Annotated in this window: 202 protein-coding genes, 5 tRNA genes, 1 other RNA gene and 1 pseudogene (1 of these 209 cut by a window edge); 115 read left to right on the top strand and 94 right to left on the bottom strand. The window is 66.9% G+C overall.

What is annotated here, in order from left to right; genetic code table 11:
- Both purF and purM read left to right on the top strand, forming a co-directional pair.
- Nucleotides 1–146: the end of an amidophosphoribosyltransferase gene (purF, locus tag IIE29_RS12905; protein ID WP_209325701.1), read on the top strand. It extends 1,336 nt beyond the left edge of the window; only the last 146 of its 1,482 coding nucleotides appear in the window; the start codon falls outside the window, past its left edge; its stop codon occupies nt 144–146.
- A gap of 1 nt (nt 147) precedes the next feature.
- Nucleotides 148–1,245, top strand: a complete 1,098-nt coding sequence (purM, locus tag IIE29_RS12900; protein WP_209325700.1) for a phosphoribosylformylglycinamidine cyclo-ligase — start codon at nt 148–150, stop codon at nt 1,243–1,245.
- 241 nt (nt 1,246–1,486) lie between these two features.
- Here purM and IIE29_RS12895 read toward each other — a convergent pair whose 3' ends face one another.
- Nucleotides 1,487–1,699: a DUF3073 family protein gene (locus IIE29_RS12895; RefSeq protein WP_209325699.1), complete on the bottom strand. Its 213-nt coding sequence runs from the start codon at nt 1,697–1,699 to the stop codon at nt 1,487–1,489.
- A 128-nt stretch (nt 1,700–1,827) separates the two neighbouring features.
- Between IIE29_RS12895 and IIE29_RS12890 the strand changes: the two genes are divergently transcribed.
- The 3 genes from IIE29_RS12890 (at nt 1,828) to IIE29_RS12880 (ending at nt 4,186) form a co-directional block, all read left to right on the top strand.
- Nucleotides 1,828–2,643, top strand: a complete 816-nt coding sequence (locus IIE29_RS12890) for a DUF8083 family protein (protein ID WP_209325698.1) — start codon at nt 1,828–1,830, stop codon at nt 2,641–2,643.
- Nucleotides 2,644–2,705: 62 nt separating this feature from the next.
- Nucleotides 2,706–3,257, top strand: a complete 552-nt coding sequence (locus IIE29_RS12885) for a hypothetical protein (RefSeq protein WP_209325697.1) — start codon at nt 2,706–2,708, stop codon at nt 3,255–3,257.
- The gene (locus IIE29_RS12880; RefSeq protein WP_343071900.1) at nt 3,254–4,186 is read left to right on the top strand and encodes a hypothetical protein; all 933 of its coding nucleotides are present in this window, start codon (nt 3,254–3,256) and stop codon (nt 4,184–4,186) included. Before IIE29_RS12885 ends, IIE29_RS12880 begins: the two co-directional genes overlap by 4 nt.
- Before the next feature lie 19 nt (nt 4,187–4,205).
- On the opposite strand, the gene IIE29_RS12875 is transcribed toward IIE29_RS12880, so the two are convergent.
- Nucleotides 4,206–5,102: an AraC family transcriptional regulator gene (locus IIE29_RS12875; protein ID WP_209325696.1), complete on the bottom strand. Its 897-nt coding sequence runs from the start codon at nt 5,100–5,102 to the stop codon at nt 4,206–4,208.
- A gap of 116 nt (nt 5,103–5,218) precedes the next feature.
- Between IIE29_RS12875 and IIE29_RS12870 the strand changes: the two genes are divergently transcribed.
- Nucleotides 5,219–6,484, top strand: a complete 1,266-nt coding sequence (locus IIE29_RS12870) for a hypothetical protein (RefSeq protein ID WP_209325695.1) — start codon at nt 5,219–5,221, stop codon at nt 6,482–6,484.
- A 14-nt stretch (nt 6,485–6,498) separates the two neighbouring features.
- Here the strand turns inward: IIE29_RS12870 and IIE29_RS12865 are convergent, their stop codons facing one another.
- A complete protein-coding gene (locus IIE29_RS12865; protein WP_209325694.1) occupies nt 6,499–7,980 on the bottom strand; it encodes a phytoene desaturase family protein in 1,482 nt (493 codons plus the stop codon).
- A 156-nt stretch (nt 7,981–8,136) separates the two neighbouring features.
- Between IIE29_RS12865 and IIE29_RS12860 the strand changes: the two genes are divergently transcribed.
- Together IIE29_RS12860 and IIE29_RS12855 are read left to right on the top strand one after the other, a co-directional pair.
- Nucleotides 8,137–8,673, top strand: coding sequence for a hypothetical protein (locus IIE29_RS12860; RefSeq protein ID WP_209325693.1), 537 nt, complete (start codon nt 8,137–8,139; stop codon nt 8,671–8,673).
- A 95-nt stretch (nt 8,674–8,768) separates the two neighbouring features.
- A complete protein-coding gene (locus tag IIE29_RS12855; RefSeq protein ID WP_209325692.1) occupies nt 8,769–9,131 on the top strand; it encodes a VOC family protein in 363 nt (120 codons plus the stop codon).
- A gap of 15 nt (nt 9,132–9,146) precedes the next feature.
- Here the strand turns inward: IIE29_RS12855 and IIE29_RS12850 are convergent, their stop codons facing one another.
- Nucleotides 9,147–10,580 carry an MFS transporter gene (locus IIE29_RS12850; protein WP_343071899.1) on the bottom strand — a complete coding sequence of 478 codons (1,434 nt, stop codon included), beginning with the start codon at nt 10,578–10,580 and terminating at the stop codon, nt 9,147–9,149.
- Nucleotides 10,581–10,831: 251 nt separating this feature from the next.
- Between IIE29_RS12850 and IIE29_RS12845 the strand changes: the two genes are divergently transcribed.
- The 4 genes from IIE29_RS12845 (at nt 10,832) to IIE29_RS12830 (ending at nt 16,177) form a co-directional block, all read left to right on the top strand.
- Nucleotides 10,832–11,377, top strand: coding sequence for a HutD family protein (locus IIE29_RS12845; protein ID WP_209325690.1), 546 nt, complete (start codon nt 10,832–10,834; stop codon nt 11,375–11,377).
- A 199-nt stretch (nt 11,378–11,576) separates the two neighbouring features.
- A complete protein-coding gene (locus IIE29_RS12840) occupies nt 11,577–12,893 on the top strand; it encodes a hypothetical protein (protein WP_209325689.1) in 1,317 nt (438 codons plus the stop codon).
- A 199-nt stretch (nt 12,894–13,092) separates the two neighbouring features.
- Nucleotides 13,093–14,577 (top strand): catalase, encoded by a 1,485-nt coding sequence (locus IIE29_RS12835; protein WP_209325688.1) that lies wholly within the window; start codon nt 13,093–13,095, stop codon nt 14,575–14,577.
- A gap of 121 nt (nt 14,578–14,698) precedes the next feature.
- On the top strand, nt 14,699–16,177 hold the full coding sequence (locus IIE29_RS12830) for a peptide MFS transporter (protein WP_343071898.1): 1,479 nt from the start codon (nt 14,699–14,701) through the stop codon (nt 16,175–16,177).
- Between the two features lie 12 nt (nt 16,178–16,189).
- Here IIE29_RS12830 and IIE29_RS12825 read toward each other — a convergent pair whose 3' ends face one another.
- A complete protein-coding gene (locus tag IIE29_RS12825; RefSeq protein WP_209325687.1) occupies nt 16,190–18,133 on the bottom strand; it encodes an aconitate hydratase in 1,944 nt (647 codons plus the stop codon).
- Nucleotides 18,134–18,287: 154 nt separating this feature from the next.
- On the opposite strand from IIE29_RS12825, the gene IIE29_RS12820 reads away from it, so the two are divergent.
- Nucleotides 18,288–19,133, top strand: coding sequence for a DNA-formamidopyrimidine glycosylase family protein (locus IIE29_RS12820; RefSeq protein ID WP_209325686.1), 846 nt, complete (start codon nt 18,288–18,290; stop codon nt 19,131–19,133).
- Between the two features lie 64 nt (nt 19,134–19,197).
- On the opposite strand, the gene IIE29_RS12815 is transcribed toward IIE29_RS12820, so the two are convergent.
- A complete protein-coding gene (locus IIE29_RS12815; RefSeq protein ID WP_209325685.1) occupies nt 19,198–19,905 on the bottom strand; it encodes a TetR/AcrR family transcriptional regulator in 708 nt (235 codons plus the stop codon).
- Between the two features lie 48 nt (nt 19,906–19,953).
- On the opposite strand from IIE29_RS12815, the gene IIE29_RS12810 reads away from it, so the two are divergent.
- The 4 genes and pseudogenes from IIE29_RS12810 to IIE29_RS12795 all read left to right on the top strand — a co-directional run bounded on the left by IIE29_RS12810 (nt 19,954) and on the right by IIE29_RS12795 (nt 22,804).
- Nucleotides 19,954–21,318, top strand: coding sequence for a flavin-containing monooxygenase (locus IIE29_RS12810; protein WP_209325684.1), 1,365 nt, complete (start codon nt 19,954–19,956; stop codon nt 21,316–21,318).
- The gene (locus IIE29_RS12805; RefSeq protein WP_209325683.1) at nt 21,315–22,175 is read left to right on the top strand and encodes an SDR family oxidoreductase; all 861 of its coding nucleotides are present in this window, start codon (nt 21,315–21,317) and stop codon (nt 22,173–22,175) included. The genes IIE29_RS12810 and IIE29_RS12805 overlap by 4 nt, the downstream gene beginning before the upstream one ends.
- 118 nt (nt 22,176–22,293) lie before the next feature.
- Nucleotides 22,294–22,494, top strand: a pseudogene (locus IIE29_RS12800) (aldo/keto reductase); the annotation flags it as partial.
- The gene (locus tag IIE29_RS12795) at nt 22,460–22,804 is read left to right on the top strand and encodes an aldo-keto reductase family protein (protein WP_209325682.1); all 345 of its coding nucleotides are present in this window, start codon (nt 22,460–22,462) and stop codon (nt 22,802–22,804) included. The pseudogene IIE29_RS12800 and the gene IIE29_RS12795, both read left to right, overlap by 35 nt.
- Nucleotides 22,805–22,821: 17 nt before the next feature.
- Here IIE29_RS12795 and IIE29_RS12790 read toward each other — a convergent pair whose 3' ends face one another.
- Nucleotides 22,822–24,015, bottom strand: a complete 1,194-nt coding sequence (locus IIE29_RS12790) for a threonine/serine exporter family protein (RefSeq protein WP_209325681.1) — start codon at nt 24,013–24,015, stop codon at nt 22,822–22,824.
- 316 nt (nt 24,016–24,331) lie between these two features.
- Between IIE29_RS12790 and IIE29_RS12785 the strand changes: the two genes are divergently transcribed.
- Entirely contained in the window at nt 24,332–25,762 is a 1,431-nt protein-coding gene (locus IIE29_RS12785; protein ID WP_209325680.1) for an aldehyde dehydrogenase family protein, read from the top strand.
- Nucleotides 25,763–25,804: 42 nt separating this feature from the next.
- Here the strand turns inward: IIE29_RS12785 and IIE29_RS12780 are convergent, their stop codons facing one another.
- Entirely contained in the window at nt 25,805–26,695 is an 891-nt protein-coding gene (locus IIE29_RS12780; protein WP_209325679.1) for a LysR family transcriptional regulator, read from the bottom strand.
- A gap of 124 nt (nt 26,696–26,819) precedes the next feature.
- On the opposite strand from IIE29_RS12780, the gene IIE29_RS12775 reads away from it, so the two are divergent.
- Nucleotides 26,820–28,010 (top strand): acyl-CoA dehydrogenase family protein, encoded by a 1,191-nt coding sequence (locus IIE29_RS12775; RefSeq protein ID WP_209325678.1) that lies wholly within the window; start codon nt 26,820–26,822, stop codon nt 28,008–28,010.
- Between the two features lie 100 nt (nt 28,011–28,110).
- Here IIE29_RS12775 and IIE29_RS12770 read toward each other — a convergent pair whose 3' ends face one another.
- Entirely contained in the window at nt 28,111–29,010 is a 900-nt protein-coding gene (locus IIE29_RS12770; RefSeq protein ID WP_209325677.1) for an oxidoreductase, read from the bottom strand.
- Between the two features lie 48 nt (nt 29,011–29,058).
- On the opposite strand from IIE29_RS12770, the gene IIE29_RS12765 reads away from it, so the two are divergent.
- A complete protein-coding gene (locus IIE29_RS12765) occupies nt 29,059–30,750 on the top strand; it encodes an ABC transporter transmembrane domain-containing protein (RefSeq protein WP_343071897.1) in 1,692 nt (563 codons plus the stop codon).
- Nucleotides 30,747–32,525, top strand: a complete 1,779-nt coding sequence (locus IIE29_RS12760; protein WP_209325676.1) for an ABC transporter ATP-binding protein — start codon at nt 30,747–30,749, stop codon at nt 32,523–32,525. The genes IIE29_RS12765 and IIE29_RS12760 overlap by 4 nt, the downstream gene beginning before the upstream one ends.
- Nucleotides 32,526–32,549: 24 nt before the next feature.
- Here the strand turns inward: IIE29_RS12760 and mgtE (IIE29_RS12755) are convergent, their stop codons facing one another.
- The 8 genes from mgtE (IIE29_RS12755) to IIE29_RS12720 all read right to left on the bottom strand — a co-directional run bounded on the left by mgtE (IIE29_RS12755) (nt 32,550) and on the right by IIE29_RS12720 (nt 39,090).
- Complete coding sequence (gene mgtE / locus IIE29_RS12755; RefSeq protein WP_209325675.1) at nt 32,550–33,917, bottom strand: magnesium transporter; 1,368 nt, start codon at nt 33,915–33,917, stop codon at nt 32,550–32,552.
- A 78-nt stretch (nt 33,918–33,995) separates the two neighbouring features.
- Nucleotides 33,996–34,496 carry a hypothetical protein gene (locus tag IIE29_RS12750; RefSeq protein ID WP_209325674.1) on the bottom strand — a complete coding sequence of 167 codons (501 nt, stop codon included), beginning with the start codon at nt 34,494–34,496 and terminating at the stop codon, nt 33,996–33,998.
- A gap of 67 nt (nt 34,497–34,563) precedes the next feature.
- On the bottom strand, nt 34,564–35,547 hold the full coding sequence (locus tag IIE29_RS12745; RefSeq protein ID WP_209325673.1) for a patatin-like phospholipase family protein: 984 nt from the start codon (nt 35,545–35,547) through the stop codon (nt 34,564–34,566).
- Nucleotides 35,548–35,625: 78 nt separating this feature from the next.
- Nucleotides 35,626–36,465 (bottom strand): SDR family oxidoreductase, encoded by an 840-nt coding sequence (locus IIE29_RS12740; protein ID WP_209325672.1) that lies wholly within the window; start codon nt 36,463–36,465, stop codon nt 35,626–35,628.
- A 155-nt stretch (nt 36,466–36,620) separates the two neighbouring features.
- Nucleotides 36,621–38,570, bottom strand: coding sequence for an acetate--CoA ligase (gene acs / locus IIE29_RS12735; protein ID WP_209325671.1), 1,950 nt, complete (start codon nt 38,568–38,570; stop codon nt 36,621–36,623).
- Between the two features lie 191 nt (nt 38,571–38,761).
- Nucleotides 38,762–38,837, bottom strand: a tRNA-Phe gene (locus IIE29_RS12730).
- A gap of 69 nt (nt 38,838–38,906) precedes the next feature.
- A tRNA-Asp gene (locus tag IIE29_RS12725) sits at nt 38,907–38,980 on the bottom strand.
- Between the two features lie 37 nt (nt 38,981–39,017).
- A tRNA-Glu gene (locus tag IIE29_RS12720) sits at nt 39,018–39,090 on the bottom strand.
- 164 nt (nt 39,091–39,254) lie between these two features.
- Here IIE29_RS12720 and IIE29_RS12715 point away from each other — a divergent pair.
- The gene (locus IIE29_RS12715) at nt 39,255–39,602 is read left to right on the top strand and encodes a metallopeptidase family protein (protein WP_209325670.1); all 348 of its coding nucleotides are present in this window, start codon (nt 39,255–39,257) and stop codon (nt 39,600–39,602) included.
- A gap of 222 nt (nt 39,603–39,824) precedes the next feature.
- A complete protein-coding gene (gene ybaK, locus IIE29_RS12710; RefSeq protein WP_209325669.1) occupies nt 39,825–40,325 on the top strand; it encodes a Cys-tRNA(Pro) deacylase in 501 nt (166 codons plus the stop codon).
- Nucleotides 40,326–40,358: 33 nt separating this feature from the next.
- On the opposite strand, the gene IIE29_RS12705 is transcribed toward ybaK, so the two are convergent.
- Nucleotides 40,359–40,970, bottom strand: a complete 612-nt coding sequence (locus IIE29_RS12705; RefSeq protein ID WP_209325668.1) for an IMPACT family protein — start codon at nt 40,968–40,970, stop codon at nt 40,359–40,361.
- Nucleotides 40,971–41,059: 89 nt separating this feature from the next.
- Here IIE29_RS12705 and IIE29_RS12700 point away from each other — a divergent pair, with 89 nt between their 5' ends.
- On the top strand, nt 41,060–42,424 hold the full coding sequence (locus IIE29_RS12700) for an aspartate aminotransferase family protein (RefSeq protein WP_209325667.1): 1,365 nt from the start codon (nt 41,060–41,062) through the stop codon (nt 42,422–42,424).
- 10 nt (nt 42,425–42,434) lie between these two features.
- On the opposite strand, the gene IIE29_RS12695 is transcribed toward IIE29_RS12700, so the two are convergent.
- Entirely contained in the window at nt 42,435–44,066 is a 1,632-nt protein-coding gene (locus IIE29_RS12695; protein WP_209325666.1) for an amidohydrolase, read from the bottom strand.
- Between the two features lie 23 nt (nt 44,067–44,089).
- On the bottom strand, nt 44,090–45,811 hold the full coding sequence (locus IIE29_RS12690) for a thiamine pyrophosphate-dependent enzyme (RefSeq protein WP_209325665.1): 1,722 nt from the start codon (nt 45,809–45,811) through the stop codon (nt 44,090–44,092).
- 173 nt (nt 45,812–45,984) lie between these two features.
- On the opposite strand from IIE29_RS12690, the gene IIE29_RS12685 reads away from it, so the two are divergent.
- Entirely contained in the window at nt 45,985–48,798 is a 2,814-nt protein-coding gene (locus IIE29_RS12685) for an aminotransferase class I/II-fold pyridoxal phosphate-dependent enzyme (RefSeq protein ID WP_209325664.1), read from the top strand.
- Nucleotides 48,799–48,851: 53 nt separating this feature from the next.
- A complete protein-coding gene (locus IIE29_RS12680) occupies nt 48,852–49,421 on the top strand; it encodes a hypothetical protein (protein WP_209325663.1) in 570 nt (189 codons plus the stop codon).
- Here the strand turns inward: IIE29_RS12680 and IIE29_RS12675 are convergent.
- The 13 genes from IIE29_RS12675 to IIE29_RS12615 form a co-directional block, all read right to left on the bottom strand.
- Nucleotides 49,418–50,203, bottom strand: coding sequence for an amino acid ABC transporter ATP-binding protein (locus IIE29_RS12675; protein WP_216629761.1), 786 nt, complete (start codon nt 50,201–50,203; stop codon nt 49,418–49,420). The genes IIE29_RS12680 and IIE29_RS12675 overlap by 4 nt on opposite strands.
- Nucleotides 50,203–50,997, bottom strand: coding sequence for an amino acid ABC transporter permease (locus tag IIE29_RS12670; protein ID WP_209325732.1), 795 nt, complete (start codon nt 50,995–50,997; stop codon nt 50,203–50,205). Before IIE29_RS12670 ends, IIE29_RS12675 begins: the two co-directional genes overlap by 1 nt.
- Nucleotides 50,998–51,182: 185 nt before the next feature.
- Nucleotides 51,183–51,980, bottom strand: a complete 798-nt coding sequence (locus IIE29_RS12665) for a basic amino acid ABC transporter substrate-binding protein (protein WP_246475934.1) — start codon at nt 51,978–51,980, stop codon at nt 51,183–51,185.
- A gap of 276 nt (nt 51,981–52,256) precedes the next feature.
- Nucleotides 52,257–53,699, bottom strand: coding sequence for an MFS transporter (locus tag IIE29_RS12660; RefSeq protein WP_209325662.1), 1,443 nt, complete (start codon nt 53,697–53,699; stop codon nt 52,257–52,259).
- Between the two features lie 232 nt (nt 53,700–53,931).
- Complete coding sequence (locus tag IIE29_RS12655) at nt 53,932–54,669, bottom strand: peptidylprolyl isomerase (RefSeq protein ID WP_209325661.1); 738 nt, start codon at nt 54,667–54,669, stop codon at nt 53,932–53,934.
- A gap of 128 nt (nt 54,670–54,797) precedes the next feature.
- A complete protein-coding gene (locus IIE29_RS12650; RefSeq protein ID WP_209325660.1) occupies nt 54,798–56,009 on the bottom strand; it encodes an MFS transporter in 1,212 nt (403 codons plus the stop codon).
- A gap of 135 nt (nt 56,010–56,144) precedes the next feature.
- The gene (pcaDC, locus tag IIE29_RS17280) at nt 56,145–57,470 is read right to left on the bottom strand and encodes a bifunctional 3-oxoadipate enol-lactonase/4-carboxymuconolactone decarboxylase PcaDC (protein WP_209325659.1); all 1,326 of its coding nucleotides are present in this window, start codon (nt 57,468–57,470) and stop codon (nt 56,145–56,147) included.
- Between the two features lie 26 nt (nt 57,471–57,496).
- Nucleotides 57,497–58,867, bottom strand: a complete 1,371-nt coding sequence (locus tag IIE29_RS12640) for a lyase family protein (RefSeq protein ID WP_209325658.1) — start codon at nt 58,865–58,867, stop codon at nt 57,497–57,499.
- A 5-nt stretch (nt 58,868–58,872) separates the two neighbouring features.
- Entirely contained in the window at nt 58,873–59,457 is a 585-nt protein-coding gene (gene pcaG / locus IIE29_RS12635; RefSeq protein WP_209325656.1) for a protocatechuate 3,4-dioxygenase subunit alpha, read from the bottom strand.
- A complete protein-coding gene (pcaH, locus tag IIE29_RS12630; protein WP_209325654.1) occupies nt 59,450–60,262 on the bottom strand; it encodes a protocatechuate 3,4-dioxygenase subunit beta in 813 nt (270 codons plus the stop codon). Before pcaH ends, pcaG begins: the two co-directional genes overlap by 8 nt.
- Before the next feature lie 59 nt (nt 60,263–60,321).
- The gene (locus tag IIE29_RS12625; protein WP_209325653.1) at nt 60,322–61,506 is read right to left on the bottom strand and encodes a 4-hydroxybenzoate 3-monooxygenase; all 1,185 of its coding nucleotides are present in this window, start codon (nt 61,504–61,506) and stop codon (nt 60,322–60,324) included.
- A gap of 173 nt (nt 61,507–61,679) precedes the next feature.
- Nucleotides 61,680–62,516 (bottom strand): phosphosulfolactate synthase, encoded by an 837-nt coding sequence (locus IIE29_RS12620; protein ID WP_209325651.1) that lies wholly within the window; start codon nt 62,514–62,516, stop codon nt 61,680–61,682.
- Between the two features lie 93 nt (nt 62,517–62,609).
- Nucleotides 62,610–63,971 (bottom strand): MmgE/PrpD family protein, encoded by a 1,362-nt coding sequence (locus IIE29_RS12615; protein WP_343071896.1) that lies wholly within the window; start codon nt 63,969–63,971, stop codon nt 62,610–62,612.
- A 268-nt stretch (nt 63,972–64,239) separates the two neighbouring features.
- Between IIE29_RS12615 and IIE29_RS12610 the strand changes: the two genes are divergently transcribed.
- Both IIE29_RS12610 and IIE29_RS12605 read left to right on the top strand, forming a co-directional pair.
- Nucleotides 64,240–65,295 carry a YeeE/YedE family protein gene (locus IIE29_RS12610; protein ID WP_209325648.1) on the top strand — a complete coding sequence of 352 codons (1,056 nt, stop codon included), beginning with the start codon at nt 64,240–64,242 and terminating at the stop codon, nt 65,293–65,295.
- Nucleotides 65,292–65,516, top strand: a complete 225-nt coding sequence (locus IIE29_RS12605) for a sulfurtransferase TusA family protein (protein ID WP_127363865.1) — start codon at nt 65,292–65,294, stop codon at nt 65,514–65,516. Before IIE29_RS12610 ends, IIE29_RS12605 begins: the two co-directional genes overlap by 4 nt.
- A gap of 1 nt (nt 65,517) precedes the next feature.
- Here the strand turns inward: IIE29_RS12605 and IIE29_RS12600 are convergent, their stop codons facing one another.
- Complete coding sequence (locus IIE29_RS12600; RefSeq protein WP_209325646.1) at nt 65,518–66,288, bottom strand: class II glutamine amidotransferase; 771 nt, start codon at nt 66,286–66,288, stop codon at nt 65,518–65,520.
- Nucleotides 66,289–66,364: 76 nt separating this feature from the next.
- On the opposite strand from IIE29_RS12600, the gene IIE29_RS12595 reads away from it, so the two are divergent.
- A complete protein-coding gene (locus IIE29_RS12595; RefSeq protein WP_209325645.1) occupies nt 66,365–66,898 on the top strand; it encodes an O-acetyl-ADP-ribose deacetylase in 534 nt (177 codons plus the stop codon).
- 10 nt (nt 66,899–66,908) lie between these two features.
- On the opposite strand, the gene IIE29_RS12590 is transcribed toward IIE29_RS12595, so the two are convergent.
- From IIE29_RS12590 to IIE29_RS12580, 3 genes are all read right to left on the bottom strand, one after another.
- Nucleotides 66,909–67,160 carry a hypothetical protein gene (locus tag IIE29_RS12590; RefSeq protein ID WP_209325643.1) on the bottom strand — a complete coding sequence of 84 codons (252 nt, stop codon included), beginning with the start codon at nt 67,158–67,160 and terminating at the stop codon, nt 66,909–66,911.
- Nucleotides 67,161–67,290: 130 nt separating this feature from the next.
- Entirely contained in the window at nt 67,291–67,977 is a 687-nt protein-coding gene (locus IIE29_RS12585; protein WP_209325641.1) for a response regulator, read from the bottom strand.
- Nucleotides 67,974–69,170 carry a sensor histidine kinase gene (locus IIE29_RS12580; RefSeq protein ID WP_209325640.1) on the bottom strand — a complete coding sequence of 399 codons (1,197 nt, stop codon included), beginning with the start codon at nt 69,168–69,170 and terminating at the stop codon, nt 67,974–67,976. Before IIE29_RS12580 ends, IIE29_RS12585 begins: the two co-directional genes overlap by 4 nt.
- Before the next feature lie 152 nt (nt 69,171–69,322).
- Between IIE29_RS12580 and IIE29_RS12575 the strand changes: the two genes are divergently transcribed.
- Together IIE29_RS12575 and IIE29_RS12570 are read left to right on the top strand one after the other, a co-directional pair.
- Entirely contained in the window at nt 69,323–69,727 is a 405-nt protein-coding gene (locus IIE29_RS12575) for a hypothetical protein (RefSeq protein WP_209325638.1), read from the top strand.
- Entirely contained in the window at nt 69,724–71,211 is a 1,488-nt protein-coding gene (locus tag IIE29_RS12570; protein WP_209325637.1) for a multicopper oxidase family protein, read from the top strand. Before IIE29_RS12575 ends, IIE29_RS12570 begins: the two co-directional genes overlap by 4 nt.
- Nucleotides 71,212–71,303: 92 nt before the next feature.
- On the opposite strand, the gene IIE29_RS12565 is transcribed toward IIE29_RS12570, so the two are convergent.
- Nucleotides 71,304–72,014, bottom strand: coding sequence for a GTP pyrophosphokinase (locus IIE29_RS12565; protein WP_246475933.1), 711 nt, complete (start codon nt 72,012–72,014; stop codon nt 71,304–71,306).
- A gap of 51 nt (nt 72,015–72,065) precedes the next feature.
- Nucleotides 72,066–72,821 (bottom strand): IclR family transcriptional regulator, encoded by a 756-nt coding sequence (locus IIE29_RS12560; protein ID WP_209325635.1) that lies wholly within the window; start codon nt 72,819–72,821, stop codon nt 72,066–72,068.
- Between the two features lie 151 nt (nt 72,822–72,972).
- Here IIE29_RS12560 and mdlC point away from each other — a divergent pair, with 151 nt between their 5' ends.
- The 4 genes from mdlC to IIE29_RS12540 are packed head-to-tail and all read left to right on the top strand — an operon-like array spanning nt 72,973 to nt 78,503.
- A complete protein-coding gene (mdlC, locus tag IIE29_RS12555) occupies nt 72,973–74,589 on the top strand; it encodes a benzoylformate decarboxylase (RefSeq protein ID WP_209325633.1) in 1,617 nt (538 codons plus the stop codon).
- A gap of 8 nt (nt 74,590–74,597) precedes the next feature.
- Nucleotides 74,598–76,061 carry a benzaldehyde dehydrogenase gene (locus IIE29_RS12550; protein ID WP_209325632.1) on the top strand — a complete coding sequence of 488 codons (1,464 nt, stop codon included), beginning with the start codon at nt 74,598–74,600 and terminating at the stop codon, nt 76,059–76,061.
- Between the two features lie 29 nt (nt 76,062–76,090).
- Nucleotides 76,091–77,341: an MFS transporter gene (locus IIE29_RS12545; protein WP_209325630.1), complete on the top strand. Its 1,251-nt coding sequence runs from the start codon at nt 76,091–76,093 to the stop codon at nt 77,339–77,341.
- A gap of 13 nt (nt 77,342–77,354) precedes the next feature.
- Nucleotides 77,355–78,503 carry a PrpF domain-containing protein gene (locus IIE29_RS12540; RefSeq protein WP_209325628.1) on the top strand — a complete coding sequence of 383 codons (1,149 nt, stop codon included), beginning with the start codon at nt 77,355–77,357 and terminating at the stop codon, nt 78,501–78,503.
- A gap of 79 nt (nt 78,504–78,582) precedes the next feature.
- Here IIE29_RS12540 and IIE29_RS12535 read toward each other — a convergent pair whose 3' ends face one another.
- Nucleotides 78,583–82,056, bottom strand: a complete 3,474-nt coding sequence (locus IIE29_RS12535) for a bifunctional proline dehydrogenase/L-glutamate gamma-semialdehyde dehydrogenase (RefSeq protein WP_209325627.1) — start codon at nt 82,054–82,056, stop codon at nt 78,583–78,585.
- 109 nt (nt 82,057–82,165) lie between these two features.
- Between IIE29_RS12535 and IIE29_RS12530 the strand changes: the two genes are divergently transcribed.
- Nucleotides 82,166–83,707, top strand: a complete 1,542-nt coding sequence (locus IIE29_RS12530; protein ID WP_209325625.1) for an FCD domain-containing protein — start codon at nt 82,166–82,168, stop codon at nt 83,705–83,707.
- Nucleotides 83,708–83,728: 21 nt separating this feature from the next.
- Here IIE29_RS12530 and mgtE (IIE29_RS12525) read toward each other — a convergent pair whose 3' ends face one another.
- Nucleotides 83,729–85,072, bottom strand: coding sequence for a magnesium transporter (gene mgtE / locus IIE29_RS12525; RefSeq protein ID WP_209325623.1), 1,344 nt, complete (start codon nt 85,070–85,072; stop codon nt 83,729–83,731).
- Nucleotides 85,073–85,333: 261 nt separating this feature from the next.
- On the opposite strand from mgtE (IIE29_RS12525), the gene udk reads away from it, so the two are divergent.
- The 3 genes from udk to IIE29_RS12510 all read left to right on the top strand — a co-directional run bounded on the left by udk (nt 85,334) and on the right by IIE29_RS12510 (nt 88,218).
- Nucleotides 85,334–85,945, top strand: a complete 612-nt coding sequence (gene udk / locus IIE29_RS12520) for a uridine kinase (protein WP_209325621.1) — start codon at nt 85,334–85,336, stop codon at nt 85,943–85,945.
- A gap of 51 nt (nt 85,946–85,996) precedes the next feature.
- Nucleotides 85,997–87,583 carry an HNH endonuclease gene (locus IIE29_RS12515; protein WP_209325619.1) on the top strand — a complete coding sequence of 529 codons (1,587 nt, stop codon included), beginning with the start codon at nt 85,997–85,999 and terminating at the stop codon, nt 87,581–87,583.
- Nucleotides 87,584–87,672: 89 nt separating this feature from the next.
- Nucleotides 87,673–88,218, top strand: coding sequence for a hypothetical protein (locus IIE29_RS12510; RefSeq protein ID WP_209325618.1), 546 nt, complete (start codon nt 87,673–87,675; stop codon nt 88,216–88,218).
- A gap of 4 nt (nt 88,219–88,222) precedes the next feature.
- On the opposite strand, the gene IIE29_RS12505 is transcribed toward IIE29_RS12510, so the two are convergent.
- Both IIE29_RS12505 and IIE29_RS12500 read right to left on the bottom strand, forming a co-directional pair.
- A complete protein-coding gene (locus tag IIE29_RS12505) occupies nt 88,223–90,154 on the bottom strand; it encodes an FAD-binding monooxygenase (RefSeq protein ID WP_209325616.1) in 1,932 nt (643 codons plus the stop codon).
- A 101-nt stretch (nt 90,155–90,255) separates the two neighbouring features.
- Nucleotides 90,256–91,680, bottom strand: a complete 1,425-nt coding sequence (locus IIE29_RS12500; protein WP_209325614.1) for an MFS transporter — start codon at nt 91,678–91,680, stop codon at nt 90,256–90,258.
- Nucleotides 91,681–91,809: 129 nt separating this feature from the next.
- On the opposite strand from IIE29_RS12500, the gene IIE29_RS12495 reads away from it, so the two are divergent.
- Genes IIE29_RS12495 through IIE29_RS12470 form a run of 6 tightly spaced genes read left to right on the top strand, consistent with a single transcriptional unit; the run spans nt 91,810 to nt 98,273 of the window.
- Entirely contained in the window at nt 91,810–93,300 is a 1,491-nt protein-coding gene (locus IIE29_RS12495) for a fumarylacetoacetate hydrolase family protein (RefSeq protein WP_209325612.1), read from the top strand.
- Nucleotides 93,297–94,013, top strand: coding sequence for a GntR family transcriptional regulator (locus IIE29_RS12490; RefSeq protein ID WP_343071895.1), 717 nt, complete (start codon nt 93,297–93,299; stop codon nt 94,011–94,013). Before IIE29_RS12495 ends, IIE29_RS12490 begins: the two co-directional genes overlap by 4 nt.
- Nucleotides 94,010–95,515 (top strand): 5-carboxymethyl-2-hydroxymuconate semialdehyde dehydrogenase, encoded by a 1,506-nt coding sequence (gene hpaE / locus IIE29_RS12485; RefSeq protein ID WP_209325608.1) that lies wholly within the window; start codon nt 94,010–94,012, stop codon nt 95,513–95,515. The genes IIE29_RS12490 and hpaE overlap by 4 nt, the downstream gene beginning before the upstream one ends.
- Nucleotides 95,516–95,568: 53 nt before the next feature.
- Complete coding sequence (gene hpaD / locus IIE29_RS12480) at nt 95,569–96,681, top strand: 3,4-dihydroxyphenylacetate 2,3-dioxygenase (RefSeq protein ID WP_209325607.1); 1,113 nt, start codon at nt 95,569–95,571, stop codon at nt 96,679–96,681.
- A gap of 33 nt (nt 96,682–96,714) precedes the next feature.
- Nucleotides 96,715–97,500, top strand: a complete 786-nt coding sequence (locus IIE29_RS12475) for a fumarylacetoacetate hydrolase family protein (RefSeq protein WP_209325606.1) — start codon at nt 96,715–96,717, stop codon at nt 97,498–97,500.
- Complete coding sequence (locus tag IIE29_RS12470; protein WP_209325605.1) at nt 97,485–98,273, top strand: HpcH/HpaI aldolase family protein; 789 nt, start codon at nt 97,485–97,487, stop codon at nt 98,271–98,273. The genes IIE29_RS12475 and IIE29_RS12470 overlap by 16 nt, the downstream gene beginning before the upstream one ends.
- Before the next feature lie 16 nt (nt 98,274–98,289).
- On the opposite strand, the gene IIE29_RS12465 is transcribed toward IIE29_RS12470, so the two are convergent.
- Nucleotides 98,290–100,233, bottom strand: a complete 1,944-nt coding sequence (locus IIE29_RS12465) for an LPXTG cell wall anchor domain-containing protein (RefSeq protein WP_209325604.1) — start codon at nt 100,231–100,233, stop codon at nt 98,290–98,292.
- A gap of 367 nt (nt 100,234–100,600) precedes the next feature.
- Between IIE29_RS12465 and IIE29_RS12460 the strand changes: the two genes are divergently transcribed.
- A complete protein-coding gene (locus IIE29_RS12460) occupies nt 100,601–102,136 on the top strand; it encodes a PrsW family intramembrane metalloprotease (RefSeq protein ID WP_246475932.1) in 1,536 nt (511 codons plus the stop codon).
- Between the two features lie 8 nt (nt 102,137–102,144).
- On the top strand, nt 102,145–103,335 hold the full coding sequence (locus IIE29_RS12455) for a MarP family serine protease (RefSeq protein WP_209325603.1): 1,191 nt from the start codon (nt 102,145–102,147) through the stop codon (nt 103,333–103,335).
- A 23-nt stretch (nt 103,336–103,358) separates the two neighbouring features.
- Here IIE29_RS12455 and IIE29_RS12450 read toward each other — a convergent pair whose 3' ends face one another.
- From IIE29_RS12450 to upp, 3 genes are all read right to left on the bottom strand, one after another.
- Nucleotides 103,359–104,300 carry an endonuclease/exonuclease/phosphatase family protein gene (locus IIE29_RS12450; RefSeq protein ID WP_209325602.1) on the bottom strand — a complete coding sequence of 314 codons (942 nt, stop codon included), beginning with the start codon at nt 104,298–104,300 and terminating at the stop codon, nt 103,359–103,361.
- 91 nt (nt 104,301–104,391) lie between these two features.
- A complete protein-coding gene (locus tag IIE29_RS12445; protein WP_209325601.1) occupies nt 104,392–105,210 on the bottom strand; it encodes a winged helix-turn-helix transcriptional regulator in 819 nt (272 codons plus the stop codon).
- Between the two features lie 252 nt (nt 105,211–105,462).
- A complete protein-coding gene (gene upp / locus IIE29_RS12440; RefSeq protein WP_209325600.1) occupies nt 105,463–106,101 on the bottom strand; it encodes a uracil phosphoribosyltransferase in 639 nt (212 codons plus the stop codon).
- A gap of 72 nt (nt 106,102–106,173) precedes the next feature.
- On the opposite strand from upp, the gene IIE29_RS12435 reads away from it, so the two are divergent.
- The 12 genes from IIE29_RS12435 to allB all read left to right on the top strand — a co-directional run bounded on the left by IIE29_RS12435 (nt 106,174) and on the right by allB (nt 120,597).
- Nucleotides 106,174–106,722: a tRNA adenosine deaminase-associated protein gene (locus IIE29_RS12435; protein ID WP_209325599.1), complete on the top strand. Its 549-nt coding sequence runs from the start codon at nt 106,174–106,176 to the stop codon at nt 106,720–106,722.
- Between the two features lie 26 nt (nt 106,723–106,748).
- Complete coding sequence (locus IIE29_RS12430; protein WP_209325598.1) at nt 106,749–107,180, top strand: nucleoside deaminase; 432 nt, start codon at nt 106,749–106,751, stop codon at nt 107,178–107,180.
- Between the two features lie 85 nt (nt 107,181–107,265).
- Nucleotides 107,266–107,356: transfer RNA gene (locus IIE29_RS12425), tRNA-Ser, on the top strand.
- Nucleotides 107,357–107,633: 277 nt separating this feature from the next.
- Nucleotides 107,634–109,100: an NCS2 family permease gene (locus IIE29_RS12420; protein ID WP_209325597.1), complete on the top strand. Its 1,467-nt coding sequence runs from the start codon at nt 107,634–107,636 to the stop codon at nt 109,098–109,100.
- Nucleotides 109,101–109,318: 218 nt separating this feature from the next.
- Complete coding sequence (locus IIE29_RS12415) at nt 109,319–110,815, top strand: xanthine dehydrogenase small subunit (RefSeq protein WP_209325596.1); 1,497 nt, start codon at nt 109,319–109,321, stop codon at nt 110,813–110,815.
- Complete coding sequence (gene xdhB, locus IIE29_RS12410; RefSeq protein ID WP_209325595.1) at nt 110,812–113,193, top strand: xanthine dehydrogenase molybdopterin binding subunit; 2,382 nt, start codon at nt 110,812–110,814, stop codon at nt 113,191–113,193. Before IIE29_RS12415 ends, xdhB begins: the two co-directional genes overlap by 4 nt.
- Nucleotides 113,190–113,975 carry a xanthine dehydrogenase accessory protein XdhC gene (gene xdhC / locus IIE29_RS12405; RefSeq protein ID WP_209325594.1) on the top strand — a complete coding sequence of 262 codons (786 nt, stop codon included), beginning with the start codon at nt 113,190–113,192 and terminating at the stop codon, nt 113,973–113,975. The genes xdhB and xdhC overlap by 4 nt, the downstream gene beginning before the upstream one ends.
- 42 nt (nt 113,976–114,017) lie before the next feature.
- On the top strand, nt 114,018–115,304 hold the full coding sequence (gene guaD / locus IIE29_RS12400; protein ID WP_209325593.1) for a guanine deaminase: 1,287 nt from the start codon (nt 114,018–114,020) through the stop codon (nt 115,302–115,304).
- Nucleotides 115,305–115,493: 189 nt separating this feature from the next.
- Entirely contained in the window at nt 115,494–116,324 is an 831-nt protein-coding gene (locus IIE29_RS12395; RefSeq protein ID WP_209325592.1) for a hydroxypyruvate isomerase family protein, read from the top strand.
- 33 nt (nt 116,325–116,357) lie between these two features.
- On the top strand, nt 116,358–117,245 hold the full coding sequence (locus tag IIE29_RS12390) for a 2-hydroxy-3-oxopropionate reductase (protein WP_209325591.1): 888 nt from the start codon (nt 116,358–116,360) through the stop codon (nt 117,243–117,245).
- Nucleotides 117,246–117,370: 125 nt separating this feature from the next.
- Nucleotides 117,371–119,164 carry a glyoxylate carboligase gene (gcl, locus tag IIE29_RS12385; RefSeq protein ID WP_209325590.1) on the top strand — a complete coding sequence of 598 codons (1,794 nt, stop codon included), beginning with the start codon at nt 117,371–117,373 and terminating at the stop codon, nt 119,162–119,164.
- A 77-nt stretch (nt 119,165–119,241) separates the two neighbouring features.
- Entirely contained in the window at nt 119,242–120,597 is a 1,356-nt protein-coding gene (allB, locus tag IIE29_RS12380) for an allantoinase AllB (RefSeq protein WP_246475931.1), read from the top strand.
- Nucleotides 120,598–120,678: 81 nt separating this feature from the next.
- Here allB and IIE29_RS12375 read toward each other — a convergent pair whose 3' ends face one another.
- Entirely contained in the window at nt 120,679–121,146 is a 468-nt protein-coding gene (locus tag IIE29_RS12375) for a peroxiredoxin (protein ID WP_209325589.1), read from the bottom strand.
- Entirely contained in the window at nt 121,143–122,327 is a 1,185-nt protein-coding gene (locus IIE29_RS12370; protein WP_209325588.1) for a glycerate kinase, read from the bottom strand. The genes IIE29_RS12375 and IIE29_RS12370 overlap by 4 nt, the downstream gene beginning before the upstream one ends.
- Before the next feature lie 205 nt (nt 122,328–122,532).
- Here IIE29_RS12370 and uraD point away from each other — a divergent pair, with 205 nt between their 5' ends.
- The 4 genes from uraD to aceE all read left to right on the top strand — a co-directional run bounded on the left by uraD (nt 122,533) and on the right by aceE (nt 127,211).
- A complete protein-coding gene (uraD, locus tag IIE29_RS12365) occupies nt 122,533–123,027 on the top strand; it encodes a 2-oxo-4-hydroxy-4-carboxy-5-ureidoimidazoline decarboxylase (protein ID WP_209325587.1) in 495 nt (164 codons plus the stop codon).
- Complete coding sequence (gene uraH, locus IIE29_RS12360) at nt 123,024–123,347, top strand: hydroxyisourate hydrolase (protein ID WP_209325586.1); 324 nt, start codon at nt 123,024–123,026, stop codon at nt 123,345–123,347. Before uraD ends, uraH begins: the two co-directional genes overlap by 4 nt.
- A 166-nt stretch (nt 123,348–123,513) precedes the next feature.
- Nucleotides 123,514–124,398: a factor-independent urate hydroxylase gene (gene pucL, locus IIE29_RS12355; protein ID WP_209325585.1), complete on the top strand. Its 885-nt coding sequence runs from the start codon at nt 123,514–123,516 to the stop codon at nt 124,396–124,398.
- Between the two features lie 77 nt (nt 124,399–124,475).
- A complete protein-coding gene (gene aceE, locus IIE29_RS12350) occupies nt 124,476–127,211 on the top strand; it encodes a pyruvate dehydrogenase (acetyl-transferring), homodimeric type (protein WP_209325584.1) in 2,736 nt (911 codons plus the stop codon).
- 28 nt (nt 127,212–127,239) lie between these two features.
- Here aceE and IIE29_RS12345 read toward each other — a convergent pair whose 3' ends face one another.
- Complete coding sequence (locus IIE29_RS12345; protein WP_209325583.1) at nt 127,240–128,025, bottom strand: IclR family transcriptional regulator; 786 nt, start codon at nt 128,023–128,025, stop codon at nt 127,240–127,242.
- Between the two features lie 164 nt (nt 128,026–128,189).
- On the opposite strand from IIE29_RS12345, the gene IIE29_RS12340 reads away from it, so the two are divergent.
- The 3 genes from IIE29_RS12340 (at nt 128,190) to IIE29_RS12330 (ending at nt 131,862) form a co-directional block, all read left to right on the top strand.
- Nucleotides 128,190–129,569, top strand: a complete 1,380-nt coding sequence (locus IIE29_RS12340; protein ID WP_209325582.1) for an NAD-dependent malic enzyme — start codon at nt 128,190–128,192, stop codon at nt 129,567–129,569.
- Between the two features lie 100 nt (nt 129,570–129,669).
- The gene (locus IIE29_RS12335) at nt 129,670–130,977 is read left to right on the top strand and encodes a DUF6986 family protein (protein WP_209325581.1); all 1,308 of its coding nucleotides are present in this window, start codon (nt 129,670–129,672) and stop codon (nt 130,975–130,977) included.
- A gap of 60 nt (nt 130,978–131,037) precedes the next feature.
- Nucleotides 131,038–131,862: a bifunctional allantoicase/(S)-ureidoglycine aminohydrolase gene (locus tag IIE29_RS12330; protein WP_209325580.1), complete on the top strand. Its 825-nt coding sequence runs from the start codon at nt 131,038–131,040 to the stop codon at nt 131,860–131,862.
- 112 nt (nt 131,863–131,974) lie between these two features.
- Here the strand turns inward: IIE29_RS12330 and mqo are convergent, their stop codons facing one another.
- Entirely contained in the window at nt 131,975–133,450 is a 1,476-nt protein-coding gene (mqo, locus tag IIE29_RS12325; RefSeq protein ID WP_209325579.1) for a malate dehydrogenase (quinone), read from the bottom strand.
- A gap of 214 nt (nt 133,451–133,664) precedes the next feature.
- Here mqo and IIE29_RS12320 point away from each other — a divergent pair, with 214 nt between their 5' ends.
- Both IIE29_RS12320 and IIE29_RS12315 read left to right on the top strand, forming a co-directional pair.
- Nucleotides 133,665–134,732, top strand: a complete 1,068-nt coding sequence (locus IIE29_RS12320; RefSeq protein WP_209325578.1) for an aminotransferase class I/II-fold pyridoxal phosphate-dependent enzyme — start codon at nt 133,665–133,667, stop codon at nt 134,730–134,732.
- Complete coding sequence (locus IIE29_RS12315; RefSeq protein WP_209325577.1) at nt 134,729–136,123, top strand: FAD-binding oxidoreductase; 1,395 nt, start codon at nt 134,729–134,731, stop codon at nt 136,121–136,123. Before IIE29_RS12320 ends, IIE29_RS12315 begins: the two co-directional genes overlap by 4 nt.
- On the opposite strand, the gene mmuM is transcribed toward IIE29_RS12315, so the two are convergent.
- Nucleotides 136,098–137,030, bottom strand: a complete 933-nt coding sequence (gene mmuM / locus IIE29_RS12310; protein WP_209325576.1) for a homocysteine S-methyltransferase — start codon at nt 137,028–137,030, stop codon at nt 136,098–136,100. The genes IIE29_RS12315 and mmuM overlap by 26 nt on opposite strands.
- Before the next feature lie 21 nt (nt 137,031–137,051).
- Here mmuM and tgt point away from each other — a divergent pair, with 21 nt between their 5' ends.
- A complete protein-coding gene (gene tgt, locus IIE29_RS12305) occupies nt 137,052–138,335 on the top strand; it encodes a tRNA guanosine(34) transglycosylase Tgt (protein WP_209325575.1) in 1,284 nt (427 codons plus the stop codon).
- Here the strand turns inward: tgt and IIE29_RS12300 are convergent.
- Nucleotides 138,311–139,051, bottom strand: coding sequence for a queuosine precursor transporter (locus IIE29_RS12300; RefSeq protein ID WP_209325574.1), 741 nt, complete (start codon nt 139,049–139,051; stop codon nt 138,311–138,313). The genes tgt and IIE29_RS12300 overlap by 25 nt on opposite strands.
- Nucleotides 139,032–141,638 carry a M3 family metallopeptidase gene (locus IIE29_RS12295; RefSeq protein ID WP_209325573.1) on the bottom strand — a complete coding sequence of 869 codons (2,607 nt, stop codon included), beginning with the start codon at nt 141,636–141,638 and terminating at the stop codon, nt 139,032–139,034. Before IIE29_RS12295 ends, IIE29_RS12300 begins: the two co-directional genes overlap by 20 nt.
- A gap of 95 nt (nt 141,639–141,733) precedes the next feature.
- On the opposite strand from IIE29_RS12295, the gene IIE29_RS12290 reads away from it, so the two are divergent.
- On the top strand, nt 141,734–142,804 hold the full coding sequence (locus IIE29_RS12290; RefSeq protein ID WP_209325572.1) for an AI-2E family transporter: 1,071 nt from the start codon (nt 141,734–141,736) through the stop codon (nt 142,802–142,804).
- 2 nt (nt 142,805–142,806) lie between these two features.
- Here IIE29_RS12290 and IIE29_RS12285 read toward each other — a convergent pair whose 3' ends face one another.
- Nucleotides 142,807–143,019, bottom strand: coding sequence for a hypothetical protein (locus IIE29_RS12285; RefSeq protein ID WP_209325571.1), 213 nt, complete (start codon nt 143,017–143,019; stop codon nt 142,807–142,809).
- A gap of 214 nt (nt 143,020–143,233) precedes the next feature.
- Between IIE29_RS12285 and IIE29_RS17050 the strand changes: the two genes are divergently transcribed.
- The 4 genes from IIE29_RS17050 (at nt 143,234) to IIE29_RS12270 (ending at nt 146,036) form a co-directional block, all read left to right on the top strand.
- On the top strand, nt 143,234–143,368 hold the full coding sequence (locus IIE29_RS17050; protein ID WP_281389152.1) for a hypothetical protein: 135 nt from the start codon (nt 143,234–143,236) through the stop codon (nt 143,366–143,368).
- Nucleotides 143,368–143,994, top strand: coding sequence for a M23 family metallopeptidase (locus IIE29_RS12280; protein ID WP_209325570.1), 627 nt, complete (start codon nt 143,368–143,370; stop codon nt 143,992–143,994). Before IIE29_RS17050 ends, IIE29_RS12280 begins: the two co-directional genes overlap by 1 nt.
- A 99-nt stretch (nt 143,995–144,093) precedes the next feature.
- Nucleotides 144,094–145,617 (top strand): acetaldehyde dehydrogenase ExaC, encoded by a 1,524-nt coding sequence (gene exaC, locus IIE29_RS12275; protein WP_209325569.1) that lies wholly within the window; start codon nt 144,094–144,096, stop codon nt 145,615–145,617.
- Nucleotides 145,617–146,036, top strand: coding sequence for a DUF779 domain-containing protein (locus tag IIE29_RS12270; RefSeq protein WP_209325568.1), 420 nt, complete (start codon nt 145,617–145,619; stop codon nt 146,034–146,036). The genes exaC and IIE29_RS12270 overlap by 1 nt, the downstream gene beginning before the upstream one ends.
- A 120-nt stretch (nt 146,037–146,156) precedes the next feature.
- Here IIE29_RS12270 and IIE29_RS12265 read toward each other — a convergent pair whose 3' ends face one another.
- From IIE29_RS12265 to IIE29_RS12240, 6 genes are read right to left on the bottom strand one after another with little or no spacing between them, the layout of a single operon-like run.
- A complete protein-coding gene (locus tag IIE29_RS12265) occupies nt 146,157–147,485 on the bottom strand; it encodes an alkylhydroperoxidase domain protein (protein WP_209325567.1) in 1,329 nt (442 codons plus the stop codon).
- Nucleotide 147,486: 1 nt separating this feature from the next.
- Nucleotides 147,487–148,545, bottom strand: a complete 1,059-nt coding sequence (locus tag IIE29_RS12260; protein ID WP_209325566.1) for a putative FMN-dependent luciferase-like monooxygenase — start codon at nt 148,543–148,545, stop codon at nt 147,487–147,489.
- 5 nt (nt 148,546–148,550) lie between these two features.
- Nucleotides 148,551–150,233 carry a dipeptide ABC transporter ATP-binding protein gene (locus IIE29_RS12255; protein WP_209325565.1) on the bottom strand — a complete coding sequence of 561 codons (1,683 nt, stop codon included), beginning with the start codon at nt 150,231–150,233 and terminating at the stop codon, nt 148,551–148,553.
- On the bottom strand, nt 150,230–151,090 hold the full coding sequence (locus tag IIE29_RS12250) for an ABC transporter permease (protein WP_209325564.1): 861 nt from the start codon (nt 151,088–151,090) through the stop codon (nt 150,230–150,232). Before IIE29_RS12250 ends, IIE29_RS12255 begins: the two co-directional genes overlap by 4 nt.
- The gene (locus IIE29_RS12245) at nt 151,087–152,187 is read right to left on the bottom strand and encodes an ABC transporter permease (protein WP_209325563.1); all 1,101 of its coding nucleotides are present in this window, start codon (nt 152,185–152,187) and stop codon (nt 151,087–151,089) included. Before IIE29_RS12245 ends, IIE29_RS12250 begins: the two co-directional genes overlap by 4 nt.
- Complete coding sequence (locus IIE29_RS12240) at nt 152,184–153,893, bottom strand: TIGR04028 family ABC transporter substrate-binding protein (RefSeq protein ID WP_209325562.1); 1,710 nt, start codon at nt 153,891–153,893, stop codon at nt 152,184–152,186. Before IIE29_RS12240 ends, IIE29_RS12245 begins: the two co-directional genes overlap by 4 nt.
- Before the next feature lie 398 nt (nt 153,894–154,291).
- Between IIE29_RS12240 and IIE29_RS12235 the strand changes: the two genes are divergently transcribed.
- The 3 genes from IIE29_RS12235 (at nt 154,292) to IIE29_RS12225 (ending at nt 158,500) form a co-directional block, all read left to right on the top strand.
- Nucleotides 154,292–154,960 (top strand): VOC family protein, encoded by a 669-nt coding sequence (locus tag IIE29_RS12235; protein ID WP_209325561.1) that lies wholly within the window; start codon nt 154,292–154,294, stop codon nt 154,958–154,960.
- A gap of 97 nt (nt 154,961–155,057) precedes the next feature.
- Nucleotides 155,058–155,858: a DUF3152 domain-containing protein gene (locus tag IIE29_RS12230; RefSeq protein WP_343071894.1), complete on the top strand. Its 801-nt coding sequence runs from the start codon at nt 155,058–155,060 to the stop codon at nt 155,856–155,858.
- 95 nt (nt 155,859–155,953) lie between these two features.
- Nucleotides 155,954–158,500 (top strand): ATP-dependent Clp protease ATP-binding subunit, encoded by a 2,547-nt coding sequence (locus IIE29_RS12225; RefSeq protein WP_209325560.1) that lies wholly within the window; start codon nt 155,954–155,956, stop codon nt 158,498–158,500.
- 89 nt (nt 158,501–158,589) lie between these two features.
- On the opposite strand, the gene IIE29_RS12220 is transcribed toward IIE29_RS12225, so the two are convergent.
- The 3 genes from IIE29_RS12220 to IIE29_RS12210 all read right to left on the bottom strand — a co-directional run bounded on the left by IIE29_RS12220 (nt 158,590) and on the right by IIE29_RS12210 (nt 160,576).
- A complete protein-coding gene (locus tag IIE29_RS12220) occupies nt 158,590–159,405 on the bottom strand; it encodes a YidC/Oxa1 family membrane protein insertase (RefSeq protein WP_209325559.1) in 816 nt (271 codons plus the stop codon).
- A 175-nt stretch (nt 159,406–159,580) separates the two neighbouring features.
- Nucleotides 159,581–159,886, bottom strand: a complete 306-nt coding sequence (locus IIE29_RS12215; protein WP_209325558.1) for a hypothetical protein — start codon at nt 159,884–159,886, stop codon at nt 159,581–159,583.
- A 51-nt stretch (nt 159,887–159,937) separates the two neighbouring features.
- Entirely contained in the window at nt 159,938–160,576 is a 639-nt protein-coding gene (locus IIE29_RS12210; RefSeq protein WP_209325557.1) for an endonuclease, read from the bottom strand.
- Between the two features lie 180 nt (nt 160,577–160,756).
- On the opposite strand from IIE29_RS12210, the gene IIE29_RS12205 reads away from it, so the two are divergent.
- On the top strand, nt 160,757–161,785 hold the full coding sequence (locus tag IIE29_RS12205; protein ID WP_209325556.1) for an iron-siderophore ABC transporter substrate-binding protein: 1,029 nt from the start codon (nt 160,757–160,759) through the stop codon (nt 161,783–161,785).
- Between the two features lie 5 nt (nt 161,786–161,790).
- On the opposite strand, the gene IIE29_RS12200 is transcribed toward IIE29_RS12205, so the two are convergent.
- From IIE29_RS12200 to IIE29_RS12185, 4 genes are all read right to left on the bottom strand, one after another.
- On the bottom strand, nt 161,791–163,137 hold the full coding sequence (locus IIE29_RS12200) for a L,D-transpeptidase (RefSeq protein WP_246475930.1): 1,347 nt from the start codon (nt 163,135–163,137) through the stop codon (nt 161,791–161,793).
- A 178-nt stretch (nt 163,138–163,315) separates the two neighbouring features.
- Nucleotides 163,316–163,411: signal recognition particle sRNA small type (gene ffs, locus IIE29_RS12195), an RNA gene on the bottom strand.
- Between the two features lie 48 nt (nt 163,412–163,459).
- Complete coding sequence (locus tag IIE29_RS12190; RefSeq protein ID WP_209325555.1) at nt 163,460–164,824, bottom strand: RNA polymerase sigma factor; 1,365 nt, start codon at nt 164,822–164,824, stop codon at nt 163,460–163,462.
- A complete protein-coding gene (locus tag IIE29_RS12185; protein WP_209325554.1) occupies nt 164,785–165,216 on the bottom strand; it encodes a YciI family protein in 432 nt (143 codons plus the stop codon). Before IIE29_RS12185 ends, IIE29_RS12190 begins: the two co-directional genes overlap by 40 nt.
- A gap of 191 nt (nt 165,217–165,407) precedes the next feature.
- Between IIE29_RS12185 and IIE29_RS12180 the strand changes: the two genes are divergently transcribed.
- Nucleotides 165,408–165,492: transfer RNA gene (locus tag IIE29_RS12180), tRNA-Ser, on the top strand.
- An 85-nt stretch (nt 165,493–165,577) separates the two neighbouring features.
- On the opposite strand, the gene IIE29_RS12175 is transcribed toward IIE29_RS12180, so the two are convergent.
- Both IIE29_RS12175 and IIE29_RS12170 read right to left on the bottom strand, forming a co-directional pair.
- Nucleotides 165,578–166,792 carry a tyrosine-type recombinase/integrase gene (locus tag IIE29_RS12175; RefSeq protein WP_209325553.1) on the bottom strand — a complete coding sequence of 405 codons (1,215 nt, stop codon included), beginning with the start codon at nt 166,790–166,792 and terminating at the stop codon, nt 165,578–165,580.
- On the bottom strand, nt 166,785–167,444 hold the full coding sequence (locus IIE29_RS12170; protein WP_209325552.1) for a hypothetical protein: 660 nt from the start codon (nt 167,442–167,444) through the stop codon (nt 166,785–166,787). Before IIE29_RS12170 ends, IIE29_RS12175 begins: the two co-directional genes overlap by 8 nt.
- Nucleotides 167,445–167,635: 191 nt before the next feature.
- On the opposite strand from IIE29_RS12170, the gene IIE29_RS12165 reads away from it, so the two are divergent.
- Nucleotides 167,636–167,854 (top strand): helix-turn-helix domain-containing protein, encoded by a 219-nt coding sequence (locus IIE29_RS12165; RefSeq protein ID WP_209325551.1) that lies wholly within the window; start codon nt 167,636–167,638, stop codon nt 167,852–167,854.
- Nucleotides 167,851–168,174 (top strand): hypothetical protein, encoded by a 324-nt coding sequence (locus tag IIE29_RS12160; RefSeq protein WP_209325550.1) that lies wholly within the window; start codon nt 167,851–167,853, stop codon nt 168,172–168,174. Before IIE29_RS12165 ends, IIE29_RS12160 begins: the two co-directional genes overlap by 4 nt.
- Before the next feature lie 219 nt (nt 168,175–168,393).
- Here IIE29_RS12160 and IIE29_RS12155 read toward each other — a convergent pair whose 3' ends face one another.
- The 6 genes from IIE29_RS12155 to IIE29_RS12130 form a co-directional block, all read right to left on the bottom strand.
- Nucleotides 168,394–169,440 (bottom strand): ABC transporter ATP-binding protein, encoded by a 1,047-nt coding sequence (locus IIE29_RS12155; protein WP_209325549.1) that lies wholly within the window; start codon nt 169,438–169,440, stop codon nt 168,394–168,396.
- Nucleotides 169,421–170,422, bottom strand: coding sequence for an ABC transporter ATP-binding protein (locus IIE29_RS12150; RefSeq protein WP_209325548.1), 1,002 nt, complete (start codon nt 170,420–170,422; stop codon nt 169,421–169,423). The genes IIE29_RS12155 and IIE29_RS12150 overlap by 20 nt, the downstream gene beginning before the upstream one ends.
- 5 nt (nt 170,423–170,427) lie before the next feature.
- Entirely contained in the window at nt 170,428–171,339 is a 912-nt protein-coding gene (locus IIE29_RS12145; protein ID WP_209325547.1) for an ABC transporter permease, read from the bottom strand.
- Nucleotides 171,336–172,340 carry an ABC transporter permease gene (locus IIE29_RS12140; protein WP_209325546.1) on the bottom strand — a complete coding sequence of 335 codons (1,005 nt, stop codon included), beginning with the start codon at nt 172,338–172,340 and terminating at the stop codon, nt 171,336–171,338. Before IIE29_RS12140 ends, IIE29_RS12145 begins: the two co-directional genes overlap by 4 nt.
- Nucleotides 172,341–172,343: 3 nt before the next feature.
- Complete coding sequence (locus tag IIE29_RS12135) at nt 172,344–173,759, bottom strand: ABC transporter substrate-binding protein (RefSeq protein ID WP_209325545.1); 1,416 nt, start codon at nt 173,757–173,759, stop codon at nt 172,344–172,346.
- A 495-nt stretch (nt 173,760–174,254) separates the two neighbouring features.
- A complete protein-coding gene (locus IIE29_RS12130; protein ID WP_209325544.1) occupies nt 174,255–174,788 on the bottom strand; it encodes a type 1 glutamine amidotransferase domain-containing protein in 534 nt (177 codons plus the stop codon).
- 268 nt (nt 174,789–175,056) lie between these two features.
- Between IIE29_RS12130 and IIE29_RS12125 the strand changes: the two genes are divergently transcribed.
- The 3 genes from IIE29_RS12125 to IIE29_RS12115 all read left to right on the top strand — a co-directional run bounded on the left by IIE29_RS12125 (nt 175,057) and on the right by IIE29_RS12115 (nt 177,862).
- Nucleotides 175,057–175,464 carry a YciI family protein gene (locus IIE29_RS12125; RefSeq protein ID WP_209325543.1) on the top strand — a complete coding sequence of 136 codons (408 nt, stop codon included), beginning with the start codon at nt 175,057–175,059 and terminating at the stop codon, nt 175,462–175,464.
- 27 nt (nt 175,465–175,491) lie between these two features.
- Entirely contained in the window at nt 175,492–176,676 is a 1,185-nt protein-coding gene (locus IIE29_RS12120; RefSeq protein ID WP_209325726.1) for an RNA polymerase sigma factor, read from the top strand.
- 124 nt (nt 176,677–176,800) lie between these two features.
- Nucleotides 176,801–177,862, top strand: coding sequence for an FUSC family protein (locus IIE29_RS12115; protein WP_343071901.1), 1,062 nt, complete (start codon nt 176,801–176,803; stop codon nt 177,860–177,862).
- Nucleotides 177,863–177,882: 20 nt separating this feature from the next.
- On the opposite strand, the gene IIE29_RS12110 is transcribed toward IIE29_RS12115, so the two are convergent.
- The 4 genes from IIE29_RS12110 to IIE29_RS12095 form a co-directional block, all read right to left on the bottom strand.
- A complete protein-coding gene (locus IIE29_RS12110; protein WP_246475929.1) occupies nt 177,883–179,301 on the bottom strand; it encodes an amidase in 1,419 nt (472 codons plus the stop codon).
- A 70-nt stretch (nt 179,302–179,371) separates the two neighbouring features.
- Complete coding sequence (locus tag IIE29_RS12105; protein WP_209325540.1) at nt 179,372–179,710, bottom strand: winged helix-turn-helix domain-containing protein; 339 nt, start codon at nt 179,708–179,710, stop codon at nt 179,372–179,374.
- Between the two features lie 36 nt (nt 179,711–179,746).
- On the bottom strand, nt 179,747–180,169 hold the full coding sequence (locus IIE29_RS12100) for a hypothetical protein (RefSeq protein WP_209325539.1): 423 nt from the start codon (nt 180,167–180,169) through the stop codon (nt 179,747–179,749).
- A 137-nt stretch (nt 180,170–180,306) separates the two neighbouring features.
- Nucleotides 180,307–180,756 (bottom strand): flavodoxin family protein, encoded by a 450-nt coding sequence (locus IIE29_RS12095; protein WP_209325538.1) that lies wholly within the window; start codon nt 180,754–180,756, stop codon nt 180,307–180,309.
- A 57-nt stretch (nt 180,757–180,813) separates the two neighbouring features.
- Between IIE29_RS12095 and IIE29_RS12090 the strand changes: the two genes are divergently transcribed.
- The 3 genes from IIE29_RS12090 to IIE29_RS12080 all read left to right on the top strand — a co-directional run bounded on the left by IIE29_RS12090 (nt 180,814) and on the right by IIE29_RS12080 (nt 182,773).
- Nucleotides 180,814–181,716: a Sir2 family NAD-dependent protein deacetylase gene (locus IIE29_RS12090; protein ID WP_209325537.1), complete on the top strand. Its 903-nt coding sequence runs from the start codon at nt 180,814–180,816 to the stop codon at nt 181,714–181,716.
- A gap of 30 nt (nt 181,717–181,746) precedes the next feature.
- Nucleotides 181,747–182,340, top strand: coding sequence for a TIGR03085 family metal-binding protein (locus IIE29_RS12085; RefSeq protein WP_209325536.1), 594 nt, complete (start codon nt 181,747–181,749; stop codon nt 182,338–182,340).
- 118 nt (nt 182,341–182,458) lie between these two features.
- Entirely contained in the window at nt 182,459–182,773 is a 315-nt protein-coding gene (locus IIE29_RS12080) for a DUF4190 domain-containing protein (RefSeq protein ID WP_209325535.1), read from the top strand.
- Between the two features lie 33 nt (nt 182,774–182,806).
- Here the strand turns inward: IIE29_RS12080 and IIE29_RS12075 are convergent, their stop codons facing one another.
- From IIE29_RS12075 to IIE29_RS12045, 7 genes are all read right to left on the bottom strand, one after another.
- Nucleotides 182,807–184,390: a polyamine aminopropyltransferase gene (locus tag IIE29_RS12075; RefSeq protein ID WP_246475928.1), complete on the bottom strand. Its 1,584-nt coding sequence runs from the start codon at nt 184,388–184,390 to the stop codon at nt 182,807–182,809.
- Entirely contained in the window at nt 184,387–184,815 is a 429-nt protein-coding gene (locus IIE29_RS12070; protein WP_209325534.1) for a DUF350 domain-containing protein, read from the bottom strand. Before IIE29_RS12070 ends, IIE29_RS12075 begins: the two co-directional genes overlap by 4 nt.
- A gap of 18 nt (nt 184,816–184,833) precedes the next feature.
- Nucleotides 184,834–185,262, bottom strand: a complete 429-nt coding sequence (locus tag IIE29_RS12065) for a hypothetical protein (protein ID WP_209325533.1) — start codon at nt 185,260–185,262, stop codon at nt 184,834–184,836.
- On the bottom strand, nt 185,259–185,834 hold the full coding sequence (locus IIE29_RS12060; RefSeq protein WP_209325532.1) for a DUF2617 family protein: 576 nt from the start codon (nt 185,832–185,834) through the stop codon (nt 185,259–185,261). Before IIE29_RS12060 ends, IIE29_RS12065 begins: the two co-directional genes overlap by 4 nt.
- Nucleotides 185,834–186,445 carry a DUF4178 domain-containing protein gene (locus IIE29_RS16900; protein ID WP_209325531.1) on the bottom strand — a complete coding sequence of 204 codons (612 nt, stop codon included), beginning with the start codon at nt 186,443–186,445 and terminating at the stop codon, nt 185,834–185,836. Before IIE29_RS16900 ends, IIE29_RS12060 begins: the two co-directional genes overlap by 1 nt.
- A 70-nt stretch (nt 186,446–186,515) precedes the next feature.
- Nucleotides 186,516–186,737 carry a hypothetical protein gene (locus IIE29_RS12050; RefSeq protein ID WP_209325530.1) on the bottom strand — a complete coding sequence of 74 codons (222 nt, stop codon included), beginning with the start codon at nt 186,735–186,737 and terminating at the stop codon, nt 186,516–186,518.
- The gene (locus tag IIE29_RS12045) at nt 186,734–187,396 is read right to left on the bottom strand and encodes a DUF1707 SHOCT-like domain-containing protein (RefSeq protein WP_209325529.1); all 663 of its coding nucleotides are present in this window, start codon (nt 187,394–187,396) and stop codon (nt 186,734–186,736) included. The genes IIE29_RS12050 and IIE29_RS12045 overlap by 4 nt, the downstream gene beginning before the upstream one ends.
- Nucleotides 187,397–187,525: 129 nt before the next feature.
- Between IIE29_RS12045 and IIE29_RS12040 the strand changes: the two genes are divergently transcribed.
- The 13 genes from IIE29_RS12040 to IIE29_RS11980 all read left to right on the top strand — a co-directional run bounded on the left by IIE29_RS12040 (nt 187,526) and on the right by IIE29_RS11980 (nt 203,060).
- Nucleotides 187,526–190,648 carry a DNA polymerase III subunit gamma and tau gene (locus IIE29_RS12040; RefSeq protein ID WP_209325528.1) on the top strand — a complete coding sequence of 1,041 codons (3,123 nt, stop codon included), beginning with the start codon at nt 187,526–187,528 and terminating at the stop codon, nt 190,646–190,648.
- The gene (gene recR, locus IIE29_RS12035) at nt 190,645–191,250 is read left to right on the top strand and encodes a recombination mediator RecR (RefSeq protein WP_209325527.1); all 606 of its coding nucleotides are present in this window, start codon (nt 190,645–190,647) and stop codon (nt 191,248–191,250) included. The genes IIE29_RS12040 and recR overlap by 4 nt, the downstream gene beginning before the upstream one ends.
- A gap of 306 nt (nt 191,251–191,556) precedes the next feature.
- The gene (locus IIE29_RS12030) at nt 191,557–192,882 is read left to right on the top strand and encodes an aspartate kinase (RefSeq protein WP_209325526.1); all 1,326 of its coding nucleotides are present in this window, start codon (nt 191,557–191,559) and stop codon (nt 192,880–192,882) included.
- On the top strand, nt 192,879–193,931 hold the full coding sequence (locus IIE29_RS12025) for an aspartate-semialdehyde dehydrogenase (RefSeq protein ID WP_209325525.1): 1,053 nt from the start codon (nt 192,879–192,881) through the stop codon (nt 193,929–193,931). The genes IIE29_RS12030 and IIE29_RS12025 overlap by 4 nt, the downstream gene beginning before the upstream one ends.
- A 263-nt stretch (nt 193,932–194,194) precedes the next feature.
- Nucleotides 194,195–195,220 (top strand): metal ABC transporter solute-binding protein, Zn/Mn family, encoded by a 1,026-nt coding sequence (locus IIE29_RS12020; RefSeq protein WP_209325524.1) that lies wholly within the window; start codon nt 194,195–194,197, stop codon nt 195,218–195,220.
- 2 nt (nt 195,221–195,222) lie between these two features.
- Nucleotides 195,223–196,089 carry a metal ABC transporter ATP-binding protein gene (locus tag IIE29_RS12015; RefSeq protein WP_209325523.1) on the top strand — a complete coding sequence of 289 codons (867 nt, stop codon included), beginning with the start codon at nt 195,223–195,225 and terminating at the stop codon, nt 196,087–196,089.
- On the top strand, nt 196,086–196,994 hold the full coding sequence (locus IIE29_RS12010; RefSeq protein ID WP_209325522.1) for a metal ABC transporter permease: 909 nt from the start codon (nt 196,086–196,088) through the stop codon (nt 196,992–196,994). Before IIE29_RS12015 ends, IIE29_RS12010 begins: the two co-directional genes overlap by 4 nt.
- A 76-nt stretch (nt 196,995–197,070) precedes the next feature.
- The gene (locus tag IIE29_RS12005) at nt 197,071–198,030 is read left to right on the top strand and encodes a metallophosphoesterase (RefSeq protein WP_209325521.1); all 960 of its coding nucleotides are present in this window, start codon (nt 197,071–197,073) and stop codon (nt 198,028–198,030) included.
- Nucleotides 198,031–198,066: 36 nt separating this feature from the next.
- Nucleotides 198,067–200,427, top strand: coding sequence for a transglycosylase domain-containing protein (locus tag IIE29_RS12000; RefSeq protein WP_209325520.1), 2,361 nt, complete (start codon nt 198,067–198,069; stop codon nt 200,425–200,427).
- A gap of 228 nt (nt 200,428–200,655) precedes the next feature.
- On the top strand, nt 200,656–200,811 hold the full coding sequence (sp36, locus tag IIE29_RS11995) for a Sp36 family protein (RefSeq protein WP_009883339.1): 156 nt from the start codon (nt 200,656–200,658) through the stop codon (nt 200,809–200,811).
- A 47-nt stretch (nt 200,812–200,858) separates the two neighbouring features.
- The gene (locus IIE29_RS11990; protein WP_209325519.1) at nt 200,859–201,332 is read left to right on the top strand and encodes a RidA family protein; all 474 of its coding nucleotides are present in this window, start codon (nt 200,859–200,861) and stop codon (nt 201,330–201,332) included.
- 16 nt (nt 201,333–201,348) lie between these two features.
- Nucleotides 201,349–202,299 (top strand): NUDIX hydrolase, encoded by a 951-nt coding sequence (locus IIE29_RS11985; RefSeq protein WP_343071893.1) that lies wholly within the window; start codon nt 201,349–201,351, stop codon nt 202,297–202,299.
- Nucleotides 202,296–203,060, top strand: a complete 765-nt coding sequence (locus IIE29_RS11980; protein ID WP_209325517.1) for an MBL fold metallo-hydrolase — start codon at nt 202,296–202,298, stop codon at nt 203,058–203,060. The genes IIE29_RS11985 and IIE29_RS11980 overlap by 4 nt, the downstream gene beginning before the upstream one ends.
- Nucleotides 203,061–203,151: 91 nt before the next feature.
- On the opposite strand, the gene IIE29_RS11975 is transcribed toward IIE29_RS11980, so the two are convergent.
- The gene (locus tag IIE29_RS11975; RefSeq protein WP_209325516.1) at nt 203,152–203,829 is read right to left on the bottom strand and encodes a Crp/Fnr family transcriptional regulator; all 678 of its coding nucleotides are present in this window, start codon (nt 203,827–203,829) and stop codon (nt 203,152–203,154) included.
- 210 nt (nt 203,830–204,039) lie between these two features.
- On the opposite strand from IIE29_RS11975, the gene nth reads away from it, so the two are divergent.
- Together nth and IIE29_RS11965 are read left to right on the top strand one after the other, a co-directional pair.
- Nucleotides 204,040–204,786, top strand: a complete 747-nt coding sequence (gene nth / locus IIE29_RS11970) for an endonuclease III (protein WP_209325515.1) — start codon at nt 204,040–204,042, stop codon at nt 204,784–204,786.
- A 16-nt stretch (nt 204,787–204,802) separates the two neighbouring features.
- Nucleotides 204,803–205,615, top strand: coding sequence for an NUDIX hydrolase (locus IIE29_RS11965; protein WP_209325514.1), 813 nt, complete (start codon nt 204,803–204,805; stop codon nt 205,613–205,615).
- Nucleotides 205,616–205,724: 109 nt separating this feature from the next.
- Here the strand turns inward: IIE29_RS11965 and IIE29_RS11960 are convergent, their stop codons facing one another.
- Both IIE29_RS11960 and acs (IIE29_RS11955) read right to left on the bottom strand, forming a co-directional pair.
- Nucleotides 205,725–206,132, bottom strand: a complete 408-nt coding sequence (locus IIE29_RS11960; protein ID WP_209325513.1) for a phage holin family protein — start codon at nt 206,130–206,132, stop codon at nt 205,725–205,727.
- Nucleotides 206,133–206,244: 112 nt separating this feature from the next.
- Nucleotides 206,245–208,182 carry an acetate--CoA ligase gene (acs, locus tag IIE29_RS11955; RefSeq protein WP_209325512.1) on the bottom strand — a complete coding sequence of 646 codons (1,938 nt, stop codon included), beginning with the start codon at nt 208,180–208,182 and terminating at the stop codon, nt 206,245–206,247.
- Nucleotides 208,183–208,518: 336 nt separating this feature from the next.
- On the opposite strand from acs (IIE29_RS11955), the gene IIE29_RS11950 reads away from it, so the two are divergent.
- The 9 genes from IIE29_RS11950 (at nt 208,519) to IIE29_RS11910 (ending at nt 216,421) form a co-directional block, all read left to right on the top strand.
- Nucleotides 208,519–210,807, top strand: coding sequence for a hypothetical protein (locus IIE29_RS11950; RefSeq protein ID WP_209325511.1), 2,289 nt, complete (start codon nt 208,519–208,521; stop codon nt 210,805–210,807).
- A gap of 244 nt (nt 210,808–211,051) precedes the next feature.
- A complete protein-coding gene (gene ssd / locus IIE29_RS11945) occupies nt 211,052–212,059 on the top strand; it encodes a septum site-determining protein Ssd (RefSeq protein WP_209325510.1) in 1,008 nt (335 codons plus the stop codon).
- The gene (locus IIE29_RS11940; RefSeq protein ID WP_209325509.1) at nt 212,056–213,228 is read left to right on the top strand and encodes a TadA family conjugal transfer-associated ATPase; all 1,173 of its coding nucleotides are present in this window, start codon (nt 212,056–212,058) and stop codon (nt 213,226–213,228) included. Before ssd ends, IIE29_RS11940 begins: the two co-directional genes overlap by 4 nt.
- Entirely contained in the window at nt 213,225–213,920 is a 696-nt protein-coding gene (locus IIE29_RS11935; protein ID WP_209325508.1) for a type II secretion system F family protein, read from the top strand. Before IIE29_RS11940 ends, IIE29_RS11935 begins: the two co-directional genes overlap by 4 nt.
- Nucleotides 213,884–214,579: a type II secretion system F family protein gene (locus IIE29_RS11930; protein ID WP_343071892.1), complete on the top strand. Its 696-nt coding sequence runs from the start codon at nt 213,884–213,886 to the stop codon at nt 214,577–214,579. Before IIE29_RS11935 ends, IIE29_RS11930 begins: the two co-directional genes overlap by 37 nt.
- Before the next feature lie 46 nt (nt 214,580–214,625).
- Nucleotides 214,626–215,228 (top strand): GNAT family N-acetyltransferase, encoded by a 603-nt coding sequence (locus IIE29_RS11925; protein WP_209325507.1) that lies wholly within the window; start codon nt 214,626–214,628, stop codon nt 215,226–215,228.
- Between the two features lie 186 nt (nt 215,229–215,414).
- Nucleotides 215,415–215,714 (top strand): DUF4244 domain-containing protein, encoded by a 300-nt coding sequence (locus tag IIE29_RS11920; RefSeq protein ID WP_209325506.1) that lies wholly within the window; start codon nt 215,415–215,417, stop codon nt 215,712–215,714.
- Nucleotides 215,715–215,720: 6 nt separating this feature from the next.
- Entirely contained in the window at nt 215,721–216,107 is a 387-nt protein-coding gene (locus tag IIE29_RS11915; RefSeq protein ID WP_209325505.1) for a TadE family protein, read from the top strand.
- The gene (locus tag IIE29_RS11910) at nt 216,104–216,421 is read left to right on the top strand and encodes an Rv3654c family TadE-like protein (protein ID WP_209325504.1); all 318 of its coding nucleotides are present in this window, start codon (nt 216,104–216,106) and stop codon (nt 216,419–216,421) included. The genes IIE29_RS11915 and IIE29_RS11910 overlap by 4 nt, the downstream gene beginning before the upstream one ends.
- A gap of 5 nt (nt 216,422–216,426) precedes the next feature.
- Here the strand turns inward: IIE29_RS11910 and IIE29_RS11905 are convergent, their stop codons facing one another.
- Entirely contained in the window at nt 216,427–218,703 is a 2,277-nt protein-coding gene (locus tag IIE29_RS11905; RefSeq protein ID WP_209325503.1) for a DEAD/DEAH box helicase, read from the bottom strand.
- 34 nt (nt 218,704–218,737) lie between these two features.
- Between IIE29_RS11905 and IIE29_RS11900 the strand changes: the two genes are divergently transcribed.
- Together IIE29_RS11900 and topA are read left to right on the top strand one after the other, a co-directional pair.
- On the top strand, nt 218,738–220,339 hold the full coding sequence (locus IIE29_RS11900) for a methyltransferase (protein WP_343071891.1): 1,602 nt from the start codon (nt 218,738–218,740) through the stop codon (nt 220,337–220,339).
- A gap of 168 nt (nt 220,340–220,507) precedes the next feature.
- Nucleotides 220,508–223,333 (top strand): type I DNA topoisomerase, encoded by a 2,826-nt coding sequence (gene topA, locus IIE29_RS11895; RefSeq protein WP_209325502.1) that lies wholly within the window; start codon nt 220,508–220,510, stop codon nt 223,331–223,333.
- A 155-nt stretch (nt 223,334–223,488) separates the two neighbouring features.
- On the opposite strand, the gene IIE29_RS11890 is transcribed toward topA, so the two are convergent.
- Both IIE29_RS11890 and IIE29_RS11885 read right to left on the bottom strand, forming a co-directional pair.
- On the bottom strand, nt 223,489–223,983 hold the full coding sequence (locus IIE29_RS11890) for a GNAT family N-acetyltransferase (RefSeq protein WP_209325501.1): 495 nt from the start codon (nt 223,981–223,983) through the stop codon (nt 223,489–223,491).
- A 16-nt stretch (nt 223,984–223,999) separates the two neighbouring features.
- A complete protein-coding gene (locus IIE29_RS11885; protein WP_343071890.1) occupies nt 224,000–224,755 on the bottom strand; it encodes a lipoate--protein ligase family protein in 756 nt (251 codons plus the stop codon).
- Between the two features lie 109 nt (nt 224,756–224,864).
- Here IIE29_RS11885 and tmk point away from each other — a divergent pair, with 109 nt between their 5' ends.
- Both tmk and IIE29_RS11875 read left to right on the top strand, forming a co-directional pair.
- Nucleotides 224,865–227,678, top strand: coding sequence for a dTMP kinase (tmk, locus tag IIE29_RS11880; protein ID WP_209325721.1), 2,814 nt, complete (start codon nt 224,865–224,867; stop codon nt 227,676–227,678).
- Between the two features lies 1 nt (nt 227,679).
- Nucleotides 227,680–228,837, top strand: a complete 1,158-nt coding sequence (locus IIE29_RS11875) for a DNA polymerase III subunit delta' (protein WP_209325500.1) — start codon at nt 227,680–227,682, stop codon at nt 228,835–228,837.
- A gap of 36 nt (nt 228,838–228,873) precedes the next feature.
- Here the strand turns inward: IIE29_RS11875 and IIE29_RS11870 are convergent, their stop codons facing one another.
- A complete protein-coding gene (locus IIE29_RS11870; protein ID WP_216629758.1) occupies nt 228,874–229,881 on the bottom strand; it encodes a M20/M25/M40 family metallo-hydrolase in 1,008 nt (335 codons plus the stop codon).
- Nucleotides 229,882–229,945 lie beyond the last annotated feature (64 nt).

Genomic DNA, 229,945 nt, shown 5'->3' with positions numbered 1-229,945 from the left:
ACCTCGGCGCTGACTCCCTGGGCTATATCTCTCTGGACGGCATGATCGCCGCCACCCAACAGGATCGCAGTCAGCTGTGCACCGCCTGCTTCTCGGGCGAGTACCCGATTCCCGTCAACAACACCCCTGCCGACAAAGGATGCTGAGTTGAGTTCCGACGCGAACCCGAAGTCCACCACCTATGCCGCTGCCGGCGTCGACGTCGAGGCCGGAGACCGTGCCGTCGAACTGATGAAGACCGCCGTCGCGGCCACACACAACTCCCACGTGGTGGGCGGGACCGGCGGATTCGCCGGACTCTTCGACGTCTCCGTGCTCAAGGACTATGACCGTCCGCTGCTCGCCTCCTCCACCGACGGAGTGGGTACGAAGGTCGCCATCGCCCAGGCTCTGGATAAACACGACACCATCGGATATGACCTCGTGGGCATGGTCGTCGATGACATCATCGTCTGCGGCGCCCGGCCGCTGTTCATGACCGACTACATCGCCTGCGGCAAGGTCGTGGCCGAACGCATCGCCGACATCGTGCGCGGCATCGCCGACGCCTGCGCCAATGCCGGTGTGGCCCTCGTCGGCGGCGAGACCGCCGAGCACCCGGGGCTGCTCGGCGTCGACGAATACGATGTCGCCGGCGCTGCCACCGGCGTCGTCGAGGCCGCCGATCTGCTCGGACCAGAGAAGGTGCGCGACGGCGACGTCCTCATCGGCCTGCCGTCCTCGGGCATCCACTCCAACGGCTACTCGCTGGTCCGCCACATCATCGCCGAGGCAGGCTGGGGCCTGGACAGGCAGGTCGAGGAATTCGGCCGCACCCTCGGTGAAGAGCTGCTCGTTCCCACCCACGTCTACACCGGTGAGCTCGCCGCTCTCTTCGATGCTCTGCCCGGAGCCGTGCACTCGGTCTCCCATGTCACCGGTGGGGGACTGTCGGCCAATGTGGCCCGCGTGCTCCCGCAGGGCCTCGTGGCGAGGATGTCCCGTTCGTCCTGGGAGGTGCCGGCGGTGTTCTCGGTGCTCGGCGATCTGGGCGGAGTGCCGCAGGCAGACCGCGAACGCACCTGGAACCTCGGTGTCGGCATGGTGCTCGTCGTCGACCCGTCCGCGGTCGACGGTGTCATCGCCGCCAGCCCCGGGGCCTGGGTGCTCGGCGAAGTCTCCGCCGACGACGGTGCGCTGGCCGCCGATCCCTGCTACGTGCAGGGCGCCAAGGGCGTCGACGGCGGCGCCGCGATCCTCCAGTAGCCGCCGGCAACCGCCGTGCTTCGCAGGGTCTTGCGGGTCCGAGCGGCGTCTGAGCGGCGTCTTCCGGGAGCATCCCGCACCGATGCTTGCACACCCTCGTGTTCCTGCACGAGGGGGTGCGAACAGCGGTGCGGGATGCCCAAGCAGACGACTGAGGGCGGGAACCGCAGTCCCCGCCCTCAGTGGTGTCGATTCGTCGGCGTCTCAGCACTGTGCGGCTGGTGCCGGATGCGCCCTGCGCTCAGTCGTCTTCGTACTCGTCGTCATCGTCGACGTTGTACTTATCGGCGTAGGCGGAGTAGTCGGGATCATCGTCATATGGATCGGACGAGTCCGACTTGCGAGAATCGGAACCCAGTTCCTGCTGGAGTCGATCAAGGTCGGTATCCGGGCTGTAGTACTTGAGCTTCCGAGCTACCTTGATCTGCTTTGCCTTTGCGCGGCCGCGACCCACTGGCGTGACCCCCTCCGTCGTCATGTGGGGCGGATGGCCCCGGACTAGATCTCTGCTATGCGCTTAAATCCTACCTGTTCGCACTGGGAAGTTCCATTTTGCGAGCCGACCTTGGATAGGCTGAACCCATGGCCTACCGACGCGATTATGTTGTCACCCTGCGGATCTTCGAACCACTCGTGGTGCATTCCGAATTGCAAGACAGACAGGTGGAAGACAACCGCGCGCGCATCGAGGAGCAGATCTCCGAGGACGCCGACAAGCGCTTGATCTCCCTGCCTCCGAACCCTGTGGCCGATTCGTTCCGCCGCACTCCGATCTTCCTTCCCGCGTCTCAGACATCGGACGGAGTCGATCGCTTCTGCCCCGCGCAGGAGGACATCCGCGGATGGGAGGCGCTCGAGTCGCTGACCGAGCACACCTCGAAGGCGACCCTGGACATCATCGCTCCGAAGTCCGCGCGCAGGCGGGCGGCCAGCCGCCGCGCCGAGTGGCTGCAGGACGCGAAGGACACACGGATCTTCACTCGCGTCTCGGCCTGGGACGTGCCGCCGTCGTGGTGGCTGTTCTTCTCCCTGAACGAGGACCAGATCATCACCGACGAGACCGAGACCGGGCTGCGAGTGCTCATCCGCACGGATATCCTGGCCGCCTCGGCGCGGATGGAATGGGCATCGGAGACGATCTCGGACACTTCGAAGGTCGTCGACATGGTCGAGCAGACCGCGACCCTGGCCGAGTGGATCGACAGCTTCGATATGAACTCGATCCTCGAGCTCGACCTCGGCGGGATGAGCGATGTGCTGTGGCCGAGCGAGGCCCCTGAGCTCGTCGACTCCTGGGTGACTGCGCTGAGCAATGACGACACCGAGTCCGCGGTGGCAGCGTTCCAGAAATATGCGGCGGGGTGGGAGCAGCTCAACCTCTACGCGCGCGGCTCCTGATGAGGCGGGGCGCTACGATGGTCTGCGTACGATCGGCCCCGAGAGAATGATCCCCATAGCGCATGGACGAGAAGAAGCATCGGCTGCTGGCGAGGCGAGAGCCCGCAGGCACCGACGATGCCGACGACACCGGCGCGTCCGCTCGGCGGAGCGTGACGGTCCCACGTCACCGACCGCTGACCAGGCTCTCGATCGGGTGGCGGATCGGCGTGACCGCGGTCGCCCTCATCATCCTCACCTGCGGGCAGTTCCTCAACACCAACGACTTCTTCCCGCTCGGTTCGCTCACCCAGTACGCCACGGCCAAGGACCTCGATGGAACCGTGAATTCCACGTGCATCTCAGCCCGGTTCCCGGGTGAGGACGAGCCGCGTCGGCTCGCTTTCAACACCGCGACCGTCGGCATCGAGCGAGGCGACATCGAATCCCAGATCGATCGGGTCGTCTCCCACCCCGAACTCCTCCAGACCCTCGCCGACTCCTACGTCCGCCTGCATCCCGACGAGCCGAAGCCCGAGGAGATGATCCTCTGCCGCACCACCACCCAGCTGGAGAACGGCCGCAGCGTCGGCGAACCCACCCTCACGGAGCTCGCGAACTGGGAGGTCCGGTGAACGATCGGAGCCTGCCCGCGCCGCAGCCCCGCAGCGAAGCGCAGAACCCGTCGGGGACCCCGACGCTGACCACCGCCGAGGCGGGGCGCCGGAACCGCTTCCTGCGCTGGTTCATGCCCGAGATCCCCCTGGCCCGCGTCGCCGTGTTCCGAGTCTTCATCTACGTCTTCATCATCATCGACGTGCTCACGATCTCCGGTGACGTCATCCCGCACGGATGGACTCCTGAGCTCTACCAGCCGCTGTGGCTGGCACGGTTCCTCCACATCCCGCCCGTGAGCGTCCTCGGCGCGCAGATCCTGCTGGCCGTGATCATCGTCTCCGCGCTCCTGGCCGCGATCGGAATCCTCCAGCGCCTCAGCGGCTGGATCGCCGCACTCAGCTTCGGTACCTGGATGCTCTACACCCAGGGGTACGGCTACGTCGCCCACGACCACATGGCGCTCGTCATCGCAGCCCTCGTCCTGCCGACGATCGGAACCGCACGGTTCCGCGATGTGCACTCTGCCTCGGCGCGGGCGGGATGGGCCTTCCGGATCGTGCAGATCTCGGTCGTGCTCACCTACTTCTACTCGGCGGTGATGAAGTGGATCGCCTCGGGCAACATCGCCGACTGGGGCAACGGCGCGGTCATCATCTGGGCGCTCATGCGGCGTGGAGCCGAATGGTCGAAGCCCTTCCTCGACATGCCCGGGTTCCTCATCGCAGGGCAGTGGGCGACGCTCGCATTCGAGTTCCTCTCGCCGATCGCCCTGTTCGTCAAGGGGAAGTGGCTCTACGGAGTCGTCGTCTTCTTCTGCCTCTTCCACCTCCTCACCTATCTGGCACTCGGCATCCACTTCCTGCCGACAGTCATCTGCTGGGCGGCGTTCCTGCCCCTGGAGAAGCTGGTTCCGAAGCGGTTCGCCGGGTCTTCAGCACACGTGTGACGGTCAGCCGAGGCTGCCATCACTCCCGCTCGACCGGCAACCACAGCTCAGTCGCGGCCGTACTGAAATCCTCAGCCCGATCGATGATCGACACGATCGATGGGCCGGGACGCAGTCTCCACGGGTTCGACGGGAACCAGTCGCTCGCGGTGGCCGCCCACGTCTCCTGCAGTTCCGCAGGATACGGCCCAGAGGTCGTGAAGATCGCCCAGGCGCCTGCGTCGACCGCGATGACGTCGAGGTCGTCCGGCACCGCAGCAGTGTTCGAGGCCGCGACCCCGTGCAGGTACGTGAGCTCGGTTCCTTCCCGATAGTCCGGATCGACATCGTCCGTGACCTGCAGAAGCCCCGCAGGTTCGACGGTCGAGAGTGATTTGAGACGGGTGTGCTCGCTCGGCGGCAGAGAGGTCACGAGCTCGCGGATATGTGGATTCTCCCCTTCGTAGATGAGAGGCACGCGCTTGGAATGGCCGATGAGCTTAAAGCCCGGTCGGTCGGTGATTCGAGTGTCCATGGATGAACTCCCTTCGATCGTCAGGCGGAGCCTGAGCTTCGGTTGGCTGCGAAGTGGGCCGCCGTTTCGCCGAACCTGGGACGGGCCTGCCCCATGGACCGATCGGAAGGCTCGGCCGAAAGCTTCGGCCGAGCCATAGCCGTGCCGAACGGCAGCGCTCAACAGGTCCTCACCGCCGATGACGTCGGCGGCGGCGAGGGTCATCCGACGTCGGCGGACGTACTCGGAGAGCGGCATGCCTGCAAGCGACGAGAACATCCGCCGGAGGTGGTACTCGGTGGTGCCGAGCCGTCGCGCCAGTTCACCGACATCGACGGCAGATCCCTCTGTCCAGCCGTCGTCGGAGTGTTCAGACAGCATCGATTCGATGATGTCGATGAGCGAGTTGAGTTCGGCGATCACGGTGTCTCCCTTCGCTCAACCATGTTTCCCCCCTTGAGACACCCACCGCCCGACAATCTGTGCCCGATTCGATCATGTTCCGTGACGCGGCGGACAGAGCGTCTAGTCTGAGACGCATGAGCATCCCAGACGATGATCGAACCCCACCGGATGATTGCCTGACTTCTGAGGATCTGCTGGCGTCCCCGCGGGGACGTTCGCTCGTGTTCAGGATGGCTCAGATCGGTCGTGATGACGAATTCAACGAGCAGGCTGAGCCGCTCACTGCTGACGCGCGGGCTTTGGACGAGTTCCGCCGTGCTGTCTTCATCGGCAGCTGCCTTGCCGATCAGGCCCAGGGCGCGATGACGGCCGCCGAGGTCGCCGAAAAGCTGCGAGCGGTCACACCCCGGGCCCCGGATCAGGCCGATCTCGAAGACGCAATGGCGGAGGTCATCAGCGGTGCCATGTACTGGCAGCCCCCGCACGGGGACGACCAGATCGCTGCCGACTCCGAAGTGCGTGAGGCTCTGCGTCCCTTCGCCGAGGCGCTCATCGCCACGGGTCTGCTCGATGCGTGGTCCGAGCCGCTCGAATTGGAGAACCAATGGGCTCTGGCCTGGGACGATGCGGACCATCGCGAGGGGCCGCCGGCGGTGTTCGACCGTTCGCTGGGCGCCGTCGACACGTCGAGCGGTAGCTCTGCGATCGCGCTGACCGATCTGTTGCCAGCTTCGACCGGGGACGGAGTCGAACCGTCCTGGGGCCTGGACGAATGGCTCGGACATGTCCTCACGACCGAAACCGAGTACCGTCACGATTTCGCGAAGAACCCCGGTTACGAGATCAGCGGCGAATGGTGGTCGACCCCTCCGCGCGGCCTGTGGGCGTCGACGGGAACCTGGCCGGACGGCACCGTGATCGGCGTCGAACTCGTCGAAGACGATTTCGGTCTCGAACGCGCCCGCGCGTGCCGTCTGCGGCTGCGCCCAGATGCTCGCATCGTCGAGATCCGCCGGCCACAGGATTGGGCAGACCTCTGTCTGACCTATCCGCTCGACGTCACCGCCCAGCGACGTCAGGTGTGGTTCGAAGCGACGGAACGCAGAGGACGCTGGGTCATCCCCGATTGGTCGCGCGTGGCCGAGGAATTCGACGGAGTCCATGTCGGCCTCGCCGGCTATCTGCGCACAGCAGGCGCCGTCATCGATGTCGGAGCGAGCAGCCTCGGCGGTGATTCCGAGACTGTGCCCACGAGAGGGAACACCGATGATCGGACCGCGAGCCTCATGGCCGGGTGGCATCCGGATACGACGTTCTGGCTGAACGTCGTCGTCGACACCGTTACAGAGGTGGCCGAATGGCACTACGACGACGCCGCCGACCGGTGGGTGCGGGACTGAGCCGGTCTGCGTGGTCAGTCGCCCGGCGCCAAGCTGGGTGCCTCGGCGATCCCGAACCGGGTCTTGAGCGCACGTCGGGCGGCGAACCAGCCGTTCATCCCGTGGACGCCGGGCGCCGGCGGGGTCGCCGCCGAGCACAGGAATGCGCCTGGCACCCCGAGGCTGTAGTTGTCCCAGCTCAGGCGCGGCCGGGCCATCATGCGGTAGAAGGAGACGACTCCGGTGGCGATGTCCCCGCCGATGTAGTTCTGGTTGTGCGCTGCCATCTCCGAGGCCGGGATGGCATGGGTCGCCACGACGGTGTCGCGGAAGCCGGGGGCGAAGCGTTCGATCTGCCGGGTGATGTACTCGGTCGGGTCGAGCGGACAGTCGAAGGGCACATGCGCGTATGTCCACAGCGGTCGGAGGCCGCCCACTTCGCGAGAAGGATCGAAGACGGTCGGGTCGGAGACGAGGCACACCGGCCGCTGCGGCATGCGCCCGGCCAACACCTCCGCCTCGGCGGCGGCCATCTGCGCCCGTGTGCCGCCCACGTGAACGGTTCCGGCTCGGCCCACCTCGGGGTCGGACCAGGGGACCGGGCCGTTGAGGACGAAGTCGACCTTGGCCGCGGCATTGCCGTGTGTGAAGCCGCGCAGCGCCTTGTCGACTCGGGCGGGCAGCAGGCCGGAGAAGATCTGTGCGGCGTTCAGCGCCGAAGTGTCGAGCAGATAGGCGCGAGCGGCGGGCAGGTCCGAGATATGATCGATGCGGCAATTCGCTGTGACGCTGCCGCCGTGGGCTTCGAGGTCGGCGACGAGTTCGTCGATGATCGCCTGCGACCCGCCGATGGGAGCCGGCCAGCCCCCGGCATGGGCGACCGTCGACAGCATCGTGGCCGTCGCGGCCGTGCCCATCGCGGGCAGCCCGCCGATCGCATGCGCGGCCACACCGCTGAACAGGGCCTGAGTCGATTCGTGGGACAGGGGAATGTTCCACGCGGGGCTGGCCTGAGAGAGCAGACGCAGCCCGAACTTCACGACGTTCGCGATTCCGGATGCGTCGCGCAGGGTGGCGGGCACCGAACGCTTATCGCCCAGCGACAGCCAGATCGCGTCATCGACCCGGTCGAGCAGCGGCGCGAAGAATCGCCGCCATTCGGGGCCGGCCGCGCCGAGGCGGTCGACCGTGGTCTCGAGATCATGGAAGGCAAGAGCGCCCGGTCGACCGTCGAGGGGCTGGGCGTAGGAGATCTCGGGGGTGGTCAGCTCCATGCCGCGTGCCGGCAGATCGAAGTCGACGAAGAAGGGACTCGCGATCGCCAATGGGTGCACGGCCGAGCAGATGTCATGGGTGATCCCGGGAGCGAGGCCGAGATCGAGGGTGCGAGCGCCGCCGCCGATGGTCGGCTGGGCCTCGAAGACCTGCACCGACAGACCGGCTCGGGCCAGCGTCACCGCCGCAGCCAGGCCGCTGGGTCCGGATCCGACGACGACTGCATCAACCTCAGCGCTCATGAGACCAGTCTACGGGCCCACCCCCTCGGTCCGCGCTCTTCAAACCCGCGTCGGGCCCGTCGCCGGGCCGCGACCCGGTAATGTATCCCTGTGCTCAGATGCGGTCGCCATCGGAGCCTCGATGACTGACGCCCTGCGGGGCAGAACGGAGAGAACATGAAGCGCGGTTCCGGTCTTGCGGCGATGGCTGCGGGTCTGCTCCTGCTCGCTGGCTGCGGGCCGGAAGAAGGGAAGGAATCGGCGGTGGAATTCGCAGAAGCCGCATGTTCGGGCTGGACGAAGGCGCATGACGCGCTCAAGGTCGCCAAGGAGGCTCCCGACGGGATCGACGGATCGAATACCGCGCACGACGAGGCCCTCGCCGTGTTCCAGGATTACGAGCAGGCTGTCAACGACGCGCGCGAGGCCACTTCCGCTGTCGAGCTCGACGTCGAGGACGGGGCGGAGATCACCGCCATGTTCGATGAGTACTACACCAGCTGGGCCGAAGGGATCGCACCCGCCCTCGAAGCCTTCGCCTCCTCCGCGAAGGAAGGGGACGAGGTGCAGGTCGACATCTCCGAGGCCAAGCTCGCCCTGACGAGTGCCGAGCCGAGCCCGCTGAAGGCCCCGTGGAACCACATCGAGAGCCAGCCGGTCATCAATGCGTTCGACGACACAGCTGCCTGTGGAGACATCGTCAACGTCTACTGAGCAGCCGGCGGCTGCGCTCGCCGTCCTCCGGCGGTTGGCCCACCCCTCGGTCCGCGCTCTTCAAACCCGCGTCGGTCCGGCGTAGACTCGAGTGCATGGCTATTGCAAAGCAGCCCGTTGTCGTGCTCGATGCTCCCGACGCCGCCGAACTCGCGGAGTTCTACGGACAGCTCCTCGACTGGAAGGTCACCGTCGACGAAGACGGCACGTGGGCCGAAGTCACTTCCGATTCCTGGCCCCCGATCTGCATCCAGCAGGTCGAGGACTACCACGCGCCCAGCTGGCCGGGGCAGGCCCACCCGCAACAGATGCACCTCGACGTCATCGTCGAAGACCTCGACGCCGCCGAGGCGGCCGTGCTCGAGATCGGTGCTGGCAAGGCCGCCGAGCAGCCCGGTGAGACGTTCCGGGTCTTCCTCGACCCGGCCGGGCACCCGTTCTGTCTGTGCCGATCCTGACACCGCATCCTCCCCTCAGGTCGGTCCGGCCCGGCTGTTGAGCTCTTCGGCGAGATCCTCCGCCTCCTCCTCCGACGCCGCGGACGGGGTCGATCCCCACAGCGGACGACGGTTGCTCTCCGGGACGAAGTGGATCGCGATGAGACCGATGACGCCGGCTGCCATGAGGTAGATCGCCGGCCACATGAGGAAGCCGGTCGCGTTGATCAGCGTCGTCATCACCACCGAGGTGGTGCCGCCGAACAGTGAGATCGAGACGTTGAAGGCGATCGCCAGGGCACCGGCGCGCACCATAGTGGGGAACAGCGACGGCAGAGTCGAGGGCATCGTCGCGCTGAAGCAGATGAGGCTGAGCCCCATGATCAGCAGCCCGAGGAACACGATGACATCGTTGTGACCGCGGATGAGCCACAGTGAGGGGAAGGCCAGGACGATGAGCGAGATCGATCCGGCGCGCACGACGGCCTTCCGCCCGACCTTGTCCGAGAGCTTGCCGATGAGCGGAATGAGCCCCAGACAGGAGGCCATGACGAGGATCTGCAGGACCTGGGAGGTCAGCTCGGAGACCCCGCCGCTGCCCTGGATGTCCTCGACCATCGGGAAGTAGAGCGGAATGAACGAGGTGAGCATGTAGTTCGTGACGTTCCACGCCAGCACGAGACCGCAGCAGGCGAGGAGATTCGGCCACAGCCGGAAGATGCTCTTGAACTCGCCCTTCGAGCGGCTGTCCGACTCGTCCTGTTCGGAGAGCTTCTCCATCTCCTTGTACGCAGGGGTGTCAGCGAGCTTCGTGCGCAGATAGACGCCGACGAATCCCAGCGGCAGAGCGATGAAGAAGGGGATCCTCCAGCCCCATGCCTCGAGGAACTCGGGCGTCGAGACGGTCTGGACGATCGTCGCGAACAGGGCACCGAGCACATAGCCGGTGAACGTGCCGACCTCGAGCAGGCTGCCGAGGAAGCCGCGTCGACGATCCGGGGCGTATTCGGCGATGAAGGTCATCGCATTGCTGTACTCGCCGCCGGTGGAGAAGCCCTGCAGGAGGCGGCAGCCCAGCAGCAGGAACGGAGCCCACAGGCCCACTGTCGCATAGTCGGGCAGGACGCCGATGAGGAAGGTGCCCGAGGCCATGAGGATCATCGTCATCGCGAGCACCTTGTTGCGCCCGATCTTGTCGGCCAGCGGGCCGAAGAACAGGCCTCCGAGCGGCCTCACCAAGAAGGCCACGGCGAAGAGGCCCGCGACGATGACGTGCCCGATCGGCCCCGAATCCTTGGGCAGGAAGATGCCCTCGATGACGACGGCGAGGTAGCCGTAGACGCCGAAGTCGTACCACTCGGTGATGTTGCCGATGGCCGCTGCCCCGATCGCTCGCTTCGTGACATCGGGCTTGGTCACAGTGATCTCGTCCGGGCGCCACCGCCGACGGACGTTGTCAGGTCCGAACACGTCTTCACCTTCCGTTCGCGGGTATGAGAGACATGTGTGGATGCGAGATCGCCGTGCCTGAGAATCACACACAGATGACCTGTGCATGCCCCTCTCCGTTATGCGAGACTTCGGTGCTCCTCGGCGGAAGGACCGTCGCAAAGCACCACCTCAGACTAGTGGCCTCAGCTGACATGGCAAGTCCCTCTGCCCGAGTCGTGAGAAGCCGAAAGCTTGCCGAGGCTGCCCCGAGGCCCGACTAGAGTGATCACATGCGCGCACTCACCTGCTTCGACGATCGCGAAAGTGTGCCCTGGGCCAACGGCGCAGGGAGGACGACAGAGCTCGTCTCGCTGACCGATTCGGTGGCGCTGACACCCGAACTGCGCCGCTGGCGACTGAGCATCGCCGCACTGGAGAGCACCGGGCCCTTCTCCCGCCTGCCCGGAATGGCGCGGACCTTTCTTCCCACCGCCGAGGTGGCCCTGACGATCGGTTCACACCTGCACCGGGCGGGCCCGGTCGCTCCTCTGCGATTCCATGGGGACGACGATGTCTCCCTTGTCGAACTGGCGAGGAAGTGCTTCGCGATCAATCTCATGGTCGCAGACCCCGGCGCCGGCACGGACGGAGAGAGCTCGGACCTCGGGACTGTGCAGATGCACCGCCCGACCCCAACGGAAGAGGCTCACGATCACGGTCGACGGCGGTTCGCCCTCACTCTGGAAACGACCTCGTCCTTCCCCCGTTTCCAGCTGCTCGAACTCGCGGAATCGGACAAGCTGCCGGAGAGCCTCGAAGTCGTCGTTCTGAACTGACGCAGCCCGCCCGTCCCGCACCTGTGGAATTGGTGAGAGTTGACTGTTCCCAGCATCACATGAAGCAGCGAAATAGCTGGTCAGAGGCGGTGGCGGCAGCGATGCCCATCAGTGATCTCCCAGGCTCGGCCCAGGTGCGTCAGGCAGCCCGAACTTTGGTGGTCGATACTGAGTCAAAGCACTGGTTTTGGGAGGATCATTGACGTCGAACCATGGAGAATCGGACAAGCAGCAGAACGCCGCCGAGCGCGAAGACAGCGCGACCACACGGAAGCACTCGCAGACCCTTCCGCTGATCACCGAGGAACTCGCAGCCACCCATTCTGCGAAGGAGCCCGAACCGGCCTCGGAACCTCCCCAGCACGTGACGACTCCGGTGATGCCTCCCAACCCGATTCGCCGTGACACGATACCGGAAGCACCGGCGGAGGACACGACGAGCACCGCTGCCTCACCGGCGTCCGGACTCGCCGCCGACACACGTGCCGCGACTGCGGCCCCGGACGAAACGGAGACCAAAGAGGAGAAAGCGTCCGAGGGCCGGATCTCGGCGACTCAGCTGATCGCCGGTGCCGGAGCGGCAGCCACCTCCTCGGTCATCGGCGGTCAGCTCGGAGTCGCCGGCACCGTCGTCGGCGCGGGTGTGGCCAGCATTGTCACCGGCCTCGCCGTGACGATCTACGGGCGCAGCCTGGACAAGGGCAAAGAGAAGATCAAGGAGGTCGGCTCGAAGCTGGCCCCCGCGGTGAAGGCGCAGATGGCCAAGGGCGGCCCGGGAGCGAAGGGCAGCGCCGCAGCGGCCTCCGGCCTGCGCAGCGACTCCGCATTCGCCTCCGCGCCGGCTGCCGGCGGCAGCACATCCGCCGCTGAGGAGACCCCGGACTCGACGGAAACCGAGGAGACCTCGCAGACCTGGTGGCAGAAGCTGCGGCGCAAGCGCGTGCTCTACCCGGTCACGATCGGCGTCGCCGCCTTCGGCATCGGGCTCGGCGCCGTGGTCATGGCCGAATCCTTCACCGAGGCAGACATCTCCCCGGGCACCTCTCAGATCTCACGCTCGGTCACCGGCAGCACCGACTCCGGTGAGGAGACGGGCACGGACGGCGGTGGCAGCGACGGCTCCGCGGACTCGGGGTCCTCGGATCCAGGTTCCCAATCGGGCACCGACTCGAACTCGGGCACGGCGAATACGGGTTCGAGCACGAGCGAAGGCGGCTCCACCTCGGCGGGCGAGACCGAATCCGAAGGCACGACGACCGGGTCCCAGACCGACCAGGGCTCGGACACCTCGTCGAGCACGGGCAGCGATGCGAGCGCATCGACATCCTCGGACGGAACCGACACCTCCGACGGATCGAGCACCTCGAGCGGCTCCGGCAGCCAGAGTCAGGGCGGCTCCGACGCCTCAGGCGGCGGTTCGAGCTCCGCCGGAGGCTCCGGCGGCGGAACGAGCTCGGGCGGCGATTCGGGCACGGGCGGCAGCGGCGGTTCGGGCACCTCCTCCGCGGAGGGGTGAGCCGGTCGACAAACCGATCGGGAATCAGAGCAGTGTGACCTTGGTTGTACTGAATGGATAATCTCGCTAGTTTGAAATCAATTCCGACAGCGTTCTGCCGAAGTCGGGAAAGCGAATCGGGCAAGTGGTGCCGCAGTCCTGCGTGGAAGCGCACGCCTGCGGCGGCACAGCACCCGATGCCAAGTGGTTAGGAGATGTGATGACGCAACATACAGATCATGAGTACCCCGGACACGACAGCACCAAGCCCTCGACGACCGAATCCGGTGCGCCCAGGGAATCCGATGCCCATTCGCTGAGCGTGGGGGCCGACGGCCCGCTCATGCTCCACGATGTGGCTCTGGTCGAGAAGCTCGCCCGGTTCGACCGTGAGCGTGTGCCCGAGCGCAGCCCCCACGCCAAGGGATCGGGTGCCTTCGGTGAGCTCGAGGTCACCGAGGATGTCTCCGCCTACACGAAGGCCGACTTCCTGCAGCCGGGCAAGAAGACCCCGATGCTCGCTCGCTTCTCCACCGTCGCAGGTGAGCTCGGTTCGCCCGACTCCTGGCGCGATGTGCGCGGATTCGCGCTGAAGTTCTACACCGAAGAGGGCAACTTCGACATGGTGGGCAACAACACGCCCATCTTCTTCGTCCGTGACCCGATGAAGTTCCCCGACTTCATCCACTCGCAGAAGCGCACCCCTGATTCGGGTCTGCGCAGTAACAACATGCAGTGGGACTTCTGGTCGCTCTCGCCCGAGTCCGCCCACCAGGTCTCCTACCTCATGGGACCGCGCGGTCTGCCCAAGACCTGGCGGAACATGAACGGCTACTCCTCGCATACCTACATGTGGATCAACGCCGAGGGCGAGAAGTTCTGGATCCAGTACCACTTCCACACCGATCAGGGCGTGGAGAACATGACGAACGAGGAAGCCGGTCAGCTCGCCGGCGAAGACGGCGACATCCACCGTCGCGACCTCTTCGAGGCCATCGAGCGCGGGGACTACCCGTCCTGGACCTTCTATGTCCAGATCATGCCCTACGAAGAGGCCAAGACCTACCGGTTCAACCCCTTCGATCTGACGAAGACCTGGTCGAAGAAGGACTACCCGCTCATCAAGGTCGGGAAGTTCACGCTCAACGAGAACCCCTCGAACCACTTCGCCCAGATCGAGCAGGCGGCCTTCAGCCCGTCGAACATGGTGCCCGGCACCGGGATCTCGCCGGACAAGATGCTGCTCGGACGCGTGTTCTCCTACCCGGATGCCCAGCGCAACCGGATCGGCACGAACTTCAACCAGCTGCCGGTCAACGCCCCTGTCACGAAGACGAATTCGTACGACAAGGAAGGCCAGATGCAGTACAACCACTCTGGCAATGCCCCGGTCTACGCCCCGAACTCGTACGGACGTTCCTACGAGGACACCCAGGGCACGATCGACAACAGCTGGGAGTCCGACGGAGAGCTCGTCCGCAGCGCCTACAGCCTGCACGCCGAGGACGACGACTTCGGTCAGGCTCACACGCTGGTCCGCGAGGTCTACACCGAGGAGGAGCGCCAGGGTCTCATCGAGACCGTCGCCGGCGGTCTCTCCGACGGGGTCGAGGAGCCGGTGCTGTCCAATGCGATCAAGTACTGGAAGAACATCGACGCCGAGGTGGGCCAGGCCATCGAGGACAAGGTGCGGTCCCGGGCCTGAGCCTGAACTGAGCTCTCGCACCACCTGACGGCGGCCCTGATACCTCGCGAGGTATCAGGGCCGCCGTTGCGTGCTCACCACCGAAGATGCATGATCGCCGCGACAGTCCTAAGATGACCGGGTGCCACGATCAGAACTGAAGAGCGAACAGACAGCAGCCACGAAGCCACGCAGCTTCTTCGGCCATCCATGGGGACTGGCGAATCTCGCCGGCGTCGAGATGTGGGAGCGGTTCAGCTTCTACGGGATGCAGGGCCTCCTGGCCTACTACATCTACTACTCCGCCACCGACGGCGGTCTGGGCATGTCCGAAGCGGTGGCGACGTCCATCGTCGGCGCCTACGGCGGGCTGGTCTATCTCTCCTCGGTCCTCGGCGGCTGGGTCGCCGACCGCATCCTCGGCTCGGAGAAGACGGTGATCACCTCGGCCGCGGTGGTCATGCTCGGGCACCTGGCTCTCTCGCTGCTGCCGGGCGGTCTCGGCCTCGGCATCGGCCTGGTCTGCATCGCTCTGGGTTCCGGGTCGCTCAAGGTCACCACCTCGGCGACGCTCGGCGACCTCTACGACCTCAAGGACAACCGGCGGGATGCCGCTTTCTCCATCTACTACATGGGCGTCAACATCGGCGGTCTCATCGGCCCTCTGCTGACCTCGGCGGTCTGGGGATGGAAGGGATTCCACTGGGGCTTCGGCCTGGCTGCCGTGCTCATGGCCATCGGGCTCGTCCAGTACATGCTGATGCGCCGCCACACCGTCACGGAGGAGAGCAGCAAACCGACGCATCCGCTCACGAGCCGTGAAGCGACCCGCTGGGCGCTCATCGGTGCCCTCGCCGTCCTCGTCATCGCTGCGGCGGCGATGCTGGGGATTCTCACCGCCGAGAACCTCTCGGACGTCGTCGTCATCGTCACAGTCATTGCGGCGGTGGTCCTGTTCATCGTGATCGGGACGTCCAAGCAGATCACCGCCACCGAACGCAGCCGGGTCATCTCCTTCATCCCGCTGTTCATCGGCTCCGCCGTGTTCTGGTCGCTGTTCCAGCAGCAGTTCACCGTGCTCGCGATCTACGCGGACCATCGTCTGGATCGGACGATCTTCGGACTCGAGCTCCCGCCGAGCGTCGTCCAGTCCATCAACCCGGCCTTCATCATCATCTTCGCCGCCGTGTTCGCTGCGATGTGGACCAAACTCGGCGATCGGCAGCCGGTGACTCCGGTCAAGTTCGCGATCGGCACGATCGTCATGGGCATCGCATTCTTCGTCTTCGTTCCCCTCGCCGGGGGCGGCGCGAACTCCGTGCCGTTCATCGTGATGGTCCTCGTCTACTTCCTCTTCACGATGGCGGAGCTCTGCCTCTCGCCCGTGGGCCAATCGCTGGCGACCAAGCTGGCTCCGCAGGCGTTCCACTCGCAGATGGTGGCCCTGTTCTTCCTCTCGGTCGCATTAGGCACCGCGGCCTCCGGTTCCTTGGCCGGCTTCTACTCCACCGACAACGAGGTCCCCTACTTCCTCACGATCGGTGCTGTCTCCATCGTCGTCGGTGTCCTGCTCTTCGCCTTCCGCAAGCCCATCGTCAGACTCATGGCCGGGGTGCGCTGAGCGACTGAGCCCTCAGGCTGGGTTCTTCTCGTGCTCGGCGCGCTGGGCGATGCGTCCGCCGGCGAGGACCATCTCGACCTGACGGGGTGAGAGACCGTGACGGAACTCGAAGGTCCGACCGTCCACCTCGGCGGTGACGGGCTTGCCCTCGGCCAGCGCATCCCGCAGACCGCGGAAGACGAGCACATCCCCCTGAGACAGTTCCTCATAGCCTGCCTCATCGGTGAATTCGAGGGCGAGGACACCGAAGTTCGCAAGATTCTGCCAGTGGATCCTGGCCAGGGACTTCGCCACGACCACACGCAGCCCGAGGTAGCGGGGGGCGATGACGGCATGCTCACGCGAGGAGCCCTGGCCATAGTTCTCCCCGCCGACGATGGCATGACCGCCCTCGTGCTCTGCCGCACGTGTGGCGTAGGTGTCGTCGACCTGGATGTAGACGAACTCGGAGATCTTCGGAATGTTCGACCGATACGGCAGAACACGCGAACCAGCGGGCATGATCTCGTCAGTGGAGACGTTGTCGCCGACCTTGAGCAGGATCTCCAAGTCGATGTCGTCGGGCAGCGGTTCGAAATCCGGCAGCGTCGAGATGTTCTCACCCTTGACCAAGGTGACCTCGCGAGCCTCCTCGGGCGGAAGCGGAGGCAGCAGCATTTTGCGATTGACCGAGAACTTCTTCGGCAGGCTCACCTCGGGATAGTCCATATCGAGATCACGCGGATCGGTGATCTTGCCGGTCAGTGCCGCCGCAGCTGCGGTCTCCGGCGAGCACAGCCACACGGAGTCCTCATCGGTGCCGGACCGGCCGGGGAAGTTCCTCGGCATGGTGCGCAGACTGTTGCGCCCGATGGCCGGAGCCTGGCCCATGCCGATGCAGCCCAAGCAGCCGGACTGATGGATCCGAGCACCCGATCCGACCAGCGAAGCCAGCCAACCGCCGGCGATCAGGTCGGCGAGGACCTCGCGGGAGGTGGGGTTGATGTCGAGTGAGATCTGCGGATGGATCTGACGGTCGGCCAGGATTTCGGCGACCACGGCGAAGTCGCGCAGCCCGGGGTTCGCCGAGGAACCGACGACGACCTGGAACACATCGTCACCGGCGACCTCGCGGACCGGGGTGACATTGCCTGGAGACGACGGGGCTGCGATGAGCGGTTCGAGCTCGGAGAGATCGATCGCATCGGTGAGATCGTACTCGGCCCCCTCGTCCGCGACCAGCCGTGTGAAGTCGTCACCGCGGTCAACGGCCTCTAGGTAGTCGCGGACGGCGTCATCGGCGGGGAAGACCGTGGCGGTGGCACCGAGTTCGGCGCCCATGTTCGCAATCACATGCCGGTCCATGGCCGTGAGGCTCTTCAGCCCCTCTCCGTGATACTCGATGATCTTGCCGACCCCGCCCTTGACCCCGTGGCGCCGCAGCATCTCGAGGATGACGTCCTTGGCCGAGACCCAGTCGGGCAATTCGCCGGTGAGCTCGACGCCCATCACCTGTGGGGCGCTGATGTAGAGGGGCTCGCCCGCCATGGCCATGGCGATCTCGAGACCGCCGACGCCGATGGCGAGCATCCCGAGCGCACCGGCCGCGCAGGTGTGGGAATCGGAGCCGATGAGCGTGGCACCCGGTTTGCCGAACCGCGACTGGTGGACCGGATGGGAGACGCCGTTGCCGGCCTGTGAGAACCACAGCCCGAACCGCTGCGCGGCCGACTGGAGGAACTCGTGGTCTTCGGGGTTCTTCTCATCGGTCTGCAGCAGGTTGTGATCGACATACTGCACGGACAGATCGGTGCGGATCCGGTCGAGACCGAGCGCCTCGACTTCGAGCATGACCAGAGTCCCCGTCGCATCCTGGGTCAGGGTCTGGTCGATTCGGAGACCTAGCTCGTTCCCGGGAGCGAACTCCCCGGACTCGAGATGCGATCTGATGAGCTTCTGGGCAACATTCTCTGGCATCGTCAGCCTCCTTCTGCAGGACTCTGTCCGTCGACAGCCGCGCTGGATCGACTCGTGACTGTCCACGCTAGACCTCGACCGCGGGGTTCTCAAGACCCTGTCGCTGCGGCGAACTCCCCTGTCAAGAGCGGTGATAGGAGCGCATACTGGTGCCATGCCCGAATTGCCCGAGATCGATGCGCTCGCCGGTTTCCTGCGACCGCGCCTGGTCGGTGACTTCGTCGAGCGCTGTCTCATCGGTGAGCTGAGCATCCTCAAGACCACGGACCCGCCGCTCGAGTCACTCGCCGGCCTCGAGATCACAGGTCTCACCCGTGTCGGCAAGATGCTCATCGTCGACTTCGAGGGGCTGCACCTCGTCTGTCGCTTCGCTCGCATGGGCTGGCTGACTTGGCACGATGAAGTGCCGAAAGGGCCGGTGAAGATGGGCAGAGGCCCGCTGGGCCTGCGCGTTCGCCTGGCTTCGGGCGCCGGCTTCGACCTCACCGAGGCGGGGACGAAGAAGAACGCATCCGTCGCGCTCGTGACCGACTGTGGACAGGTGCCGGCAGTGGCCGGCAGCGGGGTCGACGCGCTGATGATGGGCGCTGAGGAGTTCGCCGCGGTTCTGGCCGTCTCGCGTTCACGGATCAAGACCGTGCTCGAGGACCAGTCCGTCATCGCCGGGATCGGCAACGCCTACTCCGACGAGATCCTCCACACGGCGCAGATCTCTCCGTTCGCCCCGGCGGCGGGGGTCGACGCCGATGCTCTGCTCGACACAGTTCGGGACGTTCTCACCACGGCCCGTCGGTCGCTCGTCGGGCTGCCGCCGGCAAGGATCAAAGCCGCAAAGAAGCGTGGTCTGCGGGTGCATGGAAGGGCCGGAGAGGACTGCCCGGTATGCGGGACCACGATCGCCGAGGTGTCCTTCGCCGACAGATCGCTGCAGTACTGTCCTGGCTGTCAGACCGGTGGGAAGAAGCTCTCCGACCGGCGTATGGACCGGCTCCTCAAATGACGGTCGCAGGTGACCGGGACGAAGCGGAGGCTCGGCTCACGCACGGAGGGTGGAGAGAAGGCCCTCAGGCGGGGAGAGCGTCGAACTGACAGTCGGGGATCCCATGCGCGCGCAGAACCACCTCGGCGATGGAGCCGAGGAAATCTGAGGTCGCGGAACGGGACTCGGTCGAAGTGCCGACTCTCTGCACGAGCGCCTCGGTGATTCCGCCGACGATGATCAGGCTCGTCAGGTCCTCACCGGACTCTGACGACGCGGCGATGCGGTGGATCGTCCGGTCCTCCAGGTCATAGGAGCGTGCGAGTTCGACGAAGGCGCCGTGCACGGAGTCGGCGAGCAGCCGCATCGTGGAGCGGCGGCGTTCCTCCATGGACTCACTGATCCCGACGGCCTCGACCTCGAGCACTCGGGCTTTGCGTTCGTCTTTGAGCATTGGAGTCAGGGCAGCGCTGACGAGTTGCCGTGTGGCCTCGATCAGGGCGGAGCCCTCAGTGACCCGCGTCTGAGTGAGAGCGGTGGCGATTTCCGCGTTCAGTGCGACGTAGAGCTGTTCGAGCAGGTCTTCCTGGGTGGAGAAGAGCTCGTAGAAGGAGCGGCTGGAGACCCCGGACTCCTGGCACAGCGCCTGCACGCCGGTCCGACGGAAGCCGCTGGTGCCGTAGAGCTCGAGGGCCGCATCGAGCAGACGCTCCCGCCGCGCCGAATCGCGTTCTGCGCGCAGGGTACCGTGCCACCGGCGCGAGGACGTCTTGAGAGGCGGAACGGAATCCATGGCTCCAGTATAGTGAAAATTGGGATTTTCGATGTAATACTGTGTGGCATGGCTTACATGATCCGACAGAGTCGTCGCGCACCGGCAGTCACCGCTCCCATCGACCCGGACCCCTCGCTGCCGAAGGTCTGCATCATCGGTGCCGGCTCCTCAGGCATCGCCGCGGCGAAGACCCTCTACACCTCGGGCATCCCCTTCGACTGCTTCGAAAAGGGCAGTGAGATCGGAGGCAACTGGCTCTTCGACAATCCCAACGGCACGAGCGCCTGCTACGAGACCCTGCAGATCAACACCTCGTGCCCACGCATGGCGTTCTCGGACTATCCGATGCCCGAGGACTACCCGCCCTATGCCAGCCATGAACAGGTGTTCGCCTACTTCCGCGATTACGTCGAGCACTTCGGCTTCGCTCACACGATCACCTTCGACACCGAGGTCACAGACGTCCGCCGGAACAGCCGCGGCGGTTGGGAAGTCGACATCACCGCCCGGGCAGGTGCGGAGACCCGGCACTATGACGCCGTGATGGTCGCCAACGGTCATCATTGGGACGCCAAATGGCCCGACCCCGAGTACCCGGGACGATTTGACGGAGAACAGATCCACGCCCACGACTATCGCAGCGGCGATCAGCTCGTCGGGCGCGATGTGGTCGTGGTCGGAGCCGGCAACTCCGCTATGGACATCGCAGTCGAAGGCTCCCATCGGGCACGCAGCGTCAACCTCTCGATCCGACGCGGCCAGTGGGTGATGAAGAAGACCGTCTTCGGCCGGGCTGCCGACCAAGTCGTGCTGCCCGGTTGGGCACCCTGGTGGATGACCTCCGCACGGCTGCGCCTCGGTGCGATGCTGTCCGGCGGGCTGAGGAAGTACGGACTGCCGAAACCGCCGCACAAGCCCGGTCAGTCCCATCCCGTCCAGTCGGACGCCATCCGCGAACGGCTCAAGGCGAATGCGATCATCGTGCGACCCGGCATCGAACGGCTCGAGAGTGATCGAATCGTGTTCACCGACGGCGCTGTGGCACCGGCTGACCTCATCGTGTGGGCCACCGGCTACAAGGTGTCCTTCCCTTTCCTCTCCTCCGAGGTCGTCGACGTCGAGAACAACGACCTGCCGCTGTGGAAGCGAATGGTCCACCCCGACCGTCCGGGTCTGTTCTTCATCGGTCTGCTGCAGCCGGTGGGAGCGGTCATGCCTCTGTCGGAGATGCAGGCGAAGCTGGTCGCGAAGATCCTCCTCGGCGATTGCGAGCTGCCGACCAGACAGGACATGTTCAAGCAGATGGCCAAGGACGACCGGCGGAACAAGAAGCAGTTCTACGATTCGCCTCGGCACACTATGGAAGTCGACTTCGACCACTACTTGTGGGAGATGCAGCGGGAAATGGACAGGGGAGCGGTCGGGGAATGAGCAGGTCACAATCCACACGCGGCGCGGTCGTGGCCGTCACCGGCGGGGCACACGGAATCGGGCGGGCGATAGCCTGCCGGTTCGCCGCCGCCGGCGCGCACGTTGCCATCGGCGACACGGACCTCGCCGCAGCCCAGGAGGTCGCCGACCAGCCAGGGCTGCATGCGTACGGACTCGACGTCACCGACACCGGATCCTTCACCGACTTCCTCGACGCTGTCCGTCGAGATCTGGGCCCGGTCGATGTCCTCGTCAGCAACGCGGGACTGATGTGGGTCGGATCCTTCGACGAAGAGCCGGAATCGGCGGCTCGCGCGCAGCTGAGTGTCAATCTCCTCGGCGTCATCAACGGCATCAAGGCGGCTGCTCCGGCCATGCGCAGGGCCGGCCACGGGCACCTCATCACGGTCGCCTCGGCCGCGTCGCTTCTGCCGACCCCTGGCGAGGCGACCTACGCGGCGACCAAACACGGGGTGCTCGGCTATCTCAAGGCCGTGCGCATGGAGCTGCGCGGCAGCGGAGTCGAGGTCACCGCCGTCATGCCGGCCGTCGTCGACACGACTCTGGCCGCCGGCACCGGCACAGGTTCCGCTCCGCTGCTGCAGCCGACTGATGTCGCTCGCGCTGTCGTCGCCGCCGCGGATCGCCCGCGCTTCGAGGTCACCGTGCCCGCCTACATCGGGCCGCTGACGCGGATGGTCAACCTCCTGCCGCAGGCGATGCGGGATCGTCTCTTCGGCACTATGGTGCCCGACCAAGTGACCGAGGTGCGCGCGGAGGCCCGCGCCGGGTACGAAGGCTCATTCACGACCTCGCGGCCGGCGCGACCGGCGGCCGGGTCCGCCGCGGCGGAATAATCGCGGCCGTGCCGGCGCTGTCCCTGGTGAGGGCCCTGCGCAGGCCGGGCCCACTGGCTCGCATGCCGTCCTCGACGCCTTCGTCGCCGTCGGCGGCAACTTCCTCGACGCCGCCGAACCCTATCCGGCGTGGGTGCCCGGGAACGCCGGTCGCGAGTCCGGGACCATCATCGGCACCTGGTTGGCCGACCGAGGCAGTCGCGATGACATCGTCCTCGCCACGAAGGTCGGCGACCACCCCGACCACCGCACACAGGACCCCGAGCACATCCGCACCGCCATCGATGCCTCGGTGGATCGTCTGCAGACCGATCAATGAGATCGTCCGGTCCGGCAAGGCCAAGCACATCCAACCGCAGTACAGTCTCGTCCGCCGGCAGGAATTCGAGACCGAGATGCGGCCGGTTGCCAAGCGGCACGAGCTAGCCGTGTTCTCCTACTTCGGCCTCGCGCCGGGTTCCTCACCGGCCTGGCTGCTGGCCAGGGGCGTGACCGCACCGATCGCCTCGGCACGTGAGCCGCAGCTGCTCGAGGCGATCATGGCCGCTCCGACGCTCGAACTCAGCGACGGTGAGATCGAACGCCTCGACCGGGTCTCGGCCCCCTTCGCCGACGAGGAATCCGCCTGAGGGAAGCCGGCCCGCGCTCAGGCGACGACTTCGTCCCGGGGTTCGACGGCATGGGCTACAGCCGCGCCGATGACCGTGCCGATGGCGATCGTGAAGAACGTCGCCCCCGCGGCGAGGAGGCTGGCCAGCACACTGCTGCCGTCGCCGAATTCGATCTGTGAGGCGTTGAGCAGTCCGAACGAGCCGGGCGCCACGACGAGGAAGGCGGGCACGAAGCTGATCCGCCAGATCGGGCCGCGCGGCAGACGTGACAGGACGACGGCGACCAGAGAGGCCGTCAGGGCACCGGCGAGACCGCCGATGGCCGCACCGAACTCGGCACCGACTCCCAGTTGCGCCAGAGCCGCGGCACCGATCGTGAGAACAATCGGCAGGGTGTGTTCGAGCGGTGTGTGCAGGTAGATGATGAGACCCAGAGTCGCCGCAGCGACTCCGAGGGAGGACAGCCACCAAGTGGAATCGGTCAGCTGGGAGTTCACCAGCGCCTCGGCGCCGGTGCCGGTGACGACGGCCGCACCGGCGACCCCGGCGATGAACATCGCCAGCTGCACCGTGGACGAGACGAGCCTCGAACTGCCTGCGGACAGAGCGCCGGCCGATATCTCCGTCAGCCCGGTGACCACGGCGCTGCCGGGCAGCAGCAGCGCCAGGGTGGCGACGATCGTGCGCAGGGGACTCTCCAGCCAGTCCAGTCGGCAGCCGATGAGCATGAGGACGCCGACGAAGAACGCCGAGGCGACCGGCAGCAGCGGACCGAGGCTGGAGTGTCGGCTGTTGATCGCCAGAGCTCCGGCCACGACGAGCGAACCGAGTGCGGCGAAGACCAGGTTGACGGGACCGGGTTCGAGCAGCAGGCACAGTCCGATTCCGATGGGCACTGCGCCGAGGCAGGTCAGCCAGCCCGGCCAGCGCGGCGCGGTGGCGAAGACTTCCGCCTCGATCGTCTGCCGGGCCTCATCGACGCTGAGACGGCGCGCGTGGATAGAGTCGACGATGTCGAGCAGCTTCGCGGTCTGGTCGAAGCGCAGATCGGGACCGATGCGTTCGAACCGTGTGGCCCCTCCGGCCCCGACGGTGAGAAACAGGCCCTTGGGCAGGGCCGCGACGTTGATGGCGTCGAGACCGACAGCAGGGGCGAGTCCGGTCAGGGCGTCTTCGACGTCGACGGAGGAGATGCCGCCTGCGAGAAGTCCTGTGCCGATGGTGATCAACAGTTCCTGTGCAGGAACCGTCGATGCCTCTGCCTCGTGCACTCCACACCCTCTCGATTGCGGGCTCGCCGATAGAATCGAAGATACCAGCCCGCGATCCCGGAGCTGGAGGCATCGGCTCCAGCTGGGAAGGGTGGTGCGCGAATCGTCAAGAACTTCGCCTGTGAAGCCAAGACACGGCCTCAGCGTCTCAGCCAGACTGGCAGCATCCTCACTCGAACTCTATGCAGGAATCGGATCCGGTGGAAGTCTGGGATGAGAAAGCCAGTCCACCCAACCGGCAACACGAACATCAGTCCCCGACCGAAGGAGCATCATGACCACCGACGCATCCACCACTGACCTCACGACCACAGCTGGGCTTCTGTCTGCGATCGAAGACCCCCATGGGCGTGAGATCCACGATCCCGCCACGGGTGAGGTCGTCGGCCGTACCCGCGAAGGCAGTCCCGCCGAGATCGAGGCTGCCGTGGCAGCGGCCCGGAAGGCGCAGCCCGCCTGGGCGGCGACGTCCGCGCAGGAGCGCAGCGAACTTCTCAACCAGGCCGCCGATGCGATCGAGGCCTCTGCCGAGGCGCTGGCCGAACTGCTCTCCCGTGAGCAGGGCAAGCCGCTCAACGGGCCGAATGCGCGTTTCGAAGTCGGGGCCTGTGCTGCCTGGCTGCGTGCGAATGCGGCCTTCGAGCTCGAGCCCGAGGTCCTCGTCGAGGATGGGGAGACCCATGCGGAACTCCACTACAGGCCGGTGGGCGTCATCGGTGCCGTCGGTCCCTGGAACTGGCCGATGATGATCTCCGTGTGGCAGTTCGCGCCCGCGCTGAAGATGGGCAACACCGTCGTGCTCAAGCCCTCGGAGTACACGCCGCTGTCCGTGCAGGCGCTCGTGGACGTGGTCAACCAGGCGCTGCCCGCCGATGTGCTGTCCGTCGTGCCCGGCGACGGTGCCGTCGGTGCCGCCCTGACCGGTCACGCGGATATCGACAAGATCATGTTCACCGGCTCGACGAAGACCGGACAGGCGATCATGCGCTCCGCTGCAGACAGCCTCGCGAGACTCACGCTCGAACTCGGCGGCAATGATGCGGGCATCGTGCTCGAGGACGCCGACCCTGCCGCGATCGCCGGCGACCTGTTCTGGGGCGCCTTCATCAACACCGGCCAGACCTGCGCGGCGATGAAGCGGCTCTATGTGCCCGAATCGCTGTACGACCAGGTCTGCCAAGCCCTCGTCGAGGTGGCCGGAGCGTCCCCGATGGGCGTGGGCCTGGAGGAGGAGAACGTGCTGGGGCCGCTGCAGAACAAGCAGCAGTACGACATCGTCGCCGGCCTCGTCCAGGCCGCGAAGGATGGGGGAGCGCGAGTGCTCACCGGCGGCGATCCGGTCGCCGAGCAGCCCGGCTACTTCTACCCGACGACACTCGTCGCTGACATCGACAATGACAACCCGCTCGTCTCCGAGGAGCAGTTCGGCCCCGTGCTGCCGATCATCAAGTACACGGACCTCGACCAGGCCATCGAATGGGCCAATGGACTCGAAGTCGGCCTCGGCTCCTCGGTGTGGGGCACCGACCTCGATGCCTGCCGCAAGGTCGCCGCTCGCCTGCAGGCCGGTTCGACGTGGATCAACAAACACGGTGCCGTGGATCCGCGGATTCCCTTCGGCGGTGTGAAGAAGTCCGGCTTCGGCCTCGAATTCGGCCTCGAGGGTCTCAAGCACGTCAGCGTGCCGCACGTGATCAGCTGGTAGGGGGCGCCAGAACCGAGTGCCTGGGTCTGACTCTCCAGCGGCTCACTGAGCCTGCGGCAGGGCTTCGCGGACGATGTCGACCACGCGGGCCAGAGCCTCGGAGGGGTTGTTCCGCCGCCATCCGAGCGCGAGTGTGAAGGCGTCCCCACCCTCGGCGAGGGGAACATAGCTGACACCGTCGATGCGGATGTGATCCGAGGAGGCGACGACGACGGCCATGCCGACCTGCGCTCCCACCAGTGCCAGGAGGCTGTAGGGGTCCGGCGCTTCCTGGACGACGTGGGGGAGGAAGCCGGCGTCATCGGCCAGACGCATCATCACCTCTCTCACCTGGGAGCCGTGGGACGGGGCGTAGGAGATGAACGGCCGACCGGCGAGTTCGGCGATGCTGACCATTTCGCGGCCGGCCAGCTCATGGCCGGAGGGCATTGCGATCATGACGCTCTCCTGGCGAATGGTGTGGACCTCGACACCGGCCGGCGCCGGGGGACTGATGATGGCGAGGTCCATCTCCCCATCGCGCAGAGCGATCGCTGCCTCCCCGCAGTACATCTGCGGACGCAGGTCCAGGCTGATCCCCGGGTGCCGTTCGCCGACCTCTCGCGCCAGTCGCGAGAGGATGGAATAGCCGCTCGTGCCGCCGAAGCCGATGCGCACCCGGCCGGCCAGCCCCTGCTGAGCGGAGCGGGCGATGCGCCTGGCGCCGTCGACCTGAGTTCCGATCGCCGCCGCGGGTTCGAGCAGCGCCTCGCCGGCAGGCGTCAGTCTGACGCGCCGGGTCGTCCGTTCGAACAGATCGACATCGAGGTCGCGCTCGAGAGCTCGGATCATCTGGCTGAGGGCAGGCTGAGCGATACGGAGCCTCTCGGCCGCCCGCCCGAAATGCAGCTCCTCGGCGACGGCGAGGAAGGCCGTGACCTGTCTGAACTCCATGCTTCACCTCGAGGCTCGTCATTGATAAGAAAATTGAATCAATCAGTGTGATATTACCTCTTGGACTCCGTGTAATTCTGGTGGCAGGGTTGAAGACGAATCCGACCGCATCTGAGGAGCCGATATGACCGACGCCGACACCACCACGCCCACCGCCGACCCATCCGACCTCCTCGACTTCGCCGGTCTCCTCTCGGCCGAGGAACTCGAGATCCGCGAGCGTGCCCGCACATTCGTGGACGCGAGGATCCGCCCGAACATCGCCGATTGGTATGAGAACGCGATCTTCCCGACCGAGATCGTCAAGGAGATGGGGGAACTCGGCCTGCTCGGCATGCACCTGAACGGTTACGGCTGCCCCGGGCGCTCGGCCGTCGAATACGGCATCGCCGCGCTCGAACTCGAAGCCGGCGACTCCGGGCTGCGCACCTTCGTGTCCGTGCAGGGCTCGCTGGCGATGTCGGCCATCCACAAATTCGGCTCCGAGGAGCAGAAGAACCGATACCTGCCCGGTATGGCGGCAGGCGAGATCATCGGCTGCTTCGGACTGACCGAACCGACCGCCGGCTCCGATCCCGGATCCATGGCCACCTCAGCCACTCGCAGCACAGACGGCGGCTGGGTCCTCAACGGCGCCAAACGGTGGATCGGCTTGGCCTCGATCGCCGATATCGCAGTCATCTGGGCCGCCACCGACGAAGGGATCCGCGGCTTCCTCGTCCCCACCGACACCCCTGGCTTCACCGCCACCCCCATCGAGCAGAAGCTGTCGATGCGCGCCTCCATCCAGTGCGATATCGCTCTGGAGGACGTGGAACTGCCCGCCGAGGCGGTGCTGCCCGATGTCACAGGACTCAAAGGGCCGTTCTCCTGTCTCAACGAGGCCCGCTACGGAATCATGTGGGGCGCCATGGGTGCGGCCCGAGACTCGTTCGAAGCCGCTCTCGACTATGCGCAGAACCGTCTCCAGTTCGACAAGCCGCTGACCGCGTACCAGATCACCCAGCAGAAGCTGGTCGACATGGCCCTCGAGATCCAGAAGGGCACCCTGCTGGCCATTCAGACCGGCCGTCTCAAGGACGCGGGCACACTCGACCCGGTGCAGATCTCGGTGGGCAAACTCAACAACTGTCGCGAGGCCATCGCGATCTGCCGCGAGGCCCGGACGATGCTCGGCGGCAACGGCATCACTCTTGAGCACTCACCGCTGCGGCATGCGAACAACCTCGAATCCGTCCGCACCTATGAGGGCACCGATGAGGTCCACACCCTCATCCTCGGCCGGCACATCACCGGACAGCAGGCATTCCGCTGACCGCGGTCAGGGCGCAAGTCGACGAACACCCCGGCGGGAGCGGCCAGCGTCGGAGGCGTGTGCGGGAGGATGTCGACCATGATTGCGAGTGCCCCGAGCCTCACACTGAGGATCCGAGGAAGCCGATGCCCGTCAGCGACTCCGACGCCTCCCACAGGCGACGAGCCACGTCCTCGTCGAGCGAGACCGGTGCTCGACTGGCGAAGACGGGTTCGCCGCGGGTCTCGAAGGCTCGTCCGGGACCGAGATAGGAATTGCCGGGGACATCGGCCACGGCTGCGTTGAGCATCGGCGCGGCACCAGCAGTATCGCTCTGGCTGAGCAGACGAGTGAGCGCCTTGCCCAGATTATCGCGCAGCCGCCGCCGGTCGCCGGGGCCGAACAGGTTGGTCGCGGCCAGACCCGGATGGGCTGCGGTCGCGATCACGTCGGAACTCCGCTTCGTCAGCCGTCGTTCGAGTTCGGTGGTGAACAGCAGGTTCGCGAGCTTCGACTGTGCATAGGCGGCCATCGCTCGATACCGCCGGTGCCGCCAGTTGAGATCGGTGAAATCGATGGTCCCCTGCTTGTGGGCGAGCGAGGAGACGGTGACCACCCGAGACCCGATCTGCGGCAGCAGGAGAGCCGTCAGTGCGAAGTGTCCGAGGTGGTTGGTGCCGAACTGAGACTCGAAGCCGTCGACGGTCCAGCTCAGGGGAGGGGTCATGATGCCCGCATTGTTGATGAGGACGTCGATCGGGCCCCCGAGGCCCGCGGCGAACGACCGCACGGAGCCGAGATCGGCGAGGTCGAGCTCTCTGACCTCGACCGAACCCGTCATGGTCGCCGCTGCCTCCGCTCCCTTCTTCAAGTTGCGCACCGCGAGGACGACATGCGCTCCGTGGGCGGCGAGAGCACCGGCGGTGACCCGGCCGAGACCGGAGTTTGCCCCGGTGATGACGAACGTCTGACCGTCGAGGGACGGGAAACCGCGGTCGAGCGCGGTGGTGATGGGCAGCATGGTGGCAGTGTAGTCTCCGTCACCACCCGAGATGTTAGGGTAGCCTTCGTGCCGCGCATTCCCTCTTCCGGTTCGACCCTCCTGACCAGAGCCGCCCGTCGGCGCTTGTCGCTGTTGCTGCCCGGAGCCGTCATGCTCTCGCTGTGGCAGGTCTGCGAAGCGCTCGTTCCCGTGGCGATCGGAATCGTCGTCGACCGCGCGATCCTCCCGCTGTCTCTGCCGATGCTCATCGTGTCGATCCTCGGCATCGGAGTCCTGTTCACCGTCCTCAGCCTCGGATATCGCTTCGGTTCGCGCTTGTGCAACGCCGCCCGCGAACACGAAGCGCACGCCCTCCGCGTCGAAATCACCCATGCGGCGCTGACCTCGGCGGACCTGCCGGCCGACCGGACGTCCGGAGAAGTCCTTTCGATCGCGTCCGCCGACGCCGACACAGCAGCGATGTCCTTCCAGCAGGCCGGACGCGGCATCGCCTCGGTGCTCGGCATGATCACCGCCGCAGTCTTCCTGCTCGTCGCCGACCCGGTGACCGGCCTCGTCGTCCTCGTCGCCGTGCCCATCGGGCTGATCATCGTCGCGCTGCCCGGCCGCTCGGTGTCCGCGAAGGCCACCGCGCAGCTCGACGCCGTCGCCCGCGCCGGCCGCTCGGCTTCCGACCTCATGCACGGACTGCGCGTGATCAAGGCGATGGGAGGCGAGGACTGGGCAGTCCACCGCTACCGGCAGACCTCGGACGATGCGGCCGCCGCCGGGATCGCCACCGGCGAACGCACCGGACGGCTGGCCGGTCTGGGAGCCCTCGTGATGTCCGCGGTCCTCGCGATCGTCCTCATCGTCGCCGGCCTGCGCCTCATCGATGGACAGATGAGCGTCGGCGCGCTCATCGGCATCCTCGGCATGACCGCCTTCCTCACCGAACCCATGCGCGCCCTGGCCGAGATCGTCGGCCTCTTCGCCCAATCCCACGGCGCCGCCGAGCGGATCGCGCGGCTGCTCGCCGACATCGCCGCCGAGGCGGAACCCGAGACCCCGGAGGCGGCGGCCCCGCTGCCGACGGTGACCCTCTCCGAATCCGCCGTCATCGTCGCTGGCTGGCCGGATGGAGACGATGAAATCATCACGACATTCGGGGAGCTGACCTGCATCGTCACCGATACCGCCGAGCACGGAGCCGAACTGCTGGCGGCACTGTCGACCCACGCGCGCGGACTCGGACCCGAGACGATGATCGTCGCACCCCACGACACCGACCTGTTCGAAGGCACCATCCGCTCGAACATCACCATGGTCGTGGGAGCCGACGACCAGGTCCACACCGATGATCGGGTCACCGCCGAGGTGCTCGCAGCTTCGGGCACCGATGAACTCCTCGGCCTCGTCGACGGCGGTCTCGACCATCGGATCCAGGAACTCGGCGGAAACCTCTCCGGCGGCCAGCGTCAGCGCGTCGCCCTCGCCCGAGCCCTGAGCGCCGACCCCGCGGTCCTCGTCCTCGTCGAGCCGACCACGGCTGTCGACGCCGTCACCGAGGCCCGCATCGCACAGGGAGTCAGCAGGCTGCGCCGGGACGCGGGGCGCAGGGCCACCGTCATCCTCACAAGCTCCCCGGCCTTCCTCGCCGCGGCCGACATTGTCGTCCACGTGCCCGCGACGGGCCCGATCCTCCGCGGCCGCCACTCCGAACTCCTCGCCGGCGATGACGCAGCCGCCGCAGCTTACCGGCGGGCGGTGACCCGATGATGCACCGCACCCTGTCGATCGCCTCACGCCGTCGATCCTTCGCCCGCCTCGCCCCGCTGCTGCGCCGCCGGGCAGGTTGGATCGTCCTCCTCGCCATCGCCGGTCTGGCCAACGCCGGCGCCGGTCTCGTCGGACCGTGGGCGATCGGCCACCTCGTCGATCGGCTGCCCGCCGGTGCCGGACCCGAGGTGGTCTGGACCTGTGCCGTCGCCGTGATGGTCGCCGGCATCGTAATGGCGCTGGGCACCTGGATCGGGGCGTGGGCGCTGGCCCATATCGCCATGCCCGTCGTCGCCGAGCTGCGCACAGAGGTCGTCGATTCCGCGCTGGCGTTGGAATCCCAGCGCATCGAGGCCACCGGTACCGGCGATCTCGTATCCCGGGTCGCCGACGACTCCCGCAAGATCAGCGAGGCCGCCGCGCAGGTGCTGCCGCTCGTCGTCGAATCACTCCTCGTCGTCCTCGTCTCCGCAGCGGGACTGGCCGCGGTCGACTGGCGATTGGGCATCGTCGGCCTCGTCGCCCTGCCGATGTACTGGCTGACCCTGCGGTGGTATCTGCCGAGGTCGGAGCCCATCTACAAGGAGGAGCGCGCGGCGTTCGGCCGACGTGCCGGCCGGCTTCTGGGCGGCCTCACGGGCGCCGCGACCCTGCGCGCCTATCGTGCAGAGGGCGGAGAGATGCGCCGCATCGACGCCGCCTCCGGCCAGGCCCGAGACCTGTCGATCAACGTGTTCCGCTTCCTCACCCGCGCCTTCGGCCGCAACAACCGCGCCGAGGCCGTCGTACTCTCGCTGCTCCTCATCGCAGGCTTCGCGCTCGTGTGGTTCGGTGAGTCCACTGCCGGAGCGGTGACCACCGCGGCTCTGGTCTTCCACCGGCTGTTCAACCCCATCGGCGCACTCGTCGGACTCTTCGACCAGGTCCAGTCGGCTGGTGCGTCACTGACCCGCATGGTCGGCGTCATCGATGAGGCGCACGCGGCGCCGAGGCGGACGACCACACTGGGCGCGGTTTCCCCGTCCCTGGTTCTGAAGGACCTGTGGTTCAGCTACGACGACGACCCGGACTCTGACAATCACGTGCTCAGAGGCGTCAGCCTGCGCATCGAGCCCGGTGAGCACATCGCCGTCGTCGGCACGACAGGAGCCGGGAAGACGACGTTGGCCCGGATCGCGGCGGGTCTGTCGGCACCGACACACGGACACGCTGTGCTCATGGGAGCAGGTGCCGCCTCGGACCGGGCAGCGGAGCTGACCGCGCTGGGGGAGCCCGAACTGCGGGTACACATCGCGATGATCGCTCAGGAGGTCCACACCTTCTCCGGAACCCTGCGCGAGAACGTCTCACTGCCGCATCCGGCCGCCGCCGACGAGGCGGTCATGGCCGCCCTGGACGCGGTCGGAGCCAGGTGGGCGCGATCCCTGCCGAAGGGCCTCGACACCGAGATCGGCGAAGGCGGGGCCCGCCTGTCTGCGGTCCAGGAGCAGACGATCGCCTTGGCCAGGCTCGTCCTCGCAGATCCGGACTTCGCGATCCTCGACGAGGCGACCGCCGAGGCGGGTTCGGCCGGTGCCCATGTCCTCGAGGGCTCGGCACAGGCAGCCCTCGAGGGCCGGGGCGCGCTCATCGTCGCCCACCGGCTCAGCCAGGCCGAGAAGGCCGATCGAATCCTCGTCATGGAGCACGGGCAGGTCATCGAGGAAGGCAGCCACGACGAACTCGTCGCAGGCGGTGGCCGCTATGCCGCGCTGTGGCAGGCGTGGTCGACCTGAACCACCGTCGCGGAGAGGCCGGACTCAGCGCAGACCGAGCACCGTGGTGGCGATGGTGAAGTAGATGATGAGACCCGTGGCATCGCAGAACGTGGAGATGAACGGGTTGGAGAACACCGCCGGATCCGCTCCGACCCGCTTCGCGATGATGGGCATCAGCCCGCCGACGGTGGCGGCCATCATGCACACGGACAGCAGCGTCAGCCCGATGACCAGACCGATCTGCCAGCCGTAGACGAAGCCGGCGATGGCCAAGCCCAAGACGCCGAGCACGGAGCCGAGGACCGCGCCGACACGCAGCTCTCGCCAGATCACCCGTCCGAGATCCCGGATGCGCACCTCGCCGACGGCCAGGGCCCGGGTCACCGTCGTCGCGGCCTGGTTGCCGGTGTTGCCGCCGGTGCCGGTGAGCAGCGGGATGAACAGTGCGAGGACGACGACCTGGTCGAGCCGGTCCTCATAGACTTCGAGGACCTGGACGGTGAGGATCGCGGATATGGCGAGGACGAGCAGCCACACGATGCGGCTGCGGACCAGACGCAGGATCGTCGAGGACAGATAGGACCGGTCGAGCGGCTCCGTACCGCTGCCGCGGGCGATGTCCTCGGCGTCCTCCTCGTCGATGATGTCGAGGACATCGTCCATGGTGAGGATCCCGACGAGGCGGTCTTCCTGGTCGGTCACCGGCATGGCGATGAGTCTGTGAGAGAGGAACTCACGTGCAGCCTCCTCGCGGTCGGTCAGCGCATGCGTGCTGATCGAGTCGCGGACCATGTCGGCGACGACGGTGTCCGGGCCGACGGCGATGAGGTTGCGCAGGGACACCACTCCCCGCAGCACCCGGCCGGGGCCGACCACGGGCAGGAGATAGACGGTCTCGGGTCCGTCGATGCGGGCGCGCACGACCTCCATCGCCTCGGCCGCGGTCCAATCCTCGTGGAGACCGAGCACCTCGGGGGACATGTACCGGCCGATGGCGGACTTCGGATAGCCGAGGACCGCGGAGGTCATCGCCCGTTCCTCGGTGCTCAGCCCCTTCATCAGACGACTGACCACACTCGCCGGCAGTTCGCCGAAGAGTTCGGCACGGTCATCGGGGTCGAGGCCCTCGACGATGTCGGCGACCTCGGGCTCGCGGAGGTTGCCGATGAGTTCGGCCTGGTAGGCCGGGGGCAGATCTTCGAAGACGTCGAGAGCCTCGGCCTTCGTCAGCACCCGGAAGAGCATCGCCGACTGCAGTGGAGTCGAGGTGTGCACGAGGCGACCGATCTCCGCGCGCGGCACGTGTCGGGCCAGGGTCGCGATCTCGTCGAGGGTGCGGGAGTCGATTCTGCCGGTCAGTGCGGATTCGAGTCGGTCGGCCGCCTCGGTGCCCTCTGTCGTCTCGGCCACGAATTCCCCCTCTGCCTCGCCACGGTCTCTCCCGCAGTCCACCCTAGGCCATGGGCGGCGGACGATCTGGGCGGAGGGTCAGTCCTCCTCGTAGGAGTCGTCGATGACCTCCGGCATGCCGTCGATGACCGAGACCTCTTCGGTGCCGTCATCGGCGAGGGCATCGACGTTGAGGTCGTCACCGTCGAGCGCGGCGACCTCGGAGTCGTCATCGCCTTCGGAGACCATCTCGTCGCCGTCTCGATTTCCCTGCTCCGCGGCCGGCGACTGGTCGGTGTTGAACTCGTCCGAGAGGTCCGGCGCATTGTTCTCGTCCTCCCGACCGGCTCCTTCGAGGAGCTCGTCGTCGGCACCCTCGACGCCTGTGCCCCCGGGCCCGTCGGCGCCGGGCTCGACAGAGGCCTCGATGGGCTCGTCATCGTCGATGTCGGAGTCGACGTCGACCTGGTCGGCTTCGGCCTCGGCGGCAGAGAGTTCGGGGTCGTCCAACTCATCGGCCGTCGGCTCGTCGAGATCGGGGTCGTCGAGGATGGGGTCCTCGTCCAGTCGGTCAGCTGCGTTCGCTTCGAACTCGCTCATGATCTCTCCTTCGCTGGGCATCAGGCTCGGGCCCTCATTCTTGCACGTCGATCGGCCCCAGGCCAGATCACTTCCGGTCGAAGCGGTCCTTCCATTCCTGCCAGTCCCAACCGGCCAGGAACTTCTCACCCGCGGTGCGTCCCGAGGCGATGAGATCGTGTTTGGCGGCCGCGGACAGGTCGAAATCCGTGCTGCTGTGCCCGGTGGTGTCGACGAAGATCGTCCGCTCGGTCACCGAGGGGTCGTCGATGTGTCGGCGGTCGTGGGCGTTGAGCATCGTCGAGAGGAGAGATCGGGCGTATTCGAAGGTGCTGGCGTTGGGGCGCCATTGGGCAGCGGGAGTGCGCCGGGCCGAGAGCATGACGCCGAATGTCGGCCACCGTGCCGGTCGGGAGTCCTTGCGGTCGAAGACGTCGACGGGGAAGTTCGAGAGCAGACCGCCGTCGGCGCCGAGCACGGACGCGCCTCCGGCCGTGCTCGGCCGTGCCGGCAGCGACCGCGGGCGGAAGAAGAAGGGACTGGCCGCCGAGGCGCACACCGCCTCGGCGACGGACTGACCGTCCGCTTCGACTCCTAGGGAATCCTCGTAATCCCAGGGCAGACGCAGCATGCGACCCCGGGAGACGTCGGAGACGATGACGACGAGTCGGTAGGAGCGTTCCGGCGGGATCGCGGAGCCCGGGTCGGGCAGCCTGAGGTCGCCCCACGTGCGCACGCCCTGCTCGGCCAGCGTCTCGGCGAGGAAGTCGCGGAGCGCGTCACCGAGGTACATGCCCTTGTGGAACAGCAGGCCCTGCACCTTGCCGAGCCACGGCGTGATCCGGAAGGCGGGGGAGAGGTCCTCGAATTCGGCGAAGTCCTGCTCGAACACCCTCCGCCTCACCTCGTCGGCAGAGATCCCCGACGCCGCCAGCGCACCGACGATCGCTCCGGCCGAGGTCCCGGCGATGCGGTGGAAGTCGTACCCGGCCGCGGCCAGAGACTCTACGGCGCCGACGAGTCCGGGCAGTTTCGCCCCGCCGCCTTCGAGGACCAGATCGGTCGTGGCCATGCCCGCTCCCTTTCGCTCGTCTCCGCTTCCATTGTGGACCCGAGCCGAGGCGGCGCGAGGTGATCGTCGACGGCCGATTCAGTTCGCCTCGGTCGGCTGCCTGTTCGCACCGGTCCTGCCGGTGAAGTGGTCCATCGTCTGATTGACTCCGAGGAAGTCCATGACCTTGTCGAACGCGCGAGTCGGCAGCAGTCGCAGGCCCGGCACCAGACGCACGAGCGAGGGCATGACCAGCTGTTCGCGACCGGCTTCGATGGCGTCGAGGACGCGTGCGGCCACATCGGTCTCCTCGAGGATCGGCAGCAGGCGGGGGAACTTGGTGCGGACACCGTCGAACATGCCGGTGTTGATGTAGTAGGGGCAGAAGGCGAGCGTGCCGACCCGGCTGCCCTCGGTGCGCAGTTCGCTGCGCAGCGATTCGGTGAAGCCCACTGCCGCCCATTTGCTCGCCGAGTAGTCGGTCTGCCGGGCCACTCCGGTCAGGCCCGCAGCACTGGCGATGGTGACGACCGAGCCTCGGTCCCGTTCGAGCATTCCGGGCAGGAACGCCTTGGTCGTCCAGTACAGAGCCAGCGTATTGACGTCGAAGACGCGCCTGATCGCTGCCTCGTCGGTCTCGAGGAGCTTCTTGCCGGTGACGATGCCCGCGCAGTTGACGAGGATGTCGATCGGCCCGGTCCGTTCGGCCACGGCTTCGACCTCGTCGGAGTCGGCGACGTTGACGGCGAATGCCCGAGCTGCTGCGCCGGTGGCCGTGATCTCGGCACACACGGCGTCTCCGCTGTCGGCGGACAGATCCCAGATGATGACCTCGGCGGCACCGCGGGCCGCGGCGTCGAGGGCCATGAGTCGTCCGATTCCGCTGCCGGCTCCGGTGATGAGCACCCGTGCGTCGTCGATTTCGGTTCCACGCTTCATTCGTTTGCATCCTTGCAGTCGAGGTCGGTTCAGCGACTTTCGGGTGCGCGGCACGCCTTGCGGCGACCCACCCGAAAGTTACCTAACAGTACATCAGTATGACGTGGGTCACCGCAAGGGCGGAACCGAGGACGGCGTGGTCCCAGAGGCGCGGATCAGCTTTCGGCGATGCCTTTCTGGATGAGATCCATGACCGAGGAGTCGGCGAGCGTCGTGACGTCGCCGACCTCGCGGTTCTCGGCCACATCCTTGAGCAGGCGGCGCATGATCTTGCCCGAACGGGTCTTCGGCAGGTCGGGGACGAGCATGATCGACCGCGGCGTCGCGATCGGTCCGATCGAACTGCGCACATGGCTGCGCAGCTCGCTCACGACGTCGTCCCCGCCGTCCGCGGCGCTCTCGCGGAGGATGACGAAGGCTTCGATCGCCTGCCCGGTCATCTCGTCACGCGCCCCGACCACGGCCGCCTCGGCGACCTTCGGGTGGGCGACAAGAGCGGATTCGATCTCCGCGGTCGACATCCGGTGGCCGGAGACGTTGAGGACGTCGTCGACGCGGCCGAGGACCCAGAAATCGCCGTCCCGGTCGATCTTCGCTCCGTCACCGGCGAAGTACACCTCGGGGTACTGCGACCAATAGGTCTTCTCGAAGCGCTCCTCGTCGCCCCACAGCGTGCGCAGCATGGACGGCCACGGCTCCTTGATCACGAGATACCCGCCGTTGCCCGGTTCGACGGATCGGCCCTCGTCGTCGAAGACATCGGCGACGATGCCGGGCAGGGGGCGCATGGCCGATCCCGGTTTCGTCGAGGTCACGCCCGGCAGCGGACTGATGAGGATGCTGCCGTTCTCCGTCTGCCACCACGTGTCGACCACCGGGCAGCGGCCTCCGCCGATGTGCTCGCGGTACCACATCCAGGCCTCGGGGTTGATGGGCTCGCCCACACTGCCGAGCAGACGCAGGCTGGAGAGGTCGAACTTCGCGGGGATGTCGCGTCCCCATTTCATGAACGAGCGGATGGCCGTCGGCGCGCAGTAGAGGATGGAGACCTTGTACTTCTCGACGATCTCCCACCGGCGGCCGCGATGAGGTGTGTCGGGGGTGCCCTCATAGAGCACCGAGGTGGTCGCATTGGCCAGCGGTCCGTAGACGATATAGGAGTGACCGGTGACCCACCCGATGTCCGCCGCCGTCCAGTAGACGTCGGACTCCGGTTTGATGTCGAAGACCGTCCAGTGGGTGAAAGAGGTCCCGACGAGGTAGCCGCCCGTGGTGTGCAGGATGCCCTTGGGCTTCCCGGTCGTGCCGGAGGAGTACATGATGTAGAGCGGATGTTCGGAATCGAAGGCCTCGGGCGTGTGGGTCTCCGACTGCCGATCGACGACATCGTGCCACCACAGGTCGCGCCCTTCCTTCCAATCCACGTCCTGGCCGGTGCGGCGGACGACGAGGACATTGCGCACCTCGGGGCAGTCGACCATGGCTTCGTCGACGACGGACTTCAGGCCCGAGGGCTTGCCCTTGCGGTAGCCGCCGTCGGAGGTGATGACGAATTCGACGCCGCAGTCCTTCACTCGATCGGCGATCGCCGAGGCCGAGAATCCGCCGAAGATGACGGTGTGCGGGGCGCCGAGGCGGGCGCAGGCGAGCATGGCGAACACCGTTTCGGGGATCATCGGCATATAGATCGCGACCCGGTCGCCGGTCTTGACTCCGAGCTCCGTCAGCGCATTCGCGGCCTTGGAGACCTCGCGCAGCAGGTCGGAGTACGTGATGGTGCGGGTGTCGCCGGACTCGCCTTCGAAGTAGTAGGCGACGCGATCGCCGAGGCCGTTCTCGACATGGCGGTCGACGCAGTTGTAGGCGGCATTGAGCTTGCCTCCGACGTACCACTGGGCGTTGGGCTTGTCCGACCAGTCGAGGACCGTGTCGAACGGGGTGTCCCAGGTGATCCTCTTCGCCTGCTCCTCCCAGTAGCCGATGCGATCTGCCGCAGCCTTGTCGTATTCTTCGGCTGTCGCGTTCGCATTGGCGGCGAACTCCTCTGGGGGCGGGAAGGTCCTGTCCTCGTGGCTGAGTTCCGTGATCGTCGGATTGTTCGTCATCGTGTGCTCCTTTCGCCATGCCTCACAACGACGTGGTGCATGGATTCGAACTCCCCTTCAACCTACTCCAGTTGATGTGGATTTCAAGGGTGTCCGAGGCCAGGAGGCCGTGCGGTCAGGGCCGCTCGGGAAATCGGGGAACGACGAAGCCCCGCTCCCCAGCGAAAAACTGGGGAAGCGGGGCTTCCTTCTGGTGGCTCCGACCGGCGTCGATCCGGTGACCTTTCGATTTTCAGTCGAACGCTCTACCAACTGAGCTACAGAGCCTGGTCGCCGACACACTGCAAGTATGTCGAGAGAAACAAAGGCTCTTCCGAAGAAGAGCCTTGTGCTCCGCGACCCTGACGGGACTCGAACCCGCGACCTCCGCCGTGACAGGGCGGCGCGCTAACCAACTGCGCCACAGGGCCTTGCTGTTGTGGTTTCAGACCTTTCGATCTTACACCGTACCCCCAACGGGATTCGAACCCGTGTCGCCGCCGTGAAAGGGCGGTGTCCTAGGCCTCTAGACGATGGGGGCCTAGTTTGTCCTCGGATTCTCCGTGGGCAACGACGTTAAGCTTATCCCACCCGATTTGCCGAATGCAAAACGAGAGGGAGTGTCCTCGGTCACAGACCCGGGAGGCTGTTCTCGAGCCGCTGCCGGCCGGATGGAGGGGCTCGCGTGGGGCTAGGGTGGAGAGTATGGAGTCCCTGGGTGATGACGAGTTCGAAGCGATCCTCGACGAGGCTCTCCAGCTGCTGCCGACCGGGGTGACCGATCAGCTGGACAACGTCGCCCTGTTCGTCGAGGGCCGGCCGGAGAACGGGGACCGGCACCTGCTCGGCCTCTACGAGGGGACCCCGATCGGCGAACGCGGGATCTCGGGCCTCGAGCTGCCCGACACCATCTTCATCTATCGCGACAACCTCATCGACTTCGCCGCCGACCGTGACCATCTGCGAGACGAGATCGTCGTGACGATCGTCCACGAGATCGCTCATTTCTACGGCATCGACGATGAGCGGCTGCACGAACTCGGCTGGGGCTGAATTCGCGGTCGAGGCCCCGCTCCCGCAGGCTACCGACAGGTCACTTCGTGTGGTCGGAATTGGCGCTCGCGCCGACACTTCGCCTATTGTGGGCGGGTAAACCATCAGCACCGATACAACAATTCCGTCCGTATCGACGCGGGAACACGGGATCGCCGACGGTCCTGGGCAGCAGCGCCCATTGTGTCCTGCGAACTTGCGGGCAGGAGGCACTACCCCCTTATGACAGTTGCATCCAAACCCACAGGCGTGGCTACCCCGGCCGTGCGAGTGCTCAACCTGGCAGGCATCGATTACAGTCTGCGCAGCTTCGATCATGACCCTTCCACTCGCCGCTACGGCTCGGAGGCCGCCGACAAGCTCGGCGTCAGCTCGGACCAGGTATTCAAGACCCTGATGATCCAGGTCGACGGCTCTCCCGTGACCGCGCTCGTCCCGGTCTCCGGACAGCTCGATCTCAAGGGCCTGGCCTCCGCGCGCGGAGCGAAGAAGGCCCAGCTGGCAGGTGTGGCCGAGACCGAGCGTCGGACCGGGTACCCCGTCGGGGGAGTCTCCCCCTTCGGGCAGCGCCACGCCGTGCCCGTCGTCATCGACCGCACCGCCCTCGATCATTCCGCTGTGTTCGTCTCGGCCGGCCGACGCGGCCTCGAGATCGAGATCCGTCCCGAGGACCTCGTCATGCTCACCAATGCGCAGGTGGCCAAGATCGCCACACTCGACTGAGTCGCGGCTTCGCCGCACGATGGAGCCTGCGGCTCACACCCATTCGACCTCACCGACGGCCGGCTCTGCCTGCCCGGCGGTGAGGTCGGCGTACATCTCGAGGGCCGCGTCCACCTCGGCGAGGGGCACGAGGACGTCGAGTCCCACCTCACCGCCGTATTCGGCTCGTGTCGTCCAGCCCCGATTGCCGGCCGCCCGCTCGAGGGCGTTGGCCTGGGCGTAGTCCACATCCGCCCGCACCGGCACGAGTTCGTGCCGAGTGATGATCCGTGCCCGCTCCACCGCCTCCGAGGCGGCCTGCCCGTAGGCGCGCACGAGTCCGCCCGCGCCCAGCAGGGTGCCGCCGAAGTACCTGGTCACGACCGCGACGACATAGGTCAGCTGGTGTCCGGAGACGACGTCGAGGATCGGGGCGCCGGCGGTCCCGGCCGGTTCGCCGTCGTCGCTGAAGCGCTGCGTGCGCGAATCCGGGTCGAGGACGAACGCTGAGCAGTGGTGTCGGGCCTTCGGACGCACGGCGCGACAGTCTGCGATGACCGCGCGGGCCTCGCCCTCGTCGGCGGCGGGGGAGAGGCGGGCGAGGAAGCGGGACTTCTTGATCTCGATCTCGGCCTCGACACTGGTGGCGATGGTCCGGTACGACATGCTCGTCACTGTAGTCGAATCTGTTCTACGATGAGCTGACAGGCGCGGATCTCACGCTCCGCCAGCCCCTCCTCGGCGAAAGGGTGACAATGGTGCACCAGCTCAGCGATGTCGATCTCGCAGCGATCAAGGACGAAGCCGCCCGAGCCCACGAGCTCGACCGCGCGCACGTCTTCCACTCCTGGTCGGCGCAGCGTCTCATCGATCCTCCGACCGTGGTCAGAGCCCAGGGGTCGACGATCGTCGACGGTGACGGGCAGGAGTTCCTCGACTTCTCCTCCCAGCTGGTGAACACGAACATCGGTCACCAGCACCCGGCCGTCGTCGCCGCGATCAAGGACCAGGCCGATCTGCTGTGCACGATCAGCCCGGCCACTGCCAATGCCGCCCGCTCGGAGGCCGCCCGGCTCATCACCGATCGCACGCCGGCGGGACTGGACCGCGTGTTCTTCACCAACGGCGGGGCCGATGCGAACGAGCACGCCATCCGCATGGCCCGCCTGCACACCGGCCGGACCAAGGTGCTCTCACGCTACCGGTCGTATCACGGCGGAACCCAGACGGCCGTCAACGTCACCGGCGATCCCCGCCGCTGGGAGAACGAACACGGAGATGCCGGCGTCGTCCATTTCTTCGGCCCCTTCCTCTACCGGTCCGAGTTCCACGCCGCCACCGAGGCGGAGGAGACCGAACGCGCGCTTCACCACCTCGAACGGACCATCCAGTTGGAGGGTCCGGCGACGATCGCGGCGATCATCCTCGAATCCATTCCCGGCACTGCCGGCATCATGGTTCCCAGCCCCGAATACATGCAGGGCGTGCGGGCACTGGCCGATGAGTACGGGATCGTCCTCATCGCCGATGAGGTGATGGCCGGATTCGGGCGGTCGGGCAAGTGGTTCGCCTTCGAGCACTTCGACATCGTCCCCGACCTCATCACCTTCGCCAAGGGGGTGAACTCCGGATATGTGCCGCTGGGCGGTGTGGTCATCAGCGACGCGATCTTCGAGACCTTCGCCGAGCGCGTCTACCCCGGCGGGCTGACCTATTCGGGCCATCCCCTGGCCTGCGCGGCCGCCGTCGCCACGATCAACGCGATGGCTGATGAAGGGATGATCGAGCACGCCGCCCGCATCGGCGAGACCATCATCGGGCCCCGGCTGCGGCAGATCGCAGAGAACTCGAAGCACGTCGGGGAAGTCCGCGGCACGGGTGCGTTCTGGGCGATCGAACTCGTCTGGGACAAGGAGACGAAGGAGCCGCTGGCTCCCTACGGCGGCGGATCGCCCGAGGTCGCCTCGGTCGTCGCGGCACTCAAGGAGCACGGCGTCGTGCCGTTCAACAACTACCACCGACTGCACGTGGTCCCGCCGATCAACATCAGCGAGGAGGACCTCGAACGCGGACTCGGAATCTTCGAGAAGGTGCTCACCGACCTCGACTTCTCCCGCTGACCCCGCGGGGTCAGCGGGCGTCGTGGGTGAAGTTGCCGCCGAGGACGGTGGCGCGGATCGGGATCTGTGAGATCTCGGTCGGGCCCACCTGCCCGGGGTGGGTGTCGAGGGCGACGAAGTCTGCGAGCTTCCCGCGGCTCAGCGTGCCCTTGTCCGCGCCCTGGCCCGAGGCCGCGGCGGCGTTCACGGTGTAGGCCGCGAGAGCCTCGTCGGCGGTGAGGCGCTCGGCGGCCGAGCCCATGACGTCGCCGTCACGGGTGGCGCGGGTGACGAAGGCTTCGATCCCGCGCAGCACATTGCCGTCGGCACAGGGCCGATCCGAGCTGCCGGCGAGCAGGACACCGGCGTCGAGGAAGGACTTGGCCCGGTAGAGCAGATGTCGGCGCTGCGGTCCCAGGGAAGCATTCATGCCGTCGCCGATGCCCTCGGCGAAGGCCGACTGCGGGGTCACGACGATGCCGTTCTCGGCCAGCGTGGCCAGGTGCTCGTCATGGACCATGGCGGCATGTTCGATCCGGTTGGGCACCGCGCGGCGGCCGAACCGTTTCTGCGCATCGACGATGTTGGCCACCGCCGCGTCGACGGCGGCATCGCCGATCGCATGCACGGCGACCGACCAGCCCGAGGCGTAGGTGTCGAGGATCTGCTGCCGCAGCACCTCGGCGTCGGCCTGGAGATAGCCGGGATGGTCCTTGCCCGCATAGTTCTCCCGCAGCGCCGCGGTCTCGCCGGACAGGGCCCCGTCCATGAAGAACTTCACCGGGCCGATCGAGATGAGATCATCGCCGAGGCCGGTGCGCAGTCCCGCATCGAGACCGATGCCGAATCCGTCGGCCGAGTTCGCCGCGATCGTGTGCAGTCCATCGGCCTGCGGCATCAGCTGGGCCCGGGCTCGCAGCCGGCCCTCTTCGCGGGCACGCAGATAGGCGCTGATCTCGATGGGGGAGTGGCCGATCCACCCGTAGGCGATGCCGCACTCGCCGAAGGAGGTGATGCCCTCCTTCGCATAGTAGGCCGTGGCGAGGTCGATCGCCTCGACGAGGGTGTCGAGGGAGTAGGGACGGATGAGGTCCTGGACGAGCGCCTGCGCGGTCTCCTCGAGCAGACCGGTCGGGTGGCCGGCCGGGTCGGTGACGACCTTGCCGCCGACCGGTTCGGTGAAACCGGGGTCCAGGATGCCGGCCCGGCGCATCGCCTCGGTGTTGACGATCGCGGCGTGGCCGGAGGTCTGGCGCATGAACAGCGGGCGGTCGCCGGTGATCTCGTCGAGGCGGGCCAGCTCGGGGTACTGACCGTCGTAGTCGCGATGGGCGTATCCGGTGGCGTTGATCCACTCCCCGGCCGGCGTCGCGGCCGCCGCCTCCTCGAGCGCGGAGTAGACGTCGGGCAGCCCGCCCGGCAGCGCCGTGACATCGACGGAGGCCAGAGTCAGACCGAACCAGGCGGTGTGGCAGTGGGCGTCGGTGAAGCCCGGCAGCACCGTCGCCCCGCCCAGCGATTCGATCCGGTCGGCATCGACGCCGTCGAGGTCCTCGTCGAAGCCGATGATTCGGCCGTTGAAGACCCCGATCCTGCTGGCCCTCGGCCGCTCGGGGTCGAGGGTGTGGGCATCGAGGTCGGTGAAGATCGCGTCGATTCTCATGAGGCCACCTTAGTCAGGACGGTTCATGCCCGGGGCAGGCGGGCGCCGCGGATGCTCGGATCGGTGAGGCAGTGGACGAGGGACAGGCCCTTGTGCGCCAGCGCCCGGTCGAACGCCTCCCGGAAGTCGGCGGTCCTCTCGACCCGGATTCCGAGTCCGCCGAAGGCCGTGGCCATGGCTGCGAAGTCCGGATTCTGCAGCGCCGTGGCCGGGGCCCGACCCGGGTACTCACGATCCTGATGGCCGCGGATCGTGCCGTAGACCGAATTGTCGTTGATGACGATGGTGATGTCGGCACCGTACTGAGCCGCGGTGGCCATCTCCTGACCGTTCATGAGGAAGTCGCCGTCGCCGGCGATGCAGAACACGGGCCGTTCGGGATGGACGAGACCGGCGGCGACCGCGGCCGGCAGCCCGAAGCCCATCGAGCCGTTGCGCGGTCCCAGCGCCGAGGGGAACCCGTGGGTGGGCAGGAACCGGGTCGCCCAGCCGGAGAAGTTCCCGGCCCCGTAGGTGATGATCGCATCACTCGGCAGCAGCTGCCTGACGTGCACGAACGCCTCGTCCATATCGACGAAGCGATCGCTGGAATCGGGTCCGGGGACCTGCGGAGCCCGCCAGTCGTCGAGTTCGGCCCGGGCCTCGCGCACCCATTCGGGCAGCGGCACCGCATGGCCGGCCGCCTCGGAGAGGGTGTCGCCGAGCGGCGGTTCGTCGATCGATCCGTCGGAGGAGACCGAATAGGTCCGCGACCCGTCCTCGGTGAACAGGGATTGGGCGAACCGGTTCACCGAGGTCACGATGTGCTGGTCGAGACGGCCGAAGTGTCCGTGAGCATCGGCGTCGGGGCCGATGACGACGGTGCGCTGATCGGTGCCGAGGGTGAACCCGGCTGTGGCCACATCGGTGCGGACGCAGCCGAGGAAGATGTGCAGGTCCGCCTCGTCGAGGACCCGCTTGGCCACCGGGGCCGCACCGTAGCCGAGGATGCCGAGGAAGTTCGGGCTGTCGTGATCGATGCCGTCATAGGCGCGGAACGTCCCGAGCACCCCGAGACCGCGATCGCGAGACCATTGGGCGATGCGTTTGGACGTCGACGGCGACCAGTCCTCACCGCCGATGATGAGGACGGGTCGGTCGGCGGCGGTGATGCGTGCCCGCAGCTCCGTGACATCCCCGGCGTAGGGCGACGCCGAACCGAGCACGCGCGGCGGCAGCACGGTCCCGGCGCTGGCACGGACCAGCACTTCCTCGGGCAAACCGACGACGACGGGGCCCGGCCGGCCGGATACGGCGGTGTGCATGGCGTCGACGACGACCTCGGCGGCTTTGTCGGGGTCGTCGAGGGTGAGCACTTTCTTCGTCGTCGTGGAGAACCAGCCGTTGAGGTCGAACTCCTGGAAGGACTCCCGGCCGCGATGGTCGGTGGGGATGAGGCCGACGAACACGACGAGCGGGGTGGCGTCCTGAAAAGCGGTGTGGATGCCGACCATGACGTTCGAGGCGCCGGGGCCGCGGGTGACCATGGCGATGCCGGGCACCCCGGTCATCCGCCCTTCGGCCACGGCCATATAGGCCGCCCCGCCCTCCTGCCGGCAGACGATCGGGGCGATGGACGAATCATGGAGGCCGTCCATGACGTCGAGGTAGGACTCACCGGGCACCAGATAGGCGCGGCGGACCCCGTGGGCTTCGAGCTCCTCGACGATGAGATGGCCGGCGGAAAGCGACGCGGAAGTGTCCATACCCCATGCTTATCATTCTTTTGTCTCATGTGGTCCCCGCCGGGCGCATCGAACAGTGTGAGGTCGTATGATCTTGCAACAACGGAATCAGTGCGGCGCTCCCGCCTGAGCCCGTGAGCAGGAATCGTCGTCAGTCGGCGACGAATGACTACTGACAGCCAGGAGGCTCACGCATGACCGGCATCGACTCCGACCATCCATCGGCGCAGGCGATCGGAATCACCGAAGCCGATGCCGTCGCCAGGCGAGGTCGAGCGGGATTCCAGTCGACGCCGCGCAAGGCCAACCTCGAACGGGACCCGGGCATGCCCGCGAGCACCTGGCGGCTGCGCTCGGACGCCTGGGAGTATCTGAAGTTCGCGATCAAGCGTCTGGCTGCCAGCGGCGGGGACTTCTCGATGATCGCCGAGGACGGCGAGGTCTGGCGGTCCCTGCGCTCGCTGCGGACCATGGAGCTCTACTGGGGCGGCTTCGGTCAGCGCTATGTCGAGGAGATCACGGACCTGCTCTCGAACGGCGAATTCGACCGGGCCCATGACATGATCACCCGGGCGGTCAACCGACTGCGCGGGACCACCGTGCCCGACACCGGTGAGGACGAGCTGACCGAGGACGAGCGCGCCGAACTCAAGGACCGGCAGGACACCCGCCCCCGCTTCGAGGTGCTCATCGTCGACGAGACCACCGAAGGCGGCCGCGACGAGCTGCACTCCGACCTGCTCAAGCTGCGCAACCCCTCCGACCAGTTCATCTACGACTACGTCGTCGTCCCGACCGCCGACGACGCCGTCGCCGCGGCGCTGACGAACCCGAACCTGCTCGCCTGCGTCATCCGGCCGGGCTTCACCGACCGCACGCGCGAGGTCCTCAGCCGCGATCTGCGCGATGCCGTGGAGTTCGCGCACCGGTCGACGAAGGAAGCGCCGACGGGCCCGATGAGTCCGCTCAACTCGGTCCGTCGGGTGCTCCGGCTGGCCGACACATTGGCGGGTCTGCGCCCGGAACTCGACCTCTACCTCATGGCCGGTGCGCACATCGAAAGCCTCGCCGGGGCCCTGACCCACCGGTTCCGCCGTGTGTTCCGCCGCGAAGACCAGTTCGAACTGCACCTGTCGCTGCTGCGTCGCGCCCAGCACCTCTACGACACCCCGTTCTTCGACGCGATCCGCGAACACGCCCGCCGTCCGGCCGGAGTCTTCCATGCCCTCCCGGTCTCCCGCGGAGGCTCTGTCGTCGGTTCGAAGTGGATCGGCGACTTCGTCGACTTCTACGGACTCAACCTGCTACTCGCCGAATCCAGCGCCACCTCCGGCGAGCTCGATTCCCTGCTCGCCCCGGTGAACACGCTGAAGAAGGCGCAGCTGCTGGCCGCCCGCGCCTTCGGCGCCAAACGCACCTACTTCGTCACGAACGGCACCTCGACGGCGAACAAGATCGTCCACCAGGCCGTCGTCGCCCCCGACGAGGTCGTCATGGTCGACCGCAACTGCCACAAGTCGCACCATCACGCACTCATGCTCACCGGCGCCCGCACCGCCTACCTCGAGGCCTACCCGCTCAACGACGTCGCTTTCTACGGGGCGGTGCCGCTCAGCCGGATCAAGCAGCTCCTGCTCGACTACCGGGCTGCCGGCCGCCTCGACGAGGTGCGGATGGTCACTCTGACCAACTGCACCTTCGACGGGATCGTCTACGACGCGTACAAGGTCATGGCCGAGTGCCTGGCCATCAAACCCGACCTCGTCTTCCTCTGGGACGAGGCCTGGTTCGCCTTCGCCCGATTCCACCCGGTCACGCGCAAGCGCACGGCCATGTACGCGGCCGAACGCCTCGAGGACACCCTGTCCACCGACGCCCACGCCGCGGCCTACCGGGAGCAGCAGAAGCGCCTCTTCGATCCCGAGACCGGTCAGCCCGCTCCCGACGAGGTGTGGCTGGCTGAGGATCTGCTGCCGCCGCCGGACGCCACGATCCGGGTGTATGCGACCCAGTCGACCCACAAGACGCTGACCGCTCTGCGGCAGGGATCGATGATCCACGTCTACGACCAGGAGTTCGCCTCCGGTGCGGAGGAGGCCTTCCACGAGGCGTACATGACGCACACCTCGACATCTCCGAACTACCAGATCCTGGCCTCCCTCGATCTCGGTCGCAGGCAGGTCGAGATGGAGGGCTTCGCGCTCGTGCAGAAGCAGCTCGATCTGGCGATGAGCCTGTCCGCGGCGATCGCGCGGCACCCGCTGCTGAAGAAGACGTTCAAGGTGCTCACCGCCGCGGACCTGATCCCCGCCGACTACCGGGTCACCGACCGGACGATGCCGCTGCGCGACGGTCTGGCGACGATGTGGAACGCCTGGGTGACGGACGAATTCGTCGTCGACCCCAGCCGCATCACCGTCGAGATCTCCGGCACCGGCGTCGACGGAGATACGTTCAAGCACGAGCACCTCATGGACCGCTACGGCATCCAGGTGAATAAGACGAGCCGCAACACCGTGCTGTTCATGACGAACATCGGCACTTCCCGGTCGGCCGTGGCCTACCTCATCGAGGTCCTCGTCAAACTGGCGGGGAGGTTCAACGACCCGCACGAACAGCAGGAGCAGGACGCCTTGAGCGAGCCCGCCGCGGTGATGCCACCGCTGCCGGACTTCAGCGCCTTCGCGCCCGAATACGCCGCCGAGGTGCCCGCCGACGATCCGTCCAAGCAGCTTCCCGACGGTGACCTGCGCACCGCCTACTATGCCGGTCTGCGGCGGCAGAACATCGAGCACGTCCTCCCGCACGAGCTGCGCCGCCGCGTCGAGAACGGTGAGCGGCCGGTCTCGGCCGGGTTCGTCACCCCGTACCCGCCGGGCTTCCCCGTGCTCGTGCCCGGCCAGATCATCACCGCCGAGGTCCTCGACTTCATGTCGGCACTCGACACCCGCGAGATCCACGGATACGAGGCCAAGCTGGGCTACCGAGTGATCCTGCCGCAGGAGTAGCGCCCGCCCCGAACCTTCGCCGAGCGGACCACTCAGCGTCGGGAGGACCAGTTGTGGCTGGTGCTCCCGACGCCAAGCTGCGTCGAAGCTGTTCTCAGGCGCGGCATGAACCGCTGCGGCTCGTCCATGAAGCCTCTGCGACCGGGCATCCGCGGACCTATGGCGATATTCGGGACAATACGGAGAAGCTCAAGATCCTCATCCGCTCCCACGCAGACGAACTGCCGCAAGGCGCGGTGTTCTCACACATCTCTGCCGCAGTGATCCATGGATTGGACCCACCGTTTCCCGCCGCTGACGTCGCCGAGGTGATCCGAGAGGGATTCCACCGAATAGCCGACCATCCGGATCCGGGAACGACAGCATCCCGCCGAGGATGCCGATGCAGCACAGGGGTGCAGCCGCAGGCCGACACATTCGACGAGTCAGGGACGTGGATCGCGCGCAACGACTTCAGGCACGAACGTCTGCCGGTGATCGCGGAATTCCACGGTGTCGGCAAGTACTATCTCAACGAAAAGGGGCCGGACCGGGCGAGCAGTGAGAACCACGAACGGCACATGAGACTCCTCAACGCCGGCTTCCGGATCTTCAACCTCGTGTGGGAAACCCGCCAGGCCTAGCCCAGCTGCCCGGGATGGAGGACGCGGGCGAGGAAGTCCTTCGTCCGCTGCTCCTGCGGGTCGCCGATGACGTCCTTGGCCGGGCCCGATTCGACGACGACTCCGCCGTCCATGAAGACCACCCGGTCGGCGACCTGCCGGGCGAACTCCATCTCGTGCGTGACCACGACCATCGTCATGCCCGCCTCGGCGAGGTTGCGCATGACCTGGAGGACATCACCGACGGTCTCGGGATCCAGCGCCGAGGTGGGCTCGTCGAAGAGCATCACATCGGGATCCATGCTCAGGGCCCGTGCGATCGCCACACGCTGCTGCTGACCACCGGACAGAGACGAGGGCTTGGCATCGATCTTCTCGGACAGTCCGACTTTCGCGAGATTCTCCTCGGCGACCCGGTCGGCCTCGGCCTTCGACCGGCGCAGGACCTTGATCTGGGCGACCGTGAGGTTCTCCCTTACGGTGAGGTGGCCGAAGAGGTTGAAGGACTGGAAGACCATGCCGATGCGGGTGCGGGCGGCATCGATGTCGAGGTCGAGGTCGGTCATGTCCATGCCGTCGACGACGATCGACCCTCCTGTCGGGTCCTCGAGGACGTTGATGCACCGGAGCATCGTCGACTTTCCCGATCCCGAGGGCCCGATGACGCAGACGACCTCGCCCTTGTCGACGTCGAGGCTGATATCCGTGAGCACCTGATTCGATCCGAAGCTCTTCTGCAGGTTCCTGATCGCGATGATCGGGGTTCCGGTCTCCCGCAGCGAGGCGGTTGCTGAGGTCGTCATCATTTCACTCCTGAATCGGCGGAACCGTACTTCTTCTCGAGCACTCGTGACAGATACGACAGCGGGATCGTGATCACGAGGTAGCAGAGCGCGACGACGATGAACGGGGTGAGGTTCGCGGTGTTGACGATCTCGGCTCGCGCGAGTGCTGTCAGTTCGCGGCCGTCGACGGAGGAGCCGAGGATGTAGGCCAGCGAGGAGTCCTTCGTCAGCAGGATGAGCTCGTTGGTCAGGGGCGGCAGGATGATCCGCATCGCCTGCGGCAGGACGATCGTGAACATCGCGCGTGAGGAGGACATGCCCAGCGACCTCGCCGCCTCGACCTGGCCTTTGGGCACGGCCTGGATGCCGGCGCGGATCGTCTCGGCCATATAGGCGGAGGAGACGAGCGCCAATGCGATCATGATGATGATGAGCTGAGGGAGGTTGAAGCCCTTGAACGCCAGAGGGAGGCCGAAGCCCATGACGAGGAAGACGACGAGCGCGGGCAGGCCGCGGAAGAACTCCGTGTAGACGAACGCCAACCAGCGGTAGACCCCGACCGAGGACAGTCGCATGAGCGCGAGCACGATCGCGATCGCCAGTCCCAGGACGAAGCCGAGGCCGGTGAAGACGACGGTGTTCTTCAGTGCCTTGGTGATGACATCGGGGAACATGCCGATCGCGATGTCGATGCGACCGAAGGTGTCGATGAGCGTCGGCCAATCGGCGACGACGGCGATGACGACCGCGATGACGATGAGGATCGCGTACTGGATGCCGCGGGAGAGCTTGGCCTTCTGCCGTTTGCTCATCTTCGCTTTGGGTGTGGCATCAGCTGTGGCGGTGGGAGCCGTGGGGCCGGTCGGGCCGCGCTGCTGGCTCGCAGGAGGTGTTGACATGAGGTGCTGTCCTTCTGACGCGGTGGGGCAGTGGTGAGAGCCGAACGCGCGGCCGACCGCGGGACAGAGCCCGCAGCCGGCCGCCTCGTCAGCGGTGATCACTTGGGTGCGTCGCCGAACCACTTCTCGTAGATCTTGTCGTACTCTCCGTTGTCCTTGATCTCGGCGAGGGTGTCGTCCACGGCCTTCTTCATCTCCGCGTTGCCCTTCTTCATGCCGATGCCGTAGTGCTCGCCGGTGTCGATGTCGAAGCCGACGGCGAATCCGTCGTTGTTCGCCGCGTAGTCGTAGAGCACGCCGTTGTCGTTGATGACCGCGTCGGCCTGACCGTTCTTGAGCGCTTCGAGCGAGAGCGGGAGATCCTCATAGGTGACGACCTCGGCGTCCTTGAAGTGCTCCGTCGCGTAGTCGAGGCCGGTGGTTCCGGCCTGTGCGGCGACCTTGAAGTCCTTGAGCCCGTCTTCGTCCTTGGCCGTCTTGTCCTCACGGGTGAGGATCGCCTGATTGGCAGGGAAGTAGGGTTCGGAGAAGTCGATGGCTTCCTCGCGTTCCGGCGTGATCGTCATGGCCGCGGCCGCCACATCGCACTGATCCTGCGCGAAGGAGGCGCCGGCCGTGATCGGCTCGAAGGGAACGTTGACGATCTCCTGCTCGACGCCGAGCTTCTTCGCCACAGCATCGACGATGTCGACGTCGAAGCCGACGACCTCGCCGTCCTTCTCGAACTGGAAGGGCTGGTAGGACAGGTGGGTGCAGGTCGTCAGCTTGCCCTCCTTGACCAGGGGAACTCCGCCCTCGGCGGTTGCTGCGGGTTCGGAATCGCCTCCACCGCCGCAGGCGGACAGGGCGAGCATGGCGCCGACGGCCACGATGGCCAGGGTCGAGCGTCGTTTCATGGTTCCTCCAGAGGATCGGTGACGGGATGTCACGCAAACGGTCCGCGCAGACGTCCGTGTCTGAGCAGTGTCTGTGAAGGAGCCTATCGTGAACTGAGTCACATTGTGTCGCTGCGGGCCGCCGTCGCCGCGGTTGTGACGCAATCGTAGTCATTCGCGGTGGAAGCGATGACCGCCAAGGCGGGCCTGCGGGGCATGAAGCGAGCGACCCCGCTCGCAACCGTTGTCAGCGGTCGTCGAGCGGGGTCGATCGGCGGATGTTCAGGCTGCGGGGGCTCAGCTGAGCTGGTCCTCCATGTCGATCTCCGAGGTGTCCTTGGCCAGCCACAGAGCGACGAACGTGAGGATCGCCGCCGCGATGATGTAGAGGCCGCAGTAGAAGATCGTGCCGCCCTCGGCTTGCCACAGCGCGACCATGGCGAAGGGAGCAGGGCCTGCGCCGATGACGCTGGACATGTTGTACGACACCGCCGAGCCGGTGTAGCGGACGTTGGCCGGGAAGAGCTCCGGAAGGTAGGCGGCCATCGGCCCGAAGGTCAGCCCCATGAGGATGAAGCCGATGATGAGGGCGAGGACGACGCCTATGGTGCCGGCGTTGAACAGGGCGTTGACGACGAGGCCGTAGGCGGCGATGAGCACGGTGACGCCCAGGAGCATCTTCCGTCGGCCCAGCTTCTCCGCCAGCGGCCCGGAGACGACGGTGAAGATGCCGAAGAACACGACTCCGATGATGAGGTAGGTGAGGAACTCGCTCTTCGAATAGCCCAGCCCTGCGACGAACCCGGCGGGATCGAAGGTCTTTCCAGCCGCCTCAGCGGCGGTCTGCGCCTGTTCCGGGCTGGCCGGGGAGGTGCCGTAGGTCAGCGTGAACGCGGTCATGAAGTAGAAGATGACGTAGGTCGCGAGCATGATGAAGGTGCCGAGGACGAGCGGCTTCCAGCTCGTGGCGAAGACGCGACCGATCGGGGCCTTGGAGATCTGCTGCTTCTGTGCGACCAGCTGGAAGGCCGGGGTCTCCATGAGGGAGAGGCGGACGTAGAGGCCGACGGCCACGAGGAGTGCGGAGAGGAGGAACGGGATGCGCCAGCCCCAGGCGAGGAACGCCTCGGGCGAGGTCCATTCGCTCAACCCGACGAAGAGCAGGTTGGCGATGATGAAGCCGACCGGTGCGCCGAGCTGAGGGAAGGTGCCCCAGATGGCGCGTTTGCCCTTCGGGGCGTTCTCGGTGGCCAGCAGGGCCGCGCCGGACCATTCGCCGCCGAGTCCGACGCCCTGGCAGAAGCGCAGGAGGACGAGGCACAGGGGAGCCAGCACGACCCAGCCCGGCGTCGAGGCGGTCGGCAGCAGCCCGATGAGGAAGGTGCCGATGCCCATGATGAGCAGGGAGGCGATGAGCGTCTTCTTCCGGCCGACGCGGTCGCCGAAGTGGCCGAAGATGATCGAGCCGAGGGGGCGGGCGACGAAGGCGACGCCGAAGATCGCGAAGGAACTCAGCAGCTGCGTCGTCGAGGTCTGGTTGGGGAAGAAGAGCGCTGGGAAGACCAGCGACGAGGCGGTCGCATAGGCGTAGAAATCGAAGAATTCGATCGTCGTGCCGACCATCGAGGCGGTCAGCACCTTGCCTCGGGTGTTGTTCTTCCGGGTCGCTGCGATGGCGTCGGTTCCGGTCGCTGCCCCAGGTGCTGCGTCGGGGCTGCCCGGCTGTGTTTCGGTGGACATGGTGTCGTTGTGCTCCGCTGGTTCGTGTGTCTGCAGGCACGGGCGGGTGGTGCTCGTGTCAATGGAAAGGGCCGTCGGCGCTGTGCTGGGACAGCGTCGACGGCGACGAGTAGACACTACGCCCGTCTCAGAAAGCCCGCCCTTGGAGTCTCAACCAGTGAGATAGAGGGAGGGCTCGAGCAGGGCGGTTCGACCATTGCGGAGCGTTGATCGTCGTGACCGCAGAGCAGCTTCACTCGCCGACGGTGACTGCCTCGATGGTCACCTTCTCCTTCGGTGCGCCGTCTCCGGCGCCGGAGTCCGTGCCCTTGGCGGCGATGTCCGCGACTGTCTTCGTGCTGGCCTCATCGAGGGTCCCGAAGACGGTGTAGTCCGGCGGCAGCGAGCTGTCGTCATAGACGACGAAGAACTGGGAGCCGTTGGTGTCGGGACCGGCGTTGGCCATGGCCAGGGTGCCGGCGGGATAGCTCTCGGAACCGTCGAGCTCATCGGCGAACGAGTAGCCCGGGCCGCCGCTGCCGGTGCCCGTCGGGTCCCCGCATTGGAGGACGAAGATGCCTTCGGTGGTCAGGCGGTGGCAATCGGTGTCATCGAAGTACTTCTGCTCGGCCAGGGACAGGAAGCTGTTGACGGTGCAGGGCGTGCCCTCGGCGTCGAGGGTGATGGCCAGGTCGCCGGCGCTCGTGGCGATGGCGGCACCGACTTCTCCCGTCGCCTGAGGCGTCTCATCCGGAGCCGCGACGTCCTTGGCCGCGGCCCCGGAATCGGAGGGGTAGGAGCACGTTCCCGCGTCGGCCCCGGCCGAGGAACCGGAGCCGGCCGAACCGTCTGCGGAGTCGCTCGAATCGGAGGACCCGCACCCGGTCAGGACGATCAGTGCGAGAACGGCCATTGCGGCCAGGACGAGGAGAACGGACGATTGCGGGCGTCGGGTCAGGGCGTGCGAGCGACTCTGCGCGGGATAGTCCATGCCTTCATCGTATAGTCAGCCGACTACTGGTCATGTTCGGATACTTTCCGGGGGAAGAAAGTATCCGAAGGTGACCACAAGTTGCCGGAAGGCGGGAGCTGTGTGGCGCGAACGCGGTCGCGGCGGGCTCAGGTCTCGATGGAGGAGCGGCCGCGGGAATCCGGGGAGCCGCCTCGGCGGAGGACGATGGCGACGGTGATGACGACGAGGCCGGCCAGGCACAGGCCGACGCCGACCCAGGCGGGTGCCCGGTAGCCGAGTCCCGCGGTGATGACGATGCCGCCGAGCCACGCGCCGAGGGCGTTGGCGAGATTGAACGCGGCATGGTTCATGGCCGCGGACAGGCTCGGGGCGTCATGGGATTCGCGGAGCAGACGCATCTGCAGCGCCGTGGTGATCATGGATCCGGCGATGCCGATGAGGAAGAGCGCGATGATGGCGATCGCCGCGATGTGGGTGAAAGCGCCGAAGGCGGCCAACACGAGGGCGGAGAGGATCATGCCGCCGGTGGCCGAGCGTTCGATGGACTTGTCGACCAGCGGTCCGGCGATGAGGGAGCCGGCGGTCATGCCCAGGCCGTAGACGGCCAGCACCCAGGGGATCGCGGTTCCGGGGACGCCGGCCACATCGGTCATCGTCGGGGCGACATAGGTGTAGACGGCGAACATGCCGCCGAATCCGACGGACCCGGCGAGCAGCGTGAGGATGATCTGCGGCCTGGCGATCGCCTTCATCTCTCCGCGGGCCGACGGTGCGGATCCGAGCTGCACGCGGGGAACGGCGATGGCGACCATGATGACCGTGAGCACGCCCAGTGCCGCGACCAGCGTGTAGGCGCTGCGCCATCCGAGCAGGTTGCCCAGCGCCGTTGCGAACGGGACTCCGAAGATGTTCGCGATGGTCAGCCCCAGCATCACTCGCGACATGGCGCGGCCTCGCCGATTGACCGGTACGAGTGAGGCGGCCACGACCGCACCGATCCCCAGGTAGGCGCCGTGGGGCAGGCCGGAGACGAATCGTGCGATGTTGAACAGACCTGCGGTCGGGGCGAGCATCGAGGCGAGGTTGCCGAGGGCGAAGAGGCCCATGAGGCACAGGAGGAGCAGCTTGCGGTCCATGTGCGCCGCGATCGTCGTGATCAGAGGAGCGCCGACGACGACGCCGATGGCGTAGAAGGACACAGCGTGTCCGGCCTGGGGGACGGTGATGCCGAGTTCCGCGGCGATCATCGGCAGCAGACCCATCGTCGCGAACTCGGTCACGCCGATCGCAAAGGCACCGATCGCAAGCGCGAACACGGCGAATTTGTAGACTCCGCGGGAGACCGGGGCTTCGCTCATAGGACTCCTTCGGAAGACGGCAGGTTCGGAGGACGACCGCACCAGCCTATTGCCCATCGAGCTTCCTCGACAGCTCTGGAGCCCTCAATGTGACGATTCGAACAGCCCGGGCGGGCTTGCGGCAACCCTGCCGGCTCAGCTCTCGGCGGGGCTTTCGCCGGTCTCCTCCTCCATCTCCGCCAGGGCCTGCGCAGCCACGGAGAAGGCGGTGTTCGCGCTCGGCACCGAGCAGTAGATCGCCGATTGGAGGAGCACTTCCTTGATCTCGTCGCGGGTGAGCCCGTTGCGGACGGCGGCCTTGACATGCATGGCCAGCTCCGCTTCGTGGCCGCCGGCGATCATCGCGGTGAGCGTGATGGCCGACCGCATGCGGCGATCGATGCCCGGACGCGTCCAGATCTCGCCCCAGGCGTAGCGGGTGATGAGGTCCTGGAAATCGGAGGTGAATTCGTCGATCTTCGCATTCGCCCGGTCGACGTGGGCATCGGAGAGCACCTGCCGCCGCACGGTCATGCCCGCCTCGCGCACCTCGTCCCGACTGGCCTCACGCGGTCCCGAAGCCGTCGGCAGCGGGGACGGCGCACCGGAGTCGGCACCGACAGCACCGGTTCCGCCGGCCCCGCCGCCGAGCCCCTTGCCGCGCAGGAAGTCGTCCAACAGGCCCGCGGTCACGGCGGGTGCCTCGGCGGGAACGAGATGGGCGGCGCCCTCGATGACCTCGAGCAGAGCTCCCGGCACCTCTCCGGCGATCTCGGCGAGCTTCGCGGCAGGCGTCGGCTGGTCCTCGGAGCCGGCGACGGCCAGCAGCGGAAGGGAGATCTCCGACAGGCGCTGCCGGACGTCGAAATCGGCCAGCGCGAAGCACAGCGCGGCATAGGAGAACCGGTCGGCGTCCTGAAGCGAGTGCAGCAGAGCCGCCGAGGCCTCGGGCTCGCGGTCCATGAAGCCTTCCCCGAACCACCGCTGGGCCGAACCGATGATCTGCGTCGGCGTGCCCGAGGTCGCCACCGTCTGTGCGCGCTCCTCCCAGGCTGCGGCTTCGCCGATCTTCGCCGCTGTGCAGAACACGGCGACCCGTCCGAAGCGCGCGGGGCGGTCGAGGGCCAGCTGCAGGGCGATCGCCCCGCCGATCGAATCGCCGGCGAGGTCGACCGGAGTGCCGGGAGGGGCCGCATCGGGAAGGACGCGGTCGAGGGTGGCGAGGACCGCCTCGGCGAGGTCGCTCATCGTCACTCTGGGCGCGACCGAGGTCCCCGCGGGGACGTCGATGGGAGCCGACCGACCGTGACCGGGCAGGTCGATGCCGATGACCGTCGACTCCGGGCTCAGCGCCGCGAGCTGGGTGGCCGTCTGCTGCCACAGTGCGGCGACCGAGGTGCCCAGCGAGGGGAGGACGACGAGGACCCTGGCCTCGGTCGCCTGGGTTCGGGGTGCGGCGAGAACGGATGCGGTGAGCTCCATGGATGTCACTTTCTCTGTCATTTGTCTCAGTCGTAGGAAGGCAGGTCGATCTCCTGCGGTCCGGCCCGGTCGATGGCGGCCAGGATGTCCCGGCGGATGTCCTCGGCCTCGCCGAGGTAGCTTTCGGGGGTGAAGAAGTCCTCGATCCCGTCCTCGTCTCCGACCGCCTTCCGCAGCGCGGCCACCGGGTCGGTGCCGGCAGCGACGATGGCGGCGAGTTCGTCCTTGGACAGACGGTCACCGTAGACGATGGCCAGCTTCTCGCCGAAGAGCCCGGGACCGGCGGCATCGAGGTTCGCGCGCATGGCTTCGGGCCTCACGCTCAGGCCGGCGATCATCTCGTCGAGGATGATCAGCGACGAGATCGCCAGGGTCATCAGCTCGGACAGGGCCGGCCATTCGGCGTGCCAGGCCCCGTCGGAGCGTTCCTCGACCGCCTCGGCGGCGGCCGTGGTCAGGGTCGACAGCGCACCGGGAACACGCATGCCGTTGCGGTGGAGCAGCACCGCCGAGGTGGGATTCGACTTGTGCGGCATCGCCGAGGATCCGCCGGTCGAAGCCAGGGACATCTCCCCGATCTCGGGGCGGACGCCGACGAGGACGTCGCGGGCGATCGATGCGCCGACTGTCACGCACTGGGCCAAGTGGGACCCCCAGGACAGGATGCGGACGCGATCGGTGTGCCAAGGCACGGAGACCCGCTTCAGCGCTGCATCGGGGCCGACCATCTGCATGTGGAACTCGCGCAGCAGCGATTCCGTCGACGCTCCGGCGAACCACCGGATCGCCGCCCGTGTTCCCGCGGCCCCTCCGACCTGCACGTAGTCGACGAAGGGAGCCAGGGTCTGCACCTCGATGACCTCGGCGGCCCAGGCTGCGGCCTTGAGCCCGAAGGTCGTCGGCAGTGCGGGTTGGGTCAGCGTCCGGGCCAGGCACAGGGTGTCCGCATGGGATTCGGACAGGTCGACGAGAGACGCGCCGATGACCTCGAGGCGGGCCTGCATCTGCCGGACGACACGGGAGACGAGCAGACCGATCGCGGTATCGATGACGTCCTGGCTGGTCAGACCCCGGTGCAGGCAGCGCGCGGCCTCCGGGCTCAGCCGGGAGCGGACGAGACCGAGGAACGGGATGACGGGATTGCCTCCCGCCTCGGCGTTCTCACCCAGAGTCTGGAGCTCTGCATGGTCGTCGGTCAGCGTCCTGATGGTCGCATCGATGGCGGCAGTCACCTCGGTGCGCGCCTCCGACGACACCAGCCCCACCCGTGCCTGGGCGATGATCCAAGCCGTCTCGACCTGGCCGATCGCGGTGATGAGCGCGGCGTCGTCGATGGCCTCGGCGCCGCGCAGATCACCGGGGGCGAAGAGGAATCGGGTGTGGGCGGTGTCGGTCATCGGTGTCAGTCCTCGTGGCCGGGGAATCGGAGGAAGGGCGTTTCCTCCTCACCCTGCAACCGTATGTCGAAACGCAGTGATCCGTCAGCCCCTCGGGTGGCGATCAGCCGGTTTCTCTCGGCCTCATCGAGGGAGGACAGGAACGGGTCGGCAGCCAGCGCCTCGGTGTGCTCGGGCAGATAGATCCTGGTGAAGAGGCGATTGAGCAGTCCTCGGGCGAAGACGACGACGCTGATGAAAGGCGCCTTGTCCGCCTCGGTGGGGCCGGGATCGACGGTCGAGAAGCTGAATACGCCCTCGGGGTCGACGGCGGCGCGTCCGAAGCCGGTGAAGGTGAAGCCGTTGCGGCGCAGCGAACCCGTTTCACGGGGGACGACGCCGTTCTCATCGGGCTGCCAGATCTCGAGGATGGCGTCGGGCACGGGGACTCCGGCACCGTCGTAGACGACTCCGGTCAGCTGCACGGCTCGGGCCGAGCCCGGTGGGACGAGTTCGCTGTCGTGGTCGTAGGGCAGGGCGTAGCCGTAGAACGGGCCGACGGTCTGCCCCGGGGTCGGCGTGAGGTCCGGGGTCGCGGTGTGGTCAGTCATCGTCCTCTTCTTCCATCCAGGTCCGGTCGGCTCCGGTGAGCACGATGTCCCAGCGGTAGCCCATGAGGAATTCGTGCTCGGTGATGTCGTGGTCATAGGTCGCGACGAGGCGGTCGCGGGCTGATCGGTCGGTGATCGACTGATAGATCGGGTCGAGTGCGAAGAGCGGGTCACCGGGGAAGTACATCTGGGTGATCATGCGCTGGGTGAACTCGGATCCGAAGAGCGAGAAGTGGATGTGGGCCGGTCGCCAAGCATTGTGGTGGTTCTTCCACGGGTAGGGGCCCGGTTTGATCGTGGTGAAGGAGTACGAGCCGTCATCGCCGGTCAGGGTGCGTCCGACACCGGTGAAGTTCGGGTCGATCGGGGCCGGGTGCTGATCGCGTTTGTGGATGTAGCGACCGGCCGAGTTCGCCTGCCAGATCTCCACGAGCTGATTTCGCACGGGCCGGCCCTGTCCGTCGAGCACACGCCCGGTGACGCGGATGCGCTCGCCGATGGGTTCGCCGTCGGCCTGGATGGTCAGGTCCGATTCGAGGGTGCCGATGTCACGGTGGCCGAAGGCCGGGGAGAAGAGCTCGATGGTCTCGGGATCGGCGTGGCGGGGATCCTTCGTCGGATGCCGCAGGATCGAGGAGCGGTAGGGCCCGTAGTCCAGGCGCGGCTGGGTCTCCGGCTTCTTCCCGCCGTCCACGTCCTCGGTGTAGGCGGATTCGATGTCTGCGATCTCCTTCGACAGCGTCGCCTGGGACTCGGCGGCGTCATCGGGACCTTTGGCGGTGTCCGAGGTCGGCTGTGGACTCATCGTCGAACCTTTCTTCGTCGGGGCTGAAAACGTTGTGGCAGTCGTTGGGGGAGAGGAGCTCAGCCGTTGGGCCATCCGGTGTAGCACTCGGCGAGGTAGCGTCGGCCGTGCTCCGATTCGAGGATGGACTGGAGCTCGCCGAGGCTGCGCTTCGTCTCGAACGCATCCTGACCCGGGTCGGAGTGGAGCATCCGGGTCATCTGGTAGGAGAAGTTCTGGGCCTTCCACACGCGCTTCGTCGCGGTCTGCGAATACCCGGCCAGCGCCTCGGGATCGGAATCCCTGAGCGCTCTGATCAGCGCCGGAGCGAGCACGGAGACATCGGCGAAGGCGAGATTGAGGCCCTTCGCGCCGGTCGGGGGGACCGTGTGGGCGCTGTCGCCGGCGAGGAACAGCGAGCCGTGCTGCATCGGTTCGGTCACGGCCGAGCGGAACGGCAGCACCGTCTTGTCGGTGATCGGGCCGGTCTTGAGCTCGAAGCCGTCGGGGCCTGCGACACGGGATTGGAGTTCGGTCCAGATCCGGTCGTCTGACCAATCGGCGACGTCTGTGCCGGGGGAGGTCTGGAAATACATGCGCTGGACGGTGTCGCTGCGCTGGGAGATGAGCGCGAATCCGCGTTCGGAGCGGGAGTAGATGAGCACCTCGTGGCTGGGCGGGGCCTCGCAGAGGATGCCGAACCAGGCGAACGGGTACTCGTGGAAGAAGCGCTGCCGGGTGTTCTCGGGGATCATCGCCCGGCAGGGTCCGCGGGAGCCGTCGGAGCCGACGACGTACCGGGCGTCGATGCGCAGGTCCTCGCCGTCGGCGGTGGTGGCCGTCACCCAGGGGCGATCGGATTCGACATCGCCGAGGCGGGTGTCCGTGACCGAGTAGCAGATCGGCTCCCCGGTGCGTTCGCGCGCGGCGGCGAGATCGACGAAGATCTCGTTCTGGGGGTAGAGCCAGACGGATTCGCCGACGAGTTCTGGGAAGTCGAAGAGGTGGGAGGTTCCGTCGACGCGGATGTTGATGCCGTCGTGGCGGTGCCCGTCCGTGTGGACGCGGGATTCGACGCCGGCGGCCTCGAGCATGCGCACAGACCCCGCCTCGAGGATCCCCGCGCGGTGGGTGTGGGCGATGTCGTCGCGGCTGCGATTGTCGATGACGACGGAGTCGACGCCTGCATTGTGAAGCAGGTGGGCGAGCATGAGCCCTGCAGGACCCGCGCCGACGATCGCGACGTCTGTCTGAAGTTCTGGCACCGTGGCCTCCTTGCCTGTCTCGTCCCCTCAGTGTGCGCCCAGTCACGGACGCGAGGCGATCCGGTTCTCAATGAATGAGAGACCGGAGGGTATGGCGAAGGCACCGACGGGAACCGCCGGTGCCTTCGTTTTCGCAAGGCCGGTCAGTCTGACCGAGCCGCCTCGGCCTCAGCTCACGGAGCCGGGTTGATCACCCGTCCCCAGGTGGACTTGTTGCCCCAGATGTTCTGGCGCAGGCCCTCGAGCTGGAGGATCTGCGAGTGGTCGACGAACAGGTTGCATTCGTTGCCGTAGTTCTTGATGTACCACTCGAAGACGGGTCCGTCGGCGGCCTCGAACATGACGTTCTCCAGGCCGAGACCGTTGATGATGGAGGCGGCGGCCGCCGTGTTCCACTCATCGACGTTCTCCGTGATGCCCTCGGACTCGATCATGATGATCGAAGCTCCGGCGTCGAGCGCCCGCTGTCCGCGATCGACGAGGTCGCCGATGTCCTTCGCGGACTCGGCGGCGAGTTCGGCCTCACCGGAGTCTCCGCCCGAACCGATCTGGATGCCCAGTTCGGGCTTGGCCTTGAGCCCGGCCCTGACGACCTTCTCGACGAGGCGCTCCAGACCCGAGGTCGGGAGCATGATGAAGCCGGTCGAGATCTCGATGACGTCGAATCCGACCTCCTTGGCCTCCTTGAGATACTGATCGACCGCCTCGTCCCCATAGCGCAGGACCGTCTCGATCCAGCCGCCCGAGGACACATAGGCCCCGTTCTCGTGTGCGATGTCGCTGAACGCCCTGACCTGCTCGGGCGGGACGAGCGAGAAGGATCCTCCCGCCCACTTGATGCCGTCGACCCACTGGCCGGCGACGTCGAAGACATCCTGGAGGTGACGGGTGCCGTAGGTCGAGTAGTACGGTGCGCGGATCTCGGTCATGCCGACGGTGCGTGGCTTGGCCGGGCGGTATGCGCGGGGAACGAAGTTCATGGACACATCGAAATCAATTGCGTTCGACATGGTCTTTCCTTTCTTCGAATGTCGGCGCAGGTGCCGACGGGGTGCCGGCTTTCTGCCGGCGGCTGCCGGATCCTCCGGCGGGGTGACGCAGCCTCAGCTGCGAGTCTGGGGGATGCGTGCGAGGACCTCCGTGAGCTCACGGATCCGGTGGTTCTCGAGATCGTGGACGAGTTCGGCGATCTCGTCACGCTGCTCCGCCTCGGCGAAGGGGGAGACCAGAGCGTCGAACTTCCGGCGCGCTCCCTCCCAGTCGAGCGGGTTCGTCGTGAACCCCTCGTAGTCCTCGGTGCTCGCGTGCAGCTGCGTGCCGTCGTCGAGGGTGACGACGAGGTCGGCGCACATGTGATCAGGGAAGCGGTCACTGAACTCGTCGGAGGGCGTGATCGTCACCTTGTGCATGAGATCCTGCACACCCTCGGCGGTGATCCGGTCGGGGTCGTACTGCTCCGGATTGAGCTCGCCGTCGAGGAGGACGACCGCGACCATCCACGGCAGCGAGTGATCGGCCTCCTCCTTGGTGCGGATGGTGCGTTTGTCGCCCTCCTCGCCGCCGCCGATGATCGAATAGGCGACATCGAAGGTAGTCAGCTCGACACCCGAGATGGCCTCGGCGCGGAATCCCTCCTGCCGGCGGATAGCCTGTGCGGCGTCGAGGGCCGACTGCGAGTGGATCTCGGCATTGTGCTTCTTGATGATCGTGTCGGTGACCTTCTCGAGGTCCTCGGCCGACCAGTCGATCTCGAAATCGCCCGCCAGGGCCTTGAAGCCCTTGTTGCCTTCGAAGACCTCGGCCGGGCCGGTGATGCCGCGGGCGGCCAGCAGGGCGTCGAAGACTCCTTCCTTCGACACGTGCGGATAGGCCAGTCCCTTCCAATGGCTGAGGTCTCCCGTCCGCGTCACCCGCAGGGCGACGTTGGCGGTGCCGGCCATGGCCGCGGCGTTGGCGATCTGCTCGGCATTCAGTCCGAGGGCCTTGGCTGCGGCGGCTCCGGCGGCGAAGGCGCCCTGCGTCGTGTGGTCGAAGCCGAGGTCGCGGACCGGGGCGACGTCCGAGAGCCGAGCGTGGATCTGATAGGCGACGGCGAAAGCCGTGAGGAAGTCCGCTCCGGAGGCGTCGGCGTGTTCGGCCGCGGCGAGCACCGCACCCATGTTGTCCGAGGGGTGGTTCGTCTCGCCCTTCGCGAGATAGGCATCCATGAAGTCGAGGTACCTGCTCAGTGCGGAGTTGAAGAAGGCCGCATGATCGGGGCTGGCGTGACCGCCGCCGATGAGGGTGGCCCCGTGCCCGGCGTCGAGGTCCTCGATCAGTGACCTGATCTCCTTGAGCGGCTGCGCGTCGAGGGCGCCGATGGCGACGCCGATCGTGTCGAGCACGCGGATCTTGAGCTGTTCGAGTGCCGTGTCGCTGAGCATCTCCAGCGAGGCTCTGTCGACGAACTGGGCGAGTGACTGCACTTCCGTGAGTGATTGCACTTCCGTGAGCGATTGCCTTGGCTGACTGTCTGTCATGATGACCTCTCCTCTGTAGGTTAGGTTAACCTAATCATCTCCCAAAAGTATCTTGACGTCAAGATACTTTGGAGGAGATGTGCGTCACATCGTGCGCCGTTGGCCCGCTGCATTGCGGCATATGACGACACGACGTTGACTCGACGATGATTGTTGAGCAAAATGGAGGGCTGTTGCTCGTCTTGCATATCTGTCATCCAGAGAAAGCAGTGCCATGATCATTACTGGGCTTGTTGTCGGCCTGATCCTCGGGTTCGTCTTCCAGCGAGGTCGATTCTGCGTCACCGGGGCGTTTCGCGATCTCACCCTGACGGGGAACACCCGCTGGTTCTCCGCTCTCATCGTTCTTGTCGCGGTCCACTCGATCGGCCTGTTTCTGCTCAACAGCTTCGGCGTCATCACTCTCGAGGCAGAGCCCTTCCCGTGGCTGGCCTCGATCGTCGGCGGCCTTGTCTTCGGCTTCTCCATGGTCTTCGCGGGCGGCTGCGCCACCGGCACCTACTACCGGGCCGGAGAAGGGCTCGTGGGCAGCTGGTTCGCCCTCATCTTCTATGCGCTGTTCTCGGCCGTCATGAAACTCGGGCCGGGCGCCGAATTCACCGAGGGCATCCGTTCGATCACCCTGGACAACGGAAGTCTCCCGGCGAGCATGGGCCTGAGCCCCTGGGTCTTCGTCGTCGTCATCTCGGCCATCGCCGTCTGGCTGACCGTCCACCACGCGCGCAAGCTCAAGACCCCGATGGCCGCACTGCCTCCCCGGAAGACCGGGCTTGCCCACCTGTTCACGGAGAAGCGCTGGAACCCCTTCGCCACCGCAGTGGTCATCGGCATCATCGCCACGGTCGCCTGGCCGCTGTCGGCAGCCACGGGGCGCAACTCCGGGCTGGGCATCACGACGCCCTCGGCCCACCTCACCGGCTATCTCGCCACCGGTGACGCCGAGCTCATCGACTGGGGTGTCATGCTCGTCATCGGCATCCTCGTCGGCTCCCTCATCGCGGCCAAGGCCTCCGGCGAGTTCCGAGTCCGCGTCCCCGATCAGGCCACCATCATCAGGTCGATCATCGGCGGCATCGGCATGGGCGTGGGCGCGGCCATCGCCGGCGGCTGCACCGTCGGCAACTCCATGGTCTCGACCGCGCAGTTCGAATATCAGGGCTGGGTTGCGACTCTGTTCATGATCGTCGGCGCGGGAGTCGCCGCCAAGGCAACCATCAAGCCCCGTAAGTCGTCGGCCCCGGCGCCGGCGGCGGAAAGCAGGACAGTATGAAACAGGTACTCGAAACGGACGGTCTCGTCTGCCCCTTCCCCCTCGTCGAGGCGAAGGAAGCCATGGACGGGCTGACGGGCGGCGACGAACTCGTCATCAACTTCGATTGCACGCAGGCCACCGAGGCGATCCCGCAGTGGGCCGCAGAGAACGGCTACCCGGTCACCCACTTCGACCGCGTCACCGATGCCAGCTGGACGATCACAGTCCAAAAGGCCTGACTCACAGGCGAACGATGGTCTCTGCACCATCGGCGACGGTCAACCGCATGATCGTGTTCTGCTCGATGAGGCTCCAACCCTTGTGTTCGAGCCCAGAGGAGGACACGATCGTGGCGCCGTCGGCGAAGCGCTGCCAGCTCATCCGGTAGTAGTGATCATGATGGTCCGGCGGCAGCGGTCCCTGAAGATAGGGCACCTCGGTGCCGGCCGTGGCGTGGACGACGATCATCTCCTCAGGCGTGAGCAGCAGGAGGTTGATGCTCGGATGGTCGAAGTCCGCCCGCAGCATGCGCACGGTGCCGGTGACTGCGTCGAGCAGGGGCTCACCGTGTCGGGCCCGGCGGAGAACGAGTGCGAGGATGATCGCCGAATCGGTCGTGCCGCCGACCTGATCGATCTCTGCGATGCTCACGTATTCGCGCAGCCGCTCGATCGGACGCACGGAGCCGTTGTGCGCCAAAGCGATGTCCTCGGCGAGGAACGGATGCGTGTTCTCCTCGAGGTCAATCAGTCCTGTCGTCGCCATCCGCAGGTGGCAGATCCGTGCTTCCGTCGCCTCCGAATCCAATGCCCGAGTCAGCCGCGGATCTTCGGTGCCCACGTGGGGCGTGCGGAACCGGGCGATCGACTCGGTGTCGGAATCGAGCCACGCAGTTCCCCAACCGTCGTCGTGGACACTGCCCATCGACTGCCACTGGCGGCACTCATCGACACCGATGAGATCCGCGGCGGTCGTCGGGGTGGGGGAGATGAAACCGAGCAGCCTGCACATGAAGCCTCCTTCGCGCTGTCTCCAGGCTACCCCGCAGGCGGTGTGCAACTCCTGCGACTCTGTCTAGACTCGAGGCATGAAGATCACGGTACTCGAAGGCGATATCACCGAGACTTCCGTCGACGCCATCGTCAATGCCGCGAATTCGAGTCTGCTCGGAGGCGGCGGGGTCGACGGAGCCATCCACCGCGCGGCCGGCCCCGCACTGCTCGAAGCCTGCCGCGAGGTCAGGCAGACCACCCATGTGCGCGGACTGCCGCCGGGACAGGCGGTGGCGACGAGCGCCGGCGACCTCGGGGCGAAGTGGGTCATCCACACGGTCGGACCGGACCGGAATGCAGGGGAGGCCGATCCAGAAATCCTTGAGTCCTGCTTCGAGTCGAGTCTCAACCTCGCCGAGGAGGTCGGAGCCACCTCGATCGCGTTCCCGGCCATCGGTGGGGGAGTCTTCGGCTGGTCGCCCAGAGACGTCGCCGAGGCGGCTCACAGCGTCATCGTCGAAGGACGTGAGCGCGGACGCTGGGAATCGATCACAGAAGTCCAGTTCGTCCTCTTCAGCGAGCAGATGACCAGCGTGTTCTGTCAGGTCTTCGACCACGATCAGTGGTGAGGCGGCGCGCTCACACGATCGAGTGCCGCAGCTTGCGCACGATCGCCGCCGCCAGCGCCGCGGCACCGCAGCCGGCGGCTAACAGCAGCGGCACCCCGGAGATGAGGGACTCCACGACATACTCGGGTCCGGTCTGCAGGATCGGGCCCACGACCTTGACGAGGAGGAATCCGAGGATTGCGATGAAGAGGAAGAATGCCGCACTCTTGCCGAGTCGGACCGGCAGGCTCTTCGGATAGTCAGAGATTCTGGTTGTGCTCATCGTCGATCACCTTCGACATCGTCGGAAGGTCCAACCTGCTTGGACTCTGCTTCGAGGCTACTCCTCGAAGCAGAGCATGCTCTCAGAGATCGAAGGACGTTCGATGGGAATCGGCCCCGCACACAGCGCCTCAGCGCCGAGGCTGCCCACCGGGACGCACCAGACCGGTTTCATAGGCGAGGACGACGAGGGCGGAGCGATCGCGAGCGTCGAGGCGGGTGAGCAGTCGGCTGACATAGGTGCGTGCCGTGGCCGGGCTGAGGAACAGCTCGGCGGCGATCTCGGCATTGGTCAGGCCGCGACCGATGCAGCTGAGCACCTCGACCTCCCTTTCGCTCAGCCCCTCGAGCACACCGGCGTCGAGTTCGGCAGTGCGGCCATCGGCCACGGCACGCATCACCGCGGCGGTGATCGACGGTGCGAGCAGGGCGTCGCCGGCGGCGACCGTGCGGATCGCTGTGCGCAGATCGACGGGGGAGACGTCCTTGAGCAGGTAGCCGGCAGCCCCGGCTCGGATCGCCGAATAGACGTTCTCGTCCTCATCGAAGGTCGTCAGCACGAGGACTCTCACCCCGTCGAGAGCGGGATCGGTCACGATCGTCCGCGTCGCCTCGATGCCGTCCATGACGGGCATGCGGATGTCCATGAGCACGACATCGGGGCGCAGCTGACGCACATGGGACAGACCGGCTCGGCCATCGGCCGCCTCGGCGATGACGGTGATGTCCTCATCGCGCTCGGCCAGGGGTCGGAGGCCGGCTCGGACCAGTTCCTGGTCGTCGACGATGATGATGCGAATCGGTGCGTTCGGGCTCATGTGCTCTCCCCGTCATCAGCGGGCGGGCCCGCGGGCAGCCGGGCGCGGACGGTGAATCCGCGCTCGCCGGGACCGGCCGCGAAGTCTCCGCCCAGAAGGTGCACGCGCTCGCGCATTCCCCGGATCCCCGCCCCCTCCACCGGATCGTGGGCGAGACTGGTGCCGTCATCGGTGATGTCGAGGACGAGCTCGCTGCCGTCGAGGCCGATGGCGATGGCCACATGAGTCGCCGTCGAGTGGCGGAGGACATTGGTCATCGACTCCTGCACGATTCGGAACGCCACGGCATCGACATCTCGCGGCAGCCGGGCCGCATCGACGTCGACCTCCGCGCTCACCTCGAGCCCCGCCGCTCGGGCGGACTCGGTCACCCGTTCGAGCGAAGCCAGACCCAGTGCCCCAGCGGGAGACTGTGCGTCCAGCGATTCGTCGCGGAGGACCTTGACCGTGCCCCGCAGCTCACGCAGCGCCTCCGAGGTGGCCGTGCGCACCCGTTCGAGGGCGGCCGCCGCCTCCTCCGGGTCGCGTGCCTCGGCGGCCACCGAGGTGTGCAGGGCCGCCACGGACAGGGTGTGACCGATCGTGTCATGGAGGTCGCGGGCGATCCGCATCCGCTGGGACTGCATGCGTGAGGCCGCGGCCCGGGTCTGTTCCGCGGCCGTCAGCGCGGCGATGTGAGCGGCCTGGGCGCGCGTGTGCCGGACCAGTCGGACCACGGATCCGAGTGCGATCGCCGCGGCGGCCAGGGCCAGTTCGGTAACGAATCCGTAGCCGGTGAGGTGGGCACGGGGGTCGAGGTCGTCGAAGCGAAAGAAGGAGGACACGGCCACGAGGACCGCGGCGCCGACGACGGCCCAGGAGGTGCGACGCAGCTCGGCAGTCGAGAAGAGGGCGCCGACGGCCGGCAGCACCATGCCGATCGGCGGCAGGTCGAGCGCGTAATAGGCGAAGATGCCGAGGACGGTGACCGTGAGCACGATGATGGGCAAGTGCCGGCGCAGAAGCATGAGCGCCCCGAATCCGGCGGCCCAGACGAGGCCGGGAAACGGTGAGGTCTGTGCCGAATCCGCGGCGATGACCAAGGCGATGACCAGCGTCATCGCCACCGCCAGAGAGGCGTCGACCAGTCGGGAGTCGAGGCGCTCACGCGTGCGCGCCGCCCCGTCCGTCTCTCCTGCATCGTCGATGGCCATGGGTCCAGAATACGGAGCTTCGAGCGCCGGCGCAGTCGCTCGGCGTCGATCGGGCAGTCGCCTGCAGGCGACTGTGCCCGCGCCTCGGGGCGAAGGCAGCTGACGCTTCGGGGTCGATGTGCCGCAGCCGACGGAGCAGGAGGGTTGAGAGTATGAATGACAAACCCCGAACACGAGATCCTCTGTCCTGGCCGCTCATCGTCGGCCTGTCCTCTCTGGCCCTGCTGTGGCCGCTGACCGGGCTGTGGCCGGTCCTCGGGGAGGGGGCACCCCGGGCGATCATCCTCATCGGAATCACCGGCGCGGTGTGGATCGGGACCGTCGGTTTCGCCCGCCCCGCCCGCCCCGTGCTCACCCTGACCATCTGCGGCGCGGCACACGGGTTCATCAACCTCGCCTTCGGCGGGCTGCTTGCGGGCACCGGGGCGATCGGCGCCGGTCCCGCCATGCTCATGGCGTTCATCCCCAGCCTGGCAATGGGTGCGGGAGTCGGTGCGCTGGCCGGTCTGGCAGCCGCGGGCATCCAGGCGATGCTCGGTCGGCGGGAGGAACGATGAGACTGCGCAGACCCGCAGCGGTCGCGACCGTCTCACTGTTCGTCGCGGCCGGGCTGGCTGCGTGCGGAGTCTCGACCACCTCGGTGACGGAACCTGAGTTCACGAACGAACTGGCCATCCCACCGCTTGCCGACTCGCACGTTGAGGACGGAGTCCGCATCTTCGACCTCAGCGCGCAGGAGGGCACGAGGGAGTTCGCCGGCCAGGACGGGCCCACCCGCACCTGGGGGTTCAACGGCGACTTCCTCGGACCGACGCTGCGGGCCGATCGCGGTGAGGAGATCGCAGTCGACGTCGAGAACGATCTGACCGAGCCGACGAGCGTGCACTGGCACGGAATGCATCTGCCGGCGGACATGGACGGCGGACCGCACCAGATGATCGAACCCGGGCAGACGTGGACACCGCGCTGGCAGATCGATCAGGCCGCCTCGACGCTGTGGTACCACCCGCACCCGCATGGACAGACCGAGGATCATGTGTACAGAGGGCTGGCCGGAATGTTCATCATCGATGACGATGAGAGCAGGAAGGCCGAACTGCCGCATGAGTATGGCGTCGACGATCTGCCGCTCATCGTCCAGGACAAGTCCTTCGACGGAGACGGTGAGCTCGAACTCACCCACGACGGTGCCGAACCCGGGATGCTCGGCGACACCGTCATGGTCAACGGCACCATCGGAGGGGTGCAGAAGGTCACGACCGAGAAGGTCCGCCTGCGCATGCTCAACGGGTCGACGGCTCGCACCTATGCCTTCGAGTTCCCCGACCGGCCGATGACCCTGACCGCCGGCGACGGAGGCTTCCTCGACGAACCCGCCCAGGTGGACCGGCTTCGGCTCGCGCCGGGGGAGCGCGCCGAGGTGGTCGTGGGCTTCTCCCCGGGCGAGACCGTGCGGATGCGTTCGGCCGAGGTCGATCTCGGTGGAGTTGCGGTTCCGTCGACGATGGGCGGGTCCGACTCCTTCGACGTCCTCGAATTCCGTGCCGCCGATGACTTGGCGGCCTCGCCCGAGCCCGCGTGGTCGCCGTCGCGGCAGGCCGAGGAGGATGCGATGGACGAGGCCGATGCGGTCAAGACCAGGAAGTTCGAGCTCTCAGAGCGGGAGATCAACGGCGAGAGGATGGATATGAGCCGCATCGACGAGGTCGTCCACGTCGGTGACACCGAGGTGTGGGAGGTCCGCAGCTCACAGCCGATTCCTCACAGCTTCCATGTCCACGATGTGCAGTTCGAGGTGCTTGACGTTGACGGTGAGGCCCCGCCGGTGCCGATGAGCGGGCGAAAGGACACGATCTACCTCGAACCGAACCGCGTCTATCGACTCCTCATGCGCTTCGAGGACTACACCGACCCGCACCTGCCGTATATGTACCACTGCCATATGCTCCTGCACGAGGACGAGGGGATGATGGGCCAGTTCGTCGTCATCGACCCCGGTCAGGAGGACGAGGTCGGGGTGCCGGCCGGGCACGAGCACTGAGGCGGCGGCAATCCCCGGTCAACGTCCACTATGCAGACGAGGTGAGGCGAACAGGGCGCCGGGTCGGCTGGGAGCCTACCGGCCCAAAAGGCCTAGCCCTCCCGCATGCTCAGATCCCACAGGATCCGCAGCGCCTCGTCATCGAAGTCCTCGCCCGAATCGATGTCGGGAGCCCCGTCGTGGACTTCGGAGTGGAGCTGCTCCATCCGTCGGTCGAGCTGATCGGCGGCGTCAGCGGCCTCGGCGAGCTCCTCGATGAGCCGGGCGGGGACGTCTCCGTTGAACTTGTAGTGGATCTTGTGCTCGAGGCTGGCCCAGAAGTCCATCGCAATCGTCCGGATCTGCACCTCACAGATGACCGGCACCGGTCCGCCGCGGAGGAACACGGGCACCTCGAGGATCGCGTGCAGACTGCGATACCCGTTCGGCTTCGGGCGAGCGATGTAGTCCTTGATCTCGACGACCCGGATGTCATCCTGAGCGGTCAGGAGTTCGAGCACATGATAGGTGTCGGCGATGAAGCTGCAGGTGATGCGGATGCCGGCGATGTCGGTGATCTTCTGACGAATGACATCGATCTCGAGCGGCAGCCCGCGGCGGTGGACCTTCTGCAGCAGACTCCGCGGTGATTTCACTCGCGAGGAGATGTGCTCGATCGGATTGTAGCTGTGTGCGTGGAGGGACTCCTCGCGCAGAATCGAGATCTTCGTGAGCATCTCGTCGACGACGAAGCGATGCTGCATGAGCAGTCGGGAGAAGTCGAGGCGCAGGGCACGGAGGCTCTCGATCTGCTGCGGCGACATAGCCGATTCCCCTGATCTCATGATCCTCCCGATGTCTGAGTCCGTCTCAGTCTAGTCGGCGGCCAGATCCTGCGTGATCCTCGCCGAGGCGGTCCGCAGGGCGCGCATGATCGCAGGCGACCCCGTGTGGTGCTCGGAGCCGATGACGACGCCGAGGCCGGCGATCGCCACACCGTCCGTGCCGAAGACCGGCACCGTGATGCCGGTCGTGCCCTCGTCGATGTGCCCCGACAGCTCGGCGAAGTGGTGCGAGCGGATTGCCGAGAGCATTCTCCGCAGCGCGGCCGGATCCGTCGTCGTCTTCTCCGTGATCGCCGTCAACGGCCCCCGCAGATATGCCTCCCGCACGTGCTTGGGCGCATAGGCGAGCAGCACCAGCCCGCACGAGGAGGCATGCGCGGGCAGTCGCCCGGCCGTCTTCGACCGGTGGACGACCGCATTCGGCGCCGACATCCGCTCGATGATGAGCACCTCACGCTCGCGCAGGATGCCCAGCTGGGTGTTCTCGCCGACGAACTCATGGACGGCCATCATGTGCGGTCGGGCCACCGAGGCGAGGTCGACGGCGTCGGAGGCTCGATTCGACAGCTCCCACATCCCCACGCCGATCCGGATCCGCCCGGTGGGATCGCGCTGCAGCAGGTCATGGCGCATCATGTCGCCCACCAGCCGGTAGGCCGTGGACTTCGGCAGTTCGGCGCGGTCGGCGATCTCATCGGTGCTCAGGCTCTGATGGTCGGGGTCGAAGGAGGCGAGCACTCGGACGAGTCGATCGATCATCGATTCGCCGGATCGGGAGTTCGCCATGGACCTGATTCTAGCGGTGACGACACGAGATTCTCAATGAATGGGATCAGTGTGGCCAGTGGTGGTTCGGGTCACTAATGTGACGAGATGTGCACCACAGTCCGCTGTCGAGGGTGCCCCCGGATCCATCACTTCAAGGAGCATCACGTCGATGACGACAGTTACGGTTCGCCAGGCAGTCCACGAGCTCATGGCCTTCCATGGGATGACCACGATGTTCGGCAATCCGGGCTCCAATGAGCTGCCCTTCCTCAAGGATCTGCCCGCCCGCTACATCCTCGGCCTCCATGAGGCGACCGTCGTGGCGATGGCCGATGGATACTCGCAGATCACCAACCGTCCCACCCTGGTCAACCTCCACGCCGCCTCCGGCACGGGCAACGGCCTCGGGGCGCTGACGAACTCGGTGATCTCGAAATCGAAGCTCGTCATCACCGCCGGTCAGCAGGTCCGGGACATGATCGGACCCGAGGTCATGCTCGCCAATGTGCAGGCCCCGAAGCTCGCCGAACCGCTCGTCCACCAATCACTCGAGCCCCTGAGCGCTCACGATGTGCCCCGTGCCTTCTCCCAATCCGTCTTCGCCGCCGAACACGGACCCGTCTACCTCTCGGTGCCCTACGACGACTGGGACGCCGAGGTCCCCGCCGACCGGATCCGCCAGCTCTCCCGTCAGATCACCTCCGCCCGGACCGTCGACCCCGCCGTCATCGGTGAACTCGCACAGAAGCTGTGGTCGGCCTCGGCGCCGGTCCTCGTCCTCGGCCCCGAGGTCGACGACGAACGCGTCTGGCACACCACGATCGCCCTGTCCGAGGCCCTCGACCTCCCCGTCTGGGCCGCCCCGTCGCTGTCGCGTCTGCCGTTTCCGAACCAGCACCCGAACTTCCGCGGAGTCCTGCCCGCCGGCATCGCCCCGATCGAGCAGATCCTCGGGCCCCACGATCTCGCACTCGTCATCGGCGCCCCCGTCTTCCGCTATCACCAGTGGCAGCCGGGTCAGTACCTGTCCGAGACCACCGAACTCATCCAGGTCGGCGAGGACACGTCGGCGGCCGCTCGCGCGCCCTTCGGCGATGCCCTCATCGCCGACCCTGTCGAGACCCTCCTCGCGCTGGCGAAGACCCTCGACATCGCCGACCCAGCCGCAGAGTCCGATGCCCCCATGGCACCGACACGGGAGATCGCGCCTGCGGTCACCTCGGCGACCGACGGGGTCCTCCATCCGGAGGAGGTCTTCGCCGGCCTGCGCGAGACGATGCCGCGCGAGACCCGCTACGTCGTCGAATCCACCTCGACGAATGCGGCGTTCTGGGCGCAGATGGACCTCGAGGAGCCCGGCTCCTACTTCTTCCCGGCCTCCGGCGGGCTCGGCTGGGGACTGCCCGCCTCCATGGGCGTCGCCCTGGCCGACCCCGACCGTCCGGTCGTCGCGATCATCGGCGACGGCTCCGCCCACTACTCGATCTCGGCCCTGCGCACCGCCGTCGAGGAGGACATCGGCGTCATCATCGTCCTGCTGCGCAACGGCACCTACGGAGCACTCGACTGGTTCGCCGACATGCTCGGCGTCGACAAGGCCCCGGGACTCGATCTCGGCGAGGTCGACTTCGTCTCCATCGCCGCCGGCTACCAGATGCCCGCCGCACACGCCGCGGACGCCGCCGAACTCGACCGGCTGCTCGCCGAGGCACAGGAGCGCGCCGGCCGCGGGCAGGCCAGCTTGATCGAAGTCAACACCGAGAAGACCCGTCCTGAGAAGAAGTGAGGCAGACGATGAGTGAGAACACGTTCCTGGGATCCGACTGGCACGAGAAGATCTTCACCGGCACCTGGGCCGACGGCGCGGGGGAGACCTACGACGTCATCGAACCGGCCACGGGAGAGACCCTCGGCCGCCTCGGCACCGCCAGCGCCGATGACGTCAACGCAGCCGCTGCCCGCGCGGCCGCCGCACAGAAGGAATGGGCGCGCACGACCCCGGCCGAACGCGCCGCCGTACTCCGCCGCGCCGGAGCCCTGTGGGCCGAACACGCTGCGGAGCTCTCCGACTGGATCGTCCGAGAAGCCGGCTCCATCCCGGCCAAGGCCGCACTGGAGATCAGCTCCGCCGAACAGATCTGCTACGAATCGTCCGCCCTGCCCAGCCACCCCAAGGGACAGGTGCTGACCTCGAACGAACCGCGCTGGTCCTTCGCCCGCCGTGTTCCGGCAGGAGTCGTGTCCGTCATCGCGCCCTTCAACTTCCCGCTCATCCTCGGCATCCGCTCGGTCGCGCCCGCGCTCGCCCTGGGCAATGCTGTCCTGCTCAAGCCGGATCCGCGCACCGCCGTGTGCGCCGGAGTGGCCATCGCGAAGGTCTTCGCCGAGGCGGGACTGCCCGACGGTCTGCTCCAGGTCCTGCCCGGCGGGCTCGACGCCGGTGAAGCCGTCGTCGCCGCGCCCGAGGTCTCTGTCATCTCCTTCACCGGTTCGACCGCAGCCGGCCGCAAGGTCGGCGAGGCCGCCGGGCGCCTCCTCAAGCGCTGCCACCTCGAACTCGGCGGCAACAATGCGCTCGTCGTCCTGCCCGGCGCGGAGGTCGGTCCGGCCACCTCGGCGGGAGCGTTCGGCTCGTGGATGCACCAGGGGCAGATCTGCATGACCACCGGTCGCCACCTCGTCCACGAGTCCGTCTACGACGACTACGTCGAACAGCTGGCCGAGCGCGCGCGGAACCTGCCGGTCGGCAACCCCGCCACCGAGGACGTCGCGATCGGGCCGATCATCGACGAGAAGCAGCGCACCCACGTGCGCGAGATCATCGACAAGGCCACCGCCGACGGCGCCCGGCTCGTCGCCGGAGGAACGGGCGAAGGCGCCTTCGTCCCGCCCACCGTGCTCACCGACCTCAGCCCCTCGAACCCGGCCTGGTCGCAGGAGATCTTCGGCCCCGTCGCCCCCGTGGCCCGGTTCTCGACCCTCGAGGAAGCCGCCGAGATGGTCAACGACAGCGAATACGGGCTCTCGCTGGGCATCCTCGGTGACGTGGGCATGGCCATGGACCTGGCCGACCTCGTCGACACCGGCAAGGTCCACATCAACGAGCAGACCGTCTCCGACGAGGCCAACGTCCCCTTCGGAGGGATGAAGGACTCCGGCAACGGCTCCCGCTTCGGCGGGGCCGAGGCCAATATCGAGGCCTTCACCGAAACCCAATGGGTGACGATGCGCTCGTCCATCGCCCCGTACCCGTTCTGATCCGACCCGCCTACCACTCGGAGACACCGATGTCCTCAACCGCTCCTTCCGCGCCCGCCGCTGCCGCCAGTTCGGCGAGCCGGTGGCCTGCCGTCCTCTGCTGGCTCGCCGTCGCCCTCGAGGGCTTCGACCTCGTCGTCCTCGGCGCGGTGATCCCCGAGCTGCTCGCCACCGAGGCGATCGGATTCACCCCCGAGGCGGCCACCCTCGTGGCCACGCTCAGCCTCGTCGGCGTGGGCCTGGGCGCCGTATCCGTCGGCCCCGTCGTCGACCGGATCGGACGTCGGTGGGCGATCATCGGCTGCGTCATCGGCTTCAGCCTCTTCACCCTCTTCGTGGCCTTCGCCCCGAACGTCGCTCTGTTCACGCTGTTCCGGTTCATCGCCGGCCTCTTCCTCGGCGCCGTGATGCCCAGCTGCCTGGCCTATATCAGCGAATACAACAAGTCGGGCAAGACCGGCAAGGCGACGACCCTGACGATGACCGGCTACCATGCCGGTGCCGTCGGCATCTCGCTGCTCGCCGTCGCCTATTCGCACAACTGGCATCTGCTCTTCGTCGCCGGCGGCGTCGCGGGCCTGGTCATGGTTCCGCTGCTGTGGTGGAAGCTGCCCGAGTCGGAGGCGTTCCTCGCCGCTCAGGAGGCGAAGCGGAATCCGGCGGCCGCCTCGGCGACGGTGGAGTCCACGGTCAAGACGGGGATGGCCGGGCTCTTCGAGGGCAAGCTCGCGCTGGTCACCATCGGTGTGTGGGCGTCGAGCTTCATGGGCCTCCTGCTCGTGTACGGGCTCAACACCTGGCTGCCGAAGATCATGGCCGACGCCGGCTACGAGGTCTCGGACTCCCTCGTCATGCTCTTCGTCATGAACATCGGTGCCGTCGTCGGACTGATCCTGGCCGGCTGGCTGGCCGATAGGCACGGAACGAAGAAGATCGTGCTCATGTGGTTCGTCCTCGCCGCGGTCTTCCTCGCCGCCCTGAGCATTCCGATGACGAGTCAGGTCCTGCTCAACCTCGCGGTCTTCATCACCGGCGTCTTCGTCTTCTCCGCGCAGGTGCTCGTCTACGCCTTCGTCTCCGCGATCTACCCGGCGCAGGCGCGCGGCACCGCACTCGGCATGGCCTCGGGCATCGGCCGCATCGGTGCCATCGTCGGGCCGTTCATCACGGGTGCGCTCGTGACCGCGGGCATCGCCTACCCCTGGGGCTTCTACCTCTTCTCCGTGGTTGCCGTGCTCGGCTTCGCGGCCATGGTCATCGTGCCGAAGTCGGTGAAGTGACTACTCTGGAGCCATGACCCGCTGGATCGAAGCCGCTTTCGTGCGCGGCGGTACGAGCAAAGGCCTCTTCTTCCGTTCGGATGCGCTGCCCGAACTCGGCGACGACGGGGATGCGAGCCAGTGGGATGCGATCTTCTGCTCCGCGCTCGGATCCCCGGACTCGTTCGGTCGACAGCTCGACGGGATGGGCGGGGGCATCTCCTCCCTGTCGAAGGTGATGGTGGTCTCGGCATCGAGGCGTCCCGGAGTGGATCTCGACTACACATTCGCCCAGGTCGCCGTCGCCGAGGCGGTCGTGGACTACTCCGGCAACTGCGGGAACCTCTCGTCGGGGGTTGTGCCCTTCGCCCTGCAGTCCGGGCTGCTCACCGCAGCCGACGGGTGGCACGTGTTCCGCCTGTTCAACTCGAACACCGGGCAGTTCGTCGATGTGGGCCTCACGGTCGAAGACGGCCAGGCCGCCGTCGAAGGAGCGTTCGAGCTTCCCGGCGTCAGCGGCAGGGCGGCACCGATCGAGCTCATCTATCCCGACCCGGCAGGCAGCCGCACCTCAGATCTGCTGCCGACGGGTCGGCCGAGTGAGCCCATCGAGGTCGGAGGTGCACGGTTCGAGGTCTCCATGGTCGATGCCACGCTTCCGGTCGTCATCGTGCCGGCCGCGGCGATCGGCCTCAACGGTGATGAGTCACCGGAGGCCATCGACGCGAACCGGCCGTCGATGCTGCTCATCGCCGAGCTGCGCCGGAAAGCCGCGGTCCGCATGGGACTGTGCCAGAGCCCGGAGGAGGCACCGCAGGTCGTTCCGAAAGTCGCGATCGTCACCTCGCAGACGCCGACGACCCTGCTGGACGGGACGAAGCTGGCGGCCAAGGACTCCGATCTGCCGGTGCGCATGATCTCCATGGGCCAGACGCACAAGGCCGTGCCCGGAACCGGAGCCATGTGCCTGGCCGCCGCCGCACTCATTCCCGATACGATCGTCAACCGCATCATCACCCGTGCGGAGACTCCTGCGTCGGGCCCCGAAGTGCGTCTCGGAACCCCTTCCGGAGTCGTCACCGCCTCCGCTGTCTGGGACGCTGAGCAGAAGACGGTGACGGCGACCTCCCTGTTCCGCACCGCACGCGTGCTCATGCGCGGACAGGTCGCCGTCACGGTCTGAACGGTCTTCAACCACTGACGGCGGCCGCCCAGCCTCACTCGAGGCTGCGCGGCCGCCGTCAGTCAGCAGCGCTGAAAGCTCAGGCCTTGAGCTGGGCCGCGAGGGTGTGGAAGTCGCGGCTGGGGTTGCCGAAGCGGTGCAGCGTCATCGACACCGCCTGCTCCTGCACGTAGTACCGCAGCTCCACCCGCCCCGAGGACGTCACGGGTTCGTCGATGAGGGCGACCTCCGGACGAGGAGCGGCCGCGGCCAGCAGTTCGTCCTCGAGACGACCGAGGATGCGGATGCGCGCACCCACAGTATCGTCGTAGCGCCCCTGGCCGACCATCTCGGCGAAGCCCTGTGCCGACTCCGTACGCGCCGCGACCCCGGCGTTCGTGACGGCGATCTTCACATCGGCGGACACATCCTCGGCGACGGAAAGCTGCACGGTCGAGCCGACGGTCCGCGCCGCGTGCAGGGACCGCTCGAGGTCGAACAGGCTCGCCTCGGCCGTCACGCGCAGAGTGACCGGGCGCGAACGGTACCGGAAGATGTTCGCCTCGGCGCTCAGCTGTGACGGATCCTTCGCGGCCCCGAACTCGCAGTCGTTCCACCGCCGGTCATCGGCCTTCGCCGCCTCGAGGCTCTGTGCGGAGCCCTGGGCACCCGGCAGGGAGGCCGGGTCGTCAGCGAAGTGGCCGAAGAGCATGAGGTAGTTCGGACCGCCGGCCTTCGACCCCAGACCCACCGAAGACTGCTTCCAGCCGCCGAAGGACTGCCGGCGCACGATGGCACCGGTGATGCCGCGGTTGACGTAGGCGTTGCCGACCTCGACGCGGTCGAGCCAGGTGGCGACCTCTTCGGGGTCGAGCGAGTGGATGCCGCCGGTGAGGCCGAAGTCGACCGCGTTCTGGAACTCGATGGCCTCGTCGAGGTCACGAGCGTGCATGAGGCCGAGCACCGGACCGAAGACCTCGGTGAGGTGGAAGAACGATCCAGGCTTGACGCCGTCCTTGATGCCGGGGCTCCAGAGGCGTCCGGTGTCGTCGAGCTGCTTGGGCTCGAGCAGCCACGACTCGCCGGGCTCGAGCGAGGTCAGCGCGCGCCGCAGTTTGTCCGAGGGATCCTCGGTCAGCGGGCCCATCGTGGACGAGAGGTTGGCAGGCCAGTCGACGACCATCGACGCAGCGGCGTCGACGAGCTGACTGCGATAGCGCTCGGAGTCGTAGGTCGACCCGACCAGGATGCCCAGCGAGGCGGCCGAGCACTTCTGCCCGGCATGTCCGAATGCCGAATGCACGAGGTCGGCCATGGCGAGGTCACGGTCCGCGGCGGGTGTGATGACCAGGGCGTTCTTACCCGAGGTCTCCGCGTTGACGTGGAGTTCGGGCCGGAACGACTTGAACAGGGCAGCGGTCTCCGACGCACCGGTGAGTATGACCCGGTCGACGTCGGGATGCGAGACCAAGTGCTGGCCGAGCTCTCGTTCGATCGGGGCGCACAGCTGCAGCACATCGCGGGGGACACCGGCCTGCCACAGGCAGTCGACGATGAGCGCCGAGCAGTGCGGCGTCGGCTTCGAGGGTTTGTGGATGACAGCGGAACCGGCCGCCAGAGCCGCGACGGTGCCGCCGGTGGGAATCGCCACGGGGAAGTTCCACGGTGGGGTGATGACGACCATCTCATCGGGGGTGAAGGACGCCCCTTCGAGGTTCTCGAGCTCGAGGGAATTCAGCGCATAGTAGCGGATGAAGTCGATCGCCTCGGAGACCTCGGGGTCGGACTGTGCAGGCATCTTGCCCACCTCGGCGGCTTCGACGGCGAGGAACTCCGCGCGACGGGCGGCGAAGATGTCCGCGGCCCGGTGAAGGATCTCGGCCCGGCCGGCGGCCCCGAGCTCGCGCCAGTCCGCTGCGGCGGCCCGGCCGCGGGCGATCATCTCATCGAGTTCGGCAGTCGACTCCACGGCGGGAGCGTTCGGACGATCGTCGAGGTAACCGGGCGCGGTCGCCTCGGCGATGATCTTCCGCACCCACGCCTGGTTCGCCGGCAGAGAGGGGTCGGTGTCGGGTTCGTTGAAGAACTCCGTCGGGACAGACGTCTCACCGAGCGTCTCGGCCGAGCGGTCCTGGCGGCGGTTCGGTGCCGGGGCGGACTCGCCGTCGGCCTCGAGGGTGTCCTCGAGCTGCTTGACGGAGGCGGTGAAGCGGTCGGCCTCGCGCTTGAACACATCGTTGCCGTTGGCGAGGTCGAAGATGCCGGACATGAAGTTCTCGCTCGCCGAGTTCTCCTCGAGACGGCGGACGAGGTAGGAGATCGCGACGTCGAACTCCTTCGGATGCACGGCCGGAACGTAGAGGAGGAGGTCTCCGACGTCCTCGGTCACCGCGGCGGCCTGTTCGCTGGCCATGCCCTGGAGCATCTCGAATTCGACGCGGTCGGTGACCTCACGGTCGACGGAGAGGTGGTGGGCGAAGGCGATGTCGAAGAGGTTGTGGCCGGCCACGCCGATGCGCAGCCCCTTCATCCGCTCCGGGGTGAACAGCCAGTGCAGGACCCGCTTGTAGTTCGCGTCCGTGGACTGCTTCGAATCGCAGGTCGTCGTCGGCCACCCGGCGATCTCGGCGTGCACGGTCTCCATCGCCAGGTTCGCGCCCTTGACGAGGCGGACCTTGACGCCGACGCCGCCGTTCTCGACGCGTTCGGCGGAGAACTCGCTCAGCCGCTGGATCGCGCCGAGTGCATCGGGCTGGTACGCCTGGATGACGATGCCGGCCTCGAGGTTCTTGAATTCCGGCTCGGAGAGCAGGCGGGTGAACACCGCGATCGTGAGTTCGAGGTCCTGGTACTCCTCCATATCGAGGTTGACGAACTTCGCTCCGGTCGGAGCCTTCGCCGCCTGGCTGTAGAGGGGGCGGAGGCGATCGACGACATAGTCGACGGTCTCGTCGAAGGCCCACATCGAGATCTGGGAGGCGACCGAGGAGACCTTGACCGAGACGTAGTCGACATCCTCGCGGGCGAGCAGACGGTGGGTCTCCTCGAGGTGGTGATCGGCTTCGGTGTCGCCGAGCACGGCTTCGCCGAGGAGGTTGATGTTCAGCCGGTGGCCATCGCCGGTGAGCGTGGCCACGGTCTTGCCGAACTGCTTGTCGCGGGCGTCGACGACCATGTGGCCGACCATCTGGCGCAGCCGGGCGCGGGCGGCGGGCACGACGACCTGAGGGGCGACCTTGGCCAGGGCCGCTCCGGCCTTGATCTGCGCGCGGTCGAGGAACGACATGGTCTCGGGCGCGAGCTTGCCGACCTCGGCAAGGGCGTCGGCGGCAGCGTGCACGTCATCGGTGCGGACCACGCGATCGACGAACCCGACGGTGAAGTCGAGGCCGTTGTCGTCGGACAGGACCGCGGAGAGCCGTTCGGCGGCCGGATTCTTCGCCGCCGTCTTCGCCGTCGCCACCCGCAGCCACTTGCGGACGGTGTCGATCGACCGGACTGTGAGCTGATCGAGATCGGTATCGGTGTGCAGCAACTGTGCTCCCTGTCTGTCGTAGGCGGTGCTCTCACGCATCGACGCTGACCGTGGAGCTTTGACCTCAGTATGCGCCGCGGAATTCGGGTGGTGAAGAGGTCGAAGCGTCCCATACGCGTATTTGAGTCAGAAGTATTAGAATGGTGACATGTATTCCCCGGAGGACCGTCGTGCCGCGGTGGCGGCTCTGAAGACGGACACCATCGCCGAGGTGGCCGCGCGCACGGGTGCCTCACCGTCGACGCTGCGACGCTGGGCGGGCCGGCGCGACCTCGCGGACCGTCCCCGCAGCGGGCGCCCTCCGATCCAGGCTACGGCCGATCAAGTCGTCGAGGCGCTGGTCGCCACCGCCGGGGCCAGGATCTCGGGACGGGACTATTCGACCCGCGCGCTGTCGGAGGCGACCGGTCTGAGTCAGAGCATCGTCTCCCGGTCCGTGCGTTCGCTGACCGTCCCCGTCGCCGAGGTGACCGGAGGTCGCGAACTCGTCCTCGCGGCCAGCGGATTCCCCCTCGTCATCCTCGGCTTCCGCGCCGTCGACACTGGTGGCGACGACAGCAACGGCCGACCGGCAGTGCCGCCTCGGCGGATCCAGAGGCGCATCGCCGGGATCGCGGCGGCGCTGCGCTCGGCTGGTGTCCAACGTTGGGCACAGCGGTTCGGCAGTGAGCATCGACAGACCCCGACCGCCGATCTGCTGGCGCTGCTCGCGGGGGAGGAGAATGAGGAGCTCCTCGTCTTCGACCCCCTGGGCGAAGTCCCGGACGACACCGTCGCCGAAGCCGGACCCCGTGCGAGGGTGCACAGAGGCTTCGTGGAATTCGTCGCCGAACTCAAGAGCGTGCTCGCCGGCTGCCAGGACATTCCCGGCTCTCTGCTCGATCAGCTCGCTGCCCGCGTCAGGCATGGACTCGAGGGGGTGCTGTGGCGCGAATCGGTGCAGATCGAGCCGAGACGAACTTCTATTACTTCTGACTCAATGGAGATATCTTCGTGGCTGCCGAAGGAGACTCGTTCGATCACCGAGCACCTGGCGATCGCCCTGCGTGAGGAGATCATCGACTCCGGTTACGACCCCGGCGATCGGATCAATCCGCGGCTGCTGTCCCGACGCATGCGCGTGCCCCGTGCCTCCGTCGACGCGGCTCTGCGTCGGATGGTCGATGACAAGCTGCTCGACGGCTCTCGCGGAGGAGCCCGGATCCCGCTCATCACGACCGTCGACGTGCTCGACCTCTACGCCGCGCGCATGGCCATCGGGGAAGTCGTGCTGAGATCGCTGGCTCTGCGTCCGCAGCGCTACCTCGTCCCCGTGCAGCTGGCGCTGCGACAGGTCGAGGCCTCGGCGCCGACCCGCAGCGGAATCGACGTCGAGGACGCTGATCTGCACTTCCAACAGGAGCTGGCCCGGGCTTCGGGACTGCGCGAATCGGCGCGCACCTTCGAATCGCTCACGCTGCGCCTGCGGCTGTTCATCTCGATCCTCCAGCTCGACTACTCCCCGGCCAGCGACCGCATCGTCAGCGACGACCGAGCGATCTTCCGCTCCCTCAGCCGCTCGGATGCGAAGACCGCGATCGAGGTCTGGCGCGGCAAGGTCGACAATGCGGTCAGGCACATGGCCGGGCTGCTCGGCCGACGCCGCTTCGACCAGGAGCTGTGGACCCAGCTGACACGCAGCCTCGGGTGAACCCGGGCCGGGGGATCGAGCTCAGAGCCCGAGGAGCGCGATGGCGATGGTGAAGTACACGAGCAGTCCGCTGGCATCGCAGAAGGTCGAGATGAACGGCGTCGACACGACCGCGGGATCGACCCTGCACGCCTTGGCCGCGATCGGGATCGAGCCACCCACCACGGCCGCGATCGGGCAGTTGACCGTGAGCGTGAGCGCGATGACCGCACCGATCTCGATGCCGTAGAGAGGAGAGGCGATCGCAAATGCCGGTACGGCCAGCAGCACACCGAGCAGCAGACCTGTCGTCAGCTCCTTGCCGGCTACCCGGAGGAAGTCGCGCAGACCGATCTCGTCCATCGCCAGCGCCCGGGTCACAGTCGTCGCGGCCTGTGAGCCCGTATTGCCGCCGATGCCGGTCAGCAGCGGGATGAAGAGCGCGAGTGAGACCACCTCGGCCAGCGTCGATTCGAAGATCTCGAGCACATGGACGGTGAGCACCGCCGAGATCGCGAGCACGAGCAGCCATACGATGCGGGTACGCGCGATCGTGAGGATCGAGGTCGGCAGATACCGGCGGTAGAGCGGCTGTGTGCCGCCGGACAGCGCGTAGTCCTCCTCGTCGGCCTCGGCGATGATGCGTGCGGCGTCCTTGATCGGCAGGATCCCGACGAGGCGGCCCTCACGATCGCCGATGGGCAGGACCGTGACGTCCTCGCGCAGGGCGGCCCTGGCGGCAGCCTCCATATCGTCATCAGTGTGTGTGATCTCCTCGACGGGCACTGCCAACTCGTCCACACAGGTGGCGGGCGCGAAGCGGAGGAGCTCGAGGGCATCGAGAGTGCCGACGATCCGACGGTCGGGTGTGAGGACGGGGATGAGGCGGACGTCCTCGAGGTCGACCTCGGTGTCGCGCAGTCGCCCGGTCACCTCGGCGACGGTGTCGTTCGTCCATGCGATGACGGCAGTCGGTGACATCCGGCGGGCGATCGAATTCCGGCCGTAGCCGGCGATCGCCATCACCGCGCCGAGGTCGGAGGCGGGGACAGCGCTCAGCAGCTTCGTGGTGACGTTGGCGGGCAGCTCATCGACGAGGCGGCCCTGATCCTCGGGGTCGAGGTCGCTGAAGATCGTGCTCAGCTCCTCCGTGTGGAGGGCATCGATGATATCGGACCGGGTGCCGCGGTCGAGGTCGTCGAAGACCTCGACGGATTCGTCCTTGGGCAGGAGTCGGAAGACGATCGCGGCTTCGGTGGCCGAGAGCTCGGCGATGAGCTCGGTGGTCGCATTCGGACCGAGACCGCGGATGGCGGCACCGAGGGCGGCGAGGTCGCGGTTGTCGGTCAGTGAGCGGATGGTGGCGGCGTCGAGGACAGAGGTCATGACGTACTCCAAGCAGAGTCGAGTCGACGCGTGCGAGTCCGGCAGGCGTCAGCGGAGGTGGGGGAGGGGGCACAATCGACTGTCGGAATCCATTGACTACCACCTCCCTGGAATCTGCTCGAAGGAACTTCCGTGCGCGCCCTTGAAGCGCGATCCGAGTCTAACCGAATCCGGTGAGCCGAACGGAAACCGGGGGGAGTGCGCTCGCAGCCGGCTGGTATAGATTTGGGGAGGAGCGAAGCCGAGGAGGAGAACCGAACCGTGGAGACTTTGGTTGTGGGCGTGGCCGGCGGCACCGGCAGCGGAAAGACGACGCTGACCAGGGCGCTGCTGGACAAGTGCGAGGGCCCGCCCTCCGTGCTCTACCACGACAACTACTACAGACGGCGCGACGAGCTGACTTACGAGGAGCGCGAGAAGGTCAACTACGACGATCTCGACGCCTTCGACAACGATCTCTTCGTCGACCATCTCACGGCGCTGCGGGCCTCCCGACCGGTCGAGAGCCCGGTCTACGACTTCTCGATCCACAATCGCAGCGATGACACGACCCTGGTCGAGCCCTCATCGGTGATCATCGTCGAGGGGATCCTCATCTTCGCGGAGCCTCGCATCTGCAGTCTGCTCGACATCAGGCTCTTCGTCGACACCGATGCCGATGTGCGTCTGCTGCGTCGGATCAAGCGCGATGTCGTCGATCGCGGACGGACCCTGCAGTCGGTCGAGGACCAGTATCTGGGCACGGTCAAGCCGATGCACGAACTGTATGTCGAACCCTCGAAGCGCAACGCCGACGTCATCATTCCCGACGGCGGCCACAACATCGTGGCCATGGACATGGTCCTCAACCGGATCCAGCGCGGGGTCCGGTAGGAGCAGCCTTCGGTTCTCGGCTGTGTCAGTGCCGCGCGGTACCGTCTTCATATGGACGCCGACACCGTCCGGGACCCGATGGAGAGGCCCGATCCGCTGGCCGAGATCGCTCGGTTCGGAGCCTGCCTGCGTGCGTTGCCCACCGGCGGCACCGAGGCAGAGACGCTTGCCAGGATCACTGCGCTCGAAGAACTCAGAGCCACTGTCGCGTCGGTCCAGGCCAGAGAGGCCGTGGCTTTCGAGAAGCTGCGCCGCGAACGGGACCGGACCAATGGGGTGCCCGCGCGTGAATGCGGCGTCCGCGCCGGCGATGAGGTCGGTCTGGCCAAGAGGGTCTCGCCCGGTTCGGGGCGGAAGTTCCTGAGCACGGCCCGCACGGTCGTCAACGGCATGCCCCAGACGTTCGAGGCGCTGGCGATGGGCAGGATCTCCGAGGACAAGGCGCGCATCATGGTCGAGGAGACCGCAGTGCTCCGTCCCGATGACCGCCGCAGAGTCGACTCCAGGATGAAGCGCAGTCTGGAACCGGCGGGACTGCGCAGCCTGCGCACCGAAGTGCGGGCGATGAGCTGCGAAATGGACGCCGAGGCGGCTGCGAAGCGCGCGGCGAAGGCGGCGTCGCACCGGCGGGTGAGTCTCACTCCGCTCGACGACGCCATGGGACGGGTCTCGGCGATACTGCCGATGCCGCAGGCGCTCGCCGCCTTTGAGAGCCTCAAGTCCGGAGCCGACACGATCATCGCCGGCGGCTCGGCGAACGGGCGGAACCGGCAGCAGGTCATCGCCGACACCTTCGTCGAACGACTGAGCGGACAGGCGACGGCGTCGGCCGTGCCCGCGGAGATCCATATGCTGGTCGAGGCCGAATCACTGCTCTCCGACGGAATGGTGCCCGCCTGGCTGCCCGGATACGGTCCGCTGCCTGCGAAGACGGCTCGCGAGTTCGTCACCGCGAATGAGGCGCGGGTGTTCGTCAGCAGACTCTTCGCCCGGCCCGAGGACGGACAGCTGGTGAGGATGGAAGCGCGCGGCCGGGAGTTCTCCGGCAGGCTGCGTCAGATGATCGTCTTCCGCGACGACGTGTGCCGCACCCCCTGGTGCGATGCTCCCATCAGACACGCCGATCACGCCGAATCGTACGCCGATGGCGGGCAGACCACCTGGGAGAACGGTTCGGGACTGTGTGCGGCCTGCAACTATGCGAAGGAGCATCCGGGCTGGAGGCACGATGCCACCGCTGAGGGACTGACGGTCACGACACCCGGCGGACGGACCTACGAGGTGATGACCCCGCCGGTCGTGCGCCGCATGCGCTACCCCCGCGCCGGGCCCTGCGCGGACTCCGCCGGGCCGCTGCCGCCGGCAGAGGACTGGAGGATGGTCTTCTCCCGGTTCCTCGAGCCGGAGCGACCCGGGGCCCGGGAGGAGCCCGGGCTTCCGGAACACCGGTCCAGCGAGACCGTGAGGATCGAACCGCCCGCCGAGCTTCCCCGGAAGCTTCCGCCTCGATACTGCACCCGTGCCCGACAGATCGCCGAATGGCGCAGACGCAACCGGCATCTGCGCCCCTCGGCAGACTGCCTCGCAGGCAATCCCTTCGAAGAGCAGCTGGCGCTCATGGTCTTCGGTCCCGACTGAACGGCCCCTGGCGGTGACGGTCCGGGCGGTGTCGGATCTGCAACATCACCGGAACATCCGGCACATGAGAACCGCGGAGAATCGTTCTCATGGACAGACCAGACAGTGACGGCGGTCGACGACTGAATCTCGCGGCCAGAGTGCTGCCGCTGGGCGCGGTGGCGTGCTGGATGATCACGATCGTCGTTCCCGTCCTCGACAGCGGTGACCCGGATTCGACGCGGATCCGGGTCACCTCCCTCGGCTTGTCGCCCATCGACATGAATGACCTCGACGAGGTCTACCTCCTGCTCTGGATCGTGATCCTCGCCGGTGCGGTCACGGCCTGGCTGCTCGCCGCATCCAAATGGTGGTCGGTGGCCGCGATCGTCCTCGGCACAGTGCTGTGCCTGCGACTGCTGCAGATGGTCGTCGACCCGCCGTTCCTGATCTGGGACGGGCAGACTGCAAGCGGTCTTCCCGCCGGCGGGATGGAGATCGCCTATCCGGCGCCGGGCTTCGTCTTCTGGATCCTCGGCAGTCTGTGCTTCGTCGCGGCCGGAGTCTGCGGATTGACCGCCGAAGCCCGAAAGACCCGGCACCGACGAGCACGACTCAAACGCTGCTCGAAGAAGCACCACGGCCCCGCCGCATGAGAGCTCACTTCACAGGGGCGAAGACTCCGGCGAAGAACTCACCGATCTCGGCATGTGCCTCGAGCGGGAAGATGCCGGACACGTACTGGTCGGGTCGCACGACGACGACGGCGCCGTCACGGCTGATCCCGCGCGCGGCGAAGATGTCCTCATCGGGCAGGGCGGCATAGATCTTCTCCACGTACTCGAGGCCGAAGGCACCCACGTGCGGGCGGAAGACGGTCGGCACATCGGGGAACGAGAACTCCTTGTGCTCCTGCTGGTAGACCACGCTGAGCTCGATGAGGGCGTCGAGGTCCTCACCCTCCCGCCGATAGGCCACCAGCGGGGAGGCCGGATCGGATTCGAGCCACGACGCCAGGGCCTCGACCTTCGACCTGGCGGTTCCGGCGTCGCCCTCACCGGAAGTCGGCGCGGCGCGATCCGCGAAGACGTACATGCGCCAGCGACCGTCGGCCCTGGCCTCATGACCGAGGTGGATGAAGTTCGCATCGCAGCTGCGCTGGACGCGTGCGGACTTGAACCGTCTGCCGATCGGGAACCCGTCGGCCAGGTCCTGATGCTTCGAGGATGTCGTGATCATCGACTCTGTGTACTCGGTCATGAAGCCGGCGGGGAACTCGGCGGTCTTGACGTAGAAGTCCTCGAGGTAAGCCTTGTCGGGAAGCTCCTCCTGCGGGGTCGCCATGAGCGTCGACCATTCCTTGTCGAAGTCGATGAGGTTCTTCGCCGTCACCTGACGCTCGGCAGAATAGGTCCGCAGCAGCTCCGTCGACGACCGGCCCGAGACGACCTGACCGAGCTTCCATGCGATGTTGAACCCGTCCTGCATCGACACATTCATGCCCTGCCCGGCCTTCGCCGAATGCGTGTGGCAGGCGTCGCCGGTGATGAACACCCGAGGGCAGGAGGAGCCCGGGTCGGTCTCGTCGGTGTCGTCGAAGGCATCGGTGAGACGATGTCCGACCTCGTAGACCGAATGCCAGGCCACGTTCTTCACATCGAGGCTGTAGGGCGCGATGATCGCGTTCGCCCGGCGGATGATCTCGTCGATGCTCGTCTGCCGCACCTGGCGCGCGTCGTCCTCGGGAACCTCGCCGAGGTCGACGTACATGCGGAACAGGTGTCCTCCCTCGCGGGGGATGTGGAGGATGTTGCCGTGCTTCGAGGAGATCGCACACTTCGTTCGGATATCGGGGAAGTCCGAATTCGCGAGCACATCCATCACGCCCCAGGCGTGGTTGGCCTGGTCACCGGTCATCGTGCGACCGATGGACGAACGCACCTTCGAGCGGGCTCCATCGCATCCGACGACGTAGCCGGCCCGGATGATGCGCTCCTCGCCGGCGCGCTCACCGGCGGTGTAGCGGACTGTGACGGAGACCGGATGATCCGTCGCGGGGGAGTCCGCGGCACCGCTGTCGACGGCGAGGTCGACGAATTCGATGCCGTAGTCGGGAGTGATCCGGCCCGGGGACTGGACGGCGAACTGGGCGAAGTAGTCGAGAACCCGAGCCTGGTTGACGATGAGGTGCGGGAACTCGCTGATTCCGTGTTCGTCGTCCTTGGGCCGACCAGTGCGGATGATGTGCTCGGGGTTCTCCGGGTCCGGATTCCAGAACGACATCTCCGTGATGTGGTAGCCCTCGCGCATGATCTCCTCGGCGAAGCCGAACGCCTGAAAGGTCTCGACCGAACGGGCCTGGATCCCATCGGCCTGACCGATGACCAGGCGGGAACCGCGCTTCTCGATCATCCGGGCATTGACCTCGGGATACTGCGAGAGCTGGGCGGCCGCGATCATCCCGGCGGGTCCGCTGCCGACGATGAGGACATCGACCTCATCGGGCAGGTCCTGGCTGCGATCGATTCCGTACCCGGCGGCCTCTTCGATCCGCGGGTCAGCGGACACGTAGCCGTTCTGATGGAAATGCATGTCAACCTCCGGTTCATGACACGTCGTCGTGATACTCGAATACTAACAGTTCATATACGATCCGATGATCCGGTGGTGGTCCCGGTCACCGTTGTCGCAGGTCATTCGCGCGCGGTCGCCTCGACGCTGTGCTTGTCCGGACCGCGGTGCTTGTCCTGTCCGCGGCGCTCGACGTCGTCGCGGTGCTTGGAGCGGATCCCGATGACCGGGCTGACCGCCTGCTCGTCCTCATGGTCGGGGCCGAGCGGAATCCCGGTGCGATCGCGCAGGACCGAGGTTGCCGCCAGGGCGAGCACGGCCACGACTGCCAGGTACAGGGCCACCGAGGCCGTCGTGCCGGTCGCCGACACCAGGCCCTTCGCGATGGTCGGGGCGAAGGCCCCGCCGAGGATCGAGCCGATGGCGTAGGAGACCGAGACTCCGGAGAAGCGGACGCTGGAGGGGAAGAGCTCGGCGTACATCGCCGGCTGCTGGCCGTAGGTGAAACCGAGCCCGACGGTGAGGACGATGAGCCCCAGCAGGAGCATTCCGGCGCTGCCGGTGTTGACCAGCGGGAACAGGGCGACGATGCCGATGAGCAGGAAGGCCCAGCCGAGGAGATAGCAGTTCTTGCGCCCGACCCGGTCCGAGACGGCACCGGCGATGATCGTGAAGACCAGCCAGGACACCGCCGAGGCGGCCACGGCCCACAGCACGGGACCGCGCTCGAGGCCGATGGGGCCGGCGGGATCCGTGGCGTAGTTCTGGATGTAGCCGCCGGTGGTCATGTATCCGGCCGCGTTGTTGCCCATGAAGACCAGCGAGGCGAGGACGACGAGCAGCCAATGGCTCTTGAACAGCTTGCCCAGCGGGTTCGTCACCTGCTCCTTGCGTTCGGCGATCTCGTGGAAGACCGGGGACTCCTCGACGCCCCGACGGATCCAATAGCCGACGAAGACGAGCACGACGGAGAGGTAGAAAGGCACCCGCCAGCCCCATTCGAGGAAGGCATCGCCCGGGGCGATCGAGGTCATCAGCGCCAGCACTCCCGAGGACAGGAGCAGGCCGATCGAGACGCCGATCTGCGGGAAGGAGCCGCGCAGCCCGCGGGACTTCTCGTCCGCATGCTCGACTGCGAGCAGAACCGCTCCGCCCCATTCGCCTCCGGCCGAGATCCCCTGGACGATGCGCAGGGCGATGAGCAGGATCGGGGCGAGGACGCCTGCCGATTCGTAGGTCGGCAGGAAGCCGATGAGCGCCGTGGCCGCACCCATGGCGATGAGGGTGATGATGAGGACCACCCGGCGGCCGAGCTTGTCGCCGTAGTGTCCGGCGAGGAAGGCGCCGAGCGGCCGGAAGAGGAAACTGATGCCGACGGTCGCGAAGGCGACCATGGTCGACAGCGTCGAGCCGAGCGGGCCGAAGAAGAGTTCGTTGAAGATCAGTCCCGAGGCCGCCGCGTAGAGGAAGTAGTCGTACCATTCGATACTCGTGCCGACGACGGTCGCGAACGCCACTCGGGTCTGGGTGTGCTTCTGTGCTGCCATGACTTCTGTGTCCTGTCGTGCATGTGCGGTGTCTGCCGGACACCTTCGCTGTGTCCTGGATTACTTGTCCTCGGGAACCGTATCATATACGATCTCTCGTGAAGCCAATCGAAGTGAGGTGTGAGATCGATGTCGACTCCAGCTGGTGTTCCCGCCCGTCCGGGCAAGATCATTGCCGTGCATGTGGCCTACGAATCGCGCGCGGCCCAGCGCGGGAAGCGTCCTGCACAGCCGTCCTACTTCCTCAAGGCCAGCAGCTCTGCGGCCGCGACGGGGGAGACGATCGAACGGCCCGCCGGGACCTCGCTGCTCGCCTTCGAGGGAGAGATCGCCGTCGTCATCGGCACTGCCGCCCGGAACATCACCGAGGCGCAGGCCTGGTCCCATGTGGCCGGTGTGACCGCGTCCAACGACTTCGGCCTCTATGACATGAAGACCCCGGACAAGGGGTCGAACGTGCGCTCGAAGAGCCGCGACGGTTACACCCCGCTCGGTCCCGAGCTCATCCCCGCCGCCGAGGCGGATCCCGAATCCCTGCGCATCCGCACCTGGGTCAACGGCGCAGTCGTCCAGGACGACGGAACGAGCGCCCAGCAGCTCATCTTCAGTCTGCCGCGGATCGTCGCCGATCTCAGCCAGCACCTCACCCTCGAACCCGGTGACGTGATCCTCACCGGCACGCCCGCCGGATCCTCGGTCGTCGTCCCCGGCGACACGGTCGAGGTCGAGGTCACGGCCACCTCGGCGCGGGAAGGCACCCAGCTGAGCTCCGGGCGGCTGAAGACGACCGTGGTCGAGGGACCCGGCGACTTCGACGCCGAGCTCGGCAGCCTTCCGAGCATCGACGAGGCGCTGAGCGCCGACGCCTGGGGATCGCGCGAAGCCGCCGGTCTGCCGCCCGCGGACGAGGAGGCCCCGGTCGGCCCCGCGCTGGACGCAGGGATCGTCGCCAAGCTCGAAGAAGCCCCGACCGCGGGCCTGTCCGCCCAGCTGCGCGCTCGCGGGCTGAACAATGTCGTCATCGAGGGCGTCGCACCGCTGAAGCCGGGAGCGAAGATCGTCGGCACCGCGAAGACGCTGCGCTTCGTGCCCAACCGTGAGGACCTGTTCAGATCTCACGGCGGCGGCTTCAACGCCCAGAAGCGGGCCTTCGACTCGATCAGGCCTGGGGAAGTCGTCGTCATCGAGGCCCGCGGCGAATCGGGTTCTGGCACACTCGGCGACATCCTCGCCCTGCGTGCGAAGTCACTGGGTGCCGCCGGCGTCATCACCGACGGAGGGGTCCGCGACTCCGCCGAGGTGGCCGGCATCCTGCCCGTGTTCGCCACCGCCAAGAACCCCGCGGTGCTCGGCAGACGGCACGTGCCCTGGGAAGCGGACGTGGCCGTGGCCTGCGGCAACGCCACCGTCCTGCCCGGAGACGTGATCGTCGCCGACGATGACGGTGCCATCGTCATCCCCCGCGATCTCGTCGAGGAGGTCGTCGATGCGGCCCTGGCGAAGGAGACCGAGGACGGCTGGGTGGCCGAGCAGGTCGCGGCCGGTCACCCCATCGAAGGACTCTTCCCGCCCAAGGGCGAATGGAAGGCGAAGTTCGAGGACTGGAAGGCCTCACGGTGAGCACCGAGACCTCCGCACCCGTCGCCGACAGTGCGACGCCGGCGGCCTCACTGAGCAAGGCCGAAACCGCCTACCGGTGGATCCGCGAACGCGTCGCCGACCAGACCTACGAGCCCGGGCACAAGCTCGTCCTCGCCCAGATCGCGCTCGAACTCGACACCTCGGTGGTGCCGGTGCGCGAGGCCATCCGCCGGCTCGAGGCCGACGGGCTCGTGACCTTCGAACGCAATGTCGGGGCGCGGGTGGCCATGGTCGACCAGGGCTCCTACGCCCAGTCGATGGAGACCGTTGCGATCCTCGAAGGGGCTGCCATGGCGCAGGCCCGCGACCACCTCGGCGCGGCCGACCTCGAGGAGGCGGAGGCGATCAACGATCGGATGCGGGAACTGCTGAGCGACTTCGACGCCGCTGCGTTCACCCGACTCAACCACGAGTTCCACGAGACGCTGTTCCGCAGATGCCCGAACGAGCGGCTGCGCACTCTCGTCGGGCTCGAATGGGACCGGCTCTCCCACCTGCGGGACTCGACGTTCTCCTTCGTGCCCGAACGAGCTCTGGAATCGGTCGACGAACACTCCCGCATCGTCGCGCTCATCCGGGCCCGTGCCTCGGCGCAGGAGATCGAGAGCGCCGTGCGCGAACACCGCTCGGCCACACTGCACAGCTACCAGAACGCCCAATCGACCACAGTTTCAGGAAAGGACAGGTCATGACATCGTCCACCACCCCGCCGGCCAGCGTGCCGGAGAAGATCCGCCACTACATCAACGGCGAATTCGTCGATTCGATCGACGGCGAGGAATTCGACGTCCTCAACCCGGTGACGAACGAGCCCTACATCAAGGCGGCCTCGGGCAGGAAGGCCGATATCGAGGCGGCAGTCGCCTCGGCGAAGGCGGCCTTCGACGAAGGCCCCTGGCCGACGATGCTGCCGCGTGAGCGTGCCCGCATCCTGAACCGGATCGCCGACATCGTCGAGTCCCGCAAGGACGAGCTCGCCGCGATGGAGTCCTTCGACTCCGGTCTGCCGATCACCCAGGCCAAGGGCCAGGCGGCCCGTGCTGCGGAGAACTTCCGCTTCTTCGCCGACCTCATCGTCGCCCAGGTCGACGACGCCTTCAAGGTGCCCGGCCGACAGGCGAACTACGTCAACCGCAAGCCGATCGGCGTGGCCGGGCTCATCACCCCCTGGAACACCCCGTTCATGCTCGAGTCGTGGAAGCTGGGCCCGGCGATCGCGACCGGCAACACCGTCGTGCTCAAGCCTGCCGAGTTCACTCCGCTCTCGGCGTCCCTGTGGCCCGGCATCTTCGAAGAAGCCGGTCTGCCCCAGGGCGTGTTCAACATGGTCAACGGCTTCGGCGAAGAGGGGTTCGCCGGCGACTCCCTGGTCAAGCACCCCGATGTTCCGCTCATCTCCTTCACCGGAGAGTCGAAGACGGGCCAGACGATCTTCGCCAACGCCGCACCGTGGCTCAAGGGCCTGTCGATGGAGCTCGGCGGCAAGTCACCGGCCGTGGTCTTCGCCGATGCAGACCTCGATGCCGCCGTCAATGCCACCATCTTCGGCGTCTTCTCGCTCAACGGGGAACGCTGCACCGCGGGTTCGCGCATCCTCGTCGAGGAGTCGATCTACGACGAGTTCGTCGAGCGCTACGCCGCCCAGGCCAAGCGTGTGAAGGTCGGTCTGCCCTCCGAGGAGTCCACCGAGGTGGCCGCGCTCGTCCATCCCGAGCACTATGAGAAGGTCATGTCCTACGTCGAGATCGGCAAGACCGAGGCCCGCCTCGTCGCCGGCGGCGGACGTCCCGAGGGCTTCGAGACCGGCAACTTCATCGAACCGACCGTCTTCGCCGACGTGAAGCCCGATGCCCGGATCTTCCAGGAGGAGATCTTCGGTCCCGTCGTCGCCATCACTCCCTTCTCCTCCGACGAGGAGGCCCTCGAGCTGGCGAACGACACGAAGTACGGCCTCGCCGCCTACATCTGGACCTCGGACCTCAAGCGGGCGCACAACTTCTCGCAGGCAGTCGAGTCGGGAATGGTGTGGCTGAACTCGAATAACGTCCGCGACCTGCGCACCCCCTTCGGCGGAGTCAAGGCCTCGGGCCTCGGCCACGAGGGCGGCTATCGCTCGATCGACTTCTACACGGAACAGCAGTCCGTGCACATCAACCTCGGCGAGGTCCACAACCCGGTCTTCGGCAAGCAGTGAGCGCATCCGCCGCCCCACATTCCTTCGAATCACTGACCCTTTAAGGAAAACCCATGTCCACTGCCATCCCAATCCCGTCCGTTCCCGCTCCGGATGTCCTGCGCTGCGCGTATATGGAACTCGTCGTCACCGATCTGAAGAAGTCGCGTGACTTCTACGTCGACGTGCTCGACCTCCAGGTGACCGAGGAGGACGAGAACGTCGTCTATCTGCGGTCGATGGAGGAGTTCATCCACCACAACCTCGTGCTGCGGCAGGGTCCGGTGGCCGCGGCCGCGGCGTTCTCCTACCGGGTCCGCACCCCGGAGGACGTCGACCGCGCCGAGGCGTACTACCGTGAGCTCGGCTGCGAGGTCCGGCGCAGCAAGGACGGGTTCGTGCGCGGCATCGGCGATTCGGTGCGCGTGCAGGACCCGCTGGGCTTCCCCTACGAATTCTTCTACGACGTCGAGCACGTCGAGCGTCTGGCCTGGCGCTACGACCTGTACTCGCCGGGAGCGCTCGTCCGCCTCGACCACTTCAACCAGGTCACTCCGGATGTGCCGAAGGCCGTGGACTACATGGAGAAGCTCGGCTTCCGCGTGACCGAGGACATCCAGGACTCCGAGGGCACCGTCTACGCGGCGTGGATGCGTCGCAAACCGACCGTCCACGACACGGCGATGACCGGAGGCGACGGGCCGCGCATGCACCATGTCGCCTTCGCGACCCACGAGAAGCACAACATCCTCGCCATCTGCGACAAGCTCGGTGCACTGCGGCTGTCGGACTCGATCGAACGCGGACCCGGACGCCACGGCGTCTCGAATGCCTTCTACCTCTACCTGCGCGACCCGGACGGTCACCGCATCGAGATCTACACCCAGGACTACTACACCGGCGACCCGGACAATCCGCGGGTGACCTGGGACGTTCATGACAATCAGCGCCGTGACTGGTGGGGCAATCCGGTCGTGCCCTCCTGGTACACGGACGCCTCGCTCGTCCTCGACCTCGACGGAGTCCCGATGCCGGTTGTCGAACGCACCGATGACTCCGAGATGGAGGTCACCATCGGCGCCGACGGGTTCTCCTACACCCGTCGCGAGGACGCGGACTCGAGATTCGGTGCGCACTCGGGCGCCGATGACGGTGAGGACGAGTTCAAGCTCGGTCACCAGCTGTGATCCGAGTCGTTGACTTCGAAGAGAGGACTGATGATGCTCGATGAGGCAACGATCGCGGCCATCGCCGACGATCTCGCTCAGGCGGAGAGGACCGGCGAGAAGATCGGTCTGCTCACCGCGAAGCACCCGGACATGACCGTCGAGGACTCCTATGCGGTGCAGAACGAATGGCGCCGGCGCGGTGAGGCGGCAGGACGCCGACTGTACGGGCACAAGATCGGCCTGACCTCGAAGCCGATGCAGCAGGCCACGGGCATCTCCGAACCCGACTACGGCGCGATCTTCGCCGATCAGGTCTATGACACCGGCTCCGTCATCGACCACTCCCAGTTCTCGGGAGTGCGCATCGAGGTCGAACTCGCCTTCGTCCTGCGCGAGGAGCTGCGCGGGCCCGATGTCAGCCTCTTCGACGTCCTCCGGGCCACCGAGTACGTGGTTCCCGCGCTCGAGGTCCTGTCCTCGCGCATCGAGATGGAAGGACGCACGATCGTCGACACCATCTCGGACAATGCGGCACTGGGCGGGATGGTCCTCGGCGGCCGTCCGGTCGCAGTCGATGCCGTGGACCTGCGCCGGGTGAATGCGCTGCTCTACCGCAATGAGGCGATCGAGGACTCAGGGGTCGCGGCCGCCGTGCTCGACCATCCGGCTCGGGGCATCGTGTGGCTGGCGAACAAACTCGCCGAACACGGCGATGTGCTCAAAGCGGGGGAGACGGTGCTGGCCGGGTCGTTCACCCGCCCCATGTGGGTATATCCCGGCGACACCGTCCATGCCGACTACGGAGAGTTGGGAGTCATCTCATGCCGCTTCGCCTAGAACTTCCGCAGACCTTCGCCGACCGGGTGGCGGCCCTCGACGAGGGCCGGCACCTGGCCGGGATGTGGGTGTGCTCGGGTTCGCCCGTGGCCGCCGAGATCGCTGCGGCCTCCGGGATGCAGTGGGTGCTCATCGACGCCGAGCATTCACCGATCGGGCTCGAAACGGTGACGTCACTGCTGCGGGCGATGAACGGGTATCCGGCCACGCCGGTGGTGCGGGTGCCGGTCAATGATCAGGTGCTGATCAAGCAGCACCTCGATCTCGGTGCTCAGAATCTGCTGGTGCCGATGGTCGATACGAAATCCGACGCCGAGGCGGCCGTGGCCGCCGTCCGTTATCCCCCCAGGGGCGTGCGCGGGGTCGGTTCGGCCCTGGCCCGGGCATCACGGTGGAATGCCGTGGACGGCTACCTGTCCCGGGCCGAGGAGTTCGTGTCCCTGACAGTGCAGATCGAATCGGCGACCGCCGTCGACAATGCCGCTGAGATCGCTTCTGTCGACGGGATCGATCAGGTCTTCGTCGGCCCCTCGGACCTGGCCGCGTCGATGGGTCTGCTCGGCCAGCAGACGCATCCGGACGTCACGGACGCCGTGGCCAGGACCTTCGAGGCGGTGCGAGCGGCGGGCAAGCCCGTCGGCGTCAACGCCTTCGATCCGGAGCAGGCTCGGAAGTACCTTGCCGCGGGGGCGTCGTTCGTCCTCGTCGGCGCCGATGTCGGCCTGATGATGAACGGTGCCCGCGCCTGGGCGAAGGAATGGGTGCAGGACTGAGCCCGCGGCCTCGTGTTCAGCGCTCCTCACGGCGTCGTCCCGTGATGAGGAGGACGGTCGTGCCGAGTCCGACGAGGACGATGCCCAAACCGATGAGCACGCCGTTGCCCGTGGTGCCGGTGCGCGGCAGCTCGGCAGGCGCAGCCGGGGCTGCGGGAGTCTCGGCGACCGGTTCGGCCGCTGGGGGCTGCATGCCCTCCGGCTGTTCCGGGGCTTCGGGCTCCTCGGGCGGCGTGCTCGGCTGTTCCGGCGGGTTCGGCGGCGTGCTCGGCTCCTCCGGTTTCTCCGGCGGAGCCGGAGGCGTGCTCGGCTTCTCCTCTGGAGGCCGGTGCACCGTCTCGGCCGGAACTCCCCAGTCGCTCGTCCATGCCTCATTGACATCGCTGCCGGCGATGGCCGTCACATAGGTCACCCAGCCGAGGGGCATGTCGATCGGTTCGGTGCTGATCTCGGCGCGACCGTCGGCGTCGGCGACGACGGTGTAGTCCTGTGCGGACAGCTCCTCACCCTGCGGTTCCGACGACTGCTCGGGTTCGGTCGTCGAATGGTAGGCGGTCACGGTGAGCACGGCTTCGGAACCAGGGCGCAGTCCGGTCACGGCCACCTCGTCGTGGGTGGATGTCCCTTCGAGCACGGCCTCGGTGTCGGCTTTCGGGGTCCAGGGAACGAACCCGGTCTCTCGGGGCTGGCCGTGGATGCCTCTCCATTCCTTCGTCGACTTGTCACCGGCGATGGTCTCGGTGAAGTAGAGCCAACCGCGGAAATCCTCGGGCACCGTGATCTCCCCGGATGTGTGGGTACCGTTGCCGACGTCCCTCGAAGTCACTGAGCCGATGGCGCGGGCATCATCGTTCTGCGTGCCGAGCTTCGGCTGGGTGGCCGTCTGCCACAGGGTGTGCTCGACGGTGACCGTGTGATCGCCGATGAGACCGGAGACGGTGAACTCGTCGGTCACAGCTGTGCCGGGAGCCGGTGTCTGGTCGGAGATCTCGGTGGTCACCTTCGGCTGGGAACTCAGTTCGAGAGCCGCCTCGTCCGTGACCTCGGCGGGACTGTCCGGGGTGATGACCCGCTGCACACGAGTGCCCTTCGTCGGTTCGAAGAGGCGCACGGCCTCCGGGGCGACCTTCGCGGATGCGGTGACCGACAGTGTGCCGGGAGCGCTCGCCTGCAGCGTCGTGGTGACGGGCTCGTCTCCGGTGGTCAGGGTCTTCGGGGAGTCCTGCGCACCATCGGTGGAGAGTGTGATGGGGATGTCGGGAACCTGTGCTCCGGAGGCACTGGTCAGCGAGATCGTCAGCGTCGCCTCATCGGTGGGGGTGCCGAGGATCTTGCCCTTGTCGGTATCAGACTTCTCGGAGTCAGGAGAAGAGGCGGACTCCGCGGCGGCGTAGGGTTCGAGCACGGGCATCTGCAGGACCGGTTCGAGGTTGATATCAAGCGTATACGGGCCTGCGTACTTCTTCGCCTTCGCCAGGATCGTCGAGTGCTGCTTCGCGGCACCAGCGAACTTCTCGCCCAGATCGGCCGGCTTCTGCGGCGGCACCTGATGGTCGTGGGGGAGTGCTCTGTCGAGACGCGCCATGGCACTGAGCGCCGCCTGCACGTCCTTCGAGTCAGAATCCGCATATTCGTGCAGCGCCCAGGCCGTGCGGGGCGAGGTGATCCGTTCCGCCTCGGCACCTGGGAAGTGCTTCGACAGCGGAGACTTCTTCCCCGCATCGATGCAGTAGGCCCAGGTGTCGGGGAAGGTCCGATAGGAGCCGTACCATGTCTTGCCTGCCTTCGCGTGGTGCCAGATGCCCGGACCATAGGCGTTCGGTGCCGAGAGCACCGGCACCTCTCCGAGACCGACAGGCGGGCCCGCAGCCAGGGCCGGACCCAGCCCGAGCAGCGAGGCGATTGTGAGGACGGTGAGGAGCAGTGCGGTGCGCAGCGATGCGAGTCTGAAAGCAGTCATGCGTCGATTCGACACGGAGCGCATTGCCGAGGGCCAGGGGCATCGCAGTGCCTGTGGAAAGCGGTTCGGGGGTCCACAGGAAACCGCGTGCGAGTCGGCGAGGTCGAGTTCGGCGCCGGGAAGGCGAGTGGGTGGGAGATCCGGAGGCGTCCGGCAGTCTGCGTACTTCGAGATCCCCTCGAGACGGCCACTGGTCACTTCGTCGTCCACAGCCGAATACGCCCGAGTCGGACGCCCGGCGGGCTTCCGAAGACGGTGTCAGTCGGCTGAAGTGTTGCTGGACGGATACATCAACGGGCCCCTGCCGGCGGTGTTCGACCCTAAACTTGGAGGAGCGGTACTTTCCCCAACTGAAGAAGGACGATCTATGTCGGCACAGAACGGTCCCGGCTCGCAGGGGCCGAACCAGCCCGGGCCGTGGCGCCCCCAGCCGCCTCGAGTGCAGGATCCGCAGGGAATGCCGCCGCAGGGGCAGGTGCCGCCGCAGCAGCAGAACAATGACCGCTTCCGGCCACGCCCTCAGCCCCAGGGCGCGCCACCCGTCCAGGGCCCACCGCCGATGCAGGGCCAGCCGGTGATGCAGGGCCAGCCGGTGACGCAGGGCCAGCCGGTGATGCCCGGGCAGGTTCCCATGCAGGCCCGTGTCTACGCGCAGCCGCGATTCGCTCCGACCGTCACCCAGGAGATGCGCATCCGAGCCGGGATGCAGGCGCCTGCGCAGGTGGTGACCGAGACCCCGTGGACGGGGGCGGTGCGACAGTCCCAGCCGCAGACCGAGCCCGATTCGACCGGAAACATCGTCCGGCTCGTCATCGCCATCGTCGTCCTCGTCGGCCTCGTCGCAGGCCTGCTCATCCTCGCCCTCATCGGAGGAATCGCCTTCGGTGTGCGCCTGTTCGCGCTCATCGGACTCTCGGCGATCCCGCTCATCGGCATCATCGCCTACGTGCTGTGGCTCGATCGCTGGAAGCCGCAGCCGAAGCTCCTCTTGGGCATCTGCCTCCTCTGGGGCGCCGTCGCCGCCGTCATCCTCACACTCGTCTTCTCCTTCGTCAGCGACGTCGCGCTCTACATGGTCGGCATCAACGGGGTTCCCAATGTCATCGGGGCGATCTTCCAGGCCCCGGTCGTCGAGGAGTCGACGAAGACCGTCCTCCTCGTCGTCATCGTCCTCGCAGCTCGGCGCTTCTTCGAGGGGCCTCTCGACGGCCTCGTCTACGGTTCTCTCATCGGTGCGGGGTTCGCCTTCACGGAGAACATCCTCTACCTCGGCGGGGCCTGGAACGAGCAGCAGGTCGACGGGCTGATCGAGATCTTCATCCTGCGCTGCCTCTGCGCTCCGCTGCTGCACACGACGTTCTCGACCTGTGCCGGTGTGACCATCGGCTTCGCCGCACGCAAATGGCCCTGGTGGTCGCTGATCCTCATGTGGCTGCCCGGCCTCCTCGTGGGCATGGGTCTGCACAGCTTCTGGAACGGCTCGATGACTCTGCTCGGAGCCTTCCCCGAGATCGTCAATCGGATCGGCCTCATAGCCTTCAGCCTCATCTTCTCCGCCGCCTGGGTGGCCCTCGGCCTCGTCCTGCGCCGCAGCGAGCGGATGCACACGCAGAACATGCTCGGCGACTATGCGAACTCCGGATGGCTCACCCACGCCGAGGTCGACATGCTCGGCACTTGGAAAGGACGGAAGAACGGCCGCAGATGGGCCCATTCCTTTCCCGGTGGCAAGGAGGAGATGCGCACCATGATCCGCCTCTCGGGCAGGCTGTCGACCACCCGCATGCGCGTGCTCGCCGGCATCGGCGGCGAGCAGGAGCGCAAGATCGAGAGGACAGAGCTCAAGCAGTTCTCCGACGCCCGCGATCGGCTGCTGGCCGCATCCAGACGCCCGGCTCGGTAATCCTGCCCGTGACCGTCGTCGACATCCTCCTCATCGCCCTGGGCATCGGCGCGCTGTTCGCCGGCTTCCGTCAGGGGCTCATCACCGGCCTGGGCACGGCCGCGGGCTTCGTCGTCGGGTGGATCCTCGGGCGCCTGCTCTCGCCGCTGGTCGAATCGCTGAGCGAGGGCACGACCGCGATGGAGAATCCCGGTGTGCTCATGCTCCTGGCTTCGATGCCGCTGGTCCTCAGCGTCCTCTTCGCCTTCGCCGGAAGCGGCATCGGAGCGTGGATCAAACGCTCGATGGACTCCGATCTGGGGCAGGGTCTCGACGCCGTCGGCGGCACCATCACCGCCGGCATCGTATATGTCCTCGTCGTCTGGCTCGCCGCCGGTTTCGTCCGCACCACTCCGCTGGTCGAACCGAATCGATGGGTCGCCGACTCAGCGGTCATCGCGGCCATCGACCGGACCATCCCCTATTCCTCGCAGACGGCCCTCGGCGGTCTGGCGAAGGGGCTGAGCGCCACCGGATTCCCTCAGGTGTTCTCCGGACAACCCGAACAGATCCGCGGAGTCGGCGAACCGGACGAGGCCATGGTCGACGTTGGTCGCGGTGCCGAGGACTCGGTCGTCAAGATCACGACCACGGCCACCACCTGCCCCGCCGGTTCGGAAGGCTCCGGCTTCGTCTTCCGCGACGGGCTCGTCGCCACGAACGCCCACGTGGTGGCAGGATCGTCCGAACTCGCCGTCCAGGTCGCAGGCAGAGGACGGCCGTACTCCGCAGAGGTGGTCGGGTTCGACGCCGAGGCGGACGTGGCCGTGCTCCGTGTCCCCGAGCTCGAGGCCCCTGCCCTCGACTTCGGCGACGGGCTCGGCCCCGGTGACGACTCCGTGGTCGTCGGCTTCCCGGCCAACGGGCCCTACACGATCTCACCGGCGCGCGTGAGAGAGAAGATCAACGCCCGCGGGCTCGACATCTACGATTCGAACCCGGTCGTCCGTGAGGTCTATTCGGTGCGCGGCATCGTCCGCGAAGGCAATTCGGGCGGACCGCTCCTCGACGCCGAGGGCGATGTCGTCGGCATGATCTTCGCGCGGTCGGCCACCGATGGTGAGACCGGTTATGCGCTGACTCGGGCCGAGATCGCCGATGAGCTCGAGGCCGGGGCGAACAGCCGCACTCCGCAGCCGACGGGGCAGTGCACGAACTGAGCCGGTCCGTGAACCGGGCCGGCCTACTCGAGGTCGAGTCCGACGAGCACGGCTCGGTGGTCGCTCGACCCTCGGTCGAGCACCTCGTCCGAGGCGGCGTCGAATCCACGGTAGAGGACGTGGTCGAGCCGGGTCACGGGGAATTGGGCCGGCCAGGTGAAGCCGAAGCCGCCTCGGGCCTGCTCGCGCGAGTCCTCGAGCGGGGGAACCAGAGTCGAGAGGTTGTTGTCGGTCGAGGCCGTATTGAAGTCACCCGCGACGATGACATGGTCGGCATCGTCGGTCTCCACCGCAGTCGCCAGGCGCCGCAGCGCGGCGTTGCGCATCGATTCGTGGCCCGGGCGCACGGACGGCATATGCACCGAGTAGAAGCGGATGTCGCCGTGGTCGGTCGAGATCGTCGTCGCGAACGCGCGCGGCCACTGCAGGCCGAGGTCGATCTCCTCGGGGTCGGACATCGGCCATTTCGACCACACTCCGATGGTGTCGACGACCTGGGAGTGCGTGAATGCGGAGTCGAGCTCCTTGTGGATGATCTTGCCGGACAGGGACTCGAGTTCCTGGATCGTGACGATGTCGGGATCGTGGTCGACGAGGTTCTGCGCCGCGGCCGTCGGCTGCGGCATCCTCGCCCCCACATTGTGGGTGGCCACGGTCAGGTCCGCCTCGCCGGAGTTCTCGTTCGGCAGCAGCGCGGGCCCGAACATGCCCGCCCACACGAGAGCGGGGACGAGGAACCCGATGGCCGACAGCCACGAGAAGCGGATGAGGAACATGAGCAGCACGAGCGCGAGGAAGACACCCGTCCACGGCAGAACCGATTCGACGATGAGCGCGATGCCCATCCTCGTCGGGAGCGGACTGTGGAGGAGCAGGAACGCCGCATAGAGGATCCCGAAGATCAATGCGGTGATGCCCTTCGCGGGGCTGTGCCGTCTGCGCGCTGGTGAATATGCCTGGTTCATCGATCAATGATCATAACCGGGAAGTCTGGTTCCACGCTGGGTGGGCAGTGCGATGCGGCCCACAGTCTGGGTGCGCGGGGGCGAGAGGGCCTCATCCGCGCGCGGTGGCGCTCCACACGGTGACGTCCGGGTGCGTGTCGTAGCGATAGCCCGAACCCCTCATCGTCCGCACGACCGAGGCATATTCGCCGAGGCGGCGGCGCAGGCGGCGGATGTGCACGTCCACGGTGCGTTCGTCGGGCACCTCACCGCCGGACCAGACGGCGCTGATGAGCTCCTCGCGGGGCAGGGTCTCGTCGGCGCGGGAGACGAGGGTGGCGAGCAGGTCGAATTCCTTCGTGGTGACATCCACGAGCTCACCGTCGATGCGGACCTCCCGGCGGGGGATGTCGATGCGCAGACGTTCGCCGGCGGCACGAGTGTAGACATCGCCGGCCCGGCCGCCGAAACCGCGCGGCGCGGGCGCCGCCGGGGCAGCGTCCTCGCGCAGGGTCGGCGGGTGGATGCGGTTGGGAATCCGGGAGCGCACGGGCCCGTGTGTGGCGGCCGGGGCGCCGGTCGCGGCGGGCGAACCGGTGGCCACGGCACGGACGGCATCGATGTCGCTGCCCCGGCCTTCCGGAGCCAGGGCGATGACGGCCTGGGTCTCGGCCTGGCTGGCCAGCTCCTTCGCATAGGCCTGCAGCTCACCGGCGATGGCGGAGAGATTCGTGCCGTCGGCGGCGGCTTTCGACTCGTCGAGTCCGATGTAGACGATGATGCCGCGAGCGGCCTTCGGCGAGGGGACGACGCCGGCAGGGCCGTAGGTGTGCGGGGCGTTCTGCGGGTCGACTGCGCTCAACCTGGCTCCTGCGCGACGGGTGGCCACTGCGCTGCGTGGATGGATGTAGGCGGGTTCGGGATTCGTCATGGCTGTCCTTTGCTCCGACCGTCAGGTCGATATGACTGAATGAGTCCGCTGCTTCTGGGTGCGTGTACTCGTTCGAGGCCGGACAGCGGGAGGGTGATCACCGACCGCGAACGCAGGGCATACACATGGCTGCCGCAGGCATTCGCATCGGGTCGATCATTGAAGTCATGGCTTCATTATTTGTCACACAGCAGATCGCCTGCAATGGAACGGGCGAAAATGAGACGATTGTGACGAAATATGACGAAGTGCTCAGTCGACGATCCCGTACATCCGGTCCCCGGCATCGCCGAGCCCGGGCACGATGTAGCCCTTCTCGTTGAGCTTCTCGTCCAGGGCCGCAGTGTAGATCTTGACCTCGGCGGAGTCGCTGTAGTCGCGTTCGATGCGCTGCACGCCTTCAGGCGCGGAGACGAGGCAGACGGCGGTGACGTCGCGGGCCCCGCGGGCGAGCAGGAAGTCGATGGCCATGGCCAGGGTGCCGCCCGTGGCGAGCATCGGGTCGACGACGAAGATCTGGCGGCCCGTGAGGTCGTCGGGCAGCCGATCGGCGTAGGCGGTGGGTTCGAACGTGGTCTCATCGCGGACCATGCCGAGGAAGCCCACCTCGGCGGTGGGGAGGATGCGCAGCATCCCGTCGAGCATGCCCAGCCCGGCGCGCAGGATCGGGACCACGATGGGGCGCGGTTCGGCGATCCGGGTGCCGGTGAAGCGTGAGACCGGGGTCGAGATCTCCTTGTCCTCGACGGCGACCGAGCGAGTGGCCTCGTAGGCCAGCAGCATGACGAGCTCTTCGGTGAGCTGGCGGAAGCGGGCGGAGTCCGTGTTCTGATCGCGCAGGGCGCTGAGTTTGTGGGCGATGAGCGGGTGATCGGCTGCGTGAAGATGCATACCCAAATGGTACGGGAGAACTCCTCGCCGCCGGCAGTGGTCAATGCGGGCGGGAGAGTTCACAATGGAGGCATGTCGTACTTCACTGAGATCCTGGCCGACTCCGGCGACGGCTTCCGAGCAATCGACGGCGACGTCGGCGACGCGAACGACCTCGACGACCTGGTCGATATGATGCGCAACTCCGGGGGCGACGCAGGCGAAGCGGTCGCCGTCATCGAGCACGAGGACGAGTGGTTCGGCCTCGTGCGCCTGTGCGAGAACAACGAGGTCAAGGTCTTCCTCTCCGACCTCGCCGCGGTCGAGGCGAGTCCGTTCGCGGAGATGTTCGCCGACCTCCTCGACTCCCGCCCAGACGCCTATGAGGCCGAGCCCGAAGAGGACTTCGGCATCGAGGAGGACGAGGCCGAGGACGACGATGAGGACGACGACGAGGTCGAGATGCTCGAATTCGACCCCGATGCCGAATGGGGCGGGGACGCCGACATCTTCGCCGATCGGGGAGTGCCCGCGTCCGCACTCATCGAGCAGGTCGAGCAGCACCGATCCGACCCGGCCCGCGTCGTCGCCCACGTCGGTGAGACCGTGGGCTTCGCCGACCAGCTCGAGGCGGCGCGCTGACCGCGGATCCGACGTACGCGGAATGGATGGGCCTGGCCCTCGCCGAGGCGGCTCTCGCGCCCGCTCATGACGATGTTCCCGTCGGGGCCGTGATCGTCGACGGGGCCGGCGCGGTGATCGGGCGCGGGCACAACCGCCGGGAGGTCGATGCCGATCCGCTCGGCCACGCGGAGCTCATGGCGATCTCCGCCGCTGCGGAGGCGCTCGGACGCTGGCGCCTCGACGACTGCACCCTCGTCGTCACCTTGGAGCCCTGCGCGATGTGCGCCGGCGCGCTCGTCGGCTCCCGCATCGCCCGTGTCGTCTTCGGGGCCTTCGACGACAAGGCAGGCGCCGTGGGGTCGATCTGGGACCTGCTCCGCGATCGCGCCGCACTCCACCACCCCGAGGTCACCTCCGGGGTGAGAGCGGGGGAGGGGCGGGAGCTGCTGCGGGAGTTCTTCGCCTCCCGACGGTGAGTTTCGCGGTCCCCGGCAGAGGCGTGGCTCAGCTCACATCCTGACGATTTGGCGGTCGAAACAGCACCGCTGTACAGTTGTCGGCGGTGGCGTGTCCGAGCGGCCGAAGGTGCGACACTCGAAATGTCGTGTAGGGCAACCCCCTACCGTGGGTTCAAATCCCACCGCCACCGCCATGTGAAACCCCTGCCAGTCTCAGCGCTGAGCAGGGGTTTTACTGTGTCGAGAAGCTGTTCGCGGGCAATCATGCTCAAACGGGGGCGGAGTGTGATGTTTGACACACCCCCTCCGTGCGAGCAGACTATGCCGATGGAATAGAAACAGGTTTCCAAGATGCGAAAACACGGTTCCTCGCGGAGCCGGTCTATTCCGGTGCGCAGGTTCAAGGCGCAGGGCCTGTGACAATGCGGTCGCAGGCTGACCGAATCGAACAGATCAAGGGGTCCCATCTCAATGGCTGACAACGACCAGACCACAGCGGTGAAGACCGCGTCCGAGAGACCCGGTCTCTTGGACAGATTCTTCGAAATCACCAGTCGCGGCTCATCGATCAAGCAGGAGATCCGCGGAGGCATCGTCGCCTTCATCGCGATGGCCTACATCGTCGTGCTCAACCCGCTCATCCTCGGCGGATCCGAGGACGTGGCGGGCAGCGCGCTCGACTTCGCCCAGCTGACCGCGGTCACCGGGCTCGTCGCCGGCGTCATCACGATCCTCTTCGGAGTCGTCGCGCGTCTGCCCTTCGCCCTGGCGGCGGGCCTGGGCATGAACTCCTTCCTCGCCGTCTCCGTCGTCGGAGAGGTCACCTGGCCGGAGGCGATGGGTCTGACGGTGATCAACGGCGTCATCATCGTCGTCCTCGGGGCCACGGGCATCCGCACAGCGATCTTCAACGCCGTTCCCCACGCGCTCAAGGTCGCGATCACCGTGGGCATCGGCCTGTTCATCGCCTTCATCGGCTTCGTCAACTCCGGTTTCGTCACCCGCACCCCGGAGGGTCCTCCTGTCCAGCTGGGGCAGGACGGATCGATCGCCTCTCTGCCGACGCTGGTCTTCGTGCTCGCGCTCATCCTCATCGGAACGCTCGTGGCCCGGCAGGTCCCCGGAGGAATCCTCATCGGCATGGCAGTGGCCACGGTCATCGCGATGATCATCCAGGCATTCGCCAAGCTCGGGACCGTCGGTGACCCGGTCGATCCCGACCCGCTGGGCTGGAACCTCAGTGCGCCCGAACTGCCCGGCCAGATCGTGGCGATCCCCGACTTCGGACTGCTCGGCGCCTTCGACCTCTTCGGCTCGTTCGAGCGGATCGGCGTGCTGGCCGCGACGATGCTCGTCTTCACCCTCGTATTCACGAACTTCTTCGATGCGATGGGAACGATGACGGGTCTGGCGCGCGGGGCGGGACTCCAGACCAGTGACGGAATGTTCCCCCGCATCCGCGGTGCATTCGTCGTCGAGGGACTGGGGGCAGTCGCCGGCGGTGCCGCCTCGGCGTCGTCGAACACCGTCTTCGTCGATGCTGCGGCAGGGATCGCAGAGGGGGCCAGGACCGGTCTCGCTGCGCTCGTGACCGGTGCGCTCTTCCTCGTGTCGATGTTCTTCGCCCCGCTCATCGGAGTGATCCCGATGGAGGCCGGAGCCGCCGCCCTCGTCGTCGTCGGCGCGATGATGGTCACCCAGGTCAAGGAGATCGACATGAGCGACTTCCGCACCTCGCTGCCGGTCTTCCTCACGATGGTCACGATGCCGCTGACCTACTCGATCGCCAATGGCATCGGCGTCGGATTCATCTCCTGGTCCCTCATCCACGTGATGAGCAGACGCGGTCGCGATGTCCACTGGCTGCTGTGGGTGGTCTCGCTCGGATTCATCCTGTACTTCGTTCGCGGACCGATATCGGCTATCTTGGGAGGATGATCACATTGACTGAGCATCACGCCTGGGGCAGGGGGCAGATCGCCCACGGAAGATGACGGCCGTCCGCGGCCGTCGACACGATGCACACGTCGTCGTCTCGACAGCACTTGGGAGTTCTTCGCTGCTGTTCGCATGGATAACCAGAAGTTTCGAAGAACCAGCAAATGCTCCAACCATGCACTGTGCGCCTCAGGGAAGAGGCGCAGGAGGTAATTGGGATGTCTGCAGTGACGACAGACACATCCGGATGCCGGATCACTGTCAATGGGGTCACCCGGGATCTGACCGGGCCGACTCATACGAACGCCTTGGACTTCCTTCGCGGTCAGGGACTGACCGCAGCGAAGGAAGGCTGCGCTGAAGGCGAATGCGGGGCCTGTGCGATTCTCATCGCCCGCCCCGATTCCGACGGAACGACCCGTTGGACCTCGATCAATTCATGTCTCCTCCCTGCCGCTGCCCTCGATGGCCAAGAGGTCATCACCGCCGAAGGGCTGGCAGACGGCGAGACGATCCACCCCGTCCAGGAGGAGATGGCCGTCCGCGGAGGCTCGCAGTGCGGATACTGCACTCCCGGCTTCATCTGCTCGATGGCCGCCGAATACTACCGGCCCGAACGTGCCGAGGTGCGCGATGAGCAGACCGACCACCACTGCGGGGCCAACGGCTTCGACCTCCATTCGCTGTCGGGCAATCTCTGCCGCTGCACCGGCTACCGTCCCATCCGCGACGCCGCCTTCGCCCTCGGGCAGCCCGAGGAGGGCGACGCTCTCGCCGCGCGACGCAGCCGGCCCGCTCCCGAGGCGGTGGCCACGGACCTGCACCGGGCCGACACCGCCGGCGGTGAGCTCGGACGCTACCGTCGCCCCGCCACGCTGACCGAGGCGGTGGAGATCCTCGCCGCCGACCCCGAAGCCGCCGTCGTCGCCGGATCCACCGACTGGGGTGTGGAGGTCAACATCAAGGGAGCGCGTGCGAAATCCGTGCTCGCCATCGACCGCCTGCCCGAACTGCGCGGCGTCCGTCGCACCGCGGAATTCATCGAACTCGGCGCGGCCCACACGCTGTCCGAGCTCGAACGAGAGCTCGCCGGCGACATCCCGCTGCTGGGCAAGCTGTTCCCGCAGTTCGCGTCCCGCCTCATCCGCAATGCGGCGACGATCGGGGGCAACCTCGGCACCGGCTCACCCATCGGCGACGCCCCGCCGGCGCTGCTGGCGCTCGAAGCGGAGCTCGTGCTCACCTCGGCCCGGGGACAGCGCCGCGTCGCCCTGAGCGAGTACTTCACCGGCTACCGGCAGACCGTGCGCGAGCCCGATGAGCTCATCACCGCCATCCGCATCCCGCTGCCGCTGGCGCCGCTGACGTCCTTCCAGAAGATCGCCAAACGCCGTTTCGACGACATCTCCTCGGTCGCGATCGGCTACGCCGTCGACGTCACCGACGGGATCATCACGAGAGCCCGTATCGGCCTCGGCGGAGTCGCGGCGACCCCGCTGCGGGCGCGGTCGACCGAAGCCCGGCTCGAAGGCCTGCCCTGGACGCTCGAGACCGTGCACGCAGCGGCCGAGACCCTCGCCGCCGAAGGCACACCGATGGACGACCACCGGGCGAGCGCGAAGTACAGAACCGCGATGCTGAAGTCCTCGCTCGAACGCTTCTACGCCGAGCAGCTCGGCCGCACGGCCGCGACCAGCAAGGAGGTCAAGTCATGAGCCGGCTCTCCCAGCGCCCCGTCGACCCGATCGTCGGTGAGCGCCACCCCCACGAAAGCGCCTTCGGCCACGTCACCGGATCCGCGCTCTACACCGACGACCTCGTCGGGCGCCTGACCGGAGTCCTCCACGCCTACCCCGTCCAGTCGACGGTGGCCCATGCACGCCTGCACTCGCTCGACGCCGATGGCGCGTACCGGGTGCCCGGAGTCGTCCGGGTCATCACCGCCGCTGACATCCCCGGAGTCAACGACCAAGGCGTCAAACACGACGAGCCGATGCTGCCGGAAGACGAGATCATGTTCTTCGGCCAGCCGCTGGCCTGGGTGCTCGCCGAGACCCTCGAAGCGGCGAAGGAAGGTGCGGCCGCAGTCGTCGCCGAGACCGAGGAGCTCGCATCCCTCGTGACCGTGCGCGAGGCGATCGCGGCCGACAGCTATCACGGCGAGGCGCTGACGATCGACAAGGGCGAGGTCGACTCCGCGCTCGCCGATGCCGCGCACGTCTTCGAGGGTGAGTTCGAATTCGCCGGACAGGAGCACTTCTATCTCGAGACACAGGCCTGCCTGGCCCATGTCGACGAGAACGAGCAGATCTTCGTCCAGTCCTCGACCCAGCACCCGACCGAGACGCAGGACATCATCTCGCACGTGCTCGGCGTCCCCGCCCACGAGGTGACGGTGCAGTGCCTGCGCATGGGCGGCGGATTCGGCGGCAAGGAGATGCAGCCCCACGGCTATGCCGCGCTCGCGGCACTCGGGGCCACACTGACGGGCCGGCCGGTGCGGCTGCGACTGGACCGGACGCTGGACATCACGATGACCGGCAAACGCCACGGCTTCCACTCCTCCTGGAAGGTCGGGTTCACGGAGGAGGGCAAGATCCTCGCGCTCGACGCGAGCCTGACCGCCGACGGCGGATGGAGCCTCGACCTGTCCGAGCCCGTGCTCACCCGGGCCATGTGCCATATCGACAACGCCTACTGGGTGCCGAATATCCGGGTGAACGGCCGCATCGCCAAATGCAACAAGACCTCGCAGACGGCCTTCCGCGGATTCGGCGGGCCGCAGGGCATGCTCGTCATGGAGGACATCATCGGACGGGTCGCACCGAAGCTCGGCCTGAGTGCGCGCGAGCTGCGTCGCCGCAACTTCTATGCCGAGGGCCAGGACACTCCCTACTATCAGCCGGTGCGCCACCCCGAGCGGATCGGAGCCTGCTGGGACCAGCTCATCTCCGAATCCGATCTGGAGGCCAGGGAACTCGAGATCGAGGCCTTCAACGCAGGCAGCGAATACCTCAAGCGCGGTCTGGCGATCACCCCGGTGAAGTTCGGGATCTCGTTCAACCTCACCGCCTTCAACCAGGGCGGAGCCCTCGTGCTCGTATACAAGGACGGTTCCGTCCTCGTCACCCACGGCGGCACCGAGATGGGGCAGGGCCTGCACCAGAAGATGCTGCAGGTCGCGGCCACCACCCTCGGTGTGCCCCTGTCGACCGTCCGCCTGGCGCCCACCCGCACGGACAAGGTGCCGAACACCTCGGCGACGGCGGCCAGCTCCGGCTCCGACCTCAACGGCGGAGCGGTGAAGGACGCCTGCGATCAGATCCTCGACCGCCTCAAGCAGGTCGCAGCGGGACTGCTAGGCGCACCCGCCCACGAGGTGGTCATCTCCCGCGGCATCGTCTCGGCACTGTCCTCGTCGAAGACCGTGACCTGGGAGGAGCTGATCAATACCGCCTACTTCCAGCGCATCCAACTCTCGGCCTCGGGCTTCTACCGGACCGAGGGACTGCACTGGAACCTGTCGCAGATGCGCGGCGAGCCGTTCAAGTACTTCGCCTACGGCGCTGCCGTCTCCGAGGTCGAGGTCAACCGCTTCGACGGCTCCTACACTCTGCGCCGGGTCGACATCGTCCACGACGTCGGAGACTCCCTGTCCCCGCTCATCGACCTCGGCCAGATCGAGGGCGGCTTCGTCCAGGGCGCCGGTTGGCTGACCCTCGAGGACCTGCGCTGGGACGACTCCGACCGGCCCAGCCGAGGGCGCCTGGCCACGCAGGGGGCGAGCACCTATAAGATCCCGAGCTTCTCCGAGGCTCCGGAGGTCTTCAACGTCTCGCTGCTCGACAAGGCCCACGAGGAGGGTGCCGTCTACGGTTCGAAGGCCGTCGGCGAACCCCCGCTCATGCTCGCCTTCTCCGTCCGCGAGGCCCTCCGCGAGGCCGTGGCCGCCTTCGGCGCGTCCGACGCCTCCGTGCAGCTGGCCTCCCCGGCCACCCCCGAGGCGGTGTTCTGGGCGATCGAGGACGTGCGCTCCGCAACGGGCGGGGCTCCGATCCGGGCGGCTGCGGAAGGACAACGAGTTCCGTCATGACCTGGATGGACACCGCAGCCGAGCTCCGCAGGGCTCGGGTGCCTGCCGTCCTCGTCACGCTCGCCTCGGTGCGCGGCCATGCCCCGCGCGAGGCCGGAGCGAAGATGATCGCCACCGCCGACGGTCTGTTCGGGACCATCGGCGGTGGCAATCTCGAGATGACGGCGGTCACCCGTGCCCGCGAACTGCTCGCCGAGGACCAGCGGGTCCCGGAGATGCTCACCCTGCGGCTCAACGACAAGGCCCCGGCCGAGTACGGTCGGCAGTGCTGCGGCGGGGAGGTCACTGTGCTGTTCGAACCGCTGCCCGTCCCCGCCTCGGCGGCGATCTTCGGCATCGGCAACATCGGGCTCGAACTGACTCGGATCCTCGCCCGGCACGAGATCGACCTCGTCGTGTCCGACTCCCGGCCCGAACAGCTCGAAGCCCTCGACGGACTCGAGGCGCCGGTCGCGCGCATCCGCCGCGAGTTCGCCGTCGTGGGGGAGGAAGTGCTCGCCGGGCTTCCGCCCGGCACGCACGTGCTCATCATGACCCACGACCATGCCGAAGACCTGCACCTGTGCATCGCGGCCCTGAGCCGCGGCGACCTCGGCTCGGTCGGTCTCATCGGCTCGAGCGCCAAATGGCAGCGCTTCCGCAAGAACCTCGTGGCCGAAGGCTTCGCGCCCGAAGCCGTCGACACCATCCGGTGCCCCATCGGCCTGCCCGAACTGCCGGGCAAACAGCCCGCGTTGATCGCCGTCAGCGCCGCCGCGGACCTGCTCGCCCGCATGGCCTGAGCGCCATCCCCGTCTCACCCATCCGAACCAAGGAGAACCACCGTGGTCATCTACCGTGCGCGTGTCTTCGACACCCCGGACAGCCCGTTCACCGGAGGGCACCTGCGCTCCGCATCCGATATCGCCCTCGTCGTCGACGACGGACTCATCACCGCCCGCACCGACTGGTCCACCGCCCGAGCCGCCCATCCGGAGGCCGAGGTCGTCGACCTGCGCGAGGGCGTGCTCATCCCGGGGCTCGTCGACACCCATGTCCACCTCCCGCAGGTCCGTGCCATCGGACACCTGGGCAGGCCTCTGCTCGACTGGCTCGACCACTGCGCTCTGCCCGAGGAGGCGAAGCTCGCAGACGATGCCTACGCCGAGGCGGTGGCCGGAGAGTTCCTCACAGGGCTGCAGGCGGCGGGGACCACCTCGGCGATGGTCTTCGGCTCGCACTTCGCATCCGCCATGGACATCTTCTTCTCCGCCGCCGCCGAGGCGGGCCTGCGGATCACCTCGGGACTGGTCACCAGTGACCGGAACCTGCCCGAGCCGCTGCTGACCGATGTCGACCGCTCGGTGGCCGAAGGCCAAGCGCTCATCGACCGGTGGCACGGCGCCGGCCGGCTCCGGTACGCGGTGACTCCGCGCTTCTCATTCTCCGCCGGCCCCGAACTGCTCGCCTCCGGCGGAGCCCTGGCGGAGGCCAACCCGGACATCTGGGTCACCTCCCACCTGAACGAGAACCGCGACGAGATCGCCGGCGTCGCCGAGATCCACCCGAAGGCGCTCGACTACCTCGACACCTACGACCGGGCGGGGCTGCTCGGCCGGCGCACGGTGCTGGCCCACAACGTCCACCCGCAGGATCGGGAGCTGGCGCGCATGGCTGAGGTCGGTGCGGTCGCGGCACACTGCCCGACCTCGAACTCGGCGCTGGCCAGCGGCTTCTTCCCGCTGCGGCGCCACCTCGACGCCGGAGTGCGTGTCGCGCTGGGCTCCGATGTCGGGGCGGGCACGGGATTCAACCTGCTCAAGGAGGGCGTGCAGTCCTACTTCATGCAGCAGCTCGACCCGACCGGGGGAGTGGCGCTGGGATCCGCGCACTTGCTGCATCTGGCCACGGCCGCCGGCGCCGAGGCGCTTCAACTCGACGAGGTCGGCGACCTGTCGGAGGGCAAACGCTTCGACGCCGTGCTCATCCGGCCGGCCGCAGGCGAGCCGCTCGACGTCGGCATCCGGCATGCCGGCGATGACGCCGACGCGCTGGCCACGATCTTCGCCATGGGCACCCCGGCCGATATCGCCGAAGTCTGGGTCGACGGTGAGCCCGTGAAGGCCGCCTGACCCCACCCCGCTGCCGACTGACGGCGGTCCCGCCACCTCGGACGAGGCGGCAGGGCCGCCGTCAGCTGTGTTCGGGGCCGGCCACCGGTGAGGGTTGACTCGGCGCAGGGAGGCTGTCTATGCTTATTTCACGCAATGGAAATACACTTCCGCAATACGGAAACAGCGTGAATCTCAAAGGAGAGCTCCATGACCGCGACATTCGACTTCACCACTGCCGACAGCTACGTCCTCAACTGCTCCACACTGCTCACCGAGCTGCCTGTCATGGAGCGGGCACAGGCCGCGAAGGACGCCGGATTCGACCGCGTCGAGTTCTGGTGGCCCTTCGACGGCAACCCGACGCCGAGCCCCGCCGAGGTCGATGAGTTCATCGACTCCCTCGAATCGGCCGGAGTCGAGCTCGCCGGACTGAACTTCTGGGCCGGGAACATGGCAGGCGGCGACCGCGGAATGGTCTCGGTCCCCGGCGCCGAGGCGGACTTCGCCGCGAACGTCGACATCGTCGTCGAGATCGGCCGCCGCACCGGATGCAAGGCCTTCAACGCCCTCTACGGGCTGCGCATCGAGGGGCAGGACGCCGCCGACCAGGACGCCACCGCCGTGGCCAACCTCGCACTGGCCGCCCGCGCCGTGGCCGAGATCGGCGGCACCGTCCTCGTCGAGCCCGTCTCCGGGGCCGAGGCCTACCCGCTCAAGCGCTTCGCCGACGCCGCCGAGGTCGTCGCCCGGGTCCGTGCGGACGGGGCCGAGAACGTGGCCGTGCTCGCCGACTTCTTCCACATGTCGGTCAACGGCGACGACGTCGCCGCGGTCATCGAGGCAGAGGCCGCGAACTTCGGACACATCCAGATCGCCGATGCCGAGGGCCGGGGCGCACCCGGCACCGGACAGCTGCCGCTTCAGGAGTGGATCGACCGCGCCTTCGAGCTCGGCTACGACGGACCCATCGCCCTGGAGTACAAGCAGGAGCAGGCCACCGCATTCGACTGGCTCAGCCGCGCCGCGCAGACGGCCTGAACCACCCGCAACCCCGACACGAAGGAACTTCCAATGAGCAAGACAATCGCATTCATCGGACTCGGAATCATGGGCCTGCCGATGGCCAAGAACCTGGTCTCCGCCGGCTTCACCGTCCGCGGCTACAACCGCACCCCGGCGAAGGCCCAGGCACTCGCCGAGGCGGGCGGAAAGGCCGCCGGCACCATCGCCGAGGCCGTCGACGGAGCCGAGGTCATCATCACCATGGTCCCGGACTCGCCCGACGTCGAGGACGTGCTGCTCGGCGAGGACGGGATCCTCGCAGCCGCCTCGTCGGGCGCGACCTGGATCGACTTCTCGACCATCCGCCCCGATGTGGCCAAGAGCCTGGCCGAGCAGGCCGCGGCGAAGGGGCTCAAACCGCTCGACGCCCCCGTCTCCGGCGGTGAGCCGGGAGCCATCGACGGTGTGCTCTCGATCATGGTCGGCGGCGACAGGGGCGACTTCGACGCCATGGCAGACGTGTTCGCCGCCGTGGGCAAGACGATCGTGCTCGTCGGCCCCTCGGGTGCGGGACAGACCGTCAAGGCCGCCAACCAGCTCATCGTCGCCGGAAACATCGGACTGCTGGCCGAGGCCGTGGTCTTCCTCGAAGCCTACGGAGTCGAGACCACCTCGGCGCTCGAGGTGCTCGGCGGCGGGCTCGCCGGCTCCAAGGTGCTCGAGCAGAAGGGCCAGAAGATGCTCGACCGGTCCTTCGACCCGGGATTCCGTCTGCAGCTGCACCACAAGGATATGGGCATCGTCACCGCCGCCGCCCGCGAGGCCGGGGTCGCGATCCCGCTCGGCTCGACCGTCGCCCAGCTCGTGGCCTCGACGGTGCAGCAGGGCAATGGGGGACTGGACCACTCCGGGCTCTTCACCGTCGTCGAACAGCTCTCCGGCAAGGACCAGGGCTGAGCCACCGCCTCGACGAGGCACACGATCCGGGCGGGGCCGTCGGCCCAACGACACTGCCGGCCCCGCCCCACCACCAGCAGCGCCGGCGACAGAGTCGTCGCCGGCTCATGAACGAAGGAAGAACAATGACACGTATGCGCGCAGTCGACGCAGTGGCGCTCATCCTCGAGAAGGAAGGGGCCACCGAGACATTCGGTCTGCCGGGAGCGGCCATCAACCCGCTCTACTCGGCGATGCGGGCCCACGGCGGAATCCGCCACACCCTGGCCCGCCACGTCGAGGGAGCCTCGCACATGGCTGACGGCTTCACCCGGGCGGCGGCCGGGAACATCGGAGTCTGCCTCGGCACGTCCGGGCCGGCCGGCACCGATATGATCACCGGCCTCTATGCGGCCGCGGCGGACTCGCAGCCGATCCTGTGCATCACCGGACAGGCTCCCGTGGCAGTGCTCGACAAGGAGGACTTCCAGGCCGTCGACATCGCCTCGATCGCGAAGCCCGTGACGAAGATGGCCAAGACCGTGCTCGAAGCCGGTCAGGTCCCCGGAGTCTTCCAGGCCGCCTTCCAGCTCATGCGCTCGGCCCGTCCGGGACCGGTGCTCATCGACCTGCCGCTCGATGTGCAGCAGACGGAGATCGACTTCGACATCGACACCTACGAGCCGCTCGCCCCTTCGAAGCCGGCGGCGACCTCGGCGCAGGCGGAGAAGATTCTCGATCTCATCGCCGAGGCGAAGCACCCGATCATCATCGCCGGCGGCGGCATCATCAACGCCGACGCCGCCGATCGCCTCGTCGAATTCGCCGAGCTCACCTCGATCCCGGTCTCACCCACTCTCATGGGCTGGGGTGCGATCCCCGACAACCACGATCTGCAGGCCGGCATGGTCGGCATCCAGACGCATGTCCGCTACGGCAACGCCTCCTTCCTCGACTCCGACCTCGTCATCGGCATCGGCAACCGGTGGGCGAACCGGCACACCGGCGACCTCGGGGTCTACCGGAACGGGCGGAAGTTCGTCCACATCGACATCGAGCCCACCCAGATCGGACGGGTGTTCACTCCCGACTACGGCGTGGTCTCCGATGCCGGCGCCGCCCTCGACGCACTGCTGAGCGCCGCTCGCGGCCGGGCGGGCAGCCTCCCGGACTTCACGGACTGGGCCGGCGAGTGCACGGCTCGGAAGTCGACCGAACACCGGAAGACGAACTTCACCGAGGTGCCGATCAAGCCGCAGCGGGTCTACCAGGAGATGAACGCGGCCTTCGGCGAGGACGTCACCTATGTGTCGACGATCGGGCTGAGCCAGATCGCCGGGGCGCAGATGCTCCACGTCTACCGTCCCCGCCATTGGATCAACGCCGGCCAGGCCGGGCCCCTGGGTTGGACTGGACCGGCGGCGCTCGGCGTGGCCAAGGGCAAACCGGGCGAGACCGTCGTCGCGCTCTCCGGCGACTACGACTTCCAGTTCATGATCGAAGAGCTCGCCGTCGGCGCGCAGCACCAGATCCCCTATGTCCACGTCGTCGTCAACAACTCCTACCTCGGCCTGATCCGCCAGTCCCAGCGCGGCTTCGAGATGGACTACGAGGTCTCGCTGGCCTTCGAGAACATCAACTCCTCGGGATCCGCTTCGTCCGGATACGGCGTCGACCATGTGGCCGTGGCCCTCGGACTCGGGTGCAAAGCTGTCAGGGTCGAGGATCCAGAACTCATCGGCGAGGGCCTGCGCGTGGCCAAGGAGCTCATGAGCGAACATCAGGTGCCCGTGGTCGTCGAGGTCATCCTCGAACGCGTCACGAACATCTCGATGGGCACCGCACTCGATGCGATCAACGAGTTCGAGACGCTCGCTCAGACACCCGCCGACGCCCCGACGGCACTGACCCCGATGGGAGAACTCGCCGCGGCAAAGTAGGCTGGGAACGGTATACCGCTGAAGGTGCTTGAGCACCGCATCCACCGGCCGTCGGGTCGGGCGACTGAGGAGGAAATTTGAGCAAAGACGCCACCTTTGATCTGGTCATCCATGCCGAAAGGGCTGTGTTCCCCGGTGGCATCGACTCCGCCCGGATCGGAGTCAGGGACGGCCGGACCGTCGAGATCGCCCGCGGTGGGGACGAACTGAGCGGGACCGCCTCGGCGGGGGTGGACGTCATCGAGGTCGGCAGCGACGAGGTGCTGCTGCCCGGGCTCGTGGACACGCACGTGCACGTCAACGACCCCGGTCGCGCCGAATGGGAGGGCTTCGCCAGCGCCACCCGCGCGGCCGCGGCCGGGGGCGTGACGACGATCGTCGACATGCCGCTGAACTCCCTGCCGCCGACGGTCGACGTCGCAGCGCTCGAGACCAAGCGCGAGGTCGCAGGTCCGAAGGCCTTCGTCGACGTCGGCTTCTGGGGCGGGGCGATCCCCGGCAACACGTCTGAGCTGCGGCCACTGCACGAGGCCGGGGTCTACGGGTTCAAATGCTTCCTCGAAGACTCCGGCGTCGAGGAGTTCCCGCCGCTGGAGCCGGCCGAGATGCAGACCGATATGGCCGAGATCGCCTCGTTCGACGGGATGCTCATCGTCCACGCCGAAGACCATGAGGTGATGACCGGGGCGCCGAAGAACTCGGGCCCGAAGTTCTCCGACTTCCTCGCCACCCGCCCGCGTGAGGCCGAGAACGTCGCGATCGCCCGCGTCATCGACGCCGCCCGGGCCACCGGGGCTCGGGCCCACATCCTCCACCTGTCCTCGGCCGATGCGCTCGAGCAGATCGCAGCGGCCAAGGCCGAGGGCATCAAGCTGACGGTGGAGACCTGCCCGCACTACCTCGTCTTCTCCGCCGAGGAGATCCCCGATGGGGCCACGACGCACAAATGCTGCCCGCCGATCCGCGAGGAATCCAATCGGGAAGCGCTGTGGCAGGGGCTCATCGACGGCACGATCGACTGCATCGTCTCCGACCACTCACCCTCGACGGCCGAGCTCAAACTGCTCGACACCGGGGACTTCGGTGCGGCTTGGGGCGGGATCTCGTCCCTGCAGCTCGGACTCTCGGTCGTCTGGACCGAGGCTGCGAAGCGCGGGATCGATCTCGCCGAGGTCGTGCGCTGGATGTCCGCGGCTCCGGCCGCAGTGGCGCGGGTGGAGAACAAGGGCGCGATCGCGGAGGGCAACGACGCGGACTTCGCCGTGTTCTCGCCTGACGAGGAGTGGACGGTGCGCGCAAGCGACCTCTACCACCGCAACCAGATCAGCGCCTACGACGCCCGCACCGTCCGCGGCCGCGTCACCCGCACCCTCCTGCGCGGTGCCCCCGTGGACTTCGACGAGCCCCGCGGGACCCTCCTGACCGCGCGCTGACACCTCTTCGCACGAACCGACGGCGGCCCTGACACCTCGCTGAGTGTCAGGGCCGCCGTTCGTCGCTGCCGCGGGGGAGGATCAGACGCCGAGCTCTTCGCGCAGACGGGCGACGTGGCCCTGGGCGTCGACATTGTATTCGGCGCGGTCGAGCGTGCCGTCCTCGGCGATGACGAAGGTCGAGCGCAGAGTGCCCTCGAAGGTCCTGTCGCCGATCGTCTTCTCACCGAAGCTGCCGTAGGCCTTCGCGACCTCGGCGCCGGGGTCGGACAGCAGCGGGAAGGTCAGGCCCTCATCGGCGGCGAAGGCCCGGATCGACTCGGCGTCGTCGGGCGAGACTCCGAGGACCTCGAATCCGGCCGCGGCCAGGGACGAGAGGTTGTCGCGGAAGTCGCAGGCCTCGGTCGTGCAGCCGGGCGTCGCGGCCTTCGGGTAGAAGTAGAGGATGACCTTCCTGCCGGCGAAGTCCGCCTTCGAGAAGGTCGTGCCCTCGGCGTCGGCCAGGGAGAAATCCGGGGCGGTGTCCCCCGTGCTGAGCTGAGTGGTCATAGTGCGTCCTTTCGTTGTGTCATTCCTGCGGCCACGAGCGAGCACGCATGTGCGGCCGTGTCCTCGATCAGGGTGTCTGCCCGCTCGGACAGGGTCTTCAGGTCCGCCGGCCCCGGTGCGATCGACAGGGCCGCGGTGATGTTCGCCTCCCGGCATTCGGCCGGTGAGAGCCCGACGCGTCCGGCGACGACGACGATGTGCGCCGAGGCGGGGGCATGGTCGCGCACTGCCGCGACGACTTTGCCGCCCAGGGACTGGGAGTCGAAGGACCCCTCCCCGGTGAGCACGATGTCCGCGTCAGCCAGCGCCTCGGTCAGGCCCACGGCCTCGGCGACCATCGTCGACCCGGGCACCACCTCGGCACCGAGCAGGGCCGTCAGGGCCATCGGCATCCCGCCGGCGGCGCCGAAGCCGGGCCGTGCAGCGAGTGTCTCGGCCTCGGCGGGCGAGTCGGCGAGCACCTCGGCGAGGTGGCTCAGACCGGCGTCGAGGGAGGCCACCGCCTCGGAATCGGCCCCCTTCTGCGGTCCGAAGACCGCGGCGGCGCCGCGCGGTCCGGTGAGCGGATTGTCGACGTCGACGGCGATCCGCCACCGCACCGAGCGTGCTCGCGGATCCAGCTCCGAGGCGTCCACGGATGCCAGGGCGGACAGCCCTCCGCCGCCCGGTGCGATCGGGGCGCCGTCGGCATCGGCGAAGCGCGCGCCCAGCGCGGAGACGAGACCGACTCCGCCGTCGGTGCTCGCTGATCCGCCGATGCACAGCAGGATCTCGTCGACGCCGAGGTCGAGCACAGCGCGGGCGATGAGCCCGACGCCGAAGGTGTCGGCGCGTTCGGGCTGCAGCGGGACATCTGAGACCTGCGGCAGACCGTTGGCCTGGGCGGCCTCGATGACCGCGGTGCGACCGTCGGCGGAGATGCCGAAGAGCGCCGAGGCAGGGCGGCCGAGCGCATCGACGACCTCGACCGTCTTCGCCGGCGTGCCCCAGACGGCCAGGAGCGCATCGAGTGTGCCTTCGCCGCCGTCGGCGAAGGGCAGCTCGGTGACCGAGGCGTCAGGGAGTGCCGCGCGGGCCCCGCGAGCGAGCGCGGCCGCCGCAGCCGGGGCGGAGGCCGAGCCCTTGAAGGAATCGGGGGCGCAGACGATTCTCGGGCCCGGTGACGCAGCTTCGATGCTCATGACCTCATTCAACCTCATTGTCGTGATCGCGGTGGTGCGGCGCTCACGGAACGGACCGCGACACCGCCAGAGACCATTATCCACAATACGGAAGAAAGTTTCCAGAATAACGTGTGAGCAATTTGACATCGGGTCGAGCGGACAGCAGACTCGAAGCATCTGTTTGGAAAGAGTATTCCGAAACGCGAAAGCCAAGGAGGTCATCGTGGACCTGACCGAGTTCAATCGGCTCCCCGCCGACGAGGCCCGGGAAGTGCTGCGCCCGTGCCTGGACGTCGACCGCTGGATCGAAGCGGTCGTAGCCGCACGGCCCTTCGCCGACCGCGAGGCCGCACTCGCCGCGGCCCGCGATGACGCCTCCCCGCTGCGCGCCGACGAGATCGACTCCGCGATGTCGCACCACCCCCGGATCGGGGAGAAGGCGAAAGGCGATTCCGCCGAGGCGGCCCATTCCTCCCGCGAGCAGGCCGGACTCGGCGCTCTCGGCGACGATGTGCAGACGCGACTGGCCGCAGGCAACTCGGCCTATGAGGACCGCTTCGACAGAGTCTTCCTCATCCGCGCCGCAGGTCGGACGCCCGAAGAGATCCTGTCCGAGCTCGAGAGGCGGATGGGCAACACCGAGGCGGACGAGGACGTCGAGGTCGGCGAGCAGCTGATCCAGATCGCAGCCCTGAGACTCGAAGGAATCCTGTCATGAGCTTCATCACCGCCCACGCCCTCGACTCCACCGTCGGGACCCCCGCCGCGAACCTCGAGGTCACCCTCTTCGACGGCGACGAGGTCATCGTCTCGGCCCGCACCGACGACAACGGGCGGGTCTCCGACTTCGGACCCGAGCACCTCGAGCCGGGCGACTACCGGATCGTCTTCGCCACCGGCGAGTACTTCACCGCCCGCGGCCAGGACCATTTCCACCCTGTCGTCACGATCGACTTCACCGTGCAGCCGGGACAGGCGCACTACCACATCCCGCTGCTGCTCAGCCCCTTCGCCTACAGCACCTACCGCGGCAGCTGAGCCACCTATAGACATCAGGGGAAGCAGGCCCCCTGCAGGATCAGATCCTCAACAAACCGCCGAAGCCCACCGGGACCCGTGTCCGGCAGGCCTCGCAGATCGATTGGTCACGGCGTTCGCGGCGCATCTGCGCGCCCGCGCGCCGAAGAGCTATAGGAGCAAGAAGATGAGCAAGGTCAAACTGACGTCGAACCAGTACGGCAAGGCGGAGAACCGGTTGATGAGGGTCTACCGCGACTCGGAGCGCCATGAGCTGCGCGACCTCAACGTCACCTCGCAGCTGTGGGGCGACTTCGAGACCGCCCACACCGAGGGCAACAACGAACACGTCGTCGCCACCGATACGCAGAAGAACACGGTCTTCGCCAAGGCCAAGGAACTGGGCGTGAGCTCGCCCGAGCAGTTCCTCCTCGGCCTGGCCGAGCACTTCACCTCGAGCTTCGACTGGGTCACCGGCGGACGCTGGGCAGCCGAGGAATACGGCTGGGACCGCATCAACGACCACAACCACTCGTTCTTCAAGTCCGCCCCCGAGGTGCGCACCGCGGTGCTCACCCGCGACGGCGACAAGGACACGCTGATCTCGGGATTCTACGGGCTCACTGTGCTCAAGACGACCGAATCCGGATTCGTCGGCTACCCGAAGGACAAGTACACGACCCTGCCGGAGACCGAGGACCGGATCCTCGCCACCGACATCGCCACACGCTGGGTCTACAACACCACGGACCTCGACTTCGAGGCCGTCTACACCCGCGTGAAGGAGATCATCCTCGATTCGTTCACCGACCACTACTCGCATGCCCTCCAGCACACCCTCTACCAGATGGGTGAGAAGGTCATCGAGGCCGTGCCGGAGATCGACGAGATCCGCTTCTCCTGCCCGAACAAGCACCACTTCCTCTACGACATCGAGCGCTTCGGGCTGGAGAACCCGAACGAGGTCTTCATCGTCGCCGACCGTCCCTACGGCCTCATCGAGGCCACCTTCACCCGCGACGGCGTCGAGGAGAACAAGGAGGCCTGGGCGCAGATCGCCGGCTTCTGCTGAGTTCGGAAATTTCCATCTCCGGGCTTCCAGGGCGCCGCTCTGGGAGCCCGGAACCCCGTGAGAAGGAAAACCCCGCAATGACACAGGACACCACCTCGGCGATCCCGAGAATCACCACCGACGAAGAGGTCGATGAATGGCTCGAGTCCTGGGAGGGACTCGTCAGCGAACGCGGCACCCTCCGTGCCAGCGAGATCATGGATGCTCTGCGCCGGCGCGCGGCCACGAACTCCGTGGCCCAGCCCAAGGTCACCACCACCGACTACGTCAACACCATCCCCGCCGATCAGGAACCGACCTACCCCGGCGACGAGCGCATCGAACGCAGATACCGCAGATGGCTGCGCTGGAACGCGGCCATGCTCGTCCACCGCGCACAGCGGCCGGAGATCTCCGTCGGCGGCCACATCTCGACCTACGCCGGAGCGGCGACGCTCTACGAGATCGGGTTCAACAACTTCTTCCGCGGCCAGGACCACCCGGGCGGCGGCGACCAGGTCTTCTTCCAGGGCCACGCCTCCCCGGGCATGTACGCTCGCGCCTTCCTCGAGGGACGGCTGAGCGAGGCCGACCTCGACGGGTTCCGGCAGGAGGCCTCGAAGGCCCCGCACGGGCTGAGCTCGTACCCGCATCCGCGGCTCATGCCCGAATTCTGGCAGTTCCCGACCGTGTCGATGGGCCTGGGGCCGATCAACGCGATCTACCAGGCGCAGATGAATCGCTACCTGCACAACCGGGGCATCAAAGACACGTCCGATCAGCGGGTGTGGGCCTTCCTCGGCGACGGGGAGATGGACGAACCCGAATCGCGCGGGGCCCTGCAGCTGGCGGCGAACGAAGGACTGGACAACCTCACCTTCGTCATCAACTGCAACCTCCAGCGCCTCGACGGGCCGGTCCGCGGCAACGGCAAGATCGTCCAGGAGCTCGAAGCGACCTTCACCGGTGCCGGATGGAACGTCATCAAGGTGCTGTGGGGACGCGAATGGGACTCTCTGCTCGACGCCGACCGCACCGGCGAGCTCGTGCGCATCATGAACGAGACCCTCGACGGCGACTACCAGACCTTCAAGGCCGAGTCCGGCGGGTTCATCCGCGACAACTTCTTCGGACGTTCGCCGGTGACCAAGGGCCTCGTCGAGCACCTGAGCGATGACGACATCTGGAACCTCAAGCGCGGCGGGCACGACTACCACAAGGTCTTCGCCGCCTACCAGCGCGCCGTCGAGACGGACGGCAGGCCCACTGTCGTCCTCGTCCAGACGGTCAAGGGCTATGGTCTGGGCACGACGTTCGAGTCGCGCAACGCCACCCACCAGATGAAGAAGTTCACCGCCGCGGACATCAAGGCCTTCCGCGACCGGATGGACATCCCGATCAGCGACAAGGTCATCGACGACGATCCCTACGCGGTGCCCTACTACCACCCGGGCAACGACTCCGAGGAGATCCGGTACATGCTCGAGCGCCGCCGGGACCTCGGCGGCTTCCTGCCCGCACGCAGACCTGAGAACTCCTCGGTGACCCTGCCAGCGGCCTCCGACAAGGCCTTCGCGCAGACGAAGAAGGGTTCGGGGCAGCAGAAGGCGGCGACGACCATGGCCTTCGTCCGCCTGCTCAAGGACCTCATGCGTGAGAAGGGCCTGGGCGAGCGGATCGTGCCGATCATCCCCGATGAGGCGCGGACCTTCGGCATCGACGCGTTCTTCCCGACCGCGAAGATCTACAATCCGAACGGACAGAACTACCTCGCCGTCGACCGCGAGCTCTTCCTCTCCTACAAGGAGGCGACCTCCGGTCAGCTGCTCCATGTCGGCATCAACGAGGCCGGAGCGGCCGCGGGCTTCACCGCCGCCGGGACTGCGTACTCCACGCACGGCGAACCGATGATCCCGATCTACGTGTTCTACTCGATGTTCGGCTTCCAGCGCACCGGCGACGCCTTCTGGGCCGCCGGCGACCAGATGACGCGCGGATTCATCATCGGCGCCACCGCCGGGCGGACCACTCTGACCGGCGAGGGGCTGCAGCACGCCGACGGACACTCGCCGGTGCTGGCAGCGACGAACCCGGCCGTGCGCGTCTTTGACCCGGCCTACGGATACGAGATCGGCCACATCGTCCGCGACGGGCTGCACCGGATGTACGGCGAGCACGACCTCGGCGAGGACGCCCGCAACGTCATGTACTACCTCACGGTGTACAACGAGCCGATGCTCCAGCCGGCCGAACCCGAGGACGTCGACGTCGAGGGCATCCTCAAGGGCATCCACCGGGTCGCCGAGGCGGCCGAGGGCACCGGTCCGAAGGCGCAGCTGCTCGCCTCCGGGGTCGCCGTGCCCTGGGCGCTCGAGGCTCGGGGGATCCTCGCCCAGGAGTGGGGCGTCGACGCCGCCGTGTGGTCGGTGACCTCATGGGCCGAACTGCGCCGGGACGCCCTGGAGTGCGAAGCCGCGAGGCTGACCGACGTCGAAGCCGCGCCGCGCACGCCCTATGTCAGGCAGCGACTCGGCGGCGAAGCCGGGCCGATCGTGGCCACGAGCGACTTCGACTCGACCCAGCCCGACCTCATCCGTCCCTTCCTGTCCCAGGAATTCGCCACCCTCGGCGCGGACGGATTCGGGTTCTCGGACACGCGAGCCGCCGCGCGCCGGCACTTCAAGACCGACGCGCATTCCATGGTCGTGCGCACGCTGCAGCTGCTCGCCGACCGCGGCGAGGTGGATGCGAGTGCGCCGGTCGAGGCCGCGAAGAGGTACCGCCTCGGCGAGGTCACCGCAGGCACTTCGGGCACCGCCGGAGGCGATTCCTGAATCAGTCCCGCGGAAGGGGCGGGGCGGTCTAGGCGCCGCCGCGCATGTCCTCGGAGATCTGAGTGGCCGCCGAACGCAGCAGGGGCACGGCCCGGTCGGCGAAGTCCTGGTCGACGCGGCTGATCGGACCGGACACGGAGATCGCCAGGGGAGCGGGGGCATCGGGGATCGACATCGCGAAGCAGCGGACCCCGAGCTCCTGCTCCTGCTCGTCGATGGCGTAGCCGCGCTGCCGGATGCGCTCGAGTTCGGCCTCGAGGTCCGCGATGCTGCCGATGCTGTACTCGGTCGGCGTCGGCATCCCCGCGGTGGTGACGATGTGGCGGACCTGCTCGGCGTCGAGCTCGGCGAGGATGGCCTTGCCGACCCCCGTGTCGTGCATATGGGTGCGGCGCCCGACCTCGGTGAACATCCGCATCTGTCTCTCGGAGGAGACCTGGTCGACGTAGACGATCATGTCTCCGTCGAGGGTCGCGACGTTCGCGGACTCGCCCAGCTCCTCCACGAGGGTGCGCAGATAGGGCCGTGCGATCGCGCCCAGCTGGGCCCCGGCGAGGTTGCCCAGACGGACGAGTCCCGGGCCGAGGGCGTAGCCGCGGTTGGGAAGCTGGCGCACCACACCGAGGTTGACCAGAGTATTCAGCAGGCGGTGGATCGTCGGCAGGGGCAGGTTGACATCGGCGGCGATATGGCTGAGCGTCGCCGATCCGGAGGAGTTCGCGATGCACTCGAGCAGTCCGAAGGCGCGCTCGACGGACTGGACTCCGCCCTTCGATTGGCGGATCGCGGGAGTCTTCGTGTCCTTGCTGCTCATCGATGTTCCTTCTTCAGTAAGTGAGTTTCGGCGGTGAAACTTCCGTTCAGTCTAGTCTGGAAATGGAAGAAAGTTTCCAGATTGCGATGCCTCGGCTAGAATTTCCGCTAGGTAGAAGTTACTATCCATAATACGGAAAACCAATATCAGGGAGGATATTGCTCATGGCTGCCACCAGTCCCGGATACTCCATCACCCTTCGCGTCAGCACCGCGGTCGGACAGTCCGCGACCTCGGACCTCGTCGCCGCTGCCGCAGCGACCGGAGCCGGCGTGACCGGCCTCGACGTCGTGGAATCGACACCGCACACCGTCATCATCGACGTCAGCGCCGACACCCGCGACGTCGCCCACGCCGAGGAGGTCTCCGAAGCGCTCGAGGCGCTGCCCGGCGTCGAGGTCCGCAAGGTCTCCGACCGGACCTTCCTGCTCCACCTCGGCGGCAAACTCGAATCCGCCCCCAAGGTGCCCCTGCGCAACCGCGATGACCTCTCCCGCGCCTACACCCCGGGCGTGGCCCGCGTCTGCAAGGCGATCGCGGAGAACAAGGAGGACGCCCGCCGTCTGACGATCAAACGCAACACCGTCGCCGTGGTCACCGACGGAACCGCGGTGCTCGGCCTCGGCGACATCGGGCCCGAGGCAGCCATGCCGGTGATGGAGGGCAAGGCCGTGCTGTTCAAGCAGTTCGCCGACGTCGACGCCTGGCCGGTGGCCCTGGACACGAAGGACACCGAGGAGATCATCTCCATCTGCAAGGCCATCGCACCGGCCTACGGCGGCATCAACCTCGAGGACATCGCCGCTCCGCGCTGCTTCGAGATCGAGGCTCGGCTGCGCGAAGAACTCGACATCCCCGTCTTCCACGACGACCAGCACGGCACCGGCGTCGTCACCCTCGCCGCGCTGAAGAATGCGCTCAAGGTCGTGGGCAAGCAGATCGAGGACCTGCGCATCGTCGTCTCCGGAGTCGGAGCGGCCGGCAACGCCATCATCCGCCTGCTCCAGGTCGCCGGGGCGAAGAACATCATCGCCTGCGGCCGTGACGGGGCCATCGGACCGAACTCGAAGGTCGACACCGACCACAAGGTGTGGCTGCAGGCCAACACGAACCCCGAGGGCTTCGAAGGCACCCTCAATGAGGCCGTCGTCGGCGCCGACGCGTTCATCGGCGTCTCCGCCCCCAACGTCCTCGACGGCAGCGACATCCAGGCGATGAACTCCGATGCCCTTGTCTTCGCCATGGCCAACCCGGACCCCGAGGTGGACCCGGCCGAGGCCCTGAAGCACGCGGCCGTCGTCGCCACCGGACGCAGCGACTACCCGAACCAGATCAACAACGTGCTCGCCTTCCCGGGCATCTTCCGCGGTCTGCTCGACGCCGAGGCCCGCGATATCGACGAGAACATCATGGTCGCGGCCGCCGATGCGATCGCCGACTGCATCCCGGCCGACGAACTGCATCCCGGCTACGTCATCCCCTCGGTCTTCGATCCCGAGGTGGCGAAGAAGGTCGCCGAGGCTGTGGCCGCGGTGTCCTCCTGAGCGTCGCCGTGCCCGGGCGGGGAGAATGAGAGACAATGAGCACAGGCTCGGCGCCGCCGCCTAGCCGATGTCACCTGTGCAGAGAAAGAGAATGTGAAAAGTGGAACAAACAACCCTGGCCGACATCGATTCGCTGCTCAAGGACACGGATGAGCTTCTGGCCACCCGCTATCCGGGGGAGCGTGATGTGCGCCAGCCGGTGCACACCGTCTACGTTCCCGGGCATCTCTCGACTCCGGACCTGCCCCGCAGCTGGGGCGAGCAGGCATTGGACTTCGTCGATGCGCACGGCGGCATGCTGCAGCTGGCCGAACGGGTCATCACCGCCGCCCGGAAGGAAGCGGGTCCGCAGGCCGGAGGGCAGATGCCGAGTCTGCACCAGGTCGCGCGAGAAGCCGATCTGCTCGCCGAGGCGGTGACCTCGAAGCTGCGGCGCGAACCGATCGAGGACCTCCGCATCGACTTCGAGGACGGCTTCGGCGACCAGGGTGACGAGGCAGAGGACGAGTGGGTCGCCCGCGCCGCCCGCGACGCGGTGGCCGGGCAGTCCGAGACCGCAGCGCCGGCTTTCTACGGCATCCGCTTCAAATGCATGGAGGAGCCGACCCGGGCCCGGGGGCTGCGCACTCTCGACCGCTTCCTCGCCGAGGTGCTCGCCGCCAACGGCTCCCTGCCGGCCAACCTCGTGCTCACCCTGCCCAAGGTCAGCACCGTCGACCAGGTCAGGGCCATGGTGCTCGCCTGCCGCGACATCGAGGCCCGGCACGGTCTGGCCGAGGGGTCCGTCACCTTCGAGATCCAGGTCGAGACCCCGCAGCTCGTCCTCGGCGCCGACGGCACCGTGCCCCTGGCCCCGGCCCTGCACGCGGGGGCCGGCCGGGTCACCTCCCTGCACTACGGCACCTACGACTACTCGGCCTCCATCGGAGTGGCCGCGGCCTACCAGGCGATGGACCACCCCGTGGCCGACTTCGCGAAGAACCAGATGATGCTCGCCGTCGCAGGCACCGGTGTCCACCTCTCCGACGGCTCGACGAACATCCTGCCCCTGGGTGAGCCCGAGGACGTCCACCGGGCGTGGAGCCTGCACGCGAGTCTCGTCCGCCGTCACCTCAAACGCGGCATCTACCAGGGCTGGGACCTCCACCCGCACCAGCTGCCGACCCGCTTCCTCGCGACCTTCGCGTTCTACCGCGAGGGCGGCCCCAAAGCCGCGCAGCGCCTGCGCAACTACGTGTTCAAGGAGGACTCGACGGTGCTCGACGAGCCCGCCACCGCGAAGGCACTTGCCCGCTATCTCAGCCGTGGCCTCGCCTGCGGGGCCCATACCGAGGAATTCGTCACCACGCGGACGAACCTCAGCCTCGGCGAGCTCGAGAACCTCGCCCGCACCGGCTCCCCGAACTGAGGCCTCCGAACCCGCCACGAACCGTTCGAGCGACACCACGAAACGAAGGAGAACCCACCGATGACGACGACCGACCCCTACACCTACTGGGCGCCGACAGGCGGCCACCCGCCGCAGTCGGATCTGCTCACCGACCGGGCGCTGGTGACCGAGGCCTATACGGTCATCCCACGCGGGGTGCTGCGCGACATCGTCACCTCGAACCTGCCCGAATGGACCGGGACGAGGTCATGGGTGCTCAGCAAGCCGGTGGCCGGCGGAGCGGTGACGTTCTCCCAGACCATCCTCGAAGTGGCACCCGGCGGAGGCTCCGACGCCCCCGAACCGCAGCCCGAGGTCGAGGGGTTCCTCTTCGTCATGGCCGGCCAGCTCGACATCACGCACGAGGGACAGACCCACACGCTGACCCCCGGCGGTTTCGCCTTCCTGCCCGCCGGTTCGACCTGGAGTGCGAAGTCGACCGGCACCGAGGCGGCCCGCTTCCACTGGGTGCGCAAGCGCTATCAGCCGGTGGCCGGGCTGACGCCGGAGGCGAAGTTCGGCAACGAGGTCGACGTCGAACCCTCCCCGATGCCGGGCACCGACGGGCGCTGGCGGACCACTCGTCCGCTCGACCCCGACGACCTGGCCTATGACATGCACGTCAACATCGTCACCTTCGAAGCCGGGGCGGTCATTCCGTTCGCGGAGACGCACGAGATGGAGCACGGTCTCTACGTGCTCGAGGGCAAGGCCGTCTACCGGCTCAACGGCGACTGGGTCGAGGTCCAGGAAGGCGATTTCATCTCGATGCGCGCCTTCTGTCCGCAGGCCTGCTACGCCGGGGGACCGGGACGATTCCGTTACCTGCTCTACAAAGACGTCAACCGCCAGGTCGAGCTCTGAGCCGCTGACGGATCCGAGAACGCGACAGCCGCCCGGCAGAAGTGTGGGAACACTTCCGCCGAGCGGCTGTTCGTCTCCCGGCAGATCCCGGGACGGCCCGGGCGAGCTGCGGTCAGACGAGCTGCAGGGTCCGGGCGGTGTACTCGGAGAGCTCGGACAGCAGGGTCTCGTCCTCGGCGAGGCTGCGACCCAGCGAGGGGATCATGTCCTTGAGCGAGGACTCCCAGCTGGCGTACTGACGCGGGAAGCAGGTCTTGAGCAGGTTGGTCATGATCGACACGGCAGTCGACGCACCGGGGGAGGCCCCGAGCAGAGTGGCGAACGAGCCATCGGCCGAGGACACGAGCTCCGTGCCGAAGGCCAGCACTCCGCCGCTCTTGGAATCCTTCTTCATCACCTGGACGCGCTGCCCGGCCTGGATGAAGTCCCAGTCGGAGGGGTCGACCTGCGGGATGAACTCGTAGAGCGAGTTGTACCGGGACTTCTTCGACGAGGCGAGCTCGGTGAGCAGGTAGGTGACGAGGTCGGTGTTGTCCTTGGCGACATTGAGCATCGTCGCCAGGTTGTTCCCGCGCACGGAGAACGGCAGATCGGTGAAGCGGCCGCCCTTGAGGAACTTCGGCGAGAAGCCGGCATAGGGGCCGAACAGCAGATAGTCGTCGCCGTTGACCACGCGCGTGTCGAGGTGGGGCACGGACATCGCCGGAGCACCGAAGGACGCCTGACCGTAGACCTTCGCCTGGTGGCGGGAGACGAGATCCTGGTTCGAGGTCCGCAGGAAGATGCCGGAGACGGGGAAGCCGCCGTAGCCGCGTCCCTCGGGGATGCCGGACTTCTGCAGCAGAGGCAGCGCTCCGCCGCCGGCGCCGACGAAGACGAACTTCGCGCCGACCTTGTGCGTCTCGCGTGCCAGCAGGTCACGCACGGTCACGGTCCAGCCGTCGGCGGAGCGATCGAGGTCGGTGACCTGATGGCTCGTGCGGATGGTGGCACCCTTGTCGGCGACATAGCTGAGCAGCTGACGGCTGAGCGAGCCGAAGTCGACGTCGGTGCCGATCTTCGTCCGCGAGATGCCGTTGACCTGGCCGGGACCGCGGCCTTCGAACATCAGCGGCAGCCATTCGGCCTGAGTCGCAGGATCGTCGGTGTACTCCATCTCGGCGAACAGCGGGTTGCGCACCATCTGCTCGTACCGGTTCTTGATGTAGTCCCGGCCCTTCTCGCCACGACCGTAGCTGATGTGGGGGACCTGATTGATGAAGGTCTTCGGATCCGGCAGGACGCCGTTGTCGACGAGGTGCGACCAGTACTGACGGGACTGATGGAACTGCTCGTTGATCTGCGAGGCCTTCTTCAGATCGATGTGGCCGTTCGAGTCCTCAGGCGTGTAGTTGAGCTCGCACAGCGCCGCGTGACCGGTGCCGGCGTTGTTCCACGGGTCCGAGCTCTCCGTGGCGACATAGTCGAGCTTCTCGTAGACACGGATGTCCCAATCGGGCTGGAGCTCGGTCAGCATGGCGCCGAGCGTGGCGCTCATGATGCCGCCGCCGATCAGGACGACGTCAACCTTTTCCTGCGTGGAGGTCATTTGGACTCTCATTCCTCGTCGCTGACTGCATGTATTCGTCTCTCAGACTACTCTCCGGCGCTGTCGCACCTGTAACCCGGGCCGGAGCATCATGCGCACCTGCGAGCATTATCACAGCGGATGTGCGTCCGGGGCCAGACCCCGATTCCGACCGTTCGGACACTTCGTCCGGACAGCCTGTGTCCGCGGCCACAAGGTGTGCAACTATGGGCACATGTCGAAACGCTTTCTGCTTCGTGACGCCCTAGCGCAGTTCCCGCCCTATGTTCCGGGCAAACCTCCTGTCAGCGCGCCGGGGCTGACCCCGTACAAACTGTCATCGAACGAGCACCATCTGCCGCCGCTGCCGAGCGTCGTCGAAGCCCTCACGGCCGCCTCGGCGGTGCCGGGCAACTACCCGGATCCGTCCGCGGGCCGGCTCGTAGCCGACATCGCCGCCCACCTCGATGTCGACGCCGCCGAGGTGGTCCCCGGCGCCGGTGCCTCCGAGGTGCTGTCGGCGCTGACGAACATCACCCTCGAGGCCGGCACCTCCGTGGTCTACCCGTGGCCGTCGTTCGAGATGTATCCGATCCTCGCCTCCGCCCGCGGCGCCGAGAAGCGCCCGGTCGCGCTGTTGGACAACGGCCGCCACGACTTCCAGGGACTGTCGGCGGCCATCGACGACACGACTCGACTCGTGCTGCTGTGCTCACCGAACAACCCGACGGGGCCGACGATCACCGCTGCAGAGCTCGACGGCTTCATGGCCGAGGTCCCGCCCGAGGTCATCGTCGTCCTCGACGAAGCGTATATGGAGTTCGCCACCGATGCCGAGGCCGCGGACGGGGTGGCCGCCTTCCGCCGGCACCCGAACCTCGTCCTCGCCCGCACGTTCTCGAAGGCGCACGGGCTCGCCGGGCTGCGCGTGGGCTTCGGGATCGCCGATGCGGAGATCGCCGGCGCCCTACGTCAGGTCATCGCCCCCTTCAGCGTCACCGCCGCCGCCCAGGCCGCAGCCGTCGAGTCCCTGGCCAAGGTCGACGAGGTGGCCGTGCGAGCCAAGGAGATCGCCGCCGTGCGCGACCGCTTCGCCCAGGACCTTCGGGACCTCGGATTCACCGTCCCCGATGCGCAGGGCAACTACGTGTGGGTCGCCCTCGATGCAGAGGCGGCAGTGGCCTTCGAAGGTGCGTGCGCGGAGGTCGCCGTGGCCGTCCGCCGGCTCCAGGGCGGAGTGCGGGTGAGCATCGGCCCCGACGAGGCGCTCGACCGCGTGCTCAAGGTCGCAGCCGAGCTGTGAGTGCGGACCTCAGACTCGAGGAGCTGGCCGCCCGCCTGAGCCCGGGGGCCCTGGTCACCGATGCCGACGTCGTCGGAGCCCATTCCTCCGACAAGGCGCTGTTCTGCCCCACCGGGACGGCTCTGGGGCTGGTCCGGGCCGCCGCTGTCGACGATGTGGTGGCGGTGATGCGGTTCGCCACCGAGCACCGGATCCCCGTGGTCACCCAGGGTGCCCGCACCGGTCTGTCCGGAGCCGCGAACGCCGTCGACGGAGCGCTGCTGATCAACGTGGCGAAGATGGACTCCGTCCTCGACATCGACGAGGTCGAGCAGACTTGCCGGGTCCAACCCGGTGTCATCAACCAGGACCTGAAGAACGTCCTGGCCGAACGCGGACTGTCCTATCCGCCGGATCCCGGCTCGGTGGCGATCTCGACGATCGGCGGCAATGTCGCCACGAACGCCGGCGGCATGTGCTGCGTGAAGTACGGGGTGACGAAGGACTATGTGCGGGCCCTGACCGTGGTGCTCGCCGACGGGACCGTGACGAAGCTCGGCCGGCAGACGGCCAAGGGCGTAGCGGGCCTGGACCTGGCCGCCCTGTTCGTCGGCTCCGAGGGCACGCTGGGCGTCATCGTCGAGATCACCCTGGCTCTCAGACCCCTTCTGACACCGCCCCTGACCGGCGTCGCCGTATTCCCCGATATGGAATCGGCCGGGCACACGGTCTCGGCATTCATGGCCTCCGGCGCCGCACCGTCGATGCTCGAGCTCATGGACGGGGCGACGGTGGCGATGATCAACGACTACGGCGACTTCGGCCTTCCCGACGGGGCCGGGGCGCTGCTGCTCGTGCAGTCCGATGCCGCCGGCCCCACGGCCGTGGCCGAGCTCGAGGCGTTCCAGACGATCGCCGAGGCGCAGGGAGCCGCCGAGGTCTTCTTCTCCGACGACCCGGCCGACTCCGAGATGTTCGTCGCCGCCCGGCGGGCGGTGTCCCCGGCGATGGAGCGGTATGTGGGCGCCCACGGCGGGGGAGAGCTCATCGACGATGTGTGCATTCCCCGGTCCCGCCTCGGCGAGTTCTTCGCCCGGCTGTCCGAGATCGACGCGAGATACGACGTCGAGGTGGCCACGGCAGGCCACGCCGGGGACGGCAACATGCACCCCAGCGTGCTCTTCGACGCCTCCGACGAGGAGAGCATCGCCGCGGCCAAGGCGGCGTTCGCCGAGATCATGGCCCTGGGACTCGAACTCGGCGGCACGATCACCGGCGAGCACGGCGTGGGTTATCTCAAGCGTGACTGGCTGGTCCGCGAGCTCGACGAGGGCGCTCGACTGCTCCAGACCCGGATCAAGGAGTCCGTGGATCCCCTCGGACTGCTCAACCCGGGGAAGATGCTCGGCTGAGCACCGAGATGTCGGCCGGAGTCGTCCGGCAGCATCCCCCGATCAGCCGGGCGCCGAGGCGGGTCCACTCGTCGACCGGCCAGGAGTCGGAACCGGACTCCGCGGTCTTAGGCAGCCACTGCATCGACTCCGCCGCATAGCGCTCGCCCGAATTCGGGTAGGCGATGAGCGGCAGGTCGGTGTGGGCCGACAGGGTCCGCAGGGCCGGGGCCACGGCCGAGGGAGGCACGCAGTTGACCCCGACCGCGGCCACCGCCGCCGAGGCCGACGCTTCCTCGGCGAGGTCCGCGAGGCCGGAGCCGTCGGGCAGGCCGCCGGCATCTCCGAGGGTCACGCTCAGCCAGGCGGGCAGACCGACCTCCTCCGCCAGCTGCACGAGGATGCGGATCTCGTCGAGCCGCGGCTGGGTCTCGATCGCGAGCAGATCGACTCCCGCAGCAGCCAAGGCTGCGATGCGTCCGTGGTGGAAGTCAGCATATTCGGCGGCGGTGAGCCGGTAGTCGCCGGTGTACTCCTCGCCGCCTCCCAGCGCCGCCCCGAAGGGGCCGACGGAGCCGGCGACGAGCGCGCGGGCCGCACCCGTGGAGCCGGCCACCGCCTCGGCGGCGGTCCGTGCGACCTCCACGCCGGCGGCGATGAGGTCCCGTCCCTCCGCGACCGGGACAGCGGCGCGGGCGAAGCCGACCGGGGTGGCCTGGTAGCTGGCGGTCGTGAGGATCCGGGCACCCGCGGCGGCGAAGGCGGCATGCACCTCGGCGATGGCCTCGGGGCGGCGGCGCAGCAGATCGGCCGACCACAGGGCGTGGTCGAGGTCGACGCCGCGCTCCTCGAGCGCGGTGCCCAGGCCGCCGTCGATGACGATCGGGGCGTCGGCCTCGGCGGCGGTGAGCATCTGGGTGAAATCCATGCTCTTAGTTAAGCTTGTCCGGTGAGCTCAAACGAATCCCCGGCAGCATCCGAGACCGTGCCCGTCAACGACCGATCGCAGTTCGGCTTCGAGGTGGGTGCTCGTCTGGACAGCGGCGGTCGCACCGGCGTCATCCGCACCCCGCACGGCCGGATCGAGACCCCGGCGTTCATTCCCGTGGGCACCAAGGCCACGGTCAAGGCGGTGCGCCCCGACGAGGTCGCCGAACTCGGCGGTCAGGCGGTGCTCGCCAACGCCTACCACCTCTATCTGCAGCCCGGCTCGGACCTCATCGACGAGGCCGGCGGGCTGGGGAGGTTCATGAACTGGCCCGGTCCGACATTCACCGATTCCGGTGGCTTCCAGGTCATGAGCCTGGGCTCGGGGTTCAAGAAGGTCATCTCGATGGAGGCGACGGGCCAGCGCAGCGACGAGCTGGTGGCCGTGGGCAAGGAGCGGCTGTCGAACGTCGACGACGACGGGGTGACCTTCAAATCCCATCTCGACGGAGCGATGCACCGCTTCACGCCGGAGATCTCGATGCGCGTCCAGCACGAGATCGGTGCGGACATCATGTTCGCTTTCGACGAGCTGACGACCCTGATCAACACCCGCGGCTACCAGGAGGAATCGCTCGAGCGCACCCGGCTGTGGGCGATCCGCTGCATCGAGGAGCACTTCCGCCTCACCGAGGCCCGCTCCCACCGGCCCTATCAGGCGCTGTTCGGAGTGCTCCAGGGCGCGCAGTACGAGGACCTGCGGCGCAAGGCCGCCCGAGACCTGGGAAGCATGGACTTCGACGGCTTCGGCATCGGCGGGGCTCTGGAGAAGGAGAACCTCGGCACCATCATCCGCTGGGTGTGCGAGGAGCTGCCGGAGGACAAGCCGCGGCACCTGCTGGGCATCTCCGAACCCGATGACCTGTTCGAGGCGATCCGGACCGGCGCTGACACCTTCGACTGCGTCTCACCCTCTCGCGTGGCCCGCAACGCCGCGATCTACACCCGCGACGGCCGCTACAACCTCACGGGAGCGAAGTACCGCCGTGACTTCGGCCCGCTCGATCCCGACTGCAGCTGCTACACCTGCCGGAACTATTCGCGCGCCTACCTGCGGCATCTCTACAAGGCCAAGGAGATGCTCTTCTCCACCCTGTGCACGATCCACAATGAGCACTTCGTCGTCAGCCTCGTCGCAGAGATCCGCCAGGCGATGATCGACGGCCGATTCAGCGAACTCGAAGCCGAGGTGCTCGGCCGCTACTACGCGAAGCGGCGCGGTCAGGAGCCCTCGACGAGCTCGTAACTGGGTTCGTGGCGCTTGACGAGCGTGATGACCCGGTAGGTCACCGGCATGAGGACGATCTCGACGGCGACCTTGTAGACGAAGCCGACGATGATGTAGTTGAGGAAGTCGAGACCGGGGATGACCCCGGCGAAGGCGATGACGCAGAACAGCAGGGTGTCGACGAATTCGCCGACGCCGGTCGAGGTGAGCAGCCGCACCCACAGCTTCGATTCGCCCATCCGCCGCTTCACGGCCACGAGCACCCACGAGTTGAGCAGCTGCCCGACGAAGTAGCCGACCAGCGAGGCCGCGACGATGCGCGGATAGAAGCCGAGGACGGCGGCGAAGGCGTCCTGATTCTCATACCCCGGCCCGGGCGGGGAGATGAGGACGAGCCAGAACACGAAGGTGGCCAGAATCTGCAGGCCGAAACCGGTGATCACGGCCTTGCGGGCGGCTCTGAAGCCGTAGACCTCGCTGATGACGTCGCCGAGGATGTAGGCGATGGGGAAGAGGAAGGCTCCGCCGTCGGTGACGATGGGGCCGAAGCCGATGACCTTCGTGGCCGAGATGTTCGAGATGATGAGCACCGCGCAGAACACGGCGAGGAAGACGGCGTAGTAGCGGCCTCGCGAAGATGCGAAGGCGGCGAGTCTCGTCGCGGTCGGGGAGGTCGCCGAGTCGCTGCTGCGACCCGGCTGTCCAGACTCGCTCTCAGGCGTGGGCGTCGGCAACGGTGATCTCCCTCCCGTGCGTGATCGTCAGCAGCTGCTCGTAGGTCAGCGGCATCATCGAGTTCGGGGTGCCGGCCGCCGCCCAGAGCACCGGGTGCTCGCGCAGCGCGACATCGACGTAGGTGGGTATCGGCTCGGGATGGCCGCAGGGGGCGACGCCGCCGATGACCTGGCCGGTGGCCTCGCGGACGAGGTCCTTGTCGGCGCGGTCGAGGGAGGCGATGCCGAGCTGAGCGGCGACATGGTCGGTGTCCACACGGTGGGCTCCCGAGGTCATGATGAGCACGGCGGCGCCGTCGGAGGAGAAGATCAGGCTGTTGGCGATGGCGCCGACCTCGATTCCGAGCTTCTCCGCCGCGGAGGCCGCCGTCGGCGTCGCATCACCGAAGAGCCGGATCTGCGGTTCGATCCCGTGCTCCCGCAGCTCGGCCTCGACCTTCGCATGGTTGCGGTGCTGCTTGGGGACGTCTGCGGCCGGTGCGTCGGACTCGTCGTCGACCGGATCATCGATCTCGGGATCGTCGGGGGAGGGGTCCGGGACGGGCTCCTTGACGGGCTCGGCCAGTCCGCGTCGGCGCAGCAGTGGAGCGACGTCGGGACGGGTGCCGAAGAAGCGCTCGATCGCCGACATCGGATCGATCGAGTGTCCCGGGGCGAGGATGGCCTCGCGGAAGGCGGTGCCGGCCTCGCGGTTGAGTCCGCCCTGGGCTTCGAACCATTCGCTCACCCATGCGGCGATGACCTCGGAGTAGAGGTAGGAGTAGTATCCGGCTGCATACCCGGAGGCGAAGATGTGCCCGAAGTAGGTGGTGCGGTACCGCGGCGGGACGAGCGGAGAGAACCCGGCGGCGGCGAGCACCTCGGACTCGAAGGACAGCACATCGGTGATGTGCTCTCCGGCTTCGAGCGAATGCCACGACAGATCGAGCATGGCCGCGGCGAGGTATTCGATCGTGTCGAAGCCCTGCCCGAACCTCTCGCTGGCGATGAGTGCGTCGACGAGCTCCGCCGGCATCGGCTCACCCGTGTCGACGTGTTTGGCGAAATGGGGGAGGACCTGCGGGTGGAACCGCCACATCTCATTGAGCTGGGACGGGAACTCCACATAGTCGCGCGGCACGGCGGTGCCGGCCGTCGACGGATACGTCGAGTTCGCGAACAGACCGTGCAGGACGTGGCCGAATTCGTGGAAGACCGTGGTCAGCTCGGTCGGATTGAGCAGGGTGGGCCTCCCCGGCCCCGGCTTGGAGAGGTTGAGCGAGAGCGTCACGACCGGCAGCAGCCCGGTCAGGCGCGAGGCGGGCACGAGCTGGTCCATCCACGCTCCGCCGCGCTTCGTGTCCCGTGCGTACGGGTCGATGAGGACGAGGCCGAGGGCGCGCTCGTTGACGTCGGTGACCTCATAGGCGCGGACGTCCTCGTGCCAGCCGGTCACTCCCTCCCGCGGGGCGAAGGTGATGCCGTAGAGGCCGGTGGCCGCGCGGAAGACGCCCTCGGTGAGGACGGTGTCGAACTCGAAGTACTTGGCGACCTCATCGGGGTCGATGCCGAATTCGTCGGCCCGGTACTTCGCGAGAAAGTGCTTGACGTCCTCGGCCGCGACCTCCTCGAGGCCGTAACGTTCCTTGACCCTGGCCAGTTCCGCATCGAGCTGAGCATTCGCGGGGTTGATGAGGGAGGAGACGATATCGGCCGCGGCATCGGGATTGCCGGCGGTCTGATTGTCGATGGCATAGGAGGAGTACGAGGGGTAGCCGAGCAGGCTCGCCTGCAGCGCCCGCAGGGCCGTCGTGTCGGCGACCTGGGTGCGGGTGTCTCCGTCTCCGCCGCGAGAACCGCGGGCCATCGAGTTGTTCAGCACGTGCCGGCGGGTCTGTGCGGTGTCGAGGGACTCGAGCACGAGCTGCTGGGTGAAGTTATTCAAGGTCAGCAGATAGCCGTCGACACCGCGCTCCGCCGCCCGATTCGCCGCCGCAGCGATCTGGTCCTCGTTCATCCCGGCCAGCGACTCGGCCTCGCCGAGGTGGACGGCCAGTTCCCGGGTGTCCTGCTGCAGGGCGCGGGAGAACGAGGTCGACAGACTCGTCAGTTCCGCCGCGATCGTGGCCATCTGGTCCCGCTCCTCCGCGCCGAGGCGGGCTCCCGACCGGACGAAGAGCTCCACCGTGAGCTCCTGCTGCCGCTTGTCCTCCGGATTGAGGTCGGCTGCGGGGACCTGCTCGATGCGGTGGAAGAGATCGACGTCGAGGAGGATCTCGGTGCGGGTCGCCGACAGGGTCTCCCACACCTCGGCGACGGCGTCGGTGAGCTCGGGACGAAGATGGTTCGACTCGACGGCGCTGACCACGGAGGCGATGCGGGTCATCGGCACGGACGCGGTCTCGAACCGAACCGTGGTGTTGAAGAACGTCGGGTCGGTCTCGTCGGCGACGATCCCGGCCACCTCGGTGCGGGCGAAATCGGCGGCCGCGTGCACCGCGGTCAGCAGCGTCTCCGGGGTGACGGCGGCGAAGTCGGGCAGTGAGAAATCGTTCTGCGGGTCGAGGAAGGCCTCCCAGACATTGATGCTGTTCGGATCGGGGCTCATGCTCGACGTACCACTTTCTTCACGGTTGGGAACTCACCGACGATCCTAACGTGAGAGTGCCGACCGGTGCATGATCGCTGGTTACACTTGAGCCCATGGGCACCGGTCAGGGCAGATCCCTCACACTCAACAGCGCATTCAGAGTCGGATTCACCGGCACTCTGGGTGTGGGACTGGCGATCGCTGTGATGATGGCTCTGCAGTCGCTGGCCACCGTGCTCATCTACATCGGATTGGCCCTGTTCCTGTCGCTCGGTCTCGAACCGATCGTGCAGTGGTTCGTCGAGCGCAAGGTGCCGCGGTCGGTGTCGGTCATCCTCGTCATCCTCGCCTTCGTCCTCATCGTCGTCGGTGCCGGGCTGCTGATCGCCCCGATCGTGATCAGCCAGATCCAGACCTTCGTCGGCGATCTGCCTGACATCGTGGCGAATCTCGCGGCGACCGGCTGGGTGTTGGAGCTCGAACAGCAGTTCACCGGCGCGATCGACGTCGACGCGATCTTCGCGAACCTCGGAGACTGGGTCTCGGATCCGAAGAATGTGCTGTCGGTGGGCGGAGGCGTCGTGACGATCGGGGCCGGCATCCTCAGCTTCATCACCGGCGCCATCATCGTCGTCATCCTCACCATCTACTTCGCCGTGACCATGCCGACGATCAAATCCGCCATGTTCTCACTGGTCGCGGCCTCCTCCCGGCCGACGGTCGAATCCGTCACCGAGGAGGTCACCCGCTCCATCGGGCGCTACGTCCTCGGGCAGCTGTCCCTGGGCATCGTCAACGGGGTGTGCTCGGCGATCTTCCTCACCATCATCGGCGCCCCGCTGCCGGCGCTGTTGGCGTTCGTCGCGTTCCTCGGCTCGCTCATCCCGCTCGTCGGCCCGATCACCGGCGCGATCATCATCACCGCCTCGTGCCTCATGGTCTCCCCGGGCCTGGGCATCGCCGCCGGAATCTACTATCTCGTGTACATGCAGGTCGAGGCGTATCTGCTCAGCCCCCGCATCATGAAGGCCGCAGTCGATGTGCCCGGTGCGCTCGTCATCATCGCCGCCATCGCCGGCGGAACCCTGGGCGGTGTGCTCGGCGCCGTGGTCGCGGTGCCGGTGGCCGCCTCGGCGCTCATCGTCATCCGCAAGGTCGTCGTGCCCGCGCAGGCGAAGAGGTAGGGTCAGGAAGGATCGTCGTCGTCGATGCGCGTGATGATGACGTGGATGATGAGCTTGGACAGATAGTAGACGCCGAAATAGGCGGCGGCCGCGAAGAGGAGGCCGGCGAGCAGGTCCCCGTCTCCGCTGAGTCGGGGCAGGGCGATGAAGATGGCCGCGGTGATCGCCGCAAGGTACGGGATCAGACGCAACACTGGACTGTCGGGCTCGCTCATGGTGGTCATTTTAAATGGGGTGAAGGCGGATATGAAGCCTAGGATGGGGTCCATGTCGCAGACGGATCGGGTGACGCAGCGCGAAGAGGCGGTTCCGGGGGAGGCGCGGGGTCAAGTCGCTGATATGACGAGCCCCGCACTTCCGCCATGGCCCGCGACTGCTCCTGCTCGTGGTCGTGTTCGCCTGCGAGCGGTGGAAGCGCGAGATGGTGCGATGGCGCGTGAACTCTCGACCGATCCGTATGTGCCTCTGACAGGATCGCTGCCGAGCCGCGCGACTCAGATGATCGACGGGGAGCGCCGCGATATGGCTCTCTACGCCGCCATTCGGCAGACCGGAGACAGATGATGACGGATCCGTTGCAGGCAGCTGCGCTCAACCTGGAGTACCCCTTCATCGGGCGGTGGATGGTGCAGAACAGTCCCGCCGATCGTGTTCCGAGCCATGGAACCCCACGGTTCGCATCTTCGTTCGCCATCGACTTCGTGCCGGTCGACGAATCGCTGAGGTCGGCGCGATTCGGCGTCGTATCGCTGCTGCGCCCGGAGCCTCCGGAGAAGTTCGCCGGCTTCGGCCGTCCCGTGACCGCCCCTGTCGACGGCACCGTTGCTGCCGTCCACGATTCCGCACCCGATCACCCTGCCTATCGGGGTCTGCCCTCACTCGGCTATGCGCTGACTCAGCGCAGTCGGATCGAGGCGGGCTGGCGGGAGCTCGCCGGCAACGACATCATGATCGACACCGGATCGGCCGTCGTCGCACTCTGCCACCTGCAGCGCGGGAGCACGCGGGTGCAGGTCGGACACCGGGTCCGGGCCGGCGACCTCGTCGGACGCTGCGGCAATTCCGGCAACAGCACCGAACCCCACCTGCACCTGCAGGCGTTCGACAGTCTCGACGTCGAACACGCGACGGCAGTGCGCATTCGGTTCGCAGGAGGGGTTCCCCGCAACGGCGCACTCGTCCACGTGTGAGTCCGTCCGCCTATTGTTCGGCCGCCTCGGCGGGCCTATGGTGGGAAGACACGGACACGTCCGCTCCGCGGGGCGGATGGACTCACACGAAGGAGTGTCATGGCAGTCTACTCAGCACCCGGTACCGACGGTTCGCTCGTCACCTTCAAATCACGCTACGAGAACTACATCGGCGGCGAGTGGGTGCCGCCGAAGAACGGTGACTACTTCGAGAACGTCACTCCCGTCACCGGACAGGTCTTCACCGAGGTCCCCAGCTCCACCGGTGACGATATCGAGACCGCCCTCGACGCCGCATGGGCGGCGGCACCGGCCTGGGGCAAGACCTCGACGACGGAGCGGGCGAACATCCTGCTGAAGATCGCCGACCGGATCGAGGCGAACCTCGAGATGCTCGCTGTGGCCGAGACCTGGGACAACGGCAAGGGAATCCGTGAACCGCTGGCCGCGGACCTCCCGCTGGCCGTCGACCACTTCCGCTACTTCGCCTCGGCGATCAGAGCGCAGGAAGGCGGCATCTCGCAGATCAACGACGACACGGTGGCCTACCATTTCCACGAGCCGCTCGGCGTCGTCGGACAGATCATCCCCTGGAACTTCCCGCTGCTCATGGCCACGTGGAAGCTCGCTCCGGCGCTCGCCGCCGGCAACTGCGTCGTGCTCAAACCGGCCGAGCAGACCCCGGCGTCGATCCTCGTGCTCGCCGAACTCATCGGCGACCTGCTTCCGCCCGGCGTCCTCAACATCGTCAACGGCTTCGGCGCCGAGGCCGGCAAGCCCCTGGCTTCGAACAAGCGCATCCGCAAGGTCGCTTTCACCGGAGAGACGACGACAGGGCGTCTGATCATGCAGTACGCCTCGCAGAACATCATCCCGGTGACCCTCGAGCTCGGCGGCAAATCGCCGAACATCTTCTTCGACGATGTCATGGCCGACGACGACAGCTACCGCGACAAGGCCCTCGAGGGCTTCGCGATGTTCGCGCTCAACCAGGGCGAGGTCTGCACCTGCCCTTCTCGCGCACTCGTTCAGGAATCGATCTTCGACGACTTCGTCGCTGCCGGCATCGAACGTGTCCGATCGGTCAGACAGGGCAATCCGCTCGACACCGACACTCAGGTCGGCGCGCAGGCCTCGAACGACCAGTACGAGAAGATCATGTCCTACCTGCAGATCGGCAAGGACGAGGGCGCCGAGGTGCTCATCGGCGGTGACAGAGCCGAGCTCGACGGCGACCTCGCCGGCGGCTTCTACATCCAGCCGACGGTCTTCAAGGGCACGAACTCGATGCGTCTCTTCCAAGAGGAGATCTTCGGCCCAGTCGTCGCTCTGACCTCGTTCTCCGACTACGACGATGCGATCTCCATCGCCAACGACACCCTCTACGGCCTCGGCGCCGGGGTCTGGGCCCGCAACGGCAACACTGCCTACCGGGCGGGACGTGACATCCAGGCCGGTCGCGTCTGGGTGAACAACTTCCACTCCTACCCCGCACACGCGGCCTTCGGCGGGTACAAGTCCTCGGGCATCGGACGCGAGAACCACAAGATGATGCTCGACCACTACCAGCAGACGAAGAACCTGCTGGTCAGCTACTCCGAGAACGCGCAGGGATTCTTCTGATGAGCGATACGACCGAAACCGCCGCCCTCGAATCGACTCCCCGGATCGAGGGCGAAGAGAGGTCACGGGTGGCGATGACCCAAGCGGCCCTCGACCTGCTGATCACGCTTGTCGACAAGCACGGTCAGCTGATGTTCCATCAGTCCGGCGGGTGCTGCGACGGGTCGTCTCCGATGTGCTTCCCCGAAGGCGACTTCCTCACCTCGGAGGCGGATGTGCTGCTCGGCCACTTCGAGCTGCCCATCGACGACGCCGAGAAGGCCGGACTGGACTTCTGGATGTCGGTCGAGCAGTTCGAGTACTGGAAGCACACGCATCTGACCATCGACGTGGTACCCGGACGGGGGAGCGGCTTCAGCGTCGAAGCCCCGACGGGCAACCGCTTCATCATCCGCTCGGCGCTGATGGACGTCGCCTGAGCGGCGTCTCCTGCGGGCGGATCCGCTGTGAAATCTCACGGGATTTCACAGTGGATCCGCCCGCAGAACGCACGTGCACGCAACTGGCGCCGAGGCGCTCGATCCGTTTCTCGGTGGAGCTCAGTTCAGCGCCTCAGGTTCGCCGAGGGAGAGCATGAGGCGGTTGGCCCAGTTGAAGAACGCCGCGCTGCCGAGCACGTCGACGATGTCGCCGTCGCCCAGTCCCGCCTCCCGCAGCGCCGACAGGTGCGAGGGTCCGAAAGCCGGCGGAGTCACGGTGAGAGCGACCGAGGCGTCGACGACGGCGTCCCAGACCGAATCGCCGAGGCGGGTCCCGATGCCCTCGTCGAGCAGCCGTTGCACGAGATCCCGGCGTCCGGACTCCTCGGTGGCACGTTCGGAATGGACGGACGCGCAGAACAGGCACCCGTTGAGCCTCGAGGCCGCCGTGGCGGCGAGTTCCCGCTCGGCCCGGCCGAGGCCGTCGGTGGTGTTGAAGAAGATGTCGAGATCGGTCAGCGTCCTGGCTCTGAGTGCGTCCGGGTCCCGGGCGAGCAGCCGGAAGTAGGGATTCTTCGCCCGGCCGGCCTCGATGAGAGCCTCGCGCTGAGTCCCGGTCAGCTCCGCCTCGGCGACCGGGGCGATCCAGGGCACCCAGCCGAGACCGGACTGCTGGAACAGCTCGGGACGGGCGAGATCCGGATAGGTGCTCACCCGGTGTCCGAACTCGGCCAGCGCCCGCTCGGCCCGAGCCGAGGCGGTGCCTTCGGATTCGGAGGCCGATTCCACGGTGGTGGCCGCCAGCGGCTCGGGAACCGCGGGGTCCGACGGGGCTGTAGCAGCAAGGGCCGCCAAGCCCGTGCTCACGCGGATCTGGAAGTTGAGGAAGGACACGAGCTGGGCCAGTGTGACGATCCCGTCCTCGTCCCAGCCGGCCGCGAGCAGCAGCGCCAGATGCTCGGGTCCGCAATCGCGCGGGTGGAGCACGAGCAGATGGGCGAACTCGAGCCCGGCGACGAGCTTCTCACCCAGCGTCTCCGCTGATGCCGCCGTCGCGGTGAACCACGGTCCGGGCAGGTTCTCCTCCGCCAGCGACTCGGATTCGAAGATCCCGTAGGGACCCTGCACTCCCACGCCGAAGCCGGTCTCCGAGTCAGCTGACGCGATGGATTCGTCGAGGAGCTCGGCGACCACCCACGACGCGGATTCGTCCTCGTCGCGGAGCAGGTCACGGTAGAACTCCTCGGCGGCGGGGGCGCCGAGGAGGCCGGCGGTGAATGCGGCGACCGCGTAGCGTTCGCGGTAGGTCACCCCGGCCGGATCGGAGGGTTCGAGGAGCGCCTCGAAGCTGAGCTGGGCGTTCTCCTTGGCCTGGGGCCGGTGATCGCGGAGGACGTCGAGAGAGTCGTTCGCCGCGATGCCGGCGAGGACGTTGACGATATCGGTCATCTCAGCGCACACGCTCCTCGGCGACGTCCAGACCCAGGGCCGGAGCCACCTCGGTGGCCAGCAGTTCGATCGAGCGCAGGGCGGCCTCGTTCGTCGCCGGCACCGAATGCACTTGGAAGCTGACATCGGTGACGCGATCGAGCACGCGGTCGGCGCTCATGCGTTCGATCACCTGCTCGGACGTGCCGAGGTAGGTGTCGGTGGCGACGAGCAGCTCATCAAAGCTCAAGGAGGAGGTGTCGTAGCCGACGAGGCGATCGGCCTCGGTCCGCAGCGCGGGCTCGGTGATCTCCCGCAGCCGCGGCAGATCGGCGGCATCGGCGACCACAGCTGTACGCGAGGCGAGGATGCGCGGCGCGGCGCCGTCCGGCAGCTGGGAGAGATAGGTGTCGATGACCGGCAGCTGCACCTCGTCGAGGGCCGCCTCCGGTCTGCCCTGCGGGCGCGGTTGGGTGCGCGAGAGCATCAGCCCGTCCCCGGCGGCCCCGGCGGCCCCGGCACCGCCTGAGGAGAAGGTCGCCTGCCACAGGCGCTGCCCGAGACCGGGACGGCCTGCATCCGCAGCGTCGGGTTCGGGATAGAGCAGATGCTCGGTGGGCAGCGAATCCCCTGAGAACAGGGTGCGCAGGGTCGCGAGGTTGTCGGCGAAGACCTCACGGCGCTCATCGAAGCTCGTGCCGAAGGCGGGGAAGGACTTCGGGTTCCCGCCCGAGCCCAGCCCGATCTCGAGGCGGCCCTCGGCCAGGACATCGAGCACGGCGGCGTCCTCGGCCACGCGCACAGCGTTCTCCATCGGCAGTGTGATGATGGCCGTGCCCAGGGTGATCCGCCGGGTGCGGGCGGCGGCGTGGGAGAGGAAGACGAGCGGGGAGGGCAGTCCGCCCTCCGCGGCGGAGAAATGATGCTGGGCGACCCATGCGGAGTGCATGCCGAAGCGCTCGGCCGCTTCGATCTGTTCGAGGGCGAAACGGTAGCGCTGCCCGGCCGGGGCGTCCTCGAGCAGTCGGGTGAAGAACCCGAGCCGTGGTCCGCTGGTCTGCTCGGTGGTGGTATCAGTCATGGGTCTCAGCTTTCTGCCGCTGCGGTCAGGGCGAGTGCGGGGTGGGGGTCGGCGTGGCCGGAGAATGCCACTGGGTTCGGGATCGCATCGAGCAGTGCCCGAGTGACATCAGTGCTCGGGTGTGCGAAGACCTCCTCGGTCGCGCCGCTTTCGACGAGACGCCCGCGCGACATCACGGACACCGTATCAGCGATCTGCCGCACCACGGCCAGGTCGTGGGTGATGAAGACATAGGTCAGTCCCAGTTCCCGCTGCAGCCGGTCGAGGAGAGTCAGTATCTGCGCCTGCACCGTGACGTCGAGGGCCGAGACAGCCTCGTCGAAGACGACGAGTTCGGGTTCGGCGATGAGGGCTCGGGCGATCGCCACTCGCTGCAGCTGGCCTCCGGAGAGTTCGGCCGGGCGCCGGTCGAGGAACTCCGTCGGCAGCGCCACCCTCTCCAGGGTCTCGGTGACCAGACTGCCTCGTGTGGCGCGGGTGCCGATGCCGAAGTTGCGCAGAGGCTCGGTCAGGGTCGCCCGGATCGAGTGCTTGGGATCGAGTGCCGAATACGGGTTCTGGTGTACGAGCTGGACGGTGCGCCGGAACTCCCGGATCCGGGCCCGTCCGCGCACCCCGCGTCCGGAGCGGCCGAACTCGGCGGCGTCGAAGTCTCCGATGCGCACACGGCCCGACTGCGGTGCGAGGAATCCGGCCAGGGCCTTGCCCGTCGTGGTCTTGCCCGAACCGGATTCGCCGACGATGCCGTGCGTAGTGCCGCGGTTGAGGGTGAAGCTCACGTCCTCGACGCCGATGACCTGATCGCCGGAGCGGTCGAAGACCTGGGTCAGCGAGTCGACGGAGACGAATGGGCGCATGGGGAACGCGGCCGCCTCGGGGAGGGAGGGGCGGGCCTTCGTCTGCAGGGCGGGGGCGTCGGCGAGCAGGCGGGAGGTGTACTCGGTCTCCGGGCGGGAGAAGATGCGACCGGCCTCCCCGGACTCGACGACCGTCCCGGCCTGCATGACCAGGACATCGTCGGCGCGTTCCCCGGCGACGGCGAGATCGTGGGTGATGAACAGGATGCCCATCCCGGTTTCGGCGCGCAGCTCGTCGAGGAGGTCGAGGACCTGTTTCTGCACGGTCACGTCCAGGGCCGAGGTCGGTTCGTCGGCGATGAGCAGGCGGGGGCGCAGGGCGATGGCCGCGGCGATGAGCACACGCTGCCGCATCCCGCCGGAGAGTTCGTGCGGGAACTGATCGGCACGCTTCTCGGGCCGGTCGATGCCGACCCTTCCCAGCAGTTCGATGACCCTGTCCCGGGCCTCGGCACGATTCGTGCGACGGTGGATGCGCAGCGCCTCGGCCACGGACTTCCCCGTCGTCTGCAGCGGATTGAGCGAACTTCCGGGATCCTGCGGGACGTATCCGATCTGAGCCCCGCGCACCCCGCGCCAGCCGGCCGGTCCCATCCGGGTGAGGTCGAGGTCGCCGAGGCGGATCCGCCCGGCCGTGATCCGAGCCGAGGAGGGCAGGAGTCCGATGACCGCGTTCGCCGTCGTCGACTTCCCCGAGCCGGACTCGCCGACGACGGCGGTCATCGCACCGGCGCCGACGGCGAGGTCGAGGCCGCGCACGGCCGGGGAGCCGCCTCGGCGGGCGTAGTCGACGGTGAGGCCGTCGATGTGCAGCAGCGGAGATGCGGTCATGATGTCACCTTTCGCAGGGTGTTGCCGATCTGATGGGTGGCGAGCACGATGGCCATGACGACGAGGCCGGGCAGCACGGTCAGCCACCAGGCGGTGGCCACGAAGTTGCGGCCCTCGGCGATGATGAGACCCCATTCGGGCGTCGGCGGCGGAGTGCCGTAGCCGAGGAACCCGAGAGTGGAGATCTGGAGGATCGCGGATCCGATCTGCAGCACGGCCAGCGAGAGCACCGGCGAGATCGAATTCGGCAGGATGTGGCGGACGAGGACGGAGAAGAAGGTGCCGCCGGAGCCGTAGGCGGCGGCCACGTAGTCGCTCGTGCCGATCTGCACCGCCTGGGAGCGGGCGAGGCGGGCGAACTGGGCGATGGCTGTGACGCCGACGGCGATGGCCGCGTTGATCGTGCCGAAGCCGAGGACGACGACGATCGAGAGGCTGAGCAGGATCGCGGGGATCGAGAGCAGCACGTCGATGGAGCGCATGAGCACATCGTCGACGAGCCCGCGCCGGGTGCCGGCGATCAGGCCGATCGCGGTGCCGATGAGGAGACCCACGCCCACGGCCACGAGCGCGGCGAGCAGGGACTGGGAGGCGCCGTAGACGACGCGGGTGAAGGCATCCCGACCGGTCTGGTCGGTGCCGAACCAGTGCTCGAGACTGGGTGCCAGCAGGGCCGGGGTGTCGCCGCCGTCGTTCGGATCGAAGTGGGTGAAGAGGCCGGGGAACAGGGCCCAGGCGATGGCGATGAGCAGGACGAGTGCAGAGACGACGGTCGCCGAGGTGACCGCACCGCGGGCGGCGCGGGTGCGCGTTCCGGCAGTGTCCTCCGCGCGGGTGAAGACATCGGGGAGGCTCATGGGTTCGTCGCTTTCGTCTCGGGGCCCGTCGCGGCAGCGGTGTCGTCCGTCCAGTCGAGGTCGACGCCGACGCTGGCGGCGGTCGCCGTCAGCGCGCTGCGGGTGCTTGCATCGCTGTTCTTCAGCCCCTTGCCGGAGGCTGTCGTGCGCTGGGTGCGCAGACGGACGTCGATGACGGGGTAGAGGAGGTCGACGGCGAGGTTGATGATGACGTAGCCGAAGGTGGCGATGACGACCACTGCCAGCAGGATCGGGTTGTCGCGGTGGGTCACGGCCTGGGCGGTGATCAGTCCGATGCCGTTGCGGCCGAACACCGTCTCTGTGACCACGGCACCGGCGACGAGCTCACCGAAGACCAGTCCGATGATCGTCAGCCCCGGCAGCACCGCGTTGCGGGCGACGGTGTGGACGAGCATCCACATCTCGGAGGCGCCCTTCGCCGTGGTCACCTTCACGAATCCGGAGGCCTGGACCTCGGTGATGGAGCGGATGAGCACTTGGGCGATCGGAGCCGACAGCGGCACCGCCACGGTCAGCGTCGGCAGCACGAGCGCCTCGGCGGGACCGGGGGAGATCACGGAGACGAAGCCGAACTGGAAGGAGAAGACCTGGATGAGCAGGATCCCGAGCCAGAACACGGGGACGGAGATGAACAGGCTGGGCACCGAGTCGAGAGCCCGCCGGACCCAGGCGAAGGGGCCGGTGGCCGGACCATAGGTGGCGGCGACCGCGATGGCGACGGCGAGGACGAGTGCGGTGAGGAAACCGGAGACCGCCAGCACCGCCGTCGAGGGCAGGGCCGCGGCGATGATCGTCGACACGGCGGCACCGGTCTGGACCGAGTACCCGAAGTCGCCGGTGAGGAAGCCGGTGAGGCTGAGCAGATAGCGGCTGAACCAGGACTCGTCGGCACCCGTGGCCTCGCGGATCTGGGTGATCTGCTCGGAGGAGAGACCCAGCGCCGGGTCGGCGAAGCGGGCGGTGAGCCCGTCGCCGGGGATGAGGCTGAGCAGGACGAAGGCTGCGGTGAAGGCCAGCAGCAGGACGAGGACGGCCTGACCGAGGCGCAGGAGCAGATAGCGTGTGTCGAGGATCATCTCTCTCCTGTCAGCCAGGTGCTGTAGAAGTCGGGGCGCCCCACCGGTTCTGTGGCGAAGCCGTGGACGCGGCGGCGGAACGCGAAGACCTGGGGCTCTTCGAAGAACGGCAGGACATAGGCCTGCTCGACGAGGTAGTCCTGGACCGCCTCGGCGGCCTGCTGCCGTTTCCCGGGGTCGGGCTCCGCGGCGAGAGCGTCGAGGAGCTCGTCGATGCGCGGGTCGATCGAACCGTCGTCGGCGTCGGAGCGGTCTGGTCCGTTGAGGAAGACGTCACGGTTGACCGACGAGTAGTTCGAGCGCAGGTTGTCGAAGTCTGCACGGGCGACCATCGAATGGTAGATCTGCACGGTGTCGAGTTCGAGGGCGTCGAGCGTCTGCTTCGACTGGTCTCCGGGGTTGATCGACAGATGCACGCCGACGCGGCGCAGCTGCTGTTGGATGAGCGTCTGGACCTCGTTCGACCGCGGCTGCGGCAGGGCGATATTCACGGCCAGGGCCAGCGTCTGCCCGTCCTTGACGCGGTAGCCGGCGGTGTTGCGTTCGGTCCATCCCGCCTGATCGAGGAGGCGGTCGGCCCTGTCGGGATCGTGGACCCAGGAGCCCGACTGGTCCGTGTAGCCCATTGCGCCCTCGGCCAGCAGTCCGGTGGCCAGCGGATAGTTGGGGGTGAAGAGCTTGTCGACGATCTCCTGCCGGTCGATGGCGGCGATGAGCGCTCGCCGGACGGAGACGTCGGCCAGGAGAGCGTGCCGGAATCGGAAGTTGATGCTGTTGTTGATCCCGTTCGTCGCCTTCGCGTAGAGGCGGAGCCCATGCTCGCTCACCCGTGATTCATCGGGTGCCTGGACGTCGCGCACACCGTCGGCCTGTCCGGACAGCACGGCCCCGATGCGCACCGAGTACTCGTTGTTGGTCAGGTAGTCGATGCCGTCGAGGTGGGCCCGCCCCTGGTGTGCCAGGTGCGGGGGAGCCCAGTCGTAGTCCTCGCGGGCCCTGACCGAGAGCTTCTGGCCGATGGTCTCGTCGGTGATGTGGAAGGGCCCGCAGGTGTGGATCCGGGTGGCCCCGCCGGGCCCGAATCCCTCGGCATCGAGTGCGAGGGTGGAGTCGGCGAGCAGCCCCGCGTTCATCGTCGAGGTCGCCTGGGCGAACCCGGGAGAGGGGGCCGAGAAGTGGAAGCGCACGCGACGATCGTCGAGGACCTCGCTGCGTTCGTAGTTCGAGATCTGTTCGGACACGGGGAGCGTGCGCGCCTCGTCGCCGCGGCCGAAGAGGTCGAAGTTCCTCGCCACATTGGCAGGCGTCAGCGGTGTTCCGTCCGAATAGGTCACTCCGTCGCGGATGGTGAAGGTGTAGGTCGTCGCGTCGGCGCTGATCTCCGGCAGATCCGTGGCCAGCCACGGGTGCAGCTCCAGAGTCTCCGGATCCTGCCACAGCAGCCTCGCGGAGATGTTGTTCATGATTCCGCCGTTGGGGTAGAAGCCGACCGACGGCGGATAGAGAAGCGTCCAGGTCTGAGGCTCGAAGTAGGTGAGCACCCCGCCTCGGACGGGGTGTCCGGAGGCCGACGTGCCGGTGTCGCGCGGTGTGCAGGCGCTGAGGGTGATGAGGGTGCCGAAACCCAGTCCGAGGCTGAGGATCGATCGCCGGTCGAGGTCGTGTCCGGCGACGCGCGCCGAGGCGGTGGGACGGAGGTCCGTCATGGAGAGAGGTCCTTTGGGCCGAAGTGAGGTAACTGCGAACTGAGGCGAAGATAGTTCAACAATAATGAGCGCAGGTCGTTGCCGAGGGACGGAGGCAGGGGAGGCGGCTTGCGCGGGGCCCGGGGGTGAACTGCATGGTTCGAGTAAAGCGCATCGGCGCAATCTCAGTCAATTCGGAGGCTTCACATTGAGACATGTTGAACGCTTCCGTCTTCGGCCGGCAGGCCGGCGAGGGCTACGGGAATCGTCATATGTGTTGAGCAATAATGTGTTCCGGGTGGCGAATTTCCCACCCAGGAGCAGAATCGCATCGCCCGCGGAACCCCGGGCATTGCCCTCGACGTCCGGGCGGGGGAGACTGATGGCCTACACGCTCGTTTGAAAGGTCCAGGTGGATCATGGACGCTCTGAACACCGTTCCCGCTGCACTCGACCATCTCGTCATCACGGTGCCCGACCTCGACGCAGGTGTCGCCGCCGTCGAGGAGGCCACGGGCGTTCGCGCCGTCCCCGGAGGTGCGCACCCCGGTCGGGGGACCGCGAACTGCCTCCTCGGGCTCGTCCCGACCGGCTGGGCAGACGGTGCCCGCACCTATCTGGAGATCCTCGGCCCCGACCCGCAGCAGGATCCGCCTGCGGACGGGAGGCTGCCGCTCGACGCGCATCTGGCCGCGGGGCCCACCCTGCAGACGTGGGCGATCCATCCGCCGGCCTTCCTCGCGAAGATCGCGGCCGCGAACACGGCGGGCATCGACTTCGGGGAGGTCGCGGAGATGGCGCGCGACACCGCGGACGGCGAGCGGCTCGAATGGCGGCTGACCATGCGGTCGCCGCTGCCGCAGCAAGGTGTTCAGCCCTTCCTCATCGACTGGGGAGAGTCCGCCCACCCCGCCGAGGCGGCGCTGCCGGCCCTGGAGCTGACCGAGTTCTCGATCGAGACCCCCGAGGCCGAGGCGACCCGTCAAGTGCTCGAGGTGCTCGGCGCCGGCGATACCCGCGTGGTCGAGGGCCCCGAACCTCGGCTGCACGCCAGACTGCACGGCCCGGGCGGTGTCCTCGAGTTCTGAAGTCCTCGAGAGACGGACTCGGCGTGGAGGCGCGGGCGCGCGCCTCGGCGCTTGACCGGTTTTCGACGAATCTGTGCCGGTGGCTAGACTCAAAGGCGTGCCCAGTCGTACCCGCCCCGCCTCCCGTCCGCGTCTCCGAGCCCTGACATCCCTTGCCGCGGCCGCCCTGCTCATCGGGTTGAGCGCCTGTGCTCCCGAGTCCGGCCAGCAGACCCGGCCGAGCCCGCAGGAGCCCGAGACCATCGGGGCCTCCGCGAGCCCGACGGGGCAGCCGAACGGGTCGCGCGAGGCCAGCGAGCCGTCCGACTCGGGCGAGCCCACCGAGTCGGCAGACGCCGACGACGCGGGAGCCGGCGATCTGACAGAAGACGATATCGACGCCAGCGGCAGCGGGAACTGGAAGCGCCCCTCCGAGGAGACCGGACCCAACAGGGAGGAGGGGAAGACCTTCAAGGTCGCCGTGCGCGTCGAGGACAACCTGCCCATCGACGTCGACCGGGCCGGTGAGTTCATCATCGACACCCTCCAGGACGAACGGGGCTGGCAGGACATCGACGACGTCTCCATCGAACTCGTCGACTCCGGGCAGGACACGATGATCTCCATCGCCAGCCCCGACACCGTCGACGAGATGTGCCTGCCGCTGCGCACCCTCGGCAAGCTCTCGTGCCGCAATGGCCCCGACGTCATCCTCAACGCCAAGCGGTGGGTCGCAGCGACCGAGGAATTCGACGACATCGTCCAATACCGGCAGTATCTGATCAATCACGAAGTCGGCCACGCCCTGGGCCACGGGCATGAATCCTGCCCCGGTGATGGCCGGACCGCGCCGCTCATGCAGCAGCAGACCAAGGGGCTGCAGGGCTGCGAACCCAACGGCTGGCCCTCGCAGGGCTGAGACGATGGGCGGGATCACTGGTCTCCGGGAATAACTGCGCGCCCCCTCCTGTTGATTGAGTCGTATACGCTCAACTTTGAAAGAGGAGGTCAGCTTTGGCCGCATTCTACGGATCCGCAGGCTCGGGCGGCGACTCGTTCGACGAGTTCCTCGCTCGTTTCCTCCAGGGTCAGAACGGAGCGCGCAGAGGCCGTTCCGTCGACATCAACCGGCTGCTGAGCAAGCGCAGCCACGAGGTCATCGAGGCGGCGGCGGAATTCGCCGGTCGCCACGGGCAGTCCGAGGTCGACGCCCTCCACATCCTGCGCGTGATGGTCGATTCCGAACCCGGAATCTCGGCCGTTCGCCAGGCGGGGGCCGATCCCGAAGCCATCGCCCACGGCATCGAAGAGCGCCTTCCGGCGGCCACCGACATCGAGGCGGATTCCTCGCCCTCGCTCACCGGTTCCGCCCAGCGCGCCCTGCTCGACGCCTATCAGGTCGCACGCGCCTTCGGTTCGACCTACATCGACCCGGAGCACATCTTCTTCGCCTTCGTGCTCAATCAGGAGATGCCCGCCGGACGCATCCTCGCGCAGGCCGGGGTGACCCAGTCATCCCTGCAGGCCGGGGCGGAGGCCGCCGAGGCCGGAATGCAGCCCGGACAGGCCGCCGAAGGAGAGGACGCCCAGGAGTCCGTGCTCGAGAAGTACGGCACCGATCTCACGGCGCTGGCCGCGGATGGCCGTCTCGACCCGGTCATCGGCCGTGCCGAAGAGGTCGAGCAGACGATCGAGATCCTCGCGCGCCGGACGAAGAACAACCCCGTCCTCCTCGGCGAGGCGGGAGTCGGCAAGACAGCGATCGCCGAAGGTCTGGCCCAGGCCATCCACTCCGGTGACGTGCCCAAGCAGCTGCACGGCAAGCGCATCATCGCCCTCGATCTGCCCGGCATGCTCGCCGGAACCCGCTACCGCGGAGACTTCGAGGAGCGGCTGACCGGGGCGCTGAACGAGATCGCCGAGGACGGAGACATGATCGTCTTCGTCGACGAGCTCCACACCCTCGTCGGAGCCGGCGGCAACGGCGAGTCGAATTCGATGGATGCCGGCAACATCCTCAAGCCCCGTCTGGCCCGCGGCGATCTGCACATGATCGGCGCCACCACGCTCAAGGAATACCGCACCATCGAGAAGGACTCGGCACTCGAACGCCGATTCCAACCGGTGACCGTCGGTGAGCCGAGCGTGGAGGACGCCGTGACGATCCTCGAGGGACTCAAGGACCGCTACGCCGAATTCCACGAGGTGACCTACACCGACGAGGCGGTGCGGGCGGCGGTCGAGCTGTCGAACCGCTACATCACCGACCGGTTCCTGCCGGACAAGGCCATCGACCTCATCGACCAGGCCGGTGCCCGGATGTCGCTGGCACGCGGACCCGCCGTCGACGTCGAAGCGCTCAAGCGCAGCCTCACCGAGCTCGAGGCCGAGAAGAAGTCGGCGATCGAGGCCGAGGACTACGAACGCGCCGGACGCCTGCGCGATGAGATCAACGAGGTCACCGCGCGGATCGAGGCGGCGGAGAATCCGGACGCGGCAGCTTCGGCGACCGCTGCCTCCGAGGCGATCATCGGCGAGGAGGAGATCGCCCAGGTCGTCTCCCGGGCCACCGGCATCCCGGCGGCGCGGATGACGCAGAGCCAGAAGGCCCGTCTGGCGAACATGGAAGAGGTCCTCCACGACCGAGTGGTCGGGCAGGACGAAGCCGTGACCTCGGTCTCGCGCGCCATCCGCCGCAGTCAGACGGGGATGAGCGATCCCGATCGGCCGATCGGCAGCTTCCTCTTCCTGGGCCCGACAGGTGTAGGCAAGACGGAGCTGGCCAAGGCGCTGGCGCAGACCCTGTTCGACGACGAAACCGCGATGATCCGGTTCGACATGAGCGAGTTCGGCGAACGCCACACGGTCTCACGTCTTGTCGGTGCCCCTCCCGGCTATGTGGGCTACGACGAGGCCGGCCAGCTGACCGAGCAGGTCCGTCGACGTCCGTATTCGGTCATCCTCCTCGACGAGGTCGAGAAGGCGCACCCCGATGCGTTCAACCTGCTGCTGCAGGTCCTCGACGACGGCCGCCTCACCGACGGTCAGGGCAGGACGGTCGACTTCCGCAACACCGTCATCATCATGACCTCCAACCTCGGCTCGGAGTTCATGTCCGGCAACCCCCTGGGCTTCAACTCCGGTCTGGCACAGGACACGGAGAAGGATCTCAAGGCCAAGGTCATGGGACGGCTCAAGGAGTTCATGCGGCCCGAGTTCCTCAACCGCATCGACGACACCGTCATGTTCTCGCGGCTCGAGCGTGAGCAGCTGCGGTCCATCGTGGAGCAGCAGCTGGCGGCCAGCCGCAAGCGAGTGGAAGCGCAGGGCATCTCTCTCGACGTCTCAGCCGATGCCCTCGACTGGCTTGCCGAGAAGGGCTACGAGCCCGAATTCGGTGCCCGTCCGCTGCGCCGGGTGATCCAGCGCGAGCTCGACGACCGGATCGCGGACCTCCTCGTCACCGAGGCGGTCGACGAGGGCGGACGCATCCGCGCCGCCGTCTCCGACGGAGAACTGACGGTCGAGGCCGAGGTCCGACCGCAGATCCTCACAGTCTGAGGCCGGAGGCGGACCTCAGGGCGTCTGCCGCTGCCAAGGCCCGGGCCGAAGGAACCGTTCCTTCGACCCGGGCCTTCCGCATGCCTGGCTCAGTCGGTCACCCGGGTGCTCTCGTCCGGCTGAGGATCGTTCGCGCCGAGGACACGGTTCAGCACCAGCCGCTCGGCGAGCGTCCATGTGGTCGTCGTCGCCAGGTAGACGGCGGCGGCCAAGGGCACGAAGAGCGCGAAGACAGCGGTGAGGAAGGGCATGAAGCTCAAGGTCTTCATCACGCCGGAGAGGTCCGGCATCGCCGGTGCATCCGAACCGTTCCGCGCCGGGGCCGGTGCAGCGGGAGTCTCCGGAGCCGCGGGTGTGAGCAGGTGGCGGGAGAATCCGGCGACGACGGCGATGAGCACGACGAGGACGAGGTAGACGGTGGTCGCCGTGGCGGTCAGATCTCCTGCGCCGAGCAGCCTGACGAAGCTCGTGTCCAGTCGCAGACCGAAGAGCGTGTGTCCGAGCAGCTCATTGGCGTGGCCGCCGATCGTGGAGTTGATGAATAGCCCGTAGACGGCCATGAGCACGGGCATCTGTGCCAGAACCGGCAGGCATCCGGCGAAGGGGGAGGTGTTCTCCTCCTTGTACAGCTCCATCAGCTTCTGCTGCATGACTTCGGGCTGCTGCTTGTGCTTCGTCTGCAGCTCAGCGATCTTCGGTGCCAGTCGCTTGCGCGTGATGCCGGCTCTGACCTGCGAGACTCCGACGGGGATGAGCAGGGTCCGGACGAGGACGGTGAGCACGATGACGGCCAGGGCCGCGCTGTGGGCTCCGGCGAGGGGGTCGAGGAATGAAGTGAGCGTCGTGACCACTTCGTAGGCGGCTTCGACGAGCAGGCGGATGGGCAGGAATTCGTAGATGTTCATGAGGTCTGTGTCCTTGGGCAGGGCGCGCCTGAGCGCGGGTCGGTTGGGCCGATCGAGGCCATCACCGTGTCGATGCGAGAGGACACTTCGTGGGTGGGACGGAGGCGTAGTGGGGGAAACGGGTTCCCGCGCCGAGGTGGCCGATCGTTTCGGTCGGAAGGCGAAGAGGCTTCGTTCAGGCGATGGCGTGAACGACGCGCGAAGGTGCTCTGGCCAATGCGGTGCCGGGCGTGCCGGGCTCCTCGGGCATGCGGAACTCGCGCACGCCTCTGCGGACATCGGGCAGCGAGGGTGCGCGCGAAGCCAGCGACAGTACGCGCAGGAGCGCGATGCCCGCCCAGGACGCGATGGGCGTCAGAAGGGCGGCGCCGAGCAGTGCCAGGACGATGAGATGGGTCGGGGACTGGGGCACGACCGAGTCGAGGTCGGCAGAGAGCACGACGACGAACAGCTGCAGTGTCAGCCACAGGTTCGTCAGCATCTCATCCCCTCTCCGATCTGTCGATGCTAGCACGCGAATCTGCGGAGATACTCAGCTGTCGAGATCGTCCAGCAGGGCGGGATCGCGGGCGATCCGGACGAGGGCCGATGCCAGGTTGGCGAATTCGTCTTCGCCGACGAGCTCGGCGAGCGCCCGCGCCTCCTCGGGCAGTTCGGCGGCCTTCGCTCCCTTCCTGACGAGAGGGTCGACCAGGGGGCGCACCTGAGGCCACACCGCTTGCGCCTCGCGCAGGAAGATATCGGCTCCTGTCGGACCGATGCCGGTGAACTCCTGGAGCAGCGACGACAGGCGGGAGGAGTCTGCTTCGGCCTCATCTCTGAGTCGACGCAGATCGCCTGACCACCGGTCCATGAGCAGGGCTGCGGCTTCGTCGAGGCGCGTCGCCGTGCTCTCGTCATAGCGTCGATAGCCGCCGCGACCGAGGGCATCGACGCGCTGCTGCCAGGTGCTCTCCCGCAGGTGCTGCGGAGTCCTCCAGCTCGCAGAGAAGAGTTCGCGAGCAGTGGCGAGCGCGATTTCGGAGCTGATCCGGGTCGACAGCAGAAGTGTGAGGACGAGCAGCTGCCACAGCGGCGCCGGCTTGTCACGGAGAGTGATCGAAGCCTCTGCGGCGAAAGTGCGACCGTGCTTGTCGACGAGGAGCCGGGCACGATCTCGCTGTGTGCTCATAGCACTGATCGTAGCTGCGTCCGTCCCGGAAGCGTCAAGACCCTTCTCGTTCCGAACGCATCAAGACCGGCGAGTGACGTACCTCACGTCCACTTCGAACTCGGGCGGAGCTTAAGTTAGGCTGACCTACGTTGATGCCGGGGGCCGATGCGGCTCCCACCCCTTGTCGAAAGGACAGAAATGCCAGTTCCTCACAGCCGCCGGGCCGTCCTCGCTGGAGCCATCGTCGCACTCTCCCTCACCGCCGCCGGCTGCGAGCAGGGCTCCGAGGACTCCGGCAGCGCAGGGTCCGCGGGTTTCGAGACCGTGACGATCAAGCACGCTCTCGGCGAAGCCGTCATCGAATCGGAACCCGAACGCGTCGTCACCCTGGGCCAGGGGTCGACCGAGACCGCGATCGCTCTGGGCAAGACCCCGGTGGGCATGGAGGAATACGCCTGGGGCAGCGACGACACCGGATACATGCCGTGGATCTACGAGGCGGTGAAGGACAGGGGCGACAAGCTGCCTGAACAGTTCCAGGGGGATACGGAGCTCGACGTCGAGGCCGTCGCCGCACTCGAACCCGATGTCATCCTCGCCCCCTGGTCCGGTGTGACCGCCGAGCAGTACAAGCAGCTCGATGCCATCGCCCCGACCGTGGCCTATCCCGAGCAGCCGTGGACGATCGAGTGGGACGACCAGATCACCACGATCGGCAAGGCCCTGGGTCACGAGAAGGAATCCGAGGGGCTCGTCAAGGACATCAGGAAGCAGCTTTCGGACGCCAAGCGGGAAGAGTACAAGGGCCTGACGTTCTCGTTCGTCTACAACTCCGGCCCGGGCACCCTGGGCGTCTTCTACCCCACCGAACAGCGCGTCGCGTTGGTCTCGGCTCTCGGCCTGACCCCCGACCCGGTCATCGACGAACTGAAGAAGGAGTATGACGAGCCGGGAACGGACTCCGCACTCATCGGACTGGAGAACGCCGACAAGCTCAACGACTCCGACCTCCTCTTCACCTTCTACTCCGATGAGAAGAATCGGAAGGAAGTCGAGTCCCAGGGGCTGTACGCGAACATCCCCGCGGTCAAGGCCGGTGCCGTCGTGGCGCCGAAGGACCATGCCTTCGTCACCGGTTCCTCGATCATCAACCCGCTCACGGTTCCGTGGACGCTCGAGCGGTATGTGCCGATGATCGACAAGGCCGTGGAGAAGCTCGACAAGTAAGACGGTCAGTCGAGGGCGCTGAGCTCCTGCCAGTCGTCCCAGCTGTAGACCCAGTCGGAGATGTCGCTGTCCTGCGTCGACAGGCTCACCTGCGACCCGGTGATCTCGACCGGGTCGCCGAAGATCGCGGAATCGAAGTATTCCTTCGCCCGCGCCGTCGTGAGGTTGACGCAGCCGTGGGAGACGTTCTGGGAGCCCTGAACACCCGCCGACCACGGGGCGGCGTGGATGAATTCGCCGTTGTTGTGGATGCGCACGGCCCACTGCACATCGGTCTCGTAGTCCCACTGTTCGGAGGTCATCGTGTATTCGGCGGCCTTCGACATCACGACATGGGTGCCGTTGTAGGACGGTGACTTCGGTGCTCCGAGCGAGGCCGGGAAGTCCATGACCTCCTTCCCATCGCGAGTGACGACCATGCGGTGGGTCTTCACGTCGGCTTCGACGACCTGTTTGCGTCCGATCTCGAAGTCGAGTGTGAGATCGTTCCGTCCCACGCTGTGCTCACCCGTGGGGACGTTCTTCAGCGGCACATCGACGGAGACCTTCGAATGCGCCGGCCAGAACTCCTTCGGTCGGAAGTGCAGACGGGACTGCGGGTTGTCGTAGAGCCAGCCCCAGGATCCCTTGACCTTGCGCTTCTTGCCGTCCTCGTCGGTGACCTCGACCGAGAGCCTGCGTTCGATGTCATCGCGGTACTCCTCGGACACCGTCGAGCCGAAGTTGAGGATGATCGGAGCCGCGACGCCCACGGTCTGGTCGTCGGCGAGGGTGGTTCGCACCGACATCGGTGAGGCGTCGGTGGCGCCGACGGTCACCTCGGCCGCAAGCTCGACCTCGTCGCCCTCGGAAGTGGTGGCCGTGGCGTGGACTTCGTAACTGCTGTCGGCGACGAGGTCGTAGGTCGAGATCCATGCCGTGGATTCGTCCGGTGCTTCGAGCGCGTGGCCGCTCGCGTCGAAGAAGGTGCCGGGGTCGGCGGCGACTCGGGGGTGCTCGGTCTCGGTGACGGTGATGTCGTCGAGGGCGGCATTGTCGACGAAGACGCCGATGCGCTGCCCGGGGTCCAGTTCGAGTTCGTCACCGGATTCGACGACCTCGCCGAACCTGTCGCCCGAGGGGGTGCCGGCGGCCGATGACGTCGGCTCGGCCGATGGGGTCGGCTCGGTGGACGAAGCGGTCTCGGCGGCTTCGTCGGTGATCGTCCCGACACGGAAGACCGGTTCGGCGTCTGCCTCGGCGGTCTTGGCGTCATTGCGAGTCGCATCGGGGTCGGAACTCGACGGCGTGCACGCCGTGAGCAGGGCCAGCGCCGAAAGGGCGGCGACGGCCCCGTGGATCTTCGTGGACAACAGGGAACCTCGTTCGAGCACAGGGATGAGAACTGCGAATAATGGTAGTGAAGCGAAATCACGAAAGTGGTAACAGAAGCGTCTCGCAACCCTGAAACGGGCGGACACAAGCCCATGATGGCGGAGCTGACCTGGGCCGACAGGGGATAAGGGGAGTTGTGGAATTGTGATCTCGGAGAAAGAGGACTCCCCGTGCACCCGCCAGAGCTCGCTTACCCTTGCTGCCTTCCGGCCCTGGGGGAGTTCACAAGATGACGCCACACGGGGAGCCAGAGGCCAGTCTAGTCGAGAGCTGCCCGCGGTCCAAAACGCCGGAAACAGATCAACTCAGGCGTCGGGCCTTGTCCTCGAGGACCTCTCTTTCGCGGTCGTTCGTCGCCAGCTTCGCCGCACGGTGGAATTCGGCGCGGGCCTCCCTGATCTCACCGAGGCGTGCCAGCAGCTCCCCGCGGACACTGGGAATGAGGTGGAAGCGGGACAGGGCACCCGCCTCGGCGAGGGCATCGACTCTTTCCAGCCCGGCGGCCGGACCCCTGGCCTCAGCGATCGCGATCGCCTTGTTGAGGTCGGTGATCGCCGAGGGCTTGATGCGACTGAGGTCGCCGTAGAGGGTGACGGTGCGTTCCCAGTCGGTGTCGTCGATCGTGCGGGCGGAGGCGTGCACCTCGGCGATCTGGGCTTGGATCGCGTATGTCCCGCGGGCCTCACGCAGGTCCAGCGACCGTTTCAGAGCAGCCCCACCGAGGCGGATGAGAGAGCGGTCCCACCGGCTCCGATCCTGGTCGGCGAGCAGGATAGGAGCACCTGTCGGATCGAGTCGGGCGGGGAATCGGGACGCGGTGAAGGCCATGAGCGCAACGAGGCCGTGGGTCTCGGGTTCGCGGGGGAGCAGGCCTGCCGTGATGCGGGTGAGGCGGAGGGCGTCGAAGGCGAGCTCGGGACGCATCCAGTCCGAGCCGGATGTGGCGACGTGGCCTTCGGAGAACATGAGATAAAGGGACCCGAGGACTCCTCCGAGTCGCTCGCTCCACTCGCTTGCAGATGGGAGCTCGAAGGGGATCTCGGCTGCCGCGAGCACCCTCTTCGCGCGGACGATGCGCTGCTGGACAGTGGGGACGGACAGGAGAAGAGCGCGGGCGACCTGCTCCGTCGTCAGGCCGCCGACGACGCGCAGCGTCAGCGGCAGCAGCGCCGCGCGGCCGAGCACGGGATGGGCGGAGATGAAGAGGAGACGGAGCACGTCGTCGTCGATCGTGTCCGGGTCCCACGGCAGGTCGGTGCCGGCCGTGGCGGTTCCTGTGTTCCCCGCGGAGGCGAGGAGGCTTTGGCCGAGGTCCGCGATGCGATCGTCGAGGCGCTCGCGCCTGCGCCAGTGGTCGATCGCCTTCCGCTTAGCCGCTGTCGTCAGCCAGGCCGCAGGGTTCCGGGGCGCACCGGATTCTGGCCAGGACGTCAGCGCGTCGGCGAAGGCCTCCTGAGCGAAGTCCTCGGCGAGGGCGAAGTCGCCGACGTAGCGAGTCACGGTGGCGATGATCCTCGCCGCATCGATCCGCCATGTCCCCTCGACAGCCCGCCGCGCCGATGCCGCCGCGGCCGGAAGAGCCGGAGGCGATCCGGGACGGCGGGCCGCCTCGGCGGGGGCGGGGCTCAGCCGCGGCTGGTCTTCAGCTTGCCCTGGTTGATCCATTCCTGTTCCTTCTGGATCCACTCGTTGTCCTGAGGGAAGTCGTCGACGTCGTTGATCCGGCGGATCTCGAGCTGGGATCCGGGTCCGAGCGGTGCGCGTTTGGCCCACTCGATCGCCTCCTCCTTGGTCGAGACGTCGAGGATCCAGAAGCCGTTGAACAGCTCGCGCAGTTCGCCGTAAGGGCCGTCGGTGACGATGGGGTCCTCGTCGGAGAAGTCGACGACCGACCCTTCCTCGGGCTCGGAGAGTCCTGCCCCGTCGGCGAGCACACCGGCGTTGACCATCGATTCGTTGTAGGCACCCATGGCGGCGATGACTTCGTTGAAATCGGTTCTCGCGAAGTTCTCGACCGCCCGCTGGTCGACTGCGCGCATGATGAGCATGTACTTCATGATGACTCCTCGGTCATTCGTGATCGGCGGAAAGCCTCGGTCAAGGCCTTCTCATGCACTTCGTCGAACAAGGCTATGCGCAATCGACAGGCAGGTGAATGTTTCTCGAAGAACTATTCCGGAAGTGGGATGGTTCACACTCGACTGTCTTGATTTCGCATTGTCGTCATCACTCGGATAAGCTGTCTCGCGGAGGATTCGCCTAGTGGCCTATGGCGCTCGCCTGGAACGCGGGTTGGGTTAACGCCCTCAGGGGTTCGAATCCCCTATCCTCCGCGGTAGAAGTAGCCCCCTCACCTGGGACAACTCGGGTGAGGGGGCTCTTTTTGTTTGCGTCGTGTGCTCGTTCGTGTGCTCCGGCCTACTTTTCCGAACGCATGAGCATAGAGAGACGTTGAACTGCATCTACCTGCATTGTGGGGAGAACGTGGCTGTAGGTGTCCATTGTGATGTCGATCGTCGCGTGCCCCAACCGCTCCTGCACGACTCGAGGATGCACACCGACCTGCAGGAGAAGTGTCGCGTGAGTGTGTCGAACCTCGTGCAGCGTGATCGTCGGGACGTCGATGTCTTCCTGGGCTCGAGCAACCCGTGTGCGCCACCGCCGAGAGACCTCGTTCGGGGACCGTGTACCGCCTGCCAGGTTCCCGAACACCAGCGCCTCACCTCGAGCATAATCAAGGCTGATTTCGGCCCTCAGAGCCCTCCACGCTGCCAGAGTAGCCGTGAGGTCGTCGTCAATGTCGATGACGCGGGATCGGCCCGATTTGGGCGTCTTGAGAGTGTCCCTCGCCTCCGTATCGAGAGCCCGCCTCACCGAGATCCGACTTCCGGAGATGTCCTGCCACTGCAGCGCGAGAACTTCCGACCGTCGCAGACCAGTGCCGGCGATCGTCGCCCACATCGTATAGAAGTCGTCCCGGTACACATTCCGGTCCCATTCGAGGAACGACCGCAGTTGCTCAGCCGTCCACACTCGGATCTCCCGCTTCTGTGCCCGTAGCTGTTTCCGTGATGGTGGCTTGACTGTCGGAGCCTTCGCCGGGTTCGACTTGATCCACCCGTCGACGACCGCTGCCTCGAGGAGCTGTGACAGTGTGACGTGAACCTTGCCGACCGTGTTTGCTGACAGTCCCTCGCCCTTGTGTTTGGAATCGATGCGGCCGGACTTCTCCAGCTGCCGATAGAGACGGGTGATGTCGGTCGGTGCGATCGTGTCGAGCGGTCGTTTCCCAAACGTGGGGGAGACGTGTTTGAGTGCCCGCTTATAGCCGGCGACCGTCGACGCTGCCAACCGGAGCCCGTCGACCCACTGGTCGGCGTAAACGGCGAACAGGGGCGCTTTCGTCGTGCGGATGTCGTCTTGATTGCGGCGGGCATCAGAGAGAGCGTCCTGGGCGTCCTCGTGCGTCTCATACCCGCCCTTGCCGAGACGCTTGAGGGGACTGTTCGGGTCACCGGGAGTTTCCGGCACCCACAACTGCCACCTGTACCGGGTGACGGTGCCGGCCTTATTTTTCCTCGTGTACTTCGACACCGACCCGGACGTCGACCGTACTCTCCGCTTCTCAGTCATCAGGGAACTCGAGACCCGGCGCGATCTTCTCGAGAACCGCAGCGATGCGATCCCAGCACTTTTGGGCATTCTCTGGCCTGAGGGAAAGCCCAGGCGCTCCCGCTCTCCGGCGTTCTCGGCCTGCAGCAGCTGCCGAATTGTATTCTGTGATCGCGGCTCTAACTTCACCGTCATCGCCACGTGATTCGAAGAAATCAGCCAGATCGTCTGGAATCTCTCTTATGGCCTGGCCGAGAACTCTCCCCACGAAATCGCGCTTCGGGCCTCGGATTTGGACTGCCTCACCGCTGAGTGCTGACAACATGTCAGCCGTGAGCCTCCTATAGCGAGCGAAGTCCTCGAACTCGTCGCGGGCCTCCTCCAGGGCCTCCTCCGCGTTTTTGAAATTCGCCTCGGCTGTGCGGGTCAGCCAGTCTTCGACGTCTATTCCACCGCTCCGTGCGATCGCGTTGAGGTCAAGCTCGAGTACCTGGGCGATCGCGGATACTTCATCGAATTTCCCCGCTCGAGCCCCGCCCTCAAATTTCGCGTATGCGTTGCTCGTGATGTCGATGCCGATCTGTCGAAGCTCCGCTGCGACGTCTTCTTGCCGCATGTTCTTCCGTTCGCGTGCTCGTCTCGCCGCGATTCTGAGCTGTTCGGTCGCATCCATGACCCAAGTGTTGCACGACACGCCGAGAAACGCAAATAAGTTTTTTCGATTGTCGTTGCAGGTCAACCCCGGAATTAAGGCCATCCAGACACCGCGAACCTGCCCAAGCGAGCAAATAACTGTATGCGATTGTCGACAAATAGTGTATAGTACCTAGTACGGATTAAGTTACCGACCATGAGGAGAAGACTATGAACCAGGCGACCAAGACAGTTTCGAAGGAAGGAAACTCAATGTCAACAAGCAACAAGCCCGTCATGACGGTTGCCGAAACCAGCAAGTACCTCGGCTGCGACCCGCGCACCGTCGGCAAAGCAATCGAAGACGGCACCATCAAAAGCGTGAAGATTGGGCGTCGCGTGCTCGTACTCCGAGCCCCGCTCGAGCAGATGCTGCGAGGTGAAGCGTGAACCAGGGAGAAGCGATCAAGGCACTCATGGCCCTCGCCACGGACGCAGGGGAGACCGTTACTCGTTCCAAGGTGAAGAAGGTGTTCGTCCGCCTCCGCGATCAGGCCGGGTACACCGACGAACAGGCATACGTGAAGCTGACCGAAATGTTCCATGCCGATCACAGTGTGCTCGTTCCCAACCTCGCGGAATCGGGCGGAAGTTCCGCTGTCGATGCTGAAGTCTTCGCCCGACACGATCGTGCGCAGTGGGAAGGGCCAGTCGATGGATCACATGGCCTTCCGGCATACGCGCCCTTCCCCTCTCTGCCACTGGCATGATCTGCCTGATCTCCCAAACGCACAGGCTCTCTCCAGGCTAACGTCGTCAGTCGCGGCTGACTTCGGCCATGCGCGCCACAGTACCGCTCGTCTCATCCACTGACCGTTTCGCTCCACCAAGGTGGCATCTTACCGGCCGCAGAGGATGTCCACTGTCGAACCGGCGGCGAATGGGATAAAGCTCAAGGGCTCGTTCGCGAAGTGGCCTGCCTTCCTGCTTCACGTCGCCGTTGTGACGGCATCCTGCTCCTCGCGAGGGGTGATTGTGCCAGAAGCGATCTCGTCTGCCCAGTGGCAGGCGACCTTCTGGCCGGAGCTGTGTTCGACCAGAGCAGGACGCTCGTCTGCACAGCGAGTGGGCTGCCGGAACGGGCAACGGGTATGGAATCGGCAGCCTGACGGCGGATCGGCCGGCGAGGGCAGTTCACCAGACAGGAGCATCGGTTTCCGCTCATCCTCAGCCTTGGGGTCCGGCAAAGGAACAGCGGACAGCAGAGCCTTGGTATAAGGGTGCATCGGATGCTCATAAAGCTGCTCGGCGGGGGCCTGTTCGACGATCACGCCGAGATACATGACGGCGATCTCATCGGACACGTGCCGGACCACAGCGAGGTCATGAGCGATGACGATGTAGGTCAGCCCCAGTCTCTCCTGCAGTTCGCGAAGTAGATTGATGACCTGGGCTTGGATGGACACGTCCAAAGCCGATACCGGTTCATCGGCGATCACCAGTTCGGGTTCGAGTGCCACTGCTCGAGCGATACCGAGACGCTGTCGTTGGCCTCCCGAGAATTCATGGGGGTACCGATTCGCGGCACTGTGAGGCAGGCCGACCAGATCAAGCAGCTCGGTGACCTTAGTTTTCGGATCGAAGTCGAGCCGGTGTGCCTTCATCGGCTCGGTCAGCAGCGTCTCCACGCTCTGGCGCGGATTCAGCGACGACAGCGGATCTTGGAATATCATCTGCATCCGGCGGCGCAGCCGCCGGAGCCGCTCGCCGCAGATCTGCGAGATATCGGAGCCGTCGAAGCTGATCGTGCCTTCGGTCGGCTTGATGAGCTTCAGAAGAGCCTTGCCGAGTGTGCTCTTGCCACAGCCGGACTCTCCCACGATTCCGAGAGTCGTTCCGCTCTTGACCGTGAGATCGACGCCGTCGACGGCCTTCACGGCTCCGACTTGCCGTCGAATGAGACTGCCCGCCTTGATCGGGAAATGGACTTTCAGCCCGCTCACTTCGAGCACAACCTCATCGGTCTCGCTTGTCATCTTCGTCTCCTTTCAGTGGGTTGAAGCAGCGAAGCATCCGGGCCTCGTAGGGCTCCAGCTGTGGAGTCGCTTCCAGACACTGATCGATGGCGTGAGGGCACCGCGGCTGGAACGCGCAGCCGTCGGTCCAGGGGATCGTGTCGGTGGGGGATCCTTCGATCGGGCGCAGAGGCTCATCCTGTGGGGAATCCAGACGAGGAACCGATTGGAGAAGTCCCCCTGTGTAGGGGTGTCGTGGGGTTGTGAACAGCTGATATCTGCGCGCAGATTCCACGATCCGTCCCGAATACATGACATGGACGCGGTCACAGAGACCTGCAATCACTCCGAGGTCGTGGGTGATCATGATCAATGACGTACCGGTGTCTGCGACAAGCTCTTTGAGCTCATTGAGGATCTGGGCCTGGATAGTGACATCGAGCGCCGTGGTCGGTTCGTCAGCGATGAGCAGCCGGGGCTCACAGGCCAAAGCGATTGCGATGAGCACGCGTTGTCGAATTCCACCCGAGAGCTGGTGGGGATACTCGCGCAACCGTCTTCTCGGATCGGGGATCCCGACGCGGTCAAGCATCTCGGCTGAGCGGTTCGCCGCCTCTTTCGACGATACCCTGTGATGTCGTCTGATCACCTCGCTGATCTGAGTGCCGATTGTGACTACGGGATTGAGAGAGCTCATCGGGTCTTGAAATACCATGGCGATCTCACTTCCGCGGATCTGATTGAGCTGTCTTCTGCTCATGGACAGCAGATCCTGCTCTCGGTATGTCGCGCTTCCTTCGACGGTCGTTCCGCGCTCCGGCAGGAGCCCCATGAGAGCCATCGCCGTCACGCTCTTTCCGCTTCCCGACTCGCCGACGATTCCGACGTGTTCGCCTTCAGCAATGGTGAAAGAAACTTCACTCACCGCTTCGACAGGATCACGTCCGCGGCGACTGAAGGTGACGGACAGGCCATCGACACTCAGCAGCTGCTTCTCGTTCATCAGCGTCACCTTCTCTGTTTGGGATCGAGGGCTTCACGCAGCGATTCGCCGAGCAGAGTGAAGCCCAGCGCGGTAATCGCAATGCAGATGCCCGGATAGAATGCGAGCCACGGAGCGATTTCAAAGCGATCTTGGGCACTGACGATCATTCGCCCCCATTCGGCTACGGCGGGGTCTCCTTCGCCCAAACCGAGATATGACAGAGCTGCCACCTCAATGATGGCCGTCGCGAGATTGAGCGTGGCCTGGACGATGGTGGGCCCCAGGGAGTTCGGCAGAACATGCCCCATGACGATCGTGCGTCTGCGCAGACCGAGAGCATCGGCGGCCAGCACATAGTCTGCGTTCTTCTGACCGAGCATCGAACCGCGGAGCAGGCGCGCGAAGATCGGGACTTGGCCCACGCCGATGGCGATCATCAGTGCAGCTGAGCTCTTCCCCAGGATGGCCGCGATGCTGATCGCCAGCAGCAGACTGGGAATCGAGAGCATGATGTCGACGATTCGCATGACGATCATATCCACCCAACCGCCGAAAGCTCCGGCCAAAGTGCCGAGAGCGGCTCCGGCGAGAAGCCCGATAGCAGTGGCGACCACACCGATGATCAGTGACTGGCGTGCTCCGAAGATGAGCTGGGTCAGCATGTCCGAGCCCCATCGATCGATGCCTAACGGGTGCCCGGGGCCGTGCCCCTGGACCCAGTAGGGTGTCGACAGCTGCGTCCATTCGGTGCTGGCAGGTTCATACGGGGCCAGCACAGGCGCGAACGTGGCCACGATGAGGAAGACGACGACGATGAGAGCACCTGCGATTGCCATGGGGCTGCGGGAGAGACGCCGAAACGCTCCGCGCCACAGGCTGTCTCCGTGCGAACGCTGTGCGCGTGCGCGTGGCCCGTTGATGGTTCCCTCGGTCATGATTCACGCACCCTCGGATCGATGAGGCCATAGGACAAGTCGACGATCAGTGTGATGAGAGCGTAGATGAGCGCGATGAGCAGAATGAATCCCTGCAGAACCGGGTAGTCGCGGTCTCTGATGGCCTGATAGAGATATTGCCCGACGCCGTCGAGAGCGAACACCGTCTCAGTGAGCACAGCTCCGGAGAACAGCAGTCCCAACTGCAGACCCAGTGTCGTCACTACGGGCAGCAGCGCATTGCGCATGACGTGGCGCACTGTGATCGTCGTGCTGCGAAGGCCCTTTGCTCGGGCAGTGCGCACATAGTCTTCGTTGATGACCTCAGCCACTGCGCCGCGAGTCTGGCGGACGACGACCGCCAAGGGGATCGTCCCCAGTGCGAGGCCTGGCAGGACCAGGTGTTTGAAAGCATCGAAAGCAGCAGCGAACTGACCATTGATGATTCCGTCGAAAATATAGAAACCAGTGGTGTGCGCAGCATCTAGACGGGCGTCCTGCCGTCCCACACTGTCGAAGATCTCGAGCTCTATGGAGAAGACATATTTCAGCAGCAGGGCCAGGAAGAATACGGGAACGACGCTGCCGAGCAGCGACAGGGTGACGATTCCACCATCGACATTCGTGCCGGAGCGTTTTCCAGCCAAGTAGCCGAGAGGAATACCGACTATGACAGCGAACAGGAGAGCCACTACGGACAGTTCCACAGTGGCCGGGAGCTTATCGAAGAATGCCGATAGGACCGGTTCGTGCTTTTTGATGGATTCGCCGAAATCTCCGTGGAAGAGAGCAGACAGATACATGCCGTACTGCTGGATCAAAGGCTCATCGAAGCCATACGTATCGTTGATCCGCTCGATGGCTTCCGGCGTCGCCCGATCCCCCAACAGGGCCCGCGCCGGATCTCCCGGCAACGCCCTGACCCAAGCGAACAGGAGGACGGAGAGCCCGAACAGCGTCGGGATGAGCTGAGTCAGTCTGACGACGATGAATCTCAGCACGGCTCACCTCTCCTCGACAGTCACTGTGTCCCAGGTCTCGTCTTCGACTGGACTGGGCACATAACCGGAGACGCCCGGTGCGAGAGCGAGCACAGGAACGCCGCTTCCCAGCGGCACCCCCGGCAGGCGGTCCATGATCATCTCATTGGCCTTCCGATATGCCGACCGTTGTTTCTCCGGAGTCGGGAGGCCGCGTGCCTCAGCCAGCTGGTCGAACACCTTCCGGTCTTTGAATCCGAACTCAGGTGTGGTGGCGCTGAACTTGGCGCCGAGGAAGCTGTCGGCGTCGTTGTATTCGCCGGTCCACCCGAGCAAGTGGATGTCGTGATCTTCGCCGCCGTGGATCTTCGACAGGTAGACGGTCCACTGGTCGGCGACCGGACGGACAGTGATCCCCACACGCTGCAGGTCATTGCGAATCTGATTGAATGAGTCCTGCGGGCTGGGCAGGTAGGGGCGACTGACGTCCGACGGATAGTTGAAATCGAGAGTGAGATTCTCTTGCCCTGCTTCTTTCAGCAGCTGCCGCGCCTTGTCGGGGTCGTAGTCGTATTCGGTGACCTCATCGCTGTAGCCGTTGGTGGTCGAGGGCACGAACTCATCAGCGACTTCGGAACCGGGCGTCATCGTGCTCTTCATCAGCTGCTCGCGATCGATCGCATGGGCGATAGCTTGTCGTACTCTGATGTCGTCGAGCGGTGGACTGGCCTGATTCATTCCCAGGTATTGGATGTTGTACGGAGGTCTGTGGATCAGATCGAAGCCCTCGTTCTTCAGACCCGGGATGTCGCCTGGGGCCACGAGGTCGAAAGCGTCGATATCTCCTGTGCGGAGGGCGTCCGCACGCGCCTGCGGATCCTCAATTGTCTTGATCGTCACTTTCGGCGTCTTGGGCGGCCCTGCCCAGTAGTCGTCGAAGCCGATGAGATCGACGGATGTGCCGCGGTTCCAGGATTTGAAACGATATGGTCCGGTTCCCGTGGGATGTGCGGTGGCGTATTCAGTTGCCGTCGGGTCATCGCCGGGCTCCGTTCGGCCCCACTTCTTCAACGCTGTAGGGCTCTGCATCGAGAACGCGGGTATGGCCATCGCGTTGACGAACGAGGCGAACGGTTCTTTGAGCCTGATTGTCACCGTGTTCTCATCGGAAGGGCTGCAGGAGTCATAGATGCTGTCTTCGCCGAAACCTTTGAACAGCGTGGACCAATGGTAAGTGACGTCTGCGCTCTGGGCCATGCCTTTCGGCTGGTTGTTCCAATGTTCGAAGTTCCAGCACACAGCTCTTGCGTCGAAATCGGTTCCGTCGTGGAACTTCACTCCGTCGCGCAGAACGAACTCGAATTTCTTGCCGTCTTCGGAGGAGGTCCAGTCTGTGGCCAGAAGCGGTGCTGGTCCGGGTCCGCACGGTTCCGCTTCCACGAGTCCTTCGAAGATCTGATGGGCGACGCGAAACGAATCGCTGTCTGAAACGTGGAGCGGGTTGAGAGTCGTCGGGCTTGCTGAAGCTCCGAACACGAACGTGTCCGTGCCACCCGCAGAGTGGGCAGAGTCTGCGCGATCAGCGAGGGTTCGGCATTCCTGCTGAACGTCGATCTCGGGCTGCCCGGAATTCTCCGGTGGAGTCGAAGTCCCACAACCACTCAGCACGAGAGTGAGCATGAGGACGAAGGCTGCCGAAAGGTTGCGCCCGAGGTCGTGAAAAGCCACGTTGCTTCTCCTGGTCATGGTGATTTAGGGACAACCTACCAAGCCTCAACAGGGCTGAATGAAGTAGCCGGAGCCGCATGCAAATGACCGCATATCCACAACATCACATGCGTCCTCGTGAGTGCGCGGTTGTCGGACCGCCTACACGTGAAAGCTCCCCGATCATGAGGATCGGGGAGCTTCCTTTCACTCGTTGACGAGGAGCTCTCAGCTCAGCTTCTCGGCGATCGCGGCGTTGAACGCGTCGAGGTCGCCGGGGTTGCGGGAGGTGATGAGATTGCCGTCGACGACTACCTCGGCGTCGGTCCAGTCGGCACCGGCATTGATGAGGTCGGTCTTCGTCGAGATGAAGGAAGTCAGCTTCCGACCCTTCGCCACGTCCGCCTCGGCGAGGATCCACGGTGCGTGGCAGATCGCTGCGACCGGTTTGTCGGCGGCGAAGAACGCCTTGACGAGTTCGACGGCGTTCTCGTCCAGGCGCAGGGCGTCGGCGTTGAGAGTGCCGCCGGGCAGGACGAGGACATCGAAGTCCTCGACCGAGGCCTCGGAGACGGGAGTGTCGACGGTGAAGGTGTCGGCGTGCTCCCAATCGCCTTCCATCGCCTGGAGTGTGCCTTCGGACGGCGAGACGATGACGGTGGTCGCACCGGCCTCGTCGAGGGCGGCGCGGGGGCTGGTCAGTTCGACCTGCTCGACGCCGTTGGTGAGGAGGAATGCGATCTTCTTGTCAGAGATGGCCATTGTGGTGCTCCTTAGCGATTGGCGATTCCAAAGTACGAGCGCCGACCGTGCGCCGGTGCCCATACCCCACTCAACGACACAGATGCCGGACTTGTTCCAAGCGACGCCTTTCACCTTCTGCACCCGGCAGCCCTGGTTCGATTCGGACCCATCTGCCTATTCTGGTGAGGATTTCTCGCGACGGATGTCGAAAAGCACCGTCCGGCTCCGTCCCAGGCATGTCAGCGGGCACATCCCGTGCCGGCGACTCACGACTAAGGAGACGATCATGGCCAAGTACCTCATGCTCAAGCATTACCGGATGCCGAGCGAATACATGGACTACACGCCGATGGACCAGTGGAGCCCCGATGAGGTCGAGGCTCACATCGCATACATGAACGACTTCGCCGATCGGCTCAAGGAGTCCGGCGAGTTCGTCGACGCCCAGGCGCTCTCGCCCGAGGGCACCTTCGTCCAGTCCGGGGGAGCGGGCCGGCCTCCGGTCACCGACGGTCCGTTTCCCGAGACCAAGGACCTCATCGCCGGATGGATGATCATCGACGTCGAATCCTACGATCGCGCGCTCGAACTCGCCGGAGAGCTCTCGGCGGCACCGGGCAGGGGAGGGGAGCCGATCAACGAATGGCTCGAACTGCGTGCTTTCCTCGACCAGGCGCCGACCGTGAGCGACTAGGAACGAGCCGTGGGAACCGTGCCCGACATGGATCCTCTCGCCGAGGCGGGGATGAGAGATCTCGTCCCCGCCGTCATCGGCATCCTCGTCAGCCGCGGAGCGGATTTCGCGGCCGCCGAGGACGCCGTACAGGACGCGCTCGTCGAAGCTCTGCAGACGTGGCCGGCCGATCCGCCCCGTGATCAGCGGGGCTGGCTGGTGACCGTGGCGTGGCGGAAGTTCCTCGACAGCGTGCGCGCCGAGGACTCGCGGAGCAGGCGGGAGGAGCGCGTCGCAGCCTTCGAAACCGCGGAAGATGACGCTGCCGGACACGTGGCGACGGCCGACGACACCCTCGAGCTCTACTTCCTCTGTGCCCATCCGGACCTCAGTCCCTCCTCGGCGGTGGCCCTGACCCTGCGTGCCGTGGGCGGTCTGACGACGAAGCAGATCGCCGAGGCCTATATGGTGCCCGAAGCGACGATGGGGCAGCGGATCAGCCGTGCCAAACGCACCCTCGCCGGTCGGCGCCTCAACCGACCCGGTGACCTGCGCTCAGTCCTCGCCACCCTCTACCTGGTCTTCAACGAAGGTCATTCCGGGGACATCGACCTCGTCGCCGAAGCGATCCGACTCACCAGGAGACTGCGAACGATGACCGCGGATGCCGAGGTGAGCGGACTGCTCGCGCTCATGCTCCTTCACCATGCCCGTCGGGCATCCCGGTTCGACGAGGACGATCGGCTCATCGCCCTCGCCGACCAGGACAGAACCCGCTGGGACACATCCCTCATCGCCGAAGGCGTCGGGATCCTGCAGGCGGCGCTCGCCCGGGACGAGCTCGGCGAATACCAGGCGCAGGCGGCCATCGCCGCCCTTCACGCCGATGCCCGAGGAGTCGAAGACACCGACTGGGTGCAGATCGTCGAATGGTACGACGAGCTCCTCGGGCTGAAGGACACTCCGGTCATCCGCCTCAATCGGGCGGTCGCCGTCGGAGAAGCCGACGGTCCCGCGGCCGGTCTGGCCGAGCTGCGCAGCCTCGAGGACAGCCTGCCGCGATACTTCGCCGTCGAGGCGCACCTGCGTGAACGCGCCGACGAGGCCGAGCGGGCGGCCGCGCTCTATGCCCGGGCCGCCGAGCGGGCGGGCAGTCTGGCCGAGCGCGACCACCTGAACCGGCAGGCCGCGCGGGTGCGGGCCGCACGCAGGCGGCCCGGGGAGCGAGGTTGATCACTCCTGCGGGCATGACGGGGCCGCCGGCTCGGCTCGGCGATTACGATCGGAGGGAGCCTCCGGCTCACCCTCCCGCGATCCCATGTCCGAGACCGAAAGGGGCCGACACCGTTTGAGCCACGTGCAGGAGTTCTTCCGCATCCCACCGGGCGAACGCGACCACATTCCCGCGTTCCGCATCGCTTTGGGAGTGGCCATCCCGCTCCTCGTGCTGCTCGGCGTCGACCGCCTCGACCTCGCCGTCTATGCGGCTTTCGGCGCCTTCACCGGCATCTACGCCCGCTTCGAATCCCCGCGTTCGCGGACCAGGCGACAGGCGATCGCAGCCACCGTCCTCGTCGCCTGCGTCGGCATCGGTGCGCTGCTGGGCACCGCGCACACCTCGATCTGGGTGCTCATCGTCGTCACCTCGCTCGTCTCGGGCGCGGGAGCGGCCACCGCTCTGCGCTTCCGTCTCAAGCCCGGCGGATCGATCTTCTTCATCTTCGCCACCGGGGCGGTCGGCTCGATTCCCAACGGTGCTTCCGTCCCGGTCGCCATGGGAATCGCAGCCGCCTCGGCGCTCGTGAGCATCGGGCTGGGTGCGCTGGCCCACCTCGTCGGTGAGCGCATGCCCACGGGCCAGGAGACCTACGTCAGGGTGGGCCTGTCGCCGGTGGGTAAAGCCGACCTCGCCGCCCATGCCGTCCGCTTCACCATCGCCCCGTGCATCGCCGGGATTGTGGGCACACTGCTCATCGACGTGCTGCCGCTGCTGTCGCACAGCTACTGGGCGATGGTCGCCGCGGTCGCCCCGATCACCCCGCCGAAGCGCTCGATCCGGCTCAAGCGCGGGCTCCACCGCGTGGTCGGCACGCTCGGCGGAGTCGTCGTCACCGCTTTCCTGCTGTCCTTCCCCGCCGAGGCCTGGCAGCTCGTCGTCTGGGTCATCCTGCTCCAGTTCCTCGCCGAGATCTTCGTGCTGCGCAACTATTCCGTGGCACTGCTCTTCATCACTCCGCTGGCTCTGCTGATGACGCAGCTCGGCCATCCGCAGCCTGCAGCGGAGCTGCTGACCTCACGTGCCGTCGAAACCGTCATCGGCGTCATCGTGGGCATGCTCGTCGTCCTCGTCGGCTTCCGCGGGGAGAGGAGAAGACCGGCCGAGGCGGCGTCGTCGCCGAACGTCGATGACGACGACTGAAGCGGATCGGGCGCATCCGCTCAGCTGTTCAGGCCCTCCGGATGGCGGGTGTGGAAGTCCGTGGCCTGCTGGAACGCGTGGCCGGCGGCCAGGACGAGCTGCTCCTTGAAATCACCGGCGACGAACTGGGCGGCCAGAGGCGTCCCGCGGTCGGTGGACCCGGCTGGCAGGGTGAGTGAGGGCATCCCGCAGCTGTCGATCGGGGCGGTGGGCACCGTGACGGCGGTGAACAGCTTCGGATCGGTGGCCAGTTCGGCCATCTGCTCGATCGTCGGCGAACCGACGCCGATTCCCGGCAGCAGCAGAAGATCGACATCGGACATGAGCTCGCGCATCCGGCCGGTGAAGGCACGTCTGGACTCGAGCAGCCGGTGGTAGTCGACGGCGCTGAGGCCGCGTCCGATCTCGATGAGCCCCGACAGGTCCGGACCGTATTCCTCGGCGCGTGCCGGATAGGTGTCCGCATGGACGCCCGCGGTTTCGACACCGCACAGCGCCGTCCACTCGGCTGCCGCCTCAGTCAGACCGGGCGTGGCGACCTCGACGACGCGCCAGCCCAGATCGGTGAGGACCTCGATGGTCGACTCGAGCATCGCATTCGTCGCCTCGTCGAAATGAGTATGGGCGAGTTCCCGGTCGAAGCCGACCAGCGGTGCCCGCTCCAGACTCAGCCGGTTCGAGTAGGAGTGGGTCGCCTCGAGCGAGGAGGTGGGGTCGAGCGGATCGTGACCGGCGATCGCTTCGAGGACGATCGCCGCGTCCCGTGCGCTGCGCGTCATCGGACCGATGTGGTCGAGGCTCGGGGCGAGGCCGAAGATGCCATGCCTGGAGACCCGTCCCCAGGTGGGCTTGAGACCGGTGACGCCGTTGGCGGCCGACGGCAGACGGATCGACCCGCCGGTGTCCGAACCCAGCGAGCCGAAGCACAGCCCGCCGGCAGTGGCGACACCGGATCCGCTCGAGGACACTCCCGACCAGGTGGCTGAGTCCCACGGGTTGACCGGTGTCGGCAGATCCGGGTGGTGGCCGGTGAAGGCGCCTTCGGTCAGGCGCAGTTTGCCGAGGACCACGGCACCGGCCCGACGCAGCCTGGCGACGACGGTGGCATCGGAATCGGGCTGGTAGTCCGCATGGACGGTGGTTCCGGCACCTGTCGGCGCATCGTGGGTGTTCGCGAGATCCTTGACCGCCACGGGCACCCCGTGCAGGTCGCCGAGCCAATCGCCGCGGGCCGAGAGCGCATCGGCCCGATCGGCCTCGGCCAGCGCGGTCTCGGCCATGACCGTCGCGAAGGACTGGAGCGCGGGTTCGAGAGCGTCGATACGAGCGAGCATCGCCTCGGTGACCTCCCGCGAGCTCAGCGCTCGGGTGCGGATGAGATGAGAGATCTCGTGCAGCTGCAGAAAGTGCAGGTCGGTCGGTGTCGCTGTGGTGCTCATCATGCCTCCTCGCATCGGTTTCCACCAGCCTAGCCGATGGTCTCACCAGGGGAGATGAGCGTTTGGGGGTTCAGCCTCCGGCGAGCTCCCGCAGTGCGCGAACGTGCGCTTCGAGCCGCTTCGCCCCTTCTCCGGTGATCGAGACCCAGGTGCGCGGGCGCTTGCCCACATAACCTTTCTTCACCTCGACCATCTCGGTCTTCTCCAAGGCGCTGATATGGCGGGAGAGCACGGAATCGGAGACTCCGAGCGAGTCGCGCAGGAGCTTGAACTCGGCCCGGTCACGGTTCTTCAGGCTCGAGACGATGCCCAGCCGAGTGGGATTGTTCAGGTCCGGCTCCAGCCGCGCCAGGGAATCGCCGAGGTGGGGGATCGGCTCCTCGTCCGTCGAGCTCTTCTTCGGTGTCATCGCAGATGTCCGTTCCTTCGCAGTGACATGCTCGTATCAGCGCCGCAGGGCGAGGAAGGAGAAGACCGGGGCGGCGAACCACAGGAGGCCGGCCGCGACATAGGGCACCGGAGTGGTCGTCGCATAGGAATCGGCGATGATGCCGGCGAGGGTGCCGAGGAGGATGAGCCCCAGCCAGGTGAACAGGACGATGCCCGAACGGCGGCTCCAGCTCAGAGCCTTGACGAGGTAGACGACGAGCGCCGGTCCGAGCCAGGCCAGTCCGGCGAAGAAGACGATGAGCTGGGTGGGTACGTCGTCGATGACGCCGATCGCCACGAGTCCGACCGACAGTCCCGCCGAGAGGACGAAGAACAGCGTCACCAACGGCCATGCGTCGCCGGTTCGCGAGTGCCGCTCGTTCGCCTCGACCTGCGCGAGAAGATCCGCCGCCTGGTCGGGAGTGGGAGTGGTGTCCATGTCAGCTCCTCTGCTCGGGCATCGACCGAGCCGATGCTGCATCGTGAAAGTATTTCCACAATATCAAATACTTTCCAATATGGAAAGTATTTTCTCGCGATTCGCTGCTGGGGGCGGGAGGCCGGGGTGCCTGCGCGTCAGTCCGCCGAGGCGGCCACGGTGGCTGCGAGCTCCGTGGCCCGGGCGAGATGATCTTCGGTGACCTCTCCGGTGAAGACGAGGGGATCGAAGGCCAGGGCCCACCCCAGACCGGTGGTGATCTGCTTCATCGCGGTCTCGGCCCCGGTCGTGTCGTAGCCGCCGTGGATCCAATAGGAGAACGGCCTGCCGGCGGTGGGCTCGCGCACGGCGTAGTAGGTGGTGTCGAAGAAGTGCTTGAGGGCTCCGGAAATGTAGCCGAAGTTCGCGGTCGTGCCCAGCACATAGGCATCGGCGGCGAGCACGTCTTCGACCTCGGCTTCCAATGCGGGCCGCACCGTGACCTCGACCTCGCCGAGCTCGGGCAGCCGCAGCCCCGACAGGGCCGCCTCGGCGATCCGGGCGGTCGCATCGGACGGGGAATGATGAACGAGCAGAACGTTGGCCATGGATCCACCCTAGCGGCGGGGATGCCCGAGGTCAGCCCCCGCGTCTAGGATGGGAGCATGGCCGTCATCTTCGATCCCCTGCGCGGGCGCGTGCGCCCCGTGGCCAGCCATACCGACGAGGAGATCGTCGACGTCCTCACCGGTCGGCACTCCGCAGCGGATTGGGCGGTGCTCACCGGAGCCGGGATGAGCACGGACTCCGGAGTCCCGGACTACCGCGGCCCCGACGCCGCACCGCGGACGCCGATGACCATCCAGACCTTCCTCTCCCACCCCGATCAACGTGCCCGGTACTGGGCGCGTTCGTGGATCGGCTGGCCCCGGATGCGCAGCACGCGCCCGAACGCGGGGCATCTCGGTCTGGCCGAGCTGCCTGTGGCCGGGATCGTCACCCAGAACGTCGACGGGCTGCACCAGTCCGCCGCCGAGGCGGTCGCCGCCGAACGCCCGTCCGGACCCGCCCCGAGTCCCGTCGTCGACCTCCACGGCAGCCTCGACCGGGTGATCTGCCTCGACAACGGCCATCTCATCGACCGCGACTGGATGCAGCGGAGACTGAGCGAACTCAACCCCGACTTCGCCCATGAGGTCGGCATCGACCCCATCGACGTCGAGACCGCGCCCGACGGCGACGTCGAATTCGAGGACACCGCGGGCTTCGTCGTCGCCGACTGCCCCGAATGCGGCGGGATGCTCAAACCCGATGTCGTCTACTTCGGCGACTCGGTTCCGCCGGCCCGGCTGCAGACGGCGAACCGCATCTGTGAGCAGGCCCGGGGCATCGTCGTGCTCGGGTCCTCACTCGCTGTGCTGTCGGGGCTGCGCTTCGTCCGCGCCGCCGCGAAGGCGGGCAAACCCGTCGTCATCGTCACCGACGGTCCCACACGCGCTGACGAACTCGCCGATTTCCGGTCGATCTCCCGCGTGGCCGACTTCGTCACGGCTTGGGCATCCAGGTGAATCCAAGCCGGAGATGGAAGACTGGCGGGCATGAGAGACAATCTGGCCCGCGCCGAACGCCTGCGACTCGTCGACACCGCCCGCCGTGCCGGTGAGGACGCCCCCACCCTGTGCGAGGGGTGGACGACCAGGGATCTCGTCACCCACCTCGTCATCCGCGAACGTCACCCGGCCGCGGCACTGGGCATCTTCATGCCGAAGTTCGACGCTCGGCGTGAGGCGAAGGAGAACGACTACGCCTCGATGCCCTTTGCGCAGCTGCTCGGACTCGTCGCCGCCCCGCCGAAGTGGACCCCCGGTGCCCTTCCGGGCGTCGAGTCGGTGATGAACACGACCGAATTCCTCGTCCACCACGAGGACATTCGACGGGCGGCGCTGGAATGGATTCCCCGGCGCCTGTCGCAGCCGGAGAAAGCGACCGCGTGGACGCAGGCCCGCCTCGCACTCCTGGCCTACGCCGCGAAGGCTGACGGCCCCGTGACGATCTCAGCGCCCGGATTCGCCAGCCGCACGGCGGGGAGGAAGCGCGGCAAGGGCTCGGAGACCACGATCACCGGCGAACCGCTCGAACTCCTCCTGTACCTCATGGGTCGAGAGGAGCACGCACTCGTCGACATCAGCTGAGGCAGAACCGCTGCGGTTCGGGAAAACCTCCACCGGTTCGGGGGATGAGTCCATATCGTGCGACCGGATGGTGTTCCTAGGCTGGTCTCAACAGTCACCGCACAGGAGATCAAGCACCATGAACGCAGCCCCCACCCCGAACCCCGTCACCTATGATCAGCGCGCCGAGGAGGACCCGGGCAAGGTGCTCGGCATCGTCTCGCTCGTGGCGAGCCTGTCGACCTTCCTCGGCTTCAACTTCCTCGGACCCGTCATCGGCATCGTCACCGGTCATATGGCGCGCAGCCGTTCGAAGGCCGCCGGGCGCGCCGACAACGAGATGGGCAAATGGGGCTTCATCCTCGGCATCGTCTTCCTCGCCCTGCTCGTCCTCGGCTGGCTGCTCGGAATCTCCATCGGACTGGCCAGCGGCTTGGCGGCCCTACTGGTCTGAACCGATCGGCCCGCTCATGGCCTCGGCCGGTGCTCAGTAGCCGACCCAGGCTCCCCGCTCCTGATCGAGCACTCGCGGGTGCAGCAGCGTCGACGCCTTCGCCTCGTCGACCGATGCGCGATCGCGGTCGGGTGGGAACGTCGTCGAGGCGGCGAGGACCTCGTCGGTGGCGAACCGGAGGTCGTCGGGAGCGTCCTGAGGCAGCCCCACCTCGGGCCCGGGGCCGGCGAGGTCGGCGAGGAAGTACCCCCAGTCCCCGAAGCTGGGGACGTCGACGTGGTAGGCCGTGGTCGACAGCCCCGCCTCGGCGACGGCCTGACCGATGCCCCAATAGGCTTCGGGGGCGAAGAACGGAGACCCGGCCTGGACGACGAGGCGGGCCTCGGACGACATCACCTGCCGGATGAGTCCGTAGAACTCGATGCTGTAGAGCTTCGAGGTCGCGACATCATCGGGGTCGGGAAGATCGGCGATGACCGCGTCATAGCGGGGATGCTCGGCGTCTCGCAGCCAGGTGAAGGCATCGGCGGCGATGGTGTGCACGCGCGGATCGTCGAGGGAGTCCCCGTTGAAATCGGTGAAGTGCTCCGAGGAACGGGCCAGCTCGAGGACGGCCGGATCGAGGTCGACGAGAGTGACCGATTCGACGTCGGGATACTTCAGGATCTCACGCACGGCCAGGCCGTCCCCGCCGCCGAGGACGAGCACCTTTCGGCGCGGACCGTTCATCAGCGGATGCACGAGGCTCTCGTGGTAGCGGTACTCGTCGACCGAGGCGAACTGCAGATCACCGTTGAGATACAGGCGGGTGTCGCCGGTCTTCGGAGCCTCGGTCAGGACGATCTCCTGATAGTCCGAACGCTGCGAGTGCACGATGGGATCGCGGTAGAGGCGCTGACGGGTCGTGACCTCGATATCGTCGGTGAAGACCCAGACGACGGTGAGCCCGCCGACGATGAGGACGAGCAGGGCTGCCAGCAGCGCCTGGGAGGTGCGGGCGAGCTCGGTGCGGAAGAGCCAGAGGACGATGAGGACCCCGACGACGGTGTTCGTCATGCCAACTGCCAGGGCCCCGCGCGGCAGACCGAGCAGAGGCAGCAGGAGGAACGGGAAGGCCAGACCGCCGATCAGACCGCCCACATAGTCGGCGGCGAAGAGATCGGCCACGGCGCTCGAGGCCTTCTGCGCCCGGATCCGCTGGACGAGCTCCATGAGCAGCGGGATCTCTGCACCGATGAGTGCGCCGATGACGAAGGCCATCGCCACCATCGCGACCGTGTACACATCGGCGAAGGCGAATGCGAGGTACAGGAGGATGACGGACAGACCGCCGATGACGCCCAGGGCCGCCTCGATGAGGGCGAAGGAGACGGCCGCGAACTCGGTCAGGCGCTTCGTCGCGAGCGAACCGATGCCCATGGCGAAGACCATGACGGCCAGGACGATGGAGGCCTGGACGATGGTGTCGCCGAGCAGATAGGAACCGAGGGCCACGAGCGCGAGCTCGTAGACCATGCCGCAGCTCGCGCAGATGAAGACGGCGAGGAGAACGAAGAACCGGGCCGGGCCCGGCTTCATCGGCAGGGCGATCGGGCGTGCCGCCTCGGCGGTGCTCAAAGGAGGGCCGCGGCCATGATGCCCGCGATGCCCAGATGGGCGGTGGCGTTGACCCAGACCTCGGGGTGCATCTGTGAGGAATTGATGATGTCGCCGGTCTTGCCCGGGGTGAGCAGTCCGATGAGCAGGAAGCTCACGCCCATGAGGATGATGCCGAGGATGCCGAAGACGAGGGTCGACAGGATCCCTGCGGTCAGGTCATCGGAGCTTGCTCGGATGGCGGCGATGACGATGATCGCCACCCCGGCCAGATCAGAGGCGACGAGGACCGCGGCATTGCGTGACTTCTGCTCCCACAGGATGACATGGAGCTTGCCCGGGGTGAGCAGGTCGACGACGAAGTAGCCGATGACCATGAGGAGGAGGCCGCAGCCCGCATAGGAGAGTACGACTCCGGTCTCGTAGAGGAGGTAACTGAGGAGCATGTCTGCCTTTCGCTGTGCCTATTTTCCGGTGCCTGGCCCGCCGCCGCGGAAGCCTGAGCCGTCGCCGTAGTTCGAGCCGGAGCCGCCGAGGAACGGAATGAAGAAGAATCCGCCTCCGGACCGGGACGTGTCGCAGCCGACGTAGTCGTAGCTGCTGCCGTTCTTCTCGTAATCGCCCTTGCCGGGATTCGAGACGTACTGGCCGTTCGAGAGGTCGTAGTCACCGCAGTTCGCCGCCGCGGACGAACCGCAGCCGCGGAAGACGTTGCCGAGGACGATGAGGACGATGACGATTCCGATGATCGTTCCGCAGCCGATGCGCCGCGGCTTCCGCCCCGAGCCGCCCGAGCCGGGGCGCTGCGGGCCGCCCGGCCGCTGCGGGCCGTTGTTCTCTCGGTCGAAGTCGAAGGAGCCTCCGCCCATCGAGACGTTCGGTCCCTGACTCATACCGCCCATCTCAATTCGCTGCTGCTGTGCACGATCTCCTCATGCTGGGGATAGCAGTGCCAGGACTGCCAGCCGATCCTGCCGGGTTCAGCCCTCGTGAGCGCGAGCGCGGTCAGCGCTCCCGCCTGTCCGGGGAACGCGACCCAGAGGTGGTTCTCAGCGGTGACGGCCAGGTTCTCACCGGTGGCGAGCACCTCGGCGGCGGCTGTCGGGAAATCTCCGTGCACGGTCGTCCGGGTCGCGGTGAAGCGATGTTGAGTGAAACCGGCCCACTGCCCGTGACGGACCGACTCCCGGCCCCAGTCCGGACAGGCCGAATCGCGGGCATCCTCGCCGAAGCAGGCGAACGTCTCGATGAGCGCATCGCTGTTCGCCTCGCGCAGGATCACCTGATGGGAGGAGCCGATGACAGTCAGCTCGAGCGCGAGGGGTGCCGGAGTCTTCGTGCGGGAGGGCACGTCGATGACGCGGGTGGCCAGCGGGGCGATCCGGTCATGGGCGAGACTGAAGCGCAGCGCCTCGGAGCTGGTGTCGGTGAAGGCGACGTCGAGGGGGCGGGGGAGCGTGCGCATCAGCTGCCGGAGTAGATCGTGAAGGAGCCCACCGGCACCGATTCGCCCGTGCTCACTTCCCAGCGTCCGTGGTCGAAGCGTTCGAAGGAGAGCTGACGGCCGTCGCCGGATTGATAGTCGACATAGTCGACCCCGCCCTTCTCGTTGAGTCCCGTGGTGCCTTCGGACCGGTAGGAGGCGGTGCCGTGTTCGACCAGCTCATAGTCGGTGCCGTCGATGGTGATCGTCCGCGCCTTCGGTTCGATGTCGAGGTCGGGCCGGTCCCGCCAGCGCGCGATCTGCACGTCCGGATCGCGTTCGACGCTCAGCCACATGCGGGTCGCCGAGGAGTCAGCTTGGAAGAAGTGTTCGGCCCAGTCGTAGCCGCCCTCGGAGATGCGCAGAGTGCCGCGGACGAAGAACTTCTCGTTGCCGAACTCGAGGAGGTCTCCGGCCTTGATCGATTCGGGATCCCCGCCGGTGTTCTGCTCCGCGGCGAACGGGTCGCGCGGCGCCGCAGGAGCGTCGGACCGTGCCCGGCGTGCCTTGGCCGAACGGGCGAGGACGATCGCCACGGTGATGAGGACGACGATGACGAAGACGAGGACGACGATGATGACTTCTGAGGGCACGAGAGCCTGCTTCGGTTCGGTGGCCGGGTTGGTCCAGCACCACTGTAGTCGACCCGGCCCTCCAGGGCGGTCATCGCGGGTCCGTGCCGGGATCTCCCTCCGGATCTTCGGGGGCCGGGCGCTGCGGATCGGCGGGATCCTCCTCGGCGTGGGGGTCGTGTTTGGGCAGGCGGGAGCCGATATGGGTGCCCGGTCGGGTCATCACCCGGTAGACGAGGAGCGCTCCGAGGCTGAAGACGGCGATGATGCAGAAGGTGAGGAAGATGACCGCGCCGAGTCCGGGTTCCATCATTTCGCCATTCGTCGTCGGTCGAAGTAGTTTGCGAACCGGGCCCTGAAGGAGCCCATGCCGATCGAACCGCCCACGCGCACGAGGGGCCGTCTGCCGGCGGGCACCGCGTTGACCGCGGACCTCACGTTGCCCCAGGTCTTCGAGAGCTGATCGACGTTGACGCCCCAGTCTTCGGGGATGACGACGATGACCGAACCCATGCCTGCGACGATCTCGACCTCGATGACCTCGAGGTCGGTGTCGACCTCGAGGAAGTTGAGTTCGATGTTCGACATCGACGGTTCGCAGCGGATGTGCGGCGGCACCGCCCATCGGGCCCGCCGGTTCTCCGATTCCCAGCCGGCCCTGATGACGAGCGGGTCGAAACGGTCCCAACCGGTGACAGGGTGCGCGCGTCCACGGGCGGCGGTGATCGCCGAGGCGGGGCGGAATCTGTCGGAGGGCAGCTCGGTGACGAGATCGGAGAGCACCTCGTCGAGGTCGGCGGGGAACTTCGCGGCCTGGACCTGCTCCATCCGTTCGTCGAGCTCGGAGACCGTGATCCTGCCGTCGCCGGCGGCCTCGCGCAGAATCTCGATGGCATCGTCGCGTTCCTTGTGACCGATGCGGAAGGTCTTCGCGGGATCGTTCTGTTCGGGATCGGGGGTGGCGTGGCTCATGATTCCTATCGTGCCCGATCGGCTGGTGGGCGACAACGGCGGGACGCTCGCGCTGGGGGGCAGCGGGTGCGGCAGACGCTGGGACCGCGCCCGTATCTCGTGTCAGCCGTTGGCATTAGGCTAGGGGACGTGTCCACCGCACTGTACAGAAGATACCGCCCAGAAACCTTCGACGAGGTCATCGGTCAAGAGCATGTGACCGATCCGCTGAAGGCCGCCATCGAGCGCGGCCGCATCAACCATGCCTACCTCTTCTCCGGTCCGCGCGGGTGCGGAAAGACCACCTCGGCGCGGATCCTGGCCAGGTGCCTCAACTGTGAGCAGGGCCCGACCCCGGTGCCCTGCGGCGAATGCCCGAGCTGTCGCGATCTGGCCAACGGCGGACCGGGCTCGCTCGACGTCGTCGAGATCGACGCGGCCAGCCACAACGGCGTCGATGACGCCCGCGACCTGCGTGAACGTGCCATCTACGCGCCGGCACGCGATCGGTACAAGGTCTTCATCCTCGATGAGGCGCACATGGTCACCTCACAGGGATTCAACGCTCTGCTCAAGATCGTCGAAGAACCGCCGCCGCACATCAAGTTCGTCTTCGCCACGACCGAGCCGGAGAAGGTCATCGGCACGATCCGCTCGCGGACCCATCACTATCCCTTCCGGCTGGTGCCGCCCGAGGCGCTGAACAGCTATCTCGACGACCTGTGCAACCGCGAGGGCGTGCAGGTGGCCAAGGGAGTGCTGCCACTGGTCGTGCGTGCCGGTGGAGGATCCGTGCGCGACACCCTGTCGGTGCTCGACCAGCTCATCGCCGGTTCCGGTCCCGACGGAGTCGACTACGGTCGGGCCATCGCGCTGCTCGGCTACACCCCGGACTCTCTGCTGTCCGATATCGTCGACGCTTTCTCCGCCGGTGACGGAGCCGGGGTCTTCCGCGCTGTGGAGCGGGTCATCGAGTCCGGTCAGGACCCCAGACGGTTCGTCGAGGATCTGCTTGAGCGCTTCCGCGACCTCATCGTCATCAACGCCGCCCCCGAAGCCGCGCACGCCTTCCTGCCCGAAGTGCCGCCGGACCGCTTGGAGCGTCTGACCCTGCAGGCCAACGGCTTCGGTCAGGGCGAGCTCTCACGTGCGGCCGATCTGCTCAACGTCGGCCTGACAGAGATGTCGGGAGCGACCTCGCCGAGGCTGCAGCTCGAACTCATCTGCGCACGCATTCTGCTGCCTGGTTCGGGACGCAGCCGCGATGCCGTCCTCAGCCGGGTCGAGCGGATGGAGCGTCGCATCGGGATGTCGGCCACGGGCGCGGCCGCGAATCTGCCGCCCGCACAGGCGCAGGATCCCGGTCAGGCATCGACGCAGGGCCAGGCGCCGACGCAGGGCCAGGCGGCCGCGCAGGCGCCGGAGTCCGCTCACGGGCAGACGCAGGCGCCCGAGAGTGCTTCCCAAGCCAGCGGGACGCCGCAGAATGCGGCATCCCGGACGAACCAGCCCCCGGTTGCGGCGGGCTACGACGACTTCGACGACATCGCGGCCATGGCCGTCGCCGCCGAGTCGATGCTCAACTCCCCGGCCGAGTCGGCTCAGCCTTCGGAATCCGAAGAGCCGGCGCCGGCCGAGCAAGCGCCCGAGTCCGCCCCTGCACCGGAATCGGGCGACCAGCAGCCAGGATCCTCACGTCCGAACGAACCGCAGCGTACCGCGGAACCGCAGCATACCGCGGAACCGCAGCATACTGCGCAACCGCAGCGGGATGTGCCCGAACAGGCCGCCTCCGCACCCGAGTCGGCAGCGGCGCCTGAGGCCACCTCGGTGGCGGGATCAGGCGACATCGGCGGAGAGATCGAAGCGATCCGTCGCGCCTGGCCGAGCATTCTCGCCGCCGTGGAGAAGCGCAGCCGTCTCACGCGTGCGATCATCGCGGCCAACGCGATCCCGCAGTCGTTCTCCGATGGCGTGGTCTACCTCGGCTTCAACAACTCCGGCTCCGTGCAGGGGTTCCAGCAGCGCGATCACGCGGCCAAGCTGGCCGCCGCGATCAGCGACGTCCTCGGCATCCAGGCACGCATCGACATCGGCGACGTCGGCCGCATCGGCGGCGGAGGACAGGCCCGAAGCGGCACTCATCAGGGCAAGGGCGCCTCGAACCCGCCCGCGAACGACACCGGAGGCAATCGCGGTCCGGCTCCCAGTCAGCGCCGGCCGAGCCCGCAGGAGGTCGCGGCGGTCGTCGGCACCCGGGAGGTCGACAAGCCGCAGGTCGACCACGAGAAGTTCTGGGAGCCGAGCGGGCCGACGCAGGGCCCCTGGTCCTCCGACGACGAGGAGGGAGACCAGCCGGGGCCACTCAGCGAACCGACCTCTGAACCCAGCCGTCTCGACGCGACCGAGAAGCCCGGCCCCGAGCCGGCCCCCGCGGGCCCGGAGCCGGCTTCCGTAGACCCGGCCGACACCGGTGACTCCGAGGCCGGATCTCCCGCGAACCTCGTACCCGATCTCTCCGATGACGATTTCTTCGGGCCGCCTGTCGACCAGGAGACCGGATCGGACGATGACCATGGGGGTTCCGGGCCGTCCGTTCCCCCCGCGCCCGGCCTTGACGGTTCTTCCCCTGACTCCGGCCCCTCTGACGCCGGCGGCCGACCGGCGGGCGCCCCGTCCGACAACCGGGGTTCCTTCGACGGGCATTCGCCGATGGAGTACGTCGAGCCGCGGTGGGATGAGCCGACCTGGCACGACGGGCCCGGACCGGGGCAGCAGGACGCCGCCTCCGATTTCGATGCGACGAGCGCCGGCAGCGGTGCTGTCGACGTCGGTGCCGTCGTCGTCCCTCCACCTGACGACGACATCGACTCCCCTGATCTCGGGGACGCCGGAAGCGTCGGGGGAGCGGCCGCTGCACCCCCGGTCCAGACGGTTCCGCAGGTCCAGTCCGCTCAGCCGGCGACGAATCATGCGAATGAGGCGAAACCGTTCAAGTCCCGCTTCGCCGCGCTCGCGGAGAAGCACGGCGTCCATACCGCCCCAGCGGGCGGAGCCGGTTTCGGTTCCGCTCCGTCGACGGACGCCGCTGACGATGCGGGGCCGCACCCCGCCTCGGCGCCCGATGCGGACGTCCACCCGCAGAACACGGGCTCGGACGAGGACGAGTATGATCCGGAGACGGACCTCGACGTCTCCGAGGCGCCGCAGATCGGAGTCGACGTGATCGCGCGGGTCCTCGGCGGCGAAATCATCGACGAAAGAGAAGTATGAGCGCTGTATACGAAGGTGCCCTCCAGGACTTGGTCGAAGAGTTCGGCAAGCTTCCGGGCATCGGGCCGAAGTCGGCGCAGCGTCTTGCCTTCCATATCCTGCAGACCGACGCCCAGGACGTCAGCGCTCTCGCGCAGGCCCTCACCGACGTCAAGAAGCGAGTGCGGTTCTGCGAAATCTGCGGGAACGTGTCCGAAGAGGCCGAATGCACCGTCTGTCAGGACCCGCGCCGCGACCGAGCGATGATCTGCGTGGTCGAGGAGCCCAAGGACGTCGTGGCCATCGAGCGCACCCGCGAATACCGCGGCCTCTACCATGTCCTCGGCGGAGCGATCGACCCGATGGCCGGAGTCGGCCCGGACAACCTGCGCATCAAGGAACTCATGACCCGTCTGCAGGACGGTGAGGTCAAAGAGACCGTCATCGCCACCGATCCCAATCTCGAAGGCGAGGCCACCGCCACCTATCTCGTGCGTCTGCTCGGATCGCTCGGTGTGACCGTGACCCGCCTTGCCTCGGGCCTTCCCGTCGGCGGCGACCTCGAATACGCCGACGAGGTCACCTTGGGCCGAGCCTTCTCGGGCCGACGCGAAATCGACTGAGACGAAGCACGTCGGCATCTCTCCGGCGGATCTCTCAGCAGCCTCCGACAGCCGGGTCGCCGACCTCCGCGCGGCCAGCATCGGCGGCGGTTCGGCGGGGCCGGCCGGTGGGGACGCAGGGGCGTCGGACGAGGGTCTGAATGATGGGCGAAGGTGAACCGAGATGACCTACCTCATACAATGGTCGAGGTGCCGGGAGCCCGACACGGCTGAAATCCTGATCGATGCAGCACGAGACCTCCATGTTTGGAACCATGGAATCGATCACCTGGCACGGAACTTATCAGCGATAAGGAAGATACTGCAGTGAGCATAGTCGTCCAGAAGTTCGGTGGGTCCTCGGTAGCCGATGCGGAATCGGTCAAACGGGTGGCCAAACGAATTGTCGAGTACCGTCAAGCCGGCCACGAGGTTGTCGTCGTGGTGTCGGCCATGGGTGACAGTACCGATGATCTCATCGACTTGGCCCAACAGGTTTCCCCCATGCCCCCCGCCCGCGAACTCGACATGCTGCTGACCGCCGGTGAGCGCATCTCGATGGCGGTCCTGGCCATGGCGATCGCCAACCTCGGGTTCGAAGCCCAGTCATTCACCGGTTCACAGGCCGGAGTCATCACCGATGAGCAGTTCGGCAAGGCCCGCATCATCGACGTCACGCCCGGCCGGATCCGTTCGTCCCTCGACGAGGGATATGTCGCCATCGTCGCGGGTTTCCAGGGAGTCAGCCAGACCGCGAAGAACATCACCACGCTCGGCCGCGGCGGCTCCGACACCACGGCCGTTGCGCTTGCCGCCTCCCTCGATGCCGATGTCTGCGAGATCTACACGGACGTCGACGGCGTCTTCACCGCCGACCCGCGCATCGTGCCCTCGGCACGCAAAATCGACGAGATCGGCTATGAGGAGATGATGGAGATGGCCGCCTCGGGCGCCAAGGTCCTCATGCTCCGCTGTGTCGAATATGCGCGCCGCTACAACGTGCCGGTGCATGTGCGGTCCTCATTCTCTCGCAAGCAAGGAACCTGGGTGACGGATTCACCCATCCCCGAAGCCTTCCGACAGGGTCGGGGAAAGTCGACCCCGGCAGCGGAATCAGAAACGGAGTCCACCATGGAACAGGCAATCATTTCCGGCGTCGCCCATGACCGCTCGGAAGCCAAGGTCACGATCGTCGGCGTTCCCGATGTCCCCGGCAAGGCTGCGGAGATCTTCAACACTCTGGCCCGGCAAGAGGCCAACATCGACATGATCGTCCAGAACATCTCCACCCGTGAGCCGGGCAAAACGGACATCTCCTTCACCCTGCCCATGGCCGACGGAGCCAAAGCGCTGGAAGCCCTCGACGCAGTGAAGACCCAGATCGGCTTCGATCAGGTCCGCTACGACGACCAGATCGGCAAGCTCTCCGTCGTCGGAGCCGGAATGCGCTCCCACCCGGGCGTCACGGCCACTCTGTTCGAGGCCCTCAGCGACGCACAGGTCAACATCGACATGATCTCCACCTCGGAGATCCGCATCAGCGTCGTCACCCGAGCAGACCTGCTCGACGACGCGGTCCGTGCCGCCCACGCCGCCTACGGACTCAACAGCGAAGACAACGAAGCAGTGGTGTACGGAGGTACCGGACGATGAGCGTGAATATCGGAGTAGTCGGAGCGACCGGCCAGGTCGGAGGCGTCATGCTCGACCTCCTGGCAGACGATCCAGGGTTCGAGATCGGCACCCTGAGGCTGTTCGCCTCGGCCCGTTCGGCCGGGAGCACCATCGACTTCAAGGGACAGTCCATCACCGTCGAAGACGCCGCGGAGGCGGATCCGAGCGGACTCGACATCGCGCTGTTCTCCGCCGGCGGGGCGACCTCGAAGGCGCAGGCCGAGCGATTCGCCGCGGCCGGGGTCGTCGTCGTCGACAACTCCTCGGCCTGGCGTTCGGACCCAGAGGTCCCGCTCGTCGTCAGCGAGGTCAACCCCGAGGCACTCGACGCGGTGGCCAAGGGCATCATCGCGAACCCGAACTGCACGACCATGGCCGCCATGCCCGTGCTCAAGGCCCTCCACGCCGAGGCCGGTCTGCGCCGTCTCACGGTGGCCACCTACCAGGCCGTATCCGGCTCGGGCCTGTCCGGCGTCGAAGAGCTCGCCGGTCAGCTCGAGGCAGGCATCGCCGATGCCCGGAAGCTCACCCGCGACGGCTCGGCAGTGTCCCTGCCGGAGCCGGACAACTACGTCGAACCGATCGCGTTCAACGTCCTGCCCATGGCCGGGGCGGTCGTCGACGACGGACAGAACGAAACCGATGAAGAGCAGAAGCTGCGCAACGAGAGCCGGAAGATCCTCGGACTGCCCGAGCTCCTGGTCGCCGGCACCTGCGTGCGCGTGCCTGTGTTCACCGGGCACAGTCTGAGCATCCACGCCGAATTCGATTCCGACATCACCCCCGAGCGCGCGACCGAGGTGCTCGGTGAGGCTCCCGGCGTCGTCCTCGACGAGGTGCCGACCCCGCTCAAGGCGGCGGGCCGGGACGCCAGCTTCGTCGGCCGTATCCGCGCCGATCAGTCAGCACCTGCCGGCAAGGGCCTCGTCCTCTTCGTCGCCAACGACAATCTGCGCAAGGGCGCGGCACTGAACACTGTGCAGATCGCCGCGCTGCTGGCTGCGAAGATCGAAGCACAGGCAGCCTGACGGTCACCTGCCGAACCGCCCGGGAGGGTCCTCCCGGGCGGTTCGTCGTCTCGCGACGCGGGCAACCGGCGTCGCTCAAGGCTTCGCTCGAATCCAACCCCGAGGAACGTTTCGGTTCTGCTCGCAGCCTTGATCGAGGTGGTGGGAGCCGCCGACAAAACATAAAAGCGTCGCTATATATAAATATTTATATTAGTGACGGGCGGCCGTTCTGAGTATCGTCGACGGTGTCGAACGCTCATCGTTGCCCTGAAAGGCCCGTCATGACATCTTCCCGAATCGCTTTCACCACCGGAGCCGTCGCCGCTGCGACGACTCTGGTCCTCAGCGGCTGCGGGAGTGGGGGCGCGGGTTCCGAATCGGGGGACCTGAGAGTGGTGACCTCGACGAATGTCTACGCCGACATCGTCTCCCACGTCGCAGGCGACCTCGCCGAGGTGACCGCGATCATCGATGATCCGAATCAGGATCCGCATTCCTACGAGGCGACGACGCAGGATCGCCTCAAACTGTCGAAGGCCGATCTCGTCGTCGAGAACGGCGGCGGATACGACTCGTTCATGACCACGATGCTCGAGGCCTCAGGCGCCGACATCGACACCATCGACACGGTCGCGATCTCCGGTCTGCCCGGCTCCGGCGAGCTCGGCAGCGAACCCCACGAGCACCGCCAGGGCCAGGACGGGGACGATGCCCACGGCGGCGGACATGCACACGACCACGAGGAACACGACCATGCGGGCCACGACCATGGATCGTTCAATGAACACCTCTGGTACTCGGTGCCCACGATGACGAAGCTCGTCGACGAAGCAGCGACCCACCTCGGCGAGGCTCTGCCCGAGGGCAAGGACGAATTCCTCGCGAACGCGAAGGAGTACAAGGGCGAGCTGGGCCGGCTCCAACAGGACATCGATGCGGTGAAAGAGGACCACGGTGGGGAGAAGGTCGCCGCGACCGAACCGGTGCCGCTGTGGCTGTTCGCCGACATGGGACTGGAGAACATCACCTCCGAGGATTTCCTCGCCGCCGTCGAAGAGGGCAACGACGTGCCGCCGCTGGTGCTCAAGGAGGCGGAGAAGCAGATCTCCGACGGTGAGGCCGTGCTGCTTGGATACAATACTCAGGCGGCCGGCCCCCAAGCCGAGCAGCTGAAGTCCACGGCCGGGAAATCCGATGTTCCGGTCATCGACCTCGCCGAGACCATGCCCGCGGGTGAGAACTACACGGACTGGATGGGCGCCCACATCACCGACATCGCCACCGCACTCGAAGGGCACAGGCACTGACAATGGCCAAGGAATCCGAAGTCTCCGCTCCGACAGCGCCCCGACAGCCGGTGATCCGTCTGCGCGATGCCGAGCTGCGGTTCGGTTCTCGCGTGCTCTGGCACGACCTCGACCTCGACGTCGCCCCGGGCGAGTTCGTCGCTGTGCTCGGTCCCAACGGCACCGGCAAGACCTCTCTGCTCAAGGTGCTGCTCGGGCAGAACACCCTGTCGGCCGGCACTGCCGAAATCAACGGATCGACGGTGCATTCGGGAAATCCGGCCATCGGCTACATTCCGCAGCAGCGCGGGATCGACCCGCACACCCCGATGCGCGGCCGCGATCTCGTGGGGATGGGCATCGACGGCCACAAGTGGGGGATGGGTCTGTTCTCCCGGGGGCGGCGGAAGAAGGTCGACGAGCTGCTCGCCGCCGTCGGCGCCGCCGATTACGCGCATGCGCCGGCGGGAACCGTCTCCGGGGGCGAGCTGCAGAGGCTGCGGGTGGCCCAGTCGCTGGCCAACGATCCCTCGGTCCTGCTGTGCGATGAGCCGCTGCTGTCTCTCGACATGCACCACCAGAAGGTCGTCGCAGCACTCCTGCACGAGCAGAGGGTCAAGCGCGACACCGCCGTCGTCTTCGTCACCCACGAGATCAATCCGATCCTTCCCTACGTCGACCGGGTCCTCTACATCGTCGGCGGTCATTTCCTCGTCGGCACCCCCGCCGAGGTGATGACCACCGAGTCCCTGTCTCGTCTCTACGGCTCCCCGGTCGAGGTGGTCCGGGTCGGAGGCCGTCTCGTCGTCGTCGGCGGCGAGGAGGAGTGCGTCGACCACCATCACCTCCACGATGAGGACCTCGCACCGGAAGGGGCGGTGAGCCGATGAGCGCAGGAGAGATCTTCGCCAACCTCTTCACCTTCGAAGACTACGGGGAATTGGTCACGCTGCTGGCCAACTCGCTCATCGCTGCTGCTCTGCTCGGTGTCGTCGGGGGCCTCATCAGCGTCTTCGTCATGGCTCGCGACATCCCCTTCGCCGTCCACGGGGTCTCCGAACTCTCCTTCGCCGGAGCCGCGCTCGCCCTGCTGATCGGCTTCGACGTCGTGGCCGGGTCGATCATCGGCTCGATCGTGGCCGCGCTCATCATCGGCGTCGGCGGGGCCAAGGCCTCGGAGAAGAACGCCATCATCGGTGTGCTCATGCCCTTCGGCCTGGGGCTGGCGATCCTCTTCCTCGCCCTCTACGACGGTCGGGCGGCGAGCAAGTTCGGACTGCTCACCGGCCAGATCGTCGCGATCACACCCGCCCAGATCCTCACCCTCATCATCTGCGCCTTCGCCGTGCTCATCGTCCTCGCCGTCGTGTGGCGGCCGCTGATGTTCTCCAGCCTCGACCCTGAGGTGGCCAGGGCCAAAGGCGTGCCGGTCTCAGCGCTCACCATCGTCTTCATGCTCACCCTCGGACTGGCCGTGGCGCTGAGCGTGCAGGTCGTCGGGGTCCTGCTCGTCCTCGCTCTGCTCATCACCCCGGCCGCAGCGGCCACGCAGCTCTCCGCCTCTCCGGTGTGGGTGCCGGTGCTCAGCGTGATCTTCGCCGTCACCGCCTCGGTCGGGGGCATCCTCATCGCCCTCGGCTCACCTGCGGTGCCGATCAGCCCCTTCGTCACAACGATCTCCTTCCTCATCTACCTCGTCTGCCGGCTCGTCGGGGGCCGTCGGATGAAGTCGCTCGACCGTCGCCGCGCCGCCCGCGCCGCCGCCGAGCACAGTGCCTCCCTCACTGCTGCCTGACCGCGGCCCTGATGCCCCAGGCGGGTGGAACAGCCGTCGTCCGGCGGCAGAGAGGGGAGCGGATAGAGTAGGGGGAATGAAGAAGCGTGCACTCCTCGCCGGCGCGCTCGCCGCACCCGCGGCCGCCGGCATCTGGGGTGCGGTCATCGAACCGCATCTCTTCGCCATCCGTCGCCATACCCTTCCGGTCCTGCCGACCGGTGCCGCACCCATCCGAGTCCTCCACGTCGCCGATCTGCACCTGGCGCCCTGGCAGAAGCACCGAGCCGCATGGGTCAAGGCCCTGACCCGACTCGAACCCGACCTCGTCGTCAACACCGGTGACAATCTCTCTGCCGATATCGTGCCGGCCGTACTTGATGTATTCGACGATCTCCTCGACGTTCCCGGTGTCTTCGTCCTCGGGTCCAACGACTTCTTCTCCCCGCAGGCGAAGAACCCGGCGAAGTATCTGCGCTCTCCTTCTCAGGTCAAGCACCGCGTCGCCCCCGACCTCGACGTCAAGGCTCTCATCCGCGGGTTCGAGGGTGTGACCGCCGACTCGGCTGCGACCGGGCGGGGCTGGCATTTCCTCGACAACGCCGAGGCGACTCTGACGATCAAGGGCACCCGCATCGACTTCTGCGGGCTCGGCGATGCCCATATCGACCGCGATGGCATCCGTTGGAGCGCCGGCACTCCCGGCCGGGGACGCCTCGACTACCCCCGATTCGACGCCGAGGCGGGTCTCAGGGTGGGCGTGACCCACGCTCCCTATTCGCGGACATTGGAAGCGTTCGCCTCTGCGGGGGCGGACCTCGTCATGGCCGGGCACACGCACGGCGGACAGATCCGGGTGCCGTTCTGGGGCGCCCCGGTGACGAACTGTGATCTCGACCGGACACGCGCGAGAGGCGTCTTTCCGTATCGCCGCACCCTCGTCGAGATCTCGGCAGGCCTGGGCTTCTCTCCCTACTCACCTGTGCGTTTCTCCTGCCGGCCCGAGGTCAGCCTGCTGACTCTCGCGCCCCGACCCCAGCCGTTCAGCGGTTTCTGAAAGTCTGCACAGCGCGAATTCGTTAAACTGGCTCTCATGGTGTCTCCTGAGTCAAATCCCACTCCGACGAAAATGGGCGCGTTCATGCAGTTCGTGGCCGTCAGCGCGGTCGCGGGAATCGTCGCGGCCGGCCTGGCCATTCCCGGAGTCGGCGTAGCCACAGCCAGCGCGAACAGTGCGGTCGAGATCTTCGACTCGCTTCCCGCCACCCTGGAGGTCAAGGACCTCGGCGAGAAGTCGACGATGCTTGCTTCCGATGGTTCCGAGATCGCGGAATTCTACTGGCAGAATCGCGTCGAGGTTCCTCTCGACGAGATCTCCGAGAACATGCAGAACGCGACGATCGCCGTCGAGGACTACCGGTACTTCGAACACGGCGGAGTCGACATCGAGGGCATCGCGCGTGCGGCGGTGCACAATATGGTGTCCTCGACGACTCAGGGCGGGTCGACGCTGACCCAGCAGTACGTGAAGAACGTGCTGGCGGAGAACGCTCACGCCGAAGAGGACGCCGAAGGCGTCGAGGCGGCGAAGGAATCCGACGGCGTCGAAGGCTATGCCCGTAAGCTGCGCGAGGCCAAACTCGCGGTGGCGGTTGAGAAGAAGTATGACAAGAAGGAAATCCTCAACCGCTATATGAACATCAACAACTACTCGGGTTCGCCGAATGTGTACGGCGTCGAAGCCGCCGCCTACCGTTACTGGGGCATCCACGCCAAGGACCTCAACATCCAGCAGTCGGCGATGCTCGCAGGAATCGTGCAGAACCCCTCGGCGTTCAACCCGCAGCGGTTCCCCGACCAGGTGCTCAAACGCCGCAACACCGTGCTCGGACAGATGCTCAAGTACGGCCACATCACGCAGAAGGAATACGACAAGGCGGTCAAGACCGACCTCGATCTCGACCTGCATGAGACACCGAACGGCTGTACGGCGGCGAAGAGCAATGCGGAGTTCTTCTGCAACTATGTTCAGAACGTCATCATGAATGACGAGACCTTCGGGGACACGGCCGACGAGCGACTCGCCTTCCTCCAGCGGGGAGGTCTGACGATCAAGACCAGCCTCAATCCCGACATCCAGAAGATCGCGGACAAAGAAGTCAAGAAGCGCGTGCCCGTCGGGGACCCCTCAGGAGCCGGCCACGCGCTGGTCACCATCGAACCCGGCACCGGTGAGGTCATCGCAATGGCCGAGAACCGGGAGTACACGGCCGGCGAGGTCAAGAAGAAGGACAAGAACAAGAAGACCTCGATCAACTACACCGTCGACCGCAAGCACAACGGCGGCGGCGGATTCCAGGTCGGCTCGACGTGGAAGCCCTTCGTCTTGGCCACATGGCTCAAGGAAGGCAAGAGCCTCAACACCACGGTCAACGCCACGAAACGCAACTTCCCGGCCAGCTCCTGGAAGTACGAGGGCTGTCCGAACATGGGCGGAGACTGGCACCCGAACAATGCCGGCGACGGTCAGGGCAAGGGATCGATGACCGCGCTCGAAGCGACGAAGAATTCGGTGAACACCGGTTACGCAGCCATGGGCAACCAGCTGAACATGTGCGAGATCATGGAAACAGCGATGGACCTGGGCATCCGCTACGGCAACGGGGAGAGGCTCGACCACGCGGACAAGTCGGGCTTCATCCAGGCTCTGTCGCCCTCGTCGATCCTCGGCACGACGGAGACCACGCCGATCGCCATGGCCGCCGCGTTCGCGACCTTCGCGAACGAAGGCGAGTTCTGCGGACCGAAGCCCATCACCGAGATCAAGGACCGCAACGGCAAGAAGCTCGATCTCCCGGGTGAGGGCTGCAAGCGAGTCCTCGACAAGGACGTCGCCAAGGGCGTCGCCTACGCTCTGACGCAGACATTCAACGGCGGTACGACCTCCGGTCTGGGCATCGGCGTACCTGCGGGTGCGAAGACCGGTACGACGAACTTCGACGTCGGTCATACCTGGCTGCTCGGCTTCACGAAGACCCTGTCCACGGCGGTCTGGACCGGTGACCCGTCGGGCACCCGGGACTGGCGCTATGAGGGGGCAGGTGCCGTCAGCGGTCACGTCTACGGTGCCACGATCTCCGGTAAGACCTGGCAGGCCTATATGCGGCAGGCGGTCAAGGAGACCAAGGGCAACACCGGGTTCCCGAAGCCCAGCAGCAAGTACTTCAAGGGAGGCGGATCCGGAGGCGGCGGTTCCTCGACCAGCGGTCGCAGCAACAACGGCGGCGGTGGCGGCCACGGCGGCGGTGGCGGAAGCCACGGCAACGGCGGCGGCAACGGCGGCGGAAGCCACGGCAACGGCGGTGGAAACGGCGGCGACGGCGGCGGTGGAAACGGCGGCGACGGCGGTGACGGCGGCGGCAGCGATGAGGCGCCCGGCCTCGGCGGCAACTGAGCCGACCAGCTGAGGGCATCGGCCGACTGCGGCAGACCGTCACTTCAGAAAGGCGGGGAGGAACACGGGTCCTCCCCGCCTTCGGTCATTTCGCACGCTGTCCCGTCTCTCGGCGGAAATGCCGACCCGCCTCGGACTGAGCTAGTCTGGGGTCGGAACCGCGTCGTTGCCCGAGTCAGGGAAGTGCCTGGCAGAATCGGGCCGCCGCACACACTACCGAGGAGAATCATGACCAAGTGGGAATACGTCACCGTGCCGCTGATCGTCCACGCGACGAAGCAGATCCTCGATCAGTGGGGCGAGGACGGATACGAACTCGTGCAGGTCGTACCGGGACCGGACAACAATGGCCTCGTCGCCTATCTCAAGCGTCCGAAGGAATGAGCTGAACCTGCCGGCCCGCCGCTCCCACCCACTTCGAAAGAGGAACTATGTCGAAGACCCTTGACCGCATGGCCGAGCTCGGCCTCGAGCTCCCCGAGATCGCGTCTCCCGCCGGTGCCTACGTTCCGGCGCTCCGCACCGGAAACTACGTCTGCACCTCAGGCCAGCTGCCCGTCGTCGAGGGCAAACTGCCGGCCACAGGCCATCTCGGCACCGATGTCGACGTCGACACCGGCTACCAGCTGGCCCGCACCGCAGGGCTGAACGCACTGGCCGCGATCGCCGGCGTCATCGGAGACCTCGACCGGATCGTCCGAGTCGTCAAGGTCACCGGCTTCGTCAACTCCGCCGACGACTTCACCCAGCAGCCCGCCGTCATCAACGGAGTCTCCGAACTCTACGGTGAGATCTTCGGCGACCGCGGCCAGCATGCCCGCAGCGCCGTGGGCGTGAACACCCTTCCTCTGGGCACCCCCGTCGAGGTCGAGGTCGTCGTCGAGGTCTTAGGCGATGCCGCCTAGCACACGGACTCTGCCCGTGTCGTCGGAACTGCGGTGGCTGCTCGACCACTGGCAGTCCGACGGGCGGTGGCCCGTTCCCGAGGCCCCCCGCCCCACCTCGGGGATCGTACTGATCAGGGACGGAACCGAGGGCCTTGAAGTCTTCATCACCCGACAGCTCGATGCCCGCGGCGTCGAGGACCGCAACCGGTGGGCATTCCCGACCAGCAGCCTGCGGCCCGGAGATGTGCGCAAGCTTCCGCTGGCGGGGTGGAACTCCGCGCGCTGTGCCCGGGCGCTGAGCATCGAGAACAAATCCCGCGCGCTGCATCATTTCTCCGCAGCCGCACGCATCACCTTCGCCGCGACCGGCATCCTGCTGGCCGAGGACGTCGACCGAGAGGTCGTGGCCGTGCCGCAGACGGACTGGCGCACCACACGCTCCCGGCTGTTCTCGAACGAGGTCTCCTGGTCCCAGGTTCTGCGCGACCGCGACGTGAAGCTGCGTCCCGATCTGTGCAAGCCATGGCTGCGATGGATCAACACTCCGACCCAGCTGCACCGTTTCGACACCACGTTCTTCATCGCCACCGTGCCCTTCGGCCAGGAGGTCGACTTCCTGTCCCCGAACGAGACCTCGGGCGGCTGGAAGCGCCCGTCCCAGGTGCTCGAAGAGGTCGGAGACGACCCGAACAGCATCGGGGCCAGCGCCCGTCTCATCGTCGAAAGCCTCAGCGAGGTCACGACCGTGGGCGCTGCCATGGCGCAGGTGCGCAATGTTCACCCGCTGCGCCCGGAGATCATCAACGACGACGGCGACTGGAAAGTCGTCATCCAGACCGGCAAGGACCCCCACAGCAAGGGCACGCTGCGCGACCGGGCCATCGCCGTCGGCGAGACCGACAGCGACCAGAGCCCCGGGTTCCTCAGCTTCGGCGGCGATGACGATGATGACGACACACTCGACGAGGAGACCGAGGACTCATGAGAATCCGCGCGAACAATCCCGGCCCGATGACCCTGACCGGGACGAACACCTACGTGGTCTTCAGTCAGGACGACGCCTCGGCGGTGGTCATCGATCCGGGCCCGGAGATCGCCGAGCACCGGGAGGCCTTCCTCGCCGAGGTGGGCCCTCGGAGCCTGCGCGCGATCGTGCTCACCCACCAGCATGCCGACCACTCGGAGATGCTGGGCAGCATCGGGAAATGGGCCCCCGACGTTCCGGTCTACGCGGTGCTCGACCGCTTCGCCCGGCACACGGATCCGGTGGCCGATGGCGACGAGATCTCCTTCGGCGGTGCCCCGGCCGATGTGCTCCGCGTGGTGGCCACCCCCGGCCATACGAGCGACAGCATCAGCCTCATCCACGGCGGGACGCTCTACAGCGGCGACACGATCCTGGGGGAGGGGACCACGATCGTCACTCACCCCGAAGGGTCCCTGCGCGACTACCTCCACTCCCTCGACCGGCTGCGGAGCCTGCTCGATGACGAGGCGTTCGCAGTCATCGAACCCGCCCACGGCCCCCGCATCGACGATCCCGCGAAGGTGATCGACCACTACCGCGCCCACCGATCGGAGCGCATCGAGCAGGTCAGGGCCGCCCTCGGCCAGGGAGCGAAGACCGCCGGCGAGGTCTGCGACATCGTCTACCACGACGTCGACCCCTCCGTGCGGCCCGCTGCCGAGCAGATCGTCAAGGCCCAGCTGGCCTACCTCGACGCCCTGCCCGCCGACGACGCCTGAGCGCGGGGCGCAAGGACGCAGGAACGCCCGGACACCGCAGTGTCCGGGCGTTCGAGCTGCAGAGGCGCCGGTGGCTCGGCGACGTGGGAGGTCAGCGGGCGCGGTTGCGCATGCGGTCCATGTCGAGGATGACGACCGAGCGGGCCTCGAGGCGGATGAAGCCGCGAGCGGCAAAGTCGGCCAGAGCCTTATTCACGGTCTCACGCGAGGCACCGACGAGCTGCGCGAGCTCTTCCTGAGTCAGGTCGTGGGCCACGAGGACGCCGTCGGGGGCCGGCTTCGAGAAGCGCGCGGCCAGATCGAGCAGGGCCTTGGCCACGCGTCCGGGCACATCGGAGAACACGAGGTCGCCGACGGTCTCGTTCGTCCGGCGCAGGCGCTGGGCCAGGGCCTTGAGGAGGTTCATGGCCGCCTGTGGCCGTTCGTTGAGCCAGGTGGTCAGGTCTTCGTGCTTGAGGCTGAGCAGCTCTGACTGGGAGACGGCCGTGACGGAGGTCGAGCGTGGGCCCGGATCGAAGAGGCTGAGCTCGCCGATGATCTCGCCGGGACCGACCACGGACAGCAGGTTCTCGCGGCCGTCGGAGGATTCACGGCCGATCTTGAGCTTGCCCGTGGAGACGATGTAGAGCTCATCGCCGGCATCGCCTTCGTTGAAGAGTACGGTTCCCCGACGGAGACTCCGCGGGTTCATGAACTTCATCAATGCACTGGTGGCTTCATCGTCCAGGCCTGCGAAGAGCGTCGCGCCCCGCACCACTTCAATATCCACTGGTTCCTCCTTGTCGTGATAATCACACATAAATCTACCTGGTCAACTGCATCGATACCAGCAAAGACGCGGGAGTGTGGCCCATGAATGTGAAAACCCGTCCTGCCCGGTGCCGCTGGCACCGCCGCGCATATCCGCGGTGGTGGGCGGGCAGTGCGATGTGAGGGTCCTCACTGCGGAAACATCGGCCACGGATTAGGATGGTGAGCTGTGTTGACGGTGGCTGAGAAGAGCGCGCGGAAGTTCGCGAAGGAGACCCCGCTGGGCCGGACCCGGCGTGCGCGGAAGATCAATCGGATCCTCGCCGAGGTGTACCCGAATGCGAAATGCGAACTCGATTTCGAGACTCCGTTCCAGCTGCTCATCGCCACGGTGCTCTCGGCGCAGACGACCGATATCCGCGTCAACGCGGTCACCCCCGGCCTGTTCGCCGCCTTCCCCGACGCCCACAGCCTCGCCGTGGCCAACCTCGTCGAAGTCGAGGAGCTCATCCGCTCCACCGGCTTCTACCGTTCGAAGGCCCGCAACATCGTCAAGCTCGCCGACGACCTGGTCGAGAACCATGACGGCGCGGTTCCAGACACGCTCGACGAACTCGTCAAGCTCGCCGGAGTCGGCCGCAAGACCGCGAATGTGGTCCTCGGCAACGCCTTCGACACCCCGGGCCTGACCGTCGACACGCATATGGGACGACTGGCCCGGCGCTTCGGCTGGACCGAAGAGACAGACGCGGTCAGAGCCGAGAACGACATCGCGTCCCTGTTCCCGAAGAGAGAACTCACTGTGCTGTCACACCGGGTGATCTTCCACGGGCGTCGCATCTGCCACTCCCGTCGCCCCGCCTGCGGCGCCTGTCCGCTCACGGCACTGTGTCCCTCCTTCGGAATCGGCGAGCTCGACCCCGAAAAGGCCCGCACCATGCTCCGGTTCGAAATGGCACCCGAGGCCACGTCGTGAACGTGCGGACGACACCATGAGCGCCGAGGCGGCCGACCGCAGATTCGGAAGCGCGGGCGACATCCGGCCCGGCAACGCGCCCGACCCGCGGTTCGGTCACGATGTGGAGATTCCGCGGATCCCCGATGAGAGTGCGACGGTCGCCGACGGAGCGCTGCGCTCCCAGCTGGAGGACCTCGCCACCTCGCACGGCTCTCCGCTGTGGCTGCGCCGGATGAAGAAGGCCGGCCAGGACAAGGTCCGGGACGCCGCAGTCCTCATGCTGTTCGGACGGGGAGGACGGGCCCGGACCGAGGCGGGTCGAGCCGAGAGCCGGCGACTGGCGGAGCTCGGCGTCGCCGACGTCGACATCGTCCTCCTGCAGCGGGCGGCGACCCTGCGTCACCACCCGGGGCAGGTCGCCTTCCCCGGCGGCGGACGTGACCCGGAGGACGAATCCATGGCCGCAGCCGCTCTGCGCGAGGCCGAGGAGGAAGCAGGGATCTTCCCCGACACCGTTGAGGTGCTCGGGCAGATGGACCCGCTCTACATTCCCGTGAGCAGGTTCGAGGTCACTCCTGTCATCGGCTATTGGCGACAGCCGGGGGCCGTGCAGGTGATGGACGAACGCGAATCGTATTCGGTCTACCGCATCGCCGTCGCCGACCTCGTAGCGCCTGGCAACCGAGGGACCTTCGCCCGGCCGGACCTGAAGATCACGACCCCGGCCTTCGACGTCGGTGTGCTCAAGGTGTGGGGCTTCACGGCAGGCATCCTCGACTTCGCGCTCGACCACCTCGGCTGGGCGGGAGAATGGGACCCTGCGGCCTCGATCGCGATCGATCTCTGACCGGCCGCCGACAAGAGAGACCGGTCGCCGACAGCCCGAGAGGCGCACAGACAGAAGCGGCGCCGGACATGCTGTCCGGCGCCGCTTCTGTCGTGGCGAAAAGCTGGGCTCAGTACCTCGGACCCGAGGGGTTCTTCAGCGCACGCTTGACCGAAGCGACCAGGGACTTGGCCGAGCCGATCGCCGTTCCCGGGACGGGGTTGCCTTTCTTGAACAGTGGGAGCGCGACGAGGACGAGGACGATCGCGATGACGGCAAGGATGCCGAAGACGATGAGGAAGCTTCCCCACCACGGCCAACCGAGGCCCTCATGGAAGGCAGCCGCACCTGCGAAGATCACCATGAAAGACGACAGGAAGAGCAGGAAGAGCGCGGCGATGGCGAGGCCCGCTCCGATGCCCAGGTTCTTGGCACCGGCAGTGGCCTCGGCCTTGGCCAGCGCGATCTCTTCCTCGGCGATCGCTTTGGAATCGTCGCTGATGCCTTTGATCAGTTCGCTGATCGACCTCTCGGCCATGAGTGCTCCTAAATCGAGAACGGGGACAATCTAACTTAAGAGTAGTCTGAAGGCGCCCAGCGGCCAAGGCGAATCGGCGGGAAAACGGCAAAGCCCGCCGGACGCGGTCGGCTCAGACCTTCGCGACCGACTTCTCGATGCTGTCCATCACCGAGGCATCGGCCAGGGTCATCGTGTTGCCGATCTCGCGGTTCTCCGCGACGTCCTTGAGCAGCCGCCGCATGATCTTGCCCGACCGGGTCTTCGGCAGGTCGGTGACGATGTGGACCTTCTTCGGCTTCGCGATCGGACCGATGTCCTTGCCCACATGCTGACGCAGCTCCTCGGCGGTGTCGGCCGAGTCCTCGACGCCGTTGGACACGATGACGAAGGCGATGACGGCCTGCCCGGAGGTGTCGTCCGCGGCGCCGACCACGGCCGCCTCGGCGACGTTGGAGTGGGCGACGAGCGAGGATTCGATCTCCGCGGTCGACAGGCGGTGGCCGGACACGTTCATCACGTCGTCGACGCGACCGAGGAACCAGATGTCGCCGTCCGCGTCCCTGCGGGCACCGTCACCGGCGAAATAGGTGTCCTCGAAACGAGACCAATAGGTCTCCTTGAAGCGCTCCGGGTCTTTCCAGATGCCGCGCAGCATCGCAGGCCACGGCTGGCGGATGACGAGGAGTCCGCCCTCGGGGCCGGCCGGGTTCTCGCCGGAGTCGTCGACGACGTCGACGGAGATGCCGGGGATCGGCCGCTGCGAGGAACCGGGTTTGGTCGAGAGGACGCCGGGCAGGGGTGCGATCATGTGGGCACCGGTCTCGGTCTGCCACCAGGTGTCGACGATCGGGCAGCGTTCGCCGCCGACGACGCGGTGGTACCAGCGCCACGCCTCGGGGTTGATCGGTTCGCCGACGCTGCCGAGCAGGCGCAGGCTGGACAGGTCGTACTTCGCCGGGATCTCCTCGCCCCATTTCATGAAGGTCCGGATCGCCGTCGGTGCGGCGTAGAGGATCGTGGCCTTGTATTTCTCGACGATCTCCCACCAGCGGCCCTGATGCGGGGTGTCCGGGGTGCCTTCGTAGACGATCTGGGAGACACCTGCGGCCAGTGGGCCGTAGGTGACATAGGAGTGTCCGGTGACCCAGCCGACGTCGGCAGTGCACCAGAAGACGTCGGATTCGGGCTTGATGTCGAAGACGGCCTTCATCGAGTACAGCACCTGGGTGAGGTAGCCGCCGGAAGTGTGGAGGATGCCCTTCGGCTTACCGGTGGTGCCGGAGGTGTAGAGGATGAACAGCGGGTTCTCCGAGTCGAAGAACTCGCATTCGTGCTTCGCGTCGGCCTTGCCGACGGTGTCATGCCACCACTGGTCCCGGCCGTCGACCATGTCGATGTCCTGACCGGTGCGCTCGACGACGAGGACGTGCTCGACGGGGGTGTCACCGGCGGACAGGGCCTCGTCGACGGCGGGCTTGAGGCTGGTGGGTTTGGTCCGGCGATAGCTGCCGTCGGCGGTGATGACCACGCGGGCTTCGGCGTCGATGATGCGTGAGCGCAGGGCGTCGGCGGAGAAGCCGCCGAAGACGACGGAATGGGCCGCACCGAGGCGGGCGCAGGCCAGCATCGAGATCATCGCCTCGGGAATCATCGGCAGGTAGATGGCGACACGGTCGCCGGCCGTGACGCCGAGATCGGTGAGCGTATTGGCCGCCTTCGACACCTCGGCGAGGAGCTCGGCATAGGTGAAGATGCGCGAGTCTCCCGGCTCACCCTCGAAGTTGATGGCCACGCGGTCGCCATTGCCGGCGATGACATGGCGGTCGAGGCAGTTGTACGCGATATTGAGCTTGCCGCCGACGAACCATTTCGCGAACGGAGGGTTGGTCCAATCGAGGACCTCGTCGAAGTCCTCGTGCCAGTCGACGAGCTCACGGGACTGCTCGGCCCAGAAGCTCAGGTAGTCGGCGTCGGCCCGCTGGTATTCGTCGGCACCGACATTGGCGGCGGCTGCGAACTGCTCAGGTGGGGCAAAGGTCTCGGCCTGATCGGCGATGCTTTCGGTCATTCTTCCCTCCGACTTCTTTGGTGGATCGAAAATTCTAGTTGCACTGTATACCCGCCGACGGGGGCCGGACAGCAGTGTTTCGTGCGATGAGCGGTGGGAGTGGGGGTAGCCACAGAGGCTCTGATGTGCTATGCGTCACACGCCTCCGATGCCGCGGCACTGGGGATTTGCCCCGCCTCGGCGGTGGGAGAACCTGGCTTCCGGAGGGTGCATCAGGTGTGGATGAGTGCACAGGAGGCCTGTGTTCTGCAAGGATGGGAGCAGAGTCTGTCGGGATCCGTCCCGCGCAGACGCCGCAACACTGTTACCTTTTCCCGAGATCGAGTGGAGTAAGCGATGAGTTCGCCGCAGCATCCAACCGGGTCCGGGCCACAGCCGTGGCAGGATCAGCCCCCGCAGCACCCGGGGCAGAACACGCCCCAGGCGGGCGGTCAGCCCCCGGCATACGGATCGGGCCCTGGACCCTACGGTTCTGCGCCCGGACAGGCCTACGGATCCGCGCCCGGCCAGTACGGCTCTGCGCCCGGGCAGAATGCCTCGGCACCGGGTGCCTATGGTTCAGCCCCGGGCCCCTATGGCTCTCCCGCCCCGTACGGCTCCGCGCCCGGCCCCTATGGTTCGGCCCCCGGCCCCTATGGTTCGGGACCCGGCCCCTACGGTTCAGGACCCGGCCCCTACGGTTCAGGGCCCGGGCCCTACGGTTCGGGGCCCGGACAGTTCGGCGCGGGGCCAGGACAGTTCGGTGCCGCACCGGCTCCCAAGCAGCGGTCGGGCCCAGGGCTCATCGGACCGCTGACGCTGCGCGACCTGTTCCTCCTCTTCGCAGGCCTGCTCGCGTTCATCACACTGTTCGTGCCATATCGTGACTACGGGTTCGAGACCACGACTCTATGGCACTGGAACGTCGCCGATATGGGCGCGCTCGTGTTCACCGTCCTCTCGATCCTGCTGCTGGCGACTGCCGTCCTCGTCAACAAGCTCGGCAACGGCCGTCTGCGGATCGGCTCGCTCAGTCTCGACCAGTTCATCTCGGTGCTCTCGGCGATGGCCTTCACCTACGCGTTCATCGATCTGCTCACCTCGGCGGTCTACTGGCATGTGGGTGCCTACCTGGCCTTCTTCGCCGCGCTCATCGCCTTCTTCGCCGGCGTGTTCACGATGATCCCGTTCTTCGCCCGGGAATTCGCCGGGCGCGAAGACGTCGAGACCCATCCCAAGGCTCGCCCCGTGTCCAAGCACACTCAGCACCCGGCCCCCGTGGCCAATGTTCCCGGCAGCGGCGCGGGCGCACCCGGGTTCGCCCCCTACGGCTCGGCGCCGGCCGGTGCCGGTCAGCCCGGCGGACCGGGACAGCCCGGGCCCGGCGGATTCGGAGACCCCGGCCAGCAGGGCGGTTTCGGAGGGCCCGACCAGTCAGGACCCGATCAGTTCGGTCAGCATCCCGGCGGGCCGCAGTATGGGCAGCAGCACGGACAGCCCGGGCAGCCGCAGTTCGGGCAGCCAGAGCCCGGGCAGCCCGACGACAATCAGCGGCCCAACCCCTACGCACCGCCCGAGCAGCAGGAACAGGAGCGCTCGGCGAACGCCTTCTCGGCGCCGGCATCGGGCGAATCCTCCGACCAGCCGGTGCACAGCACCGGTGACGGCCAGACCTACCTCGGCGCTCGCGATTCGGATGCTCCACAGCATTCGCAGAGCGAACCCACCCAGGCCTTCGGCTTCGGCGCAGACCGCGAACAGGGCGGCGTCCGGGACGAGCAGCCCACCGCGACAGGACCGCAGACGGCCGAGAGCGAAGACTCTCACTCCGGTGCCGCGGCGGCAGCCGCCGGTGCGGGCGTCCTCGGCGGAGCCGCCGTGGCCGGTGCGTCCTCGGCGAATGCTGATGACTCCGAACGCCGACGTGGCCGCCACGCCGCCCCGGACTCCGAGACGGACGATACGATCGGGACCCCGAAGCCGCACGCAGATGAGGCCGTCGCGGATGCCGAAGCGAACTCACCCGCAGCTGCGGGTGCAGTCGACCCGAGCGCGGAACCGGCCCGGTTCACGGACTCCGCGGACACCGCCTCGGCGAGCGATGAGGAGGCTCCGACCGTCGTCTCCCCGGCGGAGAGCAGCGACCTCGTGTCCAAGGTCAATGCGAAGTCCTCGGACACGAACGCCGGCACGGGCGAGGACTCATCACCGTCTCTCGGTCAGGCGACGAACGACCAGCCGGCGACTCGTACCGAGTCGACCACCGTCCCCGAGAGCGAGGAGCCCACTCAATACGTTCCGGTCGCCTCGTACGGCGACCGGTCGGCGGCAGAGGCCGAAGGTGCGGAGACCGGCCGCTCGGACGAGGAGACGGTGGCGCAGACGGCCATCGACGGTGAGCCGGTGCCTGCTGACGCCGGGCAGGGTGCCCGTGAGGACGGCGAGCGCCCCATCATCCAGGCGTTCTGGTTCGCCGTTCCCGAACCGCGCGAAGCCGTGGACCCGACCACCGGGATGCCGGTGTTCACGATCTACCCCGGCGACTGGTACCTCAGCCTCGAGGACAAGGGCTCCTGGTTCAAGGTCCGCGACACCGACGGGCGCGAAGGAATCCTGCGCAATATCGAAGGAATCCAACGCGGCTGAACCGGTCGGCACCGACTCGAACGTCCGCGCTGTGGACGCAGTGCGGCGCGGACGGCGCTCGCAGGCGTCGCCTGCACTGATCGGGCAAGACGAACACCGCCGCTGACCAGGACCGGGGACCGCGGTGCACCGCAAAGGGCGCCTCCTGTGACTCGAACTCACAGGAGGCGCCCTTTCGCTGTCCCATCCACAGGAGCCCGCGCCCGTCTGGTCCGCACGCCGGAACATCAGACAGGCTCGTGGCATGCAGGTAGCCCTCATCACCGACCTCGGCGCAATCACCGAAGAATGCGCCCGGGTGGCAGAAAGCATCGGCGTGACCCTCACGGTTCTGCCTCCCGACTCCGGAGGCTGGCAGTCCGCCTCCCTCATCCTCCTCGGCGAGGACGTCGGGGAAGCACCCGCGACCGATCACGCCGACCGGATCCTCGTCGTCCTCGACGGCGACGAACCCGCATCGACTTGGGCGAAAGCGGCCCACCTCGGCGTGGATCAGCTGGCAGTGCTGCCCGCCGCCGCGGAATGGCTGAGCGGGCGGATGATCGCGGCCATCGAACCTCCTGTCTCCCCGGGCACGACGGTCGGCGTCGTCGCCGGCTGCGGCGGTGCCGGCGCCTCGGTGCTCGCCTGCGCGCTCGCTCGTCGGGCCGGTGCCGATATCAGCACCGTGCTCGTCGACGCCGATCCGCTCGGGGGCGGACTCGACCTCGTGCTCGGGGCCGAGCAGGTGCCCGGGCCCCGTTGGACCGACCTCAGCGCCTCCCGCGGACAGCTGCGCCCCTCGACACTGGCCGACGCGCTGCCCCGTCACGAAGGGCTGGCCTTGCTGTCCTGGGGACGTGACGACACCGTCGACCTCGATCCGGACGTGTTCGACGACTTCCTCGCCGCGGCCGGGCAGGCCTTCGACCTCGTCATCGTCGACCTGCCCCGTCACGCCCCACCGCAGTGGACCCGCCGCTGCCATCACGTGCTGCTCGTGGCCCCGGCCAGGGTCCGCTCCGCGGTCGCTGCCTCCCAAGTCGCCAAACGACTCTCACAGGCCCACCCCGATGTCCGCCTCGTCGTCCGCGAAACCGGAGTCGGCGGCCTCGACGCCGAACTCCTCGCCGAATCCATCGGGCTGAGTCTGGCCGGAAGCATCCGCGATGATCGCGGGCTGTCTGCCGCCGTCGACCGCGGCGAGGGCATCCCGGGAGGAGCCCACCTCGGTCGCCTCGTCGATCGGCTGCTGGGGGAGTGGGTGGAATGAGCGAATGGCTCGACGCCTCCCTCGTCGCCGACGTCCGCAAGACCCTGCTCGACAATCCCGGACCGGTGACCACGGCAGCCGTCGCCGAAGCGGTCCAACGCACCGGCCGCGTCCTCGGGTCGGCCGCCCTGCTCGAACTCGTCACCCGGCTGTCCGCACAGCTGTCCGGGGCCGGTCCTCTGCAGCCCGTGCTCGAGGTGCCGGGAACCACCGATGTGTTCGTCAACGGACCGCGGGAGATCTTCGCCGACACCGGTGACGGTCCTCGGCTGCTCGACCTCTCCCTGGGCGCCGAGGACGAGGTGAGGTCCCTGGCGGTGCGGCTGGCCGCGCTCGGCGGGCGCCGCCTCGACGACGCGAGTCCCTATGTCGATGTGCGACTGCCCGACGGGGTGCGGATGAATGCGATCGTCCCGCCGATCTCGGGCGAGACCACCACGATCTCCTTCCGCGTGCCCAAACGCTCCGGATTCCCTTTCGCCCAGCTGTGCGCCGAGGGGTTCGTCCCCGATGATGTGAGCCCTCTGCTCGCCGAGGCGGTTGCGTCGCGGGCGAACATCCTCATCTCCGGGGGCACCGGAACGGGCAAGACGGCCCTCCTCGGTGCTCTGCTCTCGCAGGTCGAGGCCATTCAGCGCATCGTCATCGTCGAGGACTCCCGCGAACTCATCGTCACCCATCCCCATGTCGTCCAGCTCGCGGCCCGACAGGCCAACGTCGAAGGCGGCGGGGAGGTGACCCTGACCGACCTCGTCCGCAACGCCCTGCGGATGAGGCCTGACCGCCTCGTGGTCGGTGAGTGCCGCGGGGCCGAGGTCAGGGACATGCTCACCGCGCTCAACACCGGCCACGAAGGCGGATGCGCGACGATCCACGCGAACACCGCCGACGCCGTGCCCAGTCGGGTCGCCTCACTCGGTGCGCTGGCGGGAATGAGCCCGGAGGCCGTGTATTCGCAGTTCTCCACGGCCATCGACCTCGTCGTCCACCTGCGCCGATCCGGGTCCGACCGGGGCGTGACCGAACTGGCGATCCCGATCCGGACCGGTGCCGATGGGGTAGTGATGGAACCGGTGTGGGGGCGGCCCTCGCCTTCGGCCGAAGGGACCGTCAACCGGCGTGCCCTGGCACGGTTCGAGGCCGTGCTCGAGCAGAAGTCAGCCGGATGACCGTGCTCATCGCAGTTCTCGTGGCCGCAGGGATCATCCTCGCGGCCCCGTCGGCGCCGGGCGCGCGTCTGCGCGAACTCCTGCGCCGCAGCGAGGGCGCGGAGACCGATCGACGGAGCCTGCGCAGGATCCGTCGCCGAGGCGGGTCCGCAGAGGAGTCACAGGCGGACAGGCTGTGGGCGATCGGCGCGGTGGAGAACTGCGCACACCTGCTCAAGGTCGGGATGACCCCGCAGGCGGTGATGACGACCTTGAGCCGACAGAACGAGGCCTTGGTGCCGATCTCACGGGCGATCTCCTTGGGCGAGGAACCGGGCCGAGCCATCGCCACACGCAGCGCCGAACTGCCCGCTCCTGCCGCCGAGGTGCTGATCGGAATGGCCGCGGTGTGGACCGTCTCCGAACGGTCCGGGGCGCCCGCAGCCGAGATGATCCTGCGCTATGCCGCCGCCCAACGCGATGCCCTCGATGCCGAGCGCGAACGCCGGATCGCGATGGCCGGACCGAAATCGACGGTGCGCGTACTCAGTTGGCTGCCGCTCATCGGCATCGGCCTGGGGCTGCTCATCGGCGTGGAGCCGACGGATCTGGCCACCGGTCTGCCGGGTCAGCTGAGCATCGGCGGGGGTGTGGCCCTCTACGTGCTCGGCCGTTGGTGGATGAGGACGATGATGCTGCGGGCGCAGCGGTGATCGTGATGCTGCCTGTGCTCATCGCCGCCTTCGTCGCACTCGGAGTGCTGCTGTGGTCGGGAACGACCCGTTCGCGCCTGCAGGGACTCCTCGGCCACACCGCTGCCGGGCACGGCCCCGGACCCCGGGCGGGGAAGGGCGCGACGTCCGCGGCCGGGCATTCCACGGGCAGGCACGATGATGCCGCCCAGGAGCCCCGCAGAGGTCGAGCCGACCGTACCGGAACCGGCACAGTCGTCGCCGATGACCAACTGGCCTTCGACCTCGATCTCGTGGCGATCTGTCTGACCTCCGGCCTGCCGATCCCCGTGGCACTGGCACTCACCGCTGAGGCCACCGGGGACCGTTCCGGCCTCCAGCGGATCGGCAGGGCGATGACGATCGGCGGCCGGAAGCTCGCCGAGGACGACCGGCTGCTGCCGGTTCTCGAGGTCTTCGAATTCTCCGAACACACCGGAGTCGGACCGGCTCCGCTCATCGAGTCCGTGGCCAAGGAGCTGCGTGATTCCTCCCGCCGCCGACAGCAGGAGGCCGCAGCGGCATTGGGGGTGCGGCTGGTGCTGCCGTTGGGTGTGTGCATTCTTCCGGCCTTCCTGCTGCTGTCCGTCGTGCCCGTCGTCATCTCCCTCCTCTCGGATCTGGGGACCGTCTTCTTCTGAGCAGGGTGCTGAACCGATTTTCAGGAAGGGCCGATAGGGTCGATGCATGTCACCGGTCACACCCTTCAGCCAACTGTCCAGCGTCGAACAGGCGGAAGAATACGCAGAGAAGCTCTTCGTCGGTCGATCCGTGCGACTGCGACCCCTGCGCGAGGACGATCTGCCCTATCTCGAGCAGTGGTGGTACGACCCCTCGATCGTCGTCCTGCAGAACCACACGGTTCTGCCGCGGCCCGAAGGGGGAGTCTCGGAACAGTTCTCGCAGTGGAGTGCGAACACTACGAGCGACGCCGTGGGCTTGAGCATCGAACTCATCGAGACCGAGGAGTTCGTCGGGCACGTCACCCTGTACGGGCGCAACCCGATCAACCAGTCTGCGACCCTGGCGATCGTCCTCGGTCCTGAGTTCCACGGTCGCGGATACGGCTCCGACGCTGTGCGGTTGGCCGTGAACTACGGATTCCTGCAGTTGGGACTCAACCGCATCGAACTGCAGACCTGGGCGTTCAACACCCGCGGCATCGCCTCCTACACGAAGGCCGGCTTCGTCGAGGAGGGGCGCCGCCGAGAAGCCGTGTTCTTCAACGGGCGGCGCCACGACGAGGTGATCATGGCCATCCTCAGGGACGACTGGGCGAGCAACACCTGAACCGACTCCGAACCGACTTCGTCGCCGCTGGCTGTGGACGCTGCCGCGACTTGCACGTCATTGACCTGTGGAGGGTGAAACGGCTTCCACAGGCACGGTTTCACTCCTGGACATGACTGCCTCCCGCCTCGCAGGCTGATCTTCCGCTCGCAGAGTGCGAACGGAGCCGTTGCCAAGGAGGAGAGCATGAGCACCACGTCACCTGCCCCGGAGATCGACGACCCACCGGCCGGTCCGATCGAGCCCGCGAGGCAGATCGAGCCCGCGAGGCAGATCGAGCCTGGAGGGGAGATCGAGCCGTTCGCCGGCCGTCAGGCCGCCGAGGAGTTCTGGAGAGCGGACACCGGAGCGACCACCGCAGAATACGCCATCACCACGCTTGCCGCCTGCGGATTCGCGGCCCTGCTCGTCGTGATCCTCAAATCCGAACCGATCAAGGAGCTCGTCACCGGAGTCATCCAGACCGCTCTCGGAATGGGAAGCTGAACGGAGATGGAACGCGGACGCTCCCGTGAGCGGCACAGTGACCAGAGCCGCGACGCGGGCACGGCGACTGCCGAATTCGCCGTCGTCATGCCGGCGATTGTGCTCCTCGTCGTGCTGCTCACGGGAGCCGCCGCAGTCGGTTTCTCCCAGCTGCGAGCTTTCGATGCAGCACGATCCGCGGCGCGTGAGATCGCACGCGGGGAGCCCCAGACGGCCGTCGTCGCCGAGGCGAGGAAACACGCGGGAACCTCATCGAAGGTCACCGTTCGCGCCGATGGCGGGTATTCGGTCGTCACGGTCACCATCCGCCTGCCCGACGCGATCTTCTTCCTCGACACGGTCGATGCGGCCGCCACTGCCAGGTACGAAGGGGACAGAGGCGGATCCTCATGACGAACATCGTCGTCGGGCTCTGCTCCATCATCCTCGTACTCGTGACCGCGGTCGGCAGCCTCGGGCAGGCGTTCGTGGCTCACACCCGGGCCCAGAGTGCCGCGGACCTGGCGGCGCTCGCCGCCGCGGACGCCGTGCGCGGACTGGCCACAGGAGAGCCATGTGAGATCGCGGAGGAGGTGGCCGAACGCAACGGAGGCGAGATGAGCGACTGCCGTGCCTCGCTGAGTGAGCAGTCGGCCTATGTCGCCGTCGAGGTCGACATTCCCGGCCCGCTGCCGAAGGTCCGGGAGAAGGCCGTGGCCGGAAAATAGCCCATTCAGCCGAGCACGGTGCGCAGCAGACGCAGCGCGGCGTCCTTGTCCAAGGGCTCATTGCCGTTTCCGCACTTCGGCGACTGCACGCACGACGGACACCCATCGATGCATTCGCAGGCAGCGATGGCGGACCGTGTCGCCGACAGCCACTCTTCGAAGACCTCGCTGCCGCGTTCGGCGAACCCGGCGCCACCGGCCAGCCCGTCGTAGACGAACACCGTGGCCAGCCCTGTATCCGCGTGCAGGGCGGTTGAGACCCCGCCGATATCCCACCGGTCGCAGCCGGCGAAGAGCGGCAGCAGGCCGATCGAGGCGTGCTCTGCGGCATGCACAGCACCGGGCAGATCAGCGCCTAAGACTTCGGCTTCGTCGAGCACCGTCTGAGGAATCGTCCACCACACGGCCTTCGTCCGCAGAGTGCGTTCGGGCAGGTCCAGTTCGTGCTCGGCGATGATGGCCCCGCCTCTCTTCGCCCGCATCCGGTAGGCGACGACCTGATCCTTGACGTCGACGGTGCCGCTGCACACGGCCGCCCCAGAAGGCAGAACTCTCTGGGCATCGGTGTCGACGATCGCGATCTCCGTCTGCGAACGCGGCTGGGTGGTGTAGTCGACCTCGGCGCGTTCGACTGCCACGATGCGCTCCTCGAGGTCGAGATCGAGCACCGTGAAGTCGATGCCCTGATGCGTGTACACGGCCCCGGGATGAGCCCCTGTATGCGCTCCGGACTCATCGACCGTGCCCAGCAGGGTTCCGGTGCTCGCCTCTACGAGGCTGAATTGGCCGCCTCCGGTCCCGCGGATGTCGGCGAGATCGGCAGCCGGGGTGTCCTTGGCCCAGAACCAGCCGGTCGGGCGCGCTCGCAGCATCTTCTTCTCGACGAGGTCGTCGACGACCTCGGCCGAGTTCGCCGGGAAGTGCACGAGATCCGCCGACTTGAGAGGCACTTCGGCGGCGGCCGCGCACAGGTGACCGGAGAGCACATGCGGGTTGCCCGGATGGATGACTCCGGCGTCGACGGGCGCGTCGAAGATGACCTCGGGGTGGTGGACGACGTACGTGTCGAGGGGGTCGTCACGGGCGATGAACACGGCCATCCACCGCTGCCCGGCACGTCCGGCTCGGCCTGCCTGCTGCCACAGCGAGGCCAGAGTCCCGGGCCATCCGGAGATGATGACGAGGTCGAGCCCGGAGATGTCGATGCCCAATTCCAAGGCGTTCGTCGATGCCACCGCCAGCAGCTGACCCGACCGCAGAGCGGTCTCGAGCATCCGACGCTCCTCGGCCAGATATCCGCCCCGATAGGCGGCGACCTTGCCGGTCAGCGATTCGTCGACCTGCCCGAGCTGGTCGCGCACGGTCTGCGCGAGTGCCTCCGTGCCTCGGCGGGAGGCGATGAAGGTGATCGACCGGTAGCCGGCACACATCGAATCGGTGATGACATCGGCGGCCTCGGCCAATCCGCTGCGGCGGTCGCCGCCGGGGGAGACCGGCGGCTCCCACAGGGCGAAGCTGCCGGACGCCCGCGGTGAGGAGTCGGCGGTCACGGCATGGACGTCACGGCCCGTGAGTTTGGCGAAGGCCGCATCGGGGTCCGCCATCGTCGCCGAGGCGCCGATCACGACAGGAGCGGCGCCGTAGTGGGCGGCGATGCGCAGCAGGCGGCGCAGCACGAGCGCGACATGGGAGCCGAACACCCCGCGATAGCGGTGCGCCTCGTCGACGACGATGTAGCGCAGAGATCTGAACAGCCGGGTGAAGCGTTCGTGCTGGGGGAGCATGCTCCTGTGGAGCATGTCCGGGTTGGTGAAGACGATATTCGCGTGCCGCCTCGCCCAGTCCTTCGACGCCTGCGAGGCGTCACCGTCATAAGCGGCCGGACGCATCCCGCGGACGACGAACCGTTCGAGCTTGGCAAGCTGGTCGGCCGCCAGCGCCTTGGTCGGGGCGATGTAGATCGCCGAGGCGGTGCGCAGCCTGTCCCGGCTCGCCTGGATCGCTTCGAGCACCGGCAGCCAGAAGCCCAGGGATTTGCCCGAGGCGGTCGGAGTGGCGATGACGACATCGGAGCCGTCCCTGGCCGTCTGCGCCGCCTCGAGCTGGTGCTGCCACAGTGCATCGACGCCGACGGCATGGCAGGCGTGCCGGAGCTCCTCATCGATCCACTCGGGCCATTCGGCGTCGCGTTCGAAACGCTGCGGGATGTCGCGGACATGGACGATGCGCTCATCCCGGGCACCGAAACCGGTGACGATGTCGAGCAGAGCGGAGGAAGCCATGAGTCAATTATGGCGCAGTCGTTAGGATTCTTCTGTGACTGATCTTCCGCTGACCCACTTGGGTGACACCCTCTACCGTGCCGGATACACCGAGCCGCGGCTGCGGCAGTTCTGGGGTCCGGCGACCTCGGAGGCACTCGCCCGCAACAACGCCGCCCCCGCCATCCACCACTGCATCGATGTTCTGGCCGCGGAATCGGCCGACGCCTTCGACCGTGGCCTGGCGAGCCTGGCGCTGCTGTTCCACTTCCACTGTCGGGTCGCTGTCGCAGACGTCCGGCAGGTGCTGGGGGAGACCTTCGCCACCGCCGCCGAGGCGGGCCTGATCGACATCGAGGCAGATGAGGCGATCGCCCCGTTCGCTCTCACCCCGTATGACCTGCCGGTCGGTGTGCCGCGCGGTTTGCGATCCGGGGACGAGAACCTCTACCTCGTGGCCGATCACGGGACACTGGTCACCCCGGACGTCCTCGCCGGTGAGTACGTGCTCGGTCTCGGCGGGGCCGGACGCACACTCGTGACCCTGACCCCGCGGGACCAGGTCGGCGTGTCTGCCGACATCGGCACCGGCTGCGGCATCCAAGCCCTGCTGCTGGCGCGACACAGCAGGCGTGTCATCGCCACCGACATCTCACACCGCGCCCTGCACCTGGCTGCGCTGTCGGCCGAGCTCAACGGGGTGAGCACGATCGAATTCCGGCACGGGTCCTTGCTCGAGCCGCTGCCGGAGCCGGTCGACCTGCTCGTGTCGAACCCGCCGTTCGTCATCACTCCCCGCACCACGGACACGACCTTCGAATACCGGGATGCGGGGATGATCGGAGACGCACTGGTGCGGGAACTGTTCAGCGCCATCCCCTCGGTCCTGGCCCCGGGCGGTCGCAGCGTCTGCCTGGGCAACTGGGAGACCACCTCGGCGGACAAGCGGGGACCTGAGGCCTGGGTGGGCGCTGAGGACACCTCGGTGCTCGTCATCGAGCGCGAGGCCCTCGACCCGGTCGCCTACGCGGAAACGTGGATCCGCGACGGAGGGATCCCGCGAGCCACAGCCGCCTGGAACGCCGCCGTTGGGGAGTGGCTCGAGGACTTCACCTCCCGCAGCGTCGAACAGGTCGTCTTCGGCTATGTGCTCATGGCCAGATCGACCGGCCAGGATGCCGGTTCAACGGCCACGAGCGCCGGCACGAGCACGAGCCCGCAGGTCGACGACGGTGTGTTCAGAGCGAGGGAACTAGTCACCTCGTCTCCGGCGAACAACCCGCACGGGCTCGCCGAGTTCCTCACGACAGTCTTCGCGATCAGGTCATGGCTGTCCTCGGTCGGCCCCGAGGAGATCGCAGCCACCGCCTTCACCCGGTCCCCGGATCTCGTCGAGCACCGACATTTCGTGCCCGGTCAGTCGGAGCCGAGTTCCATCACCCTCGAGCAGGGCATCGGGTTCGGGCAGGTCTTCGACCTCGACACGGCGTTGGCCGGATTCGTCTCGGTGGCCGACGGAACACTGACTGTGCGCCAAACGGCGGGAGCACTCGCACAGCTGCTCGAAGTGGACGCCACAGCCTTGGAAGACCAACTCATCGCCCAGGTCAGAGCCCTGGCTGCGGCCGGCGTGCTGCTGCCCGACATCGCTTCCTGAGACACTGCGACGAGCGGGGCCGACGGGGAATGGGGATAGGATCGATTACCGTTGACGCCGTATCGGGGCCGAGCCGCCCGATGAGTATCGTCTCCGTTCAACAGTGTTACATTGGGCCGGATCGTCCGTTGCAATGAGCAGCAGATGCCGTGAGAGGAATGTGAAAGCGTGACCACAACCGAGAAGAAGCCCCGTCGCCTCGTCATCGTCGAGTCTCCGACGAAGGCGCGAACGATTATGGGATACCTCGGCGATGGTTATGACGTCGAGGCCTCCGTCGGCCATATCCGCGACCTGCCGACTCCGTCGGAACTGCCCGCCGATATGAAGAAGGGGCCGTACGGGAAATTCGCCGTCGACGTCGACAACGGCTTCGACCCCTACTACCGGATCGACCCGGGCAAGAAGAAGAAGGTCACCGAACTCAAGCGTCTGCTCAAGGACGCTGACGAACTCTATCTCGCAACGGATGAGGACCGCGAGGGAGAGGCCATCGCCTGGCATCTGCTCGAGGTGCTCAAACCGAAGATCCCCGTCAAACGCATGGTCTTCCACGAGATCACTCCCGAGGCGATCGAACGGGCACTGGAGAACACCCGCGATATCGACTCCTCGCTCGTCGACGCGCAGGAGACCCGCCGGATCCTCGACCGCCTCTACGGCTATGAGGTCTCACCTGTGCTGTGGCGCAAGATCCGTGCCGGACTCTCCGCCGGACGGGTGCAGTCCGTGGCCACCCGTCTCGTCGTCGAACGCGAACGGGAGCGAATGGCTTTCGTGCCCGCCGACTACTGGGACCTCGACATCGATCTCGGCCTGCCCGACGGATCGAACCCCTTTGCGGCTAACCTCACCACCGTTGACGGGGCGCGGGTGGCCACCGGCCGCGACTTCGACGACAAAGGCCGGCTGAAGAACACCTCGGCGACGGTGGTCGATCAGGCCCGCGCCGAGGCTCTGGCCGCCGAGCTGAGCGGCGACGCCAAGGACTCCCTGTCCGTGACCGCAGTGGAGTCGAAGCCATACTCCCGCCGTCCAGCCGCGCCGTTCACCACCTCGACGCTGCAGCAGGAGGCGGGACGCAAACTGCGCATGAGCGCCCGCCAAGCCATGCGCACCGCCCAGTCGCTGTACGAACACGGCTACATCACCTATATGCGTACGGACTCCTCGGCGCTGTCGGGCCAGGCCATCGCGGCCGCGCGGAAGCAGGTGACCGAACTCTACGGTCCCGAATTCGTGCCCCAGTCACCGCGCCAGTACGCGAGCAAGCAGAAGTCCGCGCAGGAGGCCCACGAGGCGATCCGCCCCTCCGGCGACTCCTTCCGCACCCCGGCCCAGGTGTCCAAGCAGCTGTCCGGCGACGAGTTCCGTCTCTACGACCTCATCTGGAAGCGCACCGTGGCCAGCCAGATGGCCGATGCCAAGGGCAAGACCGCGACGATCAGGGTCCGTGCCGCGCTCGCCGACGGACACGAGGCCGGTTTCAGCGCCAGCGGCACCGTCATCACCTTCCGCGGCTTCCTCGCCGCCTACGAGGAGGGCCAGGACGCTTCCCGCTACGACACGAAGTCCGGCGAGTCGCGGCTGCCGCAGGTCGAAGAGGGCCAGGCGCTGTCCGTCATCAAGGCCGAGGCCGATGGGCACACCACGGCCCCGCCTCCGCGCTTCACCGAGGCGAGCCTGGTCAAGCAGCTCGAGGAGCTCGGCATCGGGCGTCCTTCGACGTATGCGGCCACCATCTCCGTCATCCAGGACCGCGGCTATGTGAGCACTCGCGGCAATGCGCTGGTGCCCAGCTGGTTGGCGTTCTCCGTGGTGCGGCTGCTCGAGGAGCACTTCACCGGGCTCGTCGACTATGCGTTCACTGCCGACCTCGAATCTGAGCTCGACCGGATCGCGATGGGCGAAGAGGACCGCAACGAATGGCTCGCCGGATTCTACTTCGGCGACCAGACCCAGGACCGTGAGGGTCTCAAGGCGATCGTCGACGACCTCGGCGACATCGACGCCCGTGAGGTCAACACCGTCGCCATCAGCGAGGGCGTGAACCTGCGCGTCGGCCGATACGGCCCCTACCTCGAAGTCGCAGCCGAGGCCGAAGGCGAGGACCCGAAGCGGGTCTCGGTACCCGATGATCTGGCCCCCGACGAGCTGACCGCCGCCAAGGCCGCCGAGCTCATCGAGACCCAGGGCGGCGAAGACCGCGAGCTCGGCGTCGACCCGGAGACCGGGCACACGATCGTGGCGAAGAACGGTCGTTTCGGCCCCTACGTCTCCGAGGTGCTGCCCGAACCAGAGGAGAAGCCCAAGCGCGGAGCCAAGAAGCCGAAGCCGCGGACGGCATCCCTGTTCAAGTCGATGCATCTGGACTCGATCGACCTCGAGACCGCGCTCAAGCTGCTCAGCCTGCCGCGCATCGTCGGTCAGGACGAAGAGGGCACGGACATCACCGCCCAGAACGGTCGCTACGGACCGTATCTGAAGAAGGGCACGGACTCGCGGTCGCTGACCGATGAGGAGCAGATCTTCAACATCACCCTCGACGAGGCGCTGAAGATCTACGCCGAACCGAAGCAGCGAGGCGGCCGGCGCGCTGCGGCTCCGCTGAAGGAACTCGGCGAGGATCCGGAGACGAAGAAGCCGGTCGTCGTCAAGGACGGTCGCTTCGGTCCCTACGTCACCGACGGAGAGACGAATGCGACCCTGCGCAAGGACGACTCCGTCGAGGCCGTGACGCTCGAGCGAGCGGCGACGCTGCTGGCCGAGAAGCGGGCGAAGGGCCCGGCGAAGAAGAAGACCACTCGCAAGGCCCCTGCGAAGAAGTCGACGACATCGAAGACGACTGCGGCGAAGAAATCGACAGCAGCGAAGTCGACGGCGTCGAAGTCCTCTGCATCGAAGTCGACGACGTCGAAATCTGCGGGCAAGACCACTGCCGCGAAGAAGACCACGGCGAGTAAGACGAGCACGTCGAAACCGAAGACTCCCTGAACACACCTCTCGTAGGTGGGCGAAATGGGCCTGCTCACCAGGGCTCGCGGGGCTCAACCATGGCGTGAGCGCTGCTCCAGCACCGCCCACTGCAGCCCAGCCGGTCCGATCGCAGTCGCACGCAGAGCCCAGCCCCGGTGGTGCAGCGGACTCGTCTAGGAACGTGATGCGGCCGCGAAGTCGGCCAGCGCCTGCCCGTCGAGGCGGTAGGTCTCCCATTCGTCCTGCGGCTTCGCGCCCAGGGACTCGTAGAACCCGATCGAGGGCGTGTTCCATCTGAGCACGCACCATTCGAGGCGGGTCAGTCCGCGGTCCCGGCAGATCTGTGCGAGACGACCCAGCAGCGCCTTGCCGGCACCATGCCCGCGATACTCGGGATCGACGAAGAGGTCTTCGAGCCAGATTCCGTTCCTGCCCGTCCAGGTCGAGAAGCTGTGGAACCAGACGGCGAAGCCGATGACCGTTCCGTCGACTTCGGCCATGAGCCCGAACGTATTCGGACTGCCCTCGGCCGGGAACATCACCGCGGCGAAGTCCGCCTCGGTGGCCTCCACAGCATTGGGTTCCTTCTCATAGACGGCCAGCGCGTGGACAAGGCGGAGGATCTGTGGCAGATCGCTTTCGGTCGCTTCGCGGATGGTGACAGTCATTCTTCCTCCTATGAGCTCACAGCACGTGCTTGCCCACGTAGTCGGCCAGGGCAGCCAGCTCATCGGCGGTGGGGGCGACGGGCGTGAGCGGATCGGCCGAGGCATAGTAGGAAGCGAATGCCTCGGCGACGGCATCGACGGTGATTTCGGGGTGGATCTCGCTGATCGAGCCGCCCGTGGAGGGGTCCCATTCGATGCCGAGGGCGGCTTCGACATCGGTGAGGACCGCGCGGATCGGTTCCGGGTCTTCGACCACGACGGAGGAGGAGAACAGCCACGCCCCGGAGACGACGCGTTGGGCCGTGCCTATCGCCTTGATCCGGCCGGCGACGTTGACGCTGTGCTCTCCGGGACAGTACTCGCCGGGGATCTCGCCGAGGCGGGCGTCGACGCCTAGGCCACGCAGCACTTCGACATAGTCGAGACCGAAACCGGTGAACCTGGCGGTCGTGTCCGTGATGAAGGAATCACTCGGTTCGATGTGATCGATGACCAGTGAACCCGGATGGTACGCCGCCGCCCGGCCGCCGAGGCTGCGCAGCGCTGGTGTGAAGCCGTGGTCTCTGGCGGCCTCGATGGCGGCGGCGAAGCCGGGCAGGAACCGGTCGCGGGCGCCGAAGGCCAGGGTCGGCGCTGGACGGTACATTCGCAGCGTTGCGCCTCGGCGGCCGGCCTTGACCGAATCGAGGAGGACGCGAGCGAAGGCCAGTTCCTCGGCCGGTCCCAGCCCCTGAGCGGCCACGGTGGTCATCGCTGTATTGACTGTGTGCACGAGAACAAGAGTAGAGGATGGGAGCACGCCATCATGGTCCGGGTTGTCCGAGATCGCACCGGGTTCCAAGAGATATGTCAGTCGGGACAGATAGTGTAGGGCTGTGAGCATGTTGACGACTTCAGGACACCGACTGCCCGGAGCCCCCGGCCGCCTTGTCACCGAGACCGCGGCCTGGGGAGCCCTGATCGTTCTTGTCGCGATCAGTTATGTGGTGGCAGGCACGAGCGGACTCCTCGCCACAGTGGGCGGACACGCGTTCACCGCCACGGCCGATTCGATCAGCGCCGGAGGGTTCGACAATCGCGTGGGCAGCCTGTCGCTGCTCATCGTCTTCGCCTTGTCCTGCACCGGTCTCTTCATCCCCAGCAAGGTCTTCGCGACCCGCCCTCCCGCCGTGCGCAAGACCGCACTGAGCATCTCCGCGATCATCGAGGCGGCCGTGCTCATCGTCCTCAGCCTGGCTCCCAGCGCCTGGCTGACGTGGGTCGCGGCGCTGTTCCTCGGGGCCGTGGTGGGTCTGCTCATGAGCATCAACCCGTTCACGAACGAGAAGCCGTGGCGCCGCGTGGGCATTCCCGCCGCGATCCTCGTCTTCGTCTCCTGCGCCTTCCAGATCCTCGGCGGATCCGCCGCAGGAACTCAGGCTCTCGGCTGGATGTCGCTGCTGGTCGGAGTCGGCATGGCCGCGGGGTCCATCATCATCTTCCTCACGCCCGAACGTGCTCTGCATGCGGAGACCGCGACCACGGGTTCATTCCCCGAACTCAAGGCGCGTGTGGCCAGGCCCCCGGAGGCGATCGCCAATCCGTGGGTGTGCATCGGCCTGTTCGCCGTGCTCGGTGCCACTTTCATCCTCGCCCAGCCCACCGCGGTCGCCCATGACTACGGACAGGCCGGGTTCGCTCTCATCATCGCCTGCTGCCTCGTCGGCTGGGCCATCGGTTTCGAGATGGGCCCGACCTTCGCTCCGGGAATGTCACGCCCCCGCGTATCCACCTTCGCCCTGCTCGTCTCCGGCGTGCTGCTGTTGGCGACGGGCGGCATCGGCGAACTCTCCGGCAAGGTCGTCTTGTCTGCGGCGATCGCGTTCCTCGTCGGCATCGGCGTGCGTGCCCAGCCCTATGACTTCTCGCGCCGGTACGGAGCCGTCGGCGGCGCGGGCCTGGCGCTGGTCATCAACGCCTTCGACCTCGGCGGAACCGTCGAAGTCGGTTCGAGCCCCGACTGGGTGCTCGTCCCCAGCGATGTGGCGTTCCTCATCTTCGGCATCGGCGCCCTCGTCGCCGGCATCATCGGGCTCTTCACCTTCGACCCCCACAAGCTGCAGGGCCTGTCGGTCGACATCGTCCATGGCTTCCGTCCGCCCAACCAGGCCGAGAACGCCGCCGGTGGGCTCGGCAACTCCGCCGAACGCCTCGGCGCGGGATTCTTCATCGCCATCGAAGGCGGGGACGGATCGGGAAAGACCACGCAGATCAAACGGATCTCCCGTGCCCTGGCCGACGACGGATACCATGTGGAGTCCACTCGTGAGCCCGGCGGCACCGAACTGGGCACGAAGATCCGTTCGGTCCTCTTCGACTCCGATCGGCCGAGCACTCGCACCGAGGCGCTGCTCTTCGCGGCCGACCGCGCTCACCATGTGGCCTCACTGGTCGATCCCAGCCTGGATGAGGGAAACATCGTCATCACCGATCGTTACATCGATTCGACGATCGCCTACCAGGCCGCGGGACGCAGTTTCGACGAGAAGACGATCCTGGCGCTGAGCCGCTGGGCCACCCAGGGGCTTGTCCCGCACCTGACGATCGTCCTCGACATCGAACCTGAGGCCGCAGCCGAGAGGATGGGCGAGCGTGGGGAGAGCAACTATCTCGATGAGGAGAATCAGCAGTTCCACCAGCGTGTGCGCCAGACCTACCTCTCCCGTGCGCACCGGGAACCCGACCGCTACGTCGTCCTCGACGCCTCGGTAGGAGTCGATGAACTCACCGCACGCATTCTCGAAGCCATCCGCGAACGACTTCCGCAGACCCTGCTGAGCCGTGACAGGACCAGCGCCGAGGCATCGTCGGCGGTTGCGGGAGAGGTGCCCACTGCGGCCGATTCCGCAGCGGATGACGATGCCGCAGCCGGTTCCGTCGTGCCCTCCTCTGCCGAGAGCGACGACCCTGCCGTCCACGAATCCTATGCGGCTGGTGAGGACGCCGAGACGAGTGGATCCGCCGCATCTGAGGACTCGGCCGACGGTGATGAGTCGTGGCATGAGCGTGGGCCGCGTTTCGTGCCGGTGACCGGCGACCGTTTCATTCCCGCCGCGGTTACCGACGACGAGGTGGAGATCTCCGGCAGCGTTCCCACCGAACGGGTCGACCTCGGCGCCGATCTGCGGGAGGATTCAATCTCGTCGGCAGACGCGTTTGAGGCCCGGGCAGGCGAAGCAGAGTCTGAACCGGCGTTGGAGCCCTCGCCCGCAGCCCGGAAGCCGGACGCCGATGTCGAAGAGGAGCTTCCGTCGTTCCTGGAGTCAGAGGACGAAACCGAATCCGACGAGGACGCGACCACGACGGTTCTGCCGGCCCGCGGATTCACCCCCGAGGCACTCATCGACGACAGCGACGAGGCCGAAGGCGTTGCGACGGACAGGATCGCCACCGATTCAGCTGAGGAGGCCGAGACCCGAGTCGTCGATCAAGTGGACCCGGACGAGGCCGAGACGCGTGTAGTCGAAACCGGCGATCGGGAAGACCAGGTCGACCCGGACGATGCCGAGACGACTGTGCTGCCGGCGCGCAGCGCTCGAGAGACGAGCCGCGAACGACTGCAGGCGCAGGCGGAGATCGAACGACAGGCCCGCGAGCGCCTGCGCAGGCAGCGCGAGCGCAACAATCGGCGCTTCAACAATCCGGAGGGATCCTGAGATGAGCGTCTTCGACGAACTCGTCGGTCAGGACGAGGTGAGCACTCAGCTCGGATACGCCTTGGACAGTCCGGCGGCAATGACCCACGCGTGGCTGTTCACCGGTCCGCCCGGGTCGGGGAGGTCGAACGCCGCCAGAGCCTTCGCCGCGGCTCTGATCTCCGGAGGCACGGAATCGAACGACGTCACCTCCCGGGTGCTTTCGGGCCACCACGAGTCCCTGACGATCATGTCGACGCAGAAATCGGTCATCTCGATCGATGAAGTGCGCGAGCTCGTCACGAAGGCGCAGACGGCTCCCGTCAACTCACAGTGGCGAGTCGTCATCATCGAAGACGCCGACCGGATGATGGAACGCACCGCGAACGTGCTGCTCAAAGCCATCGAGGAACCGCCTCCAGCCACGGTATGGCTGCTGTGCGCGCCCAGCCCGATCGATGTGCTGACAACCATCAGGTCGAGGTGCCGCCCGGTGCGGCTGCGGATTCCCTCACGCGATGCCGTCGCTCAGCTGCTCATCGAACGCGATCACGTCGGTGAGGATCGGGCCAGATGGGCCGCTGCCGTGGCCCAGAGCCATATCGGGCGTGCGAAGTACTTGGCGCTGAATGAATCCGCCGATGCCGAACGCAAGCAGATCCTCGCGATTCCAGGCAAACTCACCTCGGTGGGAGCCACCATACGGCTGGCAGGCAGAATCGTCGACGCCGCCGCGGAAACCGCGAAGTCTCGAGTCGAGGAGCGCAACGCCGCCGAACGCAGACAGCTCATGACCACACTGGGCATCGAGGGGGAGAAGACGATCCCACCATCGGCCCGGGCCCAGATCCGGAAGCTCGAGGAGGAGCAGAAACGACGATCGGTGCGAGCACGGAACGATGAGCTCGACCGGATCTTCCTCGAACTCATGAGCCTCTACCGCGACATCCTCATGTACCAGCTGGGGATCCGCGACGGGTGGATCAATGCCGGAGAGGTCGACCTCATCGCCGAACAGGCGAATCGGGACGGGCCGGATACCACTCTGCTGCGCATCGATGCCATCACCGAGGCCCGGCAGCGACTGCAGACGAACATGTCGCCCGTGCTCATCGTCGAGGCGGCTTTCGTGCTGCTGTCGAATCCGTGGCTGCAGGAAGACCGCACGGGGACGATCTGAACGTCGCGCCTATGAGCCCGGGGAGAGGAGCGGCTCTCAGTCTCCGGCCAAAAGCTCGGCGACCAGGGCCGCGGTGAGTTCGATGCGTCGCGGGATCCAGATCTGAAGCGCGTGCTCGGTGCGAGCGTGCGAGCCTCCGCCGACGGTTCCCAGACCGTCCAGTGTCGGGGTTCCGACACCGGCCGTGAAATTGCCGTCCGAACCGCCGCCGACGGCGACCGAGCGCAGCGGCGGATGCCCGAGCTTTCCCGCCAGCCGTTGGGCCCGGGCGTAGAGGCCCATCGCCATATCCTCTTCGAGCGGGGCGCGGTTGATCCCGCCCTTGAGTTCGATTTCGGCGCCGGCGACCGTGGGGGTGAGCGCGCGCAGTGCCTCGTCGATGCGCACCTGCTCACTCGCCGAGGCGGCCCTCGAATCGATGCCGACGACTGCTCGGGCCGGGACGGTGTTCGTCGTCGACCCGCTCGTCATCACGGTCGGCACGACCGAAGTGCCCATGGACGGTTTGTGCAGTTTGGCGATCTCGACGACCTGATTGGCCACCTCGATGGTGGCGTTGATGCCCTTCTCGGGCTCGACGCCGGCGTGTGAGGCCAGACCGGTGACCTCGAGCTGGTAGATCGCGACTCCTTTGCGGGCGATCTTCACCGCGCCTTGGGCCGCCCCGCTTTCGAAGACGAGCGCTGCCTTCGCGCCGCGGGCCTCGTTCTCGATGATCTGTCGAGATCCCGGGGAACCGAGCTCTTCGTCGGCGGTGATGAGGAGGCTGACGCCGTCGATGCTTCCTAGTTCGGCACGCACCTGAGCCAGCGCGTAGAGGGCGATGAGCAGTCCGCCCTTCATGTCATCGGCGCCGGGGCCGCGCACGACACCGTCCTTGACGGAGTAGGGGAAGTCCTTGAGGGTTCCGGTCGGCCAGACGGTGTCGTGGTGGCCGATGAGCACGACCTTGCGCGGGCCGGCTCCGAAACGCCAGAGGACATGAGGGTGGGTGCCCGTTTCGATGATGCGAGGCGCGGCGCCGAGCATTCGGGACTGATGCAAGGTTTGGTGACATCTGATCTGGCTTGTTCACAGGCAAGCCTGGAAGGATAGACACCATGCCACA

The organism is Brevibacterium renqingii (genome assembly GCF_017808095.1).
GTDB classification, from domain to species: Bacteria; Actinomycetota; Actinomycetes; order Actinomycetales; family Brevibacteriaceae; genus Brevibacterium; species Brevibacterium renqingii.
This window is presented reverse-complemented; position numbering and strand designations above follow the sequence as displayed.

Bases quoted from the DNA above. Each gene is read 5' to 3' on its own strand.
- IIE29_RS12890 (WP_209325698.1), top strand. From the start codon at position 1,828: ATGGCCTACCGACGCGATTATGTTGTCACCCTGCGGATCTTCGAACCA.
- IIE29_RS12885 (WP_209325697.1), top strand. From the start codon at position 2,706: ATGGACGAGAAGAAGCATCGGCTGCTGGCGAGGCGAGAGCCCGCAGGC.
- IIE29_RS12870 (WP_209325695.1), top strand. From the start codon at position 5,219: ATGAGCATCCCAGACGATGATCGAACCCCACCGGATGATTGCCTGACT.
- IIE29_RS12865 (WP_209325694.1), bottom strand. From the start codon at position 7,980: ATGAGCGCTGAGGTTGATGCAGTCGTCGTCGGATCCGGACCCAGCGGC.
- IIE29_RS12860 (WP_209325693.1), top strand. From the start codon at position 8,137: ATGAAGCGCGGTTCCGGTCTTGCGGCGATGGCTGCGGGTCTGCTCCTG.
- IIE29_RS12855 (WP_209325692.1), top strand. From the start codon at position 8,769: ATGGCTATTGCAAAGCAGCCCGTTGTCGTGCTCGATGCTCCCGACGCC.
- IIE29_RS12845 (WP_209325690.1), top strand. From the start codon at position 10,832: ATGCGCGCACTCACCTGCTTCGACGATCGCGAAAGTGTGCCCTGGGCC.
- IIE29_RS12835 (WP_209325688.1), top strand. From the start codon at position 13,093: ATGACGCAACATACAGATCATGAGTACCCCGGACACGACAGCACCAAG.
- IIE29_RS12825 (WP_209325687.1), bottom strand. From the start codon at position 18,133: ATGCCAGAGAATGTTGCCCAGAAGCTCATCAGATCGCATCTCGAGTCC.
- IIE29_RS12820 (WP_209325686.1), top strand. From the start codon at position 18,288: ATGCCCGAATTGCCCGAGATCGATGCGCTCGCCGGTTTCCTGCGACCG.
- IIE29_RS12815 (WP_209325685.1), bottom strand. From the start codon at position 19,905: ATGGATTCCGTTCCGCCTCTCAAGACGTCCTCGCGCCGGTGGCACGGT.
- IIE29_RS12810 (WP_209325684.1), top strand. From the start codon at position 19,954: ATGGCTTACATGATCCGACAGAGTCGTCGCGCACCGGCAGTCACCGCT.
- IIE29_RS12805 (WP_209325683.1), top strand. From the start codon at position 21,315: ATGAGCAGGTCACAATCCACACGCGGCGCGGTCGTGGCCGTCACCGGC.
- IIE29_RS12795 (WP_209325682.1), top strand. From the start codon at position 22,460: ATGCCTCGGTGGATCGTCTGCAGACCGATCAATGAGATCGTCCGGTCC.
- IIE29_RS12785 (WP_209325680.1), top strand. From the start codon at position 24,332: ATGACCACCGACGCATCCACCACTGACCTCACGACCACAGCTGGGCTT.
- IIE29_RS12780 (WP_209325679.1), bottom strand. From the start codon at position 26,695: ATGGAGTTCAGACAGGTCACGGCCTTCCTCGCCGTCGCCGAGGAGCTG.
- IIE29_RS12775 (WP_209325678.1), top strand. From the start codon at position 26,820: ATGACCGACGCCGACACCACCACGCCCACCGCCGACCCATCCGACCTC.
- IIE29_RS12770 (WP_209325677.1), bottom strand. From the start codon at position 29,010: ATGCTGCCCATCACCACCGCGCTCGACCGCGGTTTCCCGTCCCTCGAC.
- IIE29_RS12760 (WP_209325676.1), top strand. From the start codon at position 30,747: ATGATGCACCGCACCCTGTCGATCGCCTCACGCCGTCGATCCTTCGCC.
- IIE29_RS12750 (WP_209325674.1), bottom strand. From the start codon at position 34,496: ATGAGCGAGTTCGAAGCGAACGCAGCTGACCGACTGGACGAGGACCCC.
- IIE29_RS12745 (WP_209325673.1), bottom strand. From the start codon at position 35,547: ATGGCCACGACCGATCTGGTCCTCGAAGGCGGCGGGGCGAAACTGCCC.
- IIE29_RS12740 (WP_209325672.1), bottom strand. From the start codon at position 36,465: ATGAAGCGTGGAACCGAAATCGACGACGCACGGGTGCTCATCACCGGA.
- acs (WP_209325671.1), bottom strand. From the start codon at position 38,570: ATGACGAACAATCCGACGATCACGGAACTCAGCCACGAGGACAGGACC.
- IIE29_RS12715 (WP_209325670.1), top strand. From the start codon at position 39,255: ATGGAGTCCCTGGGTGATGACGAGTTCGAAGCGATCCTCGACGAGGCT.
- ybaK (WP_209325669.1), top strand. From the start codon at position 39,825: ATGACAGTTGCATCCAAACCCACAGGCGTGGCTACCCCGGCCGTGCGA.
- IIE29_RS12705 (WP_209325668.1), bottom strand. From the start codon at position 40,970: ATGTCGTACCGGACCATCGCCACCAGTGTCGAGGCCGAGATCGAGATC.
- IIE29_RS12700 (WP_209325667.1), top strand. From the start codon at position 41,060: ATGGTGCACCAGCTCAGCGATGTCGATCTCGCAGCGATCAAGGACGAA.
- IIE29_RS12695 (WP_209325666.1), bottom strand. From the start codon at position 44,066: ATGAGAATCGACGCGATCTTCACCGACCTCGATGCCCACACCCTCGAC.
- IIE29_RS12690 (WP_209325665.1), bottom strand. From the start codon at position 45,811: ATGGACACTTCCGCGTCGCTTTCCGCCGGCCATCTCATCGTCGAGGAG.
- IIE29_RS12685 (WP_209325664.1), top strand. From the start codon at position 45,985: ATGACCGGCATCGACTCCGACCATCCATCGGCGCAGGCGATCGGAATC.
- IIE29_RS12675 (WP_216629761.1), bottom strand. From the start codon at position 50,203: ATGACGACCTCAGCAACCGCCTCGCTGCGGGAGACCGGAACCCCGATC.
- IIE29_RS12670 (WP_209325732.1), bottom strand. From the start codon at position 50,997: ATGAGCAAACGGCAGAAGGCCAAGCTCTCCCGCGGCATCCAGTACGCG.
- IIE29_RS12665 (WP_246475934.1), bottom strand. From the start codon at position 51,980: ATGAAACGACGCTCGACCCTGGCCATCGTGGCCGTCGGCGCCATGCTC.
- IIE29_RS12660 (WP_209325662.1), bottom strand. From the start codon at position 53,699: ATGTCCACCGAAACACAGCCGGGCAGCCCCGACGCAGCACCTGGGGCA.
- IIE29_RS12655 (WP_209325661.1), bottom strand. From the start codon at position 54,669: ATGGACTATCCCGCGCAGAGTCGCTCGCACGCCCTGACCCGACGCCCG.
- IIE29_RS12650 (WP_209325660.1), bottom strand. From the start codon at position 56,009: ATGAGCGAAGCCCCGGTCTCCCGCGGAGTCTACAAATTCGCCGTGTTC.
- pcaDC (WP_209325659.1), bottom strand. From the start codon at position 57,470: ATGGAGCTCACCGCATCCGTTCTCGCCGCACCCCGAACCCAGGCGACC.
- IIE29_RS12640 (WP_209325658.1), bottom strand. From the start codon at position 58,867: ATGACCGACACCGCCCACACCCGATTCCTCTTCGCCCCCGGTGATCTG.
- pcaG (WP_209325656.1), bottom strand. From the start codon at position 59,457: ATGACTGACCACACCGCGACCCCGGACCTCACGCCGACCCCGGGGCAG.
- pcaH (WP_209325654.1), bottom strand. From the start codon at position 60,262: ATGAGTCCACAGCCGACCTCGGACACCGCCAAAGGTCCCGATGACGCC.
- IIE29_RS12620 (WP_209325651.1), bottom strand. From the start codon at position 62,516: ATGTCGAACGCAATTGATTTCGATGTGTCCATGAACTTCGTTCCCCGC.
- IIE29_RS12610 (WP_209325648.1), top strand. From the start codon at position 64,240: ATGATCATTACTGGGCTTGTTGTCGGCCTGATCCTCGGGTTCGTCTTC.
- IIE29_RS12605 (WP_127363865.1), top strand. From the start codon at position 65,292: ATGAAACAGGTACTCGAAACGGACGGTCTCGTCTGCCCCTTCCCCCTC.
- IIE29_RS12600 (WP_209325646.1), bottom strand. From the start codon at position 66,288: ATGTGCAGGCTGCTCGGTTTCATCTCCCCCACCCCGACGACCGCCGCG.
- IIE29_RS12595 (WP_209325645.1), top strand. From the start codon at position 66,365: ATGAAGATCACGGTACTCGAAGGCGATATCACCGAGACTTCCGTCGAC.
- IIE29_RS12590 (WP_209325643.1), bottom strand. From the start codon at position 67,160: ATGAGCACAACCAGAATCTCTGACTATCCGAAGAGCCTGCCGGTCCGA.
- IIE29_RS12585 (WP_209325641.1), bottom strand. From the start codon at position 67,977: ATGAGCCCGAACGCACCGATTCGCATCATCATCGTCGACGACCAGGAA.
- IIE29_RS12580 (WP_209325640.1), bottom strand. From the start codon at position 69,170: ATGGCCATCGACGATGCAGGAGAGACGGACGGGGCGGCGCGCACGCGT.
- IIE29_RS12575 (WP_209325638.1), top strand. From the start codon at position 69,323: ATGAATGACAAACCCCGAACACGAGATCCTCTGTCCTGGCCGCTCATC.
- IIE29_RS12570 (WP_209325637.1), top strand. From the start codon at position 69,724: ATGAGACTGCGCAGACCCGCAGCGGTCGCGACCGTCTCACTGTTCGTC.
- IIE29_RS12565 (WP_246475933.1), bottom strand. From the start codon at position 72,014: ATGTCGCCGCAGCAGATCGAGAGCCTCCGTGCCCTGCGCCTCGACTTC.
- IIE29_RS12560 (WP_209325635.1), bottom strand. From the start codon at position 72,821: ATGGCGAACTCCCGATCCGGCGAATCGATGATCGATCGACTCGTCCGA.
- mdlC (WP_209325633.1), top strand. From the start codon at position 72,973: ATGACGACAGTTACGGTTCGCCAGGCAGTCCACGAGCTCATGGCCTTC.
- IIE29_RS12550 (WP_209325632.1), top strand. From the start codon at position 74,598: ATGAGTGAGAACACGTTCCTGGGATCCGACTGGCACGAGAAGATCTTC.
- IIE29_RS12545 (WP_209325630.1), top strand. From the start codon at position 76,091: ATGTCCTCAACCGCTCCTTCCGCGCCCGCCGCTGCCGCCAGTTCGGCG.
- IIE29_RS12540 (WP_209325628.1), top strand. From the start codon at position 77,355: ATGACCCGCTGGATCGAAGCCGCTTTCGTGCGCGGCGGTACGAGCAAA.
- IIE29_RS12535 (WP_209325627.1), bottom strand. From the start codon at position 82,056: ATGCGTGAGAGCACCGCCTACGACAGACAGGGAGCACAGTTGCTGCAC.
- IIE29_RS12530 (WP_209325625.1), top strand. From the start codon at position 82,166: ATGTATTCCCCGGAGGACCGTCGTGCCGCGGTGGCGGCTCTGAAGACG.
- mgtE (WP_209325623.1), bottom strand. From the start codon at position 85,072: ATGACCTCTGTCCTCGACGCCGCCACCATCCGCTCACTGACCGACAAC.
- IIE29_RS12515 (WP_209325619.1), top strand. From the start codon at position 85,997: ATGGACGCCGACACCGTCCGGGACCCGATGGAGAGGCCCGATCCGCTG.
- IIE29_RS12510 (WP_209325618.1), top strand. From the start codon at position 87,673: ATGGACAGACCAGACAGTGACGGCGGTCGACGACTGAATCTCGCGGCC.
- IIE29_RS12505 (WP_209325616.1), bottom strand. From the start codon at position 90,154: ATGCATTTCCATCAGAACGGCTACGTGTCCGCTGACCCGCGGATCGAA.
- IIE29_RS12500 (WP_209325614.1), bottom strand. From the start codon at position 91,680: ATGGCAGCACAGAAGCACACCCAGACCCGAGTGGCGTTCGCGACCGTC.
- IIE29_RS12495 (WP_209325612.1), top strand. From the start codon at position 91,810: ATGTCGACTCCAGCTGGTGTTCCCGCCCGTCCGGGCAAGATCATTGCC.
- hpaE (WP_209325608.1), top strand. From the start codon at position 94,010: ATGACATCGTCCACCACCCCGCCGGCCAGCGTGCCGGAGAAGATCCGC.
- hpaD (WP_209325607.1), top strand. From the start codon at position 95,569: ATGTCCACTGCCATCCCAATCCCGTCCGTTCCCGCTCCGGATGTCCTG.
- IIE29_RS12475 (WP_209325606.1), top strand. From the start codon at position 96,715: ATGCTCGATGAGGCAACGATCGCGGCCATCGCCGACGATCTCGCTCAG.
- IIE29_RS12470 (WP_209325605.1), top strand. From the start codon at position 97,485: ATGCCGCTTCGCCTAGAACTTCCGCAGACCTTCGCCGACCGGGTGGCG.
- IIE29_RS12465 (WP_209325604.1), bottom strand. From the start codon at position 100,233: ATGACTGCTTTCAGACTCGCATCGCTGCGCACCGCACTGCTCCTCACC.
- IIE29_RS12460 (WP_246475932.1), top strand. From the start codon at position 100,601: ATGTCGGCACAGAACGGTCCCGGCTCGCAGGGGCCGAACCAGCCCGGG.
- IIE29_RS12450 (WP_209325602.1), bottom strand. From the start codon at position 104,300: ATGAACCAGGCATATTCACCAGCGCGCAGACGGCACAGCCCCGCGAAG.
- IIE29_RS12445 (WP_209325601.1), bottom strand. From the start codon at position 105,210: ATGACGAATCCCGAACCCGCCTACATCCATCCACGCAGCGCAGTGGCC.
- upp (WP_209325600.1), bottom strand. From the start codon at position 106,101: ATGCATCTTCACGCAGCCGATCACCCGCTCATCGCCCACAAACTCAGC.
- IIE29_RS12435 (WP_209325599.1), top strand. From the start codon at position 106,174: ATGTCGTACTTCACTGAGATCCTGGCCGACTCCGGCGACGGCTTCCGA.
- IIE29_RS12430 (WP_209325598.1), top strand. From the start codon at position 106,749: ATGGGCCTGGCCCTCGCCGAGGCGGCTCTCGCGCCCGCTCATGACGAT.
- IIE29_RS12420 (WP_209325597.1), top strand. From the start codon at position 107,634: ATGGCTGACAACGACCAGACCACAGCGGTGAAGACCGCGTCCGAGAGA.
- IIE29_RS12415 (WP_209325596.1), top strand. From the start codon at position 109,319: ATGTCTGCAGTGACGACAGACACATCCGGATGCCGGATCACTGTCAAT.
- xdhB (WP_209325595.1), top strand. From the start codon at position 110,812: ATGAGCCGGCTCTCCCAGCGCCCCGTCGACCCGATCGTCGGTGAGCGC.
- xdhC (WP_209325594.1), top strand. From the start codon at position 113,190: ATGACCTGGATGGACACCGCAGCCGAGCTCCGCAGGGCTCGGGTGCCT.
- IIE29_RS12395 (WP_209325592.1), top strand. From the start codon at position 115,494: ATGACCGCGACATTCGACTTCACCACTGCCGACAGCTACGTCCTCAAC.
- IIE29_RS12390 (WP_209325591.1), top strand. From the start codon at position 116,358: ATGAGCAAGACAATCGCATTCATCGGACTCGGAATCATGGGCCTGCCG.
- gcl (WP_209325590.1), top strand. From the start codon at position 117,371: ATGACACGTATGCGCGCAGTCGACGCAGTGGCGCTCATCCTCGAGAAG.
- IIE29_RS12375 (WP_209325589.1), bottom strand. From the start codon at position 121,146: ATGACCACTCAGCTCAGCACGGGGGACACCGCCCCGGATTTCTCCCTG.
- IIE29_RS12370 (WP_209325588.1), bottom strand. From the start codon at position 122,327: ATGAGCATCGAAGCTGCGTCACCGGGCCCGAGAATCGTCTGCGCCCCC.
- uraH (WP_209325586.1), top strand. From the start codon at position 123,024: ATGAGCTTCATCACCGCCCACGCCCTCGACTCCACCGTCGGGACCCCC.
- pucL (WP_209325585.1), top strand. From the start codon at position 123,514: ATGAGCAAGGTCAAACTGACGTCGAACCAGTACGGCAAGGCGGAGAAC.
- aceE (WP_209325584.1), top strand. From the start codon at position 124,476: ATGACACAGGACACCACCTCGGCGATCCCGAGAATCACCACCGACGAA.
- IIE29_RS12345 (WP_209325583.1), bottom strand. From the start codon at position 128,025: ATGAGCAGCAAGGACACGAAGACTCCCGCGATCCGCCAATCGAAGGGC.
- IIE29_RS12340 (WP_209325582.1), top strand. From the start codon at position 128,190: ATGGCTGCCACCAGTCCCGGATACTCCATCACCCTTCGCGTCAGCACC.
- IIE29_RS12330 (WP_209325580.1), top strand. From the start codon at position 131,038: ATGACGACGACCGACCCCTACACCTACTGGGCGCCGACAGGCGGCCAC.
- mqo (WP_209325579.1), bottom strand. From the start codon at position 133,450: ATGACCTCCACGCAGGAAAAGGTTGACGTCGTCCTGATCGGCGGCGGC.
- IIE29_RS12320 (WP_209325578.1), top strand. From the start codon at position 133,665: ATGTCGAAACGCTTTCTGCTTCGTGACGCCCTAGCGCAGTTCCCGCCC.
- mmuM (WP_209325576.1), bottom strand. From the start codon at position 137,030: ATGGATTTCACCCAGATGCTCACCGCCGCCGAGGCCGACGCCCCGATC.
- IIE29_RS12295 (WP_209325573.1), bottom strand. From the start codon at position 141,638: ATGAGCCCCGATCCGAACAGCATCAATGTCTGGGAGGCCTTCCTCGAC.
- IIE29_RS12290 (WP_209325572.1), top strand. From the start codon at position 141,734: ATGGGCACCGGTCAGGGCAGATCCCTCACACTCAACAGCGCATTCAGA.
- IIE29_RS12285 (WP_209325571.1), bottom strand. From the start codon at position 143,019: ATGAGCGAGCCCGACAGTCCAGTGTTGCGTCTGATCCCGTACCTTGCG.
- IIE29_RS17050 (WP_281389152.1), top strand. From the start codon at position 143,234: ATGGCGCGTGAACTCTCGACCGATCCGTATGTGCCTCTGACAGGATCG.
- IIE29_RS12280 (WP_209325570.1), top strand. From the start codon at position 143,368: ATGACGGATCCGTTGCAGGCAGCTGCGCTCAACCTGGAGTACCCCTTC.
- exaC (WP_209325569.1), top strand. From the start codon at position 144,094: ATGGCAGTCTACTCAGCACCCGGTACCGACGGTTCGCTCGTCACCTTC.
- IIE29_RS12270 (WP_209325568.1), top strand. From the start codon at position 145,617: ATGAGCGATACGACCGAAACCGCCGCCCTCGAATCGACTCCCCGGATC.
- IIE29_RS12265 (WP_209325567.1), bottom strand. From the start codon at position 147,485: ATGACCGATATCGTCAACGTCCTCGCCGGCATCGCGGCGAACGACTCT.
- IIE29_RS12260 (WP_209325566.1), bottom strand. From the start codon at position 148,545: ATGACTGATACCACCACCGAGCAGACCAGCGGACCACGGCTCGGGTTC.
- IIE29_RS12255 (WP_209325565.1), bottom strand. From the start codon at position 150,233: ATGACCGCATCTCCGCTGCTGCACATCGACGGCCTCACCGTCGACTAC.
- IIE29_RS12250 (WP_209325564.1), bottom strand. From the start codon at position 151,090: ATGAGCCTCCCCGATGTCTTCACCCGCGCGGAGGACACTGCCGGAACG.
- IIE29_RS12245 (WP_209325563.1), bottom strand. From the start codon at position 152,187: ATGATCCTCGACACACGCTATCTGCTCCTGCGCCTCGGTCAGGCCGTC.
- IIE29_RS12240 (WP_209325562.1), bottom strand. From the start codon at position 153,893: ATGACGGACCTCCGTCCCACCGCCTCGGCGCGCGTCGCCGGACACGAC.
- IIE29_RS12235 (WP_209325561.1), top strand. From the start codon at position 154,292: ATGGACGCTCTGAACACCGTTCCCGCTGCACTCGACCATCTCGTCATC.
- IIE29_RS12220 (WP_209325559.1), bottom strand. From the start codon at position 159,405: ATGAACATCTACGAATTCCTGCCCATCCGCCTGCTCGTCGAAGCCGCC.
- IIE29_RS12215 (WP_209325558.1), bottom strand. From the start codon at position 159,886: ATGCTGACGAACCTGTGGCTGACACTGCAGCTGTTCGTCGTCGTGCTC.
- IIE29_RS12210 (WP_209325557.1), bottom strand. From the start codon at position 160,576: ATGAGCACACAGCGAGATCGTGCCCGGCTCCTCGTCGACAAGCACGGT.
- IIE29_RS12205 (WP_209325556.1), top strand. From the start codon at position 160,757: ATGCCAGTTCCTCACAGCCGCCGGGCCGTCCTCGCTGGAGCCATCGTC.
- IIE29_RS12190 (WP_209325555.1), bottom strand. From the start codon at position 164,824: ATGGATCAACCAGGGCAAGCTGAAGACCAGCCGCGGCTGAGCCCCGCC.
- IIE29_RS12185 (WP_209325554.1), bottom strand. From the start codon at position 165,216: ATGAAGTACATGCTCATCATGCGCGCAGTCGACCAGCGGGCGGTCGAG.
- IIE29_RS12175 (WP_209325553.1), bottom strand. From the start codon at position 166,792: ATGACTGAGAAGCGGAGAGTACGGTCGACGTCCGGGTCGGTGTCGAAG.
- IIE29_RS12170 (WP_209325552.1), bottom strand. From the start codon at position 167,444: ATGGATGCGACCGAACAGCTCAGAATCGCGGCGAGACGAGCACGCGAA.
- IIE29_RS12165 (WP_209325551.1), top strand. From the start codon at position 167,636: ATGAACCAGGCGACCAAGACAGTTTCGAAGGAAGGAAACTCAATGTCA.
- IIE29_RS12155 (WP_209325549.1), bottom strand. From the start codon at position 169,440: ATGACAAGCGAGACCGATGAGGTTGTGCTCGAAGTGAGCGGGCTGAAA.
- IIE29_RS12150 (WP_209325548.1), bottom strand. From the start codon at position 170,422: ATGAACGAGAAGCAGCTGCTGAGTGTCGATGGCCTGTCCGTCACCTTC.
- IIE29_RS12145 (WP_209325547.1), bottom strand. From the start codon at position 171,339: ATGACCGAGGGAACCATCAACGGGCCACGCGCACGCGCACAGCGTTCG.
- IIE29_RS12130 (WP_209325544.1), bottom strand. From the start codon at position 174,788: ATGGCCATCTCTGACAAGAAGATCGCATTCCTCCTCACCAACGGCGTC.
- IIE29_RS12125 (WP_209325543.1), top strand. From the start codon at position 175,057: ATGGCCAAGTACCTCATGCTCAAGCATTACCGGATGCCGAGCGAATAC.
- IIE29_RS12120 (WP_209325726.1), top strand. From the start codon at position 175,492: ATGGATCCTCTCGCCGAGGCGGGGATGAGAGATCTCGTCCCCGCCGTC.
- IIE29_RS12110 (WP_246475929.1), bottom strand. From the start codon at position 179,301: ATGAGCACCACAGCGACACCGACCGACCTGCACTTTCTGCAGCTGCAC.
- IIE29_RS12105 (WP_209325540.1), bottom strand. From the start codon at position 179,710: ATGACACCGAAGAAGAGCTCGACGGACGAGGAGCCGATCCCCCACCTC.
- IIE29_RS12100 (WP_209325539.1), bottom strand. From the start codon at position 180,169: ATGGACACCACTCCCACTCCCGACCAGGCGGCGGATCTTCTCGCGCAG.
- IIE29_RS12095 (WP_209325538.1), bottom strand. From the start codon at position 180,756: ATGGCCAACGTTCTGCTCGTTCATCATTCCCCGTCCGATGCGACCGCC.
- IIE29_RS12090 (WP_209325537.1), top strand. From the start codon at position 180,814: ATGGCCGTCATCTTCGATCCCCTGCGCGGGCGCGTGCGCCCCGTGGCC.
- IIE29_RS12085 (WP_209325536.1), top strand. From the start codon at position 181,747: ATGAGAGACAATCTGGCCCGCGCCGAACGCCTGCGACTCGTCGACACC.
- IIE29_RS12080 (WP_209325535.1), top strand. From the start codon at position 182,459: ATGAACGCAGCCCCCACCCCGAACCCCGTCACCTATGATCAGCGCGCC.
- IIE29_RS12070 (WP_209325534.1), bottom strand. From the start codon at position 184,815: ATGCTCCTCAGTTACCTCCTCTACGAGACCGGAGTCGTACTCTCCTAT.
- IIE29_RS12065 (WP_209325533.1), bottom strand. From the start codon at position 185,262: ATGAGTCAGGGACCGAACGTCTCGATGGGCGGAGGCTCCTTCGACTTC.
- IIE29_RS12060 (WP_209325532.1), bottom strand. From the start codon at position 185,834: ATGCGCACGCTCCCCCGCCCCCTCGACGTCGCCTTCACCGACACCAGC.
- IIE29_RS12050 (WP_209325530.1), bottom strand. From the start codon at position 186,737: ATGATGGAACCCGGACTCGGCGCGGTCATCTTCCTCACCTTCTGCATC.
- IIE29_RS12045 (WP_209325529.1), bottom strand. From the start codon at position 187,396: ATGAGCCACGCCACCCCCGATCCCGAACAGAACGATCCCGCGAAGACC.
- recR (WP_209325527.1), top strand. From the start codon at position 190,645: ATGAGCGCTGTATACGAAGGTGCCCTCCAGGACTTGGTCGAAGAGTTC.
- IIE29_RS12025 (WP_209325525.1), top strand. From the start codon at position 192,879: ATGAGCGTGAATATCGGAGTAGTCGGAGCGACCGGCCAGGTCGGAGGC.
- IIE29_RS12020 (WP_209325524.1), top strand. From the start codon at position 194,195: ATGACATCTTCCCGAATCGCTTTCACCACCGGAGCCGTCGCCGCTGCG.
- IIE29_RS12015 (WP_209325523.1), top strand. From the start codon at position 195,223: ATGGCCAAGGAATCCGAAGTCTCCGCTCCGACAGCGCCCCGACAGCCG.
- IIE29_RS12010 (WP_209325522.1), top strand. From the start codon at position 196,086: ATGAGCGCAGGAGAGATCTTCGCCAACCTCTTCACCTTCGAAGACTAC.
- IIE29_RS12005 (WP_209325521.1), top strand. From the start codon at position 197,071: ATGAAGAAGCGTGCACTCCTCGCCGGCGCGCTCGCCGCACCCGCGGCC.
- IIE29_RS12000 (WP_209325520.1), top strand. From the start codon at position 198,067: ATGGTGTCTCCTGAGTCAAATCCCACTCCGACGAAAATGGGCGCGTTC.
- sp36 (WP_009883339.1), top strand. From the start codon at position 200,656: ATGACCAAGTGGGAATACGTCACCGTGCCGCTGATCGTCCACGCGACG.
- IIE29_RS11990 (WP_209325519.1), top strand. From the start codon at position 200,859: ATGTCGAAGACCCTTGACCGCATGGCCGAGCTCGGCCTCGAGCTCCCC.
- IIE29_RS11980 (WP_209325517.1), top strand. From the start codon at position 202,296: ATGAGAATCCGCGCGAACAATCCCGGCCCGATGACCCTGACCGGGACG.
- IIE29_RS11965 (WP_209325514.1), top strand. From the start codon at position 204,803: ATGAGCGCCGAGGCGGCCGACCGCAGATTCGGAAGCGCGGGCGACATC.
- IIE29_RS11960 (WP_209325513.1), bottom strand. From the start codon at position 206,132: ATGGCCGAGAGGTCGATCAGCGAACTGATCAAAGGCATCAGCGACGAT.
- acs (WP_209325512.1), bottom strand. From the start codon at position 208,182: ATGACCGAAAGCATCGCCGATCAGGCCGAGACCTTTGCCCCACCTGAG.
- IIE29_RS11950 (WP_209325511.1), top strand. From the start codon at position 208,519: ATGAGTTCGCCGCAGCATCCAACCGGGTCCGGGCCACAGCCGTGGCAG.
- ssd (WP_209325510.1), top strand. From the start codon at position 211,052: ATGCAGGTAGCCCTCATCACCGACCTCGGCGCAATCACCGAAGAATGC.
- IIE29_RS11940 (WP_209325509.1), top strand. From the start codon at position 212,056: ATGAGCGAATGGCTCGACGCCTCCCTCGTCGCCGACGTCCGCAAGACC.
- IIE29_RS11935 (WP_209325508.1), top strand. From the start codon at position 213,225: ATGACCGTGCTCATCGCAGTTCTCGTGGCCGCAGGGATCATCCTCGCG.
- IIE29_RS11925 (WP_209325507.1), top strand. From the start codon at position 214,626: ATGTCACCGGTCACACCCTTCAGCCAACTGTCCAGCGTCGAACAGGCG.
- IIE29_RS11920 (WP_209325506.1), top strand. From the start codon at position 215,415: ATGAGCACCACGTCACCTGCCCCGGAGATCGACGACCCACCGGCCGGT.
- IIE29_RS11915 (WP_209325505.1), top strand. From the start codon at position 215,721: ATGGAACGCGGACGCTCCCGTGAGCGGCACAGTGACCAGAGCCGCGAC.
- IIE29_RS11910 (WP_209325504.1), top strand. From the start codon at position 216,104: ATGACGAACATCGTCGTCGGGCTCTGCTCCATCATCCTCGTACTCGTG.
- IIE29_RS11905 (WP_209325503.1), bottom strand. From the start codon at position 218,703: ATGGCTTCCTCCGCTCTGCTCGACATCGTCACCGGTTTCGGTGCCCGG.
- IIE29_RS11890 (WP_209325501.1), bottom strand. From the start codon at position 223,983: ATGACTGTCACCATCCGCGAAGCGACCGAAAGCGATCTGCCACAGATC.
- tmk (WP_209325721.1), top strand. From the start codon at position 224,865: ATGTTGACGACTTCAGGACACCGACTGCCCGGAGCCCCCGGCCGCCTT.
- IIE29_RS11875 (WP_209325500.1), top strand. From the start codon at position 227,680: ATGAGCGTCTTCGACGAACTCGTCGGTCAGGACGAGGTGAGCACTCAG.